This window comes from Rathayibacter sp. Leaf185 (genome assembly GCF_001423885.1).
In the GTDB taxonomy this organism is placed as follows: domain Bacteria; phylum Actinomycetota; class Actinomycetes; order Actinomycetales; family Microbacteriaceae; genus Rathayibacter.
Map to the genome: position 1 here is coordinate 1 of NZ_LMPP01000002.1, position 222,603 is coordinate 222,603.

Consider the following 222,603-nt stretch of genomic DNA (forward strand, 5'->3'; position numbering starts at 1 on the left):
CAGCTCCAGCTTCTTCGCCTCCAGCAGCTCCCGGAACCTGAACACGATCTGCTGACGCTTCGCCAGCGACGTGTCCCGCCACGCCGGGAACGCGGCCTTCGCGGACGCGACGGCCGCATCGATCTCGGCCTGGTTCGCGAGCGCGACCTCGCGAGTCACGATGCCCAGCGCCGGGTCGTAGACCGGCGACGTCCGGCCCGACGACGACGCCGACAGCGCCCCATCGATCCAGTGGCCGACGGTCGTGACGGTGGTGAGCGGCTCGATGCCGGTGGTCTCGGACATGATTCCTTCTTCTCTGGAGGCTTCTGTGGAGGGTCGGAGGGTGAGCCCGGGGCTCAGGTGGGAGTGCCGTGCACGAGGGCCGCGGCGGTGTCGACGGCGGAGGCGACGTCTCCGTCGGCCGGGTAGATGAGGGTGCGGCCGACCACGAGACCGCGGACGCCGGGCAGCGCGAGCGCGTCGCGCCACTTCGCGTAGACGGCCTCGGGGCTGCCCTGCGGGTCGCCGCCGAGCAGGAGCGTGGGCATCGTCGTCGCCGCCATGACACGCTCCATCCCGTCGACGACGGGCAGCTTCATCCACGTGTACGCCGAGGTCGAGCCGAGGCCCGAGGCGATGGCGATCGAGGTGATGACGGCGTCGGCGCTGAGGTCGTTGACGACTCGACCGTCGACCCACTCGCTCAGGAAAGGCTCGAGCATGATCGGGATCCGCGCCGCCGCGGCGGCGGTGACGGCACGCGCGTTGGCCTCGATGGTCGCGACCGACCCCGCGTCGGAGAGGTTGACGCGCAGCAGGGTCTTGGCGAAGTCGAGACCGTCGCGGACGATCCCGTCGATGTCGTAGCCCGTGAAGCGGTCGTCCATCTCGAAGGAGGCGCCGCGGAGTCCGCCGCGGTTCATCGAGCCCACGACGATCTTGTCGTCGAGCAGCCCGAGGAGGGCGAGGTCGTCGATGATGTCGGGGGTGCCGAGCACGCCATCGACCCCGGGGCGGGACAGAGCGGTGGCGAGGCGGTCGAGCAGGTCGTACCGGTCGGCCATCGCCATGTCGTCACTGCGGACGCCGAGTGCCCCGCGTGCCGGGTGATCGGCCGCGACGATGAAGAGGCGGCCGTTCTCGCCGAGGAGCGGGCGGCGGCGGCGCGCCGCGAGCATCCGTGCCACGGCGGTCGGATCCTCGGCGCGGAGCCGCCGCAGCCGCTCGAAGGCGCCGCTGGGCAGGAGGCCCTCAGACGACGACATCGCTGCGCTCCTCGAGGAACCGCTCGACCTCGTCGGAGGTCGGCATGGCGGTCGAGCACTCGCGGCGGGAGGCGACGATCGCGCCGGCCACGTTGGCGAAGCGGAGGATCCGCTCGAGGTCCCACCCCTCGATGAGCCCGTGGGTGAGGGCGCCGCCGAAGCTGTCTCCGGCACCGAGCCCGTTGACGACCTCGACGGGGAACGGCGCGACCTCGACGGTCTCGGATCGCGTCTTGGCGAGGACTCCGCGGGGGCCCTGCTTCACGATCGCGAGCTCGACTCCGCGCTCGAGGAGGGCGTCCGCCGCTCGGTGCGGATCGGTCTCGCCGACTGCGATCTCGCACTCCTCGCGATTGCCGACGGCGACGCTCACCCACTCCAGCGCCTTCGCGACCTCCTGCGACGCCCGCGCCGGCGAGCTCCAGAACATCGGCCGGTAGTCGAGGTCGAGCACGGTGAGCGCTCGGCGCTCGCGGGCCTTCCAGGCGATGAAGTGCGCCGATCGGCTCGGCTCCTCGGTGAGGCCGGTGACGGTGGACCAGTAGACCGTGGCGCGGTGGATCGCGTCGAGGTCGAGGGACTGCGCCGTGATCGCGAGGTCGGGAGCCTTGGGCTTGCGGTAGAAGTACAGCGGGAAGTCGTCCGGGGGGAAGATCTCGCAGAACGTGATGGGCGTCGCGAGGTCGGGCTCGGTGCCGACGAACTCGTCCGACACCCCGAGTCGACGCAGCTCCCGCTTCACGTAGCGGCCGAACGGGTCGTCGCCCGTCCGCGAGATCAGGGCGGCGGAGCGGCCGTGCCGCGCGGCCGCAACGGCCACGTTCGCCGCGCTGCCGCCGAGGTACTTGCCGAAGGTCTCGACGTCCTCGAGGCCGAGGCCGTCCTGGAGCGGATAGATGTCGACGCCGACGCGGCCGATCGTCAGCACGTCGTAGGTCGTGGTCGAGGGTGTCATACGCCGGTGTACAACTTTCTGTCGAGGCGGCGACCGGGGGAGCGGCGCGGACCGGGCCGTGCGCTCCCCGCAGGTCGTGGCTCCACCCTAACTCATATGTCCTGACATGCGAACATGCTGATCAGAGTCGCACCACCGAGTAGACGACTCCGCTCTCCGGGCGCAGGAGCGGCGCCGTCAGTCCCGCGCTCACGAGGAGGCCACCCGAGAGCTCGATCCCCGAGTCGCCCCACCACGGCGCCGGAGTGACGCGGTCGCCGCCCGTCCCGAGGGTCACGGGAGTCACGCGGTAGACCGCCTGCGGATCGAGCCCGGGCAGGCGGACGCGTCCCGGCGAGACGACCCCCGACCGCGCGAGTGAGACATACGAGTAGAGGGCGGCGCTGCGGTCGGAGGCGACCACTCCGTTCACCGCGATCGTCTCGTCGGGGTGGTCGAGGCGCACCAGGTCGCCGCCGTGCAGCAGCGCGCGGTGCTCGCGGTAGAACGCGATCCATTGGCCGAGCTCGGCGCGCTCGGCGTCCGTCGCCGCTCGCAGGTCCCACTCGATGCCCAGGTGCCCGAACACCGCAGTGACGGCGCGGAACGACAGATCGTGCCACCGGCCGGTGGTGTGCGAGACGCCCGAGGCGATGTGCGAGCCCATCAGCTCCGGCGGGACGAGCTGCGTCGTCCACCGGTTCATCTGCTGGCGGTCCAGAGGATCGATGTTGTCGGACACCCAGACCCGGTCGGTGCGCTCGAGCACCCCGAGGTCGACGCGCGCGCCGCCGGAGGAGCACGACTCGATCTCGAGCGAGGGGTACCGCTCCTTGATCTCGTCGACCAGCCGGTAGAAGGCGAGGGTCTGGGCGTGCACTCCGGCGCGGCCGGCGGGGGCGGTGCCCGCGTCCACGAGATCGCGGTTGTGATCCCACTTGATGTAGGCGATGTCGTACTCGTCGAGGATCGCGAAGATCGCGCCCCGGATGTGCTCGAAGCACTCGGGGATCCCGAGGTTCAGCACCTGCTGGTTGCGGGAGGAGACCGGGAGACGTCCGCCGGTCGCCATGATCCACTCCGGGTGCGCGCGGGCGAGATCGGAGTCGAGGTTGACCATCTCGGGCTCGAACCAGAGCCCGAACTGCATGCCGAGCGAGCGGACGCGGTCGACGAGCGGGTGGAGCCCCTCGGGCCAGACCTCGGGCGAGACGACCCAGTCGCCGAGCCCCGAGGTGTCGTCGCGACGGCTGCCGAACCAGCCGTCGTCGAGCACGTAGCGCTCGACGCCGAGGGCGGCGGCCTGCTCGGCGAGCTCGACCAGCACGTCGAGGTCGTGGTCGAAGTAGACCGCCTCCCAGACGTTGAGGGTGACGGGCCGCGGAGTGGCGGGGTGCTGCGGTCGTGCCCGCAGCATCCGGTGGAACCGGCGGGCGACCGCGTCGAGGCCGACTCCGTGGGCGGCGTAGAGCCACGGGCTCCGGTAGCTCTCCCCCTGAGCGAGCCGGACCTCGCCCGGGAGCAGCAGCTCGCCTCCGCCGAGGACCTGCACCCCGGTCGAGACGCGCTCGACCTGGTGCACGTGGTTGCCCGACCAGCCGACGTGGAGACTCCAGATCTCGCCGCCGGCGAAGCCGAAGCCGGGCTCGCCCACTGAGAGCAGGGTCGCCGCATCGGCTCCGGTGCGACCGTGCCGACCCTCCCGGCGGTGGGTCCCGACGGTCACCGACGAGCGCTGCGGGACCCGCTCCTTGCCCCAGCGACCCGCGAAGTCGAGGATCTCGCTCGCCGCGGGGGTGACGGGCAGGGCGAGGAGGAGCTCGTCGAGCTGGTAGACCCCGGCACCGAGGTTCGTGACCTCGGCACGCAGCCGCGCGATGCCGGAGGCGTCCATCTCGACCGCGAGATCGAGAGCGAGGGCAGCGACCGGGTCCTCCGCGTGCACGGTCAGGACGCGGGCCTCCACGACACCTCCGGTGAGCGGTTCGCCGTCGGCCCGGGCGCCGACGACCCGGAACCGGGGGGAGAAATCGGCGCCGGCGCGGGAGCCGTTCAGGCCCGGCCTGCCGCTCCAGCCGGTCCACTCCTCGGGGAGGAGGGCCAGCCGGACGGGCTCGTCCACGTCGTTGGGGCCGGGCCGGGCCGTCGCCGAGAGGGCGAGCGCCTCGAAGGCGACGGAATCGAGGGGGCCGCAGTCGGTGCCCCAGTGCAGGACCGCGGGGAGCAGCGAGTCGCTGAGGTCGAGGACGAGGGCGACGCCGGCGGCGCGCAGCACGGCCCCGGTCGTGGCGGTGGTGCCGGTCATGCGAGTGGTCCTTCCGAGCGGTCGGCCCTGCGGCGGGCGCCGCATCCGCAGGATTCGCGGAGGACGAGCTCGCCGCGGAAGGCGGTGTGACCGGAGCTGGGTGATGAGGCGGAGATGACGGTGTCGATCGCCCGGCGCGCCATGACGGCGACGGGCTGCTGGAGGGTGGTGAGTCGGGGGATGCTGAACGCCGATTCGGAGGTGCCGTCGTACGAGATGATCGCGAGCTCCTCCGGGACGCGGATCCCGAGGTCGGCGGCGCCGCGCAGGAGGCCGATCCCGACCAGGTCGGATCCGGCGAAGACGGCGTCGGGCCGATCCGGACCGGAGAGCAGGCGCTCGGCGGCGAGGAGACCGCCCTCTCTGGTCCAGCTGGTGATCTCGACGCTGCCGCGCGGCAGGCCGGCGGCCGAGAGGGCCTCCTCCCAGCCGATCTGGCGGAGGTCCCTGGCGCCGGTCGGGTCGGAGCTGGCACCGATCACCAGGTCGATCGAGCGGCAGCCGTGCACCTCCACGAGGTGCCGGACGACGGTGTGCGCGCTCTCCACGGCGTCGAGACCCAGGGAGGGGACCCCGGCGACGGAGTGGAACGAGTCGATCAGGACGGTCGGGATCGTCGGATCGGCGGCGGGCTGCAGGCTCTCGTGGAACACGCTCGCGAGGATGACCCCGTCGACCCCCCGCGAGTGCATCTCGTTCAGGAGCGTGACCTCCCGGGCCGGATCGTCGTGGGTGTTGGCGATGAGGAGGGCGTAGCCGCGCTCGGTGGCCGCGGTCTCGATCTGCAGCGCGTACTCGGCGAAGTACGGGTTGCTGGTGTCGGGCATGAGCAGGGCGAGCACGTGGGTCCGACCCGATCGCAGGGCGCGTGCGCTGCTGTTGGGCCGGTAGCCGAGCGCCTCGATGGCGTCGCGCACCCGGCGCTCCTTCTCGGGAGTGACGTTCTTCGCCCCGGTGACGACGTAGCTGACGACGGCGGTGCTCACCCCGGCCCGCTCCGCGACGTCGTTGCGGGTGGGCGCCCGGCGTGATCGTGCTGTGTCCGCCATCGACGGCCTCCTCGAGAGGGGAGGGGGGCCCGGACGGTCCGGGCCCCCCGCTCTGCTGCTATTCAAACAGCGCGTTCACCTGGTCGTTGGCGTCGGTCAGCGACGAGGGGTCGGCCTGGCCCTCGAGAACGGCGTCGACCGCGGGGGTCATGATGCCGGCGATCTTCGCGGCGTTGTCCGTGATCGGGAACAGGAACGTGGTCTTGTCGTCGACCTGCTGGGTGAAGGCGCTCACATCGATGCCGCGGTCCGAGAACGCGGTCTGCGCCTTCTCCGTGCCGCTCGGGATGGCCGGGAAGACGACACCCTGCTCGCCGATGACGTCCTGGCAGGCGGGCGAGGCCATGTACTCCACCCACGCCGCCGACGCGTCCTTGTTGTCGGAGCCGGCCCAGATCGAGTCGGCGAGTCCGTTGAACATGGTCGAGCGCTTGCCGTCGGGGCCGGCCGGGGTAGGCGCGATCCCCACGTCGATCCCGCTGAGGCCGGTGAACGAGTTGATGTTCCACGATCCGTTCGTGAGCATCGCGTACTTGCCGGCGCCGAAGGTCTGCGTCGAGTCGCTGCCCGTGACGGCGGCCACCGAGGGCATGTAGCCCTTCTCGATCATCCGGGCCGTCCAGCCGATCGTGTCCTGGAAGCGCTCGTCGTCGTAGTTGTACTTCGTGCCCCACGGGTTCTTGTCGGTGTAGGTCCAGCCCGTGGTGCCGGCGTACATGCTCCACTGGGTCTGGCCGTTGCCGCCGCCCGATCCGCCGTCGAGGCCGAGGCCGTAGACGGCGACGCGGGTCTTGTCGAAGCCGGACTCGTCGCCGCGGACGCCGTTCACGTCGACGGTGAGATGCGCGATCGCCTGCTCGTAGCTGCCGCCGTCCTCCGGGTTCCACTGGAGGTCGGCGATCTGCTCGGGCGTGTAGCCGCCGTCGCTGATCAGCGCCTGGTTGTAGAAGACCGCGACCGTGTCCCAGTCCTTCGGGAGGCCGTAGCGGTTGCCGTCCTGACCGACCCAGAGGTCGGCGAGGCCGTCCTGGTACTGGCCGACGTCGATGCCGTCCTTGTCGACCACGCCGTCGAGCGCGACGAGCTGGTCGTTGTTCACGAAGTCCGCGAACTTCGACAGGTGGTCGGTGAACACGTCCGGGGCGGTGCCGGCGACGAATCCGTTGGTGAGCTTCGTCCAGTAGTCGTCCCACGAGTACTGCGAGATCGTGACGGTGACGTCCGGGTTCGCCTCGTGGAACGCGTCGGCGCAGCTCTGGTAGGCCGCCTTCTGGTTGTTGTCCCACAGCCAGTAGTCGATGGTGCCGGAGGCGGCGCTGGTGTCGATGTCGGCGCCGTCGGACGAGCCGGCGGCGGCGCCGGAGCCGCCGCCGACGCAGCCGGCGAGGGAGAGTCCGAGGGCGGTGACGCCGGCGAGGGCGAGGGCGGACCTCTTGAGGGTTCGGGACATGGTGCTGCGACCTTTCTGCTTCATTGCGAGGGAGGGGGTGCGAGGGAAGGGGGAGTGCGTCACTTGACGCCGGAGTAGCCGATGGAGTCGACGATCCGGCGGCCGAACGCGAGGAAGAGGATCAGGACGGGGACGGCGGCGACGAGAGTGGCGGCCATCAGGCCCGCCCAGTCGGGGCTGCCGTTGGGGGTCTGCGAGCGGAAGACGCCGAGCGCGACGGTGAGGACGCGCGACTCCTCCGTGTTGCCCGCGAGCAGCGGCCAGAAGTAGTCGTTCCAGGTGTTGATGTAGGTGAGGATCCCGAGCGTGGCCAGGGGGGCGACGCTCATCGGCACGATCAGCCGGAAGAAGATCCGGAGCTTGCCTGCGCCGTCGAGCTCGGCCGCCTCCTCGATCTCGCGGCTGATGCCGAGGAAGAACTGGCGGAGGAAGAACACGGCGAACGGGGTCATCAGGAGGGACGGCAGGGCGAGACCGGGGATCGTGTTGAGCAGCCCGAGGTCGCGCATCAGCACGAAGTTGGGCAGCGCCGTGAAGATCGGCGGCACCATCAGCGCCGTGAGGAACGCGGAGAACACGAGGTCGCGGCCCGGCCAGCGCAGGCGGGCGAAGGCGTACGCCGCGAGCGAGCAGAACAGCAGCTGACCGGCGGTGACGAGCGTGGCGTAGAGGACCGAGTTGCGCAGGTAGAGCCAGAACTCGACGGAGGCGCCCGACCCGCCCTCGGCGATCGCCTGCTCCTGGGTCGCGAAGCCGAGGACTCGGGCGAACGCGCCCCAGGTGAACTCGACCGGCAGCAGCGAGGTCGGATTGCTCGCGAGAGCGTTCTCGGTCGAGAAGGCCGTGCGGATCATCCAGAAGAAGGGGAACAGCGTCACGACGAGGGCGAGGATCATCGCGGCCCAGGCGAGGACGCGTCCGATGCTCGGACGGCGGAGCCCGGAGCGGCGGGGTGAGCCGGGGCCCGGGGCGGCGGGGCCGACAGCGGCGTCGGCGACGAGTGTGGAGGTCATCGGGGATCCCTAGGCGAGGTCGGACTGGTCGGCGCGCATCAAGCGGAGCTGGAAGAACGCGACGCAGGCGAGGATGAGGAGCAGGACGACCGAGATCGCACTGGCGTAGCCGAAGTCGTTCTCACCGAAGCCGACCTGGTAGATGTAGTACTGGATCACCCGGGTGGCGTTGACCGGCCCGCCTCTGGTCGTCACGGCGACGGTGTCGAACACCTGGAACGAGCCGGTGACGGTGATGACGAGCACCAGCGCGAGGATCGGCCGCAGCAGCGGCAGGGTGATCCTCCAGAACGAGCGCCACTCGGTCGAGCCGTCGATCGCGGCCGCCTCGTAGACGTACGGCGGGATCATCTGCAGCCCGGCGAACACGAGCAGCGCGGTGTATCCCATGTGCCGCCAGACGTTCACCAGCGCGATCGTCGGGATCGCCCAGCCGGAGTCGGCGAAGAACGGGATCCGGGTCAGGCCGAGCCACTCGATCACGCTGTTCACGAATCCGAGCTGGTAGTCGAGCAGCAGGAACCAGATCATCGCCGCGATCACGTTCGAGATCAGGAACGGCAGCAGGATCGTGCCGCGGATGACGACCGACTGGGTCAGCCGGTGCATCAGGACCGCGAGCCCGACGGCGACGATCGTCTGGACGACGATGTTGATGGCGACGTACTGCAGTGTCACGCCGACCGAGTTCCAGAACAGGGGGTCGGAGGCGAGGCGCACGTAGTTGTCGAGACCGATGAACGACGGAGCGCTCATCAGGTTGTAGTCGGTGAAGCTCAGGTAGATGCCGCGGACGGACGGGGCGACGTAGAACGCCCCGAAGCCGATGGCGGCGGGAAGCACGAACGCGAGGGCGACGAGGACCTCGCGGCGTCGGGCGGCTCGGCGGCCGGGGGAGACCGTGGGCCGTGAGGCGAGGCCGGAACGCGTCGCGCTCATCGGTCGTCCTGCTCGCCGCGGGGGGCGCGGGTCGGATGAGGTAGCACGGTGACTCCTTCGTCGAAAGCCGTGGGAACGCCCGGTCGGGCGGTCGGCTACTCGTGTAGCTAGAGGGGAAGCTACACGGGTAGATTGTGGGCGCGCAAGGTTTGCGTCAATGTCGTGACAATTACCCGTCATCTGTCGCGAATCGTCCCGCCTCGGCCCGAAGGAGCCCCCGTGACAGAGCTGACCGTCCCCGCCCCCGATTCGATCCGGGTGCAGATCGACCCGTCGGAACCGTTCAGGGACGCCGCCCGCTCGGGCGTCGAGGTCTCGCTGACCTCGGCCGGGAGGGGACTGCGCATCGACGTCGGAGCGCTCGCCGGCGTCTCGCGGGTCGCTCTGCGCTGGCGCGAGGCGACGCCCGGCTCCGCGCGGGTGCTCGGCGACGCGTGGGAGCGCTCGTACGGCGAGCTCGAGTGGCGCGCGGTGCGACCGGAGCGGGTGCTGCCGTGGACGGCCCTCATCGCCGATCCGCTCTCCGGCGCGACCCGCGGCCTCGGCGTCGAGGTCCGCGGCGGCGCCTTCGCGTTCTGGCAGGTCGATCGGGCCGGGGTCACGCTGACGCTCGATCTGCGCAGCGGCGGCGCGGCCGTCCGCCCGGGCGATCGGGCGATCCACGCCGCCACCCTCCGTCGGACGGCATCCGACGCGGGACCCTTCCGCGCACAGCAGGAGCTGATGCGCCTGCTCTGCACCGACCCGCTCGACACGTCGGGGCCGCTCGTCGGCGCGAACAACTGGTACTACGCCTACGGTCGCGACTTCGGGCTCGACGCCGTCGTCCGCGACGCGCGTCTGGTCGCCGACCTCGCCGGCGACCACGCGGTGCGCCCGTTCGGCGTCATCGACGACGGCTGGAGCCTCGACGGGACCGCCGACGGGCTCGCCGCCTCACCGGGCCCGTGGCGTCGCGGGCGACCGGAGGAGTTCCCGGACATGGCCGAGGCCGCCCAGGCGATCCGCGAGCAGGGCGTGCGACCGGGCGTCTGGTTCCGGCCGCTGCTGACGCGGGACGCCGCGATCGAGGGCGCCCGTGCGTCCCGGGACGGAGCGATCGCGCTCGATCCCACCTCTCCCGCGGTCCTCGATCTCGTGACCGAGGACTTCGCGCGGCTGAGCGGCTGGGGGTTCGAGCTCATCAAGCACGACTTCTCGACCTACGACCTGCTCGGCCAGTGGGGCCCCGACATGGGCGCGTCGCCGGGCGACGGGCCTGCCCTCCACGACCCGGCGACCACCACGGCGGAGGCGCTCGTCGGCTTCTACCGCGCGGCCCTCGCGGCCTCGGGTGACGCGCTGGTGCTCGGCTGCGACGTCGTCGGGCACCTCGCGGCGGGGCTCGTGCACGCGCAGCGCATCGGCGACGACACCTCCGGCCTCGACTGGGATCGGACGCGGCGCGTGGGAGTCAACACCCTCGCCTTCCGTCTGGCGCAGCACGGCGCCTTCTTCACCGCCGACCCGGACTGCGTGGCGAGCACGCCGGGTACCGACTGGACGCTGAACCGGCGCTTCCTCGACCTCGTGGCGCGCAGCGGCACCGCCCTGTTCGTCTCGGTCGATCCGGCGACCCGGACCGAGTCCGTCGACGGCGACCTGGCGGCGGCCCTGCGGATCGCGCTCGACGGCGGCGCTCCCGGCGGCATCGAGCCGGTCGACTGGCTCGAGTCCCCGACTCCGTCGACCTGGCGCATCGGAGGCGAGACCGTCGAGTACGACTGGCTGGAGCCTGACGGCGCGGATCCGTTCGAGCCGTTCGTCTCGGCGAGCCCGGAGGTCTGACGGCCGGGGAGTCGCGTTCGGCTCGTTGAACCGCGACGGGCTCGCGGAATGCGCTGGTATCGACGAGCCGAACCGAATCCTGCGAGCCGGAGGGCGTCGTCGGTCGTGTTCGGCTCGCGGAACAGCGTTCGGCTCGCAGAATCCGCTCGTTCCTGCGAGCCGAACGTGATTCTGCGAGCCGGAGACATGCCGGAGACAGCCGTCAGCGGGGCGTGTAGCGGACCGGCGGGAACGCCGCCCGGACCAGGGCGCGCAACGACTCCAGCGACCCCGTCGCCAGACCCTGCGCCCGCGCCTGCACGAGGATGTTGCCGATCGCCGTCGCCTCGACCGGACCGGCGAGCACGGTCAGTCCGGTGCGGTCGGCCGTCAGCTGGCAGAGCAGCTCGTTCTGCGAGCCTCCGCCGACCACGTGCACCGCGCCGATCCGCTTGCCCGAGAGCGCGGTCGCCTGCTCGAGCGTCGTGGCGTAGGCCTCGGCCAGCGACTCGAGGATCGAGCGGACGAACTCCGCCCGGGTCCGCGGCTGGGCGAGGCCGCGCTCGACGCACCACTCGACGATCCGCCCCGGGATGTTGCCCGGCGGGGTGAAGCGGTCGTCGGCCGCGTCGAAGGTCGTGATCGGCCCGCGGATCGCGGCGGCCTCGGCGAGCAGCGACGTCAGATCGATCCGCTCGCCCGTCTGCTTCTCCCACGTGCGGATCGACTCCGACAGGAGCCAGAGACCCGACACGTTCTTCAAGAACCGGACACGCCCGTCGACGCCGCCCTCGTTGGTGAAGTTGGCGGCCCGACCCTCCAGCGAGACCACCGGCTTCTCGAGTTCGACGCCGACGAGCGACCAGGTTCCGCTCGAGATGTACGCGATGTCGTCGTCGGTCGACGGCACCGCGACGACGGCCGAGGCCGTGTCGTGGGAACCGACGGCGACGACTCCGAGCCGCGGGGGCGCGCCGAGTTCGGCGGCGACCGCGGGCAGCAGCGGGCCGAGCGCGGAGCCCGGCTCGATCAGCGGCGCGAGGATCTCGTGCGGAAGGTCGAGGCGCGCGAGGAGCTCGTCGTCCCACGCGCGGGTGTCGGGGCGCAGCAGCCCCGTGGTGGAGGCGTTCGTGATCTCGGTCGCGGCGACGCCGGTCAGCCAGTAGCCGATCAGATCCGGGATCAGCAGCGCCCGATCGGCGAGCGCGAGCGTCTCGCGCTCGGCCGCGAACTGGAACAGCGTGTTGAACGCGAGGTGCTGGAGCCCGTTGCGCCGGTAGAGCTCATCGGCGCCGATGCGCGCGTGCACGTCGACGACTCCGCGCGCTGTGCGCTCGTCGCGGTAGTGGTACGGCGCGCCGAGCATCCGGCCCTGGCGCAGCAGCGCGTAGTCGACGGCCCAGGAGTCGACGCCGATCGAGACGACATCGGGCTCCTCGCGCAGGGCGTCGGCGAGACCGGCGCTCAGGGACCTATACAGCTCGAGGACGTTCCAGTGCAGGCCCGAGGCCGACGCCTCCGTCACGCGCACCGGCTGGTTCGGGAACCGGGCGACGTGGCGCATCCGCAGCTCGTCGCGACCGACGTAGCCGAGGATCACCCGGCCGCTGGTCGCGCCGAGGTCGACGGCGGCGACGGCCTTCATCGGAGGAAGGCCGCCGCGACACCCGCGTCGACCGGCACGTGCAGCCCGGTGGTGTGCGAGAAGTCGGACGTGCAGAGCGCGAACACCGCGTTGGCGACGTTCTCGGGGACGACCTCGCGCTTGAGGATGGTGCGCTGGGCGTAGAACCTGCCCAGGTCCTCCTCCTCGATGCCGTAGGTCTTGGCGCGGTTGGCGCCCCAGCCGGAGGCGAAGATGCCGGAGCCGCGGACCACGCCGTCGGGGTTGATGCCGTTGACCTTGATGCCGAACTCGCCGAGCTCGGCTGCGAGCAGACGGACCTGGTGGGCCTGATCGGCCTTCGTCGCCGAGTAGGCGATGTTGTTCGGGCCGGCGAACACCGAGTTCTTCGACGAGATGTAGATGATGTCGCCGCCGAGCTTCTGGTCGACGAGCACCCGCGCGGCCGCCTTCGAGACGAGGAAGGAGCCCTTGGCCATCACGTTGTGCTGCAGGTCCCAGTCGGCCTCGGTGGTGTCGAAGAGCGACTTCGAGAGCGAGAGGCCGGCGTTGTTGACGACCAGGTCGAGCCCGCCGAACGCGAGGACGGTCGCGTCGATGGCCGCCTGCACGGCGGTCTCGTCCGAGACGTTCGCGGCGATGCCCACGGCGACGTCCGTCGATCCGAGCTCGGCCGCGGCAGCCCGCGCCTTGGCGAGGTCGAGGTCGGCGATGACGACGCAGGCGCCCTCGGCGGCGAGGCGGGTGGCGATGGCCTTGCCGATGCCGGAGGCGGCCCCCGTCACGAGCGCGATGCGGGAGGCGAGGGGCTTGGGCTCGGGCATCCGCTGCAGCTTCGCCTCCTCGAGCGCCCAGTACTCGATGCGGAACTTCTCGGCCTCGTCGATCGGCGCGTAGGTCGAGATCGCCTCGGCGCCGCGCATCACGTTGATCGCGTTGACGTAGAACTCGCCGGCCACGCGCGCGGTCTGCTTGTTCGCGCCGTACGAGAACATGCCGACACCGGGCACCAGCACGACGAGCGGGTCGGCGCCGCGGATCGCGGGGCTCTCGGGAGTCGCGTGAGCGTCGTAGTAGGCCTGGTAGTCGGCGCGGTACGCCTCGTGCAGCGCGGGCAGGCGCTCGAGGATCTCGGCGACGGAGGCGGAGGCCGGCAGGTCGACCAGCAGCGGCTTCACCTTGGTGCGGAGGAAGTGGTCGGGGCACGAGGTGCCGAGCGCCGCGAGGCGCGGGTGCTCGGTGCTCGCGAGGAAGTCGAGGACCTCGGCGGAGTCGGTGAAGTGGCCGACCTGCGGCCGGTCGTGCGACGCGATCCCGCGCAGGTGAGGGGCGAGGGCGGCGGCCTTGGCGCGGCGCTCCTCCTCGGGGAGGGCGGCGTAGCCCTCGAGGGCCGGGCCGAACGGCTCGGGAGCGCCGTGCTCGGCGATGTACGCGGCGGCGGTGGCGATGATCTCGAGAGAGTTCGCCTCCGCCTCGGCGCTCGTGTCGCCCCAGGCGGTGATGCCGTGACCGCCGAGGATCGCCCCGATCACGCCGGGGTTCGCCTCCTTGATCGCCGCGATGTCGAGGCCGAGCTGGAAGCCGGGGCGGCGCCACGGGACCCACGCGACCCGGCCGCCGAACGCCTCGGCGGTGAGCCGCTCGCCGTCGGCGGCCGTCGCGAAGGCGATGCCGGAGTCGGGGTGCAGGTGGTCGACGTGCGCCGCGTCGACGAGGCCGTGCATGGCGGTGTCGATCGAGGGGGCCGCGCCACCCTTGCCGTGCAGCGTGTAGTCGAAGGCGGCGACCATCTCGTCCTCGCGGTCGAGGCCGGGGTAGACGTTCGCGAGCGCGCGGAGGCGGTCGAGCCGCAGGACCGCGAGACCGGACTCCTTCAGGGTGCCGAGGTCGCCTCCGGAGCCCTTGACCCACATCAGCTCGACGGGCTCGCCGGTGACGGGGTCGGTCTCGACGCCCTTCGCGGAGGTGTTGCCGCCCGCGTAGTTCGTGTTCTTCGGGTCGGCGCCGAGTCGGTTCGAGCGGGCGATGAGCTCTGCGGCGGTCGAGGCCATGACTTCTCCGTCTGTGTGATCGAACGTGTTAACTATCACAGAAGCTAACAGTCGAGGTGGCGGGGAGTCAACAGAGCGCGAGGTGAACACCGGGCGACCGTCTCGACCTCGGGCGGGCGCGCCTCACCGCAGCTCGACCAGTCCGCGGAACGGCTCGAGCCGCTCGTCGGACGGATCGAGCTCGGTGACCATCACGCTGATCGCCGCCCAGTCGAGCGCCCTGGCGAGTGCCGACCGCTCGAGCTTCGACGAGTCGACGAGCAGGACCGTCTCGCTCGAGGCGGCGACGAAGACCCGCTTGACCTGCGCCTCCTGCAGCGTCACCTCGCTGGTGCCCGTGATCGAGACGGCCGAGGCCGAGGTGAAGAAGCGGTCGTAGTGCAGCTCGGCGGCACTCGCGCAGGCGAGGGGGCCGACGAAGCTGTCGGTCTCCTCCTCGAGCTCACCGCCGATCAGCACGACCCGGGCGCGGGTCGCGCGGGCGCTGGCGTGGTTCTCGAGCGAGTTCGTCGCGATCAGGAGCGCCGGCGACTCGGGGGCGGCACCGAGGAAGGTCCCCGCCGTCGAGGAGGCGTCGACCGCGACGGCGCCGGAGGCGGGCAGCAGGGCGACGGCCTTGCGCGCGATCCCGCGCTTCGCGGCGGCTCCGGCGGCGAGGCGCTCGGCGAAGGGGCGGGGGCGGAGTGCGGCGACCGCACCACCGCGGACCCGGCTGAGCCGGCCCTCCGCCTCGAGATCGGCGAGGTCGCGCCGCACCGTCATGGTCGAGACGTCGAGCTCGGCGGCCGCGTCGTCGAGGCGGATCGCGCCGTCGCGCTCGAGGAGGCCGATCAGCCGAGCGCGCCGCTCAGCGGAGTCCACCGTGGCCATGCCGCTCCGTTCCCGCAGCCGCGTGGGCGCCCGCCCGGTCGAGCGTAGTGTCGCGGCCGCGGGTCAGCTCCGCTTCTCGCCGTCGCGGCGGACCTGGTGGGCGGGGTCGCGCCCCGTGACCGGGAAGGGGCCGGTCACACCCTCGCGGAGCGCGGCGATCCGGAGGATGCGGTCGCGCTGGAGGAACCAGCCGGCGATCAGGAGCGGGATGACGATCACGAGGGACGCGATGGTCAGGGTTCCGACCGGGAAGTCGATCGCCATCAGCACGAGCACCACCGCCAGGAACACCAGCGTGAGCCAGGAGGTGACCGGGGCGCCGGGGAGCCTGAAGGACGGCTCCTTCACGAGGCCCTTCTTCGCCCACTGCCGCAGCCGCATCTGGCAGAGGATGATCGTGCCCCACGCCGTGATGATGCCCAGGCTCGCGATGTTGAGGGCGATCTCGAACGCCTGGCTCGGCACGAAGTAGTTCAGCACCACTCCGGCGACCGTGAAGGACGCGGTGAGCAGGATGCCCGCGTAGGGGACACCACCGCGGGACATCTTCGTCGTCCACTTCGGCGCGGATCCGTTCATGCCCATGGAGTGCAGCGCGCGACCGGTCGAGTACAGGCCGGCGTTGAGCGAGGAGAGCGCGGCGGTGAGCACGACGAAGTTCATGATCGAGCCGGCGATCGTGCCCACCTCGGGGCCGCCGATCGACGAGAAGAAGGTGACGAAGGGGCTCTCGCCCTCCTTGTAGGCGGTGTAGGGCAGCAGCAGCGACAGCAGGACGATCGAGCCCACGTAGAAGACCGCGATGCGCACGATGACCGAGTTGATCGCGCGCGGGATGACCTTCTCGGTGTTCTGCGTCTCTCCAGACGCCGTGCCGACGAGCTCGATGGCCGCGTAGGCGAACACGACCCCCTGCATCACGAGGACCGCGGGGAGCAGGCCGTTGGGGAGGATCCCGCCGTTCTCGGACAGGATCGAGATCCCCGTCTGCACGCTCTCGCCGCCGGCCTGGACGGGGAAGGCGAAGATCAGCCAGACGAGAGCGACCACGAGGAACGCGACCAGCGCGGTGACCTTGATCAGGGCGAACCAGAACTCGAGCTCGCCGAACACCTTGACCGCGACCATGTTCGCGGCGAGGACGACGACGAGAGCGATCAGCGCGAGCAGCCACTGCGGCGCCGCGGTGAACGCCGACCAGTACTTGAGGTAGACGGCGACCGCTGTCGTGTCGACGATGGAGGTCATCGCCCAGTTGAGGAAGTACATCCAGCCGGCCGCGTAGGCGAACTTCTCGCCGTAGAACTCGCGGGCGTACGAGATGAACGAGCCCGACGACGGGCGGTGCAGCACGAGCTCGCCGAGGGCGCGGAGGATGAAGAAGGCGAAGATCCCCGCGACCAGGTAGGCGATCGCCAGCGCGGGCCCGGCCGAGTTGAGGCGGCCGCCCGCACCGAGGAAGAGCCCGGTGCCGATCGCCCCGCCGATGGCGATCATCTGCAGCTGCCGGGGCTTCAGGCCGTGCTGGTAGCCCTCCTGCTCGTGCGAGAAGTCCTGCGCGGGCGAGCGGTCCTCGCCGATGTCGTCCTGGGCTGTCATGGCGGCACGCTACTTGCCTCGTGCCCCCCTCCGCTCGCGGATCAACGGAACCTGTGGACGGAATGAAAAGACCCGAGGGTGGGGAGGACGAGGCTCCCCACCCCGCTCCTCACTCGCCCCAGGAGACCTCGAGGTCGATCACCCAGGTGACGCCGAAGCGGTCGCGGATCATGCCGTACAGCGGCGACCAGGAGGCCGGCCCGAACGGCACGACGACCGTGGCTCCCTCGGCGAGCGTCGTCCAGTAGCCCTGCAGCTCGTCGGCGTCGGTGCCCCGCACCGAGACGAAGACGGGGATCGTGCCGGGGTCGTAGGGCGTGTGCGACGGCACGTCGTACGCCATCACGTGGAAGCCGGTCTCGGAGGCGACCTGGCCCCACATCAGCTGGTCCGCCTCCTCGGGTGCTGTCACGTTCTGGGCATCGGAGTAGCTCAGTGCGTCGAGCCGGCCGCCGAAGACGGACTGGTAGAAGGTGAGCGCCTCGCGCGCCCGGCCGCGGAAGTTGAGGTGGGTCGTGGTGGTGATGCTCATGGTCTGCTCCTCTGATCGCCGGGATCTCTTCCCGGAGGCACCGACTCTCGCCCCAGAAGAGGACGAATACCGTCCTCTTCTCGAATGAGCATCGGCCGCATGACCTCGGCCTCCTCTCGTGTGCTCCGCCTGCTCTCGCTCCTGCAGGTACGTCGGGTCTGGCCGGGCGAGCTGCTGTCGGAGCGGCTCGAGATCACGCCGCGGACGGTGCGGCGCGACATCGACCGGCTGCGCGGGATGGGCTACCGGATCCGCGCGATCAAAGGCCCCGACGGCGGATACCGGCTCGACGCGCTCCGCTTCACGACGATGACTCCGGAGGCACCCGTCGTGGCGCCCGAGGTGCTCGTCGCGGTGTCCGCGGCGGTGCGGGCGCGCGAGGTGCTGCGATTCGACTACTCCGGCGCCGAGGTGCCTCGACGTGTCGAGCCGCACCACCTCGTCTCGCGGGAGAGGCGCTGGTACCTCGTCGGCTGGGATCTCGACCGGGACGACTGGCGGGTGTCCCGCGCCGATCGGCTGGCGCCCCGGACGCCTCGCGGCGCGCGCTCCCTGGAGGCGGTGTCGCAGCGTTCCTCGACGCCCGGTTCATGGGCGGAGAAGCGGGTGGCGGCTGGCCGTGCCGGGGCTCCGTGAGGCTCGGGCTGCAGGTGAGCGAGGTGCAGCCGTACGCGGTGGACGGCGCGGTCGAGGACCTCGGCGCCGACGGGTGCCGGCTCTCGCTCGGCGCGTGGACGTGGGAGGCGCTCGCCGCGTCGTTCGGCCGGTTCGGCGGCGAGATGAGTGCGGTGGAACCCGCGGAGCTGGTTGCGGCGTTCGGGGTGCTCGCCCGGGGGTTCGAGGCTGCTGCTACGGGTCGATGAGCATCTGAGGCTCCTCCACAGGGCGGATTCCGCGACCGACTTTCCTGTTGCCATCCGAGCGTGGCCATACTCGGGTGGGTCCGGGCATACGGTTCCCTCGCTGCACTCGACGCAGCCCGCATCGCCCACTCGGGCGACGGCACTCCGAGATCAGAAACGGGTTCCACCATGTCCCTCCGCACCCCCGGCTCACGCCGCTCCTTCCTCACCGGCCTCGCCCTGGCGGGCACGATCCTGGCCGCTCCGGCGGCCGCCGCCGCGTACACGACCTCCTATCCCGAGGGAGGGACCTGGATCCACGGGGTCAGCAGCGGGAGGGTGCTGTCGTCGTACCAGCACGGGTCGCGGTGGCACCGGGCCTCGGTCGACAACGGGACGCTGTACCGATCGTCGTGCCGGGCCCCGTCCGGCACGGCTGCTGTCAGCGCGCCCGCCCGGCCGCTCCAGGTCGATTACGCCTACTACAGCTTCTGCTGAGCCGCCTTCCGCCGGTGGGTGGGGCTCAGGCCCCGCCACCCCTACAGCAGGGAGAGCTGTGAGAAGCAGGAGTGTGATCCTGGGGTACGTCCTGGCCGTCGTCCTCGCGGCGGTGCTCTCGGCCGTCTTCGTGCGTGCCTTCGACGCGCTCGGACCGGTCTGGAACGGCGGCTGGCAGTTGCGCGTCTCGGGTGAGGCCACTCCGGAGGTCAGCGCCGACGAGCTCTACCGGGAGCTCGCCTCCCTGGTCGAGCAGCGGGGGATCGACCTGGTCAGGCACGTCGCGGACTCGGACGATCCGGCGACGGTGCGTCACCTCTTCGTCGCAGGCCACGGCGCTGCTGCCGAGCTGCTCCGCGACGGGTACGGCGCCGTCGACACCTCGCGGACCACGACGGTGGCACCCCTGCTCGACCTCGGTTCACTCGACCCTCGCGGTGCCTATCTCGTCGGCGGTGAGCGCGACGACGCGGTGGCTGTGCTCGCCGTGATGCAGGCGGAGGGGTGGGCGGGCGAGGTCTCGCCCTACGCCTCCGGGATCGACGTCGACACGTACCGGGAGTACGGAGACCTGATGCGGGTGCTCGGCATCGCTCTCCTCGGGGTCGCCGTCCTGGTCGGCGCGGGGACACTGCTCCGGAGCCGCGCTCACGGCGTCCAGCGCCTGCACGGAGCGGGGTCGATGGGAATCCTGCTCACCGAGTGGAGACATCTCGCTCCGCCGGTGCTCGTTCTCTCGCTCGGCGGTCTGGCCGCGCTGGCAGGCGCAGGGAGTGCCCTCAACGGGCTGGCCCAGCTGCCGACGATCGCCGTGCTCTTCACCCGGCTGCTCGGGCTGCTCCTGCTCGCGGCCGTCGTCGCGCACGTGCTGTCGATCGCGCTCACCGACGGCCGTCGGGTGATCGACCAGGTCAAAGGTGAGATCGACGGCTGGTGGGTGCTCGTCGGTGTCTACGCCGTCCGCGTCCCCGCGGTCCTGGTCCTCCTCGCCGTCGTCGCGGCGCTCGGGCAGAGCGCCCGAGTGGCCGATGTCGAGAGCAGGAGCCGAGAGTTCTGGAGCACTGCGGGCGACGCGGTGACGATCGCCCTCGCCGGGTACGCGAGCGAGGACGAGTACCGCGCGGCAGTCCCGGAGCTCGCAGCGCTCGTCGAGTCGCAGGCCTCTTCGGGGCGGGTGGTTCTCGTCGAGCCGTCGGTCGGCGAGGAGCGGGACGTGCTCCTCGTCAACGAGGGGTACCTCGCCGCGGTGCAGGTCCTCGGCAGCGACGGAGAGCGGCTGCTCGACGTCCCCGACGGCGTGATCACCGTTCTGGAGCCCGAGGACACCGGCGAGGAGCGCCGACAGTCGTTGCTGGCCGATCTCCGCAGCTGGCAGGAGATCCAGGTCCACGTCCAGGCACCCGCGTCGGGAACCGCCGGTCTCCCGATCGCAGAGCGCATCATCCCCTCGGGCCAGACGCTCTACACGTTCCGCACGCTCGACTCCGACCTCTACTCCAGGGAGACCACCCTCGACGACCCGATCGTCATCGTCGTGCCTTCGGTCTCGGTCGTCGCTCCCTCGGAACTCTTCTCGGCGATCACCCGCGGTGCGGTCGTCTTCACGGCTCCCGAGTCGATCCCGGAAGCGGTCGAGGAACGAGGGCTCTCCCGCATCGTCGCCTCGATCACGCCGGTCGCCTATCAGGCGAACGAGCAGTACCAGCGAGCCCTCGGCACCCACTCGATCAACCTGATCGGTCTCGCCGGGGGTGCCCTGGTGGTCCTCCTCACCGGACTCATCGCGGCCGTGGTGCTCGTCGAGAAAGACCGGCAGCGCGCCTTCGTGCACCACTTCTCGGGGCTCGGACCGCTGTCCGCGCATCGGAAGGGGCTCCTCCTCGAGGGAGTGCTGCTGGCGGCGACGCTCGTGCTCGCGGTGGTGCCGATGTGGCTCCGGGACCCGCGAGACGTGCAGACCGTCCTCGACCTCGGAACGGTCGACACCGAGACCTTCGTCATCGAGCAGACCGCGCTGGCGGTGGGGTTGACCGTGCTCAGCGGTGCGCTCCTCGTCGCGTGCCTCGGGCTCGCTCACGTCCGCGCGGCCCGCTCGCGCTCCGTCGACTCCTGATCCCCCCGACCTCGAAAGGGACACCGTGATCCTCGCCACCGACCTGACCAAGGGCTACGGCCGGCGCTCGCTCTGGAGCGGACTCGACGTGACCGTCGCCTCCGGCAGCACACTCGCGCTGACCGGAGCGAGCGGCAGCGGCAAGTCGACGCTGCTCAACTGCCTCGGGCTGCTCGACGCCCCCGACTCCGGCTCGATCGAGGTCGACGGGGAGGAGATCACGCGTCTGCGGGCGAGCGGCCGACGGCGCTTCCGGAGGCACCGGCTCGGCTACCTGTTCCAGAGCTACGCCCTCGTCGACACCGCCACCGTCGAGCAGAACCTCGCGATCGCACTGGGGGAGCGCCGCGGTAGGGCGGGCCGGTTCGAGGGCGCACTCGACCGGGTCGGCCTCGGTGGGCGGGGGCGCGAGCGGGTGTCGCGGCTCAGCGGAGGGGAGCAGCAGCGGGTCGCCCTCGCGCGCCTCCTCGTCAAGAGCCCGACCGTCGTGCTCGCCGACGAGCCCACCGGAGCCCTCGACTCCGAGAACGCCGCGATGGTGCTCGACGTGCTCACCGAGCTCGCCGGCCACGGCGCGAGCGTCGTCGTCGCCACGCACGACGACTCCATCGCGAGCTGGTGCGACGCGAGACTCCACCTCTCTGCGCCGGTGCGAGCGTGAGACGCGGGTCCGGTCGGGCGCGGAGTCGAGGGGTTGCCACGGGGCGCGAGAAGGGATGGGCTGGCGGGACGACAGAGAGAAGAGAGGTGTCTCATGACGCAGACCTTCCCCGCATGGTTGCGGGATCAGGAGAAGAGGGACGACGAGGTCGGCGAGTTCGCCCAGACCTTCGCCGGCCGCGACGATCTGCCCGAGCACGGCGGCCGCGCGATCTACGACGGCTACTTCGCGAGCGAGCCCGCCTCGGCGCAGAGCGGGCTCGACCGGGCCTGGATGGAGTTCCAGGCGCACCCCGAGCCGTCCGCGACGTCCGACGAGCCGGAGGGACTCCGATGAGCGACCCGTCGTCACTGGAGAACCAGACGCCGAGCCCCGTGGAGGACCCGCTGGACCAGCCGGACAAGCCCTCGCAGGCCGAGGGCGAGGATGAGCTCGACACCCCGGTCGAGGTCCTGCCGGCCGACGGCAGGCCCTCGAAGGCCGAGGGCTGACCCAGGGCGAGCAGGGGGGACCCGGACCGTCGAGAGGTCGCGCTCCCGCGCGCGGCCTCGTCGGTCCGGGGTTCCCTCACCGCCGGACGTCAGCAGGAGCTGGACAGCACGCTCAGCGGCTCGCTGCCGCCATCAGCTCCTGGGCCTCCGGGCTCTCGGGGTAGAGCGCGAGGACGCGTTCGAGGTCGCGGCGGGCCGGAGCGCGGCGCCCGTCGGCCAGGTGAGTGCTCGCCCGCTCGAACAGGGCCTCGACGCGCAGCTCGATCGGACGGGCGGTGGTCACGTTCGGCCGCACCACCTTGTCGAAGGCGTCGAGCGAGCTCTCGATCAGTCCGAGCTCCCGCAGGGCGATCCCGCGCCGGATCAGCACGGCCGCTGACGCCGCATCGATGTTCATGACGGGCGCCGAGAACCGGGCCACGTCGCTCCACCTCCGCCGGGCCGAGTACAGCGAGGCGAGCGTCGACGCCGCGAGAGTCGACGGCTCCAGCGCCTCGACGGCGGCCGTCGCGCCCGAGGGGTCGTCGGTCGAGGCGAGCTCGGCGTAGAGCAGGCGCAGCGCCGTCGCGTCCAGCGGCACGTCGACGTCGAGGCCAGCACTCAGCGGCAGATGCGCCGAGAGACCGATCCCGTAGCGGCGGAGGAACGGGTCGGCCGCCGGGTCGTAGCGGGTGCGCACCAGCCAGCCGGCCAGGCGGATCGCGCGGTCGTCCTCGGGCCGAGCCAGCGCATCACGGACGAGCTCGATGACGGCGGCGAGACGGGAGCCCTCGGGCGAGGTGGCGGTCGCCTCGTGCAGCTCCGATGCGGGGGCACCCGTCCGGATCAGGCGGATGAGCGGCGCCTCCCACGGCTGCGCGAGAGCCGACGGGCGCACGAGCCCCGGGCCGCTCGGCATCGTCAGGGCGGCCGACAGTCGGGAGCGAGCGCGCCGGCCGGACAGCGCTGGGCCGACGACCGGGTGCAGGCGAGCACCTGCGAGGCTGCGGAGCTCGCCCTGCTGCCGGAATCCGACTCCCACTGCCCGTCCCCCTGCGCTCGACGGAGGAACCCGAAACGCCCCCCGAATGCCCGAGTTTACGGGTTTCCGCGGTGCACTTCCCCCCGAAAGGGGCCCGATATCGAGGCGTCGATCGACGGATGCACCGAGTGGCCGTCCCCGAGGGGGCGGCCACTCGTCACACCGAGGTGAACCGCGACGAGTCCGCGGCGCTGCGCTCGACCGCGTCGAGCACGCGCTGCACCTGCAGAGCGTCCCTGAACGACGGCGTCGGCTGGCGGCCCTCGGCGATCGCGGTGACCAGATCGACCACCTGGTGGCTGAACACGTGCTCGTAGCCGAGTCCGTGCCCGGTCGGCCACCAGTTGCCCGCGTACGGGTGAGAGGGCTCGGTGACCTGGATCCGCCGGAAGCCCTGCGCCTCCTCGGGATCGCGGCCGTCGTAGTACTCGAGCTCGTTCATGCGCTCGAAGTCGAAGGCCACCGAGCCGTGCTCGCCGTTGATCTCGATGCGGTTCGCGTTGCGGCGTCCGAGCGCCACCCGCGTCGACTCGAACACGCCGAGCGCGCCCCCGGAGAAGGTCGCCGTGAAGGCGGCGGCGTCGTCGACCGTGACGGGTCCGCGCTCGGCCCCCTCCTCGGCGCGCCCGCCGAGCCCTGCCTGCTCCGAGAGCACCGGGCGGTCGGTGACGAACGTGCGCAGCATCGCCGAGACTCCCGCGATGCTCTGGCCGGTGAGCCACTGGGCCGTGTCGATGCTGTGCGCACCGATGTCGCCGAGCGCTCCCGAGCCCGCCTTCTCCTTGTCGAGTCTCCAGGTCAGCGGGGCCTCGGAGGAGCTCAGCCAGTCCTGCAGGTACTGCCCGCGGACGTGCCGGATCTCGCCGAGCCTGCCCTCCTCGATGAAGCGCTTGGCGAGCGCCAGAGCCGGCGTCCGGCGGTAGCTGAAGCCGCACATCGCGACTCCCTCGGCGGCGTCGGCGGCCGCGGTCATCTCCTCCGCCTCCGGGACCGAGCGCGCCAGCGGCTTCTCGCAGAGCACGTGCTTGCCGGCCTGGAGGGCCGCGATCGCGATCTCGGCGTGCTGGTCGCCCGGCGTGACGATGTCGACGAGATCGATGTCGTCGCGCGCGATCACCTCGCGCCAGTCGATCGACGACTCCTCGGCGCCGAAGTTCTGCGCCGCAGCGGAGGCACGGCCGGCGTCACGCCCGACGACGACCGCGAGCTGCGGGTGCAGCGGGAGCTCGAAGAAGCGCGGCGCGGTCCGCCAGGCCTGGGCGTGGGCGCGGCCCATGAAGGCGTGGCCGATCATCGCCACTCGCAGTGTGGTGGTCATGGTTGTTCTCCGTTCGCGGGGTCTAGGCGCCGACGGGCGCGAGCTCGCCCGTGGTCGTCTGCAGCGGCACGACCTCGGGTCGCTCCACCGTGCTGACCAGCGTGACGACCGCCTTGTCGCGACTCGAGCTCAGGACGGCATCCATGATCTCGAGCACGTGCAGACCCAGCCTGCCGGAGGCGCGGTGCGGCCGCCCCTCCTCGATCGCCTCGGCGATGTCGGCGAGACCGACTCCGCGGCCCGTGTCGATGTAGCCGGCCGAGTCGGGGACGCTCTCCCACTCTCCGTCGCGCACCGCGATCTCGACCGCGTCCGAGAACATGTTCGGATCGGGGACGGCGAGGGTCCCCTCCGTGCCGTAGATCTCGAACTTCGGAGCGCGGCTCTTCCAGACCTCGAAGCTGACGGTCACGGTGGTCGTGACGCCGTTCGCGTGCTCGAGCAGCGCGCTGATGTGGGTGTCGATCGACACCTCGATCGGCGTGCCCGCGCGGGGTCCGGATTCGATCGTCCGCGGCCGGGACGAACGCGTCGCGACTCCGGTGACGCGCACGACCGGCCCGAAGAAGTGCACGAGCGCCGTGAGGTAGTAGGGGCCCATGTCGAGCAGCGGGCCGCCTCCCGGCTGGTAGTAGAACTCGGGCGCGGGGTGCCAGCGCTCGTGCCCGGGTGCGGTCCACTGCACCTGGGCGGCGATCGGCTCGCCGATGACGCCGGACTCGAGGGTGCGGCGAGCGGTCTGGATCCCCGTGCCGAGGACGGTGTCGGGGGCGCTGCCGAAGCGCAGGCCCAGCTGCTCGGCGAGGTCGAGCATCGGAGCCGCCTCCGCCGGGTTCAGGCCCAGCGGCTTCTCGGCGAAGACGTGCTTGCCGGCCTGGAGCGCCCGCGTGCCGATCTCGACGTGGGCCGCGGGGATCGTGAGGTTGAGCACCGCGTCGACCTCGGGGTCGGTGAGCAGCTCGTCGACCGAGAGGGCGCGCACGCCCTGCTCGGCGGCGACCTCGCGGGCGCGCTCGGTGTTCAGATCGGCGACCGCGACCAGGCGCAGGCCGGGGAAGGTCGGGAAGTTCGCGAGGTACTGCTCGCTGATCTTGCCGACTCCGACGATTCCGACTCTCAGCGGGAGGCCCACAGAAGTCCCCTCTCGATGATGGTGCGGACGTTGGCGTCCTGGAGGATCTCGACGCGGTGGCCCGGGGTCGAGACGAAGATGCGGCCCTCGCCCCAGAGGCGGGTCCAGATCGCGGGGGAGGTGATCGGGCGGTGCCACGGGTCCCACGGTCGGACCGCCTGGGTGGTGGTCGCGAGCACGTCGTTGTAGTCGTCGTGCAGCACCCAGTACTGCTCGGTGGTCAGCTCGAAGTCGCCGATGCCCTGCGTGATCGGGTGGTCGGCGGCGGCCGGCGTCATCTCGATCGTGTGCGGCACGTAGTTGTCGGACTGCTCGCCGGTGCGCTCGTCGGGGTGCTTGCCCGGGTGCGAGGCGAACTGGCCGCCGATGAGCTGGAGGTAGTCGGAGTTGTTGCGGTACGAGTCCGCGATGCCGCCGTGCCAGCCGGCGAGGCCGGTGCCGTTCTCGATCGCCGCGCGGAGCCCGACGAACTCGGGCCACTCGATCGAGGTCATCGTGTTCGACTGCACGATCAGGTCGACGGTGCGGAGGTACTCCTCGTCGGCGTAGACGGCGGTCGACTCCTCGACGCGCACCTCGAACCCGTTCTCGGCGAGGAAGGGGAGGAAGAGCTCGGTCGCCTCGACGGGCTGGTGCCCGTCCCAGCCGCCGCGGACGACGAGCGCCCTCCTGCCGGGGGTGGTCGGGGAGTGGTCGGTCATCGTCGTCCTCGCTGTGCCGGGCGGATCGCTCCGCGTTCTTCGTCGAACTTGCGCAAAACAATGCCCCACGGAGGGGCGCTCGACCATTCTGTCCCTCGTCGCCCGGCCAGGCAAGCGGGACTACGAGCCTGAGAAGGCAGAAAGAATTGTCTGAGTTGCGCAATCGGGGTGGGCTACGGTGGCAGCATGGACGGCACCGGCGCGACTCCCAAGCCCACGATGGCGCGCATCGCCGCGCTCGCCGCGACCAGCGTGCCGACGGTGTCGAAGGTCCTCAACGGCGGGACCGACGTGTCGGAGGCGACCAGGCTCCGCGTGATGGAGGCGGCCCACCAGCTCGGCTACCGGCGCCGTCCGAAACTGCGGCCCGCGGCCGAGGACCCCCGAGTCGCGAGCATCGTCGACGTCGTCGTCGGCCACCTCGACGGGAGCTGGATCGGCCCCGTCCTCGGCGGGATCGAGGAGGAGGCGTCGGCCGCGGGGGTCGACCTCGTGCTCACCCGGGCGCGGCGCGACGGCGACTGGGTCAGCCGCCTCCTCCGCCGTCCCTCGCTCGGGGCGATCGTGGTGCTGGTCGCGGTGTCACCCGCGCAGCTGCACCTGCTGACCACCGCCGACATCCCGGTCGTCGTCGTCGACCCGAGCACCCGGCCCCCGGCCGACGTGGCGAGCATCGGCGCGACCAACTGGGACGGCGGGCGCATGGCGGCCGAGTACCTGCTCGGTCGCGGCCACACCCGCATCGGCGTCCTCGGCGGCGCACGGTCGCAGCTCTACAGCAACGCGAGGATCGACGGCTTCACCACGGCACTGCGCGCGGCGGGCGTCGAGGCGGTCGGCATCGCGTACTGCGAGTGGGACCGCGAGCAGGCCCGGTCGGCCGCGGGCGCGATGCTACGCGCCTCCGTGCCGCCGACCGCGGTCTTCGCCTGCTCGGACAGCATGGCGCTGGGCGTCTACGAGGCGGCCGACGACCTGAGGCTGCGGATCCCCGACGACCTGAGCGTGATCGGCTTCGACGACGTGAAGGAGTCGGCCTGGGCGACGCCGCCGCTGACCACTGTTCAGCAGCCGATCGCCGAGATGGGCGCGGCGGCGTTCCGGATGCTGCACCAGGCGCACCGGTCGTCGCGGCCCGTTGCGTCGAGTGCGAAGCGGATGGAGCTGGAGACGCGCCTGATCGAGCGCGCGTCGGTGGCGGCTCCGCGGAACTGAGGGTCCGCGGTCAGGGCTGCCGCAGGTGCGGCCGCAGCACCGCCTCGACGAGTCCGAGCTGGCGCGCGGGCTCGGTGACGGATCCGCGGGTCACCCACTCGACCTGCTGACCGGACATGACCGACAGCAGCAGGTCGACGACCGATTCGAGGGGCGTGCCGGCCGCGAGCTCGCCCGCGGCGACCGCCTCGCGCAGCCGATCGGCGATCGCGGCGCGCCACTCTCCGTCGACGCTCGACACGGTGGAGGCGAGCGAGTCGATCACCGCGACCCGGCCCCAGAACGAGACGACGAGTCGCGCCTCCGCTCGGGTCACCGCGTCGAGCGGCAGGATCTCGGTCACCATCGCGCGCAGCGCCGCGAGGCCGGAGAGTCCGGCAGCGCGCTCGGCGATCCGCTCGTTGGTGCGGCGGAACACGACGTCGAACGCTCCGGACAGCACGGCGTCGAAGTTCGGGAAGTAGTGCCAGAGCGAGCCGGTGGCCACGCCCAGCTCGGCGGCGATCGCGCGCGAGGTGGCGGCCTCGAGTCCGTCGCGGTCGGCGATCCGCAGCAGCGCGTCGACGATCGCACGGCGTCGGGCGTCGTGGTCGACGATCTTCGGCATGACTCCATTCTCGGGGAGCAGCGGTGCCGGCCCCGTCGGTCGCGGACGTTAACGCGACCGTAATCAGACCGAAACGGTTATTGAGCGCTGGCTCAATAACGTTGCGCACGACGCTTCCCGATGCTCCTCCCGGGATGCGCCCGATGCCCCTCCCGGCCCCTGTCCGCGCCGGTTCCGCTGCTCCTCCCTCAGCCCTGGAGGCTCCCATGGTCATGCCCGTCGACACCCTCGTCGTCGCCGAACCCGCTCGCCTGCGCGGCTCGCTCGGACCCACCGCGATCGTCTTCATGGTGATCGCCGCCGCCGCCCCGCTCACCGTCGTCGCGGCGAGCCCGATCGGGATGGCGCTCACGAACGGCGGGGGAGTCCCCGCGAACTACCTGATCGCGGGAGTCGTCCTGCTGCTGTTCGCCGTCGGCTTCACGACGATGGCGCACCACATCAAGGACGCCGGCGCCTTCTACTCGTTCATCGGAGCGGGCCTCGGCCGGCTCGTGGGGAGCGGTGCCGCGTTCCTCGCGCTCTTCACCTACCTCGCGATCCAGACCGCGATCTACGCCTTCTTCGGTTTCTCGACCTCGGCGCTCCTCGACTCGCTCGGCGTCGCCGGGACGCCGTGGACGCTCTGGTCGGCGCTGGCCATCGCGGCGGTCGGGCTGCTCGGGTACCGCGACATCGACCTCTCGGCGAAGGTGCTCGGTGTACTGCTCGTGCTCGAGGTGCTCGTGATCGTGGTGCTGGCCGTCGCCGTCCTGGCGCGCGGCGGCAGCGAGACGGAGGGGGTCACCGTCGCGTCCTTCTCGCCCGCGGTCGTGCTCTCCGGCCCGGTCGGGCTCGGCGTGATGATGGCCTTCGGCGGCTACACCGGCTTCGAGTCCACGGCGATCTTCCGCGACGAGGCCCGCGACCCGAAGCGGACGATCCCACGGGCGACCTACGCCGCGGTGATCGCGATCGGCGTCTTCTACACCCTCGCCACCTGGGCGCTCGTGGTCGCCTGGGGTACCGGCGGTCTCCAGGGTCTCGCGCTCGAGCACACCGGCGATCTGCTGCAGCTCACCGCGACCACCTACGTCGGCTCGTGGCTCGCCCAGGCCATCGCCGTGCTCCTGTGCACGAGCCTGCTGGCCTGCGTCATCTCGTTCCACAACGTGGTCAGCCGCTACCTGCACTCGCTGGGGCGCACCGGCCTGCTGCCCGCCGGTCTCGCGGGCACGCACTCGGCGCACGGCTCACCGCACCGCGCCTCCGTGGTCGTGACCGTCGTCTCCGTGCTCCTCCTCATCGTCTGGACCGCGAGCGGTTGGGATCCGCTGCTGCAGGTGTTCACCTGGATCTCCTCCGTCGGCGCGATCGGCATCATCCTGCTCTTCGTGCTCGCCTCGGTCGCGGTGATCGCGTTCTTCGCCCGCACCCGTCTCGACCGCCGCGCGTGGAACACGGTCGTCGCTCCCGTCCTCTCCCTGGTCGGCCTGGTCACCGTTCTCGTGCTCGCCGTCACCAACTTCCCGACCCTCACGGGCTCGACCGATCCGGTGCTCAACACGGCGCTCGCGGGCAGCGCCGTCGGCGCCTTCGCAATCGGCCTCGCCGTCGCCCTGTGGGTGCGCCGCGCCCGCCCGTCGCGGTGGGCGCTGGTCCGCTTCGACTCCCGTGACGACTCCGCCCCCTCTCTCTGACACCGCCCGCCGGCCCTCCCTCTCGCTCTGGAGCAGATCATGACCTCGACCACCGACACCGCCCTCGCCGCCTGCATCCCCCTCGCGACGCATCCGCTCGACTCTCTGCACCCCGGTGAGATCGACCGGTTCCGCGCCGCCCTCGACGCGGCGGGACTCGTCAGCGAGTCGACCCGCTTCGCCTCCGTGCTGCTCCGCGAGCCGCACAAGAGCGCCGTGCTCGCCTTCACCCCCGGTGATGCGGTGCCGCGCGAGGTCACCGGCCTGATCACCGACCTCGCCGCGAACACCCTGACCCAGGTCGTCGTCGACCTGATCACGGGATCCGTCGCTGCCGACCGCCTCGACCCCGCCGTGACCGGCTGGGGGCCCTCGCTGAACGAGGACTTCCCCGCCGCCGATGCGCTGGTCAAGTCCGACGAGCAGTGGGTCGACGCCCTGGCCCGCCGCGGCGTCACCGAGCTCGACCGCGTGCGGACCGTCCCGCTCTCGGCCGGCGTCTACGGCTACGACGACGAGGTCGGCGTGCGCGTCTACCGGGTCCTCGCCTTCTGGCAGGAGTACCCGACCGACTCCGTCTGGGCCCACCCGATCGACGGAGTCGTCGCCCACGTCGATCTGACGAACGGACGGGTGCTCCGGGTGGTCGAGACGGACGTGATGCACGTGCCGCGGGAGTCGGGCGACTACCTCGACCCGGCTGTCCGCGGCCCTGAACGGACGACGCTGAAGCCGATCAGCATCACCCAGCCCGAGGGGGTCTCGTTCGAGCTCGACGGATCGGTGCTGCGCTGGCAGAACTGGGAGGTCCGGATCGGGTTCAACGGACGCGAGGGGCTCACGCTGCACCAGCTCTCCTTCGAGGACCAGGGTCGCAAGCGCCCGATCATGTACCGCGGCTCGATCTCGGAGATGGTGGTGCCCTACGGCGACCCCACTCCCACGCACGCCTGGCAGAACTACTTCGACGTCGGCGAGTACCAGTTCGGCCGCCTCGCCAACTCGCTCGAACTCGGCTGCGACTGCGTGGGCGAGATCAGCTACCTCGACGCGGTCGTCGTCGACGACCTGGGAGCCCCGACCACGATCCGCAACGCGATCTGCATCCACGAGGAGGACGCCGGGATCCTCTGGAAGCACACCGACGACTTCTCGGGCACGAGCGAGACCCGCCGACAGCGCCGCCTCGTCATCTCGTTCTTCGTCACCGTCGGCAACTACGACTACGGCTTCTACTGGTACCTCTCGCTCGACGGCACGATCGAGCTCGAGAGCAAGGCGACCGGCATCGTCTTCGCCTCCGGGCATCCCGGCGGCGACTACCCGTACGCCTCCGAGCTCGCCCCCGGCCTCGGCGCGCCGTTCCACCAGCACCTCTTCTCGGCCCGCCTCGACATGACGGTCGACGGAGTCGCGAACGCGGTCGACGAGATCGAGATCCAGCGGGTGCCGACCGGCCCCGGCAACCCGTGGGGCAACGCTCTGGGCCGCAGCGTCACTCCGCTGATCAGCGAGGCCGAGGCGCAGCGCCTCGCCGACAACGCGGTCGGCCGCGTCTGGAGCGTGCGCTCGACCGAGACGACCAACCGCATGGGGCACGCCCCCGCCTACGTCCTGCACCCCGAGGGCAGGCCCGTCCTCGCGGCGGCCGACGACTCGTCCGCCCGCTCGCGCGCCGGCTTCTCGGCGAAGCACCTGTGGGTGACGCAGTACGACCGCGACGAGATGTGGGCCGCGGGCACGATCGTGAACCAGAACCCGGGCGGCGCGGGCCTGCCCGCCTACGTGCAGGGCGACCGGCCGCTGATCGGCGAGGACCTCGTGCTCTGGCACACCTTCGGCCTGACGCACTTCCCGCGGCTCGAGGACTGGCCGATCATGCCCGTGGACACCGCGGGCTTCGTGCTCAAGCCCGACGGGTTCTTCGACCGCAACCCGACCCTCGACGTCCCGGCCGTGGTGGGAGCGGCGCACTGCGCTCCGGAGCACCACGCGGGACACGTAGGCCACGGACACGAGGGCCACGGACACGGCGGCCACGGCCACGGCGGAGACGCCGGCGCCCACGCAGCGGGCTGACGCGGTGCCTCCGCTCCTGACCGCCGCGATGCTCGGGTCGGCGGTGCTCGCCACCTGCTGCACCGTCGCCGATCCGCACCGGCCCGGACGCGCGCGGATGCGGCTCGCGTCGCTGGTCATGCTCGCCGCGATGCTGGACGTCGCCCTGGTCGGTGCGGTGCTCCCGCTCGTCTGGGCGGTCGCGGTGGCCGTCGCGGGAGTCTGGGCGGTGGCGGCCGAGCGGGGCGGCTCCCCGGCGCAGGCGGGTCTGCGGGCGCACCGCGGCGTCGCGGCGATCACGATGGGCGCTCTGATGGTCGGCCACTCCGGCGGCGGCTCCGGTCACGGGCACGCGATGCTCGACGCGGGGCTCGTCGTCGTCGCCATGGGCGCAGTCGTGGTCGTCGGAGGCGTGCTGCTCACGGTCTCGCTGCTCGCGGGGTCGCGGCTCGCCGGGTCGCGGCTCGCCGGGTCGACGCGGCCGCGCGAGCGCCTCGCCGCACTCGAGCCCGCGCTGATGGCGCTCGCCGTGGGGGCGATGCTCGCGGCCTGAGGAGTCGCGGGCGTCGCTCCGATGACGGTCCGCTCGCGGCGTCAGCGTCAGGCGACCGTCAGCTCCACCACCGCGTCGTCGATCCCCTCGGCTGAGGCTCGCACGGTCACGCGGCCCGCGCCCGTCGGCCGGACGACCGCCAGAGCGCGCCCGTCGAACGTCGTGCGGGTCACCGCGTCGAAGCGCTCGGTCGTCGCCGGAGCGCCGGTGCCGTAGCCCGCGAGCACCCCCGCGCCCTCGACCGAGACCGTCACGGGGCGGTCGTCGCCCGTCACCAGCACGCCGTTCTCGCCCCGGAGCTCGAGCGCGATGAACGCGAGATCCTCGTCGCCGGCGTCGAGGGTCGAGCGGTCGGCCGAGGCCACGAGCCGCACCGCACCGGTCGCCGTCCGCAGCGTCGCGCGACCGGTCTCGACGCCTCCGGTCAGCGCGATCGCCGTCAGCGTTCCCGCCCGGTACGTCGTCTCGAGGGTCGCCAGCATCGGCCGAACGCCACCGATCGCCGCTCGTCCCACCTCGACGTCGTCCAGGAGCAGCACGACCTCCTCCGCATCCGCCGCGACCTCGACGGTCACCGGCGCGCCCTCGGAGTACGGCCAGGTCCAGGAGGAGACGGAGTCGCTCCACGCCCACGGCGACTGCATCGTGATCGTGTTCCCGTGGTGCTCGGGGCGCAGGACCGCGATCGCCGGCTCGGCGCGCAGGCCCCAGACGATCTCGCGGTAGTACGAGATCGGGCGCCTGCTGCCCGTGATGTCGAAGTCGCCGCACCAGGCGGTGAGGTATGGGAACTCGCGCTCGAGCCCGCCGTTCGCGGCCGGATCCTCGGCGTACGAGGTGGCGCCGATGCCGACCTCGCCGAGGTAGTCCCAGCCGGTCCAGGTGAAGTCGCCGATCACGTTCGGGTTCGCGAGCACCATCGGCCACAGCTCGCCGATGCGCGACGGGAAGGTCTCGGAGCCGACGATCACCCGGTGCGGGAAGGTCACCGCATCCGCCGCGTAGCGCCCGTCGGCGTAGTTCAGCCCCAGCACGTCGAGCACCGAGCTCGACTCGGCGGTGCGCCGGGTGACGGCCTCGGAGGAGCCGATCGCGCTCATCATCCCGGCGCCCGACTCGCCCATCAGCTCGTTGAGCCCCTGCTCGGCCTGGAGGATGTCGTCGAGCTCGTCGAGGACGGCCAGCGCGGCGTTCACTCCGTTGGTCACCGGCCGGGTCGGGTCGAGGGCGCGGACGTGCTCGGCGAGATCACGGGCCTGCGCGGCCCCGTGGGGAGTGCCTGCCTCGACGATCTCGTTGCCGATCGAGTACATGATCACGCTCGGGTGGTTGTAGTCCTTGGCGACCATCGACTCGAGGTCGGCCCGCCACCACTGGGCGAAGTCGAGCGCGTAGTCGTAGTCGGTCTTGCCGCGCGCCCACATGTCGAACGCCTCGTCCATGACGAGCATCCCGAGCCGGTCGCACGCGTCGAGCATCGACGGCGAGGCCGGGTTGTGCGCGGTGCGGATCGCGTTGAAGCCCGCCTCCTTGAGCAGCTCGATGCGGCGGAACTCGGCGCGTGCGATCGATGCCGCCCCGAGCGGCCCGTTGTCGCTGTGGAGGCAGGCGCCGCGCAGCAGCACGGGCTCGCCGTTGATCCGCAGGCCCTTGCGCGGGTCGACGGTCACCGTGCGGATGCCGTGCACCGTCACCACCGCGTCCTCGCCGATCGACGTGGTGGCGGTGTAGAGGTGCGGCGACTCGACGCTCCAGAGCTCGGGCTGCTGCACGTACAGGCGCTGGCGCACCACGGCGGTGCGGCCCGGCGCGACGGTGACGGGCGTCCGCTCGCTCTCGACGGTGAGTGCTCCGGAGGCGAGACTCGTCTCGACGGTGCGGTGAGCGGTGACGAGACCGCGGTTCACGACGCTCGTGGCGACCTCGACGACCGCCTGGTCGTCCTCGACGCGCACCGTCGTGATCCGCACGCCGTCGGGCTCGATGTGCACGGCCTCGTCCACGTGCAGCAGCACCGGCCGGTGGAGCCCCGCGCCGGCGTACCAGCGGGTGTCCTGGCCCGAGCGCACCTCGATCCGCAGGGTGTTCTCCGCGCCGAAGCGGAGGAACGGGGTCAGCTCGACGAAGAAGCGCGCGAAGCCGTCGGCCCGGTTCCCGACGAACTCGTCATTGAGGAACACCATCGCGTGCCGGAACGCGCCCTGGATCTCGAGCCGGACGACCCGTCCCTCCCAGTCGGCGGGCGCCTCGAACGTCTTGACGTAGCTGAAGGCTCCGGCGGGGTAGTAGGCGGAGCTGCCTCCGCCGGGCACGTCGGCCGAGCGATCGGCGTCGCGCAGCGCGTCGTGCGGGAGGGTGACAGCCACGGAATCGTCAGCGCCCTTCTGAGCGGCGGCGAACGGGCCGCGGGGAGCCCTGACCGTCCAGTCGGAGGTGAACGGGGTGACGGTCATGGCGGGTCCGATCGAGAAGGCAGAGGCGTGGCTGCGAAACGTTTCCGACTGTTTCTCCGCGCTCCACGGAGCCTACGTGCCGTGGTGAGCGTCGGTCAACGGCGCCGGGAAGAAACAGTTTCCTGTGAACCGGCGGTCGCCTCGCCGCTATCCGGAAGGTGCGGTGGTCGCGCCCGACTACCGCGTCGTGTGAGTTCTGACGGGGTCCCGCGTCGCTCCGCGAGGGGAGGACATGCTCGCGAAGCGCCCGAGCCGAGGGGGCCGCAGGCCGTTGCTGCGCGGATCCGTCGAGGCCGGTCGAACAGCGAGCGCGCCTGGCGCGAGATCGTCGCCGTCCCGCGGAGGCGTCAGCGCGGGCCGCCCCGTCGTGCGCCGCTCTGACGGGTGCCGAGCGGCAGCACGACATGCTCCTGGAGGTGCTGGTAGACCACCGAGGTGCGGACGTCGGCGACCTCGCGGCGCTGGGTCAGCTCGTCGATGACGAAGGCGTAGAGGTCGTCGTTGTCGCGGACCGCGACGTGGATGATGAAGTCCTCGTTGCCGGCGGTGACGAAGACGCCGACCGTCTCGTCGAGGCCGGCCACCCAGTCGCGGAACGCCTCGATGACGTCGCGCGAGGGAGGCCGGATGCGGACGGCGATCAGCGCCTGCACTCCTCGGCCGATGGTCGCGAGATCGACCGCGAGGGTCGCCCGCACGATCACGCCGCGGCTGCGCAGGCTCCTCGTCCGGTCGAGCGCGGTCGTCGGGCTGACGCCGACCGCCGCGGCGAGGTCTCGGTTCGTCATCCGTGCATCCGACTGCAGAACGCGCAGGATCCGGATGTCGAGCTCGTCAAGAGAGGTTCCACGGGCGTTCCACTGGTCATTCATACGGACATCCTGCGCCGGAGTACCGGCTTCGCCTACCTTTCGGTGACCGTGCCGCACGACCCGAGGAGCACCATGAGCGACCACATCGACCCCGCCGTCGGCTTCGCACCCGACGAGATCGACACCTCCGTGCCGACCCGTGCCGCCCGCCTCAAGTGGGTCGTCGTCGTCGACGAGGCGCTGCCGCCCGGCCGGGCCGTCAATGCCGCGATCTGCGTGAGCGCGGCGACCGCGGCCGGAGTCACTGGGCTTCTCGGTCCCTCGACTCACGACGCGACCGGCTCGGCGCATCCCGGTCTCCCGTGGGCGGGGTGCACGGTGCTGGCCGCCGACGCGGCGACCCTCCGCGTGATCCGCGCGAAAGCGGAGGCGCACGAGGGCACCTTCGTCGCCGACATGCCGGCCGCGGCGCAGGCGACCCGCGTCTACGACGACTACGCCGCCTCCGTGGCGAGCGCGGGGGAGCTCGACTACCTCGCGGTCAGCCTCGTCGGGCCGAAGAATCGCATCGACAAGATCGGGGGGCGCCTGCCGCTGCTGCCGTAGGGGCTCTCCGGAGTCCGGGGTGGGTCGTCCTCCACAGGAGCTCTCCGGGCGTGAGTTTCCGGGCTTCGCACGGCACGGCCGGCCGGGTGCCGGTGATTCCTGGTTCGCTCCTGGCATGGATGAATCAGGTGAGCCCGTCACGGTGGAAGCGCAGCTCGGCGCGGTCGAGTCGCTCACCGACCTCGCTGCGCGCGCAGGGTTCTCGTCGGCGCAGTTCCTCTTCACGCGGGCTACGGCGCTGCACCTGGCACGTCGTGCGGCGCTCGAGATCCCGGACGTGTTCGCGCGCAGTGGCCGGTCCTCCCGCAGTGAGTCGCAGGAGCTTGTGGAGCGGTCGATCCGCGCGGAGCTGGCGGTGTCGCAGCGGATGACCGAGCGGATGGTGCGCCGGAACCTGGAACTGGCGCGGCTGCTGTTCGAGGATCTGCCGCTCACTCGTGCGGCGCTGGCTGAGGGCCGCCTGCTGTGGGAGGCGTGCGAGGCGATCTGCGACGCGGCGGCCACCCTGCCGGCCACGGTCCGGGGCGAGCTGGATGAGAGTGCGATCGATCTGGCGCTCACGATGAATCCGACTCAGCTGCGCAGAGCGGTCGCGCGGATGCGGGACGAGCTGCACGAAGACCCTCTGGCCGTGCGGCACGTCCGTGCCAGGCAGGACCGCAGTGTCTGGGTGAGACCGGAGATCGACGGGATGGCGACGCTGTGTGCACTGCTGCCGGCGACCCTCGCGGTGGGCGTGTACGACCGTCTCGACCGCATCGCCCGCACCCTGCGCGAGGGCGACGGCTCTGGCGACGGGCGGACCCTGTCGCAGCTGCGCGCCGACGCCCTGACCGATCTGCTCTGCGACGGCGACATCACCGGCACCACCCCGATCGCCGACGAGGACGACGCGCCCTCGACGTTCGTGCCGGGGGTGCGCGCCGAGGTGCGGCTGACGCTCGCCGCGAGCACCGCCACCGACGCCGACGACACCCCCGCCGACCTCGACGGATACGGCCTCATCCCCGCCGACATAGCCCGCGAGCTCGTCGGAGTCGGCGCGTCGTTCACGCGGATCCTGACCGACCCGGACACCGGCACCGTCGCCTCCGTCGGACGCACCCACCGCGTCCCGCCACAGCAGATGCGACTCCACCTGCAACTGCGCGATCAGACCTGCCGCTTCCCCGGCTGCACCCGCCCCGCCTCCACCAGCGAGGCCGACCACACCATCGAGTGGCGCAACGGAGGCGAGACCGCGCTCCACAACCTGGCCTCGCTCTGCACGAGTCACCACCACGTCCGCCACGGTGACCGTTGGACCTACCGCCTGCACCCCGACGGCAGCGCCGAGTGGACCACTCCGACGGGCCGTCGCGTCACCACCCGTCCGGCGGTCCCCCTCGGAGGTCCACCGAAGTCACCCCCGCGACCACGGTGCGACGATGCACCGCCACCGCTCTGACGTGCTCCGGATCCTCTGCGGAGACGCACGCCGCTCGTGCGCCGTGGCGGGGTCGCTGTGTGGGAGATCCTCGACGCGGACCGCTCGGCGTCAGTTGATGATCTCGGCCCGCTCGTCGGCGCGCAGAACGGCCAGGCGATCACGCCAGGCGCGCAGTGCCTCCGGGGTCGGCCGCGTCCAGTCGGTGACTTCGTCGACGATCCGGAGGGGGTCGGTGCTGCGGTACGACCGGGTCGGGTTGCCCGGGAACTTCTTGTCGGTGACGTTCGGGTCGTCCTCGAACGGCCCCATGGGCTGGACGGCGTAGACCCGCGGCTCGGCGTCTCCGGGAGCGAGCTCGGCCGCGAGGCCGGCACCGTCGGCGTTCGCCGTGAAGTAGACGTGGTTCATCACGATCTCGGGCCGGTAGTTCGATCGGAAACCCGCCGTGAGGAGGTCGCCGATCCGCAGATCGGCCTTCGTGCCGTGGAAGAACGGCCCGTCGTCATGCGCAGCGCTCATGGCGACAGGGTAGACGGGGTAGCGCGAGGTCGGCGGAGAGGACGATGTCGCCCGCTCCGCGGCTTCTCGCAGGCCTACCGTGCCTGCGGGGTCGCCCCGCGGCAGCGCACGGGGTAGTCCGGTCAGCTTCGGAAGACCGACCACTCCTTGGCGTCGTATCGCACCGCGGTGCCGCCGACGTCGAGCAGCCAGCCGTCGACGTCGCGCGCCTCGACCTGGCCGATCGCGACCTCGGTCACCCAGCCGCTGCGCGTGTTGCGCCACCGGATCAGCTTCACGTGACGCCCGCGCTCGTCCATCCGACTGTTCCTGTCCGCCATCCGCCCACTATGACCCGGAGGAGTGTCGGGAATCCGCTGTTGACAGAGGGCCCCGGTCCGCTCGCATGCCGTCTCCTACACTCGGACGATGCGCCACGGAATCGTCATCCTCCCGCAGGAGCCCTGGACCACCGCCCGCCGCAAGTGGCAGTCGGCCGAGGGGCTCGGCTTCGATCACGCGTGGACATACGATCACCTGTCGTGGCGCTCACTCGCCGATCAGGTCTGGCACGCGACCGTCCCCACGCTCACCGCGGCGGCCGTCGTCACCGAGACCATCCGGCTCGGCACCTTCGTGGCTTCGCCGAACTTCCGGCATCCGGTGCCGTTCGCGAAGGAGCTCGCGACCCTCGACGACATCTCGGGCGGGCGCTTCGTGCTCGGCGTCGGCTCGGGCGGCACCGGCTTCGACGCCACCGTGCTCGGCCAGCCGCTGCACTCGCCCCGCGAGCGGCATGAGCGCTACGTCGAGTTCGTCTCGGCGCTCGACGAGCTGCTGCGCCACGAGACTCCTGGCTCGGGCGGCATCGACATCGACGGCCGCTGGTTCACGGCCCGCGGCGCCCGGATGGTCGGCGAGCCGGTGCAGCGTCCGCGCCTGCCCTTCGTCCTCGCCGCGAACGGACCGAAGGGGCTCGCGCTGGTCGCTGAGCGCGCGCAGGGCTGGGTCACCACCGGACCCGAGGCGGCGACGAGCGAGGAGTGGTGGGCCGCGGTCGCCGTCCTCGGCCGCCGCCTCGACGACGCGCTGGAGGCGGCGGGCCGCGACCCCCGCTCCCTCGAGCGCCACCTCTCGCTCGACTCCGGACCGCACTTCTCGCTCGAGAGCGTCGCCCGCTTCGACGAGATGGCCGGGCGCGCCGAGGAACTCGGCTTCACCGACGTGATCTCGCACTGGCCGCGCGCTGACGGTCTCTACGCGGGCGACGACGACGTGCTCTACGACGTCGCCTCGCGGTTCTAGCGGAATGCCCGCGGTCCTGCGCGGCGCTGCCCGACCCGGCGCCCTGATCGGCCTGGTCAGCGCCGCCGTGATCGCGTTCCTGTACCTCGTCTCCGTCGTCGGCTGGGGGATGGACGGGCGCGCGCCGGCGTCGGGCTGGGTCGCGATCGTCGCTGCCGCGCTCGTGGGAGCGCTTGCGGGTGGAGTCGCGATCGGCACCCAGCGCGCGCTCGGGGCGCCGCGCGTCCTGGCTCCGCTCGTGGCGCCGGTACTGGTGGCCCTGGTGGCGGTCGCGGCAGCGATCGTCGTGCTCCCGTTCGATCCCGACGGCTCCCTCGCGCTGACGGTCGCCGTGATGGTCCCGTTCGCCGTGATCGCAGTCACCCTCGCGACCGCGCTCGCCGCCTTCACCGACGCGTCGCGGTGGCGGCCGATCGGAGGCGTCGCCGCGGTCGTCATCGCCCTCGCGCTGATCACGGGCCTCGTTGCCGAGTAGCCCGCGTCAGCGCGTCCCGAATGCGCGAAGCTTCGCGATGAGGTCCTCGATCAGCCAGCGCGTGTCGAACGCCTCGCAGACGCGGATCGCGTGCGGGCCGACCTCCGGCAGCAGGTCGCCCGACGTCGAGAACCGCGGCGCCGGCCGCGAGCGCCAGCGGCCGCCCGCCGGGTTCATCACCGCGCCGATCGCCGGGCTGTCGCCGAGCGAGCGGAAGTCGAGCGGCCCGTAGTCGAGGGTGGCGTTGAAGGCGATGAGCTGGTCGACGAGGTAGTCGGCGAGCGGGCTCGTGCCGCTGAGGCGGGCGCGCAGCTCAGCATGGCCGATGCCGACCATCGTGTAGACGGGCATCGGGATCTGCCAGACCGCGACTCCGGAGGCCATCACAGCGTTCGCCGCGGCGACGTCGTTGATGAGGTTGAACTCGGGGTGGTACGCGGGGATCTCGTCGTAGGGAGGCCCGCCGACCCAGACCACGACGACGTCGCGGGAGGCGATCGCGGGCTCCTCGAGGAGCGCCGAGGCGACGTCGGTCAGAGGGCCGAGCACCGCGATCCAGAGGCGGCCGGCGTCGCGCAGGGCCTCGTCCACGATTAGGCGCGAGCCCTCGGAGGGCGCGGCCGTGCGCTCGTCGGCCAGCGGGTCCGCGGAGCCGTCCATGACCGGCACGGAGGCGCCGGCCAGGCCGACCGCGCGATCGATCTCCCGCCGCGAGGCGTCGCGGCTGCCGGCGCGCCCGAAATGCGCCGAGACGAGCCCGCGGATGTCGAGGGTCGAGGTCAGCAGGGCCTGCACGATGGCGAACTGGTCGTCGGCCTCGTTGGCGGCATCGGTGCTGATGATCAGCCGGTGCGGCGGCGGCGGGGTCATGCCGACTCGCGCTGGACGAGGGTGGTCGCGAGGATCGGCTGCCGGTCGACCTCGCGCCCCTGAACGACGGCGAGCACGGTCTCGGCGGCGACGCGTCCCATGTCCTCCAGCGGCTGGCGGACGGTGGTGAGCGTCGGATCCGAGGTGGTCGCGACCACGACGTCGTCGAAGCCGACGACCGCGACGTCGGCCGGCACCCGCCGCCCCGAGGCCTGCAGCACCCGGATGGCGCCGTTGGCCATCAGGTCGGAGGAGGCGAAGACTCCGTCGAGGTCGGGGTGGCGCTGCAGCAGGCGCGCCATGGCGGCCGAGCCGCTCTCGAGGGTGAACTCGCCGTGCACGATCGGGCTGTGGTCGATGCCGAGCTCGGTGAGCTCGTCGCGCCAGCCCCGGATGCGATCGCGCGCCGGCTCCATGTCGTGCGGCCCCGCGATGATGCCCAGGCGGCGGCGCCCGGCGTCGGCCAGAGCCCGCGCGGCGAGCCTGCCGCCTCCGTAGTTGTCGGAGTCGACGACGATCGCGTCGGGAGCGAGGGCGACGCGCGGCCGCCCGACCCAGGCGATCGGCACGGGGGAGTCGACGAGCGCCTGGGCGAGGTGCGTGATCTCGTGCTGCAGGATGATGATCGCTCCGTCGACCGCGCGGGAGCGCAGGAACTTGGGGATGCGGTCGCCGTCGTCGTGGTCGGCCGGCAGCAGCACGGGCTGCACCTCGCCGGCATAGAGGCCCTTGGCGGCGCCCTTGAGCACCGAGGTGAAGAACGTGCCGGTCAAGCTGTCGAGCTCGTTGAAGGCGACGATGAGGGCGATCGCGCCGGCCCGGCCGCCGCGCAGCATCCGCGCGGCGCTGTTCGCCTCGTAGCCCAGCTGCTTGGCGGCGTGCTCGACCGCGGCCGACATCCGGACGTCGACGTTCGTGCCGCCCGCGAGGACTCTCGCGGCCGTGGCGCGCGAGACGCCCGCCGCCTGGGCGACGTCCACCAGCGTGGGTCGAGTCATGCTGCTTCCTTCTGAGCGAGGAGTCGGCCGGGGGCACCCCTGGTTTCGATCTCCAGATTCCCACGGGGAGGACACCCCGTGGGCTGATCACGTCCGGTTTGCGAAAGTTCCCTTGAATACTAGGGGAGATCGATATCTCACGGCGCGGTAACGAGTGTCGGATGTCGCTTGCATACCGCTCGCGGGGCGGCTACGGTGGCGCCCAAGAGATCGTTCTCTAGGAGCTCCGGTTCCGAGACATTCCAGCAGATCCCCGATGAAGAGGACTTGTCGTGACACGAAGCCCGACGGCCGCAGCGGCTCCCCGGAGCGCACCGCCGCTCCTGCACGCGGCGCCCGACCTCTGACCCACCGCGGAGTCGGCGCGAACCCGCACCGCCTCTGCGACCTCCCCGGTCGGGACCACCGCTCCCGGCTCCGAGGCCCTCCTCGTCGATCCGTCGATCGACCCGCACCTCGTCCTTCCCTCACCGCTTCCCCCTCACCGCTGAGCGGGGCCGCACCTTCCGATACATCAAGGAGACATTGCAGTGACGCAAACGAACATCTTCCAGCGCTCGGCCTTCTCGCGCCGCGGCTTCATCTCGGTCGCCGGCGGCACGCTCGCCGTCGCGACCCTCGCCGCCTGCTCGAGCGGCGGCGGCTCGACGAGCGACGACCCGAACGCCGAGGTCGCGTTCTGGTCGTTCACCGGCATCAACGCGAAGGACAGCGTCGGCGAGTACCTCGCGAAGATGCCCGACGCGAAGGTCAAGCTGACCGAGGTCGGCAGCACGGTCGAGACGGCGACCGCCCTCACCGCCGCGCTGGCCGGAGGCAAGGTCCCCGACCTGGTCATGATCCAGAACGACGACCTGCCCCAGTTCGTCGCCAACCCGGGCAACTTCCTCGACCTCCGCACCCTGGGCGGCGACGACGTCGCCTCCGCCTACCTGCCGTGGGCCGCCTCCGCCGCGACCGGGGAGGACGGCTCGGTCGTCGGCATCCCGACCGACGTCGGCGGGCTCGGCTTCGCCTACCGCGCCGACCTGTTCGAGCAGGCCGGACTGCCGACCGATCCGACCGAGGTCGCGGCGATGTGGAGCGACTGGGACGCGTTCATCGCCATGGGCGAGAAGTACACGGCCGCGACCGGGAAGCCCTTCATCGACAACATCGAGACCAGCGTCTTCTTCTCGACGGTGAACCAGGTCTCCGAGAAGTACTACTCGCCCGACGGCGAGGTCGTCTACGACTCCAACCCGCAGGTCGAGGAGGCCTTCAAGGTCGCCGTCGACACCTACGACGCGGGCATCAGCGCCGGCATCGCCGCCTGGTCCTCCGGCTGGGCCCCCGGCCGCGCCAACGGCGCCTTCGCCGTGACCATCGCCCCGTCGTGGATCCTCTCGGGCATCAAGACCGACGCCCCGGACACCGCCGGGAACTGGCGCATCGCGAGTGTCCCCGGAGTCGGTGGCAACTGGGGCGGCAGCGTCATCGCCATCCCGGCTCGCGCCGCGAACCCCGAGGCCGCCTGGCAGTACATCAAGACGATGATGTCGGCCGAGGGCCAGACCGACCACTTCGAGCAGTCGGGCACCTTCCCGGCGGCCGTCGACGCGGTGTCGAGCCCCGAGGTCGCCGCGTACACCGACCCGTTCTTCGGCGACTCGAAGATCGGCGAGGTCATGGCCACCTCGGTCGAGCAGTTCCCCTCCTTCTACAACGGCCCCGACACGACCGCCATCAACGGCGCGCTGCTCAACACGCTCGTTGAGCTGGAGTCGGGCAACGTCACCTCCGACAAGGCGTGGACGACCGCCCTCGACACGGCCAAGCAGGCCATCGGCGGCTGACAGCCCCACCCACCCGAGTGGCCCGGCGCGATGAGCGCCGGGCCACCTCTTCGACGGAGGTTCCCCCATGTCAACGGCGACAGCCACAGTTCCCCCCGGGCAGCGCAAGCAGCCCGCAGCCCCGGTCCAGAAGGCGATGCGGATCCGCAACTCGCTCTCGGAGCAGATCGCGCCCTACGCGTACATCGCGCCCTTCTTCCTCATCTTCATCGTCTTCGGGCTCTTCCCCCTCCTCTTCACGTTCTACGTGTCGCTGTTCGACTGGAACCCGATCGGCGAGCAGGTGTTCGTCGGCTTCAAGAACTTCGAGATGCTCTTCCAGGACGGCCGCTTCTGGAACGCCCTGCTGAACACCTTCGGCATCTTCCTGATCTCGACGATCCCGCAGCTGCTCTTCGCACTGTTCCTCGCGCACCTGCTCAACCACGCGCGCCTGCGCTGGGCGAACTTCTTCCGCATGGCGCTGCTGGTGCCGTACATCACCTCCGTCGCCGCGACCGCGATCGTCTTCGCGCAGATCTTCGACAAGAACTTCGGACTCATCAACTGGGTCCTCGGCCTGGTCGGGCTGCCATCGGTGAACTTCCTCGCGACGAACTACGGCTCGTGGATCCTGATCTCGACGATGGTGTTCTGGCGCTGGTTCGGCTACAACACGCTGCTCTACCTGGCCGGTCTGCAGTCGCTGCCGCGCGAGATGTTCGAGGCCGCCTCGGTCGACGGAGCATCGAGCTGGCAGCAGTTCCGCCACCTCACGATCCCGGCGCTGCGTCCGATCATCGTCTTCACCGTGATCATGTCGACCATCGGCGGTCTGCAGATCTTCACGGAGCCGTTGCTCGCCGCTCCCGAATCGGGCCTCACCTGCGGCGCCGGGCGGCAGTGCCAGACCCTCGCGCTGTTCCTCTACGAGCAGGGCTTCAGCCAGTTCAAGTTCGGCTACGGATCGGCGATCGGCGTCGTGCTGTTCGTGATCGTGGTCGTCGTCTCGCTGCTCAACTTCTACCTCTCCACGCGCACCCGGAAGGCGGCTGTCTGATGTCCGATGTGATCGATCAGGCCGTTCCCCAGGCCCTCGCGCCGACGGCGAAGACGGCGGCGCTGCCCAAGCGCCGCGGCAAGGGAGGCGGAGTCGGCTGGCCGACGTACGTGTTCCTCGTCGTCGCCGTGATCGTCTCGGTGTTCCCGCTCTACTACATGTTCGTGGTCGCGTCCGTGGGAGCCACGGCCGTCACGTCGATCCCGCCGCGCCTCTACCCCGGCTTCAACTTCATGGCCGTCGCCGAGAAGGTCTTCGACACGGTTCCGTTCGTCGCCTCCCTGATCAACAGCGCGTTCGTCTCGCTGACGGTCGCGGTGCTCTCGGCGATCCTCTGCGCGATGGCGGGCTTCGCGTTCGCCAAGCTGCAGTTCCCGGGGCGCAACGTCCTGTTCCTCATCGTCCTTCTGACGATGACCGTGCCCGCCCAGCTCAGCGTGATCCCGCAGTACCTGATCGTGTCGTGGCTCGGCTGGGTCGACACGCTGCAGGCCATCATCGTGCCCGGGCTCGCGAGCGCCTTCGGCATCTTCTGGATGCGCCAGCACATGTCGACGACGGTCAGCGACGAGCTGATCCAGGCGGCCCGCATCGACGGTGCGAACTCGTGGCAGCTGTTCTGGCGGATCGCGTTCCCGGTCGTCCGGCCGGCCGCGTTCGTGCTCGGGCTGATCACCTTCACGGCCGTGTGGAACGACTTCATGTGGCCCTTCATCGTGCTGAAGTCGCCGGAGCTCTTCACGGTGCAGATCGCGCTGAAGCAGCTCCAGGCCAACCGCTCGATCGACGTCGCCCTGGCGATGGGCGGATCGTTCATGGCCACGCTGCCGCTGCTGATCGCCTTCTTCTTCGTCGGCCGCCGCATGGTGTCGGGGATCATGGACGGGGCGTTCAAGGGCTGATGCTCCACGACGCCACCACCACGCCGCCCGCGAGCAGTCCACCGGGGCTGGGGTGGCGGGACAGCACTCTGCCTCCGGTCGAGCGCGCCCGCCTCCTGACCCTCGAGCTGACGCTCGAGGAGAAGGCCGCCCAGCTCGGGTCGATCTGGCTCACCGATGCGGCCGACGACTTCGCCCCCACGCTCGAGGGCGGGCCGGAGACGGCCGCCGATCCGTTCGACGGCGGCCTGGGCCAGCTCACCCGGGTCTTCGGCACTGAGCCGGTCACGGTCGCCGAGGGGGTCCGCCGCCTGCGTGAGCTGCAGGAGCGGGTCGTCCGCTCGAACCGGCTCGGGATCCCCGCTATCGCCCACGAGGAGTGCCTCACCGGCCTCGCGGCGTACGGGGCCACCGCGTTCCCGACTCCGCTGGCCTGGGCCGCGACGTTCGACGAGGACCTCGTCGGCGAGATGGCGGGGGCGATCGGATCGGACATGCGCGCCCTCGGTATCCACCAGGGGCTCGCGCCCGTCGTCGACGTGGTGAAGGACTACCGCTGGGGCCGCGTCGAGGAGACGCTCGGCGAGGATCCGTATCTGGTGTCGCAGCTCGGCGCGGCCTACGTGGCCGGGCTCGAGGGTGCCGGAGTGATCTCGACGCTGAAGCACTTCGCCGGCTACGCCGCCTCGCGCGGCGCCCGCAACCACGCCCCTGTGAGCATGGGCGCGCGGGAGCTCGCCGACACGGTGCTGCCTCCGTTCGAGGCGGCGCTGCGGCACGGAGGCGCGCGGAGCGTCATGACGTCGTACACGGATGTCGACGGCGTGCCGAGCAGCTCGAACCGGCACCTGCTGACCGGGATCCTGCGCGAGCAGTGGGGCTTCGAGGGCACCGTGGTGGCCGACTACTGGGCCGTGCCGTTCCTGCACGCGATGCACCACGTCGCCGTCGATACCGCGGACGCCGGACGCCTGGCACTGCGGGCGGGCCTCGACGTCGAGCTGCCGACGACGGCCGCCTACGCTCAGCTGCCCCGCCTCATCCGCGAGGGAGTCGTCGACGAGCGCGACCTCGATCGCTCGGTCGAGCGCCACCTCCGCCACAAGTTCGAGGCAGGGCTCTTCGACGACGCGCCGCTCGTGCCCCCGGGCGCCGAGAGCGTCGACCTCGACAGCGCGCGCAACCGGGCGATCTCAGCGCGGCTGGCCGAGGAGTCGGTGGTGCTGCTGCGCGACGACGATGCTCTGGCGCTGCTCGCCTCCGGGACCGTCGCGGTGGTCGGGCCCGCAGCGGACCAGTTCAGGAGCCTGATCGGCTGCTACGCGTTCCCCAACCACGTGCTCGCCAAGCACCCCGGGCACGACCTCGGGATCGAGATCCCGACCCTGCTCACGGCACTGCGCGACGAGCTCGGCGAGGAGCGGGTGCGCTTCGCGGTCGGCGGCGCGATCACCTCCGACGACGCCTCCGCTCTGCCCGAGGCCGTGTCCGCGGTGCAGGGCAGTGACGTCGCCGTGGTCGTGGTCGGCGACATCGCCGGACTGTTCGGCGACGGCACTTCGGGCGAGGGCTGCGACGCGACCGACCTGCGGCTGCCCGGCTCGCAGGAGGCGCTGGTCGCGGCCGTGCTCGAGACCGGGGTGCCGACGATCCTGGTCGTGCTGTCGGGACGGCCCTATGCGCTGGGAGCGTTCGACGCGGCGCGCGGAGTCGTGCAGGCGTTCTTCCCGGGGGCCGACGGAGCCGCGGCGGTCGCCGGCGTGCTGTCGGGCCGGGTCGCGCCGACCGGGAGGCTGCCGGTGCAGATCCCGCGGCACCCGTCCTCGTCGACCACTTACCTGCAGCCGGCGCTCGGGCGCACGAATCCGGGGATCTCGGCGCTCGACTCCACTCCGCTCCACCCGTTCGGGTTCGGGATCACCCGCGGCGAGGTCGTCTACGAGTCGCTCGACGCGGCGACGACGCTCAGCACCGAGGGGACCCTCGACGCGGCCGTGTCGCTCCGCAACGACGGAGAGGCGACGGTCGAGGTCGTGCAGCTGTACATGTCGTTCCCGTCGGCGCCGATCGTGCGCCCGGTCGTCCAGCTGTTGGGCTATGCGCGGGTGCCGCTCGGCGCGGGCGAGCGGCTGACGGTGCACTTCCATGTCGACGCCGCACGACTGGCGGCGACGGGGGAGGACGGCGCGCTCGCCGTCGAGCCGGGCCCGCTGCGCCTCGTGGCGGGAGCGTCGGCCGCCGACGCCGCCGTCACGGCCGATGTGCGGATCGTCGGCGAACGCCGCGTGCTCGCGGAACGCGCGCTGCGCACTCCGTGGTCGGTCGTCTCCGCGGGGACCGGAGCGGACTGACACGGCGCCCTCGGGGGAGGGGCTCTGGAAGTGCGGTGCCCTGTGCGGGTGCCGCGCCTCCCGTAGCGCGACCCGGCCGTATCGCAAGGCCCCTGTGCGGCCGGGCGCGCTGACCTAGCGTGAGAATCACCTCGCTCCGGCGGGGACCATCCTGAGGAGAGACATGCCCGCACTGACCGACACCTTCACCCTGTCCAACGGAGTCACGATCCCGAAGATCGGATTCGGCACCTGGCAGATCGAGGACGGGCCCGACGCCTATGACGCGGTGACCACGGCTCTCGCGGCCGGCTACCGCCACCTCGACACGGCCCGCGGCTACGGCAACGAGGCCAGCGTCGCCCGCGCCCTGCGCGACAGCGGCGTGCCCCGCGACGAGGTCTTCATCACGACGAAGCTGCCCGCCGAGGTCAAGGACTACGAGGGCGCGAAGGCCAGCTTCGAGACGACGATGGCCGCGCTCGAACTCGACTACGTCGACCTGTACCTCATCCACGCTCCGTGGCCCTGGTCGGACATGGGCTCGGACCACCGCGACGGCAACATCGCGGCCTGGACGGCGATGCAGGAGATCTACGCGGCGGAGCGCTCGCGCGCGATCGGCGTCTCGAACTTCGCCGTCGCCGACCTCGAGTCGCTGATCGCGGCGACCGACGTCGTGCCGCACGCGAACCAGATCCGCTGGTTCGTCGGCAACACGCAGGACGAGACGACGGCGTACTGCCGCGAGGCCGGGATCCTCGTCGAGGGCTACTCGCCGCTCGCGACCGGCGGCCTGCTCGAGAACTCCGACATCGCGGCGATCGCCGACGGCTACGGGAAGTCGGTCGCGCAGCTGTGCATCCGCTACCTGCTCGAGAAGGACGTGCTGCCGCTGCCGAAGTCGACGACGCCCTCGCGCATCCGCGAGAACGCCGACGTCGACTTCACGATCTCGCCCGAGGACCTCGCGGCCCTCGACGCCCTCGTCGACACGGAGTCCTGAGCGCGGCTCCACTCCGCAGTAGTTGTCGTACTCGGTAGTCGAGTACGACAACTACTGCGTTCTCAGCGCCTGCCGCCCCTGGTCAGGAGTCGAAGCGCAGGAGGCGCACGCCGTGGGGGTCGACGCGCAGGGGCACGGCGCCGTCGACCGGCTCGAGGGGTGCGCCGCTCCAGACGTCGACCGGCGTACCGGCCACGCCGAGATCGGCGAGATGCACCCTCAGCGAGGTTCCGGCCTCGCCCAGCCAGAACACCGCGCGCCACTGCGTCGCGCCGCGCGAGGCGGCCCAGACGACGAGCTCGCCGTCGCGCACGATCTCGCGGCTGGAGTCGCTGCCGAGCAGGGCGAGCACGTCGTCGTTCGTGAGCAGCGCGAGGGTCTCGTCCGGAGTGTCGGGCAGGTGCCCGCCGAACATCAGCGGTGAGCGCATCAGGCACCAGAGCGTCATCAGCGTGCGCTGCTCGGCCGCGGTGAAGCGCGAGAGCCGGTCCTCGCCCACGTGCGCGCGGATCCCGATGCGGCCCAGCGGCAGCATGTCGGCGTCCGCCCACGCCCCGAGCCGCTGGTGCGGAGCCCACCGCGCGGCCCTCTGGAACTGCTCGTGGAGCGCCGACCAGTCGTCCCAGAAGTCGTCCGAGATCCGCCAGAGCTGGGCGTTCGCGCGCAGCACCTCGAGGTTCTCGAGCGAGAGCTGCTTGCCGGGCGAGAGGCTCAGCGTCATCGGCCGGCCGGAGGCGTCGATCGCGCGGGAGATCGCGGCGATCTCGTCGGCCTGGATCGGCGGGTAGAGCACGTCGTCGAGCTTGACGAAGTCGACACCCCAGGTGGCCAGCTGCGCGAGCACCGAGTCGTAGTACTCCTGCGCTCCGGGCGCGCTCATGTCGACGCCGTAGTTGTCGGGGTTCCAGGGGCAGACGTTCGATCGGTCGGCGATGTCGGCGCAGGTCGCCTCCGAGCCGAGGATCGGGAGCCGCTCCTGGGCAGCACGCCGCGGCACGCCCCGCATCAGGTGCACCCCGAAGCGCAGGCCGAGCGCGTGCACGCGGGCGGCGAGCGCGGTGAAGCCGCCCTCGGCCGCCGACGGGAAGCGGCCGACCGCGGGCTGCGGCCGCCCCCACGCGTCGAGCACCGGCTCCGACACCTCCTGGTAGTCGCTCGTGCCCGGGTTCGGCTCGTACCACTGGATGTCGACGACGACGGTGTCCCAGCCGTGCGGCAGCAGGTGCTCGGCCAGGTACTCGGCGTTGGCCAGCACCTCCGCCTCGGTGACGGAGGCGCCGAAGCAGTCCCAGCTGTTCCAGCCCATCGGCGGGCGGAGCGCGGTGCGCAGGCGATCGGGTGTCATGCGGAAGCTCTTTCGTCGAAGGTCGTTTCTCCGGTGGCCGCCCGGATCCTGAGCGACGTGATCGACCAGGCAGGCACCTCGGCCAGCACCTCGTCGACCCCGTGCAGAGTCGTCTCGACCCGGCGCAGCGGCGAGGGCTCGAAGGCCGCGCCCGCGAGGGGGTCGCCGCCCTCGAGCAGAACGGAGTCGGCGACGACGGCCCCGTCGACGGCGACGCGTGCGGACACCGCGGCGTCGCCTCCGTTCACGATCGTCACGACGGTCTCGGCACCGCGGGAGGTCGCCCCCACCGCCACCTCGCGGTACGGCCGGCGGTCGTCGACGTGGTCGTGCACGAGCACGCCGTCGTGCCGCACGGTGATCCGCGAGCCGTCGCGCTCGATCTCGACGCGCCGCGGCACGCCGGTCTGCACGCCCCCGAAGATGTACGGGCCGTCGACCTCGTCGCCGAAGCCCTCATCGCGGCGCGACAGGATCAGCGATCGGTTGCGCCAGCTGCCCACGATCACCTCGTGCGTGGTGCCGGAGTCGGGGTCGCCGAGGACCACGTCGAAGCCCTCGACGCCGTCGAGCCGTGTGGCCGTGAACGCGAGGGAGCGGGTGCCGGCCGGGATCGCGAGGGGCGCCTCCGGGTGCTCGTCGTCGACGACGACGTCGGGCAGGGCCGCGCCGTCGGCGACGATGCCGGTGAACGAGGTGCGCGCGCCGGGCGACCGCAGCAGTGCGGGGCCCAGGCGCGGCTCGGGCTGCTCGCGCCGCACGTCCCCCGAGACGGTGACCGGCAGTACGCGGTCGCCGCGGTGCGCCGCGAAGAGGGCGTGCACGTCGTAGGCCGCCGAGCCGATCACCTCGTCGTCGGTGAAGTAGATCAGGTCGGGCGTCCACTGGGTCTCGACGACGCGGGCGAGCAGCGGCGCGTACGACGCCATCCGCACCACGTCGGAGTTGCGCTCGAGGCCGATCATGTACGCCGCCTCGGCGACCGCCGAGCGCACCGTCGAGCCGCGCGCCGCCCACTCGCCGAGGTACACGGCCGGGCCGGTGCGGTCGGCGGAGTCGTAGCGCTCGTGGTTCTGCCAGTGCCAGCGCGGCGAGCGGTAGCCGTGCTCGTCGACGAGGTCGATGTCGAGGCGCCGCGCGAGCTCCCAGCCCGCCTCGAAGTCGCGGCCGAACGGCCACGGACCGGCCGTGCCGATCAGCGCGACCTCGGGATGCGCCTCCTGGAGTGCCTGCGCGATCAGCTCGAAGCGCTCGGTGAACTGCGCGTCGACGGTGTCCTCGTTGCCGACGCCGAGCATCCGCAGGCCGAAGGGAGCCGGGTGCCCCGCCGCCGCGCGCACGGCGCCCCAGCGCGAGTCGACGTCGCCGTTCGCGTACTCGACGAGGTCGAGCACGTCCTGCACGTACTGCGGCATGCGCCCGATCGGGATCGCCTGCGCGCCGCCCGGTGTGTTCTGGCAGCTGACCCCGGCGGCGACGATCGGCAGCGGAGTCGCGCCGAGCGCCTCGCAGAGCAGGAAGTACTCGTGATAGCCGATCGCCATCGACTGGTGGTAGCCCCACGTGTTGGGCAGCGGGCGGCGCTGCTCGCGGGGGCCGACCGTGGTCTTCCAGTGGTACATGTTGTCGAGCCCGAAGCCGTGGACGAGGCAGCCGCCGGGAAAGCGGACGAACGCGGGCTCCAGCGCGCGCAGCGCCTCGACGAGGTCGGGGCGGAAGAGGATCGGCTCGCCGGCCGCGTCGAGCGGTCGCAGCTCGACGAGGTCGACGTCGACTCCGGTGCCCTCGAGCACGAGGCGCGTGCGGTGGGCGTCGGGGGCCGGCAGGTCGGTCTCGATCACGCGCCACTCGGCGGTGAGGGGCAGATCGACCGTCCCCGCGCCGTCGAGCCTCGCGGACAGCCGGCCCTCCGCCTCCGCCGCCCGGGCCCACAGACGCAGGCGCAGTGTGGGCGACGGCACGGGCATTCCGTCGTCGTTGTAGCCGCGGTTCACGAGCACGGCGTCGACGAGCCGCAGGTGCGTGGCGTTGGCCGAGCTCACGCCGTCGGCGCTGCGGACGCGCGCCTCGCCCGACTCCACCGACCACCCTGTCAGCGGACTCCAGCCCGGCCGGTCGGCGGGCCCGGCCTCGACGTCGCCGTTCTGCACGAGGTCGGCGTTGAGCCCGCCGTCGAGCGCGAAGTTGATGTCCTCGAGGAACAGCCCCCAGAGGTCGGGGCTGACCTCGCGGCCGGTCGGAGCGCCGACGGTGATCCGCAGGTCGCTCACACCAGCCTCAGCGAGATCGTCGCGAACGAGTGCGGCGGCAGCGTCACCCGCAGCCCCGTCGCGGTCGCCTCGACGGCGTCGAACGGAACCGGGCTCACGTCATCGGCTGCACCCGGGCGGTTGTGCGCCTCGGGCCGGTCGGCGCTCAGGAGGCGCCCGGTCGCGTCGGCGACCGAGCCGCCACGGAAGTCGAGCGCGATCTCGAGCGGCGCGTCGAGGTCGACGTTGGTGAGCGAGACGAGCACCCGTCCGTCCTTCGTGCTCGCGGAGGCGGACGCGACGGGGATCTCACGGCCGTCGACCTCGTGGGTCGGCCCGGCGAGCGTCGTCGGCAGCACCGTCGCCTCGTGGTGCCCCTTGTTCATCTCGAAGACGTGATAGGTGGGCGTGCGCACCATCTCGCCTCCGTCGGGGTCGGTCAGCAGCATCGCCTGCAGCACGTTCACGGTCTGCGCGATGTTGGCCATCGAGAGCCGGTCGGCGAAGGAGTGGAAGACGTCGAAGTGCCAGGCCGCCACCATCGCGTCGCGGATCGTGTTCTGCTGGAAGAGGAAGCCAGGGTGCGTACCCGGCTCGACGTCCCACCAGGTGCCCCACTCGTCGAGCACCATGCCGTACTGCTTCTCGGGGTCGTACACGTCCATCACCGCGGCGTGCGAACGGAGGAGCTCCTCGATGCCCTGCGCGGCGACGATCGTGCTCCAGTAGGTGTCGGCGTCGAACTCGGTCGCGCTGCCCTTCGCCGACCAGCTGCCGCCGATCGTGTAGTAGTGCACCGAGATCGACTCCCACGGCACGGACGAGAAGGGGTGCCCGCCGATCTCGGGGATCACCTGCATCAGCGTCTCGGTCCACGACGTGTCGGCTCCGTCGGCCCCCGCGGCGATGCGGTGCAGCGGAGTGTCGTTGCCGCTCTGGCAGAAGGTGCCGAACTGCCGCGCGAGGTCGGCGTAGGCGCCGGCGCGCATGTTGCCGCCGCAGCCCCAGGTCTCGTTGCCCAGACCCCAGTAGCGCACGGTCCAGGGCTCCTCGCGACCGTTCGCGCGGCGGAGGTCGGCCATCGGGGACTTCCCCGCGCCGGTGAGGTACTCGACCCAGTCGGCCATCTCCTGCACCGTGCCCGAGCCGATGTTGCCCGAGACGTAGGCGTCGGCGCCGAGCAGCTCGCAGAGCGCCATGAACTCGTGGGTGCCGAACGAGTTGTCCTCGGCGACTCCGCCCCACAGCGTGTTGATGAGGCCGGGGCGCTGGTCTCGCGGGCCGATGCCGTTGGTCCAGTGGTAGCGGTCGGCGAAGCAGCCGCCCGGCCAGCGGAGGTTGGGGATGTCGAGGGCCTTCAGCGCCTCGACGACGTCGAGACGGATGCCGCCGACGTTCGGCACCGTCGAGTCCTCACCGACCCAGAAGCCGTCGTAGATGCAGCGGCCGAGGTGCTCGGCGAAGTGGCCGTACAGGTGCTTGCTGATCGTGGCGCCGGGGCGGTCGAGGTCGACGGTGACGGTGGTGTTCACGAAGGACTCCAGTGTGATCGTGGGGGAGGGCCGGCCGCGGCGCGGTGCGCGGCCGAGGTGCAGGTCAGGCGTCGACGCGGACGGCGCGCAGCACCAGGGCCCGGTCGCCGTGGAAGGTGGGCAGCTCGAGGCCCGCCTCGCGGAGGAGGCTCCCCGAGTACGAGGGCGCGTCGGCATCGCTGTCGAGGGGGACGGTGCCCTCGAGCCAGCGCGGGCTCAGCCACCCCGGCCCGAGCGATCCGGGCCGGGCGGCCTCGAGGCGGTAGCGCACCCCGGGCAGCAGGCCCGGGAGGCGGAGGCGGCGCCGGGAGTCCGCGGACAGGGACGGGGTCACGACCGTGTAGAGCGCCTCCGAGCCGTCCTGCGCGACGACACCGCGCAGCGACGGGGCGTCGTCGTCGAAGTCGCCGCTGCCGACGACGCGACCGGTCGAGATCAGGCCGCGGTGCTCCTTGAACGACGCGATCCAGGAGGCGAGCACCGCCTCCTCCTCGCCGGTCAGCTCGCGGATGTCCCACTCGATGCCGAAGTGCGCGAGGAACGCGACCGCGCAGCGGGTGTGCAGATCGCTCGTGCGCCCGGTGATGGAGTTGACCGGCGACGCGACATGCGAGCCGAGCATCTCGGGAGGCACGAGGAGGCCGGTCCAGCGCAGCATCCGCGAGCGGTCGAGCGGGTCCTGGTTGTCGGAGGTGTGCACGCGGTCGGTGCGCTCGAGGATCCCGAGGTCGACGCGGCCGCCTCCGGAGGCGCAGCTCTCGATCTCGAGCTCGGGGTGCCGCTCGCGCAGCGCGTCGAGCAGGCGGTAGACGGCGAGCGTCTGCTCGTGCACGGCGGCGGCTCCCGTGGCGGGGTGGCCGGCGTCGATCAGATCGCGGTTGTGGTCCCACTTGAGGTAGGCCACATCGAGGTCGACGATCAGTCCGTCGAGGACGCCCAGGAGGTGCGCGAACGCCTCCGGGTTGGTCAGGTCGAGGACCTGCTGGTGGCGGAAGCGCGGCGGGAGCTCGGGGCGGGCGCGCAGGATCCAGTCGGGGTGGGCGCGGGCGAGGTCCGAGTCCTCGTTGATCATCTCGGGCTCGACCCAGAGGCCGAACTCCATCCCGAGTCCGCGGACGTGCTCGGCGAGCGGGCCGAGACCGTCGGGCCAGGAGAGGGGGTCGGGCGTCCAGTCGCCGAGTCCTCTGGTGTCGTCGTGGCGGCCGAGGAACCAGCCGTCGTCGAGTACGCAGCGCTCGACTCCGAGGGCCGCGGCGCGGGTGGCGAGGTCGGAGAGGGTGGCGAGGTCCTGCTCGAAGTAGACCGCCTCCCACACGTTGAGGGTCACGGGGCGCGGGCGCCGGGAGGAGCGCGAGCGCTCGCGGAGGAAGCCGTGGAAGCGGGCGGCCGCGGTGTCGAGGCCGACGCCGAACGAGCCGTAGACCCAGGGCGACTCGTAGCTCTCGCCGCTCGCGAGCCGGACTTCGCCGGGCAGCAGCAGCTCGCCGCCGCGGAACGCCAGGTGCCCGTCGCTCCGCTCGACCGCGTGCTCGTGGTCGCCGCCGATGCCGACGTGGCAGAGCCAGACCCGCCCGGAGTCGGCGTCGAAGCCGGGCGTGCCGATCGCGACGACGGTGGTCGCGTCGAGCCCGGTGCGCCCGCGTCGCGACGAGCGTGAGTGGGTGCCGACGACGACGGGGTGGCGCTGCGGGATCTTCTCGGTGCTCCAGCGGCCGGAGAAGTCGAGGATCTCGCGCGCGTCGGTGGTGATGCGGAGGGCGGGATCGACTCCGATGACCTCGAGGGGCTCTGCGGAGTCGCTCTCGTTGGTCACCGTCACCCGGGTCCGGAGGAGTCCCTGCGGCGAGAGATCGATCTCTAGCAGGACGCCGACTCCGGCCCACTCGTCCCTCGCCTCGATGCGCGCGAGGCCCGACTCGCGCTGTACGACACCGCCCTCGGCAAGGGTCTCGCCTGCCACCGAGACGGAGGCGACCCGCAGTCGCGGAGACCAGGCCGCCCCCGCCCGGTGGGTGCGCAGACCGGGCAGGCCACTCCAGCCGTAGGTGTGCTCGGGCAGCACCGTGGGCTCGTAGGGCATGTCGGAATCCCCGTCGATCCCCGGCCGCAGGGGAGTTCCGGTGTAGTCGAGGAGCTCGTCGTCGCTCGCGCGGATCGGCGCACCCCAGTGCGCGAGGACGGGCAGATCCTCTCCCGACTGGGTGAGGAGGACGGAGACGTCATCAGTGACGAAATGGATCACCCGGGGGGATTGCATACGGACATTCATACCGTCGATCCTGACCTGAGTACAGTGAGAGATCGATCTCGATCAACGAAGAGGAGCTCCCATGCCGCTGTCGCAGCTGGCCCCCGCCGACACCCGTCTCGCGGGCGGGACGTTCGACCAGCGCCGCCGCCTGAACCGGGCCTACCTGCTCTCGCTCGAGGACGACGCGCTGCTGCAGAACTTCCTGATCGAGGCCGGCATCGGTGATCAGGGCTGGCACCTGCACCCCTCGCAGGACAGCCGGGAGGCTCGCGGTCTCGACCGCCACTGGGGCTGGGAGACGCCCGGCTCGCAGCTGCGCGGCCACTTCCTCGGGCACTGGCTCTCGGCCGTGGCCCGCGAGGTCGCGGTGACGGGCGACGCCCTGCTCCGCGCGCGGCTCGACTCCGTGCTCGACGGGCTCGAGCGCTGCCAGGAGGCGAACGGCGGAGGCTGGATCTGGGCGATCCCGCGCACGTTCCTCGACCGCCTCGCCGCCGGCCGCCCGATCTGGGCGCCGCAGTACGACATGCACAAGACGCTGATGGGTCTCGTCGACGTGCACCGAGACCTCGGCGACGAGCGGGCGCTGCGGATGGCCGTCGCCGCGACCGCTCCGCTGCTCGAGTGGGTGCGCGGTTTCGACGACGACGCGTTCCAGGTGATCCTCGATGTCGAGACCGGCGGGATGCTCGAGGTCTGGGCCGACCTCCTCGAGGCGACCGGCGACCCCGTCTACGCGGAGCTGCTCGAGCGCTACTACCGCCGCGACTTCTTCGACGGGCTGCTCGCCGGCCGCGACATGCTGACGAACAAGCACGCGAACACGACGATCCCCGAGGTGCTCGGCGCCGCACGCGCCTACGAGGTCACGGGTGACGAGCGCTGGCGGAGGATCGTCGAGGCCTACTGGGAGCAGGCGGTCACCCTGCGCGGCACGTTCTGCACCGGCGGCCAGACCTCGGGTGAGATCTGGACGCCCCCGTTCGAGTTCGCCGCCCGCCGCGGCGAGAAGACGCAGGAGCACTGCAGCGTCTACAACATGATCCGGCTCGCCGACGTGCTGCTGCGCTGGACGGGCGACCTCGCCTACGCCGACTACATCGAGCTCAACCTGGTCAACGGGATCCTCGCCCAGCAGAATCCGCGGACGGGGATGGTCGCGTACTTCCTCCCGCTCGAGGGCGGAGCGCGGAAGGACTGGGGCACCCCCACCGAGGACTTCTGGTGCTGCCACGGCACGCTGGTGCAGGCGCACACGCGCCACTCCGGCCTCGTGTTCTACCTCGCCGAGGACGGCGAGCTGGTGATCGCCCAACACCTCGGCGCGCGGGCCCGCGTCGAGACCCCGCTCGGCGAGGTGAGCGTGCGGGTCGAGGTGCTCGACAACGCGGGCTACGTCGGCCCCGACGCGAACGCGGGCGACGCGGGCGACGCGCACCGCCCCTCCGTGTCGCGGCTGCGGGTCGAGATCGAGTCGGCGGAGGGGGTCGCGCAACGCGTGCGGGTGCGCGTGCCCTCGTGGACGGTCGGCGAGCCGACGGTCGCGGGAGACGCGGCGCTCGCCGACGGGGCGCTAGTGATCGAGCACACCGGCGGGCGCACGAGCGTCGACCTCGGCTTCGGCCTCGAGGTGCGCGCGGTGCCGATCCCCGACGAGCCGGGCACGGTCGCGTTCGTCGAGGGCCCGGTGGTGCTCGCCGGTCTCGTCGACCGCGAGGTGACCTTGGTCGGCGAGCCGTCGACGGCCGCGTCGCTGCTCGCCCCCGACAACGAGCGGCAGTGGACGCAGTGGCTCCGCGGCCACCGGACCACCGGCCAGCCGTCCTCGATCCGCTTCCGGCCGCTGCACGAGGTCGTCGACGAACCCTTCTCGCTCTACTTCCCGGTCTCGACCGGGAGCTGACAATCAGGACCCCCATGACCTCCGACGCGCCCGCGACCGGCGCTCCCGCCCTCGCGATCCCCCGCTCGCGGTTCCTGCTCCCGATCTTCGCGATGCTCGTCGGCTTCGGGCCGCTGACGATCGACCTCGTCCTGCCCTTCCTCCCGACGCTGCAGACCGATCTCGGCGTCTCGGTCGCGACCGCGCAGCTGGTCGTGACCGGCGCGACGTTCGGCTTCGCCGCGGGCCAGCTCGTGTCGGGCCCGCTGAGCGATGCGGTCGGTCGAAAGTGGCCGCTCGGAGTCTCGGCCGCGCTGCACATCGTGGCGAGCCTTGTCGCCGCGACGACCTCCGACACCGCGGTGCTGCTCTCGGCGCGCTTCGTGCAGGGGGCGGCGTGCACGGCGGCCGGAGTCGTCGTCACGGCGATCGTCCGCGACCTCTACAGCGGCAAGCGGCTCGTGACGATGCTCGCGAACCTCGCGGTGATCGTGTCGGTCTTCCCGATCCTCGTCCCGTCGGTCGGGGCGCAGCTGACCAAGATCATCGACTGGCGCGGCTCGTTCCTCGCCGTCGCCGTCTGGGGAGCGGTCGCGACCGTGATCGCGCTGGTCGTGCTGCCCGAGACCCTGCCTCCCGAACGACGGCACCAGGGCGGACTCGCGCCGTCGCTGCGCAACTCCTTCGGGATGCTCCGACGGCCGCGCGTGATCGCGCTCGCCGCCGCCTCGGCCGCCGGATGGTCGATCGGCTTCGCCTACCTCGCGACCGCACCGTTCCTCTACACGAACGTCTACGAGGTCGGCCCCGACCTCTACGGGCTGCTGTTCCTCGCCACCTCGCTCGTGACGATCGCGGTCGGGCAGACGACGGGCCGCGTGATCGTGCCGCGGTTCGGCCCGCGGTTCGCGATGATCGCCTCCGCGATCGTGACCGCCCTCGGTGCCGTCATCGTCGCGGCGCTCGCCCTCGCCGGCACTCCACCGCTCTACGTCGTGGTCGGCGGGCTCACCTTCGCCCTCGCCGGCCGCTCGCTCGGATTCGCGCCGGTGCAGTACCTGTCGCTGCAGGGCCCGTCGAGCGAGGCGGGGAGCGTCACGGCGATCCTCGGCACGGTCAGCTTCACCGCCGCCGGGCTGGTGATGCCGGTGATGGGTGCGTACGCCGAGGTGTCGCTCCTGCCGTTCGCGATCCTCCTGGTCGTCGCGGCTCTGGTGGAGGGCACCGTGGCACTGCTGTTCCGCCCCGGATCGCGGCACTTCGACTCCGGTGGCACACGACTCGACGATGAGAGAGGCTGACATGGACTCCCTGGCACTGCACTGCGGCGGCTACACCCTGCACGTCCGAGCGGGCGGGATCGAGGTCGAGGCGGACGGCCGGATCCTCTACGCCAACCCCCGGCCGATGTTCGTGACGGTCAAGACGGCCTTCGCGGTCAGCGAGTTCTCGGACGGCGCGTACTCCGAGGTGGTCGAGACCGGAGGAGCGATCGAGGCCCGCGGCACGATGACCGTGCCGTCGGGATCGGTCTTCGCCTTCACCGACGTCTACGAGGCGATCGGCGAGGGCGTGCGGGTGAGCCGCGAGGTCGAGGTGCTCGAGGAGGGGGACGACCTCGGCTTCTCGACCAAGGTCTCCCTGTCGATGCTCGAGTCCGACGCCGTCCGCGACTACGACTGCTTCGCGCCGGGGGTCCGCTACCGGCAGAACGAGTACGCGCCGGGCGAGGATCTCGACGCCGAGTACTTCTGGCGGCGCGAGACGCGCTCCGCTCTCCCGCTCTTCGCGATGCAGAACAGGGCGTCGGGAGAGACGGCGACGCTCGCGCGCTGGGCGGCCGACGTGACGCTGCCGACCCCCGACGTCGTGTGGTCCGAGAACTTCACCGACCCGCTCTGCACCGTCGGGGCGATCGGCATGAGCCGGCCGCAGAGCCGGACCCTGAACTACCTCTACTACGGCTTCGGCGTGCGCAGGCCGCTCGACGTCGCTCCGGCGGGGCTCTCGATCGACTACGTCTACCCGGCCGCCGACGGGGAGCTGCCGCTCGACAACCCGTACGCGGGCCTCGACTACGACGAGGCGCCGAAGCGGTTCCAGCGGATGAATCACCCCGTGACCGCCGGCTTCGTGCAGAGGTACTCGGTCGCGCTCACCTTCGGCCGCTACGACGGCTTCGCCTCGATGATGCGCGAGGTCTGGCGCGAGGCGTACGCGCGCCTGCGCGACACCCTGTTCGAGGTCGACAACGAGCGCCACTACCGCCACGGGATGGAGATCCTGAACCGGTACACCCGGCAGTACGGAGACTCGTGGGGGCTGCCCTTCGCCTGCCAGCTGCCCGACATGGACGTCTCGAGCGTCTCTTTCCAGTTCGGCTTCGTGGGTCAGCAGCCGGGGATCGGCTATCAGCTGATCCGCTACGGAGACCGCGAGGGCGTGCCGGAGGCGTTCGAGAAGGGCGTCGGCGTGATCGACTTCTGGGCGCGCGAGGCCCTGACCGCCTCGGGCCTGCCGCAGATGTGCTGGAACCCGACGCTCGGCGGCTTCGAGCCCTACCCGCACTACCTCAGGATGCTCGCGGACGGCGTGGAGGCGGTGCTCGACGCCTACCTCCACCTCCGCGCGAAGGGCGACGAGCGCGCAGGCTGGCTCGAGTTCTGCCGGCGTGCGGCCGACTGGCTGGTGCGCGTGCAGAACGACGACGGCAGCTTCCACCGGGCGTACCACTCCGACAGCTCGGTCCGGATGGACTCGCGCTCGAACACCCCGAGCGTGATCCGGTTCCTGGTGCAGTTCCACCTCGTCTCCGGCGACCCGACGTATCGGGAGGCGGCGATCCGCGCCGGCGAATGGACGTACGAGAACAGCCACCGCACCCTCGAGTACCGCGGCGGCACGTGCGACAACGCCGATGTCCAGGACAAGGAGGCGGGCATCTACGCCCTCTTCGGCTTCCTCGCCCTCTACGACCTGACCGGCGAGGACCGCTGGCTCGAGGGCGCGACGCGCGCCGCCGACTACACCGAGACGTGGACGTACGCCTGGTCGTTCCCGGTGCGCAGTCCGTGGCCGAAGCACCCCTTCAACCGCTACTCGATCAGCGGCCAGAGCATCATCACGATCGGTGGAGGCGCCGACGTGTACATGGCCGCGTGCTCCTACTCGTACTACCGGCTGCACCTGATCACCGGCGACGAGCACTACCTCGACGTCGCCGAGTTCCTCCACAACAACACGCGGCAGTCGACCGACGTCGACGGCAGCATCGGCTACGCGATGCCCGGCCTCGGCCACGAGAGCGGCGACTTCGCGAGCCAGACCCTGCAGAGCCACTACCACTGGCTGCCGTGGTGCACCTTCGTCGAGGTCGACCCGTCGTCGCGCCTGTTCGACACCTTCGGCGTCTACGAGATCGCGGAGGCGCAGCGCCTGCCCGCGGAGGAGCGCGCGGCGCGGAACCGCATCTACGACACCTACGGGAAGGTCGGCTGAGCCCCCCGCACTGCGGCTGTCGGCGTGCACGCCCGATCGCCGGATCGGGCGTGCACCGCGACATCGAGCGTGCGCGCCGGCCGGCTGAGTCGGCGTCGTGTGCCGACAGCCTGCCGCCGAGCACGCCGATGACGGACCGGAACGAGCTCGCGTCGAGGGGCGCGGGTGCTCAGCCGAGCAGCGACAGCGCCGAGAGCCCGATGAACGGCACCATCACGAGGAAGCAGATCGTGCCGTAGTGCCGGAAACCCGAGAAGGATCCAGGCCCTCCCACGAGTCGGCTGAGCGCTCCCGTGACGATCGGCGGGAGGAGGAACAGCAGGAGCCACGGTGCCAGGGTCACGGCACTCGGCGCGGTCCAGTCCGGGTAGTCGTCGCGGTCCAGTGGTGGGAGCCGCACGAGGAAGAACGCGACGGTGAGCAGTGCGGCCGGGACGACGGACAGGCTGGTGAGTGCGATCGCCGTGAAGCGCGCGCCCCGCTCGCGGGAGGGCCGTCCTCGTCCGGCCACGACCGGCGCTTCTTCGTCGGAGTGCTCGTCCGGACCCGCGCTGTCGAACCGGATGCGTCCCATCGTCCTATCATGCCGAGCCCCCCCCGGCATCGAAGGCTCCGTGCTGCGCATCCAGCGCCGGCCAGGCAGGCCCGCCGCGCGCGATCTGCGCGACCGTCAGCGGCTCTCCGAGTCGGCACCACACTCCGTCCGCCCGACCGTCACCGAGAACCTGCTCCGGATCCACGGCGAAGATCTCTGCGCAGAGACACGTGATCCCGTCACGAGTCCGAGCGCAGGCCGATCCGGATCGCTGTCGATTCGCGCGGGATGAGCCGCGCTCGGGGAACATGCCCGGTCGGAGGGGCCTCACCGAGCGCGGCGCTGAGCGCCAGTTGTGCGACGTGTCTTCCGAGGCCCTCGTCGTCGATGAAGACGCTCGAGAGCGAGGGGACGAAGAGTCGTGCGAGCGGGGCGTCGTCGTGACCCACGACTGCGAGCTGCTCCGGTACGGAGATCCCCAGGCGCAGGGCTGCCCCGACGACGATCGCAGCGATCTCATCGTTGTACGCGACGATGCCGTCCACGCCGTTCACTCGCCAATCGGACACCGCGTCACGCGCGGTCTCCGCATCGATGCGCACGCTGGCGAGCGCGCCCCTTCCGAGAGCGTCGCAGGCTGCCGACGCGATGCGGTGGCGGGCTGTGGAGATCTCGGAGAGCCGGACATCCGTCGGGGCTGCGAACGCCAGTCGCCGCCGCCCCTGCTCAGCCAGGTGGTTCACCTGGAGGCGTGGGCCGTCTCCCCAGGAGAAGCCTTCGGCGCTCAGCGGCTGATCCGGACCCGGGATCACCGCTGTCACTCCTGCAGCGCGGATCATGTCGGCCTGCTCGCGGGTGAAGGGGACCATGCCGAGGACGACGTCCGGTTGCAACGTCTCCCAGAGTGGACGTGCTCTGCCGCCCACGTGAGGCGTCATCGTGACGAGGGAGTAACCGGCTTCGTCCAGCGCTGTCGATGCTTGATCGATGTGCCGACTCATGGAGTACTCCATCGGCCAATCGGGCAGTACCAGGAGGACGATCTTGCTCCGTCCGCTGGCGAGAGCCTTCGCTGCCAGATGGGGCCGGTAACCGAGGCGCTGCGCGGCGGCGATGACTCTGCTCTTCGTCATCTCGGAGATCGTCTGTCCGGGGGTCGAGTTCAGCACGAACCCGACAGTGGCCCGCGAGACACCGACCTCGCGCGCGATGTCGGCAGCGGTGACTCGTCGATCGGCCGTCGTATGCGTCATCGAACCCTCCCATCGGAGCCTATCGCTTGACCGCGCTAGCTGAGCCTGCAGGCCTCCTCGCCAGACCACTTGCACGCGCTAGCTCAAAGGCGCTAGTCTCGCGCCACTAGCTCGCTCTAGTTTTCGATCGGTATCTGACAATGGAGTCCTACATGGCCACGCCCGCGCGCGACGTCCCACCCTCTGGAGCTCCTGCTCCGTTCCCGATCCCTTCGGCACCTGCTGCCCAGGAGGAGACGATCGCGACCGAGCAGACTCCGCCTGCGGAGCAGAAGGTCAGCGCTCTCTACATCTGGTTGCAGGTTCTGGGCCAGTTCGGTGTCTTCATCGCGTTCATCACGCCGATCGCGATCTCGCTCTCCATCCGCCTCGCCGAGCTCGCCCCGGGCCGGGAGGAGTACCTCGGCTACATCACCGGTTCGGGCGCTCTCGTCGTGATGCTGACGGGGCCGCTGCTCGGAACGCTCAGCGACCGGACCCGGACGCGTCTCGGTCGGCGTCGCCCGTTCCTGATCGTGGGCACCCTGCTGGGAATCGTGTCCCTGATCGTCATGGCACTCGCGCCGAACCCTCTCGTGCTCGGCGCCGGATGGATCCTCGCTCAGCTGGGCTGGGGTCAGGTCCTGGCGAATCTGCAGATCTCGATGGCCGACAGGCTCCCGGAGAGCCAGCGCGGGAAGGTCGCAGGACTCACCGGCTTCGCCACTCAGGTCGCGCCGGTGTTCGGTGTCGTCATCGCCGGAGGGTTCGCGAGCGACTCGCTGCTGCTCTTCCTGCTTCCCGGAGCGGTCGGAGTGCTCTTCGTCGCGCTGTTCGTCCTGTTCATCAAGGAGCAGGACAGCCGCGGCAACGTGTTCGAGGAGCGCCTCTCGCCCAAGACGATCTTCAGCAAGTACATCTTCAACCCGCGCCAGTACCCGGACTTCTCCTGGGTCTGGCTCGGCCGCTTCCTCTTCTACTTCGGTCTCACCCTCAACACGACCTTCACCGCGTTCTTCTTCGCCTCTCGCCTGGGCGTGGAAGTGGTCGATGTCGCACCGCTCATCGCGACCCTGGGTCTGTTCGGCATCATCGCGACGACGGTGGGTGCGATCGGCGGTGGGTTCCTCTCGGACCGCCTCCGCCGCCGCCGCACCTTCGTCCTCCTCGGCTCGGTGCTCTTCGCGGGAGGCGCGGCAGTCGCCGCCTTCGCGACCGCCGTGCCCCAGCTCTACATCGGCTCGCTGCTCACCTCGGTCGGCATCGGCGTGTTCGCGGCCGTCGATCAGGCGCTGATGCTCGATGTGCTCCCCGAGAAGGAGACCAGCGCCGGCCGCTACCTGGGCATCATCGGCTTCGCCGTCTCGATCCCGCAGGCCGCCGCACCCTTCATCGCCCCGGTGTTCCTCGCCGTCGGCGCCTCCGTTGCCGGGGACAAGAACTACACGCTGCTGTACCTCATCGCCGGCGCTTTCACGATCATCGGCGGTCTGGTCGTCATGCGGGTCAAGTCCGTCCGCTAGCGATCCGACCGCTTCTCGGTTCCCTCGTTCTCCTCGACTTCTGGAGCTCTTCGCCATGCCCGCAGCCTGGACCGCCCCGTTCATCACCCCTGTCGCCTCGCACGGCGCCACGGACGAGCCCGCCTCCTACCTTCGACGCGAGTTCGCGATCGAGCAGGCGCCGGTCCGCGCGACACTGCGGGTCTCGGCGATCGGCCTGATCGAACCCCACCTCAACGGTGAGGTCATCGGAGACGAGGTGCTCGCGCCGGGGTGGACGTCCTACCGTCACCGACTCGTCGTGAGCAGCCACGACGTGACCGACCGCCTCACCATCGGAGCGAACACGATCGGGCTCGCCCTCGGAGAGGGCTGGGCGCTCGGACGCCTGGGCTGGGAGGACAAGCGCAACCACTACTCGGACCGCCCCGCCGCATGGGTGCAGCTCGAGCTCGAGAACACCGACGGCTCCGTCCACGTGATCGATGGCAGCGACGGCTTCCGGGCCGGCCGCGGTGGCGTGCTCGCGAACAGCATCTACGACGGCGAGGTCTTCGACGCTCGACTCGAACCCACCGGATGGGACCGTCCCGGCTTCGACGACTCCGGCTGGGGAGAGGTCGAGACGTTCGACTGGCCACGGGATGCGCTGGTCGAACCGATCGCTCCGCCCATCCGGCGCACCGAGGAAGTCGCTCCGGTCGAGATCCTGACCACCCCCGCCGGCAAGACGGTCGTGGACTTCGGCCAGAACCTCTCCGGCTGGGTGCGGCTGACCGTCTCCGGGCAGCCAGGGGCGACCATCACCCTCCGGCACGCGGAGGTGATGACCGGGGGAGAGATCGACCTCGAAACCCTCCGGACCGCAGCGGGAACCGACCGGTACACCCTCCGCGGAGCAGGCACGGAGACGTGGGAGCCGCGCTTCACGTTTCATGGCTTCCGCTACGTCGAGATCGACGGGTGGCCAGGGCAGCTGACCCCGGACGCGGTCCGGGCGATCGTCGTCCACTCGGACATGCCGCGCACCGGCTGGCTCGAGACCTCGGAGCCACTGCTGAACCAGCTGCACTCCAACGCGGTCTGGTCGATGCGCGACAACTTCGTCGGAGTGCCCACCGACTGCCCCCAGCGCGACGAGCGCCTGGGCTGGACCGGCGACATCAACGCCTTCGCCCCCACCGCCGCGTTCCTCTTCGACGTCCGCGGCGTGCTCGGCTCCTGGCTGCGCGACCTCGCCGCCGAGCAGAAGGAGAAGGGCTTCGTACCGTGGGTCGTGCCGGACGTGCTCTCCACTCCGTCCTCGCCGACCGCGCTCTGGAGCGACGTGGCCGTCAGCCTCCCCTGGGCGCTCTACCGCGAATACGGAGACACCGGCATCCTCGCCAACGCCTACGACTCGATGACGGCGTTCATCCGCCAGGTCGCCGAGCTCCTCGACGAGCGCGGGCTCTGGAGCACCGGCTTCCAGTACGGAGACTGGCTCGACCCCGACGCTCCCGACGACAACCCCGCCGGCGGCAAGACCGATCGGCACCTCGTCGCGGCCGCCTACCTCTGCCGCACCACCCGCGAGATGGCCGACACCGCTCGCCTCCTGGACCGTTTCGACGACCTCGCCGAATTCGACGCCCTCGCGCGCCGCGTGAGAGCCGCGTTCCTCGACGAGTACGTCACGCCCCGTGGACGCGTGGTCAACGAGACAGCGACCGCCTACGCCCTCGCGATCACCTTCGACATCCTCGATGAGGCGCAGAAGCAGCACGCCGGTGACCGGCTCGCCACCATCGTCGCGAAGGCCGGCTTCCACATCTCCACCGGATTCGCCGGCACACCGCTCGTGAGCGACGCCCTCTCCTCCACCGGGCACCTCGACGAGGCGTATCTGATGCTCCTCGAGACCGGCTGCCCGTCCTTCCTCTATCCCGTCACGATGGGAGCCACGACGATCTGGGAACGGTGGGACTCCGTCCGACCCGACGGGAGCATCAACCCCTCCGGAATGACCTCGCTCAACCACTACGCGCTCGGCGCGGTCGTCGACTGGATGCACCGCACGATCGGCGGACTCTCCGCCCTCGACGCCGGCTACCGTTCCATGCGCATCGCCCCCCAGCCCGGGAAGAAGCTCACCAGCGCCTCCCTGCGGCACACGACCGTCCACGGAGACGTGCACGTGCGCTGGAGCATCACCGGATCCCAGGTCGACGTCTCCGTGAGCATCCCGGAGGGAACGACCGCCGAAGTCGTCCTGCCGAAGCACCCCGACGCGCTGACGATCACCGTCGACGCCGGCGAGCACGACTGGAGCTACGAGATCGAAGTGTCCGCGAGCGCCGCGGTCTACGATCTCGGCTCCACTCTCGGAACCCTGGCCGCCGATCCGAACGCCTGGCGCCTGTTCACCGACGTGTTCGGCAGCTACTACCCCGGAGTGCCGCTGGACGGCGCCGCCCCCGAGGCTGCCGCGATGTCCGTCGCCACGATGCTCGAGTACATCCCCGGAGTGTCCAACGAGTTCCGCACCGACCTCGTCACCGCCCTCACCGCCGCATCCACCGGAGCCCCCGCATGAACATCGACATCAGCACCCTGACCCTCGAGCAGAAGGCCTCGCTCCTCTCCGGCCACGACTTCTGGTCGACGACCGCGATCGAGGACGCCGGCATCCCCTCGCTCGTCCTCACCGACGGCCCGCACGGCATCCGCCGTCAAGCAGGCGACGCCGACCACCTCGGTATCAACGACGCTCTGCCATCGACGTGCTTCCCGCCGGCCGTCGCCGTCGGCTCCAGCTGGGACCCGGAGATCGCGGCGCAGGTGGGCGCCGCCGTCGGCCGTGAGGCGCTCGCTCTGGGTGTCGCCGTCGTGCTCGGCCCCGGGGTGAACATCAAGCGCTCACCGCTGTGCGGGCGCAACTTCGAGTACTACTCCGAGGACCCCCTGCTCTCCGGCGTCCTCGGCGCGGCCCACGTGAAGGCCATGCAGGACGTCGGGCCCGGCGCCTCCGTGAAGCACTTCGCCGCGAACAACCAGGAGCACGAGCGGATGCGCATCAGCGCCGACGTCGACGAGCGCACCCTCCGCGAGATCTACCTCCCCGCGTTCGAACGAGTCGTCACCGAAGCCGCGCCCGCCACCGTCATGTGCTCCTACAACAAGATCAACGGGGTCTACGCCTCCCACAACCGATGGCTCCTCACCGAGGTGCTCCGCGACGAGTGGGGGTTCCAGGGCGCTGTCGTCTCCGACTGGGGAGCGGTCAGCGACCGCGTCGCCGGCGTCGAGGCCGGAATGGACCTCGAGATGCCCGGCAGCGCAGGAGTCACCGAGCAGCAGATCATCGATGCCGTCCGCAGCGGCGAGCTCGACGAGAGCCTCGTCGACGCGTCCGTCGCCCGAGTACTCGCTCTCACCGACCTCCCGCAGACCGCCACCGGCGATATCGACGTCGACGCGCACCACGCCCTCGCACGCACCCTCGCCGCGGACTCGGTCGTCCTCCTCAAGAACGACGGCGACCTGCTCCCGCTGGCAGGCCCGTCCCGGCTCGCGGTCATCGGCTCCTTCGCCACCACGCCCCGCTTCCAGGGCGGCGGCAGCTCCCACATCACTCCCACCCGCACCGATGCCCCGCTCGACAGCATCCGTCATCTCGCTCTCGAGCGCGGAATCACCGTCGAGCACGCCGAGGGCTTCCTCGTGACGGAGGACCCCGATGCCGCAGCCCGGCGCTCGCTCGCCGTCGACGTCGCCGGCCGCTGCGACGCCGCGATCGTCTTCGTCGGGCTCGGCGACCGTGAGGAGTCCGAGGGCTTCGATCGGGACACGCTCTCCCTCCCCGAACCGCAACTCGCGGTGATCAGGGAGGTCGCGGAGGTCGCGCCCCGAACGGTCGTCGTCCTCTCCAACGGCGGAGTCGTCTCGCTCGAGGGCTGGCACGACGAGGTCGAGGCGATCCTCGAGGGCTGGCTGCTCGGGCAAGCCGGAGGATCCGCTCTGGCGGACATCCTCTTCGGGATCGTCAACCCGTCCGGCCACCTCGCCGAGACCATCCCGCTGCGGCTGCAGGACAACCCGAGCTGGAACAACTTCCCGGGCGAGCAGGGACACGTCCGCTACGGCGAAGGCGTCATGGTCGGCTACCGCCACTACGAGACCGCCCACACCCCCGTCCGCTACCCCTTCGGCCACGGACTCAGCTACACCAGCTTCGCCGCGTCCGACCTGCAGGTCGCTGCGACCGGCGCCGACACCGCCTCGGTGCGCCTGACCGTGACGAACACGGGAGAGGTCTTCGGGAAGCACGTCGTCCAGCTCTACGTCGCCACCGCCGCCGGTCCCGTCCGCCGACCCTCGCGCGAGCTGCGCGCCTTCACGAAGATCGCACTCGAGCCGGGAGAGTCGCAGACCGTCCAGTTCACGCTCGAGCGTCGCGCCTTCGCCTACTGGGACATCGAGCTCTCCCAGTGGGTCGTCCCGGCCGGCGACTACACCGTGCAGATCGGCGACTCCGTCGCGAGCATCAGCACCGAGGCGACCATCGCTCTCACCGGCGACGTCCTCCTCCGCCCGCTCACGATGGACTCGACCGTCGGCGACTGGTTCGGTCACCCGACCGTCGGACCGGCGCTGATGGAGGGCCTCTCGGCCGGCATGAGCGAGGATCAGCGTCAGCACGCGCAGGAGAACCCGAACGATCTGAAGATGGTCGAATCGATGCCCATGCAGCAGTTCCTCGCCTTCACCGGCGGCGCTTTCCCCCAGGACGCCCTCGAGCAGCTCATGGCGCTGAGCGCCATCGAGCCCGCAACGGCAGAGGGGTGGGCGAGTCCTCCTCCTCGCTGACCGGTCCTGTGACGGACACCGTCCAGGACCGGCCGGCTGTCTCCGCCGTCCGCTCGAACCGACGGCCCCTCACCCTCGAACGAAGGGACCATCGGCTGAAGGCCAGCTGCACGGTCTGCACATCCACGATCCGGCGTCGGGGACTCGAAACCGCTCCCGGACTTCTGCAGAGGCCCCCGGCGTCACTCCTCCGGATCGACCACGAGCCCGACGCCGCCGCCGCGCCGAACGGGCTCGGCGACAGCGGTCATGAGCCCGGACGGGTCGACCTCGATCGCGGCCACCGCCCCGATCTCGGCGGCCGAGGTGAAGGTGTCGCCGGAGGGCGTCAGCTCCTGCCCGAAGGGGGCGAGGTCGTCGGCGTAGGCGTCGATGAACCCGGGCTCGGCCGAGGTCGACGCGGTGTTGCGCTGGGAGGCGCGGGGCGCGGCCACCGCCTCCGGCAGCGTCATGCCGAGGTCGATGCGGTTGACCAGGGTCTGCAGCACCGTCGTGATGATCGTCGCGCCTCCCGGCGAACCGACGACGAACTTCACCTCGCCGTCCTCGAGCACGATCGTCGGCGACATCGACGACCGCGGGCGCTTGCCGGGCTCGATCCGGTTCGGGTCGGTGTCGACGTACTCGGCCGAGAAGTCGGTGAGCTCGTTGTTGAGCAGGAATCCGCGCCCGGGGACGGTCATCGCCGAGCCTCCTGTCTGCTCGATCGTCAGCGTGTAGGAGGCGGCGTTGCCCCACTTGTCGACGACGGAGAGGTGGGTGGTCGAGATGTTCTCGGTGTCGGGCTGCTCCTCCCGGACGGCGGTCGAGCATCCGGATCCGTCGAGCGCCCCGGCGGCGACCGGTCGCACGGACGCCGTCGTCGGGTCGATCGTGCAGTCCCGCGAGTCCGCGAACTCCTGGCTGAGGAGCGTCTCGGTGGGCACGTCGACGAAGGCCGGGTCGCCGACGTAGGCGCCCCGATCGGCGAAGGCGCGGGCGGACGCCTCGAGGTAGAGGTGCAGGGCGCTGCCGGTCCCCTCCGCAGCGAGGTCGTGGTTCTCGAGGATGTTCAGCGCCTCGCCGACCGCGATCCCGCCCGAGGAGGAGGGCGCCATGCCGTAGACGTCGAGTCCGCGGTACGAGACGTGGGTGGGCGCCTGCTCGAGCACCGAGTAGGCGGCGAGGTCGGCCTCGGTGAGCGAGCCGGCCGGAGCGGGGAGGTCCGAGTCGGCGACGATCCGCGGGTTCTGCACCGTGTCGGCGATCTCGGCGGCCAGAGGGCCGTCGTAGAACGCGCTCGGTCCGTGGAGCGCGATGCCGGCCAGCGTCTTCGCGAGATCGGGGTTGCGGAACGTGCTGCCGACCCGGGGGGCGTCACCGCCGGGGAGGAACAGCTCGGCCGTGTCGGGGAACGCCTGGAACCGCTCGAGATTGTCGAGCGTCTGGTTGCGGAAGGTCTCGTCGACCGGGAAGCCCGCCGCGGCGAGTGCGATGGACGGTGCCAGCACGACTCCGAGCGGCAGGGTGCCGAAGCGGTCGACCGCCGCATCCCAGGTCGCGACCGTGCCGGGGACCCCGACCGCGACACCCGACGACACGAGATCGGGGGTGAACGGATACGGCGCACCCGTCGCCGGGTCGATGAACGCGTCGGAGGTGATGCCGGCGGGGGCTGTCTCGCGCCCGTCGATGGTGCTCACCTCGCCGGTGGCGGCGTCGAAGTAGACGAAGTACCCGCCGCCGCCGATGCCGGCGCTGTAGGGCTCGGTCACGCCGAGAGCGGAGGCGGTCGCGATCGCGGCGTCCGCGGCGTTGCCTCCGCGCTTCAGCACCTCGAGGCCCACTCGGCTCGCATAGGCGTCGACCGACGAGACTGCGCCGCCGTATCCGACAGAAGTCGAGGGTGAGACGACCGGGCCGCCGAGCGCACTGCGGATGTCCGCGGGCGAGAGGTTCGGGAACCCGGGGATCGGCCTGTCGAGAGCGGCGGCGGGCGCAGCCCCCGCCGCTGTCAGAGAGACGACCGCGACCAGCGCGAGCGCGATCCGTCGGAGTCCGGATGTCGGGGCCATGGCGTTCCTCCGTCGGAACTCGGTGCAGCGGGCGGTGCGGTTCCCCCAACCTAGGGGGGCATCGGTGCCGCGTGCCAGCGGGAAGGGCGTCGGGTGCGTCGGCTGCGTGCTCCGGGCGACACCGGCCGTGCCGTCATCGCAGTCGGTCGGACAGGGTCGAGAGGTCGTCTACCGCGAGATCGAAGCTGTCGTGTGGGGAAGGATGCTCGGCCCCCGGGCGGGCGACGTAGGCGGTGCGGAATCCGTGCTCGGCGGCGGCTCGCAGGTCCCAGGGATGCGCCGCGACGAACAGTGTGCGACCGGGATCCAGGTCGAGGGCGTCGATCGCGTGCCGGTACGCGGCCGGCGCCGGTTTGAAGGTCTGCACGGCGGCCGTCGAGAGCGCGACGTCCCAGCTGATGGCGTTGCGCTGCGAGAGCCGCGCGAGGGAGTCGAGATCGCCGTTGCTCACTCCTGCGACGAGGCGATCCGAGCGCAGGGCCGCCGTCGCCTCGGCGACGTCGGGCCAGGCCGGGTAGGTCCGCTCCAGGAGCGACACCTCGGCCAGCACCTCGGGCGTCGGGATCCCGCCCGACCCCGTGACCGCGTCGCGCGCCGCCTCGACCACGAGTCGCCGGTGCGGCTGCCACGGTGCACGGCCGTCGACGACGGCGCCCATGCGCTCCTCGAGCAGGCCCGCCCACGTCCGGTGCAGCGCCGCGGAGTCGCGGATGCCCGCCGACGCCGAGAGGCGGGCTGCCGCGCTCGCCCAGGCGGAGTCCTCGTCCACGAGAGTCCCGATGACATCGAAGACGATGGCGTCGATGCGGGAGGGCTGGAACGTGGTCGTCGTCATGGGATCAGTCGAGCAGACGCGCCCGGCGACGACAAGCCGTCCCGACGGGCTCCGAACCGGCAAGATGGCAGCGTCAGAGGGGGACCGATGAATGCTTCTGTTCTGCGCGGTTCAGCCGTGCTGGCGGTGATGATCATGCTGTCCGGATGCGCGCCCACCTTCGCCGCCGAGAACAGCGAGGTCGCGTGTGCGGACTGGGTCCCGTACGACTCGGTCGACGAGGCGGCCGACGGAGCCGAGCTCGTCGTGCGCGCCGAGCTCGAGCCGACCGACACGACGGTGACGATGCACGGCGAGCCGGCCTCGCTCCATCGTGCGACCGTCACCGAAGTCTTCCGAGGCGACGCGGCGGTCGGCGACGTGCTCGATGTGGTGTCGACTCCCGCGAGCTGCACGACAGGCGCGCCCTACCCGGACGGCGATCCGATGCTGCGGGACGAGGCGACCCTCGTGCTCCGTCCCGGAACTCCCGCGTGGGGGAGCGCCGACTTCCTCCAGACGATCACTCCATACTCCGGAGTCTGGGACGAGCGACCGACCGCGGAGTGACGGGAGGGCTGCCATCGCGGTCGGCGGAGGCGTGTCCGCCGGCTCACCCGGTCCCGGCTCGATGGGATCATGGCGCACATGCATCTCTCCGAGTCCGGCGACCGAGACGGTGCTCCGGTGCTGCTCCTGCACGGTGGGGGAGTGGCCGGCTGGATGTGGACGGAGCTGCGGAAGGTCCTCGAGGCGGACCACCTGGTCCTCGTCCCGGATCTGCCCGGACACGGCGGGAGTGCCGATGAGGACTACCGTTCGCACTCGTCCACGGTGGACGTCCTCGCCACCGTGCTGCGCCGCAGCGCCCGAGGTCCGGCCGCCGTGATCGGCTTCTCGCTGGGTGCTCAGCTGGCGATGCGGCTCGCGTCGGAACACCCGGATCTCGTCGGACGCGTCATGATCGTCAGCGCCCAGGCGCGCCCCCTCCCCTTCGCACGAGCGACCCTGCTCCTGCTCGGGCTCGCGGCGCCGCTGTCACGCCGCCGCTGGTTCGCCCGGCTCCAGGCTCGCGAGCTCTTCATCCCCGACGAGTCGATGGAGGACTACATCCGGACGAGCGCCCGTATCTCAAGGCGCACGCTGCTCGAGGCCGTGGGGGAGAACCTCCGCTTCGAGATCCCGGCCGGATGGTCGGACGTCACCGGCGACGCGCTCGTCATGGCCGGTAGCAGGGAGCGCTCCGTGATGAGGAGATCGGCCGCCGCGATCCACGAGGCGCTGCCGGGCAGCATCCTCGAGATCATCGATGGCGGCGGCCACGGCATCCCTCTGCAGCGCCCGGAGTGGTTCGCCGCCCGCGTCGCGAGGTGGCTCTCAGCCGACGGATCCCCCGGCTGAGCGCCTCGCCGCCGGCCCCGACCGGTCAGAAGGGGTCGGATCCGCCCTCGTCGTTCCACCGGTCGATGTCCTTCTCGGCCCGCGCAGCCGCGGCCGGGCTCCGCCAGGCGGTGGTGGCGGCGTCGGCCCACGCCGTCGTCGAGGTGGGGTCGGTGTCGTAGGACTGCCAGAACCGGGTCTCGCGAGCGGTCTCCTCGTGGAGGAGTGTGAGCTGGCCGGATGTCGCGGAGATCGGGAACGGCGTCGTCGCGCCGCTGCGGGCTCTCCCCCTGGCTGGAGCAGGGGTCGTGCTGATGAGTGCACCCATGTCCGGACTGTACGCCTCCGTGGGCGCTCGAGACCGGATCGGCCGGGATCGGGTGCTGTGCGCTCGATCGGCAGGACTGCGGAGGTGGCCTCTCCACAAGAGGGCGTAGTCTCGCCACCACTCGACCACGGCACTCATGGCCCGGACGCGCTCTCCCGCTCCCCGCCCTGCGCCCCCGCAGCAGACGATCACCTACCGGTACCGCCGACAGCATCGAGGCCGCGAGCCGGTCCGGGCGTCGGCGACGTCAGAGCCGCCGCGCCTGCGACGGCGGGAACGAGGACACCGTGAAGACCATGACCTGCCGCGATCTCGGGGGCCCCTGCGGCCTCGAGCTCCAGGGCGCGAGCGCCGACGACGTCATCAAGGCCCAGGACCGGCATCTGCGAGCGCCGACGACGTCATCAAGGCCCAGGACCGGCATCTGCGAGAGGCGGTCAAGGCCGGCGATGAGGCGCACATCCCCGCGCGCGAGGACATGAAGGGGCGCTGGAGGCACCCAAGAAGTCCCTCGACTGGTACAACGGCGTCAAGCGCGCCTACGCCGAGCTGCCCGCGACCTGATCGGCGAGCGGGGTCGCGCCTCAGCGCGTCGGCACCGCGGACGCGGAGGCCTGCGCTCGCACGCGCCGGAGCGCGTCGTCGCGTTCTGCCGGCTCGAGTCGGGCCGGGCCGTACGTGATGACGGGCGGCAGGACGTCGTACCCGACGAACTCGAGCATCCCGCGGTGGATGTGGAAGAGGAACGTCTGCATGTCGCCGTAGCCCTCGGCTGCGCCGGGGGAGAAAGCGGGCTCGCCTCCTCCGGTGGTGAGGAGCAGCATCGCCTGCTTGCCGCGCAGGCCGCCGTCGGCGAAGACGCCGTGCTCGCCGCCGAAGGCCGCGCCCATCACGAAGACGCGGTCGATCCAGCCCTTCAGGATCGCCGGCATCGAGAACCACCAGAGCGGGAACGAGAGCACCAGCAGGTCTGCTCGCAGCAGCAGGTCGAGGTGCGCCTGGACGGGGTTACCGAGCGTCCTGCCGATCACGGCGTCCCGCTGCTCGGCCTGCGGCTTGAAGTAGCCGGAGGTGCCGAACTGGTCGCGGTGCAGTACCGGATCCCAGCCGTCGGCGTAGAGGTCGATCCGCTGGACCTCGAGCCCGTCGCGATGCAGCTGCTCTTCGACGGCGTTCGCCTGGGCCGAGGAGAAGGAGGCCGGTTCGGGGTGGGCGTGGACGATCAGAGCACGGCGCGGGGCAGCGCGGAGGCAGGTGTCGGTCATCCGCCAATCATATCGAGATTTTGCGATATGTAGCTAGATCGTCGACTGGAGGCGCTTCAGCAGTGCGTCGACGTCGGAGTCGTTGCGCCGGTAGTGCGTGTACTTCCCCACTCGCGTGGAGCACACGAGGCCTGCACGCTCCAGCGATCCCATGTAGGCCGAGATGGTCGACTGCGCGAGCCCCGTCTTCGCGGCGAGGTGGGTGACGCAGACCCCGAACTCGGAGCGGTCCGCGATGGGCTCGTACTCGCTGAAGGAGGCCTCGGGGGAGCGCAGCCACTCCATGATCTGCAGTCGGGTGGGATTGCCGAGCGCCTTCAGTACCTCGACGAGCTGCATGTCCACCGTTCCATTCTCCTCTCGGCTCGGCTCGGCTCGGCTCGGTTCGGCATCGTGCCGCTGCCGAGGATCAGGACGCGGTGTAGTACCCGGCTTCGAGGTCCTCGAGCAGGGTGGGGCCGGTCGGGGTCCAGTCGAGGAGGCGACGGGTGGCGGTGCTCGAGGCGGGCTGGTCGCCGCCGAGCAGTGCGCCGAACACGCCGAGTCGCTCCGGGTCGACGGAGGCGGCGGGCAGCCCGGTCTTCCGCGCGATGACCTCGGCGACCGCGCGCAGCGCGACGCCCTCCTCGCCGACGGCGTGCAGCACCGATCCCGCAGGAGCCTTCTCGAGGGCGAGGCGGACGAGGCGGGCGGCGTCGCTGAGGTGCACGGCGGGCCAGCGGTTCTGCCCGTCGCCGACGTACGCCGCGGTGCCGAGCCGACGGTCCAGGTCGACGAGCATCGTGATGAGGCCGTTCCTGTCGTGCTGCCCGTGGACCGTGCGAGGCATCCGCACGAGACCGGAGCGGATGCCTCTGGTCGAGAGCGCCAGCACGGCCGCGGCCGTTCGGGAGCGCACCCCGGCGGGTCCCTCCGGGTCGAGCTCGTCCTGCTCGGTCGCCGTCCCGCCGAGGTCGGTGGGGGTTCCGGAGGCGGCGAAGAACGCTGTGCCGGTCCCCTCCAGCGCCGCGCCGATCGCCTCGATCAGGCGCACCTCGTTCTCGACCGTCTCGTCGAACGCCGCGAAGTCGAGGGTGAACGCGAGGTGAGCGGTCGCGTCGGCGCGCAGGGCCTCCGAGACCAGCAGGGTGTGGTCGGACATGTCGCCCCTGACGGGAGTGACCCCGATCGCGCGGACCTTCTGGGCCGACGTGTCGGAGCGGACGAGGCCTCGCACCTCGTGACCGGCCGCGAGGAGCTCCCGGGAGAGGGCCGTTCCGATCCAGCCGGATGCTCCGGTGATGAAGACGCGCATGGTGTGGTCCCTTCGACAGGTGATGTGACTGAGTAACATCACCATACCTCTGATGGGACACGGTCACATCACTTAGGCTGACGACATGGGTCGATGGGAACCGGATGCGCGCGGCCGGCTCCTGCGCGCCGCCATCGAGCTCTTCGCCGAACGCGGCTACGACGCCACGACCGCTGCGCAGATCGCCGAGCGCGCCGGCCTCACCAAGACGACGCTCTTCCGGTACTTCGCCGACAAGCGCGAGATCGTCTTCCAGGGCGAGGAGAAGCTGGCCGCCCTGGCGACGGAGGGTGTCGCGCACGCTCCGGTCGACGCGGCCGCGTTCGACATCCTCCGGGCGGGGCTCCAAGCGCTCTGCGACCCCGAGACCGGTCCGCAGCAGGAGATCGGCCGCGCGCTCGAGCCGATCCTCGGCACCAGCGCCGAGCTGCGCGAGCGGGCCGGCACCAAGCGCTCGACCCTCACGCGGGCGCTGCAGGAGGCGCTCGCCGTCCGCCTCGGCGACCCCCGCCTGGCCGGCCTGCTCGCCGACACCGGCATGCGCGCCTACTACGAGGGCTTCGGCACGTGGCTCGCCTCGGCCGACGACGTGCTCCTGGTCGACGTCGTCGATGCGGAGCTCTCCGCCTACTGGAGCGCGCTCCTCCGAGCGGCGGCGGAGGTCGATCCCGCCGGATGACACGGGAGGCGGTGAGCTGTTCCGTCTCAGCGGTGGGCGAGGAGGGCCCGTGCCGCGTGGGTGACCAGCTCGCGGTCGGTGGTGAGGGCGAAGTCGTACGCGCCTTCTGCATGCCTGTCGGCGTCGACCTCGCGGGCGGTGAGGGCCGCGGCATGGTCGGCGGTGAACACGATCACGTCCCACTCGGCTGCGAGCCGGTCGTCGCGGTCGATCCTCCGATGGAGCGCTCGGGCAGGCAGGCCCGGAGTGCCGCCGACCGTGAACACGGTGAGCAGGCAGCCGCTGTCGGCGAGGCGCTCGTAGCGCCGCCGCGTCGCCGGCGTCACGTTCGAGTCGTGCTGGAACGTCGCGAGGAGCACGGCGCTGTCGCCGCCCGAGTGGGCGCGCTCCTCGAGGAAGGTGCTCACCTGCAGCAGGAGTGCGCGATCCCCTCGCCGGGCCGGGAGGGCTGCGCTGACGATCTCGAACGGGGTCGCCGCGCGAGCGGAGGACGCCGCCGCCGAGCGCGCGATCCGGGCCCGCCACTCGAGTCGTTCAGCGGGGCTGGTGTCGACCCGCGAGGCCGCCTCCGCCGACCCGGGACGGCCGTAGTGCCAGCCCTGCCCGAGGGTGGCGCCGAGGGCGCGCGCGGTCAGCTCGTGCCGCTCGGTCTCGATGCCCTCGGCGAGCACGACGGTCTCGTTGCGGCCGGCGTAGTCGGCGACCGCCGTCATGATGCGGGCGGCGTGCACGTCCGGCCGCTGGCGGATGAGGCCCATGTCGAGCTTGATCACATCGGGAGCGATCAGCGGCAGCAGCGCGAGCGTCGCGGGCTCCGCGCCGAGGTCGTCGACGGCGATGGCGTGTCCGTGCTCGCGCAGCCGCTCGACGGCGGAGAGCAGCCGGCCGGTGTCCTGCGCGAGCGCCCGCTCGGTGATCTCGATCGTGAGCGGCAGCCCGCTCGTGAGACCGGAGGGCAACCGCTCGCGCCAGAGCGTCGGCGGCTCCACGTTGACGAACAGCTCGTGCGCGTCCCGGCCGCCGAGGCCGTCCGCGGCCCTGACCGCGCGGGTGATGCACTGGTCGTCCACGGTCTCGACGGCCCCACGACGGTAGGCGTCCTCGAATGCGGAGTCGGGGGAGACCGGGCCGGCAGCATTCGCGAAGCGCGAGAGCGCCTCGTGCGCCACGACCCGGCCCGACGCGAGATCCACGATGGGCTGGAAATGCGTGTCCACGACATCGACCCACCCGACAACCATTGGACAAGTATCGGTCAAGGCTCCGAGCCGGTGAGAGCGTTTCCACTGACCGCACCAAGGCCGACGACGAAGAAGGCGGCTCACCGATCTCCTGAGCGCCGTCTGCAGGGCGCCCCGTAGCCTCGTGGGGTGCAGCGGAGCCGCCGCGCACGAAGTCACGAGGAGTCACCATGCACGTCGTCGTCATCGGCGGAAGCGGCCACATCGGCTCCTTCCTGATCCCCCGCCTCGTCCGCGCCGGACACGAGGTCACGACCATCACCCGAGGCACCAGCACCGCTTACACCGCCGGTCCGGAGTGGGATCAGGTGCGCCGGGTCATCGCCGACCGGGAGCAGGAGGACGAGGACGGGATCTTCGCGGCCCGCGTCCGCGACCTCCGACCGGACACCGTCATCGACCTGGTGTGCTTCACCCTCGACTCGGCTCGAGCACTCGTCGAGGGCCTCCGCGGGCACGTCGGCCACCTGATCAGCTGCGGATCGGTCTGGCGGTACGGACCGACACTGAAGCTCCCGATCCGGGAGGGCGAGGGGACGCCCGCGATCGACGACTACGGCACGCAGAAGGAGGCGATCGCCCTCTACCTCAAGGCTGAGACGGCCGCGGGAGGGCTCAGCACCACGACGCTGCACCCCGGTCACATCAGCGGACCCGGCTGGGCACCGATCGGACCGCTCGGCAATCTCGACCCCGCCGTCTGGAGCGCCCTGTCCGTCGGGGAGACGCTGCGCATCCCCGGATCCGGCGCCGAGTCGATGCATCACGTGCACGCCGACGACGTCGCGCAGGCGTTCGAGCTCGCGACGGCTCGGCGGGACGCCGCGGCGGGGGAGGACTTCCACGTCGTCGCCCCCTCCGCTCTCACGGTCCGGGGGTTCGCGCAGATCGCCGCGGGCTGGTTCGGGCAGGAGGCCGTGCTCGAGAGCGTCGGGTGGGAGGAGTTCCGCCGAGGCACGAGCGATGATCACGCCGCCGCGAGCTGGGGCCATCTCCACCGCAGCCAGTACTTCTCCATCGAGAAGGCCGTGACGCTCCTGGGATACGCGCCGCGCTACGAACCCGAGGCGGCCGTCCTCGAGGCCGTCCTGGTCATGCTCGAGCGCGGAGAGCTGACGGTCCCGGGTGAGCTCGCGGCGCGACTCCGCTAGACAGTCGCGCACCGCCCTGTGTCGATCGGGCACCGGTTCTCGCTCCGCGACGCTCGTGCGCGAGTGTCCCGTCTGCTCGGCCGTTAGGTGCGCGGCGATCGGAGCATCTCCGTGCAGCTGCGCGACCGGCTCCTCCAGCTGCGTCGCTGACGGTCGCGGCGACCTCCGAGGAGCGCTCGGCGAACTCGGCAGAGACGACGCGGACGTAGCATCGCTGCTGTGCACGACGAGCCCTGCCTGATCGAGACCACCGCCGGAGACGCGCGGGCCACGACGCTGTTCGCCCTCCAGGAGGCGGAACTCCTGCGGCGCTACGGGGGAGAGGACACCGGGCACAGGCCGCCCCCGGACGCGCCGACCCTCCTGCTCCGCGTCGGCGGCGAGCCGGTCGGCTGCGTCGCCCTGTCGATCGATGGCCGGGTCGCCGAGATCAAGCGGATGTTCGTCGCCGAGCCGGCTCGGGGACGCGGTCTCAGCCGCGTCCTCCTCACCGGGGTCGAGAACCTGGCTCGGCGAGACGGAGTGGAGGTGCTGCGCCTGGTCACCGGCACAGAGCAGCCCGAGGCGATGGCGCTCTACAGCAGCTCCGGCTACGCCCCGATCCCGGGCTTCGGCTACTGGAGCGACGAGCCCGACGCCCGGTTCTTCGAGAAGCGGCTGCGGCCGGCAGCCGAGAGCGCCCCTCCCGATGAACTGACATGACGTCGGTTATCGGGGAATGCCAGAAGCGGAATGCACAGAGCGAGCTTGGCGGCCTCGACCCATAGGACGCGATGAAGTGTTTCCGCCAGCAGCCCGCCACAGGCCGCCCTCAGCAGCTGGGCGGCAGTCTCCGCTGCGGCGTCCACCACGACAGGACCGTTCCGCTGGTGGCGACGGGTCTCTCTGGTTCAGTACTCGATCGGGAGGCGGTCGTGGTCGCGGAAGAACTCCGAGGCCGGGTGATCGGAGTCGCAAGATTCGGCGGTCATCGCCTGCCGCAGGGAGACGACCCTGCTCGCATGACTCCGCGACGCGCCTGCTCTGGGATGTCCTCTGGGCCCCGGCTAAATCCGATCATCGGTACCTCTTTCTTCACCGTCCTCTTGGCTCGGCCAGCCGGGACGGACGAAGGCGACGGACCGCGCGAATGATTCCAGCCGACGGGCCTGCTCGCTGGCCGGTGGTGGCGAGGCGGATTCCTGCCACGACGTGGCGAGGGCGATCATGCCGCCCATCGTGAAGACGACACCGTCATCCGTAGAGGAGAAGGGGATGCTGCTGGTCTCCGTGAAGGCTCCGTGGCGCATCCACGAGGAGAAGGCTGCTGCGAGGACGAGGGCGAATCGATCGGTACGTGGGAGTGAGCGCAGCTTCCGGAAGAACAGGCGGTCCTCGTGCATCCGCGCCAGGAACGGTTCGATCCCGCGCTCGGCGACTACGGCGATGAGCTCCTGCTCTCCGTTGTCCATCACCGGTGAGCCGGCGGGTCGGACGCCCTCCAGGAGTCGGTGGTAGATGACGTCGATCATGAGCGCACCGACGTCCCGGTAGTGATTGTGCAGCACCTGCCGACTGAGACCTGCGCGGGCGGCGACGGCGCTCATCGTGATGACCTCGCCCTCCTCCGCCTCCCAGACCAGCTGGGTCATCGCGTCGATCAGAGCGGCGCGGGTGCGGAGGACCCGGGGATCGGTGCGAGCGGATCGCCGCGGCTCAGGAGTCGTCGGCGCGTCCTTCGTCGGAGTCATGACCCCATCCTCGCAGACTCTGCTCTATTGTGTACAGTCGTCAACAACACACCATATGTAAAGGAGTTGAGATGACTGAATTCGACGGTGCCGGCCCGCAGTCCGCATCCCGTCCCGACCACGCGCGCCTCGCCGAGACGGTAGCGGGTGGGCCGCTGACGTCGGAGGGGCCAGGGTCCGTCCACCGGTACCGCAGCCTCGTCCTCGGTGCGGTCGGAGTGCTGCTGCTCGCGATGGCCATGCTGATGGGCTACTCCGGTGCCTTCTCCCAGCCGCAGTTGAACAATGTCGAGTTGGCCGTGGCCGGGGACGCCTCGTCGATCGTGGCGCTCGAGCAGCAAGCGGCATTCGAGCTCACCATCGTGGCGTCCGATGCAGATGCGCAGCAGCTGGTGCGGGATCGGGAAGTGGACGGCGCAGTCGTCCTGCCCGCCGCGGGTCAGGGCGGCACCGTCACGACGTACATCGCCAGTGGCAGCGGGCGGAGTCAGGCGCTGGCGATCGCCGCCGCAGGCACGACCATCGCGCAGAACCTCGGTGCCACGGACACGACGACCGATCTCGCCCCGCTTCCCGAGAAGGATCCGGGGGGAACCCTCGAGTTCTACGCCGTCCTCTTCGTCACCCTCGGGGCGTCACTGGGCTCGACCCTCTTCGGCCGCATCCTGGGAACGGTCGACACGGCGACCCGCTTCGTCGAGCGCAGCATCGTGCTCGTCGCCTACAGCGCCGCCCTCGCGGGCCTCGTGACCCTCTGGATCGCGAAGGGCCTGGAAGGCGTCACCGTCGACCCGTGGGCGGTCATGGCGACCTTGACCCTCACCGCGCTCGCGGTGGGCGGAGCGGTCACCGGAGTCGCCGCCGTCGGCGGGACCATCGCGGCGCTGGCCGTCACCGTCCTGCTCGTCGTCCTCGGGAATCCGTCCACGGGCGGACCGCTCGGGATCCACCTCCTCAACGACTTCTACCAGTCCCTGTACTACGTCTTCCCCCAGGGTGACGGTCTCGAGATCATCCGCTCGATCCAGTACTTCGACGGCGCAGCGGTGGCCGGGCCCGTCGCCCGCCTCGCGGTGTGGGCGACGTGCGGCATCCTCCTGACCCTGGCCGCCATGCTCCTGCGGAGCCGCCGCGAGGCGAAAGCCTCGAGGAGCCACCGCTCGACTCCCGCAGCCCAGCACTTCGCGCAGATCGACCCGCAGGTCGCGAGGGCGACTCCGCAGGCTGCACTCGCAGGACCCGCTGCACGTCACGGCGGGGCGGGCGACGTTCTGACGGAGCCGGTCGCGGGCTGACGTGCGGGCTAGGGCCCGCGAGGACGTGAATGATCCTCGCTCGCCCGAGTCCGGGAACCGCGGATCAGGCGTTGTAGGCGACGTAGTGCAGCTCGGCCCGGTCGCGCTCGCTGTAGAGATCGAGGTAGGACTTCGCGATGACATCGGCCGCGGCGTCGGGGTGGCCGCCGTTGATGAGGGCGGAGATCGCGACGTGGGCGACGTGGACGCCCTGGGACTCGAGTGCGTCGTGGAGGTTGAGTGTCCAGTTCCGCAGGCCCGCGGCGGCGATGCCGATGTTCGCGTAGGCCGCATTGGGGGTGATGGAGCCGCCGCCGGTGGTGACGAGGATCGTGCCGCTGCCGGCGGCGATCATATCCGGGAGGACCTCGCCGATGGCGCGGAGAGCCCCGCCGAGGTAGAAGTCGATCTGCGGCTGCAGGTTCTCGGACGTGACCTCGAGGACGGCGGCCGGGGCGAGCGAGACGTCGGCGGGGGAGAACTCGAGCACGTCGATCGGGCCGAGCTCGGCCTTCACCGCCTGGAGTGCCGCGGTCACCGTCTCGGGCCGGGCGATGTCGGCGGCGTATCCCTTCGCGCGGATCCCCTCGTCGGCGAGGAGAGCCGCCAGGCCGTCGAGCTTCTCCTGGTTGCGGGAGAGGAGGGCGACCGTGAAGCCGGTGCGGCCGAAGACGCGGGCGATCTCGAGGCCCAGGCCGGGGCCGGCGCCGATGATGGTGAGGAGTGGCATGAGTGATCCTGACGTCGGGTGCGCTGGTGCGCAGGCGGTGGCCGCTAAGTTGAGTGCGGCCTCACAATCACCGTAGACCTAAGTTGAGGCATGGCTCAAGAAACACGGGAGAACCGCATGGTCGAGCAGAAGGCCCTTCGACGGGATGCGCGCGAGAACATCGAGAAGCTGCACACCGCCGCCCTCGAGATCTTCAGCGCCCGCGGCCTCGACGCGCCGCTCGAGGACATCGCCCGCCGCGCGGGCGTGAGCATCGGCACCCTCTACAACCGCATCGGCTCCCGCGAGGCCCTCATCGACTCCGTGATCCCTGCGGTCGCCGGCGCCAAGCTGAAGGATCTCACCCAGCGCGCCCTCGCGGAGCACTCCTCGCGCGAGCGTCTGGAGCGATTCGTGTCGGGGATGATCGACCTCCAGCTGGAGGACCCGGCACTGAACGACGCGATGCTGCGCCGCTTCCCCGACGCGACCGCACTCATCAACGCCTGCACCGGCTCCATCGAACTCGGCCGCGACCTCGTCAAGGCCGCACACCGCGACGGCTCACTCTCGACGGACTTCACCCATGACGACCTCATGGCCATCCTCTGGATGGCCGGTACGACCAGCCGCGAGCCCCATGCGCCGCCGGGCTGGCGCCGTGTCCTCGACCGCAGCCTCGCCGGAGCCTGGACCACGTCGCGTCCGTGAGTGGTGGGGCGGCCGTTCAATGGTGCCCAGGATCAGCGGAGGCGCCGCGGCTCCCCGCGGCGCCTCTTCCCGGTGCGTTCCGTCCTATTCCACCAAGCGGGGGAAGAGCTCTTCCGCGGCGGAGCGGTCTATCTCTCCCAGCCGGTCCGCGTCAGGGCCGTCGTAGGTCGCCAGCCAGTGGTCGAAACGAGCTCGCCACTCCGGGTGCGCATACGGGAAATCGCTGCCGTAGAAGACGTGGCCCGGCTCCGCGAACGCCAGGAGCGACGGCAACGAGGTGGGGGACGAGGACAGGGCGGTGTCGAAGTAGAACCTGCGCAAGCCCGCCTGAATGCTCTCGGGCGTGGTGCCGGGGTTGAACATCGCTGCTGCGCCGAACCGGCTCGCAGCGTAGGGCAGGAAACCGCCGGCATGGGAGAGGATCACCCGCAGGTCCGGGTGCCTGTCGAACACCCCGTGTGCGACGAGGTCGACGGCCGTGCGCGTGGTGTCGAACGGGAAGTCCAGCAGCGCAGTGGGTAGTCCGGGGAGTTGCGCGATCGGCGGTGCGGTCGGATGCACGAACACGACGGCAGAGCGCGCGGCGAGCTCCGTCCACAACGGTTCGTATGCGGGATCGCCGAGGTAGTGTCCGTGCGCGTTCGAGAACAGGAGCACGCCGTCGGCGTGGAGCTCGTCGAGCGCTCGCACCGCTTCCGCGACGGCCCCGTCGAAATCAGGCAGGGGAAGTACCGCGAAGTGACCAAAGCGGTCCGGCCGCTCCCTGACGAGCTCGGCCTGGTAGTCGTTCAATTCTCGCGCGAGCTCACGGGCCGCAGCATCGTCGCCGAAGTGGACGCCCGGCGCGCTCACCGACAGCATTCCCGTCTCGATACCGGCCTCGTCCATCATCGCGATCGCCGCTCCAGGATCCCACTCCGGCATCAGCCAGCCGCCGACGGTTCGCGGACCCTGCCGCGCCGCCGTCCCGCCGCTCAGATCCCACGGATTCCACTGCGCCGTCCCACCGGCGACGGCCTGTGATTGCCCCGACATCAGACTTCCCGCAGCCGCCAACGCCTCGAAGTACCGAGGCGGAAGCAGGTGCTGGTGAACATCGATCTTGCCCGGCATCTCGTTGACCTCCGACTGTTCGCATCACCTGCCATAGCCGTACCGAGAAGCAGAACGGTTCATTAACAGGTGTCCAGTACATGACGAAAGTACATCAGTGGTCGCGTTGCGGCGAAGATTTTCCGCGTAGCTGAGACCGAGCATTGAGCCGCCTGCCAAGACTTCAACGAAACGCATGTCACCCCGAGATGGGGCCCCGATTCTGCAATGGCCACGGGTGGTTCCTCTGCCACAAGAAAGATTGCTCTCGCGGGGCTGCAGTGGGCCCGCGGACCGACGCGGTTCGAGCTGAGCGCCGGCGCTCGGACCGCGGCTAGCTCGCTGCCGGGTCCGGCACCGCTCCGATCTGCGTGAGGATCGCCAGCAGGTCGGGCATGCCCCGTTCGCCGACGACCAGGCCGTCGTGGAAGCGGTAGAGGTTCACGGCCGTGGCGACGACGGCGGTGCCGGTCGCCGGCACGCCGAAGAACGGTCCGTCGTGGGTGCCGCGCAGCGTGAAGCGTGCGGCGACGGCGTCGCCCTCGACGATCGTCTCCTCGAGGGTCCACTGGATGTCGGAGAAGCCGCCGCGCATCATTCCGAGGACCTGCTCGTACCCGGCGAGCCCCTGCAGGGCGCTGTCGCTGAAGGGGACGTGGAACAGCGCTTCCGGCGAGATGATCGACGCGCCGATCGCGGGATCGTCGCTGTTGATGTACTCGACGAACGTCTGCATGCGGGACTGGATGGTGTCGGTCATGCCACTGAGTATTACATGGCAATAAATTCTATGGCATATTCATCCTATGGGATCGATCGCTGCGGACTTCAGGGCTCTCGTGCAGTTCGAGACGGACGTATGGAACCAGGTGGAGCGGCGATTGCGGGCTGTGGACGGGGCCGTGTCGCTCGGTCGTCACCGCATCCTCGAGCTCGCCGCCACCGACAGGGCGACGACGCGCGTGCAGGACGTCTCCGACGACCTCCTCATCACCGTCGGCGCCGCCAGCAGGCTGATCGACCGGCTCGAAGCTGACGGCCTCGTCGAGCGCACCCCGCATCCGAGTGATCGGCGCGGATCGATCCTCCTGCCCACCGAAGCCGGCCGGCGTGCGCTCGCGATCACGACACCCGCGATCGACGACGCCCTCGAGGGCATCCTCGGCGCCGACGGCGCAGCGGCTCTCGCGACTGTCGCCGCTCTGCTCCCGGCGGCGTCCGACGAGAAGGAGGCTTCACGATGACCACCACGATGCGCGCCATCGTTCTCGAGCAGTTCGGCGGACCCGAAGTCCTGCAGGTGCGAGACGTGTCGATCCCGGTCCCGGTCATCGGCCAGGTGCTGGTCCGGGTCGAGGCGTTCGGCCTGAACCGCTCCGAGCTGTACTTCCGGCGCGGGATGGGCTCGTTCGGCTCCCTACCGCGCATCCCGGGGATCGAGGCGACCGGCACGGTGGTCCAGGCTCCCGGCGGCGAGTTCGAGCCGGGGCAGCAGGTTGCAGCGCTCATGGGCGGGATGGGTCGCACCATCGACGGCGGCTACGCCCAATACACCCTCGTCCCGGCGACCAGCGTCGTCCCCTTCACCAGCACCCTCGACTGGGCGACCCTCGGCGCGATCCCCGAGATGCTGCAGACCGCCCACGGATCCCTCACCACCGGCATCGACGCCCGGCCCGGCGACACGATCCTCATCCGCGGCGGCACCTCCTCCGTCGGACTGGCCCTCGCGGTCCTCGCGAAGCAGCGCGGCATGACCGTCTTCTCGACGACCCGCTCGGCCGCGAAAGCCGCCGCGCTCGAGCAGGTCGGCGTCGACCGCGTCTTCCTCGATGCGGGCGCCGTCGCCGACGACGTGCGGGCCGCGGCACCCGGGGGAGTCGACGGCGCCGTGGAGCTCGTCGGCACGGACACCCTCCGCGACACCCTGCGCGCGACCCGCGTGCACGGCACGGTCTGCTTCACCGGCATGCTCTCCGACGTCTGGACCGTCCCCGACTTCTACCCGATCGACTTCCTTCTCAACGGCGTGCGCCTCACCGCCTACTCCGGCGAGGCGAGCGATCTGCCCGCCGCCGTGCTGCAGGAGTTCATCGACGCCGTGCAGGCCGGTACCGCGACCGTCCCGATCGGCGCGATCTACGCCCTCGAGGACATCGCGGACGCCCACCGCGCCATGGAGACCGGCACCGTCACAGGGAAGCTCGTCGTCACCACCCGCTGACCGCCCCCACCGACCACTCACCCGACCCGCCGATCACGGAGGCTTCGCCATGCCCGTCCCCACCCGCCACGCCGCGCGCCTCGCCGCTGCGGCCGCCGCTCTGCTCGTCCTCGCCGGCTGCACCTCCACCGCCGACCCCCTCGCGGACCCCGCGGACACCGACGCCGGCGGCGACACCATCGTCATCGGATCGCAGGACTACTACTCCAACGAGATCATCGCCGAGATCTACGCCCAGGCCCTCGAGGCCGCCGACTACACCGTCGACCGGCAGTTCCGGATCGGTCAGCGCGAGGTGTACGTCGCCGAGATCGAGGACGGAACGATCGACCTCCTCCCCGAGTACACCGGCCCACTCCTCACCTACTGGGACCCTCGGACCACGGCCCGGCTCGAAGACGACGTCTATCCAGCCCTCCAGGCCGCGACACCCGAGGGACTCCGCGTGCTCGACGCCTCACCGGCCACCGACCAGGACACCTACGTCGTGACGAAGACGTACTCCGACGAGTACGGCATCACCTCCGTCGGCGACCTCGCGAAGGCACCCACCCCCGTCACCCTCGGCGGACCCGCCGAAGGCCAGATCCGCCCCAACGGACCCACCGGACTCCGCGACACCTACGGCATCGACGTCGACTACACCGTCATCGAGGACGGCGGCGGTCCCGTCACCGTCGACGCCCTGCAGAACGGAACGATCGACCTCGCCGTCCTCTACACCGCCTCACCCACCGTCGCCGACGACACCCTCGTGCAACTCGACGACCCCGCCGGCCTCCTGCTCTCCTCCCACGTCGTCCCCGTGGCGAGCGAGAAGGTCGACGCGGACGCCGCCGCGATCATCGACTCGATCAGTGCCACACTCACCCCCGAAGGGCTCCTCCAGCTCAACACCCGCAGCGTCACCGAGCAGGTGCCGGCCGCGACCATCGCCCACGACTGGCTCGCCGAGACCTCGCTCGACTAGGAGAGACCTCGAGCCCCCAGCACCCGGAGCCGTCAGCGTCCGACTTCAGCCAGGGCCCGCTCGGCGGCGTCCACGGAAGGCGACGGTCCGGCCGCCCAGAAGGCGCAGCCGCGGCACGATCCGGTAGACGACGAACGGCACCACGACGTCAGCGGATACCCGCCCGGCGCAGGTCGTCGGCCAGGCCCCAGGCGTGCTGTCGCACGATAGCCGCGACGCGGTCGAGCTCGGTGGCGCTGGCCTCTGCCAGAGGGATCGAGCAGCTGATCGCGTCCGTCGCGGGGATGCGGTAGGGGACCACGGCGCTGATGCACGACACTCCGAGGGTGTTCTCCTCGCGCTCGATCGAGTATCCGCGAGCCCGGGTCTCCTCCAGCTGCTCCGCCAGGTGGACGGCATCGGTCACCGTATTGGCTGTCAGGGCGGGCAGTCGGCCGGGGGGCAGCACACCTGAGACCTCGTCCGGGCTGAGCTCGGCGAGCAGCGCCTTCCCAAGCGCGGTGGCATGGGCGGGTAGCTGGCGGCCGACGCGCGAGGTCAGGCGGTGCGATTCGCTCGCCTCGCGGGTGGCGAGGTAGATGACATTGGGACCCTGCAACCGCGCGTAGTGCGCGGTGTACCCCGATGCGTCCCGGATGAGCTCGAGGGTTCTCGACGCCCGCTGAACCGCTCCGTCGCGGTCGAGGTAGGAGGTGCCGACGACCAGCGCCCGGTATCCGATCTCGACACCCGAGCCGTCATCGGTGAACTGGATCCAGCCCGCGTCGGCCATGGTGTGCAGCAGCTGGTGCAGGCTCGACCGGGGGTAGCCCGTCTGACGGTGCAGGTCGGTGACGGAGATCGGCGCGCGGGCCTTCCCGAGGGTCTCGAGAATCGTCAGGGTGCGCTCGGCCGATTTCACCGTGCGCACCGGACCCGCACCGAGGTCGGCAGTGTCGGGGGCGACCTTCAGTTCGCGTGGCCCCGCATCGACCTCGATCATTCTCTTCACCACGCCTCCCCGAGCGCATTGTCGATGACCCCACCGCCGACCCGGACGGTCGACGGGAGCGGGTCGGGGCTCCCCAGGGAGGCCGCCCACTGTTCAGCATCGTCCTGTGGACGATATCCGATCCGCTGTCCGGCTTCGCGGTTCAGCCACCCTCGGGTGTTGGCCGACGTGCCCCAGACGACGTGGCCACCCTGATGCGCGGTGGTTGCCGTCGCCTCGATCAGTCGGCAGAGGTCACCCGGCGACAGCCAGACCGAGAGCGAACGGGGGTTGGAGGGCAGCGCTTCTGTGGTGCCGAAGCGCGCAGACACGACGGTCATGCCGAAGCGGTCGGCGTACAAGCGCCCGAGAGCCTCCATCGCCGCTTTACTGACGCCGTAGTAGGAGTCGGGGCACGGGGCGAGCTCGGCGGCCGACAGCGTCTCGGCCGCCGTGGCGTAACCGACGGCATGAATCGAACTCGCCAGCAGGAGCTTCATGACGCCGGCCGATCGTGCCGCTTCGAGGACCGTCCGAGTTCCGTCGATGTTCGTCGAGAGGATGTCGGGCCACGGTCGCTCCTGAGCGAAGCCGCCCAGATGGACGACGACGTCGATGCCCTGGCAGGCCGTAGTCACGACGTGCTGATCGGTGATCGAGCCGTTGACGAACGTCTCGGAAGTGCGCAGCGCTTCGCGCGGCTCGACGAGGTCGAGGAGTGTGACCGACCATCCCGCATCGGCCAGGATCGGCCGGATGAGCGAAGCGACCACCCCCGAACCGCCGGTCATCAGCAGACGTCGCACCATTGCACACACTCCCTTGTTGACGGCACCGGATCTGGTATGTAGCTTAGCGCACACGTTCACAAAGATGGAACGTATTTACATATGTGAATGGAGAAACATCAATGAAGAAGTTCTCTCTGGCCGGCAGGACTCTCGCCGTGGTCTCAGCGCTCGCGCTGGTGGGCTCGGTGAGCGCCTGCTCGACGGGCGGCGCCAGCTCGTCCAGCAGCGACGACGGTGAGCCTCTCGAGGTCTGGACCCGTTCCAGTGCCGATGCGGCCAAGACCTACGAGAAGGTGTTCGCCGACTTCACCGAGAAGACCGGCATCGAGATCAACTACCAGGCCGTGGAGGAGTTCGACACCCAGCTCGCCGCGCGCGCCTCGGAGAAGGACCTTCCCGACGTCATGATCAATGACGCAGCATCCCTCGGCAACTACGCCTCGCAGGGGTTCCTCCTGCCGGTCGACCAGTCGAGCATCGAGGGCGAGGCCGACATCAGCCAGACAACCTGGGACCAGAACAAGGGACTCGACGGCACGATCTACGGCGTCCCGTTCTCCCGGCAGACGAACGTGCTGATGGTGCGCAAAGACTGGCGCGAGAAGCTCGGCCTCGCCCAGCCGAAGACCTGGGACGATCTCACGGCGATGGCCACGGCCTTCGCCACCCAGGATCCCGACGGCGACGGTCAGGCGGACACCTACGGAATGGTCGTTCCCGGAACCGCGAAGAGCGCCTACATCGCCCGCTGGGGCGTGCCGTACATCTGGCAGGCGGGCGGCGACATCATCGAGAGCGACGGTGAGGGCACCTACAAGTCGGTCATCGATTCCCCCGAGACCGCCGAGGCGATGACGTTCATCCGCACGCAGTTCTGCACGCCGGGCAACGTCGTCCCGGGGTCGTTGAACCTCACCACCGGCGACTCACCCTTCTTCGCGGAGGGCACCGCGGGCATCTACCTGACCGGGCCCTACAACATCCCGAACTTCGACCGCGCCGTCGGGAAGGAGAACGTCGAGGTTGTGCCGATGCCCGCAGGGCCTGCCAGCACGACGACCTTCGCCGAGGGCGAGAACATCTACTTCGGCGCGAGCTCGACGAAGGCGGAGCAGCAGAAGGCTCTGGCCGAGTACCTGATCTCTCCCGAGGCCCAAGAGCTCGCCATGGATGTCCAGCCCGCCGATTCGACGACGGTGAGCCAGCCGGTCGTGCGTCTCTCGGTGAACAAGAACGTCGACGTCGCCGACGTGCTCGGAGACGAGCGCTGGCAGGTCGTCGCGGACTCCTACGACGACGACGCCAAGACGTTCACCTGGTCGATCAACTACAACCCCATCCGCCAGGCCCTCGCCGACGGCATGAACGCCATGATGGCGGACTGCAACAGCGACATCCCGGCCGGCCTGGCATCGATCGACAGCACCATCACCACTGAACTGAAGAACCAGGATCTGCTGAAGTGACCTCGAAGCCCACGGAACGACCGATCACCTCGGGGGGTGTCGGCCTCGCCCCTTCACGGCCGATTCCCCCCACGGTCCGCAGCGCTGGCGCCGGCCGCACCAGGAGGCCCCGCTTCACCCTGCGTTCGCTGATCCCGTGGATGTTCCTGCTGCCCGGCCTGGTCTTCGCGCTGGTGTTCAAGTTCATCCCGATGATCGAGGGCTTCCGCTTGAGCGCCTTCAAGGTGCAGCCCTTCCTCGGCGACGTCTTCGTGGGCTTCGAGAACTACAGCGCAGTGCTCACCGACCAGCGCTTCCTGGATTCGCTCGGGCACACGGTCGTGCTGGGAGTGGGACAGACCATCGGAGCCCTCCTCCTGGGCTTCCTCCTCGCGCTCCTGCTCGAGGGCCAGTCGCGGAGCCTGTTCCTGGTGCGCACGGCGGTCTTCCTCCCCGTCGTCACCGCCCTCGCGGTGGTCGGCGAGATCTGGCGCATCCTGTACTTCCCCACCGAGACCGGGTTCATCAACTCGATCCTCGGCGTCTTCGGCCTGCCCGCCCAGGAGTTCCTGAGCGACCCGAATTCGGCTCTCTTCTACGTCATGGTCGTCGGGATCTGGACGGGCGCGCCCTACAACATGGTGATCATCCTCGCGGGGCTCGCCGGCATCGACCGCACGCTCTACGAAGCCGCGGCCGTCGACGGAGTCTCCGTGTGGCAGCGCATGCGCTACATCGTCCTGCCGGGACTGCGCTCAGCGGTCTCGGTCGTGCTGACCCTCGCGGCGATCCGGAGTCTCCGGACCTTCACCGAGGTGTACGTGCTGACCGGTGGTGGTCCCGCCGGCTCGACCGAGGTGTGGATGACCCGGGTCTACTCGCTCGGCTTCCAGAACAACAACCTCGGGGTGGCCTCGGCCGCGTCCGTGCTGCTGCTGGTCGCCACCCTGGTGCTCACCCTCGGGGTCCGCATCCTCTCCTCCAGAAAGGCCGCCGCATGATCCCCACTTCTCCGGCCGCACCCGACACGGCGGTCGCCGCTCTGCGGCCGGCGAAGGACAAGGCCACCCGCGCGAACACGCAGTTCGACACGGCGCTGGGCTGGCGGCCCGGGTTCGGTGTCGCCACCCTCGTGCGCATCCTGATCTGCGCCGTGGTGCTCTTCGTCTTCGCCGCTCCCTTCATCACCATCATCTCGGGCGCCTTCGACGCCAGCACCGACTCGACGAGGGTCAGCCTCTTCCCCAACAATCCCTCGCTCCTGCCCGCCCAGGTCGCCGCCGACAAGGGCATCTGGGGGTACTTCGCCAACTCGCTGATCATCGTCGGCGGCGGGCTCCTGCTGCAGATCGCGATCTCGATCCTGACCGCCTATGCGCTGGCCAGGCACCGCTTCCGCGGACAGTCGATCGTCCTGCTGCTCTTCCTGCTGACGATGATGCTGCCCGAAGAGGTCATCGCGATCCCGCTCTCGCAGGTCATCGGCAACATCCCCGTGCTCGGCATCAGTCTCCGCGGCACCGTGTTCGGCGTGATCCTGCCTGTCGCGGTCTGGGGGTTCTCGATCCTCATCATGACCGAGTTCATGAAGGACATCCCTCACGAGATCGAGGAGGCGGCCCGCCTCGACGGCGTCGGCGAGCTCCGGATGCTGTGGTCGATCATCCTGCCGCTGTGCAAGCCGGTGCTCGGCGTCGTGACGATCTTCGGATTCATGATGATCTGGGACCAGTACCTGCTGCCTCTGATCGCCGCGAACGATCCGAGCGACTACACCCTCACGGTGGCCCTGAGCGTGCTGCGCACCGACGCCCAGACAGGCCCGGGCGTGCTGCTCTTCGGCGCTCTGCTCGCTCTCATCCCCAGCCTCATCGTGTACCTGCTCATGCAGAAGTCGCTCATCCGCGGCATCACGTCCGGCGCAACGAAAGGCTGACGACCATGACGATCCTCACTCCCACCCCCTCGACCCCCGACGGGCAGCCGGTCGAGCTCGATTCCACCGGCAAGCCGGAGCACCGCATCACGGACCTCGTCATCACGCCGATCGCCTTCCGCGACCCCGCGCTGCTGAACTCCATCGGCGTCCACGAACCACTCGCTCTCCGCACGATCGTCCAGCTGGTCGTCGCCGACGGCAGCGTCATCGGCCTCGGCGAGGGCTCGGGCGAGCGCGAGGTCCTCGACCGGCTCGAGGTCGTCAGGCCCGCCGTCCTCGGGCTCAGCGTCTTCGACCTCAACGGGATCGAAGCGGCGATCAACACGGCACTCGGCGGCGACGACGGCGGACTGACACGCATCCAGCGCCGCGTCGTCTACTCGATCATCGATGTCGCCTGCCACGACGCCCAGGGCAGGATCATCGGAGTTCCCGTCAGCGAACTGCTCGGCGGCGCCGTCCGCACGGAGGTTCCGTACAGCGCGTACCTCTTCTACAAGTGGGCCGGGCATCCGGCGGCCGACGGCAGCACGGCCGACGACGAATGGGGTGCGGCCCTCGACCCCGCAGGCATCGTGAAGCAGGCCCGGCAGCTGATCGACGAGTACGGATTCGGGTCGATCAAGCTCAAGGCCGGCGTCTTCCCGCCCGAGCAGGAGATCGCGGCCATCCGCGCACTCGCGCAGGCGTTCCCCGATCTGCCGCTGCGCATCGACCCGAACGGCGCCTGGACCGTCGAGACCTCGCTCATGGTCGCTGACGAGCTCCGGGACGTGCTGCAGTACCTCGAGGACCCGACGCTCACCCTCGACGGCATGTCGGCCGTCGCGGAGTCGGCCGGAATCCCGCTCGCCACCAACATGTGCGTGGTCGCCTTCGAGCAGATCAAGGAGGCGCTCGAGAAGAACGCCGTGCAGATCATCCTGAGCGACCACCACTACTGGGGCGGTCTCCGGCACACCCGGGAGCTCGGCGCCATCTGCGACACGCTCGGCATCGGTCTGTCGATGCACTCGAACTCGCACCTCGGCATCTCGCTCGCCGCGATGACGCACGTCGCTGCGGCATCACCGACACTCACCTACGCGTGCGACACGCACTACCCGTGGAACCACACCGACGAGATCGTGAAGCCCGGCGTCCTGGCGATACGGGACGGCTCGGTCGCCGTGCCCACCGGCCCGGGCCTCGGAGTGGAACTCGACCTCGAGGCCCTCGAACGCCAGCACCGCGTCTACGTGGAGTCGGGCCGCACCACCCGGGAGGACACGGTCTACATGCGCTCCATCGACCCCGACTACGACCCGACGCTGCCCCGATTCTGATGGGCTCGTTCCAGACCGGGTCCTCCTTCGATTCAACGGCCTACTTCTACCCGTGGGACGTCGTGGGCGACCCCGCTGCCGCTCGGCGCATCGCGCGGTCGGGTGTCTCGAGCGTCACCCTGGCCGCCGCGTACCACTCCGTTCGGGCGGCGACGCCACGTCATCCCGGGCATCGCGTCGTCGAGGCCCGCACCGCCGCGCTGTACGTCCCCGTGCGGGAGCGCGCGTGGGCGGGTCAGCGCCTCACACCCGGCGACGGTGCGGCATGGGCCGGACACGACTCGTTCGCCAGGGCTCGCGATGCACTCGCCCAGGCGGGTCTCGCCAGCCAGGCCTGGCTCGCGCTGACGCACGCCGACGGAATCGCAGCGGGTGGTACGTCGTCACCGGTCGCGCCCGACCTGTGCACGACGAACGCGTTCGGCGACGTCTACATCTACTCTCTCTGCCCCTCGAGCGAAGAGGTCCGGCAGTACGCCGCCACGCTGACCTCCGAGTGCGTCGCACTGGCGGGCGTCGACAGCGTGATCCTCGAGGCCGTGGGCCCGATGGGCTTCGGCCATCTGAGCGCGCACGAGAAGACCGCGGGGGCCGACTACGGCCCTCTCGAAGAGGCACTCCTGTCGGTGTGCTTCTGCGCGGCATGCTGCTCGGCCTACGACGAACGGGGCGGGGCGGATGCTCTGCGGCAGTCGGTCCGCGAGGCGCTCTCCCGCGCACCCGACACCTCAGCGACGCTCGACGACGGCCTGCGGGGCGCTCTCGGCGACACGACCGCCGACGTGCTGCTCGAGACCCGGCGGTCGGCCTCACTCGAGCTCCGGACAGCCGTGCTCGACGCGGCTCGATCAGCCGGCGCGTCGAGGGTGACCCTGCACTGCTCGAGCGAGGTCTGGGCGACGGGGCCGTTCGGCGCTCTTCTCGACGACGCGCGCGACCTGGACGGTGTCGTCGCCGCCGCCTGGGCGCAGGGGTCGGAGAGCGTCGCCGAGGTCTCACGACTCGCCGGAGCAGCGCATCCCTCGCTCGCCATCGGGGCGTACTGCACGGTCCTGCCCCCCACCCCGATCGATGTCCAGCAGACCGTCCGGCACTGGTCCGCCCTCCTCGAGGCCGGCGCCACCGAGCTGCACCTGTACCACGCCGGTCTGGCCTCGGATGCTCGGCTCGGCCTGCTCGAAGCGGCGCTCGACCAGGTCGAGGCTACCGACTCCACCCGGACCCCCACTGCGCCGTCACCCCTCTCGAAGGAGCCCTCCCATGACTGAGCTGACCCGTCGACTCGGCGACCGACCGATCGTGGCCGTGCTGCGCGCCTCCGAGTCGACCGCCTTCATCCCCGTCTGCGATGTGCTGTTCGACGAGGGCTTCCCGGCTGTCGAGATCACGATGACGACGCCCGGAGCCCTGCAGGTCATCGCGGACATCCGCAGACGGATGCCCGCCGACGCGGTGGTCGGCGCCGGCACGGTTCGCACGCTCGCTCAGGTCGACGGCGCGATCGACGCCGGGGCGCAGTTCCTTGTCAGTCAGATCACCTCGCCCGAGCTCGTCGCCGCTGCGGCGGCGCGCGGAGTGCCCTTCATCCCCGGTGCCCTCACCCCGACGGAGATCGTCCATGCGTGGGAGCTCGGGGTCGAAGCGGTCAAGGTGTCGCCCATCGGGCCGGTCGGCGGCCTCGACTATCTCGCAGAGCTCATCGGGCCCCTCCCCGAGATCGCCCTGTTCCCCACCGGCGGCGTCCTGATCAGCCAGGCGGCGGACTACCTCGACACCGGTGCTTCGATCATCGGCCTGAGCAGGGATCTCGTTCGCGACGCCTTCAACGACGGCAGCCTCGATGAGCTGCGCGAGCGCGCTCGCTTCGTGGTCGGCTCCGTCGCGGCGCGCCGGACCGCACAGCCGGCCTGACTCCTTCTCCCATCCCGTCTCACCCACACACAGATCCAGGAACCTCATGCAGAAGATCGCCTTCATCGGACTCGGGATCATGGGACTGCCCATGGCGAAGAACCTCGTCGACGCCCGCTTCCACGTCACCGGCTTCAACCGCTCCAGCGCCAACCTCGACGCTCTCGTCGAGCACGGCGGGCGGCGAGCCGGCAGCGTCGCCGAGGCCGTGGACGGTGCCGACGTCGTCATCACCATGCTGCCCGATTCCCCCGACGTCGAGGAGGTGGTACTCGGAGAGGGCGGAGTGCTGGACTCGGCGAAGAGCGGCGCCCTGCTCATCGACGCGAGCTCGATCGCCCCCGCGACGGCCCGCCGAGTAGCGGACGCGGCCGCAGCCGTCGGAGTGCGGGCGCTGGACGCCCCGGTCAGCGGAGGCGAGCAGGGCGCCATCGACGGCGCGCTCTCGATCATGGTCGGCGGTGCGGCCGAGGACTTCGAGGCCGCGCGCGACGTCTTCGCCGCGATGGGGAGCACGATCGTGCACGTCGGCCCCAGCGGGTCGGGCCAGACAGTCAAAGCCGCGAACCAGCTCATCGTCGCCGGCACGATCCAGCTGGTCGCCGAGGCCCTCACCTTCCTCGACGCCCACGACGCCGACCTCGAGGCCGCCGTGAGCGTGCTCGCCGGAGGCCTCGCCGGAAACCGCATCCTCGATCGCAAGGCGGCCGGGATGATCGCGCACTCCTTCGCGCCGGGGTTCCGCATCGAACTGCACCACAAGGACCTCGGCATCGTGCTCGCCGCCGCCCGGGAAGCAGGAGTGGTCGTCCCCGTCGGAGCGCTGCTCGGTCAGCTCATGGCGTCGATGGTCGCGAACGGCGACGGCGGGCTCGACCACTCCGCCCTGCTCCTCGGAGTGGAGCGCCTCTCGGGCCGGGGGAGCGTGGGGGGCGCATGATGCGTGCAGCGGAGCCACAAAGGAGCGCGAAAACCGTCCGAGCCACTCAGGAGCCGTCCTCCGTGGCGGATGTCGTCACACCCACCGAGGAGATCTTCGTCTGGCGAGCCGGGGCCCTGACGGTGTCCTTCGGCTCGGGGGAGCACCCGGTCCGGATCGTGGGCGTGAACGCCGGACCGGAGCAGGTGGTCACCGAAGCGACGCAGCCACTCGTCGAGGCCATCGTCACCGGCGACGGCCGCGCTCGGAACACGACTCGGTTCACGCATACCGGCGTAGGAGCGCGCCTTCGTCTCGTCGACGTCCGAGAATCGACGATCGACGGCGTCGCGCACCTCGAGATCGATCAGCGCGATGCTCGGACGGGTCTCGTCGTGACGGTGGCCTTCACGGCGTCTCCCGACATCGCGGGTGCCCGTGTCAGGACCTCGGTCCGCAACGAGGGTCCGACGCCGGTCGTACTGGAGGCGCTGTCCACGGTTGCGATCGGTGCGCTGGTCAGTCACGGAGACGATCCGCACGACGCGCTGCTGCACTCGGGATCGGGTGAGCAGCTCGCTGAGAACCGGTGGGTGGTGACGAAAGCCTGGTCGCAGGCAGGGCTCGGCGATTTCCACTCCGGGACCAACCATCAGCCCGGACGCGGATACACCGCAGCGACAGGGACCTCGACCTGGACGACGGCTCGCGCGCTGCCCACGGGGGTACTCGAGCACCCCCGATCCGGTCGCGCGATCGCCTGGCAGATCGAGCACAACGGCGGCTGGCGCTGGGAGATCGACAACCAGCGCGAAGGCGAGGACGCGCTGGCTCTCGTCCTGCTCGGTCCGACGGACCTCCATCATCACTGGGCCGAGGAACTCGTCCCCGGAGCGAGCTTCGAGTCCGTCCCCGCATCGTTCACAGTCGGCAGCGCCGGCGCAGCGAGCGCAGTCGCCGAGCTGACACGGCACCGTCGCTGGCTCCGACGAGCGCAGCGAGCGGACAGTTCCTCGCTCCTCGTCTTCAACGACTTCATGAACACGATCCTCGGCGATCCGACGACCGAGCGGCTGCTCCCCCTCATCGCGGCTGCCGCCGCGGTCGGGGCGGAGTGCTTCTGCATCGACGCCGGCTGGTACGACGACAGCGAGGAGGGGGACTGGTGGCCGAGCGTCGGCGAATGGCTCCCGTCGACACGACGGTTCCCCGGTGGCGGACTGGCTCGAGTCACTGACGAGATCCGTTCCCACGGAATGAAGGTGGGCATCTGGGTCGAGCCCGAGGTCATCGGCGTCCGCAGCCCCCTCGCCGACGCACTCCCGGCCGAGGCTTTCCTCCAGCGACACGGGATCCGGGTCCGCGAACACGACCGCTACTTCCTCGATCTGCGCAACGAGGCCGCCCGAGAGCACCTCGATCGGACCTTCGATCGACTCATCGCCGACTTCGGCGTGCGCTTCTTCAAACTCGACTACAACGTCACTCCCGGCGCGGGGACGGACCTCGACGCCTTCTCGGCCGGGGCGGGGCTCCTCGCGCACAACCGCGCGCACCTGAGCTGGTTCGCCGCGCTCCGAGCTCGGCATCCGGACGTGGTGTTCGAGAACTGCAGCTCGGGCGCCATGCGCTCCGACTTCGGGATGATGGAGGTCTTCGACCTGCAGTCGACGTCGGACCAGCAGGACTTCCGGCTGTACCCGCCCATTGCCGCCGCCGCACCGATGCAAATGCTCCCGGAGCAGGCGGCCAGCTGGGCGTACCCGCAGCCGTGGATGAGCCAGGACGAGATCGCGTTCACCATGGTGACGGGCTTGTCCGGCCGTCTCTACCTGTCCGGTTTCCTGAACCGGATGAACGAGGAGCAGTTCGCCCTCGTCGAAGAGGCGGTCCGAGTGTTCACCGCAGTGCGTTCCGACATCGCGGACGCCGTTCCCGAGTGGCCGAGCGGCTACCCGGACTGGGAGGCACCCGCACTCTCGCTGCGGCTCCGATGCTCCGGCCGGTCGCTGCTCTACGTGTGGCATCGGAGCGAATCGACCACCGAGACCCTCGAGCTCGACCTCGGCGCGAACAAGACGCCGACCTCGCTCCGGCAGATCTATCCGGTGTCCGCGACGGCCTGGACGATCTCCGGAAACGGGAACGGCCGGATCGCTCTCACCCCGCCTACCCCCGGTGTTTCCGCACGGATCTATGAACTCACCATCGACTGATCCGGCTGCTCCTTCGTCATCTCGTGCCGCCTGATGGGCAGCTCGGTTGCGATCGATGCCGGCCAGAGTGGCATCCGAGTCCGGGTCTTTGGCGGCAATGGCGGGGTATATGAGCTGGATACGTCGAGCCATCACGGGATCCGCACCGACGTACACCTCGGTAACGAACTAGAAGCGGTAGCGACCTCGATCATTGGTCAGATCGGTCAGGTGGAGGAGATAGCCGTAGGGTCTACTGGTTTCACTGGGAACGAGAACCTGCTCGGACTCGAAGCGCTAAGGGACCTCGGCGTGCAAAAGGTTCTGATAGCCCACGACTCGATCACTTCTTACCTCGGAGCTCTCGGCGAGCAACAGGGCGCTGTCGTCGCCGCAGGGACCGGAGTCGTCACGCTCGCCGTCGGAGCGGACGCAGTGGTGAGGGTCGATGGCTGGGGCCACATCATGGGAGACGCGGGTAGCGGCTACTGGTTCGGGCGCGCAGCCCTCGACGCGGCCATGCGCGCCTACGACGGGCGCGGTCCTGACACGGTTCTACTCGATCGACTTCGAGACGAATTCGCTGACGTCGAGGAAGCCTATATCGCACTGCAAGCCGACCAAGCCCGCGTTCGACGAGTCGCATCCTTCTCCAGATGGGTGACAGAAGCAGAGAGTGACGGCGATCCAGTAGCTGCCGACATCTGTAAGAGAGGAGCGGTGGAACTCGCCCTCTCCGCTGCAACCGCGCTGGACAGAGTCAACATCAGTCTCGATGCAGAATCCCTCGTCTGCACTCTCGGTGGGATATTCAGGGCCCCTACTGTACGAATGAACTTCGAGACGGAAATGAGAAGACGACGACCACATTCGCGTCTTGTTCTTGATGTTGGTGACGGCCTAGATGGAGCGTCTATGCTTCTTGACATCGCATCTAGCAGCCCGCTCATTTCTCACGTCAAAGTAATTTTCTTCGGCTGAAGAATGGGTCTCGAGGAGGCCGAGTCCTTGACAAGCTCAGGTCGCCTGCGAACCGTGGGAAAAGATCAGAACATCCTGCGACATGCCAACCACTCGGTACTGAGGGGCCGGGCGCCGGCAGGAGGCACGGGTGCACATCGAGCAACTTCGTCAGATCAACCGACATAATATCAACTATCGGCGGTATGTTGCTCAATGCGTCGATGGCTGTACCCCCGCTCCCCGTTCTCGAGGGACCGCCGAGTCGAGCCGGATACTCAAGGGATGACATCACCACTCGTCTCGGCCGTCGCTCACTCCGGCCTCACCGTGACCGATCTCGACGACTCGGTGGAACTGTGGTGCTCCGGTCTCGGCTTCACACTCGAACGCACCTTCACGCTCGATGCGGACATCACGGTCGCGACCACGGGCGTCGACGGAACGACGATCCGGGGAGCGGTGGTGACGCTCGGAGACCACCGAGTCGAGCTGCTGCAGTACGACCCCCCTCGGTCGGCTCGAGCAGCCGGCTCACCCGCGGACATCGGCACGGTGCACATCGCGCTGACGGTCTCGGACCTCGACCGGGTGCTGGGCCTGTGTGCGGGGCACGGTTGGCGGCCGGTCGGTCCGCCCCACCGGATGACCAGCGGCGCCCGAGCGGGTACGCGCATCGTCTACCTCGAGGGTGCGCTCGGCGGCTTCCTCGAACTGATCGCGCCACCGCGACTTCCCTAGCGCGGGCCTGCTCGGCCGCTCACGGAATCTGCGCTCAGCAACCTCGGGAAGCCTGCAACCGCCCCAGATCCACCGAGATGACAGTGAGGAAGCCGGTAGACGACGCGAAGCAGAGGGGGGACTCCTGTCGCCCCGCTCGGGCGGACTCCATGACCCCGAGGGAGGCACTCGGTCCAGGAGCGCCCGCTGGCCGGCAGGCGTCCGCTGCAGGGACGTGCAGGCTCCGCTCGCTCCCGAATCAGCTCTTCGAGCCGGCGAGGGCGAGTGTGCCGCCGAGGCCGATCATCACGACGCCGCCGGTGCCGGTGAGGGTGGACATCCGCCGGGGGGAGGAGGCGAACCAGGCGCGCGCTGTGCCCGCCGCGAGGGCCCACACGCTGTCGCAGAGCAGTGCGAGAGCCTGGAAGGTGAGGCCGAGGAGGAGCAGCTGCGCCCAGACGGGGCCCGCGGCCGGGTCCACGAACTGCGGCAGGACGGCGACGAAGAAGGCGATCGTCTTCGGATTCGTCAGCCCGACGACGACCCCCTGGCGCAGGAGCGTCCACGAGGATGCGGGAGCGACAGGTGATGCGGCCGTGTGCGCGTGGCGGTGGCGGATCGCCTGGATCCCGAGCCAGACGAGGTAGGCGGCCCCCGCGAGCTTGAGGACCGTGAAGGTGAGGATCGACGACGCCACGACGGCACCCACGCCGAACGCGACCGCCAGGACCGCCGGTGTGACTCCGAGCGCGTTCCCGATCACGCTCAGCACGCCGGCGCGGCGACCGAAGGCGATCGACCGGCTGATGGTGAAGAGGACGCTCGGCCCCGGAACCACGATCAGAGCGACCGACGCCAGGACGAACGTCAGGAAGTGCTCGGGGAGGATCATGCCCGAACGATAGCGCTGCACCGTTCCCCTCGGGGATCGCCGTCACCAGGCCACACGTGATCGCGGCCGAGGTGATCGAGCGCGCCTCGACGCGAAGTCGACCAGCCCGAGGGACATGTCCCCGCTAGTCACGGACGAGGACGAGCACCCCGCCGCCGCCGAAGGCGAGGGTGCTCACGATGAGGCCGACCGTCGCGGAGAGGTTGTCGTGGCGGATCGTCTGTGCGCCGACGTCGTCGCCGTCGACGTCGTACGTGCAGGACACCCCGACGGGCAGGAGAGTGGGTTCTCCCGTCACGCGAGTCGGCTCGAAGAAGGGACCGCCGGCGTCGGGGAACGGTCCTCGCGCGCACTGGACATCCAGCGGATCCAGTCCGTTGAACGCCCAGCCGACTGCGATCGAGGCGAGACCGAGCGGTACAGACACGAGCAGGAGCGCCCAGCCGGGCAGTCGTCTCCTCAGCGGCCGCATGCGCACAGGCTACGTGCGCCGTCGCGGACGACATTCCGCCGCGTTCCCGAGTCCTCGACGGTCGTGGTCCTAGGCGCGGACGACTCCCGGCTGTTCACCGAGCGCTTCTACCGTCGTCCTCATGGGACTCACCGGGCGGAAGGCGTCGATCGTCCTCACTGTGCTCTCGGTGATGATCGGGCTCCTGCTGCTGGGGCATGCGGCGGCGCAGGGGATCGGGGCGGCGACGTTCTGGTGGCCCTGCTGGTCGGAGGGGTACGAGAGCGCTGCGTGCTCCTCCCTGCAGTACGAGGCGCCGCCGCCCGCGTGGCTCGCTCCTCTATGGGTCTGGTTCGCGGAGGTGCTGCTCGCCATGGTGGTCATCGGCGCTTCCGTCGCCGCGGGAGACGTCTCGGTACCGCCGGCTTGGCGCTTGTCGCGGTGCTGGCATCGAGCATCCTGATCGACCTCGTCTTCACTCCGGCGATCAACGGGGGCTACACCTCGGCCGACAACCCGCCGGGGCTCGGTCTGATCGGCGCGGTGTTCCTGGCAATCGGAGGAGCACTGATGCTCCGCGTCGCGATGCCGTATCGCGGACCCGCGGCCGGGGCTGCAGGCTCTCGCGGAGACCAACGCTCGGCAGCATCGACGCGATGAACGGTCGAGCCCGGCTGAGTCCGAGCGAGCCGCCCCTGAAGCGCTCTCGGACGAGGGTTCGAGGGTGGAGGCCGGCGCGCAGATCCGAGTGGGCGCTGGAGCAGCGTTCGCGCCAGGCGGGGGCGCCGAGCTCGGCGATCAGATCCCGCTCAGCGCCTCCTCCTCGGCCGCGACGTTCTTCTGCACCGCGAACTGGGTCCGGTGCAGCTCCTCGTACCGCCCGGCCGCGGCCAGCAGCTCCTCGTGCGTCCCGCGCTCCACGATCGAGCCGTCCTCGACCACGAGGATCAGGTCGGCGCTGCGGATGGTCGAGAGGCGGTGGGCGATCACCATCGCCGTCCGTCCCTCGAGCGCCTCGCTGAGCGCCGCCTGCACGGCGGCCTCCGACGTCGAGTCCAGCGCCGCCGTCGCCTCGTCGAGGATGACGACGCGCGGCTGGGCGAGCAGGAGCCTCGCGATGGTCATCCGCTGGCGCTCACCCCCTGACAGCCGGTAGCCGCGCTCGCCGACCATGGTGTCCAGCTGATCGGGCAGGGAGCGGATGAGCGGCTCGAGCCGCGCGCGGCGGACGGCGTCCCACACCTCGTCGTCGGTCGCCTCCGGCCTCGCGAGGCGCAGGTTGGAGAGGATCGTCTCGTGGAACAGGTGGCCGTCCTGCGTCACCATGCCCAGGGTGTGCCGCATCGAGGCGAACGTCACATCGCGGACATCCGTCCCCGCGAGGCGCACGGCGCCGCTGTCGACGTCGTACAGGCGCGAGAGGAGTTGCGCGATCGTGGACTTGCCGGCACCCGACGTGCCGACGAGCGCGACGGTCTGCCCCGGCTCGATCCTGAAGGACACGCCGTGCAGCACCTCCTCGCCGCCGCGGGTGTCGAGCGTCGAGACCTCCTCGAGGGAGGCGAGGGACACCTTGTCGGCGGACGGGTACGCGAAGCGCACGTCATCGAACTCGACGGACACCGGGCCGTCGGGAACGACGACGGCGTCGGGCTTCTCCTGGATCAGCGGTTCGAGATCGAGCACCTCGAAGACGCGCTCGAAGCTGACCACCGCACTCATGATCTCGACGCGGGCGTTCGCGAGGCTGGTCAGCGGTGCGTAGAGCCGGGTGAGCAGGAGCGCCAGGGTGACCACCTCACCGGTGTCCAGCTGGCGGCCGAGCGCGAGGGCGCCGCCGAGCCCGTACACGAGCGCGAGGGCGAGAGCGGAGACGAGCATCAGCGCGGTGAAGAAGACGAACTGCAGCATCGTGCTCCGGACCCCGATGTCGCGGACGCGGGCGGCGCGGGTGCGGAACTCCTCCGCCTCCTCATCGGGCCTGCCGAACAGCTTGACGAGGGTGGCGCCGGGCGCCGAGAAGCGCTCGGTCATCTGCGTGCTCATGGCGGAGTTGTGGTCGGCGGCCTCGCGGCGCAGTGCGGCGAGGCGGCCGCCCATCCGGCGTGCGGGGATCAGGAAGATCGGGAGCATGATCACGGCGAGGACCGTGACGAGCCAGGACGTGCTGAGCATCACGATCAGGGTGAGGATGAGCGCCACGAGGTTCGTGACCACTCCGGACAGCGTGCCGCTGAAGGCCTGCTGGGCACCGATCACGTCGTTGTTGAGACGGCTCACGAGGGCGCCGGTCCGGGTGCGGGTGAAGAACGCGATCGGCATCTTCTGCACGTGGTTGAAGACGGCGGTGCGGAGGTCGAGGATCACGCCCTCGCCGATCCGCGCCGAGTACCAGCGGGTGATGAGCGACACGGCGGCGTCGGCCACGGCCACGAGGGCGATGACGACGGCGAGCCAGACGATCGTGCTGACCGCGCCCCGGGCGACGATGACGTCGATCACCTGGCCCGCGAGCACCGGCGTCGCGACCGCGAGGAACGCTCCCGCGATGGAGAGGGTGATGAAGATCAGCAGCATGGAGCGGTAGGGGACCGCGAACGTCAGGATCCGGCGCACGGATGCGCGGGAGATGCTGTGCTTGCCGTCCTGGGCGGTCGAGATCTTGTAGAGCGAGCTCCAGGCGACGCCTTCCATGCTCATTGCGGTTCCTTCCGTGGAGACCCGTCCCAACTTAGGGGGGCGTCACTCCGCGATGAGCCGCTACCGGAATCCTGAGGTCTGTGCAGGGCCTCGGCGCGGGACCCCCACGAGAAAGCCGACCGGCACTCCCGTGGGAGCGCCGGTCGGCGGTGGTGCGTCGTGGTGAAGCGACGGGTCAGCGCTGGACGAGCGGAATCGCGATATCGGTGACGTCGGCGCCGATGGCACCGAGCGAGGTCGCGGTGCCGGTGAGCAGGCCGACCTCGTAGAGAGACCCGTTGACGGCGGCGAGGCCGATCGAGCCGATGGGGCTGCCGTTGCGGAGGACGGAGTAGATGTCGAAGCCGGTGGCACCCGCGGCATCGACGCCGAGCTTCCCGGTCGGCGCCAGCGACCCCGCGTTGGCGGGGGACTGGATGGCGACCTGGTCGAGAGCCGTGTCGAGGACGAACAGGGTGGTCGCCGTGTTCGGGTCGAGATCGTTGTTGGTGTACGCCGCCCCGTTCACGCCGGTCGCCACCGCCGGCGCCGCGTAGCTCAGCGCGCCGTCGGCCACCGTCGCCGCGCCCGGGGTGGCGAACGGCTGACGGAGGTTCTGCCCGGTGTCGCTGACCACGCGGAGGGCGTTGGCGGCGGGGTTGAAGTCGACGCCGAAGGTGGTCCCGCTCAGTGCCACGCTGAGTCGCGTGACCTGGGTGGCCACTCCGGTGCTCGCGTTGACGGAGTAGACGCCGGCGCTCGCCGGGTTGTCACCGACGCCGTAGAGGTTCCCGTCCTGGACCCGGTAGTCGATACCGACGAGCGCGGTGTCGCCTCCGGTGAGGCCGGTCACGGCGACGCTGCCCGTGATCTTCCCGGGCTTGAGGGGGTTGAACTGGACGAGCTTGTCCCCACCGTCGGCCAGGCCTACGACGCGCAGCGTGCCCGCCACCGAGCGGGCGGCGCTGATCAGATTCTTGGCGGCCGCGGTGACCGACGCGCTGCTGGAGTCGCTGGTCGCCGCGGCGGGAGCAACGCTGCTCGCGCCGGCCATCACCGGTGCCACCGCCATCACACCGGCCACGGCGACCGCGGCGATGCCTGTCTTGAAGGTCCTGTTCATCGTGTACTCCTCGACACTGCCGGTCGCCGGGGTTCGGCGACTCGCAGAGGTGTACCGCCAGTCAGGCGCGGGCGTTCATCCGGCTGCGGAATTCTTTTCGGGCGCAGCGGCGCGGGAGAGGGTCTCAGAACAGGCGGACCGCATCGGAGTGCTCCTCCAGGTCGCGCACCAGCGCCGGGATCCGCTTCCGGAACGGGAAGAACCCGCGCGATGCCGAGGGCCACGCCGTGCTGTCCCACCGGCGGCGGATCGTCACGAGCGCGACTCCTTCGTCAGCGAGGACGGAGCGGAGTGCCTCGAGTCGCTCGTGGACGGGGCCGACCGGCGCGTAGGGAACGACCACGGTGTCGAGCCGCTCGGACCTCGCCCAGTCGACGACGGTCTCGGGTCGCGCGTCGGCCAGCACTCGCGCCGACCGACCGCTCGTGTCCTGCGCGCGTTCCGCGGCGTCGGCGAGGGCCGCCGCCGTGAAGGCGTGCACCGCATCGGACACCGCCAAGGGCGAGCGCTCGGCCGCGTCGCCGAACACGGCGCTCGAGACGAGCCGGTCCGCCAGGCCGGGCTGCTCGGCGAGGAGGCTGCTCGCGTCGAGATCCTCCTCGTGCAGAAGGAGGCCGGCGCGGGCCCCGATGGTCCCGACGACGTCGTCCGGCTCGATCGGCTCCCGGGGCGGGAAGGGCTGCTCGGTGAGAGCGGGCGCCGTGGTGGCGAGGCCGTCGGGAGAGAAGCGCCCCTCGGTGTACCGCGCGATGTTGGACGCGGAGGCCAGGTAGGTCTTCCCCGGGGTCTGCAGGCCGGCGACCCACCGCCACGACAGGGTGTTGGAGGCGGCGTCGCCGTCGAGTAGGTGCCGGTAGAAGAAGTCGGCGCCGAGCTGCCAGGGCAGGCCGAGGGTGAAGATCCAGATGCTCGCGAACCACATGCGCGTGTGATTGTGCAGGTAGCCGGTCTCGACGAGCTCGCGCACCCACGCGTCCATCGCCTCGATGCCGCTCCGCCCGCCGATCGCCTCGAGGAACTCCGTCGGGAGATCACCCGCGGCGACGTCGCTCACGTCACGGCGGTAGCGGCGCCACACCTCCGGGTTCTGCTCGAGCCAGCCCTTCCAGTAGGTGCGCCAGAACACCTCCTGGACGAACTTCTCGGCTGCGGAGATCCGGTGACGCGCGAGGACCGCGGCGACGACCTCCCGCTCGGTCACGAGTCGATGGCGGAGGTACGGGGAGAGGCCGGACACGTTGTCCCGGGAGGGCCCGAGGTCGTGGTTGCGGTCGCGAGCATAGGCGGAGCCGGCGCGGGCGACGAAATCGTCGAGCGCCTCGAGACCGGCGGCTCTGGTCGGGATGAACATCGCCCCATCATCCGTCTCGCCGCGGCGCGGAGGCTGACAGCGCTCGACCCGGCCCGCCGCAGCGTGCGACGAGCGGGCCGACTCCTCCGCCTCCCGCTCAGGCGGCTCGCCGCAGACCGGCGAGCGCGCGCCCGTGCTGGGTCGCGCGGCTCTCGGCGAGTCGCTTCAGCTCGTCGGCGATCTCGGTGAACTGATCGAGCGCGGGGTTCACCCCGACGAGCGTGAACTCGCGCGTCACGATCTCGAGGTCGAGCTGCCAGACGTCCTCGAGGATGCGCCGCATCCACGCGGTCGCGTGGTCCCAGCCCTCCCTCGGGGTGCCGGCGGCGTAGTTGCCCCCCTGCACCGTCACCAGCACGGCGGGCTTTCCGGCGGTCACCGGTGCCGCACCGGGCGCCATCCGCGGATCCGTCACCACGAGGTCGACGTAGGACTTGAAGTGCTGCGAGACACCGAAGTTGTACAGCGGCACGGCGAACAGCAGGGCGTCGGCGGCGGCCAGCTCATCGGTCAGTTCGGCCGCCAGCGCGACGGCAGCGGTCTGGCCGGGCGTGCGCTCGAGCTCGGGTGTCGTCGACGCGGTCACGGCGTCGGACCAGGTGGTGGCGGCGATCGGCTCGACCCCGATGTGTCGTCTGGTGATCGCGGAGTCGGGGTGGGCGGCGCTCCACTCGGCCTCCACGAGGTCGCCCAGGGCGCGACTCGTGGAACCTTCGGTGCGGATGCTGCCATCCAGGCGGAACAGGGACATGGCGCTCCTTCGGTGGGGCTCGACCAGGTCGGTCGAGCTATGGTTACGATCGGTAACTCAACACGGCGGGTCTCCGTTACCGCAAACGAGGTCCCGTTACCCGGCGGTAACCGAAGGAGTCGGATGTCCCCGCACGAGATCGACCTCGACCTGCACGAACGGCTCAGCCAGTCGATGCCGACGATGGCCGAGCTCTGCACGAGCGATGATCCGGACCTGTTCCGGTCGCTGCTCTCCCGCATCGGCGACAAGTGGACCCTGCTGGTGATCGGGGTCCTCGGTGAGGATCGGCGGAGGTTCACCGAGCTCTCGCAGATCATCCCCGGCATCTCGCGTCGCATGCTCACCGTCACCCTGCGTGCGCTCGAGCGGGACGGCCTCGTGGCCCGGACCGTCTACGCCGAGGTGCCGCCGCGGGTGGAGTACGAGCTCACCGCCCTCGGCGGATCGCTGAAGCAGGTGGCGCTCAGCCTCGGGGACTGGGTGAGCGAGCACCAGCGCACCATCCTCGGCAACCGGCACGCCTTCGACGCCTCCGCATCGGGGGAGCGGGCACCGACCTCGACCAGGCGCCGCTCGGGGTCGTGACGACCGTCTCCTGACCTGTCGTTCTCCACGCCGACCAGGACGGTGCTGAGGAGGGGGACTCCGACGGTGCAGATCCTGCAGCAACTCGTCCGCGGCTGATCCCCTCGGATCAGTCCTGCGAGTCCGAGCGGGGCCTCTCGTTCCGTGATTCATCGCCCGCTCGGTGGACGACTACTGGAGGGTGGTCGCACCTCGGGGACGCGGCGGGCGCTCCTGACCGGTGCCGAGCAGTCGGTCGAGCAGGCCGTTGAGCTGGGTTCGCTGGGCCGGGTCGAGTGCGGCGAGGAAGCCCTCCTCGGCTGCGAGATGCGAGGGCAGGGCGCGATCCGCGATCGCCTTGCCCTCGGGGGTCAGGGTGACGATCCGGCCTCGGCCGTCGCCCGGGTTCGGCTCGCGGCGCACCAGCCCCGCGGTGTCGAGGCGGTTGAGTCGCTGAGCGACGGCCGCGGTGCTCACCATGCTCGAGGCGGCCAGCTCCGTCGGCGACAGCGCGTACGGCGCACCCGACCGGACCAGGGTGAAGAGGACGTCGAACGAGCCGGCATCCAGGCCCCACCGGGCGTAGTCGTCGGCGAGGACGGAGTCCAGTTGCGCTGCGACCCGCGAGAGTCGGCCCACGGTCCCCATCGGCGAAGCATCCAGGTCCGGCCGCTCCCGAGCCCATGCCGAGAGGATGTCATCGATCGCGATCATGAACCCATCGTAGACGGTCGCTAAGCACTTAGGTAAAGTACCTAAGTGCTTAGTAATTGGATGATTCCGCGGACCGCGATCGCTCCGGCGCTGTGGGGAACGACCTACCTCGTCACGTCCGTGCTCCTCCCCGCCGATACCCCACTGCTCGCGGGTGCCCTCCGGGCGCTGCCGGCGGGTCTGCTGCTCCTCCTCATCACCCGGACGCTCCCGCACGGCTCGTGGTGGTGGCGGTCGCTGATCCTGGGCGCCCTGAACATCGGGGTCTTCTTCCCTCTTCTGTTCCTGGCGGCCTACCGCCTCCCCGGCGGTGTGGCGGCGACCCTCGGTGCCGTGCAGCCGCTGATCGTGCAGACCATCGCGGTCCGCCTCGTCGGTGAGCGCCTGCGCCCCGGAGCCGTGGTCGCGGGCGTGGTCGGGCTCGTCGGGGTCGCCCTGCTCGTCCTCCAGGCGGGGGCGCAGCTCGATCCGGTCGGAATCGCGGCGGCGCTCGGCGGCACCTGCTCGATGGCCTTCGGGATCGTCCTCGGCAAGCGCTGGTCGACGACGGTCTCTCCGCTCACCTCGACCGCCTGGCAGCTCGTCTGGGGCGGGCTGCTCATCGTCCCCGTCCTCCTCGTCGTGGAAGGCCTGCCGACGGAGTTGACGGGGCGGAACATCGTCGGCTTCGCCTACCTCGGCATCATCGGCGGCGCCGTCGCCTACGCCCTCTGGTTCGCCGGACTCCGACGGCTCCCCACCGTCACGAGCTCCTTCCTCGGCCTGCTCAGCCCCCTCGTCGCGACGCTCCTCGGCTGGCTGGTCCTCGCGCAGGGCTTCACCCCGGGCCAGGCGCTCGGCGCCGCCCTCGTGCTCGGCGCGCTCGCCTACGCCACCGTCAGCACCCGACGTGGGATCACGTAGCGGGCAGTGATGGCGATCCCCCCCAGGCTTCACCGCCGTTGACCGGTGGATCGCGGCCGCCGGTCTCCGGAGGGCAGGGCGATCAGGGGAGGGGCCGCTGGGAGACCGTCAGGGTGCCTCGGGCTCGAGACAGGACTGCGGCTCTCGGTGACAGGTCCACCGGCGGGCCGGTCTGGTGCGGTCGGCGCTCCTGCTCGGTGCGTCGGATCGCCACGCACCGATCCCGGGGTGCCGGTGACGGGCTCAGGGGGCGGAGACGAGCGCGCGCCGCATGCTGCGGGCCGCGACTGCCGTGCACAGAGCACACGCGGCCGCCGTCACTCCGAGGAGGATCCACATCGGCGCGAACGAGGCCAGAGCCGCGAGGATCGCAGGCAGGAGGAACCCCACGTACGTCAGCGAGTAGTACACCGCTGTGATCCCCGCGAGATCCTGAGGTGTCGCCAGGCTCTGGGCCGTGGTGAGCCCGGAGACCATCGCGAGCCCGTAGCCGGCTCCGAAGACGGGCGCGGCGACGAGCACGATCCACACCTGGTGCGTGGCGGCGGCGGGGATCAGCAGAAGCGCCCCCGCGGCGATGAGCGATCCGCCCACCAGCCCCATGCGTCCGCGCAGGTACGTCGCCAGGTGGCCCGAGAAGAACTGTGTCACCCAGCCGACTCCGAGAGTGATGACCGTAACGAGGGTGGCGAAGCCGACGGTGAACCCGGGGAGGCGATCGCTCACCAGGCTCGGACCCACGGCGAACGAGAGGGCGGGCGCCGCGAACACCCAGGGCGCGAGCGGGAGGATGACCCGGAGGAAGGTCGGTCCGGCTCGGGGCGGAACGCGGAGATCGCCGAGCAGCCTCGCCGCGCCGGGGTCGGATCGCCGGGTCTCGGATGCCCGCAGCAGGACGATCAGGGCGATCACGCAGGCGGCGATCTGCACGAGGTACGGCAGCACAGCCGGCCACGGAGCCCACTGGGCCAGGGCCCCGCCCACGCCGGCGCCGCCTCCGAAGCCGATCGTGAGCATGCCCGCCGCGCGCCGGGCGCCGGCCGTGGAGCGTCCCTCCGCGATCGAGAGCTCCTTGATCCAGGAGGTGCCGACCACCATCCCGGCCGCGACACTGAGGCCGCAGATGAACCGCCCGATGCAGAGCCCGGCGAAGCTCGAGCTGGAGCTCGCGAGCACGACACTCCCGATCACGCCGAGGACGAGACCCGCCATCAGCACCGGTCGCCGCCCGAACCGGTCCGACCACGCACCCGACAGGGCGAACCCGGGGACGATCCCGAAGACGTACGCGCCGAGCAGGATGTTCACCTGCACCTGCGAGAAGCCCTCGACCTGCCGGTAGTACTGCATCAGCGGCAGGAAGTGGTTGCCACCCCAGCCGAGGACGATGAGCGAGGGCGCGACGAGCAGCCAGGAGCGGGTGCGCGGAGCCTCGTTCACGAGGCGGTGCCGACGATCGACGAGTGCTCACTCATCCTGTGCAGCCTGGTACACCTTCCGGAACGCGTCCTTGCGGGCGATCCGTCCGCCGCGGAACTCGTAGATGTCGCAGCCTCGCGTGACCAGCGGTGCTCCGTCGGGCCCGGTTCCGGTGAAGGACCAGGTGGCCGCGCCGCGGGACCCGGCGATGAGGGGCTGCCCCTCTTCGTGCCGCTCCTGGCCGGTGTCGAAGGCGAGCATCAGTGCGAAGCCCTCTCGCACCTGCTCCTTCCCGGACCAGGTCCGGCCGGGCTCGGGGCCGACGGACGCACTGTAGACGCAGTCGTCGGTGACGTGGCTCATCAGCGCCTCGAGGTCGTGGCGACTCCAGGCGTCGCTGAACGCCGCCAGCACCTCGGGCGTCATCTCGCTCGTGCCGTGGTCGGTCGATGGGGAATCGTTCATGAGCGGACTCCGGTCCTTCGAGTCGGTGGACCGTCGTCGGTCGCTCTGCGACAGTGACAGGTGTCCGGTCGCGGTGGCAATGCCCTGTAGCGGCCACGTCCGGAAACGGGCGATCGGGTGGCTCCGTCGCTCTTCTCGAGGAAGCGGCGCTGTTCCCGATGAGGGGCCCGGCGCCGGTGGTCGCTCCGTCGTCGAGGCGGTCTCGCTGCAGAGGACGTCAGACGGTGCGGAGGACGCTCGGTGCTCGAACGAGAGCGATGACCGACAGCGTCAGGGCGAGCACCTGAGCGACCGCGAGCGGCCCGGTGACGAGGAGGACGACTCCTGCGCTCGGCACGCTTCCTCCTCCGAGGGTGACCACGAGGGCGGCGGCGAGATAGCAGGTCTGGAGGATCGTGCAGACGAGGGAGACGCGCCACCACCTCGTCCAGCGGGCGAGGAGGGGTGGCAGCGCGATGAGCATCCACAGCGCCATCCTCGGCAGGCCGAGGGTGGAGCCGGTGGTGAGGAGGTCGATCAGCGCGACCAGCGCGAACGGGCTCGTGACGACGGCGGCGCCGATCTGCAGGAGCTTCGAGGGCAGGAGCGGGCTGAGGCGCAGCGGGCGGCGTGAACCGACGTCGTGCTGCTCGAGTGCGGCCCGGGCGATCGCGACGGGATCGCCGAAGGAGCTGGTGGACTCCGGCTCGTCGGCGGCGTGCTCGGCGGCGTGCTCGAGCAGGTCCCGGCGCGATCGGCGCGGGAGCACTGCCAGCTCGCGCCGCAGCCGAGCCGTGTAGCTCTGGCGTGTCGCGTCGGGGGTGTGTGTCGTCGTCATCAGTGCGTCTCCAGGAGGTCGTCGACGGTGGATCGGAACGGCGCCCAGGCCGACCGGAACTCCTCGAGCCGAGTGCGGCCCGCTGGAGCGAGGGAGTAGTAGCGCCGCTGGCGTCCCACGCTCGGGTCGGTGAGCTCCGTCGAGACGAGTCCGGTGTCGCGGAGGCGCGAGAGGAGAGGGTAGAGAGTGCCTTCGCCCGCGAGCAGACCCTTCTCGCTGAGCGTGATCGCGAGGTCGCGGCCGTACTTCGGCTCGCCCGAGATCGCCGCGAGGACGCAGAACTCCAGAACGCCCTTCCGGAGGTTCGTGAGGATCTTCTCGGTGTCCGTCGCCATGCGGAACACTATGCCTTGCATCGCAAGGCCTGGCAACACCTAGTGCACTCGGCCGCTCAACAGCGATGGTCCGGTCAGCGGCGCTCTGCCGTTCCGAGCGCTCCCTCCGGCGCCAGTGGTGAGAGCAGCTCGCCGAGGTCGCGTTTGGCCCTCGCGTACCGGCTCCTCGCTGTCGACGGTGGGACGCCGACGATCACGGCCGCTTCAGCGAGGGAGAAGCCGTCCCAGTGCACGAGTCGCACGAGCTCGGCGAGTTCGGGAGCGAGCCTGTCCAGCGCTGCGCGGACGTCGAGGACGAGGTCGGAGGGCTGCTCGATCACGGAGGCGGGGTCGATGGTGCCGCGGAGCCTCTCCGCGAGGAGGTCCCGGCGCCGCCGGGTCCTGCTGGTGGTGAGGACCACGTTCCGCGCTACTCCGAACAGCCACAGGCGCGCCTCGTCGTCGTGGCGGGGCATGGCCGAGGAGCGGCGCCAGGCGATCGTCATCGTCTCGGAGAGCGCGTCGGGAGCGTCGTCGGCGCCGACCCGGCGCTCGAGGTAGCGCAGCAGGTCGCGGGCTGTCGCGTCGAGGATCACGACCACCCGGTCGGCTCGTGCGTCGCGGCGGCTCACCGGGGGAGGTCTGCGCAGTCGGACTGGGCCCCGAGAGAGAGGTCCGAGCCGGTGACGGAGTCGACGACTCCGCGCGCCTCGAGCTCGTCCCAGGCGTCGTTGATGATCGCTTCGGTGACGGCCTGGCGGTACAGCTCGTCCTCGGAGTGCAGCTCGGTCGGGGAGGCGACGGTGTCGGCGTTCTCACCGCGGACGGTCACCTCGCGGGCGCTCACCCGAGCCAGCTCGCGGTCGATGTCCGCGGCCGCGAGCGTGTCGATGTCCCGGAGCACGTCCTGCGCCGCCTCGACGTCGGCGGGATCCCCCTGCCGGACGACGGTCCGGAACTCGCACTCGATGCCGCTGGGCAGAGTGACGTGCACGACCGAGTCCGGGTTCTCGACCCAGGGCTCCCACCCCGACAGCGTCGCCGCCGCGGCCGCGCCGGCCCCGCCGAGGGTGAGCGCGACGACTGTGCCGATCACGATCGCTCGAGGCGTCGTCCGCCGTCGGACGCGGCGCGCCTCCCACTCCGCGCCGCGGACCATCTCGCGGAGGACGGCGTCGGGGACCGCGTCCGCCAGCGGGCTCCGCGGAGCCGATCCGTCGAGGAGGGCGTTCATCGCCCGGTCGGTGGGCACGTCGTGCGGTTCGATGGTCATGATCTGCTCCCGGGCTGTCGAGTGGCCTTCACTCCGTACATGTCCGGCAGGCCCCCCGACTGACGACGCGACGAGAGAATCAGGGCTCCGGTCCGCCGGCCGCTCAGAGTGCCGCAGCCTCCGCCGCGCCGAGTCGCGCCGCCAGCTCCATGCTGCGCAGGCGCGCCGGGGAGAAGTCGTAGGGCATGCTCCGGATGATCTCCGCGGCACTCCTGGCGCGGGAGCCCCCTGCAGGATCGGGCGCGGCGGCGTCCTCGGGCGGGTGCAGTTCGTCCCAGGCGTCGAAGAGAGCGTCGTCCTCCTCCGGCTGACCGGACTCCTCGATGACGCGCATCAGCGCGGTCTCGAAGGCGTGCCGCGCGGCCGCCACCTGCGCCACCCGGGGGTCGTCGACCGCGACCGTGTCGTCGAGCGCCTCCTCGGCGGCCTCGACGAGGTCGGACTGGGCTCGCAGCGCCGGATCCGCGGCCAGGGCGAGGAAGCGGCCCGCCTGGACGGCGGCGCCGAGCGGACCGAAGATCCGCTCGGTCACCAGCAGGACGTCCAGGTCGTCCTGCCGCAGCGAGCCCGCGGGAGCGCCCTCGAGGCGGCCGGAGACGAGATCATCGAGCAGTCCCACTCGGCTGCCGAGGGCGCGCATCCGCTGCACCGAGGCGCGCTTGCGCTGCAGCTCGGCCTCCTGAGCGGCGAGGGTGTCCTCGAGCCGGGCGAGGACGTCGGCGATGTCGTCCTCGTCGTCGGCCGGTTCGGCGCCGACGACAGCGTCGCGGATGTCGTCCAGAGCGATACCGGCGTCGGCCATGCGGCGGATCCAGAGCAGCCGGATGATCTCCGCGTGGCCGTAGCGGCGGCGGCCGTCGCTGCCGCGGTCGCGCTCGGGCAGCAGGCCGACCTGGTGGTAGTGGCGGATGGTGCGCGGAGTGATGCCGACGAACGCCGCGGCGTCGCCGATCAGGACCTGGCGGGGCGGGGTCGGGAACGGGTGCATGGCGGACCTCTCGGAGCGGAACGGGACGTGCTTCGAGCAGACCACATGACGCTGCGGCAGGTGCAAGCGCTGGTCGCCCGGACGCCGGCGAGGGGCCCGCTCCTCGGTGGGACGCACCCGGGCGGTGGTCGCGATGGGCGGCCGCGAGCGATGACTCAGCTGTGGGTGGTGTTCGCGCGGATCTCCTCGACGCTCAGCTCCGGTGCGCCGCCGGCCGCCGCGGCCGGGTCCATCCAGACGAAGTCCCAGTGGTGGCCGTCCAGGTCGTCGAAGCTCTTCGAGTACATGAAGCCGTGGTCCTGCACGCCGGCCGGCGTCGCACCTGCTGCCAGGGCCTTCTCGTGGACGGCGTCGACCTCCTCCCTGCTCTCGGCGCTGAGGGCGAGCTGCACCTCGGTCGAGGTGGTGGCGTCGATGATCGACTTGCTGGTGAACTCGGCGAAGAACTCCCGCGTGAGCAGCATCGCGGTGATCGTGTCGCTGATCACCACGCTGACGGCGTTCTCGTCGCTGAACCCCTCGTTGATGGAGTATCCGAGCGATTCGAAGAATGCCCGAGAGCGTGCCGGATCGGCGACGGCCAGGTTGACGAAGATCGTGGTGGGCATGGGGGCGCCCTTTCATCCGGGGTGCCGGCGACCCGCCGCCGCCGGGCGTGACTCGATCTTGATGAGCGGCCGGCGAGGGTGTCAAGCGCGGGGCCGTGAGCGGCCGGGCCGTAAGCGGCCGAGGGTACAGAGACGTCCCTGCTTCAGGCGGCTGTCACCTGCTGCTTGCGTCGTAGCGGAGCCGCACGAGTTCGGATCCGGGGAGCACGACAGCGTCGACGAGCCTGAGGCCGGGGTGGGGTGGTCCGGAGTAGAGAGGGGATCCGGCGCCGGCAAGCCCGGCTCCGACGAGAACGATCAGCTCGTCGACGAGGCCCTCCTCGAGCAGCGGGTTCCAGGTCGTTCCGCTGCCGAACATCAGGAGGTCGCCGTCGCCGGCCGCCTTGAGTGCGCGGATCTCGGCGACGGCGTCCTCGCGCGGGACGATCCGGGTGGTGGCGGCCCAGGGGGCGTCGGGATCGAGGGTGAGGGAGTCGCTGATGACGACGGCGTCGAGGGTCGTGACGAGGCGGGCGGTCTCGCGGTCGCGGTCGTTCGCGGAGTCGTCGGCAACGACGCCGCTCCAGGTGTCCCAGTTGTCCCGGAACCAGCGGCTCCCGTAGACCAGGGTGCCCGCACGTCTCAGCAGTTCGAGGTTGTGGTCGTTGAAGGCGTCCTCGAACGGGAGGGTCGAGAGGTCGTGATCGGGACCCTCGTAGTAACCGTCGAGGGAGGTGAGGACGGAGACGACGAGTCTGCTCATGACCCGACGCTAGCGAGTACGCCCCGCCCGGTTCCAGTGTCCGGATCAGCCTCCGTGCTCGCGCGTGGAGCGCACCTGGATGCGCGGTTCGCCGAGCCTGGTGAAGGCGACCGTCATCCACTCGCCCCAACTGCCGTCCTCCCTGAGGGACTCCCACCGCGCCGTCATCGCGTCGGGAGCGCCGAAGGTCAGGGTCGCTCGAGCGCTCTCGTTCCCGCTGCGGTACGTCCCGTCCTCCTCGAACCGGCCGAGCGCGTGCTCGATGCTCCCGTCCGCATCGAACGAGGTCTGGTCGAAGGTACGCGGCGCTCCGGGGCGAGGAGTGAAGATCTCGAGCGCCTCCCTGCGGGCGCCGAGGATCTCGACGTCGACGCGGTGCACCAGGTGGTGCTCGCCCGGGAACCACTCGTAGACGTCCCAGCCGTGCCAGCGCTCGCCGTCGTGCTCGCCCCCGTCCACGATCCGGCCCTCGGATCGCCACGTGCCGGTGAACCGGTCGAGAAGGTCGTGGAGTTCACTCATGACTTCAGGATGCCCAGCGCTCTCGTCGTGATCAACGTCGGCGTCGCTCGGACAGGTGGCGCTCGATTCGGGATACGTCCTAGCGTCGGTCCATGGGTGTCGACGACGGGGTAGTGGTGAGGAAGGCGGTCGCGAGCGATGCGCCGCGGCTGGGTGGGGTCTTCGATGCGGCGGTGCTCGAGGGGTGGACACATCTCGAGCGCATCGAGGAGATCGTGCCGATCTTCCCTCCGGAGTTCTGGGTCGAGGCGGTGACCGGGACCGGACCGTCGGACGTGCTGCTCGTGGCCGAGCTCGACGGCCGTGTCGTCGGATACAGCGGCACCCACGGTGAGGCGGGCGAGCTGTACGTCCTCTTCGTCGATCCCGCTGTCGGCGGCCGGGGGATCGGGCGGCGGCTGCTCGAGGCAGCGGAGGCGGACCTGCGCGCTCGCGGCCGGGACGAGGTGTTCCTGTGGACCCACGACGCCGACACCCGCGCTCAGCACGTGTACGCCTCCGCCGGGTACACACCGACGGGGGAGCGGCACAGCGGCGAGATCCACGGCCGTCACTACGTCGAGGTGAAGCTGCGCAAGACGCTGGCGGCATCCGGGGCGGAGTCCTGATACCGACCCCTGGATCGCGGACGTCACGAGTGCCTACGATGCGGGCATGAGCATCGCGAAGCCTCCTGTCGTCTCCGCGTCCGAGTGGGAGTCCTCCCTCGCCGCCCTCAGAGAGCAGGAGGAGCGTCTGGCCGCCGTGCTCGAGGAGACCGCAGCGGCGCGCAAGCGGATGCCGATGGTCCTCGTCGAGGACGAGTACCTGTTCGAGGGCCCGGAAGGCGTCGTCCGGCTGATTGATCTGTTCGAGGGGCGCAGCCAGCTGATCCTCTACCGCTTCTTCTTCGAGGAGGGAGTCGCGGGCTGGCCCGACGCGGGGTGCGCGGGCTGCTCGTCCTGGGCAGACGGCGTCGGCGACCTCGGGCTCGTCCACGCGCACGACGTCACCTTCGCCATGGCATCCCCCGCCGAGCAGCCGCAGCTCGTGGCCTACAAGACGCGAATGGGCTGGGACGACCTGCCCTGGTACACGATCAGGACACCCTCCTTCACGAGCGACTTCGGGGCGACGGAGTGGTTCGCGCTCAACGTGTTCCTCCGCGACGGCGACAAGGTCTACCGCACGTACTTCCTCCAGAACGGAACGGTCGTCGGCGGCATCGGCAGCGTCAACAGCCTCCTCTCGCTCACGCCCTACGGGAGTCAGATGGAGGGAGAGGACGTTCCCGAAGGGTGGCCGCAGGCGCCGCACGCGTTCTGGATGCGTCGGCACGACGAGTACACGGAACCCGCCCCCTCCGCTGTCACCGGTTCCTCCGAGAGCTGAACCGGGCGGGCTATTCAGGCGCGGATCGACGGGATCTCGCGGAGACGACTCGGCCGGTCAGGGTTCGAGAGAGGCGAGGCCCTGCCCGGTGCTCGGATCCCAGGGGATGGACTCGTGGTCGTGGACGATCCGCCACCGACCGTCGATCCTCTTCCAGACCAACGTGGCGCGCACCCACATCGAGACCTCGTCGCCCGAGTGCAGGGTTCCGGTGACGTGGTAGAGGAACGCCGTCGAACCGACGCTCCCGTCAACGTCGATCCGGAGGTCGTGCACGTCGTAGCCGGGCCCGTCGGCGTATCCGTCGAACCAGGCCCGAGTCTGCTCCGCCACCTGATCTGATCCGCGAAGTCGCAGGGGAGGCAGGACGTTGAAGGCGAGGACCTCGGGGTCCTGCGCGTCGGCGAGGTACTGCGCATCACGCGACGCGATCGCCCGCACCCGCTCGCCGATGAGAGCCCGGAGTTCCGCTGCCGACGTGTCCTCAGTCATCCGGTCAGGATCGCACCGGACGAGACGCGCGGCAAGGGGTGGTGTTCCTCCGCCGCTATCGATGACGGCTGCCGTCGCGAGCGGGATCATCGGCGCCGAGGCTCCGCGCAGACGCAGGACCTTCCGGTCCGGCTCGACAGAGACCTGACTCATCGTCAGGTGCGATTCGAATGAGGGGGGCGCTGTGCCGGACCGGTCGTGCACGTCGAGATCACCGGACGAATGCCCGATCGCCTGCGCGAGTTCTACTCGGCGCTCTTCGGCTGGTCTGCGGATCCGGTCGCCCCCGCGGCTGTCTCGGACTCGGACGTCTCTTCGTTCACTCCGCCAGGTCCAGCCGCCGGTGCTGTTCCGGTCGGCATCGGCGGAGGAGAGAGCCGTCCGTCCGCTCGGGCGGAGCGGTTGTGATCGCGCAGTTCGCGGATCCCGAGGGCACCGTCATCGGTCTCGCGGGAGCCGCCTGACGCCACTTCCCACGATCATCCCGGCGATGCGCAGGACCTCCTCGAGCTGCGGGACCCTCCGCCACGTCCCCCGGCTGGCGATCCCCGACATCGGCGCAGGTGCCGGTCATGACGCTTCGACCACCGACGGCGACGTCGAGGCGGGCGAGCACTGGGCCGAACAGGCGCGGAGCCGCGGGCGCGTCGCCTACCCGCCGAGCTCGAGCGCGGCCACCACCTCCGCGACCCGCGTGCGCGCGTGCGCGCTCAGGCCGCGCACGGGGCGAGGGAGGCAGTTCGGTGCGGCGAGGCCGAGATGCTCCGCGATCGCGGCGACGACACGGTAGCTGCCACCGTGCTCCGCGAACAGGTCCCAGAGCGGCTGCAGGCGATCGGACTCCGTGGTCGCGGCCGCGCGGTCGCCGGTCTGCGCTGCACGGGTGATCGTCAGCGCGGGGCCGGGGAGGGTGCCGCCGATGGCGGAGTACCAGGCGTCGCAGCCGCCGATGAGTCCCAGGGCCCCGAAGGCGTCCCCGGAGACCCCGATCGTGACGTCTTCGCGCAGGTGCTCGCGGATGGTCCGCACGCGCTCTGTCGCTGCGTCGGGGTCGGCGGGGACGCCGGGGATCTTGATGGAGGCGACGTTCGGGAGGCGGGCGATCGAGGCGTAGAGGTCGTCGGTGAAGGTGACGTGGGTGGTGCCGGGGTTGTCGTAGACCACGAGCGGCACGGAGAGATTCGCGGTCACGTCCTCGAACAGGCCGAACACGTCGTCGTCGGTCAGCGGCTGGTAGGTGACGGGAGCCAGGAGGACGGCGCTCGCGCCCGCGTTCTGCGCGTCCTCCGCGAGGGCGAGCACCTGCGAGGTGCGCAACGCGCCGATCCCCACGATCACCGGGACCGTGCCGGCGTGCTGCACGGCGGACGCGGCCACGCGGCGGCGCTCGTCACGGCCGAGGTACAGGTAGGAGCCGGTCGATCCCAGAGCAGTGATCGAGTCGACCTCGGCGGCGGCCAGACGTTCCACCAGGCCCGCGAATGCGGGCTCGTCCACCGCGTCGTCGCGAAGGGGAGTGAGGGGGAAGACGCTGAGTCCCGTGAGCATGATCGTCCGTTCGGATCGAGGAGGGCCGGCTCCCCAGTGTCATCGCCGTCCACCGCCACGCACGAGGCCAGAAGTCTCGAACGACGCCGGACCACTCCGACGGGTTGCCGCCGCCGCTCGCGAGCCGGCGCTCCGAAGACCAGCCGTACCAGAAGAAGAAACGGTCCCAGCACGATCCGCTGCCAGCAGGAGAGAGCGCGGCATCCCTCGTGCCTGCCGACTCGTCGAGGCGAAGCGATCCGGTCCCCATGGGGCCAGCGTGGTCGGGCGGTGCACGACGTCCACCACCGCCTCCCGCCAGGAGATCGATCAGCGGACGGTCGAAGCGGCGGTCGGGTCGACGTCCGCCAACCGGAACGGACCCTCGTGCAGGGGGCCGCGGCTCCACATGGCGACGGTGGCCCAGCCGAGGTCGGCATGCGCGACGAATCCCTCGGGGAGGCTGCGAGTGAACAGCGCGTAGTCGATGCCGTCGAGGGGGAGGGCGATCGGGGGCGGACGGCGACGGGGAGATCGAGGTGCGGGCCCGCCATCGTCGCTGTGCGGTTCTCCCAGTAGAGGCGAGCCGATGACGCCGCGCTGTTCGTGAACCAGGAGATCGCGATCGTGTCGAGCATGCGGTCGATGTCGACAGCGTCCTCGGCGCGTCCGGCGTTGTCGGTCTTGGACTCGTACTTGTCCCAGATCCAGGTCGCCTGCCCCGCCGGCGAGTCCGTAGCCGATGTGCTCGCTCAGGTCGCCTGGTCGGCTGTCTTCACGATCGCCGACCACGGTCCGTCCCCCGGTGGGCTCGACGCGCACGCCGCGACGACGTCGAGTCTGCTACTGCTCGGCGTCCCGGCCGACCGCGCAGCAGCCTTCCTCCCTGATGCGCCGTGACAGATGCCGCTCCTGGTCCTGACGCGACGCCTCCTGTCACACCCGCCGATCGGTCACCGGGCGCCCTCCGATTCCTTCGCGTCGCCCCGGGCGGGGCTCCTTCGGCTCGGGCGACGCTGATCGGGCGTCCTCCGCCCGTGAGGAACCGACGGACGATCAGAACCGGCGGGAGACCTGGTACAGCTGGAAGTCGTCGGGGCGGTCCACGTGGACGCGCTGGCCGCCGGTCGGGTTGGTGACCTGCAGGTACCGGTCGGGCGAGTCGAGCGGACCGACCGACTCCGAGTAGTACTGAGCGAAGGCGATGGAGGGCACGGTCTCCTCGAACCGGACGATGTAGGTGGCGATGCGTTCGTCGCCGAGATTGTAGAAGTCCAGCCTCCACCGCAGCACCGAGAACTCGAAGGCGCAGCTCCCCGTGCCATTGACGTAGAGAGGGAGACTCCCGTTGATGATGTGGGAATCCTCCCGTGTCGGCACGAAAGTTCGGATGTCCGAGAGTGGGGTGCTCTCGTAGACGCAGTTGTTCTCGGAGTCCCAGATCCGTTGGGCGCGCACCTCCATGGTGGAGGGCGTGTCGATGACGCGGAAGTTCACCTGGATGAGCGAGTCGTTCTGCGCCGGATCGCGCTGCCACGTCGTCGTCGACGCTGCCGGTGCGCCTGCAGCGCCGTAGCTGAACGCGAGGGTCTCGCTGCGGTCACGGAGTTCGCCGGCCGTGGAGCACGAGACGTGCGAGACAGGCGTCGTCGCCGAGTCGTACGGACCGTAGCAGGCGACGGTCTGGCCTCCGAACGGTCCTCTCTTGTACGTCGAGTTGACGAGCCACGTATCGACCTTGACGTCATCGACGTAGAAGTCGAGGGCCCAGTGCAGGCGGCTCGATTCGTCGGAGCAGTCCGTGCTCTCCCAGTACAGGCTGCCGTCGATCACCGAGCTCTGGAACGCGGGCAACCAGGTCCGCTGGTCGTCCAGAGGGTAGGACTCTCGCACGCAGTTGTTGTAGTCGTCCCAGACACGTCGTGTCTCGACTCGACCGTTCGAGGGGACGTCCCGCACGACGAACTTCATGTAGAGGGGGATCCGTCCACCAGGGGGCGGCGTCGGCGTCTCGGTCGGCACTCCGGTCGGACCGGCTGTAGGGGTGGCCGTCGGCTCGGATGTGGGCCACGACGTCGGCGCCGTGGTCGGAGCGGTGGTCGGCGCGGACGTGGGTGCCGGAGTCGGGGTCGGATCGGTGGTCGGCGCGGACGTGGGAGCCTGAGTCGGAGCGGTGCTCGGCGCGACGACGGTCGGCGAAGCGCTCGGAGCAGGCACGATCGTCGGTGTCGCGGAGCTCGTCATCGGCGCGTGCGAGGGAGAGCAGCTCGCCGCGTTGGCGGGGCTGGAGGACCCCGGGCCCGCACCGATCGCGAGCCCCCCGACGAGCACGACGGCCAGCAGGGCTGCTGTCGATCCGGCCCTGCCTCGTCGCCGCCGCGTCGCGACCAGGGCTGCGGCGCCAAGAACGAGGAGGACTGCTCCGACGACGAGGAGCGGCAGAGTTCCGCTACCGGTGGCAGCGAGGCAATCGTCGGGCATCTGTGCTCCAAAGGTTGCGCCGCGGACGGCGGCGACTTCCCCCGGGACGGGCGGATCCGATCAGTGAGGTCGAGAAGACGCACCACACAGCGTGTCGGTCGTCCCGCATCCGCGCGTCCCCCCGTTAATGCCTCCCGGCGCCGACTCGCGGGAGGTCGCTGCCGCGCTCCGCACGCGGAGCGTCCTGGTGAGCCGCCCCTCTCGTGAGCGTGCACGACTGCGGCACCGTGGATCACGGCACCGGCCCGGCCGAGATGCTCGCCCCAGTGGGTGCCTCACCCTGAGGGCTCGCTTCGCCGGCGATCTCTGCGAGGGCCGCCACGTGCCCGTCGAACGCGCGCCGTCCGGTCGGGGTGAGCGTGAGCCAGGTCAGCTGACGGCGGTCGGTCCGTCCTGCCGACGAGGCCTTGCGGGAGGACACGTAGCCGGTGTCGGCGAGTGCCCTGAGGTGCTTGGAGAGGCTCGCGTCCGCGATGCCGAGGGTGTCGCGGAGCACGGTGAAATCGATCTGATCGACGCGGCGCAGGATCCCGCAGATGCGCAGGCGGGCGGGAGCGTGGATCAGCTCGTCGAAGGCGGCCTCAGCCACGGCGTGCGATCTCGCGGACCGCCGCGCGGAACGCGAGCGTCGACAGCCGTGTGACGAGGAGGAACGCGGCGACCGCGGTGATCGCCACGGCCCAGCCGAGTCCCTGCGCGACGAGCCCGAGCGAGACCGAGAACAGGACGAGGCACGAGGCGAGGGCTGCGCCGACGAGCAGGACCGCCTCCAGCCCGATCCGCCGGAACCGGATGCCCGTGGCGCGCCGCAGGAGCACCAGGAGCGCGACCGCCGCGGCGATCACCAGCCACGAGGTGGTGGGCGGCTCGTAGTCGGCGCCCGGCGAGAGCGCGGCTGCCTGCGCCACCCAGAGGAGGGCGAGCGCGCCGAACCCGGCGAGGTGCCGGCGCGGTTCGGAGATGCGGGCGACGAGGGCCTCACGGTCGGACTGGAGGCCGTCGAGGGCGGAGGATGCGTCGAGAGCTCGATCGTTTTCCATGAGGGAAAACTACATGTCGTTTTCCTGTTCGGCAAGTGATTGGTCCAGAGGTTCTCGCGAACGCCCTCGTCGGTCCCCGACGGCTCAGAGCGCGCACCGCAGCGCCAGACCCGGTTGCTTTCCGGGCGGAGGTCGGGAGTCGTCGGAGTCCGGCGGGCGCCCGCCTGCGTGGCTACAGGCCGGAGATGTCGATGGGGAGGCTGTACTACGACGGGACCGTCGAGATCGACTTCGAGGACCGCGTACTCGCTCACCTGCAGATCGTGATCACTGTCAAGCTGCGGCGCGACGAGTCGTTCCTGCTCAGCTGGCGCGATGACCACAGCATGGGCGACGGCCGCAGCGCGATCTGGCTCCACCCCTCCCATGCGCTGCGCTACAAGTATTTCGGCGGACGCATGCCCCGCATCAACCCCACCTGGATCGCCGAGCTGACCGTTCTCGCGAACTCCGCGAGCGGGCTCTCCATCACCCCGGAGCCGGCCGAGTCCGTCCGGCACGCTGACGGGGAGGCCCACCTGTGAAGCGCGTCGACATCGTCTACAACGGCACCGCCTTCACGGTGAGCAACCGCACCGTGGAGGAATTCCAGGCCGAGGTGGACGCGGCGCTCGCGGCGCCCGTGCCGCAGTGGCTCACGGTCAATCACGGCGAGGGTCGCGCGAACGCAGCGCGCATCCTGATCACTCCCTTCACCGCGCTGACCATCATCACCAACGACTTCGACGACCAGAACCGGGACCGCCCCGACGGCGAGTAGACCCGACTGTCCCGCGCATCGTTCGCGGCGATGCTGATCTCCTGCCGGCGGGTGCGAAGCCGATTGATCCGTCTCGTCCGGTCCTCGGTCCCGGTGCCCGGCCCGTGTCAGTCGGAGGGATCCTGCTGAGCTGCCTCGAGGTCCGCGGTGTCCGTGTAGTCCAGGAAGTCGAGGGGAGGGATGTCGGTCATCTCGTCGTTCCAGGACGGCCGCGCAGGCTGCATGCGGCGCGTCTCCTGCTCGATGTGAGCGATCGCCTCCGCGTCGTCCGGCTCCTCGACCTCACTGCTGTCGATCGGCACCGACCACAGCTGACTCGCCGGACCGATCAGCAGATGGGCGTACGCCCGGCCGCCGCCCTCGGTGAGGACCGGGACGGAGATGACGTCCGATTTCCCCACGTCTGCGAGGGCTCTGGAGTAGCGGAGGACCGCCTTGCAGGTGAGATCTCCGACGAGCAGATGTCCGCTTGAGTAGTGCAGCTTTCGCATGCCATCAGGTTTCCTCGCGCGTCAGGAAACCCTCAAGAGGGTTGCGAACCGCGCCCGTCTCGGGCAGACGATCACTCTCCCGCGACTCTCTTCTGGCCGGCTCTCGTCGAGGGCCTCGCCTCGGACGAGTAGCGCGGCGTCGGCGATCACGGCACGCGCATCGTGGATGCAAGGCTCTTCGCTTCCCGATCGCGTGAGGCGAGAATCGACGTCATGAAGCGCTGGCTCCGCGATCACGGTCTCTTCTCGGCCAACCTGCTGCTGTTCGTCGTGTTCTTCGTGGGCATGGTCGTGAACGGCTTCCAGGTCTACAACGACGAGAACGCCGAGCACGGCTCGCCGCCCGCGGCCCTCTCGGAGTACCTGGCGTCGGGAGACTTCGTGGAGGCGACGTTCGAGAACTGGGAGAGCGAGTTCCTCCAGATGGGCTCCTACGTCGTCCTGACCGTGTTCTTGTTCCAGCGGGGTTCGTCCGAGTCGAAGTCACCCGACGGGCCGTCTCCTGAGGACGAGGATCCGCGCACTGTCGCGCCGACTGCGGAGCGTCCCTGGCCTGTTCGACGCGGCGGATGGGTGCTGACCCTGTACGAGAACTCTCTGGCTCTGTTCTTCCTCATGCTGTTCGCGGGCTCGTTCGTGCTGCACGGGCTGGGCGGCGCGTCGGCGTACAACTCCGAGCAGATCGAGCACGGAGGAGCGACCGTGTCGGCGTTGCAGTACTTCGGCACCGCTCAGTTCTGGTTCGAGTCGTTCCAGAACTGGCAGAGCGAGTTCCTCGCTGTGGCCTGCATCGTCGGAGCCTCCGTGTACCTCCGGCAGCGAGGCTCGGCGGAGTCGAAGCCCGTCGCCGAACCGCACCGGGCGACACCCGACTGAGTGCGGCGATGCCGGTCCGCGAGCTGTGAGGGGATCGTCGAGCGACTCTCTACCCGTTCTCCTTCGCGAGTCGCTCGAGGAAGCGCTCGGAGGCGGCGGACATCTCGGACGGGACGTCGAGCGAGTCGAGGTACTCGACCACCGCCGCCATCTCGTGTCCGCGCCGGACGGCGTGCTTGCGACTGCCGGTCTCGTAGCGCTCGATCGTGGCCTCGACGTCACCCGAGAGCTGAGCGGCGATCTGCTCGCGGATCCACGGCTCGCAGCCGGCCGCGCGCCCAGCGGTGACCGCTTCGACGACCACGGCGGCGAGGCTCTTCATCAGGACGCTGCGGAGGAGCTTGCGGGAGGTGGCGACGCCGGCCGGGCCGTCGATCCGCTCGACCTCTGCGCCGAGCGAGGTGAGGTACGCCTCGACGTCGGCCGCCGCGGCTCCGCTGACGATGGTCTCGGTCCGTGCACCCTTGGTCGGGACCGGCCCGAGGATGGCGACATCGGCGAAGCGCCCGCCGGCATCCGAGACGATGCGCTCGACGGCCTCCATCGTGGCGGGGGAGGCCGTGGTGAAGTCGGCGTAGACGGCGCCTTCGCGCAGATGCGGCGCGGTGTCGACCGCGATCCGCTCGCTGAGGGAGGCGGCGGTCAGCACGATCACCAGGTCGGCCGTGGCGACGGCGGTCGCGGCGTCGGGCGTCCGCTCCACCCCGTCGGGCGTGGTGGGTGCTGCGGGGTCGAAGCCCGAGACGGTGTCGCCGTGGGCGGCGGCGGCCGCCGCGTAGAGGGCTCCGGCTTCGCCGAGCCCGATGAATCCGATGCGCATCGCGCGTCCTTCCTTCGCCGGACGCTCGTGCGCTCCGGCTGATCAGCGCAGGAGGGCGTTCGCCGCTCGGCGCAGTTCTGGTACCTGCGCCTCGAGGTGGGCGCGGGGGGTGGTCTCGAGGGGGCCCGAGGCCGAGATCGCGGCGATCACGTCACCGGAGGCGCCCGGCAGGGGCACGCTCACGGCGGCGACGCCGGTCTCGCGTTCGTTGATCGAGATGTGGAAGCCGTCCCGGCGGACCTTCTCGAGCTGCTCCAGGAGCTCCTGGGCCGTGATCCGCTCGCCGGCCGCGGTGTCGGTGTCGCCGAGCTCCTCGAGGATCCGGTCGCGCTCGACGGTCGGCAGGGCGGCGAGGATGTTCTTCCCCGCGCCGACGTGCAGCGGCAGTCGTCGGCCGAGCGGCAGCTGGTAGCGCAGCGGATCCTGCCCGTCGACGCGGACCGTCAGGATCCGGGAGTCGCCGATCCGCACGTAGAGCGAGGCGGTCAGGCCCGTGCTCCCGGCCAGCTGCTGCAGCACCGGCCTGGCCCGGGCGCCCAGCGGATCGGCGGCGAGATAGCTGTGCCCCATCCCGAGCGCGGCCGGCCCGAGGCGGTACAGACCGTTCTCGGAGGCGACGAGGCTCCGGTGCTGCAGCGAGCCGAGGATCCGCAGCACGGTGGCGTTCTGCAGGCCGGAGCCCCGGCTCAACTCCACGAGGCGCAGTGGCGAGTCGCTGCGCTCGAGGAGCTCGAGCAGGTCGAGCGCACGGTCGACGCTGCGCACGGTGGAGGCGGACGCGTCCGCGGAAGTCTGGGCCATGGCCTCTATTGTCCGGGGCGGCGGTCACGGCCCCGCCAGGATGCTCTTCCGGGTGGCGGTCTCGGTGGCGTGCTTGGCCTCCGCCCGCTCCAGCACGGCCTCCGCCTCGCCGCGCGGGACGATCGCGAGGCCGTCGGAATCGCCGAGGACGAGGTCACCGGGCGAGACGACGACCGAGCCGATCGCGACGGGAACGCCGAGGCGGAAGGGCCCGTTCTTGTAGGGACCGGCGGGGCTGACCGCGCGCGCGAACGCGGGGAAGCCCATCTCCTCCAGATCGTCGACGTCGCGGAGGGCCCCGTCGATCACGATCCCGACACAGCCGACCTTCCGCAGCCGCTCCCCGATCAGCTCGCCGACGAGTGCGCGGTCCTGGACGCCGTGGCCGTTGACGACGAGGACGTCGCCTGGGCTGAGCCGGCCGATCGCCTCGTGGATGCCGGCGTTGTCTCCGCCGGCGACCTCCACCGTGAAGGCGGGGCCGGCGAGGCGGGCGCCGCGCCAGACCGGCCGGACGGCGGCGTCGACGACGCCGAGGCGGTCCATGGAGTCGCCGACGTTGGCGACGGGGAGGGCGGCGAAGCGCTCGAGCAGGGTCTTCTCGTTCGGTGTCTTCTCGTTCTGGGTCATATCGGTCTCGTTCCGTGTCGAGCGACCGCCTAGTCGGCGGGCTTCCAGCCGTGGGCATAGGAGAGGAGGAGCGTCCAGATGCCGAGCACGCCCGCGACGCCGAACGTCCACGGGTTGAGCGCGGCGGCGACGGCGGAGATCAGGTCGCCGTTCACGACGATGAGGCCGAGGATCTGCAGCAGGACGAGGATCGTGCCGAGCACGAGCATCGTGACGAGGAGGACCACGAAGACCGCGGTCATCACGGAGATGAGGCGCTGTCGACCCGGGCCGTGGGGGCTGTCGCGGGGGGCGGTTTCTTCGGACATCAGAGGCTCCAGGTCGAGGGCGGGAGGGCGGTGGGGCGGAGGGCCATCAGTGCGGCACCGGCAGCCAGCCCGGCCCGATGAGGGCGGCGATGGCCAGGATCGGGAGGACGTAGAGCATGATCAGCGGGACGAACGTCTTCACCGGATTCACCTGCGCGATGCCGGTCGCGATGTAGATCGCGGACGCGCCGGGCGGGGAGGCGCCCTCGGTGGAGGCGGCGACGAGGACGACGCATGCGGCCAGCACGGGATCGACGCCCGAGGCGACGAGGACGCTGAATCCGATGCCGCCGATGGTCGCGATGGTCGCGGTCGAGCTGAGGGGCCCGGCGACCAGGACGACCATCACGGCGACGATCACCGACATCACGACGGGGGAGGCGTTCAGGCCGTTCAGCACGCTCGAGAGCTGCTCGGCGAGGCCGAGCTCGGTGAGCACCGCGCCACCGGCGAAGGCGAAGACCAGCGTCGCGCCGATGTCGCGGTAGCGGGGCGCCGTCTTCGCGACGAAGCCGTACCACTCCCTGCCCGACGTGGGCAGGCCGCGCCAGCCCAGGGCGGCGGCGAAGAGGCCGAGCAGCACCGGGATCCAGACGATGATGCTGATGGTGTCCATGACGTCGACGCCGAGGACCCCGGTCAGTGCTTCGCCCGTGGGGCCGAGCGTGACGGCGACGGGGATGATGATGCCGAGGAAGACCAGCAGCGAGGTCCAGCCGCGTCGGAACGACTTCGCGAAGGGGAGGATGTCCGCGGCGGCGACGCGGCCGATCTTGTACTTGCGGACGAAGTAGAAGACGACGACCAGGCGCCAGAGGATGCACCAGGCGGCGGCGGCGAACATCGCCAGCAGCAGCTGGTCGATCGAGATGTACGGCGCGACCGTGGCCGTGCCGATCAGGATGAAGAACGAGGCGCTCGGCGGGATCACGGTGCCGTTGCCCGCGTTCCCGGCGATCAGCGTCGCTGCGACGTGCGGGGGCCAGTTCGAGCGCTTCATCCACGGGATCGCGACCGAGCCCATGGTGGCCGCGTTGGCGGAGCCCGAGTGCGCGACCGCCCCGAACAGCGCCGAGCCGACGGTCGCGACGTAGCCTGCTCCGCCGCGCAGGCGGCCGAGCAGCGAGTTCAGCAGGTCGACCTGCCGATCGATGACGCCGGTCGAGGCGAGCAGGAAGCCGATGAACGTGAAGGCCAGCGCGGCGAAGACGATCTCCTGGTCGAAGGCGGCCTGCATGCCGACCAGGACCAGGCGGAGGAAGTCGCCGCCGCCGAAGGCGCAGACGACGAGGAAGCCGACCACCATGGCCTCGCCGATGCCGCGTTTGAGCGCGACGCTCCAGATCACGATGATCGCGATGTACGCGATGAGGGCCCAGACAGCCAACCCCATGGGGTGTTCCTTCCGCTCGTCGTTGAGGGAGTTGAAGTTCACTAGATGAACTGAAAGTTCGTTTTGACGAGTATGGCGGGTCGCCGGAACGAGGTCAAGGAGCGGTGAGGATCGCGGTGCGCGCTGCTCCGCGGTTCGTCGGCCGGAGGTCCAGCAGCGACTCGAGCGCTGCCCTTGCTCATGGCCGCAGGACGGGGGGACCCTCTCGTCGATGGGTCATCCCACCGCTGTGCCGTGAGGGGATGCCGCCCGGGCGCGTCGAGCGTGCGGCCGTGAGGACCCGCCTCCGTCGTCGCTGCCCGCCTGCAGCCAGGGCACGACATCGCTGTCGCGACACCTGCCGCCGCAGCGGAGTCGACCCGCTACTCCTCGAGTGCCCTCAGCGCGCGCAGGTGCACGGCGGCCCACGAGCGGAACGGCTTCCACGTCTCGGCGATCTCGTCGATCGAGCGATCGGCGCCGTAGCGCTTCATGACTTCATCGCTGAGCTTGCCTTCGTTGCGCGGCAGCACATCGGGGAAGTTCGCTCCGCGGATCACGACGAGTTCGGCCGAGAACGGCCCCATCCCGAGGATGCTCTGCACCTGGACGAAGGCCTCGGCCGGCTGGAGCGTGCGCAGGTGGGAGCCGGAGAGCTGTCCGTCGAGAGCGGCCTCGGCGATCGCGTGCNAGGATGCTCTGCACCTGGACGAAGGCCTCGGCCGGCTGGAGCGTGCGCAGGTGGGAGCCGGAGAGCTGTCCGTCGAGAGCGGCCTCGGCGATCGCGTGCAGGTACTCCGCCTTGCGGTCGGGCAGATCGAGTGACGCCGCACGCAGGGCAGCCGGTGACGGGAAGGCTCCGTCGTCGCCGAGTTGCTGCGTGAGTCGTGTCTTGATCGCCGCCGCCTGTCGGATCTGCAGGCGTCGTGACAGGACCGTCCAYACGGCCGCCTCGTAGGGGGAGAAGAAGCCGCACGGCCGGAATCCGGGGAGTCGGGCCTGTGCGTCCGCGATGACGCCGTCGCGGGCCGCGACGTCGGGCCAGCCGCGCCCGTCGATGTCGATCGACAGCAGCCGCCGGACCTGTTCAGTCGCAGCGTCCAAGTCGCCGGGTCCCTCGACCACGATGCGGACCGACGGTCCGTCCTGGGTGATGAGGGCGTCCACGCGCTGCCAGTCGGTGTCGCAGAGGATNCTGCACCTGATGCCGATCTTCGACGCTCCTCGATGTCGATCGACAGCAGCCGCCGGACCTGTTCAGTCGCAGCGTCCAAGTCGCCGGGTCCCTCGACCACGATGCGGACCGACGGTCCGTCCTGGGTGATGAGGGCGTCCACGCGCTGCCAGTCGGTGTCGCAGAGGATGGCGGCGTGGATGCCTGTGCCCTGCGGCGGGGAGACGAGCCTGTTAGGCGTGAAGCCCTCCCAGAACCGTTTGGTGGTGGCGAGCGACCAGGGCCCGACGATCTCGTGAACGGTCTCGAGTCGAGTCAAGCGTCAGGCCTCCCTATGCTCGGCGGGGCGCGCATCGCCGAGCGCCGCCGTCACGTCCTCGAGGGAGGTCACCGCTGTCAGGGCTGTTCCTGTGGGGGCTGGTCCGCTCGGCGGCCGGAAGCGCGCGTCTCGCGACGGAGCTGCCAGCCGCCGGCCGCGATCAAGGCGAGGGCGAGGGCGAGGGTGCCGACGCGCGCCGGCCAGGGCAGGTCCGGGAACATGATCATCGGCAGGGCGGCGACGAACGTCGCTCCGACGAAGTACCAGACCGCGACCGGCGCGGGGGGATTCTCGTGAGAGGCCATGGATCCACGGTAGGTGCAGCTCACGGCGTGCGCCTCCCCCTCGCGACCGAACCGGGCAGGGTGGCGTCAGCGGGAGGTGCGCCGAGCGGCACGCCGGTTCTCGAACCCGAGGATCACGGCGGCGAGGAGCGCGGCGAGGACGGGAGCGAGTTCCTCCAGACCGGCTCCTCCGTCGTCCTGACCGTCTTCTTGTACCAGCGGGGTTCGTCCGAGTCGAAGTCAGAAGTCTCTCGGTGACTCGGACGCCCTCTCCCCGAGTCAGCTGCCTCGGAGTGGCCGGGCCAGGGGCTCGATGCCGGGGAGGGTTCGCCGGGCGGTCGCTGTGACGCGGGGTCAGATGTAGTCCAAGCCGTACAGGTCGTCGAAATCGGGTTCTGCGGAGCTCTCCCGGAGCATGGTGGGGAGGGGTGCTTCGTCGTGCTGCTCGAGGACGATGGAACGCCGGGGTGGCGTTCATCGCGTCGAGGACCGCCTGTTTGGTCTGGTCGATCGTCGCGTCCGCGGCGAGGAGGTAGGTCTTCTCCTGGATCGTGATCTGCAGCATGTTCTCGCCCTCCGGTCTCGAGGTGTGATCGACTCCGGCAACGGTACGGACCGCTCGATGAGGGTGCGACCGTGTTGACCTCGGGGCATCGGCCGGGTACAAGATGTGGAAAACTACATCTGTGGGGCAGCTCATCTATGGACCGGGGACCGTCTAAGAGATCGACGATCGCACGCTCGCGCATGTGAAGGTGGCGCTCACCGCCAAACTGCGTCGGCAGGAGAGCTTCCTGCTGTCGTGGCCGGTCCCGGTGGACCAGGGGTCGGGTCGCACGTCTCTGTGGATCGCGCCGGTGGTCCCGTTGCAGTTCCGGTTCTCCGGCAGCAGACAGCCCGCGATCAACCGTGCGTGGGTGCTCGCGATGCTCGAGAGCTCGCACAGCGACCGGGGCATGGTCCTGGTGAGCGAAGCCGAAGCCGAGAAGGCCGTTCCCGGGTCCTGAACTCCGCGTGCAGGCGTGAGGGATCCGCGATCCGCCGCCCTGCCGCCCGCCCCGCGCGTCGGCCGGCCCGCCCTCGACGCGAGCGCGCACGTGTGCGGAAGACTGGTCGGATGACAGCGCACGCGGGAACCGACGGCCCTCGGACCACGGAAGTGAGGGTCGCCGCACCCACCCTGCCCCCCTCGCTCGCCGACGCGCTCGTGCAACGCCTCGCCGCCGCCCCGCCGATCGCGCCGTCGACGACGTTCGCGCTCTTCGACCGGACCGGGGTCCTCCTCCAGCACGGCATCGGCGAGCACAGCCTCGACGGGCGGGTGCCGACGTTCGGAACGGTCTACCGCATCGCGTCGATGTCGAAGAGCGTCGAAGCGGCGGCGGTGCTGGTGCTGCGCGACCGCGGGCTGCTCGACCTCGACGACCTCGTGTCGGCGCATGTGCCCGAGTTCGCCGGCCCGGTCGTCGACGGCTCCGCCCTTCCTGTCACGCTCCGGATGCTCCTGACCAACTGCTCCGGGCTGCCGGAGGACAACGGCTGGGCCGACCACGTCATGGGAATGAGCCGTGAGGAGTTCCTCGCCGTCATCGCGCGGGGCCTGGCCTTCACCGAGCGGCCGGGAGCCGTCTACCAGTACTCGAACATCGGCTGGTGGCTTCTCGGGGTCGTCGTCGAGAACCTCACGGGCGAGACCTTCGCCGAGTTCGCGACCCGCGCGCTGCTCGATCCGCTCGGGCTCGAGCACACGCGCTATGCGGTCACCGACTACGGCGACGACGCCGAGATCGCGCGCGGGTTCAGCAGCTACGACGAGGGCGCGACCTGGGCCGAGCGCCCCGTCGTCGGTTCGGGAGCGGGGGCGTGCGCGGCGAGCCTGTTCAGCACGGTCGGCGACATCGCCCGCTGGAGCGCCTGGCTCTCGAGCGCGTTCGATGCCGCCTCCGGCGACGCGGTGCTCAGCCGGGCGTCGCGGCGCGAGATGCAGCGCGGGGCGACGGTCATGCCGTCGATCCTCGATCGGGCCGCCGAGCCCGTGACCGAGGGGACCGCCTACGGGATGGGCCTCGTCGTCGAGCAGGACGTGCGGTTCGGTGCGATCGCGCAGCACTCCGGCGGGCTGCCGGGCTGGTCGTCGAACATGCGCTGGCACGTCGCGTCGGGGCTCGGAGTCGTCGTGTTCGCGAACGCCGACGGCGCGAAGCTCGCTCCCACGGCGGCCGCTCTGCTGCGCACGGCGCTGGAGGAGCTGCAGCCTCCCGCCCGCGAGATCACGCTGCTCCCGTCGACCGTCGAGGCCGCCCGGGCGATCGAGGCGGCGATCGTCTCCGGCGATCTCATGGAGGCGTCGGCTCTGTTCAGCCCGAACCTGCTCAGCGACGTCCCGGCCGAGGTCCGCGCCCGCCGACTCGAGGACGCGATCACCGGGGTGGGCGGTCTCGCGGAGGAGCCCGCCCCCCTCGCCGACCGCCTGCTCTGGTGCCTGTCGGCGGCGCACGTCGCCTTCACGGTGCCCGGTCGCGCCGGCGAGCTCGAGTGCCGGATCGAGACGACTCCGACCGTCCCGGCCCTCGTGCAGCGGTTGATCGTCGTGAAGCGCGAGCCGACGACGCCGCTGTCGGCCGTGACGAGGAACTACCGGCCGCGCCTGCCGGCTCCGCCACTCTGACGGAGGTGGTCGAGGAGGGCGAGCAGCTCCTCCATCGACTCGACCACCAGCGGAGTCGACTCGTCCCCGCTCGTCCTGCAGACGAGGGTCGGGGGAGTGGTCGCCACGACGTCGCCCTTGGCCTCGCCGTCGACCCAGACCGTCAACAGGCGGCCCGCGTCGTTCGGACCGGGGCTTCCGACGAGGAGCTCGCTCGCGCCGATGAAGCCGGTTCCCGGGTCCTTCCTCGCAGTGCTGATCCACGACGGGATGCGGTAGCGGTGGGCCGTATCGACCGGATCGGTCCCCCCTCTACCGGTGTCCTCCGCCGTTGCAGTCCACCTCACCGTGCGTCCTTCCCTCAATGCCTCCTGACCAGTGGACGACGTCCCCGCCCGGCCGTCACGAGGGTTGACTTTCGCGCCCGGGACGGCGAGGCCGGGCGTTCGGCGGAGCGCGTCGGGCGCTGCGTGTGCCAGCCGCGCGAGAAACCGGGAGCGTCGGCTCCCTCCGAGCAGACGGCCCTGATATGTTGCGAGTAACTTCAAATTTCCCCTCGCGGGCCTCGAGCGCGCGGGGAGCCGAGAGTGAGGAACCGCGATGACGCGACCGATCACCCTGTTCACGGGCCAGTGGGCCGACCTCCCGTTCGAGGAGGTGGCGCGGCTCGCGGGCGAGTGGGGCTACGACGGCCTCGAGATCGCCTGCTGGGGCGACCACATCGACGTCGCCCGCTGGGACGACGCGGAGTACGTGCAGAGCCGGAAGGACATCCTCGCCGCCAACGGCCTGAAGGTGTGGGCGATCTCGAACCACCTCACCGGCCAGGCCGTCTGCGATGACCCGATCGACTCGCGGCACCGTGACATCCTCAGCGACCGTGTCTGGGGCGACGGTGACCCCGAGGGCGTTCGGCAGCGTGCCGCGCAGGACCTGAAGGACACGGCGCGCTTCGCCGCGGCGCTCGGCGTGAAGCAGGTCAATGGCTTCTCGGGATCCTCGATCTGGCGGGGCGTGGCGATGTTCCCGCCCGCCTCCGACGAGTGGGTCGCCGCCGGGTATCAGGACTTCGCGGACCGCTTCCACCCGATCCTGGACGTGTTCGAGGAGGTGGGTGTGCGGTTCGCTCTCGAGGTGCACCCGAGCGAGATCGCGTACGACTACTGGACCGCGAAGCGCACTCTCGAGGCGATCGGGCATCGGGCGTCGTTCGGCTTCAACTTCGACCCGTCGCACTTCGTCTGGCAGCAGCTCGACAGCGTCGCGTTCGTCCTCGATTTCGCGGAGCACATCTTCCACGTTCACGTGAAGGAGTCGGTGACCAATCTCGATGGCCGCAACGGTGTGCTCGGCTCGCATCTGCCCTGGGCGAACCCGCGTCGCGGCTGGACGTTCGTCTCGACCGGGCACGGCAGCGTGCCGTGGGAGCCGGTGTTCCGCGCGCTGAACGCGATCGGCTACACCGGGCCGACGAGCGTGGAGTGGGAGGACGCGGGCATGGACCGCCTCGCCGGGGCGCCCGAGGCACTCGCCTTCGTGCGGAAGCTCAACGCGATCACGCCGCCGGCGGACGCGTTCGACGCGGCGTTCTCGACCTCGCGCTGACAGGACGTCGAGGGCTGAGAGCTCGGCTATCGCGTCAGCGCGGCTCCGAGTTCTCAGCCCCCGCGGCCCTGCCTGCGTATCGGTCTAAGTCCAGAGATCGTCTTCGGCCCAACCGGTGGGAAAACCCATCTCGGCGGCAGATCGACCGGTCTCTCCTTCGAGTCTCCTCGTCACGAGTCTCACGAGTTTCTCTCGCCACGAAGAGCCCGGCAAAGTCGCCTCCATGGTCTTCGCCAGAAGCGCCAATGATCCGTAAGTGCTCTCACTCTGCCCGACGGGTAGTGAGGAGAGCCTCGGGACCGCGCGCATCAAGGCTGTGCCCGCTGGGATGACGGTTCGATTCCACAGCCGACCGTGGTGAGCGCAGATGTTGCGCACGAGCGATAGCTGTTCCAGCCAGTTGACGATGGGATGGCGTCTCTTCGCCTTCGTGAGCTGGTTTCCACTGAGAAGCGTGAGGTCTGGGATCAGGCCCAGTTCGGAAGCAATCGACCACTGATCCGTCGCGGTCATCCCTTCGACCAGGAGGGAGACGTCAGCGAAGTCGAGTACCTCCACCAGTACCCAGAGGGGAATCGTCCCTCCGAGCTTGTCCTGGTGGTGTCTGATGGAGTCCGAGCGTCGCGCTGCTCGGGCTACGCGATCCTGTGACTTCGCGAGCCAGCCCGCATGGTCGAAGTCGGATCGGAAGAGCGCTGAATTCCGATGGCCGAGCGGATCGTGACGAGCTATGACATCGGTCACGGCGCGGCGAAGAGCGATCTCGAATCGTTCGACGCCGTCGTGAACGAGGGTGCGCAGCTGCCGGTCGAATTCGTAGAGCGCGGCGACCTCGGAGAATCGCGTACCCGCGTGGAAATCGTCCCCTCGTCGGAGCTGCCCGCCTACGGTCTCCAGCTTCCGGTAGACGAACCAGTAGCCGCTGAGCCTGTAGTAATTGACCGAACGGAGCCACTGCTCTGCATCGATGTCGAGGATCATGCCGCGACTTGTGAGGATGGCAGCCTGTTGCGGGATCGTCGTGAAGTTCTTCGGGTTTCCGGCCACGGTCTCGATCCCCTCGAGCCCCGAAAGAAATCCAGCCCGCACCGGAGCTATCCGGGCGGGCTGAACGATTATCTGGACGTTAGCACGTAGATGTGGTGGTCCGCGGGCGAGTACACAGAACGGCCGGCCCCTCCGGGGAGCCGGCCGTTCAGTGCTGCAGCGGCCTACAGGCCCTGAGCGAGGCGGTAGTACGCGGCGTTCGAGCGGATGTCGGCCTCGAAGCCGCGGAGGGTCGTCGACTCGTCGATGATCAGCAGCTCGACGCCGGCGATGCGGGCGAAGTCCTCCCACGCCTCCAGGCCGATCTGCGTCGTCATCACCGTGTGGTGCGCGGCGCCCGCGGTGATCCACGCGGCGGCGCTGGTGCCGAAGTCGGGGGCGGGCTGCCAGACGGCGCGGCCGACCGGGAGGTGGGGCAGCGTCTGCGGCGGCACGACGGTGGTCACCTTGTTCGCCACCAGGCGGAAGCGCTCGCGCACGTCGCTCAGTGCGACGACGACCGCATCGCCGGCGTCGGCGGTGAAGACCAGGCGCACCGGGTCCTCGCGGCCGCCGATGCCCAGCGGGTGGATCTCGAGCGTGGCGCGCTTCGACGACAGCGACGGCGACACCTCGAGCATGTGCGCGCCGAGGATGAGCTCCTCGCCGGGCGTCATGTCGTAGGTGTAGTCCTCCATCAGGCTGGTGCCGCCGGGGAGCCCGGCGCCCATGACGGCGGCGATGCGGATGAGGACGGCGGTCTTCCAGTCGCCCTCGCCGCCGAAGCCGTAGCCATCGGCCATCAGGCGCTGCACGGCGAGGCCGGGGAGCTGGCGGAGCCCGCCGAGGTCCTCGAAGGAGTCGGTGAACGCCTCGAAGCCGCCCTCCTCCAGGAACGAGCGCAGGCCGATCTCGATCGCGGCGCCGTAGCGGAGCGACTCGTGGCGCTCGCCGCCGGGGAGCAGCTCGGGAACCACGTCGTAGCTCTCGACGTACTCGGCGACGAGGGCGTCGATCTGCTCGGAGGTCGCCGCGTCGACGCGCTCGACGAGCTCGTTGACGCCCCAGGTGTTGACGCTGACGCCGAGACGGATCTCGGCCTCGGTCTTGTCGCCCTCGGTGACCGCGACGTTGCGCATGTTGTCGCCGAAGCGCGCGACCTTCATGCCCTGCGACGCCGACCAGCCGGCGGCCGCGCGCGACCAGACGCCGATCGACGAGGTCACCTTCGGGTCGCTGGCGTGGCCGACGACCGTCTTCCGCGGCACGCTCATCCGGCTGAGGATGTAGCCGTGCTCGCGGTCGCCGTGCGCGGCCTGGTTGAGGTTCATGAAGTCGAAGTCGATGTCCTGCCACGGCAGGGCCACGTTGGCCTGGGTGTGGAAGTGCAGCAGCGGCTTGGCGAGCGCGTCGAAGCCGTGGATCCACATCTTCGAGGGGCTGAAGGTGTGCATCCAGGTGATCACGCCCACGACGGAGTCGTCGGAGTTGGCCTCGATCATCGTGCGGCGGATCGCGTCGGAGCTCTTCAGCACCGGCTTCCACTTGATGGTGACGGGGATCGACGACGACTCGTTCAGCTGCGCGACGACGGCCTGCGACTGCTCGGCGACCTGGCGGAGGGTGTCCTCGCCGTAGAGGTCCTGGCTGCCGGTCAGGAACCAGACGGTGCGCTCGGCGAGGTTCGGGATGATGCTGCGGGTCATGCGAGTGCTCCGGTGGGGTTCTGTCCGTAGACGTTCTGGTAGCGGTCGAACAGGGCGTCGATCGACTCCTGCGGGATCGGCACGAGCTCGCCGCCCTGGCGCGCGAGGTGCACGGTGCGGGCGACGTCCTCGGCCATGACGGCCGCCTTCACGGCGTCCTTCGCGTCCTTGCCGATGGTGAAGACTCCGTGGTTCTGCATCAGGACCGCGCGCGAGCGGTGGCCGGTCAGCGTCGCGACGATGCCGACTCCGATGGAGTCGTCGCCGATGATCGCGAACGGGCCGATGGGGATCTCGCCGCCGAACTCGTCGGCCATCGCGGTGATCACGCAGGGGATCGCCTCGGCGCGGGCGGCCCAGGCGGTCGCGTAGGTGGAGTGCGTGTGCACGACTCCGCCGACCTCGGGCATCTCGCGGTACACGTAGGCGTGTGCCGCGGTGTCGCTCGAGGGGCCGCGCTCGCTGCCGAGGCTGCCGGGCACGACGACTCCGTCGAGGTCGCAGAGGATCATGTTCTCGGGCGCGAGGTCGTCGTAGGAGACTCCGCTCGGCTTGATCACGAACAGGTCGGCACCGGGCACGCGGCCCGAGATGTTGCCGCCCGTCCAGATGACGAGGCCGTAGCGGACCAGCTCGGCGTGGAGGCGGGCGACGTCCTCTCGGACGCGCGTGATCGCCTCCTCGATGTCGGGGCCGAAGCCCGTGCTCTCGGAACTCATGCGGTGTCTCCTTGCGTGGTGAGGGTGTCGACGGCCGTCTGCTCGACGGCGAGGCCGGCGCGGTAGCGCTCGAGGTAGGCGGTGAATCCGGCGACGTCGTCGGGGGAGGGCGCGACGGTCTCGAACTCCCCGTCGCCGAACACCGTCTCGGTCAGGTAGGCGTCGAGGGTCACGCCGTCGGTGAGGCGGTAGGCGGCGAGCACGGCCATGCCCCACGGTCCGCCCTCGGAGGCGGTCGCGGCGACCGACACCGGCGCGTCGAGCGCACCGGCGAGGAAGCGCTGCGCGACTCCGGCCGTGCGGAACATGCCACCGTGCGCGAACATCTCGTCGATGCGCACGCCCTCACCGGCGAGCACGCGCATGCCGAGGGCGAGGGTGCCGAACACGCCGTAGAGCTGGGCGCGCATGAAGTTCGCGAGGGTGAGGCGCGAGTCGGGGGTGCGCACGACGAGCGGGCGGCCCTCGACGAGGCCCGCGATCGGCTCGCCCGCGAGGTGGTTGTAGGCGAGCAGTCCGCCCGCGTCGGCCTCGCCCTCGAGCGCCTCGGCGAAGAGGGTGCCGTAGACGGCGTCGCTGTCGGAGGGGCCGCCCTGCGCCTCGGCGAACCGCGAGAAGAGGCTCACCCAGGTCGCGAGCTCGCTGGCGCCGTTGTTGCAGTGCACCATCGCGACGAGGTCGCCGGCCGGAGTCGCGACCAGGTCGAGCTCGTGGTGGACGCTCTCGAGGGGGCGCTCGAGCACGACCATCGCGAAGATGCTGGTGCCCGCGCTGACGTTGCCGGTGCGCGGGGCCACGGAGTTGGTGGCGACCATGCCGGTGCCGGCGTCGCCCTCGGGCGGGCAGAACGGCGCACCGGGCTGCAGGGCGCCGGTCGGATCGAGCAGCAGCGCGCCCTCGGTGGTCAGCTCGCCGGCGGCGGCGCCGGCGGGGAGGACGGCGGGCAGCAGGTCGCGCAGCGGAGGCAGGGCGCCGGCCACGCGGGCGTCGTAGCGCTCGAGGACGGTCTCGTCGTAGTCGCGGGTCGCAGGGTCGGTCGGGACCATGCCGGAGGCGTCGCCGACTCCGAGGACCTTCTCGCCGGTCAGCTGCCAGTGCACGTAGCCGGCGAGGGTCGTGAGGAAGTCGATCCGCTCGACGTGCGGCTCGGAGTCGAGGACCGCCTGATGCAGGTGCGCGAGCGACCAGCGCAGCGGGATGTTGGCGCCGAAGAGCTCGGTGAGCTCGGCCGAGGCGGGGCCGGTGCTGGTGTTGCGCCAGGTGCGGAACGGCACGAGCAGCTCGCCGGCCGCGTCGAACGCGAGGTAGCCGTGCATCATCGCCGAGACTCCGAGGGCGCCGACGGTCGTGAGGGTCGCGCCGTGGCGCTGCTGCGCGTCGGCGACGAGGTCGGCGTAGGCGGCCTGGAGCCCCGCGTGCACGGCGTCGAGCGAGTAGGTCCAGCGCCGGTCGACGAGCTGGTTCTCCCACTCGTGGCTGCCGACCGCGAGCACGATCGAGGGATCGGCGGCATCGACGAGGCACGCCTTGATCCGGGTGGAGCCGAGCTCGATGCCGAGGGCTGTCGCGCCACTCGAGATCGCCTCGGCGGGGGCGGGCCGTCGCTGGTCCATGGTGCTCCTCGCTCGGGCGATGTGACCGTTCACAAAGCCCCGGGTCAGCCTAGGCGAAACGCCTCGCGGTCGGCAATGCGCGGTGCGACGGAACTCTCGGCCACCGACTGGACGCGCACAGGGGTCCTGTCAACACCTGCCTCCTGAGGAACCGTTCAGATAACGTCATCGACGAGCGGTACGCAGCCCCCGCACCGCCGAAGGACCCCCATGACGCAGTCCCCTGCCCTCTCGCCGGCGCTCGCTCGCGAGGTCGTCGTCGAGGCCTGCCGCCTCGGTGACGCCACCCTCGATTCGTACATCGACGACCTCTGGGCCGCCAAGTCCGATCCCGATCTGATGCGCCGGCTGCTCGGCCGCCTGCGGCGGGAGGTCGAGGAGGCGCGCGCCCTGCTGGCGGCCGCAGCCGAGCCCGAATGGTGGTCGGATGCGAGTCCCGAGCGACTCGCGGCGGCCTGTACGGCCGCGCGGATCTGGCCGGAGGGCGATCCCGAGTGCGCCGAGCTCGAACGCCGCTTCGCCTCGCACCTCAGGGGCGTCCTCGGAGTCGACATCGCGGCGATCCCGCGCCGCTCCCGCACCCCGTAGGCGAGGCCTCGCTCGCGGGCTCTCAGCCGGCGTCGTGCCGCGTCGTCGACGCGCGCTCGACCAGCTCCGGAGGCACCGGCTCGTCGACGGCGGCCGTCTCTCCTCGCAGCTCGGCGAGCACGACGCCGATCGTGCGCCGTCCCACCTCGGCGAAGTCCTGGCGGATGGTCGTCAGCGGCGGCTGGTAGTGCGCGGCCTCCGGCACGTCGTCGAAGCCGACGACGCTGAGATCCCGGGGTACGCGGACCCGGCGGTCGGCGCACGCGTGCAGCAGCCCGAGGGCCATCTGATCGTTCCCGGCGACGACGGCCGTCACCTCCGGCACCTCGTCGAGGAGGCGGAGACCGGCGCGGTAGCCCGACTCGGCGCTCCAGTCACCCGCGATCACGGCGGCGGGAGCGAGACCCGCCTCGCTCATCCGCGCGGTGAAGCCGTCGAGGCGGGCGTGCGCCTCGACCCAGTGCTGCGGGCCGGCGATGTGCGCGATGCGGGTGTGGCCGTGCGCGAGCAGGTGCTCGGTGGCGAGCCGGGCGCCCGCCGCCTGGTCGACCAGGAGGCGCGGGTCGGCGCCGCGACCGGTCGCGCCGAGGGTCACGAACGGGACTCCGATCGCGAGGCTGTCGATCGCCTCGAGCGCCCGCTCCTGCGGGGCGAGCACCACGATCGCCTCGACCGACTCTCGCTGGAGGTGTGCGAGACCGTCGGCCAGCGACTCGGCATCGGGCGCGGCGTTGACCACCGGCACCCGGTAGCCGGCGTCGCGCGCCGCCTGCTCGATCGCGGCCATCGCGGTGGCGGTGCCGTAGAAGCTGTGGCTCTCGGCGGCGAGGATGCCGATGAGTCCGGAGCGGCTGGTCGCGAGCGCCCGAGCGGCGGCGCTGGGGCGGAACCCGAGCTCGTCGATCGCCGCGAGCACGCGCTCCCGGGTGCGCGGGCGCAGCTGCGGGCTGTCGTTGAGCACACGCGAGACGGTCTGGTACGAGACGCCCGCCTTGACCGCCACGTCGCGGATGGTCGGCTGTCTCGGCATCTGGTCACCGTAGCGGTGCGCGCCCGGCGTCTTGCGCGCGGTCGTCGTACGGTGGTCCTGAGAATCCACTCACGCAGACGGGAGTCGACCATGGAGAACCAGCAGATCGCGATCCTCGTGGCCATCGTCGTCGGTATCGCGATCATCGGATCCGTCGTCGCGATGATCCTCCGCGCCCGCGCCGGTGCGCCGACAGCAGACTCCCCGCGACGTCGCGGCGACTCCGGCACCGCGACCGGCGACGGCGGGTCGTCGTCGGGCGGCGGGCGGGACGACCGCGGCGGCGACGATCAGGGGTCCTCCGACAGCGGCTCGAGCGGCGACTCCTCCGGGGGCGACGGCGGCGGGGGCGACGGCGGAGGTGGCGACGGCGGAGGTGGCGATGGCGGCGGTGGCGATGGCGGCGGCGGAGGCGGCGGCGGGGACTGACCCGCGCCAGGCGCTAGGGGCCGCCGAGCCAGTGGTCGATGCGGTGGTGGTCGGGGGTGAAGCCGTGGTCGACTCCCCAGAGCACGGCCTGGGTGCGGCTCTCGGCGCCGATCTTGCCGTAGACGCTGCGGATGTAGGACTTCACCGTGTTCGGGCTCAGATAGGTGAGTGACGCCACCTCGGCGTTGCTCTTGCCCTGCGTGATCAGCGCGAGGATCTCGGACTCGCGGTCGGTGATGCCCTCGTGCCGGCCGGGCCAGTCGAGACCGGGCGCGGTGCCGGCGCGGCGGGGCGGGTCGCTGACGACGATCTCGCCACTGCCGACGCGCTCCAGCGCCGCCACGAGCTCCCGCGCGGGCAGCGTCTTGGAGAGGTAGCCGTGCACGCCCTGCTCGAGCGCGTCGGCGATCAGCGCGGGCTGGAAGTTCCAGGTGTAGACGACGACGTGCCGGGCGCGCTCGTTGCGCACCAGCTCCGCGAGCTCGTGGTGGTCCGACTCCGGCTGCGCGAACGAGTCGTAGAGCACGATGTCGATCGTGTCCGAGAGAGTGGCGTTCGCGTCGATCTCGGCGATCAGGATGCGGTCGCGGTAGTGGTCGAACATGTGCGCGAGCCCGGTGAGGACGACGTCGTAGTCGTCGACGAGCGCCACGGTGAGGGGCGCGGGTCGGGGCATGGTCGGACGCTACCCCAGTTCCCAGAGTCGGAGCTACACCCCCAGGGGTGTACCGGCGCTGCCCCCGGGGTGGTTCCGTGGTCATCGGCCCCGCACCCGCCGGGTCGAGAACTGCAGGCCAGCCCTGCGCTACAGGAAGGTGACCACCGTGATCGGTCTCATCATCAGTCTCATCGTCGTCGGCCTCATCGCCGGGGCACTCGCCCGTCTGATCGTCCCCGGACGCCAGAACATCAGCATCCTCATGACGATCGTGCTCGGCATCATCGGCTCGTTCGTCGGCGGCTTCCTCGGCTTCCTGCTGTTCCAGCGTGACGCCATGGACGGATTCCTCCAGCCGGCCGGCATCATCGGCTCGGTCATCGGCGCGATCATCGTGCTGCTGATCTACACCCGCTTCGCGGGCCGCTCGGCCGCGCGCCGCTGAGCCCATCGCCTGCCGGCCCGCTGGTCGAGGAGCCCCGCTGCGCGGGCTGCTCGATCCGCGGGTCGCTCGGCAGCCGCGGGGTGCGCGGCGGCTCGGCGCGGCGGCGGCCGGTCGCCTCGAAGGCGGCGGCGATCGCCAGGAGGCGCGAGTCGTCGTAGGCGGCCCCCGCGAACGTCAGCCCCACCGGCATCCCGATGTCGGCCGCGACGCCCATCGGCACCGTGACCGTCGGGATGCCGAGGTGCCGGATCGCCAGATTCCCGTTCGCCACCCACACGCCGTTCCGCCACCCCGACTCGGCCGACGCTTCGTCCACATCCATGTCGGCAGCGCCCACATCCGCCACCGCAGGGAATACGACGGCGTCCAGCCAGAGGCCGGCCATCCACTCCTCGAGGTCGACGCGACGCGTCTCCTCCAGCCCGCGAAGTCCGTCCGCCAGCTCCGGGATGTCGGTCACGCCCGCGACCGGATGCCGCCGCACCTGCTCCGGGTAGTCGGCGATGTCGTCCTCGAACCCCGTGTACCGGTCCGGCAGCGCCCCTACCGGCGCGGGGAAGATGCGCGCCCCGTCGACGTCGGCGAGGGTCCGCAGCTCCGGGTCGCCGTTGGCCTCGAGGAAGTCGTCCCAGGCCCATGCCGCCAGGTCGACGATCTCGCGGCGGAGGTACTCGGGCGACACCAGTCCGCGCGTCGCGATCGTCGGCGCCCCCGGCCGGTCGCCCTCGTAGTTCGACACCACCGGGAAGTCCGCCTCGACGACGGCCGCGCCGGCCGCCTCGAGATCGCGGCGGGCCGCCTCCCACAGCGCGAGCACCGACTCCCGGGGCGTGATCGCGCGACCGGTCGGGCCGCCGATGCCCGGCTCCGCCGCGGTCCCCGCCTCCGGATCGGTGCCGAGATACAGGCGCGGCACGCCGAGCCGCAGGCCCTGGAGCGAGGCGCCCTCGAGCGCGCGGTACGACGCCGGGCGCACCTGGGACGCCCGCGGCAGCGGGATCCACGGCTGCACCCGCCAGAAGTCGCCGCGGCTCTCGGGGTCGTCGGCCACGAGCACGTCGAGCACGGCCAGCAGGTCGGCCATCGTTCGGGTGTGCGGCACGACGACGTCCATCGTCGGCACCAGCGGCCAGTTGCCGCGCACCGAGATCACGCCGCGCGAGGGCGTGTAGGCGCAGAGTCCGCTGTTCGAGGCGGGGCCGCGGCCGCTCGACCAGGTCTCCTCGCCGAGGCCGAACGCGGCGAAGCTCGCCGCCGTCGCGGTACCCGACCCGTTAGACGAGCCGGAGGCGAACGGCGCGGCCAGGAAGCCCGCGTTGTACGGGCTCTCGGCGCGGCCGTAGAGCCCGCGCTGCATGCCGCCGTTGGCCATCGGAGGCATGTTCGTCAGCCCGAGGCAGATCGCGCCGGCCGCGCGCAGGCGCTCGATGCTGAACGCGTCGCGCTGGGCGACGAGGTCGGCGAAGGCGGGGCTGCCGGCAGCGGTGGTCAGGCCCTCGACGAGGTAGCTGTCCTTCGCGGTATAGGGGATCCCGTCGAGCGGGCCCCGTGCGGTGCCGGCGGCGCGGCGGGTGTCGGAGGCGGCCGCCTCCTCGAGCGCGCGCGGGTTGCGGACCACGACCGAGTTCAGCGCCGTCGCGGTACCGGGGGCGTCGTAGGCGGCGATGCGCGCGAGGTAGGCGGTGACCAGCTCGACGGCGGTCACGGCTCCGCTCGCGAGTGCCGAGGCGAGGTCGTCGATCGACGCCTCGACGACGTCGATCACGAGGCCGCCCCGACGCTCGGCTGCTGCTGGGTGATGCAGTGCACGCCTCCGCCGCGCGCGAAGATCGCCCGCGCATCGACCGCGACGACGCGGCGACCCGGGTACGCCTCGGCCAGGATCTCCTGCGCCACCGCGTCGGCGCGCGCCTCGCCGAACGAGCAGGCGATCACGCCGCCGTTGACGACCAGGTGGTTGAGGTAGCTCCAGTCGACGAAGCCCTCCGCGTCGCGGAGCGTCTCGGGCGCCGGGACGTCGACGATCTCGAACGGGCGCCCCGCGGCATCGGTCTGCGTCTCGAGCAGGGCGCGGATGCCGCGCATCACGGCGTGGTCGGGGTGGGCTCCGTCGTTCTGCCGGTGCAGGAGGAGGCGCCCGGGCGAGGGGATCGTCGCGACGATGTCGACGTGGCCGTTCGTGCCGAAGTCGTCGTAGTCGCGAGTGAGCCCGCGGGGGAGCCAGACCGCGTGGGTCGCTCCGATCGTGCGCTCGAGCTCGGCCTCGACACGGGCGCGGTCGAGGTAGGGGTTCCGGCGCGGATCGAGCTGCACCGTCTCGGTGACGAGGACGGTTCCCTCGCCGTCGACGTGGATGCCCCCGCCCTCGTTCACCATGGTCGAGCTGACCAGCTCGCTGCCGGCGACCGAACTCGCGAACCGGGCGATCTCGGCCGACTTGCGCCACTCGGACCAGCCGGGGTCGCCCCAGCCGTTGAAGGTCCAGTCGACGGCGCCGAGCACGCCGGGCCGCTCGTCGTCGACGACGAACGTCGGGCCGAAGTCGCGCATCCAGAACTCGTCGACCGGGGCCTCGAGGAGCTCCGCTCCCGCGCCGAGCATCCGCCGCGCGCGCCCGGTCTCGCTCGGGTCGACGACCATCGAGACCGGCTCGAACTCGGCCACGGCGAGGGCGACGGCGCTCCACGCGGCGTAGCACTCCTCGCGCTCGGCGGCGGTGTCGCCGAGGGAGGGCCCGGGGACCGGGAAGGTCATCCAGGTGCGGTCGTGCGGAGCGGTCTCCGCGGGCATGCGCCAGGCCATGGGGCACCGTCCTGCTCGGGTCGTGTCGGGGAGGTGCGCCGATTATCCCCTGCGGGCGGCGCCTGCCGCCCGCCGGCTGCCCGCTGATCGCCCTGCCGAGGGTGGTGGGTCTCGATTCGCCCCTGCGGGGCTGCTCGATCAGCGGGCGCGCTACTCCGCGGGCACCGCGCGGTACGGCGCCAGCACCGTGCGCGCCGACTCGAGGAGGACGCGCGCCAGCACGTCGCGGTCGGCCGAGCGGAGCGACGGGTCCATGCCGGCGATCATGAGGCCGCCGCCCGCGACCGCGAGGGCGATGCGCGCCTCCGCCGACGGATCGGAGCCGATCAGGTGACGGTTGATGCCCGTCGTCGCCTCGACGAAGGCGGGGTCGCGCCAGAGCAGCTGCACGACCGCCGGGTCGCGCTGGATCGCGGCGGCGAACTCGCGGTGCTCGACCGCGAGCCCGACCAGCCCTTCGAGCGTGACGTCGAACGCGCGCGCGGGAGGCGTCGCATCGGCCTCGCGCACCAGCTCGGCCATCCGCGCGAAGGCCGGCTGAACGACTGCGAGCACGATCTCGTCCTTCGACGCGAACTGGTGGTAGACGGCGGCCTTGGTCACTCCGAGCTCGTCGGCGATGTTCTGCAGCGACGTGCCGTTGACCCCGCGCTCGCCGAAGAGCCGGAGCGCCGTCTGCAGGAGGCGCGCCCGCGATTCGCCGCGCTTGCCGACCGGTCGGGCCATCGCTCCTCCTCGTTCGCTGACGATCCTAGGCGCGCGTTGTCGAAAGCTAGCCGATCGGCTAGCTTTGCGGCAGATCACGACGAACAGGAGACGAGCGGATGAAGCTCTCGATGGTCACGGCCCCCGGAACGACGACGACGGTCGAGGTCGACACCCCGACTCCGGGACCGGCCGACGTGCTGGTGCGGGTGCGCGCGTGCGGCATATGCGGCTCCGATGCGCTGTACATCGCCCTCGGCGGACTGCCCGGGATCGAGGGACGCACGCCGCTCGGCCACGAGCCGGCCGGCGAGGTCGTGGCGGTCGGCGCCGACGTCGAGGGCATCCCGATCGGCGCCCGCGTCGTCATCAACCCGATGGCAGCGCCCACCGGCATCATCGGCTCGGGCGGCACGAGCGGAGGCATGGCCGAGTTCCTCCTGATCGAGAACGCAGAACTCGGGCGGAGCCTGCAGATCGTGCCGGACCACATCCCCTTCGAGGTCGCGGCACTCAACGAGCCGATGGCCGTCGCGCGCCACGCCGTCAACCGCACGCAGCCGAAGCCGGGCGACGCCGTCGTGGTCTTCGGAGCCGGCCCCATCGGCCTCGGCGCGGTGCTCGCCTACCGCGCGCTCGGCGCCGGTCACGTCACCGTCGTCGATGTGATCCCCTCCCGTCTCGAGAAGGCGCTCGCGGTCGGCGCCGACGCGGTCGTCGACTCCGCGCGCGAGGGCGTCGTCGAGCGCCTGATCGAGCTGCAGGGCGAGGCGCCCGCGCGTCGCGGGCAGCGCAAGCCCGCGACCGACGTGTTCCTCGACGCGGCCGGTGCGCCGATCGTGGTGCAGACGATCCTCGGCGCGGCGAAGCACGGTGCGACCCTCGGAATCGTGGCCGTGCACAAGAAGCCGGTCGAGGTCGACTTCGGCGCGATCCTCGGCACCGAGCTGACCATCGTGCTCTCGATGGGATATCCGACCGAGATCTTCGAGGTGACGGAGGATCTGGTCGCGAACTGGGAGAAGTACGCGGTGATCGTCAGCGACGTCGTCGACTTCTCCGAGGTCGATCGGGCCTTCGTCACCGCCTCGACTCCTGGCGCCGCCGACAAGGTCGTCGTCACCTTCGGGAGCGACGCGCGATGACGATCAGCACCCTCGACTCCGTGACCGCGCTGGTCGTCGTCGACCTGCAGCCCGCGACGATCGCGAATCCGCTGGTCCACCCCATCGGCGACGTCATCGCTCGGGCCGCCGCGCTCGCCGAGAGGTTCCGCCGACGCGGGCTGCCGGTCGCGCTCATCACGGCCGACCTCGGCCACCCGAATCCCGGGCGCACGGAGGTGGGCCGCGGCCGATCGGCGCCGGCCCTGCCTCCCGAGGCGATCGCTCCGCTGCCCGCTCTCGGCCGCGGCGACATCGTCATGGTGAAGAGTGCGTGGAGCGCCTTCGGCGGGACCGGGCTACACGAGGCTCTGGCCGAGCGCGGCGTCACCCAGGTCGTGCTCGCCGGACTCACCACCGGCTTCGGCATCGAGTCCACCGCGCGCGCCGCCTACGACCTCGGCTACTCGGTGGTCGTCGCGACCGACGCCGTCACCGACCTCCAGCTCGCCTCGCACGAGAACAGCGTCGCCCGCGTGCTGCCCGTGCTCGGCGAGACGGGCACGACGAGCGACGTGCTCGCCCTGCTCCCGGCCCTCTGATCCCGCTGCTCACAAGGAGAAACCGCATGCTCACGTCCACGAACACCGTCCAGGAGTGGCTCGACGACTCCGTCGGCGGCCCGATCCTCCGCGGGATCCTCGCCCAGGGCGGCCAGTCGGCCGACGACCTCGCGCCGGCCGCCGGTCTCAGCCTGCAGACCCTCGTCGAGCTCGGCGGCGGCCGGTTCCCGCAGGAGCTCGTCGACACGCTCGTGAGGCAGGTGAACGGCGGCGTGATCCCGGAAGAGGAGGCCGAGCCGGCGACTCAGGCCCGCTTCGCGGATCGGACCGTCATCGTCACCGGCGCAGGCTCGGGCATCGGCCGGGCCACCGCGCGCCGGCTCGTGCGCGAGGGCGCCCGGGTGATCGCGGTCGACGTGGCGCCGAAGGGCATCGACGAGCTGGCCGCCGCCTCCGTCGACGGCTCGGTCGTGACCGTGACCGCCGACATCACCTCGGCCGACGGAGTCGCGGCCATCGTCGCCGCGGCGGGGGAGAGGATCGACGGGCTCGCCAACATCGCCGGGATCATGGACGGCATGATGCCTCTCCACGAGGTCGACGACTCCCTCTGGCGCCGCGTCTTCTCGGTCAACGTCGACGGCACGTTCGCGCTCAGCCGCGCGGTGCTGCCCGCCATGCTCGCGCAGGGCCGCGGCTCCGTCGTCAACATCGCCTCGGAGGCGTCGCTGCGCGGCAACGCGGCCGGCACCGCCTACACGGCCTCGAAGCACGCGGTCGTGGGCATCACGAAGTCGGCGGCGTTCCTCTACGGGCCCTCCGGCATCCGCACCAACGCGGTCGCCCCCGGCCCGACGGCCACGGCGATCGAGGGCACGATGGCGTCGGAGTTCGGGCGCGAGCGGCTCTCGCCGTTCATGGCGCTCATCCCGGCGGTCGTCTCGGCCGACACGATGGCCGCCTCGATCACCTGGCTGCTGAGCGACGACTCCGCGAACGTGAACGGGATCGTGCTCGCCTCCGACGGCGGCTGGTCGGTGCAGTAGCGCGCGGTGCCTTCGGCTCGCGGATTCGCGTTCGGCTCCTGAGAACCGGCGGATTCCGCGGGCCGGACCGGCTTCGACGAGCCCGAGGCGGCTCCGGCGGCGGCCCGCGTCAGGCCCGCGGGGCGCGCAGCTCGCGACTGATCGCCCGGAGCCCGGTCTCGAGGGCCTCGAGTTCGTCCTGGCTGAGCCGCGACAGCACGTCCTCGCCGAGCTCCGGGCGGGCCGCCATCAGCTCGCGGACGACCGCCCGACCGAGGGGCGTCGCGTGGATCCGCCGCACGCGGTGATCGAGCCGATCGCCGGAGCGGGTGACGAGCTCGGCGGCGGCGAGTCGGTCGACGAGCTTCGACATCGACGGCATCGAGACGCCGAAGCGCTCGGCGAGGCCGGCGCCGGTCGCCCCCTCCTCGGTCGTCACCACGACGCTCAGCGCCTTGAGCTGCTGGATCGTGAGGTCCGTCGTCATCAGCGGCTCGAGCACTCGAGGGATCGAGCGGACGGTGATCGCGATCGACAGCGCCTCGATGCCTGCCATCGCTCGGGCGCGGGCGTCGTCGGTGGGCATGCGCTCACCGTAGGTCCCAGGTGACGTCCAGCACAAATGGTTAGCTCGAGGCTAACCTTCTGAGCATCAGCAAGTGAACCGATCCGGAGTCGTGTCGGCGCGTCAGGTCGGGAGCGGTCCGCTCCTCGCAGACGGCCCGGTCTCCCGCGGTCGACGCGCCGCGCGGCGCGACGAAAGCGAGACGCAGATGACCGCCCCGACCGATCCCCTCGACCTCGACGCCGCGCGCGAGAAGTACCGCCGCGAGCGCGACCGCCGCCTCCGCCCGGACGGAGCGACGCAGTACCGCCGCGCCGCCGGCGAGTTCGGCTACTACGCGAAGGACCCGTACACCGAGCGCGTCGAGCGCGAGCCCGTGGCCGACCGTGTCGAGGTCCTCGTGATCGGAGCCGGCTTCGGCGGCCTGCTCACGGCCTCCCGACTGCGCGAGGCCGGAGTCGAGTCGATCCGCCTGATGGACGAGGCGGGCGATGTCGGCGGCACCTGGTACTGGAACCGCTACCCGGGGGTCCGCTGCGACATCGAGTCGTTCGTGTACATGCCGCTGCTGGAGGAGGTCGGCACGATGCCGAGCGAGCGCTACGCGCCCGGCGACGAGATCCGCCGGCACGCTGTCGCGATCGCCGAGCACTACGGGCTGTACCGCGACGCGCTGTTCCAGACCCGGGCGACCTCGCTCGACTGGGACGAGGAGTCGGACGAGTGGGTCGTCGGCACCGATCGCGGCGACCGCTTCCGCGCCCGCTTCGTCGTCACCTCCTCCGGCACGATGACCCAGGCCAAGCTCCCCGGCATCCCCGGGATCGAGACCTTCCGCGGCCACACCTTCCACACCAGCCGCTGGGACTACGGCTACACCGGAGGCTCGGCCGACGGCGGCCTGACGGGTCTCGCCGACAAGCGGGTCGCGGTGGTGGGCACCGGAGCGACCGGCCTCCAGGTCGTGCCCCACGTCGGCGCCGATGCGCAGGAGCTGGTCGTCTTCCAGCGCACGCCGTCGACGGTCGACGTCCGCGACAACAGGCCGACCGATCCGCGATGGGCGGCCTCGCTCCGGCCCGGCTGGCAGCGCGAGCGGATGGAGAACTTCCTCGCCGTGCTCGCCGGCGAGCCCGTCGACGAGAGCCTCGTGCAGGACGGCTGGACCGCGACGACCGCCCTGCAGCGGCAGATCCTCTCGGGAGCGGTCGACGAGACCCTCACCCCGGAGGAGCGCGAGCGACGCGACGAGCTCGACGATCTCGACACGATGAACCGCCTCCGCGCCCGGATCGACGAGGTCGTCGACGACCCGGCGACCGCCGAGGCCCTGAAGCCCTGGTACCGCTACATGTGCAAGCGCCCGGGCTTCAGCGACACCTACCTGCCGACCTTCAATCGCCCGAACGTGCGGCTCGTCGACACGGCCGACGCGGGCGGGATCACACGCGTCACCGAGACGTCGGTGGTCGTCGGCGACACCGAGTACGAGGTCGACTGCCTGATCTTCGCGACCGGTTTCGAGGTCGGGATCTCGGGCGTGATGTCGGGCACGCTGCCCGTGACCGGCCGCGACGGCCGCACGCTCCTGGAGGCGTGGGGTCGCGGCCCGCGCACCCTGCACGGCTTCTCGTCGCACGGCTTCCCGAACCTGTTCCACCTCAGCGGCATCCAGAACGCCAACTCGGTGAACTTCGCGCACATCCTGCTCGAGCAGGCCGAGCACATCGCCGCGGTCATCGCCCGGGGCCGCGCGGTCGGCGCCCGCTACCTGGAGCCGAGCGCCGAGGCGGAGGAGGCGTGGGTGCGCACCGTTCACGAGACCGCCGCCGACACCCGTGCGTTCCAGGCCGAGTGCACGCCCGGCTACTACAACGGCGAGGGCACCCGCTCGATCGGAGGCGCCTCCTACAGCCCCGGACCGATCGCGTTCCACCGTCTCCTGCGCGAGTGGCGCGAGGGCGGGATGGGCGATGTGCTCGTCGGCGCCGACGTGACGGCTGCTCGATGAGGTGAGCGTGCGGGAGGTGCGCGCCGCCACCGCTGTCTAGGGTGAGCGCATGAGTTCGGAACCGGCCATGTCCAGCGTGCGCGCGGCGGTGGGCGACCCGCGGATCCTCGTCTTCGGTCGTCTGCTCGGCGCGGCGAACGGCTGGGAGCACGTCCTCGCCAAGGCGCTCGAGGAGGAGACGGGGCTCGACCACACCCTGTTCGAGCTGCTGGTCGTCGTCGGGCGGGCGGGAGCGGGAGGGATCGCTGTGCGCGACATCGCGCAGGCACGGGTGCTCACCTCGGGTGGCGCGACGAGACTGGTGCAGCGCGGGGTGCAGCGCGGCCTCGTCGGGCGCCGGCCCTCCTCCGACGACGCCCGCGTGCAGCTGATCGAGCTCACCGCGGAGGGGGAGCGGATGCTGCTGCGCGCCACTGCGGTGCACGCCGCGAACATCGAGCGGACGATGCTCGCCGTGCTCCCCGAGGAGCAGCGGGAGGGCTTCGCGGTAGCGGTGGAGGCGCTCAGCAAGGGCGCCGCGCGGGCGCTGCCCGTCATGCCCTGACTCTCCAGGTCGGATCGGGAATAGCTGACTGCGCAGCTAAGTTGTCTCGGAGGCACGGCGATCCGCGCCGCGCGCTCGAGAAAGCGACCGCTCAGCATGACCCTCTCCTTCGACGTCTTCGATCTCGACTTCCCGGTCGGATCCCCGAACAAGTCCGCAGTCCTCGTGTCCGGCCCGACGGAGGCCGTGCTCGTCGACGCCGGCTTCACCCGCGCCGACGGCCACCGCCTCGTCGCGGCGGTCCTCGACTCCGGGAAGACTCTGACGACGGTGTTCGTCAGCCACGCCGACCCCGACTTCTACTTCGGCCTCGAGGTCGTCGCCGACGCGTTCCCGGAGGCGGCGATCGTCGCCACTCCGATCGTCATCGAGCACATCCACGCCTCGTTCGAGGGCAAGCTGACGGCCTGGGCCGCGCTCGGCGCGAACCTGCCCACGCGCCTCGTCGAGATCTCGCCGCTCACCTCCGACTCGATCGAGATCGACGGCGAGGTACTCGAGCTCCGCGGCGGCTCCGAGGCGCTGCCCGACCGCCACTACCTCTGGTACCCGGAGCAGCGCGCGATCCTCGGGGGCGTCCTCGTCTTCCAGCAGGAGCACGTCTGGACCGCTGACACCGCGACTCCCGAGCAGCGCTCGGCGTGGGTCGAGCTGCTCGACGAGATGCTCGCGCTCGACCCCGACCTCGTCGTCCCCGGCCACCGCCTGCCCGAGACCGCGACCGATGCGAGCGCGCTGCAGTACACCCGCGCGTATCTGGTGCAGTTCGAGAACGTGCTGGCCGAGGCCGCGGACGGCGCTGCCGCGACCGCGCTTCTGGCGCAGAAGTACCCCGACTCGGGGATGATGATCGCGGCCCAGATCGGGCCCAAGGTCGCCAAGGGGGAGATGACGTGGGGCTGAACGGGAGCACCGGAGGAACCGAGATCGTGAGCACCGCACCGCGCGACGTCGTCCGCCGTCAGTACCTCGCCTCCGCCGCCGGTGACCTCGACGCGCTGCGGGCCACCATGGCCCCCGACGTCGAGTGGACCGAGATGGCGGGCTTCCCGCTCGCCGGCACCTACCGCACGCCCGAGGGCGTCACCTCGAACGTGATGGAGATCCTCGGCCGCGACTGGGAGGGCTGGGCCGCGCACGACGACCACTACGTCGTCGAGGGCGAGAACGTCGTCGTGCTTGCGCGCTACACCGCGACGCACCGCAGCACGGGCAAGGCGCTCGACGCTCGGGTCGCCCACCATTTCGTGGTGCGCGGCGGGCTCATCGTGCGCTTCGAGCAGTTCGTCGACACGGCACTGGTCGCCGCGGCGGCGACGGCCGACTGAGGCGACGCGCACCCGGCCCGAGGGGGAGGGGGTCGCTGCGCGGCGGGCGAGGGGCGCCGGTCTCGGCCGCACCCTGAAGCGCCACCGGTCGGGTCGCCTCCCGGCCTCGTGCGAGTGCGTCCCCCTCGGCCCGCTCGCAGCCCTCAGCCCACGAGCCGCTCCAGCTCGGCCCGCAGCACCCCGACCGCCCACTCGCCCTCGCCCTCGCGCAGGAGCAGGTGCACGGCGAGCCCGTCGACCAGCGCGTGCAGTCGGCGCGCGGCGTCGAGCAGCTCGGCGTCGGGGGTCCGGCGGGCCACGGCGGCGCAGAGCAGCACGCACATCTCGGCGAGCCCCCGGTGCGCCTCGTCGCGGATCCCGCGCAGCTCGGGCAGGGCCGGGGTCTCGGCGATCAGCGCGATGTTCACCTCGAGCTCGGCGCGGCTGTCGGGCTCGAGCGGCAGCAGGTGGCGCAGCATGGCCACCGCGTCGGCGAGCGCGTCGCCCGTGCGCGGGGTGGCGAGGATCCGCTCGGTCGCCCGCGTCACCATCAGCTCGGCCGAGAAGGCCACGAGCTCGGTGCGGGTGGGGAACACGTGCCGGAGCGATCCGACGACGACGCCCGCCTCCTCCGCGACTGTGCGCACCGAGACAGCGCCGATACCGCGCTCGCGCACCACGCGCCAGACCGCCTCGGCCAGCTGGGCCTTGCGGGCGTCGCGATCGAGGGGCACTCCGCAAGATTAGCACGGGCGTGCTAGCGTTCGACATCGATTAGCACAGTCGTGCTGATCGATCGAGCGGAGCAGCGGGGGAACCATGATCCTGGCCATCGTCATCGCGTGCGAGATCGGATTCTGGGTGGTCATCGCCCTGGGTCTGCTCGCGCGCTACGCCCTCCGCTGGAAGCGCACCGGCGCCGTCCTGCTCGCCATGACCCCCGTGGTCGACGTGGTCCTGCTCGTCGCGACCGCGATCGATCTGCGGAACGGAGCGACGGCCTCCTTCGCCCATTCGCTCTCGGCCGTCTACCTCGGCTTCTCGATCGCCTACGGCCACGCGCTCGTCCGTGCCGCCGACCTGCGGTTCGCCCACCGCTTCGCCGGAGGCCCCGCCCCCCAGAAGCTCTACGGCGCCGCCTATGCGCGATGGTGCTGGAAGGACCTCGGCCGCACGACTCTCGCCGCCGCCATCGCGGCCGCCGCAGTCCTCCTGCTCGGCTGGATCGCCGGCGACCCCGCGCGGACCGCGGCGCTCGACGGCGTCTTCCCGATCCTGCTCCTCGTCGTCGCGATCGGGATCGTCACCGCCGTCGGCTACACGGTCTGGCCGCGACCGGCGCCGGCCGAGCCCCGCCCGGAGCGGGTCGTCGCGTGAGCGCGGCCGTCAGCGGGTCGGCGGCCCCGCTGCTCACCCGCCGGAGTCGAGGTACCGCGAGAGGACGCGCGCCGCGTCCCGCCCGGCCCGATTCGCTCCGACCGTCGACTGCGACGGGCCGAACCCGATCAGGTGCACCCGCGGGTCGGCGTCCACCCGGGTACCGGTCATCGTGATCCCGCCGCGGTCGTTGCGCAGCGCGAGCGGATCGAGGTGGGCCAGGTCGCCGCGGAAGCCGGTGGCCCAGAGGATGGTGTCGACCGGCGTGAGCGTCCCGTCGGCCTCGCGGACGGCGTCGGGCTCGATCGAGGTGAACATCGGCCGGCGCACCAGCGCGCCCCGGTCGCGGGCGGCGATCGCGTAGGGCGTCCAGGCGAGTCCGGTGTACGACACGACGCTGCCGGCAGGATTTCCCGCCTCGACGTCGGCGGTGACGCGGGCGATGACGTCGCGACCCTCGGTCTCGGGCGTGAAGGACGAGAGGAAGACCGGCTCGCGGCGGGTGTACCAGAACGTGGTCGCGCCGCGGGATATCTCCTCGAGCTGCTGAACGGCCGAGATGCCGCCGCCGACGACGGCCACGCGCCGGCCGGCGAAGTCCTCGGCGCGGACGTAGTCGCGGGTGTGCAGCCGGCGCCCGCGGAACGACTCCTGCCCGGGGTACCGGGGGAGGAGCGGGTTGTTCCAGGTGCCGGTGGCGTTGATCACGGCGCGGGTGATCCAGGCGCCCGCGTCTGTCGTGACGACGAGGTCCCCCTCCGGATCGTCGTCGACGGCCTCGACGCTGCGCACGGTCACGGGGCGGAGGATCGGCAGCCCGGTCGCCGCCTCGAACTGCGCGAAGTACCGCGGCACCGCGACCCTCGACGGCTCGTCCGGGTCGATCGGAGGCACCGGGAAGCCGGGCAGATCGAAGATCCCGTTGACCGTCGCCATCCGCAGCGACTCCCAGCGGTGCTGCCACGCGCCTCCGGGTGCCGGGTTCGCGTCGAGCATCACGACGGTGCGGGCGCCGGAGGGATCGGTGAGGGCACTCGAGAAACCGCGGCGCGCGAGGTGGTAGCCGGCCGAGAGTCCCGCCTGCCCCGCCCCGACCACGACGACGGTCGCAGCGCGCATGTCCTCGTCCACCGGACCAGCCTAGGGCGTCGATACAGCAGCGGCTGTACTATCGGAGGCGTGCCCGCCACCCTCCCCGTCACCGCGACGCTCACCCACACCGCCGCGCTCGCCCGCCTCGGCTCGGCGCTCTCGGACCCGACCCGCGCGAGCATCCTGCTGATGCTGCGGGAGGCGCCGGCGTTCCCCTCCGACCTCGCCGACGCGCTCGACGTCTCGCGCCAGGTGATGTCGAACCACCTCGCGTGCCTGCGCGGCTGCGGCCTGGTCGCGGCGATCCCGGAGGGGCGGCGCACCTGGTACCGCCTCGCCGACCCGCACCTCGCTCCCGCGCTCGACGACCTGCTGCGAGTGGTGCTGTACGTCGATCCCGACTGCTGCGAGGGCGAGGGGTGCACGTGCTCATGACCACGCTGACGGACGACCGCCGCACGCTGCTCCGCCGCAGGGTCCGTCTCCTCGTCGCCGCGACGATCGGCTACAACCTCGTCGAGACGATCGTCGCCCTGAGCGCCGGCGCCGCCGCGACGTCGACCGCGCTGATCGGCTTCGGGCTCGACTCCGGCATCGAGGTGCTCTCGGCCGCCGCGGTCGCCTGGCAGTTCACGCGGAAGGACCCCGAGCGCTACGAGAAAGGCACGCTGCGGGTGATCGCGGTCGCCTTCTTCGCGCTGGCCGCCTACGTCGCCGTCTCGTCGGTGCTGGCACTCGCGGGTGCTCGGGAGGCGGAGCACAGCCCGCTCGGTCTCGTCATCACCGCGCTGAGCGTGATCGTGATGCCGTTCCTCTCCTTCGCCGAGCGCCGCACCGGCCGAGAGCTCGGGTCGGCGAGCGTCGTGGCCGACTCGAAGCAGACCCTGGTCTGCACCTGGCTCTCGGCCGCGGTGCTGATCGGGCTGGTGCTCGACGGCCTGCTCGGCTGGTGGTGGGCGGATCCGGTCGCGGGCCTCGTGATCGTCGTCTTCGCGCTGCGCGAGGGAGTGGAGGCGTGGCGCGGCGACGCGTGCGCCACCTCCGTCGGCATGGTGCTCGAGGAGGACTGAGGCGCGTCACAGCGCGGTGCTCGATGCTCGGGGGATGACCCCCGCCGTGCCCGACGCCCTCGTTCCGCTCGCGCTGCGGCTGATCCGTGCGAACCGCACCTTCGTCACGGCCGACGGCGCCCGCCGCCGCATCCGCGAGAACGCGCTGCGCCCGGCGGCGTCCGGTCCGCCGTCGCGTCTGCGTCCCGGCGTCCGGGTCGACGTCGAGCAGGTCGGCGGCTGGCCGGTCTACACGATCCGTCCGCGGCGCCCCGTCGGAGGCGTGGTGTACGCGCACGGAGGCGGCTGGGTCACCGAGATCGCGCCGCAGCACTGGCGGCTGGCGGCGCGGATCGCGGACGAGGCATCGGTGGTGGTGACCCTCCCGATCTACCCGCTCGTGCCGTTCGGCACCGCGCTCGAGGCGCGCGACGGCGTGCTGGGTCTCGTGCGGAGGAGTATCGAGCGCCACGGGACCACCTCGTTGGCGGGCGACTCGGCCGGCGGGCAGATCGCGCTGTCGACCGCGCTCGCCCTGCGCGACGAGGGCGTCGTCCTGCCCGGGACCGTCCTGATCTCGCCCGCGCTCGACCTCACCTGGAGCAATCCGCGGATCCCGCTCGTGCAGCCGACGGACCCGTGGCTCGGCACCCCCGGCGGGCGGGTGCTCGCCGACCGCTGGCGCGGCGCACTCGAGCTGACCGACCCGGTCGTGAGCCCGCTCTTCGGCGACCTCGCCGGCCTCGGCCCGCTGACGGTGTTCACCGGCACCCGCGACGTGCTGAATCCCGACGCGCACGTGCTCGCGGCGAAGGCCGCGGAGGCGGGAGTGGCGCTGACGCTGCACGAGGCGGTCGGTCAGCTGCACGTGTACCCGCTGCTGCCCACGCGCGCCGGCCGCGCGGCCCAGCAGGACGTGGTGGCGGCGCTGCGCCCGCACAACGAAGGCTGAACGCCGCGAATCCCCGATCTCTCGACGCTTCAGGACGTTCAGCCTTCGTTGTGCGGGTGCTCCCTGCACGACGTGGATTCCGGTGCGCGCGGACGAGCGCGAATCAGCGGAGCCCGTTCCTGCGGGTGAAGTCGTCCAGCGCCGCGCGGTCCGAGAGGAGCACGGAGGGGACGGTGGCCTCGTCGTGCAGTCGCCGGTAGCGATCTCTGCTCCGGCGCGAGGGCCCGAGGAGGAACCGCAGCATCGCGAGGCTCACCCGGTCGCGAGTCCCCTCCAGGCCGCCGATGCGCTCCTGTCGGCTCCAGGTGCGACGGAGGTAGCGGAACACCGTCGCGGTCGTCGTCGACTCGAGCGCGATGAGGCCCGTGGCCCGGTCGAGGCGCTCGGGCAGCCAGCGAGAGTAGTTGCCCTCGATCACCCAGCGGTCGCCGGCGACGGCCGCGGCGTGCAGCAGGGCGAACTCGTCGGCTCCTCGCTCGACCCAGTGCGTCCCCGGCAGGTGCCAGTACTGGTCGAGGTGCACGATCGGAATCCCGCGGGCACGGCCGATCGCAACGGCGAGCGTCGACTTGCCGCTGTTCGAGGGGCCGATGATGCAGACCCGCTCGCCGAGGTCGTCCAGGTTCATCCGTCGATCCTGGCGTATCGCTGCGCGTCTCGTGGAGAGAGAGAGGAAGGCCCCGCTCCGCGGGCTACTCGATCAGCAGGCAGCACGGGCTGCGGGCTCGACCAGCAGGCAGATCTCCCCGCCTCAGGCGCCCCAGCTCGACTGAGTGCCGCCGGCGCGCTCGTCGGCGAGCACCTGCGCGTGTCCGGAGGCGGCGTAGGTGGCCATCGGGTCGGCCGGCAGCCCGCGGTCCGAGCGCCAGGCCGCGAGGGCCGGGCGGACGTCCGAGTAGAACGCGTCCATGAAGAGACCGTTCGCGCCGAGCACGTCGCCGGCGAGCTGCGCCTCCTCGAGGGCGGCACGGTCGACGAGCAGCGCGCGCGCCGTCATCTCCTGCACGTTGAGGACCGAGCGGATCTGGCCGGGGATCTTGTCCTCGACGTTGTGGCACTGGTCGAGCATGAAGGCGACCGGCGAGTCCGGGCCGTAGCCGCCTCCGCGGACCACCTCGAAGAGGATGCGGAACAGCTGGAACGGGTCGGCCGCGCCGACGATGAGGTCGTCGTCGGCGTAGAAGCGCGAGTTGAAGTCGAACGAGCCGAGCTTCCCGAGGCGCAGCAGCTGGGCGACGATGAACTCGATGTTGGTGCCGGGGGCGTGGTGGCCGGTGTCCAGGCAGACCAGTGCGCGGTCGCCGAGTGCGGCGACGTGGGCGTACGAGGTGCCCCAGTCCGGCACATCCGTGTGGTAGAAGGCGGGCTCGAAGAACTTGTACTCGAGCACGAGGCGCTGAGTCGTGCCGAGGCGCTCGTAGATCGCGGCGAGCGAGTCGGCGAGGCGGTCCTGCCGGCCGCGGATGTCCTGCTGGCCCGGGTAGTTCGAGCCGTCGGCGAGCCAGATCTTGAGGTCGCGCGAGCCGGTCGCGTCCATGATGTCGATGCACGCGAGGTGGTGGTCGATCGCCTTCTGGCGGATCACCGGGTCGGAGTGCGTGAGCGACCCGAACTTGTAGTCGTCGTCCTGGAACGTGTTGGAGTTGATCGTGCCGAGGCTCACTCCGAGCGAGGACGCGTACTCGCCCAGGGCGGCGTAGTCGTCGACCTTGTCCCACGGGATGTGCAGCGCGACGCTGGGGGCGAGGCCGGTGAGCTCGTTGACCTTCGCCGCGTCGGCGATCTTCTCCTCGATGGTGCGCGGCGTGCCGGGCGTCGAGAAGACCTTGAAGCGGGTCCCGGAGTTGCCGAAGGCCCAGGAGGGCAGCTCGATCGCCTGCTGCTCGAGCTGGCTGAGGATGTCGGGGCTGAGATCGGTCATCGTGCGGTTCCTTCGGTGTCTGCGGTGTCTGCGGTGTCGGTGAGGGCGGCGAGCTGGTCCTCGAGGTGGAACACCTCGGTGAGCGGGAGGAAGCCCTCGTCGGGCGCGCCGTCGAGATCGACGAAGAACTCGGCCATCTCGGCCTGCCAGCGGGCGTTCACCTCGGTCTCGGCCATGGCCGCCTGCGCGGCGGCGAGGGACGGCGTCTCGACGTAGCCGATCAGGAGGCCGTCGTCGCTGACGAAGAGCGAGTAGTTGTTCCAGCCGGAGGCTTTGAGCGCCCGGAGCATGTCGGGCCAGACCGCGGCGTGGCGTTCGCGGTACTCGGCGAGCCGCTCGGGCTTCACGCGGAGCTGGAAGCAGGCCCGCGTGAGGGGGGTGTCACTCGTCATCGAGCGGCTCCTTCAGTGCAGAGGTGGGATGAATCCCGCTATGAATCGTTTCACCCGGAGCGTAGCGCGCGCCGCAGAGGCCTGTCAAAGCCGGGAACGCAGGTGCTCCCGATCCCGATGTCATACTTCCGGGACGCCCAGATCCCCGAGGAGGAGCCGTGCCGTCCGTGAGCATCCGCGACGTCGCCGCCCGAGCCGGGGTGTCGGTGGGCACTGTGTCGAACGTGCTCAACCGTCCCGAGAAGGTCGGCGGCGAGTCGGTCCAGCGCGTGCAGGAGGCGATCGCCGAGCTCGGCTTCGTCCGCAACGACGCGGCGCGGCAGCTCAGGGCCGGCCGCAGCCGCAGCGTCGGGCTCGTCGTGCTCGACGCCGGCAACCCCTTCTTCTCCGAGGTCGCGCGCGGCGCCCAGGCCAGGGCGGCGGAGGCGGGACTCTCGGTGCTGCTCGCGAGCACCGACTCCGACGCCGCCCGCGAGGACTCCTACCTCGACCTCTTCGAGGAGCAGCGCGTCAGCGGCGTCCTCATCTCGCCGCAGGGGGAGGAGTCGGCGCGCCTCGCCCGCCTCCGCTCGCACGGCATCCCCTGCGTGCTCGTCGACCGCGAGTCGAGCGATCCCGCGTTCTCGTCCGTGGCGGTCGACGACATCGCCGGTGGTCGCCTGGCCGTCGAGCACCTGCTGCAGCTCGGGCGCCGCCGCATCGCGGTGGTCGGCGGTCCGGAGTCGGTGCGCCAGGTCGCCGACCGCGTCGCGGGCGCGCGGCAGGCGGTCGCGGCCCTCGAGGGTGCGACTCTCGAGGAGATCCCGACCGACGCGCTCTCGGTGCTCGCGGGGCGCGAGGCGGGGCGCGCGATCGCCGAGCGCGACGCCTCCGCTCGCCCCGATGCGATCTTCTGCGCCAACGACCTGCTCGCGGTGGGCGTGCTGCAGGCGCTGGTGCTGCTCGGCGAGATCAGGGTGCCGGAGGATGTGGCGCTGATCGGCTACGACGACATCGCCTTCGCGACGGCGACCGTCGTGCCCCTGTCGAGCATCCGGCAGCCGAGCGCGCTGATCGGAGCGACCGCGGTCGAGCTGCTGCTCGATCCGGAGCCGCGCCAGGTCGTCTTCCAGCCCGAGCTCGTGATCCGCGCCTCCACCTCCGGCTGACCCCGCCCCCCGGTCTGCTCCGCGAGTCGGGCGAACTGCGTCGTGGCGTGTCGCTCGCCCGAGCGGAGACTCGCGGACCTCCACCGGGGGCGCACGGCGGCTGGTAGCGTTTATGGGCCGGGTGCAGATATCCGGAGCCACCCCGTCGGAAGTCGTCATGTCACTGCGCTCTCTCCTCCCCGTCGCCGCCCTCGCGGCGTCCGCCCTCCTGCTGAGCGGCTGCACCGCCGCCTCCGACGATGCCGGAGGCTCCTCCACCCCGGTCGCCGACGGCACGCTCACCTACGCGTCCGGCGACGCCGAGCCCACCTGCCTCGACCCGCACGTCGGCGGCAACTACCCGCAGGCGCTGCTCGCCACGCAGGTGCTCGAGTCGCTGGTCTCGCGCGACGACACCGGAGCGATCACCCCCTGGCTCGCCGAGTCGTGGACCGTCTCGGACGACGCGCTCAGCTACGACTTCACGCTGCGCGAGGGGCTCACCTTCACCGACGGCACGCCGCTCGATGCGGAGGCGGTCGCCGCGAACATCGCGCACCTCCAGGACCCGGCGACCAAGTCGTCCACCGGCTACCTCGCCGTCGCGAAGGTCGCCACCGTCACCGCCGTCTCGCCGACCGTCGCGCGCTTCACGCTCAGCGCGCCCGACAGTGCGCTGCTCGAGTCGCTCGCGCAGCCGTGGACCGCGATCGAGTCGCCCACCGGCATCGCCCGCGGCGAGGAGGCGAACTGCGAGGCGCCCGTCGGCACCGGCCCGTTCACCGTGACGGAGTGGGTCAAGCAGGACCACGTGACCCTGACCCGCAACGACGCCTACGACGCCCAGGCCGGCCCGACCGGCGACGGTCACGACGGCCCCGCCTACCTCTCGAGCATCACCTGGCGCTTCATCCCCGACTCCGCCACTCGCTACGCCGCGCTGCAGGCCGGCGAGGTCGACGTGATCGACAACGCCCAGCCCGACACGCTCGCGGCGGCGACCGACGCCTCCGACCTGGTCGAGATCGACGCCCCGCGCCCCGGCTCGGTCAACCGCCTCGAGCTCAACTCAGGCCAGTCGCCGTTCGACGACCCGAGCGTCCGAGAGGCGTTCATCCGCGCGGTGGGTGTCAACGACGCGATCGACTCCCTCTTCTTCGGCACCGCCGCGCGCTCGTACTCGCCGCTGTCGAGCAGCGAGGCGACGGCCTACTCCGAGCCGTCTCTGTTCGAGGACGCCGGCTCCGACGACGAGGTCGCGGCGGCCGAGGACCTCCTCGAGGCGGCCGGCTGGGTCGACTCCGACGGCGACGGCATCCGCGAGAAGGACGGGACGCCGCTCACGCTCCGCCTGCCCGTGAGCACCAACCAGTCCATCCCGGCCGAGCAGTCGCTGTTCGAGCAGATCCAGGCCTCGGCCAAGACAGCCGGCTTCGACGTGCAGATCAGCCTGCTCGACCTCTCGAGCTGGTATGCGGCGCTCGCGGCGAACGAGTACGAGCTGGTCAGCGCGCCATACACGAAGGTCGGCCCGGACGTCCTGCGCATCCTGTACTCGTCCTCGGGCATCACGCCGGCGCCGAGCGGCTACTTCGCGAACCACGCCCAGGTGTCCGATCCGGCGCTCGACGCCCTGCTCGAGCAGGCGAGCGCGACGACCGACGAGGCCGAGCGTGCCGACCTGTACCAGCAGGCGCAGAAGATCGTGCTCGACGGCTACTGGATCCTGCCGCTCTACGACCAGCAGAACCACTACCTGCACCGTTCGGCCGTGCAGGGCGTCGCCGCCCTGGCGACCGTCTCGACCCCGTGGTTCGCGGACGCCTGGGTCTCGTAGCGCGCTGAAGCACGGGGATCTCGAGACGCCCGCTGCGCGGGCTGCGGGCTCGACCAGCGAGCTGATGCTTCACTGAGCGCACCGTGCCAGCACGCTGGTCGAGTAGCCGCTGCACGCGGCGTATCGAGACCCACCGGCGTCAGCTCTGTGGACGGATCGCCGCCTTCCCCACCATGTGGAGGAGCCGCGCCGCTTCGAGTCCGCCAAAGTTGTCGTACTCGGCGGTCGAGTACGACAACTCCTGGAGGTTCGAAGGGGCGGTCAGCAGGCACGCTCGACCGGGGGCAGGTGGACCCCGATCAGCACGGGACGGAGAGGAGGCACCGCATGATCCGACGCGTGCTCGCACGCCTCGGCGGCGCGCTCGTCGTGCTGTGGGCCGTCGCGACGGCGGTGTTCTTCCTCATCCGGCTGATCCCCGGCGACCCGGCGCAGGCGATCCTCGGCGGGCCCGGCTCGCAGGCGTCTCCGGAGGCGCTCTCCGCCGTCCGCGCGGAGTACGGCCTCGACCAGCCCCTCCTCGCGCAGTACCTGACGCAGCTCGGCCGCCTCGCGAGCGGTGACCTCGGCACCTCCTACTCCCTGCGCACTCCGGTCGTCGACCTGCTCGGGCAGCAGCTGCCCGGCACACTCCTCCTCGCCGCTCTCGCCCTGACGCTCGCGTGGATCCTCGCGCTCGCGACCGCCCTCTGGTCGACCCGCGGCGGCCGCGTCGCCGCCGCCATCGGCGCCGGCCTCGAGCTGACGGCCGCCGCGCTGCCGCACTTCTGGCTGGCGACCGTGCTGATCGCGGTCTTCGCGACCGCGCTCCGCTGGCTCCCTCCCGTGAGCACGAACTCTCCGAACGGGCTCGTGCTGCCCGCCCTCACCCTCGCGATCCCGCTCGCCGGCTTCCTCGGGCAGGTGATGCGCCGCTCCCTGCTCGACGCTCTCGAGTCGCCGTTCGTGCTGGCCGCCCGCGCGCGCGGCGAGGGCGAGCTCGGGATCCGCCTCCGTCACGCCCTGCGCCACGCGGTGCTGCCGGGTGTCTCGCTCTCGGGCTGGGCGTTCGGCTACCTGATCGGCGGCGCGGTCGTCGTCGAGACGATCTTCGCGAGGCCGGGTCTCGGCCGCACGCTGCTCTCGGCGGTGACCGTCCGCGACGTGCCCGTCGTCACGGGAGTCGTGCTCGTCACCGCCCTCGCCTACATCGTCGTGACCCTCGCGACCGACGTCGTGACGCGCCTCATCGATCCGCGGCTGGTGCGCGCATGAGCGAGCTCGAGCTGCGCGTCCCCCGCACCCGCGCCGGCCGCCTCCGCCCCGGCGACCTGCTCGCCCTCGTCTTCGTCGCCCTGCTGCTGCTCGCGGCCCTCGCCCCCGGCCTGCTCGCGCCCGCCGACCCCCTCGCGGTCGCGCCGACGGAGGCGTTCAGCCCACCGTCGCTCGCGCACCTGCTCGGCACCGACGAGTCGGGACGCGACGTCCTCAGCCGCCTGATCGCCGGCGCCGGCGCCTCCCTCCTGATCGGAGCGAGCGCGACGGCCATCGGGCTCGCACTCGGCGCGGTGCTCGGGGTGGTCGCGGCGTTCGGCGGCCGCTTCGTCGACGGCGTGATCGGGCGGATCCTCGAGGTGCTGTTCGCGTTCCCCGCTCTGCTGCTCGCGCTGCTGGTGATCGTGGTCACGGGCCCCGGAGTCGTGCCCGCGACGATCGCGGTCGGCCTCTCGACCGCGCCCGGCTACGCCCGCATCCTGCGCACGCAGCTGCTGGGCATCCGCGACTCCGGCTACGTCGAGGCCGCGCGCGTGCTCGGCCACCCGCCGTTGAGCATCCTGGTCGGCACCGTGCTGCCGAACACCTTCGGTCCCCTCGCCGTGCTCGCGACGCTCGGGGTCGGCCAGGCGATCGTCTGGGCGTCGGCGCTCAGCTACCTCGGTCTCGGCGCCGAGCCGCCGGCTCCGGAGTGGGGCGCGATGCTGTCGGCCGGGCGCACGTACCTCGCGAGCGCATGGTGGCTGACGGTGTTCCCGGGGCTCGTGATCGTGCTGACGACGATCGCGACGACGGTGCTCGGCGGGCGACTGCGGGGTGCGCGGTGAGCGCGGCGGTCGGCGGCGCCTCCGCGGTCGTCGTCGAGGGCCTGCGGGTCGCGTTCGACGGCGTCGAGGTCGTGCACGGCGTCTCGTTCCGCGTCGAGCCCGGCGAGTGCGTCGCGATCGTCGGCGAGTCCGGCTCGGGCAAGAGCGTCACCGCCCGGGCGCTGCTCGGGCTCGGCGGAGGCGCGGTGTCGGGCAGTATCCGGGTCGGCGATCAGGAGGTGGTCGGCGCGAGCGAGCGGGTGCTGCGGCGCCGCCGCGGGGCCGCCGTCGGCTTCGTGCCGCAGGACGCGCTGCAGTCGCTCGACCCGCTGCGCCCGATCGGCCGCGAGATCGGCGACGTGCTGCGCCTGCACGGGCGGCTCCCGGCGGCGGAGGCGTCGCGCCGGGTCGCGGAGGCGCTCGCGAGCGTCGGCATGCCCGATCCCGTCGAGCGGATGCGGGACCGGTCGGGTGAGCTGTCCGGTGGTCTGCGTCAGCGGGCGCTGCTCGCCTCCGCGATCGTGCTCGACCCGCCGCTGCTCGTCGCCGACGAGCCGACGACCGCGCTCGACGTCACCGTGCAGGCGCGCGTGCTCGAGCTGTTCGCCGAGCAGAAGGCGCGCGGCCGCGCACTGCTGCTCGTGTCGCACGACCTCGCCGTCGTGGCGGGGCTCGCCGATCGCATCCTGGTGCTCGCCGACGGCCGCGTCGTCGAGGAGGGGACCGCCGAGCAGGTGCTGCGCGCGCCGGTCAGCGCCGAGGCTCGGGCCCTCGTCGCCGCCGTACCGGCCGGGCGCCCGCGCGGGTCGCGGCTGACCGACCCCGACGCGCCCGCGGTCGCGCCCGCGCCGCCCGGAGACGTCGTGCTGCGCGCCTCCGGGCTCGTCGCCCGCTTCGGCTCCCGGACCGCGGTCGACGGCGTGGACCTCGAGCTGCGGCGGGGCGAGACGCTCGGGCTGGTCGGCGAGTCGGGCTCGGGCAAGAGCACGGTCGCGCGTCTGCTGCTGGCGCTGCGGCGTCCCGATGCGGGGTCGGTCGAGTTCGCGGGCGAGGCGTGGTCCCAGGCGCGCGAGCGCGATCGCCGCCCGCTCCGTCCCCGCATCGGCGCGATCTACCAGGACAGCCTGTCGTCGTTCGACCCGCGCTGGAGCGTGGGCCGCCTCCTGCGCGACGCCGGCGGACGCGGCGACGGGCCGCACGCCTCCGTGCCCGAGCTGCTGACGAGCGTCGGCCTCTCACCGGCGCTGGAGCGGCGCTCGCCGCGGACCCTCTCGGGCGGGCAGCGGCAGCGGGTGTCGATCGCCCGCGCGCTCGCCTCGCGCCCCGACGTGCTGATCTGCGACGAGCCGGTGTCGGCGCTCGACGTCTCGGTGCAGGCGCAGATCCTCGACCTGCTCGACGATCTGCAGCAACGCTTCGGACTGGCGCTGCTGCTGATCTCGCACGACCTCGGCGTGATCGCGCACATGAGCGACCGCATCGCCGTGATGCGCGACGGCCGCCTCGTCGAGACGGGCCCGGCCGCGTCCCTCCTCGCCGCCCCGCGCGAGGACTACACGCGCCGCCTGCTGGCCGACGCCCCGCGCCTCTGACCCCGGATCCCACTCCCGCCTCGGCGGAGGGCCGTCAGCCCGGCGGCCGCCCGACGCCGATCGACCAGGCGAGCGGCGGCGGCGTGCCGTTCAGCGCCCAGTCGCCCACGATCCGCTGCTTGTAGATCACCGGGTTGTGCGCGCCGACGGTGCGCGCGTTGCGCCAGTGCCGGTCGAGCGCGGCGCCCGCGGCGACTCCGGAGGATCCGAGCGCGTCGAAGAGGAGGGTCGCGGCCCGCGGCACCGACTCGGTGAGCAGCACCTGCGCCCGGTACACCTCGGCGCCGGCCGCGGGCACGAGTGCGGGATCCGCCGCCGCATCGCCCACCGCCTCCGCCGCGATCAGCACCGCGGCCCGCGCCCCGAAGGCGATCGCCGAGACCTCGCCGACGACCTCCTGGATCTGCGCGTCGTCGCGACCGTGGTCGGCCAGGCCGTGGCTGTACACGCGCGAGCGGGTGCGCACCGCGGCGACCGCATCCCGCTCGACCGCGGCGGCGATGCCCGCCAGCACGGCGAGCAGCTCGAGCTGGAAGAACGGAGTCTGGTGCGGTGCCCGCAGGATCGAGTCGAAGACGTGCTCCGGCTCGACGCGCGCGTCGGTGAAGACGGTCGTGCCGCTGCCCGAGAGCCGCTGGCCGAAGCCCGACCAGTCGTCCGTCGCGACGACCCCGGGCTGGTCGACCCGGATCACGACAGCGGTGTCGGTGCCGTCTTCGCGGCGCACCGTGACGTCGGTCCAGTCGGCGAAGATCGTGCCGGTGGAGTAGTACTTCGTGCCGTTGACGAGCAGCTCGCCGCCCCTCCTGGTGAGCGCGGTCTGCGTGACGCCGACCGCAGCCGTGCCGATCTCGCTCCAGGCGTTGCCGACGAGCTCGCCCGCGGCCAGCCGGCGCAGCCAGCCGTCGCGCACGGTCGACGGAGGGAAGGACAGCTGGTCCTCGACGAAGGCGAAGTGACCGCGCAGCGCCTGAGCGACGTTCGAGTCCGCTGTCGCCAGCTCGATCAGGAGCGACGCGGTCTCGCGCAGGGTGAGCCCCCAGCCGCCGAACTGCGCAGGCACCCGGAGGCCGCCGAAGCGCGCCTCCCGCAGTCGGGCGATCGGCTCGAACGGCAGCTCCCGGTCGAGCTCGCGCCGGACGGCACCCGCGGCGATCTCGTCGAAGACCGGCCGGAACGCGGCCCGCGCCTCCCTGGCGCTCACGTGTACAGCGACAGCGGCTGCACGTCGCCGGTCAGGTAGTTCGCGCCGACCTCGAGCTTCTTGTAGTCCACGGGGTCGTGCAGCGAGTGGGTGCGCACGTTGCGCCAGTACAGGTCCAGGCCCACCGAGCTCTTCGCGGAGGAGGAGCCGGTCGCCTCGTAGATGCGCGTCGTCACGTCGAGAGCGAGCGCATCCGTCACGATCTTCACCTTCGCGATCTCGATCGCCTGGGCGGCGCGCGACTCGGCCGTGACGTCCCAGCCGCGGGCGATCTCGGCGTCGTGCAGCGCGCCCGCGCGGTCGGCCAGCGCCTCCGCGGCCGCGGTCTGAGCGACCAGCTCGCCGTAGAGCCGGCGCACGAAAGGATCCTGCGCGTACGTCTCGACGCCCGAGAGGAACCACGAGTTCTTGCGCGCCAGCGTCAGCCCGCGCCCCTTGGCGAGAGCGCCCTGCGCGATGCCGAGGTAGAGGTTGCCGAAGCCGAGCTGGATCGACGGCGTGACGAGTGTCGCGAACGGCTCGTCGACCAGCGCGCCGAGCACCTCCGACGCGTCGACGCGCACTCCCGTGAAGCGCACCGATCCGGAGGCGCTCTGCCGCTGCCCCAGGTAGTCCCAGTCGCCGAGCGGCTCGATCCCCTCGCGGTCGCGCGGGATCACGAAGGTCAGCGTCTCGCCGGCGCGGTCTCCGGAGGCGATCACCGCGTTCACCAGCACCGCGTCGCCCGAGGAGACACCGGTCGAGAAGCGCTTGAGGCCGTTCAGCTCGAAGCCGTCGCCCCGCGGAGTCAGCTCCAGATCCGGATCGACCGGGTTCACCGAGTCGCCCCAGAGCCACTGGCCCTCGATCGTCGCGCGGAAGAAGCGCTCGCGCTCGGAGGGCTGGGCCGAGAATGCGATGTTCGACGAGTTGACGTAGTGGTACAGCAGGATCTGCGCGAGCGACGCGTCCGCGGAGGCGAGGATGCGGATCACCCGGAACGCCGTGCTCCAGACCGCGCCGCCGCCGCCGAACTCGGCCGGGTCGAGCAGATTCACCAGGCCGGAGGAGCGCAGCGGCTCGAGCTCGGCGGTCGGGTCGAGGTTGCCGCGGTCGCGGGCGAGGACGTCCTCGGCCAGGGTCTCGGCGACCCGGTACGCGATCGCGTCCCAGTGCTCGTGCTCGGCGGGGGTGGCGGTGTGGTTCCAGTGGGAACGCGGCTCGGTCATCGTGCGGGCTCCGGTTCGAGATCGGGGAGGAGGCGGAGGACGCTGTCGGGCAGGCCGTCGGCCGCGCTGGGGCCGCCGGCGTAGGCGCCGCGGTAGGCGGCGGCGGGGTGCGACTCCGGCACGCGGACCTGGCCGGGGCCGCTGAGGTACTCGCGCAGGGTCGAGCCCTCGTACTCGTCCCAGACCCGGCCGCGACGGCGCAGCTCCGGCACAGCGAGGTCGACGAAGTCCTCGAAGGTGCCGGGGGTGACCACGTAGGCGAGGTTGAAGCCGTCGATGCCGGCGACGTCGACCCAGCGCTCGAGCTCGTCGGCGACGGTGCTCGGCGAGCCGACGATCACCGGGCCGATCCCGCCGATGCCGAGGTACTCCGCGATGTCGTTCGGGGTCCAGGCGCGGTCGGGGTCGGCCTTGGTGAAGATCGAGAGGGCGCTGCGCACCGCATCCGTGTCGACGTAGCTGAGCGGCTCGTCAGCGGGGAACTGCGAGAGGTCCAGGCCCGACCAGCCGCCGTAGAACGCCATGGCTCCCTCGCGGGACGAGTAGGTCTTGTAGTCGGCGTACTTGGCCTGCGCCTCGGCGTCGGTCTCGGCCACGATCACCGTCGCGAGGATGAGGATCTTCGGATCCGTGCGCTTCCGTCCGTGCGCCTCGGCGCGGTCGCGGATCGCATCGGTGGTGCGCCGGGTCAGCTCGGGCTGGAGGGCGTTGATGAAGACGGCCTCGCCGTGCTTCGCCGAGAAGTCGATGCCGCGCGGCGAGGCGCCGGCCTGGAAGATCACGGGCGTGCGCTGCGGCGACGGCTCCGAGAGGTGGATGCCCGGCACGCGGTAGTGCGTGCCGACGTGCCCGATCGGGTGCACCTTGCGCGGGTCGGTGAACACACCGCGCTCGCGATCGCGCAGCACGGCGCCCTCCTCCCACGAGCCCTCCCAGAGCTTGTAGGCGACGTCGAGGAACTCCTCCGCGATCTCGTAGCGCTCGTCGTGCGGGATCTGCCGCTCGAGTCCGAGGTTCTGCGCGGCGGACTCGAGGTAGGAGGTGACCACGTTCCAGCCGATGCGGCCCTTGGTGAGGTGGTCGAGGGTCGAGAGCCGGCGCGCGAGGGAGTAGGGCTGCTCGTAGGTGGGCGAGATCGTGACGCCGAAGCCGAGGTTCTTCGTGGCCGCGGCCATCGCCGGGATCTGCAGCAGCGGGTCGTTGACCGGCACCTGCGCCGAGTCGATCAGCGCGGGGCCGACGGAGCCGCGGTACACGTCGTACACGCCGAGCACGTCGGCGAGGAACAGGGCGTCGAAGGTGCCGCGCTCGAGCGTCTTCGCCAGGTCGACCCAGTACTCGAGGTCGTTGTAGCGGTCGGCCTGCGAGTCGGGGTGCCGCCAGAGGCCGGGTGCCTGATGTCCGACACAGGTCATGTCGAAGGCGTTGAGGACGATGCGGGACGCCATGTGTGTATCCGTTCGGTTCGCGAGTGCTCCGGATCGGACGTTAGGCGAGCGGGCGGACGGCCGTCGGATCGCGGTGCAACCCGGCGTAACGAAGCGTCCCGCCCTAGCAGAACCGCCGCGCCCCGCCGCCGTGTTGCGTCGCGTGACGCTCCGTTGCGCTCGATGACCGGGTGGGTAGGACTCGGTCGAGGTCCACAGCCACGATGTGACGCGGCGACAGAGTCCTCCGGATCGACGGCGCCGTCACAGCATCCCCGACTCCCCGAAGCAGGCACTCATGCGATTCCGCACCCTCACCTCCGCGGTGGCGCTCCTCGCCGCCGCGACGCTGGTCCTCACCGGCTGCTCCCTGAAGGAGGAGTCCTCAAGCAGCTCCTCCGAGTCCTCGGCGAACGCCGCGGCGTCGACGACCTCCCTCGCCGACATCCCGAGCCTCGAGGGCAAGACGGTCGGCATCGCGGCGAAGGACATCGTCCACGACTTCTCCCGCATCGTGTACCAGTCGGTGCAGGACCGCGTGAAGGAGCTCGGCGGCACCGTCGTCGCCACGCAGGCCGAGGCGAAGGACGACAAGCACGTCTCGGACATCGAGAACCTCGTCTCGCAGAAGCCCGACGCGATCATCGTGATCCTCGGCGACGCGACGACTCTCGCGCCGGCGCTGAAGGAGGTGCACGACGCGGGCATCCCGCTGTTCACCATCGACAACGTGTCCGAGTACTCCGAGAACAACGTCACCAGCGACAACTGGCAGATCGGCTCGACCCTCGCCCGCACCATCGCCGAGGACATCGGCGGCTCCGGCCAGATCCTGGTCTTCAACGGCTTCCCCGGCGTCGCTCCGTGCCGCATCCGCTACAACGAGCTCAAGCTCGTGCTCGAGGACTACCCGGACATCCAGATCATCCAGCCCGAGCTGCAGGACAAGTACGAGGGCACGATCGAGGACGCGAAGCAGCAGATCGGCGACGCCCTCTCGCGCTACCCGAAGGGCGAGATCGCGGCGATCTGGTCGTGCTGGGACACCCCGCAGATCGGCGCGGCCCAGGCCGTCGACGCGGCGGGCCGTGACGAGATCAAGATCTACGGAGTCGACGCCGACCAGGGTGCGCTCGATCTGATCGCCGACCCCGCCTCCTCCTACACCGCGACCGTCGCGCAGCAGAACGTCGCCATCGGCGCCGGCTCGGCCGACAACGTCGCCAAGTTCCTCGGTGGGGAGGCCGACTCGGTCACCCCGACGACCTACTTCGCTCCGGTGCTGATCGACAAGGCGAACATCGCCGAGAAGACCGCGGAGCTCGGTCTCAGTGAGTAGCGCGGCGCCGGCCCTCGTGATGGAGGGCGTCACCAAGTCCTTCGCCGGAGTGCCGGTGCTGCGCGGCGTCGGGCTCACCCTCGGCCGCGGCGAGGTCGTCGCGCTCGTGGGTGAGAACGGCGCCGGCAAGTCGACGCTGATCAAGATCCTCACGGGTCTGTACTCGGCCGACGCCGGATCGATCGCGATCGACGGAGCGCCGGTCGCGATCACGGCGCCGCGCGACGCCGAGCGGGCCGGGATCCGGGTCGTGCACCAGGATCGCCACCTCGCCGGCCGGCTCACCGTCGCCGAGCAGCTCTACCTCGGTCACGAGGGGCTGCGCCGCAGAGGCACGTCGGCGGAGGCGGTGCTCGGCGAGCTCGTCGGGCTCTCGGTCCGCGGCGACACCCTGGTCGACGACCTCACCGTCGCCGAGCAGCAGCAGCTGCAGATCGCGCGGGCGCTGCTCGTCGAGCCGCGCATCCTCGTGCTCGACGAGCCGACCGCGCCGCTGGCCGCCGCGGAGGTGGAGGCGCTGTTCGCGTCGATCCGCAGGCTCCAGGCGCGCGGCGTCTCGGTGATCTACATCTCGCACTACCTGCAGGAGGTGCAGCGCATCGCGAGTCGTGTGGTCGTGCTGCGCAACGGAGCCACTGTGGGCAGCATCGACCTGATCGACGGCGACGCCGAGCAGGGCGCCCGGATCGTCGAGCTGATGCTCGGCCGCGATGTCGAGGAGTTCGCGATCCGCTCCGACCGGGTGGTCGCCTCCGATGTCGCCCCCCTGCTCGAGCTCGAGGCGCTCACCGTGCCCGGTGCGCTCGCCGCGCTCGACCTGGTCGTGCGGCCCGGCGAGATCGTCGGCGTGACCGGCCTGGTCGGCTCCGGTGTCGACGTGCTGGCGGATGCCGTGGTCGGCCTGACCCGCCGCGGGGGCCGCGTGCGCGTGGCCGGCTCCGCGACCGCGACTGCTCGCGCCTTCGTCGCCGCGGGTGGCGGCTACGTGCCCAGCGACCGGCGCCGCGACGGCGTGCTGGTGGCGCACACGATCAGGGAGAACCTCTCGATCGCCTCCCTCTCGCGGATCAGCCGGTGGGGCGTCCTGCCCAGCCGTCGACGCGACCGGGCTCTGGCCGTCGAGCAGATCGCCGCGCTGGACGTGCGGCCCGCGAACCCGGAGGCCGTTGTCGGCACGCTCTCGGGCGGCAACCAGCAGAAGGTCGCCATCGGCAAGTGGCTCGCCGCCGAGTCGCGGGTGTTCGTGCTCGATCAGCCCACCGCCGGTGTCGACGTCGGTAGCCGCGCCGCGATCTACGCCCTGGTCAACCGCCTCGTCGACGAGGGCGCCGGCATCCTGCTCGTCTCGCTCGACCTCGAGGAGCTCGTGGGCCTCGCCGACCGCGTCGTGGTGCTGCACCGCGGCGAGGTGCGCGCCGAGCTGCCGCGCGCCGAGCTCAGCATCGACCGGGTGCTCGCGATCGCCTCCGGCGCTCTTCTGCCGGGATCACTGGAGGCCGCATCATGACCCTCACCGCCACGCCCCCGCAGACGGAGGCTGATGCCGCGCCGCGCGCACGTCGCCGCGGCATCGGAGCGCTCGCCCTGATCGGCTACCTCGTCGTCCTCGTCGAGATCGTGCTGTTCAGCGTGGCCTCGCCGGTCTTCGCGACGGGCGGCAACGTCTCGACGATCCTGATCCAGGCGGTCGTGCCCGCGATCGCGGGCTTCGGCCTGGCGATCGTGGTGATCACGGGCGGCGACGACGTGGTCCGCGGAGGCATCGACCTCGCCTCCGGCCCGATCGTCGGCCTCTCGGGGGTCGTCGCGGCCGTCGCGCTGACCGCCGGTCTCGGAGCGATCCCGGCCGTGCTGCTCGCCCTGCTGGTCTCGGTGGGCTTCGGAGCGATCAGCGGCACCGCCGTCACCCTCGGGCTCCGCCCGCTGCTGGCCACGCTCGCCGTGTCCGGCATCGTCGGCTCCGTGGTCTTCCTCGCCACCGACAATGTGAAGGTGCCGGTCGCCGATCCGCTGTTCGACTGGCTGCGGGGCGGTGCGGTGCTCGGCGTTCCCGCGCCGGTCGTGGTGCTCGCGGTGGTCACCGTGGTGACCGCGCTCGCCGTCGGGCGGACGCCGTGGGGGACCCGCAGCTACGCGGTCGGGCAGAACCCGACGGCGGCGAGCGTCGCGGGCGTGCCCGTCTGGCGCTACGTCTTCACCAGCTATCTGCTGTCGGGGCTGCTGGCGGGGATCGCGGGCCTGCTGCTCGCCGCCCGCCTCGCCGCCGCGGTACCCGGGATCGGCAACCAGATCCTGCTCGACATCATCGTCACCGCCTACCTCTCGGTCGTGTTCTCGCGCCGCTTCGTGGTGACCATCGGAGGCACGCTGCTCGCCGCGGTCTTCGTCGCCGCGCTCGGCAACGGCTTCACCCTGATCGGAGTCGACAGCCAGTGGGTCGGCGCGATCAAGGGGCTTCTCATCCTGCTCGTCCTCGGCCTCGCGGCACTGCGAGAGAGAGGGGTCCGCTCGTGACCGCGCTCGCCGTCCTGCCCGTCGGAGAGTCGCGCCGCGCCCTCGCCGTCCGCCTGCTCGCCCCCGCGACCGTCGTGGTCCTCCTCGCCGTCTTCGGCGCCGGCGTCCCCGGCTACTTCGCGCCGACCAACCTGCTCAACGTGGCGAGCGCCGGCGCCCTCCTGCTGATGGCGGCCTGCGCGATGACCCTCGTGGTCCGCGCGGGCGGCATCGACCTCTCGATCGGCATCGCGATCGACCTGGCCGCGCTGGCCGCGACGGCGCTGATCGCCGACGGCTACGTCACCTGGTTCGCGGTCCTGCTCGGGCTCGGCTTCGGGATGCTCGCGGGCGTCGTGAACGCGGTGCTGGTGATCGTCTTCCGCATCCGCGCGTTCCTCGCCACTCTCTCGGTCTGGTTCATCGGCACCAGCGCGCAGCAGCTGCTCACCGGCGGCGGCGCGCCGATCTACCTGCGCCGCCAGGAGACGCCCGACGCGTTCGCCGCCTGGGGCAACGCGACCGTTCTGGGCATCGGAACGCCGGTGCTGCTGGCCGTCGCCGTCGCCGTCGTGGTCTGGCTGCTGCTCGACCACACCCGCTGGGGCCGCGTGCTGACCGCCGCGGGGGAGCAGCCGGGAGCGACGCGGATCGCCGGGCGGCGCGTGGGGATCTCGCTCGCCTCCGCCTTCATCGTCGCGGCGCTGATCGGTGCGCTGGCCGGGATCGTGCTCGCCTCGCGCAGCTACGGCTTCTCGCCGGCGAGCGGCCAGCTCTACGTGCTCGACGCGATCGGGGCGGTGTTCATCGGAGCGACCCTCTCCGCGCACGGGCGGCCGAACGTGCTGGGCACCGCGATCGGCGTGCTGATCTTCGGCCTGATCAACAACGGACTCGTGCTGCTCGGCGTCTCGTTCTACTGGCAGGGTCTGGTCCGCGGCTCCGTGCTGCTGCTGCTCCTGCTGGCCACGTCGCTGCTGCGCCGCGAGTCGATCGCGCCGCCGCTGCGGACGCTGCTGTCGTCGCGGAGCTGAGGACGGCGCGCGGCTGACCGGCCCTGCTAGGCGGCGTCTCGGCGAGATCCGGGCTCCTTGCCCACCGGCAGCACGACGGCCGGGCACGGAGGCGCGGTCAGGAGCTCGTGCGCGACGGCAGCACGGCCGTGCCGGCCACCGCCGATCACCAGGAGACTCGCGTGCCGGGCCGCCCGATCCAGAACCGCGGCCGGGAAGCCCTCGGTGACCACGCTCCGCACGGTGAGCGCGGGATGCGCCAGCCGGGCCGCCGCTGTCGCGCTCTCGACGAGGCTGCGGCCCGCGGAGGCGACGCGCTCGGCGTGCGTCTCGGCCGACATCAGCGCCGGATCCCACATGTTGACCGGCGACACCGCGTGGACGATCACGAGTTCCTCGCCGAGCGCGTCCGCCTCCGACGCGGCGAACAGCACGGCCTCGCGATCGGCGTCGCCGACACCGACGACGACTCCGGAGCGCGTGCCGGGCACGACCAGGGGGACGATCGCGACCGGACAGTGCGCGCGGGGCGCGACCGCGAAGGCGGGAGAGTGGCGGAACTCGTGCGACGCGTCCTCACGGGAATGCGCTCCCACCACGATCATCCGCGCGGTCCGGGACTCCTCGACGAGCCGGTGGACGGTGTCGGCGGGCTTCGTGGCGGTGCTCTCGACGATCTGCAGCGCGGAGGCGTCGAGACCCAGGCGACCCGCTCGGCTCCGCGCCCACTCCACGGCCTGACGTCCTTCCCGTGTGGTCGCCGCTCCGATCACGATCCTGTCGTCCATCAGTACTCCTCGACTCTGCCGGCGGCCACCTCGGCACGTCGCGTGATCCGAGCATGCTCCTCTCCGACAGGCGCCACGGGAGGGGTTGCTGCCAGTCCTTTCAGCCCGTCGGGCGGGGCGACAGCCGGCTCTCGGCCGGCACGGCGGCCTCGAACGGATCGATCGGCTCCGTCAGCCCCGCAGGCCGTCCACGAACTCGCGGATGTCGGCCACCAGGAGCTCCGGCTCCTCGAGCGCCGCGAAATGGCCGCCGCGCTCGGGCACGTCGGTCCACCGCACGATCGTGTGCGCATCCTCGACGAAGCGGCGGATGCCGATGTCGTGCGCGAAGCAGATCACCGCCGTCGGCACGCCCGAATCCTCGGGAACCGCGCCCCACTCCGCCTCCTGTGCGTAGCCGACGTAGGCGGCCGAGCCCGCGGTCGCGGTGAACCAGTACAGCGACGCGTTCGCGAGCAGGAACTCCAGCCCGACGACGTCCTCCGCGGCGGCCTCGAGCGGATGAGTCCACGCTCGGAACTTGTCGATCTGCCACGCGAGCTGCGCGGCGGGGGAATCGCTGAGCAGCTCGCCGACGAGCCCCGGCCGGGTCGACTGGATCGCGATGTAGCCGAACTCGTTCCGCATGAACTCGCCGATCCTCCGCAGCCGGTCCTGCTCGAGCGGAGTGAGCGAGGCGGCGGTCTCGTCGTCGACCTCGGGCGTGAAGCCGAGGGTCCCGTTCACGTGCACGCCGATCACGCGGTCGGGTGCGACCCGCGCGACCTCGGGCGCGACTCCGGCCCCGAGGTCACCGCCCTGCACGGCGAACCGGTCGTAGCCGAGCCTGGTCATCAGCTCCGCCCAGGTCTCGGCGATCCGCCGCGTCGTCCAGCCTCCGGAAGTGAGCGGCGACGAGAATCCGAAGCCGGGGAGGGAGGGGATCACCACATCGAATCCGGCCCCGGTCAGCGGCTCGATCAGCCCGAGCAGCTCGAGGTAGGAGCCGGGCCAGCCGTGCGTGAGCAGCAGCGGGACGGCGCCGGGCGCCTCCGACCGCACGTGCACGAAATGGATCGTCTGCCCGTCGATGACGGTGGTGAACTGCGGCGCCTCGTTCAGCTGCTCCTGGTAGCCGGGCCAGTCGAAGTCGGCCCAGGCGTCCACGAGCCCGCGGAGGTAGCCGGTCGGCACTCCGGTGGCCCAGTCGTCACCGGGCAGGGGCTCGGGGAGGCGCGTGCTGCGCAGTCGCGCGCGCAGGTCGTCGACGGCGCTCGCCGCGATGTCGACGCGGAAGGGGTGGATGCTCGCTGCTTCGCTCATGTCTCCACCCTGTGCGCCATTGCGGTCACAATACGGCCGCGATGTCATGATGGATCATGTCGCGCACCACCGGACGCACCCTGGAGCTGCTCGGCCTGCTGCAGACGCGCCGCGACTGGAGCGGTGCCGAGCTGTGCGGACGGCTCGGTGTGAGCGCACGCACCCTCCGCCGCGACGTCGACGATCTGCGCGGCCTCGGCTACGGCATCGACTCGGTGCCGGGTGTCGGCGGCGGGTACCGCCTCGGGATCGGCGCGTCCGTCCCTCCGCTGGTGCTGTCGACGGAGGAGGCGGTCGCGATCGCGGTCGGGCTGCGGGCCGCGGCGAGCACCACGGTCACCGGCATCGAGGACGCCGCCGCGCGCGCCCTGGTCAAGCTCGAGCAGTCGCTGTCGGCCGGGACCCGCGAGCGGATCACCGCGGTGGAGCGCGCCGTGCTGACCCTGGGCGGCTCGGTCGAGCCGGTCGACCTCGACACCGTGGTGACGATCGCCCGCGCGATCCGTGATGCGCGCAGCCTCCGGATCGACTACACCCGGCATGACGGCGAGGAGGTGCGCCGCACGATCCAGCCGCACCGCATCGTGCACACGGGCTCGCGCTGGTACGTGGTCGCGCGCGACGCCGACCGCGACGCCTGGCGCACGCTGCGTCTCGACCGGCTCGTGCCGCGCCTCCCGCTCGCCGAGCCGTTCACCCCGCAGGCCGTCCCCGACGAGGCCGTCCGCGACTTCGCGTCGCGCAGCATCTCGGTCGCGCCCTATCCGCACCGCTACCGGGTCCGGATGCACGCGCCGGCCGCCCGGGTCTCGGCGCTGTTCGGGCCCGCGGTGGCGCGGGTGACGGCGGTCGACGAGGGCTCGTGCGAGCTGGAGGCGGGGGCCGCGTCCCCGGAGCAGTTCGCGCTCTACATCGGCACGGCGGGCATCGACTTCGACGTGCTCGAGGGCGAGGACCTGCGCGCCGCCCTCGCGACGATCGGCGAGCGCCTGATCCGGGCGGGGCTCAGCCCGCGAGAGCCCGCGTCCGCTGCACCGCCCAGACCGTGAGCGCGAAGCCCAGCACGCTCGCGGCCACGACGAGCAGCGCCGTCCAGCCGCCCGACTGCCAGAGCACGCCCGCGAGCGCCGACCCGAGCGCGCCGCCGGCGAAGTTGCCCACGATGTAGACCGTGTTGAGGCGGCTGCGCGCCGCAGGATCGATCGACAGCATCCGCGTCTGCGCGAGCACCTGCACGGCCTGCAGCCCGATCGAGAAGACGCCGACCGCCACCAGCACGACCACGATCGACGCGGCACCGATGCCGGCGATCACGAGTCCGAGCAGTGCCACCGCCAGGCCGATTCCGAGCGCCGGCAGCGAGAGCCCCCGGTCGAACAGGCGCCCGACCCGCTGCGCCGAGATCGCACCGGCGATGCCGACCAGGCTCACCAGCCCGATCGCCGTCGCCGAGTAGGAGTAGGGGGCGCTGCTGAGGAGGAAGGTCAGACCCGTCCAGAACAGGGTGAACGCGCACATCGCCGAGCCGCCGAGCAGCACCGTCACCCGCACCGCGCGGCTTCCGGCGACGGTCCGCAGCACCGAGCCGAGCAGCGTCGAGTAGCGCACGCGCTCCCGCGGGGGCAGGCTCGGCAGGCGCCGCGCCATGACGAGAGCAAGCACGAGCATCAGCACCGCGGCTCCCGCGAAGACGGCGCGCCAGCCGAGCAGGTCGGCGACGATCCCGCTGATCGCCCGCGAGATCAGAAGCCCCAGCATGAGGCCGGAGGCGACCGTGCCGAGCACGCGGCCGCGCTGCTCGTCACTCGCGAGGTCGCCGGCGAGCGGAGTGAGCAGCTGCCCGGCGACGGTCGTCACGCCGATCATCGCGAGGGTCGTGAGCAGCACGGGGAACGCCGGCGCGAGGGCCGTCGCGGCGAGGAACACCGCCGCCAGGACCATCAGCGCGGGGATCATCCGCCGGCGGTTCAGCGTGTCGCCGAGCGGAACGAGGAAGAAGACGCCGAGGGCGTAGCCGACCTGTGTGACGGTGACCAGCAGTCCCGCCGCGCTCGTCGTCACGCCGAAGGAGCCGGCGATGACGCCGAGCAGGGGCTGGGCCCAGTAGAGGTTGCCGACGGCTGCGCCGCCGGCGATCGCGAAGAGGAGCGTGAGGCCGGGCGGCATGTCGGGCGAGGTGCGGGCCGAGGTGCGGGTCGTCACGCGGCGGTGTCCTCCGCGAACACGCGCTGCGCCACGTCGATGGCCGACAGGGCCTTCGGCCGGCCGGCGCGGAAGGCGAGGCGGGTGACGATCTCCACGGTCTCCTCCTCGATCAGTCCGTTCACACGTCCCATCCTGACGTGCGATTCGAGCTGCACGACACTCCCACCGGTGACGAGGGAGGCGATCGTGACGAGGCTGCGGTCGCGCGGGGCGGGCTCCGGGCGCTCCCGGACGTCGAGGACCTTCTCGGTCAGGTCGACGACCTGCGGCGCGGCCTCGCCGATCGTGGCGCGGGGAGGGCCGGGGGTGAGGTCGGGCATGGGGATCCTCTCGTGAGCGGACGGTGCCGCACGACCAGGGAAGCCGTCCCCGGGGGTGCGGGGGAGTCACTGTCCAGACGTGTCCTGGCAAGGAACCCTTCGCGCCGCGGGGGCGTCGTAGCGTGAGACCCATGAGCGTCAACGACCCCGAGGCCCGCGATTTCCTGGTCTCCCGCCGCGCCCGGCTCACCCCCGAGCAGGTCGATCTGCCCCTCGGAGGCGGCGCTCGCCGCGTTCCCGGCCTCCGCCGCAGCGAGGTGGCCCAGCTCGCCGGGGTGAGCATCGAGTACTACTCGCGGCTCGAGCGCGGAGACCTGCGCGGCGCCTCCGAGGGGGTTCTCGACGCCCTCGCGCGGGCACTGCGGCTCGACGAGGCCGAGCGCGCGCATCTGCTCGATCTCGCCAGGGCCGCGGGAGGCTCCCCGGTGCGCCGCCGAGCCCGCCGGCCGGTCGACGTGCGCCCGGGGCTGCAGCTCGCGCTCGACTCGATCACGGCGGGGCCGGCCTTCATGCGCAACGGGCGCCTCGACGTCCTGGCCGAGAACGCCCTGTTCCGCGCGCTCTACGGCGATCTCTACGAGCGCCCGGAGCGCCCGGTCAATCTCGCCCGCTTCACGTTCCTGCAGCGCGAGCTCTCCGAGCGCTTCCATTCCGACTGGGAGGCGGCGGCCGACATCAGCGTCGGGATCCTCCGCACCGAGGCGGGTCGGGATCCCGGCGATGTCGCCCTGCAGACGCTGATCGGCGAGCTCTCGACCCGGAGCGACGAGTTCCGGCGCCGCTGGGGCGCTCACGACGTGCGGCACCACGCGAGCGGGAGCAAGTTCTTCCATCACCCCGTCGTCGGCGATCTCCACCTGGTCTACGAGGCGCTCGAGCCGATGAACGACCCGGGGCTGAACTTCCTGATCTACAGCGCCGAGCCCGGCTCGCCGAGCGCCGACGCGCTGTCGCTGCTCGCGAGCTGGTGGGCGACCCGGGAGGCCGCCTCCGTCGCCTCCGCCTCTGTCGCCGAGGGAACCGGTTCTGCGCGGGACACCGCGTAGAACGCGGCACCTCGGCGAGAACCGGTTCCCCCGCGTCACTCGTACCGGAGCGACGTGACCGGGTCGGCGCGCGCCGCGCGGGCCGCCGGCAGCGTCCCGGCGAGGAACGCGATCAGCATCACCACGAGCACCACCAGCAGGATCGACACCGGGTCGAACGCGATCAGGTTCAGCCCCGGAAGATCCGCCAGCAGCGAGCCCGAGAGCACCCCGCTGATCGCCGTGCCCGCCGCGACGGCGAGCAGGGCGCCGATCGCGCTGCCGAGGAAGCCGATGAAGGCCGCCTCGATGCTGAACAGGGTGAACACCCGTCCGCTGCCCATGCCCATCGCCTTCATCAGGCCGATCTCGCGGGTGCGCTCCTGCACGCTCATCAGCAGCGTGTTGACGATGCCGAAGCTCGCCGCGAGCAGGGCGATGATCGCGAAGGCGTTGAGCACGAGCACGATGCCGTCGACGACCGTCTTGATCGTGCCGAGCTGGTCGGCGACCGTGCTGCCGGTGTAGCCGGCGTCGGAGAGGCGGTCCTTCAGCGCGGTGACCTGCTCGTCGGTCGCATCGGAGGCGAACCGCACGCTGGCCTGCGCGTAGCGGTCGACCTGATCGGCCGGCACTCCGATGTTCTGCGTGGTGAAGAGCTCGTCGGTGAGGGCGTCGTTCGGGACGATGCTCGCCCCGGCGGGCGAGGCGACGCTCGCCTCTGCGACGCCGACGACCGTCGCCTCGATCACGTGCTGCGTCCGCTGGGCGTCCGTGATGCCGATCGAGAGCGTCTGCCCGACCGCGGCCGCATCGTCGGCGAAGCCGAGCGGCTCGACGAACGACGTCGGCAGCACGACCTGCAGCTCGGAGGAGCTGTCGTCGGGGTCCTCGCCCGCCGTCAGCTGGATGGTCTGCCCCTCGACGAGGCTGCCGACGCTCGCGACGTACTTCGTGCCGTCGCCCTGCGCGACGTAGTCGGCCGAGATCGACTTCACGGCGTTCACGTCGAGCACGCCGTCGATGCCGGCGAGCGTGTCGAGGTCGCCCGGGGTGAGGGCCACGACGGTCTGTCCCGGCGCGCCGACTCCGCCGCTCGCGATCGAGTCGGGGTCGTACTCGGTGGGGCCGGAGTCGAGCCCGGCCGCCTCGTCGGAGGTCTTCGTGACGGTCATCACGTCGGAGGCGCCGACGCCGCTGACCGTGTCGTCGATGTAGGCGTTGATGCCCGTGCCGAGGCCGTTGGTGAGGGTGAGGGTGAAGGCGCCGACGAAGATCGCGAGGATCGTCAGCAGCGTGCGGGTCTTCGAGCGGAAGGTGTTCGAGATCGCGGTCCCGATCAGGTCGACGGTCCTCATGCGGCCACCGCCGCCGAGTCCTCGACGAGCACGCCGTCGCGGATGAGGATGCGCCGGTCGCAGCGGGCCGCCAGCTCCTCGTCGTGGGTCACCACGATCAGCGTGATGCCGTTCTCGCGGTTCAGCGCGAACAGGATGTCCTCCACCACGCCTCCGGTCGCCGTGTCGAGGTTGCCCGTGGGCTCATCGGCGAAGATGATCCGCGGGTTGTTGACCAGCGCCCGCGCGATCACGGTCCGCTGCTTCTGCCCGCCCGAGAGGTCCACCGCCTTGCTCCTCGCCTTGCCGTCGAGCTCGAGCTGCTCGAGCGCGGCGAGGCCGCGGCGCTTGCGCTCGGCCCGGCCGACTCCGGCGATCTTCATCGGCAGCACGACGTTGTCGAGCACCGAGGCGTTCGCCGTCAGGAAGAACTGCTGGAACACGAAGCCGAAGGTGCGGTTGCGCGTGGTGTTGAGTCGGCGCCCCTTGAGAGTGCTCGTGTCGACGCCCTCGAGCTCGACCACTCCCGACGTCGGCGCGTCGAGCAGCGCCAGCACGTGCATCAGCGTCGACTTGCCCGACCCGCTCTTGCCGACGATCGCGACGCTCTCGCCCTCGCGGATGTCGAAGCTCACGCCCTTGAGCGCGTCGAAGCGGTTCTGGCCCTTCCCGTAGGACCGGTGGACATCTCTCACAGAGATGATGGGCGTGCTCATGGGTCTCCCTCGCGGCGCGGTCCGGGCCGTCCGGTGCGCCTCCACCAGGCTCGATCACCCGCTGCCCGGGCGCGTCCCCCACCCGCGTCGTCCGTGTACCGCGGTCGTGGTAGTCGCCGCGCCGCGTCCGGGGGACTCGCGCCGCTGATGGCGCCCGCGACAATGAGGCATGGCCACGATCGAGCCCGGGCACGTCCCCGGGCACCGCAGACCCCCGGGCTGGGTCGGCGACCTGATCGCGGCGGTCGTGATCGCTGTGCTGGCCCTGGCGCCGTTCCCGGGCCGCGAGTACCGGGCGACGAGCGGTCTCGCGCTCGGGCTGACGCTCACGCCGATCCTGCTCCTCCCGCTGCGGAGGCGCTGGCCGGTCGCCGTGCTCGGCGGCACGGTCGCGCTCTACGGAGCGGCGGCCCTCACCGGAACCCTCTCGCCCGGCATCGTCATCGCGGCGGCCGTCGCGATGTTCGCGGTCGCGAACCGGCGCCCGCGGCGGCTGAGCGTGATCGTGATGGTCGCGACGGCCGCCTCGATCCTCCTGCTCAGCCTCCTGGCGGCGACGGTCGGCGCCCTCGACGCCCGCGTCATCCAGTTCGCAGTGATCATCGCCTTCGCGGGTGCCGCGGGCGACGCGACCCGTTCGCGCCGCGAGTACATCGTGGCCGTCACCGAGCGGGCCGAGCGGGCCGAGCAGACCCGCGAGTCCGAGGCGCGCCGGCGAGTGACGGAGGAGCGCCTCCGTATCGCCCGCGACCTGCACGACGCCGTCGCCCACCAGATCTCGGTGATCAGCCTCAACGCCGGAGTCGCCTCCTCGGCTCTCGAGACCCGGCCCGACAGGGCGAGGGAGGCGCTCGGCACGATCCGCACCGCCGCGCGCTCGGTGCTCGGCGAGATCGGCGACCTGCTGGAGGTGCTGCGCAGCGACGAGCGGCTCGCCGAGTCGGCCGGCCCGCAGCCCGGCCTGGAGCGCCTCGACGAGCTGGTCGGCCGCTTCGAGGCCGACGGCCTGCAGATCACCCTCCGCACCGACGGCGACACCGGAGCGGTCACCGGCGCGGTCGATCTCGTCGCCTACCGCGTGGTGCAGGAGGCGCTCACCAACGCTCACAAGCACGGCGCCGAGCGCCGAGCGCACGTCCTCCTCGACGTCTCCGACGAGCGGGTCGAGATCGTCGTGACGAACCCGGTCCCGGCGGAGGCGCCACCCGCGCCCCGGGGAGCCGGTCACGGTCTGCTGGGACTGCGCGAGCGGGTCGCCTCCGTCAGAGGCTCGGTCACGACCGGCCCGGCGCCCGGCGGATACCGCCTCGCGGCGGCGCTGCCGCTCCCGCAGCCACTCGCGGATCGCGTTCCCGACCCACCCGTGCATCCTCATCCCTCGTCTCCCTCCTCCCGCACGAACGAACCCCGCACGAACGACGCCGGAACGGACCACGCATGACCACCGTTCTCGTCGTCGACGACCAGGCGCTCATCCGCCAGGCCGTGTCGGACATCCTCGGAGGCACCTCCGACATCGAGGTGGTCGGCGAGGCCAGGAACGGGCGTGTCGCCGTGGAGCTGGCGCGAAGCCTCCGTCCCGATGTCGTGCTGATGGACATCCGCATGCCCGAGCTCGACGGCATCGGCGCCACGGCCGAGATCTGCGCCGACCCCGCGCTCGTCGGCACGCGGGTCCTGATCCTGACGACCTTCGAGGAGGACGAGTACCTCGTGTCGGCCCTCCGCTCCGGCGCCAGCGGCTTCCTCGGCAAAGGCGCCGAGCCCGAGGAGATCGCCGCGGCCGTCCGCGCCGTCCACGCGGGCGACAGCCTGCTCTCGCCCGCGGCGACCCGCAGCCTGATCACCCGCTACGTCCTCGCGCCGGCGACGACGATGATCGTGCCGCCCGAGTTCGAGCACCTGACCGAGCGCGAGCGCGAAGTGCTGCTGCTCGTGGCGCGCGGCCGCTCGAACCAGGAGATCGCGCAGGAGCTGTTCATCTCACCGCACACCGCGAAGACGCACGTGAACCGCACGATGACCAAGCTCGGAGCGCACGATCGCGCGCAGCTGGTGATCCTGGCGTACGAGAGCGGCCTGCTGGCGCCCGGCGCCTCCTGAGGCCCTCCAGGCCGATGAGGCCCTAGAGCCCGATGTCGACCGGCGTGCCCTCGCCCATCTCGCCGGCGGAGTCGTTCATCGTCGCGTAGACCCCGGTCGGGACGTTCGGCAGCAGCGCGACGGAGCGCGCGACCGCCGCGAGCTCCGACTCGGTGCCGCCCGTGACGAAGAAGAGGTACTCGGGCTCGCCGTCGGCGTTCGCCCACTCCTCGCCGCTGTCGTACTCCTCGACGGGCCCCTCGAGGTCGGAGAGCAGAGTCTCGATCTCGTCGATCCACGGGAACAGGTACTCGTCGTCGTCGGCCTGCTCCGGCGCTCCGGGGTCGCGGGTCAGGGGCACGTGGATCTCGAGGAACGTCTCGCTCATCCTGAGACCGTAGCGCCGAGGGAACCTGTTCTCGCCCAGACACCGCGCCGAACGCGGCACCTCGGCGAGAACTGGTTCCCCCGGCGAGGTCGAGCTCTCGGCCCCCAGCGAAGGAGCCGCGCTACGCTCCGGCCGCCCGCGTCCGGGTCCGCAGGCGGTACAGGCTCGTGGTCGCGGCGATGAACAGGTCGGTCCCGTCCGGACCGCCGAAGCAGACATTGGCCACGACCTCGGGCACGGGCGCGAACAGGATCTCGGCTCCGGCGGGGGAGAAGACGTGCACGCCGTCCCCGGCCGACGACCAGAGGCGCCCGGCCTCGTCGACCGTGATGCCATCGGGGACGCCGTGCTCGATCTCGGCGAAGAGCCGGCCGCCGCGCGCGGTGGCTCCGCGCTCCACGACCTCGTAGGCGCGGATCCAGTGGCCGGGGCCGTCGTCCATGGCGCGCGCGGTGTCGGTCACGTAGACGGTCCCGCCGTCGGGCGAGAAGGCGATGCCGTTCGGCTGCTCGATGTCGGTGATGACGGGCGAGAGGCCGTCCTCGGCGGACCAGCGGAAGACCCAGCGGGCCCCGTACTCGAGCTCGCCCGGATGCCCTTCGCGCGGCTGGCTGATGCCGTAGTCCGGATCCGTGAACCAGTAGGAGCCGTCGGGCGCGAGTGCGACGTCGTTGGGCGAGTTCAGCCGTCCGCCGTCCCAGCTCGACACGAGCTCCTCGAGAGTGCCGTCCGTCCGCTCGCGCTCCAGCCTGCGGCGCCCGTGCGAGCACTGGACGACGCTCCCGTCGGCGTCGAGGAGGCGTCCGTTGGTGAACTCGACGCCCTCGCGGTGCACCGACGTCTCCCCGGTGGCGTCGTCCCACTGCAGGATCCGGTCGTTCGGGATGTCGCTCCAGCGCAGGCGCCCCTCGGCGGGGATCCAGAGCGGGCCCTCGCTCCAGACGGCACCCGTGGCCAGCCTCTCGAGCGCCCCGTCGCCGTGCAGCAGTGTCTCGTCGGTCATCGTGTCCGCCCTCGTCCTCGAGTCCGCGCGGCGCTGCCCGCACCGCGCCTCCCAGTCTGCCGCCCTCGCGTCTGCCTCTCCGCACCGACCACCCGGAGCACGCGCGTCCCCCCGACGTGGTTCCCTCAGGGGAGACAGTCCCGCCCGACCCCCAGGAGGCCCCCGTGACCGATGCCGACGCCATCCACGAGCTCGAGCAGCAGGAGCGCGAGCTCGTGCTCGACTCCTTCGACCACGACACCGCCTGGGAGCTCGGCTCCCGCATCACCGAGCTCGCCCGCGGGTCCGCCGTGGCCGTCGACATCCGCCGGCCCGGGCTCGTCCTGTTCCGCGCAGCACTGCCCGGCAGCACTCCCGATCAGGAGTCGTGGCTCGCCCGCAAGTCGGCCGTGGTGCTGCGCCTGGAGTCGAGCAGCGCCCTCGCCGCCGCGCGCTTCGCCGCGCACGGCGGAGACCCGTCGACGGGCGGCTGGCTCGGTCCCGACTACGCCCTCACCGGCGGCTCCTTCCCTCTCAGGGTGCGGGGCGTCGGAGTCGTGGCCGCCGCCACCGTCTCGGGCCTCGCCTCGATGGACGACCACGACCTCGTGGTCCGCGGCCTCCGCGAGCTGCTCGAGAGCGCGACGCACTCGGGCTGAGGACCGCGCCCCGGCTCCGCCTCCGGTCCGGATTCACGTCGGTCGCGCAAGGTCGACGGGCTGTCGCCCGCCTGATCCGAGGTATCGCGCGAACGCGCTGACGGCAGTCGCGAGGCACCTGTCGAACGGTCCGGCGTTGTTCTTCCCCGCCGAGGGACCCAGTTCTCGCCGAGACTCCGCGTTCTCGGCGGTGTCTCGGCGCAGAACCGGTCCTCTCGCGAGCGGAGGCGTCACTGCACTCCCGGCGGCTCCACCGCCAGCACGCGGTCGTCCTCACCGCCCGGCTCGCCCCGGCCGTCGGTGTTGCTCGTCACGATCCAGAGGGTGCCGTCCGGAGCCGCGACCGCATCGCGCAGGCGCCCGTACTCGCCGATCGCGTAGTCGCTCTGACTCGACGGGTCCGCGGCCGGCACCGCACGCAGCACCTGACCGCGGAGGTTCGCGAGGTAGAGGACATCGTCGATCGCGACCATCCCGCTCGGGCTGGCCGCATCCGGATTCCACTGCTGCACCGGGTCGACGAACCCGTCACGCGAGGCGATCCCCTCGACGACGGGCCAGCCGTAGTCCGCTCCCGGAGTGATGACGTTCAGCTCGTCCCAGGTGTCCTGCCCGAACTCGCTCGCGAACAGGGTGCCGTCCGAGGTCCAGGCGAGACCCTGCGGGTTGCGGTGCCCCGAGCTGTAGACGAGCGATCCGGGGTACGGGTTGTCGTCCGGCGCTTGTCCGTCGAGGGTCATCCGGAGGATCTTGCCCGAGAGGGAGTCGAGGTCCTGTGCGGCGTCGCGCTGCCCGGCGTCGCCGACGGTGGCGTAGAGCATCCCGTCGGGCCCGATCGCGAGGCGGCCGCCGTCGTGGTTCCGCGCGGCGGGGATGCCGTCGAGGATCGTGTCGGCGTCGCCGAGCTCGAGTGACCCGGGATCTCCCGAGACATCGAAGCGCTGGATGCGGTTGCCGTCCGGCCCGGTCGAGTAGGCGAAGAGGGTGCGGTCGTCGACGGCGAGGCCGAGGAGTCCGCTCTCGCCCTCGGCGACCACTCCCTCCACGGTGCCGATCTCCCGCGTCGCGCCGTCGCCGGCGACCTCGAGGATGCGCCCGCTGTCGCGCTCGCTGATCACGGCCGTGCCGTCGATGAAGGCGACCGACCACGGCGCCTCGAGGTCCTGCGCGACGGTGCGGACCTCGCCGTCGCCCTCTGCGAGCAGACTGCTCGGCGGTGGTGGTGCTGCGGTGCAGGAGGCGAGCAGGCCGCCGAGTGCGAGCGCCGCGGCCACGAGTCCGCCGCGGGTGATGGTGCGGTTCATCGGATGTCCCTCCGATCGGAGATGGCCTCCGAGCCTTCCACCCGAATCTTCGAGCCCTCTCAGGCAGACGGCGCAATGAGATCGAGCCACCCCGTGCTCGGTCCTGCCGGGAGAAGTCGCGCCCCTTCTCCCGGCGAGGCGGCCCGCGTCGTCTACCGCGGACGGCGCTCGGCGGCAGCGGGGAGGCGCGGCGCGGTGGACGTCCCGGTCTGGTACCAGTAGGCGACAGTGGCGATGTCGTCGCTGCGCTCGAAGAGCCCGTGGTCCCAGGCGCCGATCTGCTGCAGCGTGACGCGCACCCGCTCGGTGAAGAGGACGGGGTCGGGCAGGTGCCACCGGTACATCCCGTGGGTGGGCGGCATCCACGTCGAGAACGGGGAGGCGCGGGTGGTGTCCTGCGAGCCCGCGTGCGGGTAGCCGAAGTAGGGCGCGCTGAAGGGAAGGGGCACTCCGGGCGGGTCGTTCGACAGCTGGTCCTGGAACGCCCACGCGCCGCCGGCGTAGTCCTCGAGGCCGGTGCTGCACTGGGTGGGGTGCTCGACATCGGAGTCGAGGTAGAACTTCACCTCGCCCTCGCCCCACCAGTAGCGCTCGAGCGAGGTGAGGGCGATGTAGGTCCCCACGTAGGCCCCCGCCCCCTCCACCCCGTCGAGGATCACGTGGTCGGTGGCGCGCTCAGCGGTTCCGTCGGTGCGCCGCCACTGCGCGTGGAAGTAGCCGGTGTCGTCGCTGACGTCGTCGTCGATCGTGTAGTCGATCTGGAAGAACACGGCCCCGACGTCGGCAGGATGCTCGCTGTCGAGGACGATGCGGGCGCGCGAGCGGAACGGCATCGGGAAGTAGGAGTTCATGCCTCCGGTCGGTGCGACCACGATGGGCATCGAGGTGACGAGCGCGCGGGTGGCGAAGCCGTTGCAGAAGAAGTCGCCGAGCGGGCTCTCGACGGCGGGTGCCTCGTCGTCGTCCCAGTAGATCCTCAGGACGAGGTCGCGGAGCACGAACGGCCCGCCCTCGGTCGTGTCCGGGACGGTGATCCAGATGTGCCGGATCGTCCCCGGCCCCTCGATGTCGGCGAGTTCGAGCCGCTCACCGGCCGGAAGCGGCAGGAACGCTCGGCCCTTGCGGCCGGGGCCGAGGTCGGAGGCCGTGGTGGCGGCGCCTCCGGGCGAGCCGTCGGGGTTCTCGGCGTTGATGGAGCGGCTGCGCACGCGGCCGCGGTTGTGGAGGATGGCGTCCCAGTCGGGAGTCATGGTGGTGTCCTGTCTGATTACTTGACCGCGCCCGCGGTGATGCCGCGGGTCAGGGTGCGTTGGAAGAGGAGGAAGAAGATCAGCGTCGGCAGGAGTGAGAGCAGCGATCCCGCGTTGAGCTCGGTGATGTCGGTCGAGAGCTCGCCGCGGATCGTCGAGAGCGCGATCGGCACTGTCTGCACAGAGGCGTCCGTGAGCATCACCGTCGGGATGTAGAACTCGTTCCAGGTCCAGATGAAGAAGAAGATCACCAGGACCGACAGGGTGGGCCGGAGCACGGGGAAGACGATCCGCCAGAGGATCTGCCACCGGGAGGCGCCGTCGAGCCGGGCGGCCTCGAGGAGGGACGGTGGGAAGGTGCTGAGGACGCTGCCGAGCAGGTAGGTGCCGAAGGCGGCCTGCAGCACCGAGAAGATGAGGACGACCGACCAGATGGTGTCGCGCAGCCCGAGCGCCTGAGCCCCGTAGAAGAGCGGGTAGATGGTCGCCTCCTGCGGCAGCATCGTCGCGAAGAGCAGGACCGCGGTCACGACTCCGGCCCCTCGGATGCGCCCGATGCCGATGGCGTAGGACGCGAAGAGCGAGAGGGCGACACCGAGGATCGCGACGAGGAGCGAGATCACGAAGGAGTTCGCCAGCGCGAGCGGGTAGTCCACATCGCCGAGATAGCGCTCGAACGCCGACAGGGTGAGGGCGTCGGGGAGGCTGAACGGGCCGTTGGTCGCGTAGTCGGCCTGCGAGCGGAACGCGTTCAGCAGGAGCACCAGGAACGGCGCCGACATCAGCAGTGCGACCAGGGACACCGCGGCGAGCAGGAGCCAGCGGGTGAGGCCGCGCTTCTCCCGACCGCCGGCGGGACGCAGGGCAGCGGGCCCGGTGCGCTCCTGGGCGGCGGGGTCGAGCACAGGGGGAACGGTGGGAGCGGACATCGCTCAGCCCTCCAGTCGGGTGACGCTCCGCCGCTGCCACCAGAGCAGCACGGAGGCGAGGATGAAGATGATCACGGTCAGCACGGTCGCGAGGGCCGAGCCGTAGCCGACCCGTGAGAGCTGGAAGAAGTTGAGGTACGAGTAGTAGGACGGGACGTAGGTCGAGCTCTCGGGTCCGCCGTTGGTCAGGATCAGCACGGGTGCGAAGACCTTGAGGGCGCCGACGGTCGCCGTCAGGACGACGATGAACACCTCGGGCCGGATCTGCGGAACGCTGATGGCCCGGAAGCGGTGCCACCAGTTCGCTCCGTCGACCTCCGCCGCCTCGTGCAGCTCCGGATCGATGCGCTGCAGCGCCGACATGAAGATGACGACCGGGTACCCGATCTGCCCCCAGACCAGGACGAGCGAGAGCGAGTACATCGCCAGCTTCGGATCGCCGAGCCAGTCGGGACCCGGACTGACTCCGACGGCGCCCAGGAAGGTGTTGATCGCGCCCTCTCGAGCGTTCAGCACCCAGCTCCAGATGACGCCGGCGACGGCGATCGGAACGATCTGGGGGAGGTAGAAGGTCGCGCGGAGGAAGCTCGCCGACCGCGTGCCGAAGCGGCGGCCGATGTAGTCGAACAGGAACGCGGCGAGGACCAGGCCGATCGCGGTGGGGACGACGACCAGCGCCGCGATCACCACGACCGTGTTGCGGAACGACGACCAGAACAGCTCGTCACCCAGGAGGTCGACGTAGTTGCCGAGGCCGTACCACCGCATCGGCGCGAGCCCGCCCTTCCACTGGAAGAGGCTCGTGTAGACGTTGGCGATGAAGGGGATCAGCACGATCGCGGCGAATCCGATCCCGATCGGGAGCAGGTACCACCAGTAGCCGGCGGACTCGTGTCGACGGCGCGATCGTCGTGGTGAGCCGCGATCGGCGGGCGGGACGACGGGGAGCGGGAGCGGGCGTGGCCGCGTGGTGGTCATGGCGATCCTTCTGATCGAACGGTCGAGGGGAGAGCACGGGGATCGGGAGGGAGGGTCCGCGGAGATCGAGCGGACCCTCCCCTCCGGCGGTCAGCCGTCGACGCGCGCCCTGCCCTCGTCGTAGAAGGTCTGCATCCCGTCGACGAAGTCCTGGGCCGTCGTCGTCTCGTTGACCAGCGACTGCATGCCGCTCTGCTGGAAGTCGAGCAGCCCCGGGACCGGGTAGTCCGGGAAGAACGAGATGCCGTCCGTGGCGAGGACCTGCTGGAACTGCTCGTTCAGCGCCTTCGCCCGCGGTTCGGTGATCGTCGCCGGATCGCCGACGAGGGGGAGGCCGTTGTTCTCGCTGATGGCGTTCTGGACCTCGGGGCTGAGGGTCGTCTCGATCCAGTCGTAGGCGAGGTCCTTGTTCCCGGACTTCGCGGGGACCGCCCAGAGGTGGCCGGACGAGCCCGGGTTCAGGGCCGCCTCGGGGAGCAGGAACGTGCCCCAGTCGAACGAGGCCTGGGTGGTGATGTTCGCGAAGGCGGCGGAGTTCTCGACGATCATCGGGCTGGCTCCGGAGAGGAAGGCGGCGTTCATCTGGTCGCCGGTCACCGCGGCGATCTGCGAGCCGAGGTAGCCCTTGCCGATCCAGTCGGCGAATCTCGCGGTGCCCTCCGCGAAGGGCCCCTGGTCGAGGACGGGATCGCCCTGGAGGAACATGAAGTCGTCGATGAGCGTGCGGTCCGCCCCCGCCGAGACCAGGCCGTACCACGTCCAGAGCGCACCGAACCCGCTGGCGCCGCTGGCGACCGGGGTGACGCCCTCGTCGCTGAACGTCTGCATGATCGACTCGAGCTCGGCCATGGTCGTGGGCGGGGTGTCGATGCCCGCCTGGGCGAACATGTCCTTGTTGTAGTACCAGACGATGAACTCGCCGATGTTGGGGACGCCGTACCAGCTGCCCGAGCCGGCCTTCCCCTCCTCGTCGTAGCGGGCCAGCGCGGTCATGGCGCCGGTCACGTCCTGATCCCAGCCGTACTCGGCGGCCTGGTCGTCGAGCGGGTCGATGAGACCCTGCGCGGCCAGCTGACCCGCATCGGAGTTGCCTTTGTTGACCTCGACGACGTCGGGGACGTTGTTGCCGCTCAGCAGCAGCTTCCCGTTCTTCTGCATCGTGTCGAAGCTGGTCGAGGTGAAGTCGATCGTGACGTCGGGGTGCGCCTCCTGGAAGATGTCCACCGCCTTCTGCCAGGCGAGGTACTGGGCCGAGGTCTTGCCCTCGTACTGGAGGATCGTGAAGGTGTCGTCGTCCGATCCGCCTGAGGCGGAGCAGCCGATCAGAGCGGACGCCGAGACGAGGACGGCGACCGCTGCGGTGGCCAGACGGCGCAGCGGCACCGCGCGGGGGTGGGACATGGGTTCCTGCTTTCACTGCGTTGTGGAGTGCGCGCACGCCGACGACCGGGGGCGTCGAGGCGCGACGGGGACCGCTCGGACGGGCGTCGGAGCGGAAGAGGGGAGGAGTGCGGGTGCGGCGGGCGGTGTCAGACCGCGCGGAGGCGGCGGGCGGAGCGGCTGCTGCGCGGGGGAGCCACGGACTGCCGTTCCACGAGTCGGCACGGGATGAGCTCGGTCCCGTGCGGACCCCACTCCGCTCGAGGCGTGCGCAGCCGATCGATGACGGCCCCGGCGATCCGCTCGCCCATCGCGCGATGGGGGAGCTGGACGGTGGTGAGCCCGGGATCGAGCGCGTCGGCGACGTAGTGCTGGTTGTCGAAGCCGACGATCGAGAGGTCCTCGGGGATGCTCAGGCCCAGGTGCGCGGCCACCTGGTAGAACCCGAACGCGAGCTGGTCGCCGAAGCAGAAGACCGCCGTCGGCGGGTCGGCCGCATCGAGGAGCGACCACGCGACGGGACGGGCCGCTTCGGTGGTGCTGTCGGAGGCGACGCCGGTGAGGGCGTCGTCGATGTCGATACCGCCCGCTCGCAGGGCGTCCTCGTAGCCCGCGCGTCGTTCGCGGGTCGCGGGGATGTCATCGCTCACGGTGCAGAACGCGATGCGGCGGTGTCCCGCCCGCACGAGAGCGCTGACCGCGTCGCGCGCGCCGCCCCGCTCGTCCGGAACGACGGAGTCGGCGCGGACCGCGTCGTCGCTCGGACGTCCGTCGAGCACCGCGAGGGGTATCCGCGGCGGAACGACGGGCAGGTCGACCAGGCGGTGGTAGGCGGAGGCGTAGATGAGCCCGTCGACGTTGCGCTGCACCAGGCTGTCGACCGCGTCCCGCTCGAGCCGGCGATCGCCGTCGGTGTCGATCAGCAGCAGGAGGTAGCCCTCCTCCCCGGCGACGTGCTGAGCACCTCCCAGCATCTCGCCCGAGAAGGGCACGCTCGCGACCTGATCCGAGAGGAGGCCGATGGTGTGGGTGCGACGGGTGCGGAAGCCCCGAGCCTGCAGATCAGGGAGGTAGCCGAGGCGTTCGGCGAGATCGCGCACCCGGGCGCCGACCTCCGGCCGGACCCTCCCCTTGTCGCGCCCGTTGAGCACGAGGGAGACGGTCGAGACGGAGACTCCCGCCTGTTCCGCTACGTCTCGCAAGGTGAGCAACGCTGACTCCTCGGGCTGTCGGACGGCCTTCGTCAAACGCTTGACCGCGACGCTAGGTCGTCAAAATCGTTGACGCAACGCATCGTCTCCACTTCGTCGAACGAGCCTGCGGCGGGGTCCTCCGCCGCCCGCCTCGACGGTCACCGCCCGCCTGATGGATCGACGCTCCTGCGGGCCCGAGCGCCCCGCCCCGAGCGCTCCCGCCTCCGAGTTCCCCCGACCTCCACCGCGTGTCGGAGGTGCGGCGTAGCGTTGCGGAGGTGACGAGTCCAGCGATCAACACCCTCGGCCAGCTGCGCGCCTCCGGGCACGTGCAGAAGAGCCTCCGCACCGAGATCCGCGAGAACCTGCTCGACGCCCTGCGCGAGGGGCGCGACCCCTGGCCCGGCCTGCACGGCTTCGCCGAGACCGTGATCCCGCAGGTCGAGCGCGCGGTCATCGCCGGCCACGACATCGTCCTGCTGGGCGAGCGCGGCCAGGGCAAGACCCGCCTCCTGCGCACGCTCAACGGCCTGCTCGACGAGTGGACGCCCGTCATCGACGGCTCCGAGCTCGGCGAGCACCCCTACGAGCCCATCACCTCCATCAGCCGCCGTCGCGCGGAGGAGCTGGGCGACGAGCTGCCCGTGGCCTGGCGCAGCCGCGAGGAGCGTTACGTCGAGAAGCTGGCCACCCCCGACACGAGCGTCGCCGACCTCATCGGCGACGTCGACCCGATGAAGGTGGCCGAGGGCCGCAGCCTCGGCGACCCCGAGACGATCCACTTCGGCCTCATCCCGCGCAGCCACCGCGGCATCGTGGCGATCAACGAGCTGCCCGACCTCGCCGAGCGCATCCAGGTCGCGATGCTCAACGTGATGGAGGAGCGCGACATCCAGATCCGCGGCTACGTCCTCCGCCTCCCGCTCGACGTCCTCGTCGTCGCCAGCGCGAACCCCGAGGACTACACGAACCGCGGCCGGATCATCACCCCGCTCAAGGACCGCTTCGGCGCCGAGATCCGCACGCACTACCCGGCGGCGCTCGCCGACGAGATCGCGGTCATCCGCCAGGAGGCCGAGCTCGTGGCGATCGTGCCCGACGCGCTCATCGAGATCCTCGCCCGCTTCACGAGGGCGCTGCGCGAGTCGAGCTCGGTCGATCAGCGCAGCGGAGTGAGCGCCCGCTTCGCCATCGCCGGCGCCGAGACCATCGCCGCCGCCGCCCTGCACCGCGCCACCCGCCGCGGTGAGGACGAGGCGGTCGCCCGCCCGATCGACCTCGAGACCGCGGTCGACGTGCTCGGCGGCAAGATCGAGTTCGAGTCCGGCGAGGAGGGCCGGGAGGAGGAGATCCTCGACCACCTCCTCCGCCAGGCCACCGCCGAGACGGTGCGCGCGCACCTGCGCGGCATCGACCTCGGCCCGCTCGTCGAGGCCGTCGAGAACGGCACGATGATCACGACCGGCGAGCAGGTGACGGCGCGCGAGTTCCTCGCGGGTCTGCCGATGCTCGGCGAGGCGACCGTCTACGACGAGATCGCCGAGCGCCTCGACGCCACGGGAGACGGCCGCATCGCCGGAGCGATCGAGCTCGCGCTCGAGGGCCTCTACCTCTCGCGCCGCCTCAGCAAGGAGACGGGCGGGGGCGAGGCCGTCTATGGCTGACATCCGCGACTCCGAGTGGGGCCGTCGTGGCTAGGGGCAACCGGAGGCTGCACCGCGACGCGCGGTACGCCAAGTACGCGGGCGGTCCCGATCCGCTGGCGCCGCCCGTCGACCTCGCCGAGGCGCTCGACGCGATCGGCCAGGACGTCATGGCAGGCACCTCGCCCGAGCGGGCGATGCGCGAGTTCCTCCGCCGTGGCTCCCGCGACGGTCAGGGTCTCGACGACCTCGCCGCCCGCGTCGCGGAGCGCCGCCGAGAGCTCGCGCAGAAGCACAACCTCGACGGAACGCTCCGCGAGATCCGCGAGCTGCTCGACCGCGCCGTCCTGGCCGAGCGCAAGCAGCTCGCCCGCGACACGCAGATGGACGACGCCGATCGCACGCTCGCCGAGCTGCAGCTCGACAGCCTCCCGCCCAGTCCGGCGGCCGCCGTCTCGGAGCTGTCCGAGTACCGCTGGCAGAGCCCCGAGGCGCGCGCCGACTTCGAGAAGATCCGCGAGCTGCTCGGCCGCGAGCTGCTCGACCAGCGCTTCGAGGGCATGAAGCAGGCCCTCGAGAACGCGAGCGACGCCGACCGTGCCGCCATCGATGCGATGCTGCACGATCTCAACGAGCTGCTCGAGGCGCACGCCCGCGGCGACGACACCCCCGAGCAGTTTGACGCCTTCATGGCGCAGCACGGCGAGTACTTCCCCGAGGCTCCGGAGTCGGTCGACGAGCTCATCGACGCCCTCGCGGCCCGCGCCGCGGCGGCGCAGCGGATGCGCAATTCCCTGACGCAGGAGCAGCGCGACGAGCTCGACGCCCTCGCGCAGCAGGCCTTCGGCACCCCCGAGCTGATGCAGTCACTCGGCCGCCTCGACGAGACGCTCCGGGGTCTGCGTCCCGGCGAGGACTGGGGCGGCTCCGAGCGGATGGACGGCGAGCAGGGCCTCGGCCTGGGCGACGGCACCGGGGTGTTCCAGGAGCTGGCCGACCTCGACGCTCTCGCCGACCAGCTCGCGCAGCCGTACGAGCGCTCGAGCCTCGACGACCTCGATCTCGATCTGCTGGCCCGCCGCCTCGGTGACGACGCCGCGGTCGACGCGCAGACGCTGAAGCGGCTCGAGAAGGCGCTGCGTGACTCCGGCACCCTGCGCCGCGGCTCCGACGGTCGGCTCACCCTGACCCCCAAGGCGATGCGTCAGCTCGGCAGGGCACTGCTGCGCGACATCGCCGACACGATGTCGGGCCGCCAGGGTGCCCGCGACCTGCGCCGAGCAGGCGCTGCGGGCGATCGCTCCGGCGCCACCCGCGCGTGGGAGTTCGGCGACACCGAGGCGTGGGACGTCACCAGGACGGTCACGAACGCGCTCACCCGCACCGCCGGCGACGGTCGCCCGACCGGCTCCGGCGTCCGCATCGAGATCGGCGACGTCGAGGTGCAGGAGACGGAGGCGCGCACGCAGGCCAGCGTCGCGCTGCTCGTCGACACCTCGTTCTCGATGGCGATGGACGGCCGCTGGGTGCCGATGAAGCGGACGGCTCTCGCCCTGCACACCCTGATCTCGAGCCGGTTCCGCGGCGACGACCTGCAGCTCATCGCCTTCGGGCGCCAGGCCGAGGTGATGGACGTCGAGCGGCTCGTCGGCCTCGACGCCGAGTGGGAGAAGGGCACCAACCTGCACCACGCCCTGCTGCTCGCGAACCGGCACTTCCGCAAGCACCCGAACGCGCAGCCGATCCTGCTGATCGTCACCGACGGCGAGCCGACCGCGCACCTCGAACCAGACGGCGGCATCTTCTTCGACTACCCGCCCGACCCGGTGACGATCGCCGTCTCGGTCCGCGAGCTCGACGCGTCCGTCCGCCTCGGCGCCCACACCACGTTCTTCCGCCTCGGCGACGATCCGGGTCTCGCGCGCTTCATCGACTCCCTGGCCCGCCGCATCGGCGGCTCGGTGGTGAATCCCGAGTCGGACGACCTCGGCGCGGCCGTCGTCTCGTCCTACCTCGGCGCGCGCGGGGCCACCCCGGGCAGCGGCCCACTCGGCGACGAGCTCTTCGGCCGCGGCTGGAGCTTCTGACCCCTCAGCGAGGGAACCGGTTCTCGCCGAGGCGGCCTCTCAACGCGATGTCTCGCCGAGAACCGGTTCCGTGGGCGGCGCGAGCCGCCTCAGAACAGCGGCCAGGGTACCGCGGGCATGCTGCCGCGGGGCGCCGGGAACCGGGCCGAGGAGCGGAGGCGGTCGCACCGCTTCGCGAACGCGGCGATCTCCTCCTCCGTCAGCAGCTCGCAGAGGGAGGCACCCAGCGGGCCGTCGATCTCGGCGCGGAGGCGGCTCAGCGCAGCGAGCTCGTCGGCCGTCAGCGGCTCGCCGATCCAGCCCCACAGCACCGTCCGCAGCTTGTGCTCCGCGTGGAACGTCAGCCCGTGATCGACTCCGAAGCGGTGACCGCCCGGCATCTCGAGCACGTGCCCGCCCTTGCGGTCGGCGTTGTTCACGACCACGTCGAAGACGGCCATCCGCCGCAGCGCCGCGGAGTCCTCGTGCACGAGCGAGATGTCGCGGTCGTTCTCGTCGCTGCCGTCGAGCACGTGCCGCCAGCCCTCGGGCACCGCGGCGGCGGGCACCAGGTCGATCGCATCCTGATCCGGGTCGATGTCCTGCCACAGCTGCACCATGCCCCTGCCGAGCGGTCCCTCGCGCAGCCAGGTGCGGGGCACCACGTTCCAGCCCAGGGCCTCGGAGGCGAGGTACGCGGCCCGCTCCCGCCCGGCCAGCTCGCCGTCCGGGAAGTCCCAGAGCGGCTTCTCGCCGGCGACCGGCTTGTAGACGACGGAGGTGTCGCCGATCTGCGCGAGGAAGGTCGCGTTCGAGGCGGTCGTGATCCGCCCGGTGAGCTCCAGCTCGCCGTCGAGCAGCTCGGAGTCGTCGCTCATGGTCGCGCGGTCGTGCCGGAGAGCGCGGTCGTGCTCGGGAGAGCGGACGTGCGAGCGCTCGGCTTCATGCGAGCGGGCAGTCGTGTCCGTCGGGGTCCATCGGGTCGCCGCAGCGCGGGCAGAGCGGGCGGCCGGCGCCGACGACCTCGAGGGTCCGCTTCGCGAAGGCGCGAGCCGTGCCGACGGGGATCCGCACCTGCAGCACCTCGGTCGGCTCCGTCTCCTCGTCATCGTCCGCGGCGTCGTCGATCGGGTACGCCTCGATGAGGATCTGCGCGGTCGCCGGGTCCCAGCCGAGGCTGATGCCGCCGACGCGGAACTCGGGCTCGACGGGCTGATCGAGCGGGTCGTTGTCGACGAGCTCCGGAGGCGTCCCCGCGGGCACGCTGACCGGGTTGCCCTCGGCGGCCATCAGCTGGTCGAGGATCTCGTCGATCTTCTCGGCGAGCAGGGCCGACTGCTGCTTCTCGAGCCCGACGCTGACGACGCGGGGCCCGGTCTTGGCCTGGAGGTAGAAGGAGCGCGAGCCGGGGGAGCCGACGGTTCCGACGACGACGCGGTCGGGCCAGTCGAACCCGTGGACGATCGGAGGCATGCCTCCAGTCTACGAGGCGTCGGCTGGCACCCGCCCGGGTGCCCGTCGGGATCCGCCCACGTCAGCGCGCGGGCCGATGGATCGAGACGTCGCGCTACTCGTGCCCCGCGCCTCCGCCGACGGGCGCGTCGACCGTGGGTGCCGCCGCGCGCAGCCACGACAGGTCGCCCGCCTCCGTGTTCGTCGCCACGACCTCGGGTCGCCCGTCGCCGTAGCGGATGATCGACACCGACGCCGGCCCCACCGTGATCCTCTGGAAGAGGTCGAGGTGCATGCCCAGGGCGTCGGCGAGGATCGCCTTGATCGTGTCGCCGTGGCTGACCGCCGCCCAGACCGCTCCCGGTCCGTGCTCGGCCGCGACCGCTGCGTCGTGGCGCCGGATCGCGCCGACCGCGCGGGCCTGCATCGCGGCCAGCCCCTCGCCTCCGGGGAACACGACGGCCGACGGCTGGTTCTGCACGACCGACCAGAGCGGCTCCTTCGACAGGTCGCGCAGCGCCCTGCCCTGCCACTCGCCGTAGTCGCACTCGGTGATGCCCTTCTCCATCGACGTCGCCGGCGACCCGGTCTGCCGGTCGAGGACGAAGCGCGTCGTCTGCCGGCAGCGCTCGAGCGGGCTGGACACGACCGAGGCCAGCGGGACGGCCGCGAGCCGCTCGCCCGTCCGCGCCGCCTGCTGCCGACCGACGTCGTCGAGCCGGACTCCGGCGGTGCGTCCCGCGAGGATCCCGGCGGTGTTGGCCGTGGTGCGCCCGTGCCGGACGAGGAGGAGGGTGGGCATCGCCCCAGCCTAGACAGCGCACCTCCTCCCGAGGGTGGATGCCCTCGCGGGCCCCGCCGCCTACCGTGGAGAGGGCGGCTGCCCACCGCGGCCCCATCACGTGCACGACCGTCTGCACACGGAGGGACACCCATGGATGCGACGCTTCCCGGCCCGGAGACGCCGAACGGCGCCGAGACCCCGAACGGCGCCGAGACGCCGAGCGGCCCGGAGACGCACACCGGCTCGGCCGCGCCCGCCGGCACCCCGCACGGCTCTCCCGCCGCCACCTCGCTCGAGTGGGCCGCTCCGGAGGCGACGGGTCGCCAGAACGAGATCGCCCTCCGCATCCGCGGCCTGCGCAAGCGCTTCGGCGACAAGGAGGCCGTCGGAGGCATCGACCTCGACGTGCCCGCCGGCTCCTTCTTCGGCCTGGTCGGACCCAACGGCGCCGGCAAGACCACGACCCTCTCGATGGCCACCGCGCTCCTCCGGCCCGACGAGGGCACCGTCACCATCCACGACGTCGACGTCTGGAAGGACACCCTCGAGGCCAAGCGGCTGATCGGCGTGCTGGCCGACGGCGTGAAGCTCTTCGACCGTCTCACCGGGCTCCAGCTGATCACCTACTACGGCCTGCTCTGCGGGATCGCGCGGCCGACCGTGCTCGAGCGCGCGCACGATCTGCTGGCGCTGCTCGGCCTCGAGCCGACCGACCGCACCCTGGTCGTCGACTACTCCGCGGGCATGACGAAGAAGATCGCGCTGGCCTGCGCTCTGGTGCGCGCCCCGCGCCTCCTGGTGCTCGACGAGCCGTTCGAGTCGGTCGACCCGGTCTCGGCGGCGAACATCCGCGACATCCTCACCGGCTACGTCGCGTCGGGCGGCACCGTCATCGTCTCGAGCCACTCGATGGATCTCGTCGAGCGGATGTGCGACCGCGTCGCCGTCATCGCGGACGGGCGGGTCGTCGCCTCCGGGACTCTCGAGGAGGTCCGCGCCGGATCGAGCCTCGAGGAGCGCTTCGTCGAGCTCGTCGGCGGCCGCACCCACCAGGAGGGCCCGGCATGGTTGCGCATCTCCTGACCCTCCGACTCCTGCTGCTGCGCAACGTCCTCACCCGCAACGTCTGGCAGCTGGTCGGCGTCGTCTTCGGTGCGCTGTACGCGGTCGTGGCGCTCGGGCTCGTGGTGGTGGCGCTCGTCTCGCTCGGCGCCTCCGACCCCGCGTTCGCGAGCGTCGCGCTGACCCTCGGCGGCTCGGTGCTGCTGCTGGGCTGGGTGCTCGGGCCGATCTTCGTGTCCGGGTCCGACCAGAGCCTCGACCTCGCGACGCTCGCCACCTTCCCGATCCCGCTGCGCACCCTGATGCTGGGCCTGGCCGCGGCAGGGGTCGCCGGGATCCCCGGGATCGTCACCTCGCTCGGCGCACTCGCCTCGGCAGCGGCCTGGTGGAGCAACCCGATCGGCATCGTCCCGGGGCTGGTCTGCGCCGTGATCGGCGTCACGACCTGCGTGGTCGCCTCCCGGCTGATCGGCGCGCTGACCACGGGCCTCGGCTCGAGCCGCCGCTACCGCGAGGTGATCGGCGGCGTCGTGCTCGTCGTGCTGATCCTGCTCGGGCCCCTGATGATCGGGATCACCGGAGTGGTGAGCGAGGGCCTCGACGTGCTCCCCGTGATCGCCTCGGCCCTCGGCTGGTCGCCGCTCGGAGCGATCTGGGCGGTGCCCGGCTCGATCGTCGCGGGCGACTGGCTCGCCGCGCTCGCGCGCTTCGCGATCGGAGTCGCCACGCTCGCCGTGGTCACCTGGGCCTGGTCGCGGGCGCTGCGCCACGCCCTGTCGGAGCCGGCCGCGACGACCTCGCGCGCCGCCTCCGGATCGGTGGGCATCGGCCTGTTCGGGCGCTTCCCCGGCACACCCACCGGCGCGGTCGCCGCCCGAGCGCTGGGCTACTGGTGGCGCGATCCCCGCTACAGCCGCGGGCTGCTGATCATCCCCGCGATCGTCGTGCTGGCCGTCTTCTACAGCGCGATCGGCGGAGGCGGCGACACCCTCGTCGTCCTCTCCTCCCTCTTCATCGGCCTGATCTTCGGCGTGACACTCTGCGCCGACGTGTCGTACGACGGCACCGCGTGGGCGGCTCATGTGAGCTCCGGAGTCACGGGGGCGGCCGACCGCGCCGGCCGCGTCATCGCCGCCGCGATCGTCGGGGTGCCCGCAGTGCTGATCGTCGGCATCGGCACCTGCCTCTACGTGCGCGAGCCCGAGCTGATCCCTGCGGTGCTCGGGATGTCGCTCGCCCTCGTGCTGAGCGGGTTCGGGGTCTCGAGCGTCGCCTCCGCCCTCATCGTCTACCCGGTGCCCGCGCCGGGGGACAGCCCGCTCAAGACACCGCCGGGCTCGGGGATGATCTCGAGCGTGGTGATGCTCGCCTGCATGGCTGCGACCGTGGCGCTGTCTCTGCCGTCGCTCGTGCTCGGACTGGTCTCGCTCGTCGTCGGGAGCACGGAGTTCGGAGTGTGGTCGCTGGTCGCGGCGGTCGTGCTCGGCTCGGTCTTCTCGCTGATCGGCATCCGGGTCGGCGGCCGCATCGTCGACCGCCGCGCGCCCGAGCTCTTCGCCGCCCTCGTCAAGGTCGGCTGACGCCGGGCCCGTTCTCCCTCTTCCTCCGCCGAGAACGCAGGAGTCGTCGCACTGGACGTCGAGTGCGACAACTCTCGCGTTCTCGCTCGCCTGCGTTCTCGCGGAGGATGGGGGCATGCGCAGCGTCGAACTCCTCCTGGATGCGGAGTCGGAGGCGCGGATCCGGGCGCAGTGGGAGGCCCTCGAGGCGGCCGGCCTCCCGAGCCTCTCGCTGCACACGTCAGCCAGCAACCGGCCGCACGTCACCCTCGTCGCCGGGCCCGAGCTGGTCGCCCCCGAGGCCGGCGCACTGGGCCCGCTGCCCGCGAGCGTCGACCTCGCCGCCGTCCTCCTCTTCCCGCACGCCGGCCGCTACGTGCTGGCCTGGGGCGTCACCCGGTCGCCCGCGCTCGACGCCCTGCACGCCCGCGCCACCCGCCTCGTTCCCGGCGGTGTTCCCACCTCGCTCCCGGAGGCGTGGGCCCCGCACGTGAGCGTCTCGCGCCGCCTCCGCCCCGAGCTGCTCGCCGAGGCCGTGCCGCTGCTCGGCGAGCCGTTCGCCATCGGCTTCTCGAGCGTGCGCTTCTGGGACGGCGACTCGAAGACCATCACCGAGCTCTGAGCACCGCTTCCTCCCCAGCCCGGCGCCCTGAGCGTCCGTCCACAGAACGGGCGGCTCCCGAAGCCGCGTCGGAGGCGGCCGGTAGAGTTCCCCAGGTGACCGAGCCGACCGCGACAACCCTTCCGACCATCGACGCGACCCTCCCGACCGGGGCAGCCGAGGCCGGAGCCGGCGGAGTGTCGAGCGAGGCCGGATCGTCCGAGGCGCAGGCGATCCTCGAGAAGGTCTTCGGCTACGGCTCGTTCCGCGGCGAGCAGCAGGCCATCGTCGAGCAGGTCATCGGCGGAGGCGACGCGGTCGTCCTCATGCCCACCGGCGGTGGCAAGTCGCTCTGCTACCAGATCCCCTCGATCGTGCGGCCCGGCACCGGCATCGTCGTCTCTCCGCTGATCGCCCTCATGCAGGACCAGGTCGACGCCCTCCGCGCGAACGGCGTCGCCGCCGAGTTCCTCAACTCCACGCAGGACTCGGGCGAGCGTGCCCGCGTCGAGCGCGCCTATCTCGACGGCGAGCTCGACCTGCTCTACGTCGCTCCCGAGCGCCTCGGCAACGAGGGCATGAAGCAGTTCCTCGCCCGCGGCCGCATTGCGCTCTTCGCCATCGACGAGGCGCACTGCGTGAGCCAGTGGGGCCACGACTTCCGCCCCGACTACCTCGCCCTCGGCGAGCTGGCCGAGCGCTGGCCGGATGTGCCGCGCATCGCCCTCACCGCGACGGCCACCGAGGCCACCCACCGCGAGATCACGACGCGCCTGCACATGGGGGCGGCCCGGCACTTCGTCTCGAGCTTCGACCGGCCGAACATCCAGTACCGCATCGTCAACAAGGTCGAGCCGCGCAAGCAGCTCATCGACTTCCTCCGCCGCGAGCACGCGCACGACGCGGGCATCGTCTACGCGCTCTCGCGCAAGAGCGTGGAGGCGACGGCCGAGGCCCTCCGCACCGCCGGCTTCGATGCGGTGGCGTACCACGCCGGCCTCGACTCCCGGGTGCGGGCCGCCGCGCAGTCGCGCTTCCTCCGCGAGGAGGGCGTCATCGTCTGCGCCACGATCGCCTTCGGCATGGGCATCGACAAGCCCGACGTCCGCTTCGTGGCGCACATCGACCTCCCCAAGTCGGTCGAGGGCTACTACCAGGAGACGGGGCGCGCCGGCCGCGACGGCCTGCCCTCCACCGCCTGGCTCGCCTACGGACTGCAGGACGTCGTGCAGCAGCGCCGCATGATCGACGAGTCGCCGGGCGATCTCGCGCACCGCCGGCGGATGTCGGCCCACCTCGATGCGATGCTGGCGCTCTCCGAGACCGTCCAGTGCCGCCGGGTGAACCTGCTCGCCTACTTCGGCCAGGAGAGCACCGCCTGCGGCAACTGCGACACCTGCCTCGAGCCGCCCGCCAGCTGGGACGGCACGGTCGCCGCGCAGAAGTTCCTCTCGACGGTCGTGCGCCTGAAGCGCGAGCGCAATCAGCAGTTCGGTGCGGGCCACATCATCGACATCCTGCGGGGCAAGACCACGCCGCGCACCACCCAGCACAAGCACGACGGCCTCTCGACCTGGGGCATCGGCGTCGACCTCAGCGACACCCAGTGGCGCGGAGTCGCGCGTCAGCTGCTCGCGCAGGGCCTGCTCGGCGTCAACGACGACGGATTCGGCACCCTCGTGATCACTCCCGCATCGGCGTCGGTGCTGAGCGGCGAGCGCACGGTCGAGCTGCGGCAGGAGCCGGAGAAGCCGGCTCGTTCGAGCGGCGGGTCGAGATCCGGCCGCTCGACGGTGTCGGAGCTCTCCACCGAAGCGCAGCCGCTGTTCGAGCGCCTGCGCGAGTGGCGGGCCGCCCAGGCCCGCGCCCAGTCGGTGCCGGCCTACATCGTCTTCAACGACGCGACCCTCCGCGAGATCGCGACCGCCGAGCCCGCCACGATGGACGCGCTGAGCATCATCGGCGGTGTCGGTCAGAAGAAGCTGATCACCTACGGTGACGCGGTGCTCGCCGTCGTCGCGGGCGAGACGCCCGAGATCGCCGAGCCCGACGCGAACCAGGAGGCGCCCGCACCGCGCCGCGCGGCACCGTCACGGTCGAGCGCGAACCGGCCCGCCGCCTCCGCTCGTCCCTCGTTCGGCGCCGACAAGGCCGGCCCGCCCGTCACGTCGGGCGCCCCCGACGACGACTGGGTGCCGCCGGACGAGCCCGACTGGGAGCCGGGCTGGGACAGCTACTGAGCCGACGGCCGCTGAGCCGACGGGGTCGCTGAGACGGGTGAGCCGTCCCGGCCTCAGGTCCCCGAGCCGGTGGTGGCGAGCCACATCCCGAGCACGGTGAAGCCGAACGACAGCACGATCCCCGCGATCGGCACCCAGAACGCGATCCGCCGCACGACCAGCAGCACGATCGAGACCACCACCGCCGCGAGGTACGGGATCCAGACCCCGCCGGCCGCCACGATCACGCCCCAGCCGATCAGATCGGCGTTGCAGTCGTTGCCTCCCATGCAGGCGTCGCTCGCCATGGCGAGGAACAGCCCGAAGTACGACAGCAGCAGCGTGCAGCCGCCCGTCCCGAGCAGCAGAACGATCGTCAGCACGAGGTCCCAGACCCGCACAGGGCGCCGAGCCCGAGCCGCCGTCCAGGGTGTGCCGGGGCCGGACGGCTGCCGGCCTGCCGCCACCGCGCTCTGCACGACGGGCGCGGGGGAGCCGTAGGCCGCAGGAGAGCCGGAGGGCGGCGCGTATCGCGGTGCCCCGCCCTCCGGAGGCTCGGAGCGCGGGGGAGGGGGCGGAGGCAGCGGCGGCTCGCTCATGTCCCGAGCCTAATCACGCGCCCGCCTCCCCGCCTGGCCGTATCCGACAACCGGCCGACGACTCCGCCCGGCCGTCTTTGTCGCCCCGCGACGGATCGTTTCCGCGTTCCGGGAAGCCGATCTACCGTGCAGAGCACCGCCTCCCGACGATCGTCGGCCAGGGATCGACCCGCTCGATCCGACGCCGCCGGCGACTCGCGAGCGGGCCGAACCGACGACGGTCGAAGGGATCCTCCGCTCATGGTCACCACCGCTCCCCGCCCCCGCTCCGCCACCGACGCCGCCGACAAGGCGGCGACCGGTCGCACCCGCGCGCGACGCTCGAAGACCGGCGCGATCGCCCCGACCCCTCCGGTCGACTCCCTCGGCACCGAGGTCGACGCCCGCCTCGACGAGGACGGCGCGCCCTCGGTCGACGTCGCCGCACTCGGCGAGGTGCTCCTCGGAGCGTGGCGCGAGCAGCGCCTCGCCTCGCGCGCCCTCACCGCCCGCGAGGAGCTGCACCGCGTCGACGGGCTGACGATGGCGGAGCACCGCGCGAGCGTCACCCGCCAGATGCACGTCCTCGCGAAGGAGCGCGGCGTGCTCCGCGCGTTCCCGAAGGACCTCGGCGGCGAGGCCGACCACGGCGGCAACATCGCCGGCTTCGAGGAGCTGGTCACCGCCGATCCGTCGCTGCAGATCAAGTCGGGGGTGCAGTGGGGCCTCTTCGGCGCCGCTGTGCTGCACCTCGGAACCCGGCCGCACCACGAGAAGTTCCTGCCCGGCATCATGAGCCTCGAGATCCCGGGTGCGTTCGCGATGACCGAGACAGGTCACGGCTCCGATGTCGCCTCGATCGCGACCACCGCGACCTTCGACGAGGCCGCGGGCGACTTCGTCCTGCACACCCCGTTCCGCGCGGCGTGGAAGGACTACCTCGGCAACGCCGCCGTCGACGGCCGCGCCGCCGTGGTCTTCGCCCAGCTCGTCACGCGCGGCGTCAACCACGGCGTGCACGCCTTCTTCGTGCCGCTCCGCGACGCCGACGGTGCGTTCCTCCCGGGTGTCGGAGGCGAGGACGACGGTCTCAAGGGCGGTCTCAACGGCATCGACAACGGCCGCCTGCACTTCGACCGGCTCCGCGTGCCGCGCGAGAACCTGCTCAACCGCTACGGCGACGTCGCCGCCGACGGCACCTACTCCTCGCCGATCGCGAGCCCCGGCCGCCGCTTCTTCACCATGCTGGGGACGCTGGTGCAGGGGCGCGTGTCGCTCGACGGCGCCTCCGTCGCGGCGGCCCGCATCGCGCTGACCATCGCCGTGACCTACGGCGACCAGCGCCGCCAGTTCACCGGGGGCGGGGAGCGCGAGGAGGTGCTCCTCGACTATCAGCGCCACCAGCGCCGCCTGCTGCCGCGCCTCGCGACCACCTACGCCGCGGGCTTCGCGCACGACAAGCTGCTGAGCGCCTTCGACGACGTCTTCTCGGGCAAGAACGACACCGACGAGTCGCGGCAGGATCTCGAGACCCTCGCCGCGGGCCTCAAGGCGCTCTCCACCTGGCACGCGCTCGACACGCTCCAGGAGGCGCGTGAGGCCTGCGGTGGCGCCGGCTTCCTCGCCGAGAACCGCCTCACCCAGCTCCGCGCCGACCTCGACGTCTACGCCACCTTCGAGGGCGACAACACCGTGCTCCTCCAGCTCGTCGCGAAGCGCCTGCTCACCGATGTCGGCCGGCGCTTCAAGAACGCCCAGCCCGGGGTGCTCGCCCGCTACGCCGTCGAGCAGGTGGCGGAGGCGACCGTCAACAACTCGGGGCTGCGCCGGCTCGCGCAGGTGGTCTCGGATCGCGGATCGACCGCGCGCTCGGTGGGCCAGCTCCGCGAGGAGCAGCGCGAGCTGCTGACCGACCGCGTCGAGAGCATGGTGTCGGGGATCGCCTCGCGCCTGCGCTCGGCCTCGAAGCTGCCGGCCGACGAGGCCGCGCGGCTCTTCAACGCGCACCAGAGCGAGCTGATCGAGGCCGCGCGGGCACACGCCGAGCTGCTGCAGTGGGAGGCGTTCACGGAGGGTCTCGCCGCGATCGAGGACGAGGGGACCCGTACGGTGCTCACCTGGCTCCGCGATCTCTTCGGCCTCGGCCTGATCGAGAAGCACCTCGACTGGTATCTCATCCACGGGCGCCTGTCGTCGCAGCGCGCGCTGGCCGTCACGTCCTACATCGACCGGCTGCTGGCACGGATCCGGCCGCACGCCGGCGACCTGGTCGCCGCGTTCGGCTACCGTCCCGAGCACATCCGTGCGGCGATCGCGACCGGTGCCGAGGCGACCCGGCAGGAGGAGGCGCACGCGTACTTCGAGGCGGCTCGCGCGGCCGGCACCCTCCCGACCCCGGAGAAGGCCCCGCGCCACTGATCCGACTCGCGGCATGCCTCTTCGGTACGCGACACGCCGGTGAGCGCGTACCGAAGAGGCATCTCGCGACGGGGGGTCAGCGCCCCAGGTACTCCCGGGCGGCGTCGCGCTCGGCGCGCAGCTCGAGCACCGACTCGTCGATCTTCGCGCGCGAGTGGGCGTCGATCTCGAGCCCCTCGATGATGCGCCACTCGCCGTCGACCGAGCGGACGGGGAACGACGAGATCAGCCCCTCCTCGACTCCGTAGGAGCCGTCCGACTCCACGGCGGCCGAGGTCCACCCGGTGCCCGTGACCCAGTCGTGCACATGGTCGATCGCGGCCGAGGCGGCGGACGCGGCCGAGGACGCGCCGCGCACCTCGATGATCTCGGCGCCGCGCTTCGCGACGCGGGGCTCGAACTCGCGGTGCAGCCACTCGGCGTCGACGAGCTCGGTCGCGGGCGTCCCGTCGACGGTCGCGTGCGTGACGTCCGGGTACTGCGAGGCCGAGTGGTTGCCCCAGATGCTCACTCCGGCGATCGAGTCGACGGAGGCGTCGAGCTTCGCCGCGAGCTGCGCGACGGCGCGGTTGTGGTCGAGCCGGGTCATCGCGGTGAAGCGGCCGGACGGGATGTCGGGGGCGCTCTCGCGCGCGATCCAGGCGTTGGTGTTGGCCGGGTTGCCCACCACGAGCACGCGGACGTCGTCGGCGGCGTGCGCGTTCAGCGCCGCCCCCTGGGGGCCGAAGATGCCGGCGTTCGCGGCGAGGAGGTCGGCACGCTCCATCCCGGCGCTGCGCGGGCGGGCGCCGACCAGCAGCGCGACACTCGTTCCGTCGAAGGCGGCGGCCGGGTCGTCGGTCACCTCGGTCCCGCGGAGCAGGCGGAACGCGCCGTCCTGCAGTTCCAGCGCGGTGCCCTCGGCCGAGCGGAGGCCCGCGGGGATCTCGAGGAGGTTGAGCCGCACCGGCACCTCCGGCCCGAGCAGCTGACCCGAGGCGATCCGGAACAGCAGCGCGTAGCCGATCGCGCCTCCTGCTCCCGTGACGGTGACGGTGACCGGTGGGCGCTGCTGACTGCTCATGGCGCCGACCCTAATCCGCAGGCCTGCACGCCCGATCGGAGTCGGGTGGCGCGGTCGATGCGCGCAGCACCAGCCGGTTCCGCAGGAGCTGGTGCTCGGCGCCGAGCGTCCCGCCGTCGATCAGCGTCATCACGGCACGCGCGGCCGAGCGGCCGACACGGTGCAGCGGCTGCCGCACCGTCGTCAGCGGCGGCACGATCCGCGAGGCGTCGGGTACGTCGTCGAAGCCGATGACCGACAGCCGCTCGGGCACGGCCACGCCGAGCTCGCGCGCCACCTCCACGACGGCGATGGCGGAGGCGTCGTTGGCCGCGAACACCGCGGTCGGCGGCTCGGGCAGCGCGAGGAACCGGCGGACGGGCTCGAGCGACGCGTCGTGGCGGTAGTGGCCGACGGCGACGAGGTCCGGGTCGAACGGGATCCCGGCGTCGGCGAGCGCGCGGCGGTAGCCGGCCTCGCGCAGGTGCGCCGACTGCAGGTCGGGCCGCCCGCCGAGCAGGGCGATCCTGCGATGACCGAGCTCGACGAGGTGCGTGACCGCGAGCACCGCGCCTCCGAACTCGTCGGCGCCGACCGACGGCAGCTCGGTCTGGGCGATGAGCGGCCCGATGACGACGAGAGGCAGATCGGGCGAGGAGATCACGGAGGACGGTGTCACCGCGATCACGCCCTCGACGCGGGCGTCGCGGAAGCGCTGCAGGGAGTCGTGCTCCCAGCCGATCGTGTCCTGATGGCGTGCCCCGGTGCTCGCGATCAGGTCGAAGCGGGTGCCGCGGAGGGCTGCAGCGACTCCTTTGAGCACCTCGGCGCTGAACGGCTCGAACTCGCAGATCAGGACGCCGATGAGGCCGGGCCGCTCGAGTGTCGCCGTGTCGGCGGCCGCGTCGTCGCGGACCTTCGCTCGTGGAGCCATGCGGAGTCCGACCACCCTTCTCCCGCGAGCCGGGACGCTCCCGCTCGGTGATCCGGCAGGGCGTGGGAAGCGCTCGGAAGGGCCGCTCCGCCCTGCGTCCGGGAATCGAGACGCGACCTTGCAATCAGGAATGTTCCCGGTAACATTGCGGCAAGACTAACTGAGTTTCTCCTCAGCAGTCGAGCGCGGTACGTGACGGAACAGCCTCCCTCTCCTCAATGCTGACGGGGATCGAGAGCTGTGGTGAGCGACAGCACGCTGTGGAAGCGGTTGCGCGGACGCCTCTCGTCGTCACCCGCGCGCCTTTCGAGTCAACTCGCGGCAGGCCCCTTCCGGCACGCCTCCGCGCACCCATCCCGCAGTGTCGAGAACGCGCCCTCCCGGGTGCCGTTCGGCACTCGATCTGATCGGCGACGGCGCCGATCGAGGAGGTCTCTCTCTGATGAACACGCACTCAGCGACCACACGCACTCCTGCCCCCTGGCTCGTCCGCACGGGAGCCGCCCTCGCGGGCTGCCTCGTGCTCAGCGGAGTCGCGGCCGCCGCCGCGGCGGCCGACACCGAGTACGGCGACGAGGGCGTCGACGTGACCGTCGACATCGCGCAGATCGACGAGCCCGGCGTGCTCGCGATGACCGTCGGGGGCACCTCCGCGGCGCTCACCGAGAACGGCTCGACCGACACGGTCCGGCAGTTCACCGGCGAACTCCCCGCGGTCACCGTGACCGACACGCGCACGGCCGAGGAGATCCCCGACGGAGCCGGCTGGTACGTCCTCGGCTCCGCGACCGACTTCACCGGTGACGCAGGTCAGGACCCGATCGGCGCCGACCACCTCGGCTGGACGCCCGAGCTCGTCGACGGCGGAGACTCCGGCCTCGTGGCCGAGGGCGACCAGGTCGACACCGTCCTCGACGAGGGGCCCGACGCCGTCGGTCTCGTCGACCAGGAGCTGCTGGCGCTCGCACTCGACTCCGAGGCGATCGCCGAGGAGGGCTCGTGGACCGTCAAGGCCGACCTGACCCTGAAGACCGAGGCCGACGTCGCTCCCGGCGCCTACTCCTCCGTGCTGACGCTCTCGCTCTTCGAATGACGACGACGACCCGTGGCGCCGGAGTGAGGGCGCTCGCCGTGACCGCCGTCGGCGCACTGCTCTCGGCCGGGCTGATCGCCCAGGCGGCGCCTGCCGTCGCGGCCGAGCCGTGGTCGCCCCGCCCCTCGTACACCTCGACCGACCGGGGCGACGGCACCTACTCCGTGCCGCTGCTCAACGCCGACGTCCCCGACGTCAGCGTCGAGCGGGTGCCGGCCGCCGAGAACGACGAGGGCCGCGACCTCTACTACATGATCTCGACGACGATGCACCTCAGCCCCGGCGCACCGATCATGAAGTCGTACGACCTCGTCAACTGGGAGATCGTCAACTACGTCTTCGACCGGCTCGAGATCGGCGACCGCTTCTCGCTCCGCAACGGCCAGAGCTCCTACGGCAACGGCCAGTGGGCGTCGTCGCTGCGGTACCACGACGGCCGCTACTACGCGGTCTTCAACACCAACAACCTCGGCGGGTCGTACCTCTACTCGACCGACGACATCGACGACGGAGCATGGACCAGGACCGCCCTCGGGCGCGCGTTCCACGATCCGTCGCTCTTCTTCGACGACGCCGACGGAGGCACGCCCTACATCTTCTACGGGTCCGGCTCGACCAGCGCGGTGAAGCTGAGCGAGGACCTCACCAGCGTCGTCGCCGAGTACCCGAACATCCTCCGCACCGCCGACTACCCGGGCGCCTCCTACCTCGGCGGCCTCTTCGAGGGTGCGCAGGTGCAGTACATCGACGGGCAGTACTACATCGTGATCATCACCTGGCCCTCGGGGCAGGGGAGGCAGGTCGCCCTGTTCCGCTCCTCGGATCTGCTCGGCCGCTACGCGACCGCCGACGGCAGCAACCCCTACGAGGGCCGCGGAGTGCTGAACTCCAACGGCTTCGCGCAGGGGAGCCTCGTGCCGATCGCCCGAGAGGACGGTACGACCGACTGGCACGGCATGTTCTTCCGCGACAGCTTCCCGACCGGCCGCATCCCCGGGCTCATCCCGGCGACGTGGAAGGACGGCTGGCCGACCTTCGGCACGAACGGCTCGGTCCCGGTGGGCGGCGGCTTCCCGAAGCCGATCCGGCTGAGCCCCGAGGAGGAGCTCTTCGAGCGGCAGAAGAGCCTCGTCGTCTCGGACGACTTCGACAACGACGCCGCCGCCAAGGCGTACCAGGACGAGGAGTGGACGATCCCGCCCGCTCCGAGCATCGACCCGTCGCTGATCGGGGTCGAGCTGCTGCAGAACCCCGGGGCGGAGGCGGGGACCGCACCCTGGTCGGGCCAGTTCGGTGCCGTCGTCACGGCCGACACGAGCGATGCCGCGTCCGGAAGCGCCGCGCTGCGGGTCTCGAGCCGGACGCTCAACGGCTCCGGTCCGCAGCAGGTGCTCGCGAACAGGCTGCAGCCGGGGGTGACGTACACGGTCTCGGCGAAGGTGAAGTACACCTCCGGCCCCGCCTCCGTGCGCTTCAACCTCTGCGCCGACTTCGGTGCAGGCCCGCAGACCATGGCCTTCGCCACCGTCCCGCAGGGCCAGTGGACCACGATCACGGGCACCTACACCGTGCCGCAGAACGCGAACGTCTCGAGCGTCAAGATCGCGGTCGAGACACCGTGGGGCAACCCGCAGCCCGCGTCCTCGAGCGTCGAGTACCTGCTCGACGACGTCTCGATGATCGGCTCCCCGCCGACCACCGAGCTGCCGAGCGCCGCCGAGATCGAGCCCAACGGCTCCCGCCTCGACCCCGCCTGGCAGTGGAACCACGCGCCCGACAACCGCTACTGGTCGCTGACCGACCGCGAGGGCTGGCTGCGGCTGACCAACGGCAAGGTCGTCACGGGTGGGTACCAGCACACGAAGCTCTCGAACTCGCCCGAGTTGGCCTGGCTCGAGGAGGCGCGCAACACGCTCTCGCAGCGCATCGTCGCCCCGAAGCAGTCGGCTGAGGCGACGCTCGACGTCTCGGGGATGAAGGACGGCGATGTCGCGGGCCTCGCGGCCTACAACCGCGGCTTCTCGTACGTCGCGGTGAAGCGCGTCGACGGAGTGAACACGATCGGAGTCGTGAACCGCAGCCAGCCGTTCGCGCAGACCTTCGACCAGGCGGCCGTCGAGGCGTTCCTCCCGGGAACCACGGCGGCGCTCGGAGCGGCGACCGAGGTGCACGTGAAGGCCGATCTCGAGCTCAACGCCCCGAACGGACAGCTCTGGAGCACGTTCTCGTACAGCCTCGACGGGCTGACCTGGACGAAGCTGGGCTCCCGCGTCGGCCCGCAGACCCTCGACGGGACGCTCACGCACTTCATGGGCCACCGCATCGGGCTGTTCAGCTACGCGACCGCCTCGACCGGCGGCCACGTCGATGTCGACGAGTTCCTGCTCAGCGACACGCTCTCCTCCGAGGGGAAGGCGCTCGACCGCTCGCAGCTGGACGCGGCGATCGCGCACGCCGCGACCCTCCGCGAGGCCGACTACCCCGCCGAGGCGTGGGCCGGCATGCGCGCCGTCCTCGTGAAGGCGCAGGCCGTCACGACCGCCGGGACGCAGAACCAGCTCGACGCCCCCGAGCGCGCCCTCAGCTACCAGCTGGCGCGCCTGGGGACCCTGAAGGCCGCGGCACCCTCGCTCGAGATCGTCGCCTCCGCGAGCACCCGGTGCATCGCCGGGAAGGTCGTCGTGACCGTCACGGCGCGTAACGGCAGCGACGTCCCGGTGGCGCTCGAGCTCGCGGGCAGCCACGGCACGAAGTCCTTCGCCTCCGTCGCCGCCGGGAAGAGCGCGACCCACGCGTTCACCACGCGGGCGACCAGCGTGCCCGCCGGTGAGGTGGCCGTCACCGCGACGGCCACGGTCGACGGCGCCACCGCCGCGAGCACCGTCCGCGCCGCCCACCCGGCGGCCACCTGCGGATGACGCCGAGCGGGCGGCCGGAGATCGGCCGCCCGCCCCTGAACCCGTCGCGGGCGCCCGTCGCCCCCGACGCACCACAGCAAGACGCGATCAAGGAGGATTCGTGAGAACGCAACAAGACGCCGCACCGAGAGGTCGGCTGCGCCTCAGGCTGCTGGCCACAGCAGCACTGACAGCACTACTGGTGGCCCCGTTCGCCGCCCAGTCCTCGTCCGCCGCCGAGCAGGAGCTCATCGTCAACGGCGGCTTCGAGAACGGAGTCGCGAACTGGTTCGTCAACAACGGCAACGCCGCAGACGCCGGCGCGCTCGCCACGACGACCGACGCGAAGACCGGCGCGAGCGCCGCGATCGTCACCGGCCGCACGACGACCGGCGCGGGAGCGATGCAGGATCTGAGCGGCAAGATCGTCGCCGGGCAGACGTACCAGGTGAAGGCCCAGATCAAGTACGAGAACGGGGCAGGGCCCGCGACCAAGCAGTTCTTCGCGACGATGCACTACGGAGGCGGCAGCTACACGAACCTGGCGAGCGTCACGGCGACGAAGGGCCAGTGGGCCTCGATCAGCGGCTCCTTCACCGTCCCCGCGGGCCAGAGCGTCGCGACCACCCGCCTCTTCTTCGAGACGCCGTGGACCGCGACTCCGTCGACGGCGCCCGACACCCACCTCATGGACTACAAGCTCGACGACGTGTCTCTCGTCGGCGCTGCCCCGCCGGCGGCACCGTCGAAGACCATCGAGGTCGTCGGCAAGCTGCCGGGAGACCACAACCCGCTCATCGGCTGGAAGTTCGGGGCCGACGGCTTCGGCTTCGTCGAGGACGGCCGCGTGTACATGTACATGACGAACGACACCCAGGGCTACGCGCCCGACTCGGTGACGGGCGTCTCGCCCGGGATCGACTACGGCAAGATCAACCAGATCACGGTGATCTCCTCCGACGACCTGGTCAACTGGACCGACCACGGCGAGATCCAGGTCGCGGGCTCCGCGGGCGTCGCCCCCTTCACGGGTAACTCCTGGGCTCCCGGCATGGCCAAGAAGACCGTGAACGGAGTGGACAAGTACTTCCTCTACTACGCGAACGGCGGCGGATCGAGCAATGTGATCACCGGTGACTCGCCGGTCGGCCCGTGGACGAGCCAGCGCACCAGCACGCTCATCAACGACTCGACCCCCGGCGCGAACGTCTCGTGGAAGTTCGACCCGGCACCGCTGATCGACGACGACGGCCAGGGCTACCTGTTCTTCGGAGGCGGTCCCGCCTCGACCGCGCTGCCTGCGGCCGAGCGCTTCAACAACCCGAAGAACATCCGCGTGATCGAGCTCGGCGACGACATGATCTCGACCGAGGGCACGGCCGCTGTGGTCGACGCTCCGGTGGCCTTCGAGGCGGCCCAGGTGTTCGAGCGCGAGGGCAAGTACTACCTCTCGTACTCGTCGCACTTCGGCGGCAACGACTTCGGCGGCAACCAGACCCGCGTTCCCGGCTACCCGGGCGGCGGCGAGATCGGCTACATGATCTCGGACGACCCGATGTCGTGGCCCAAGGAGGCCTACGCCGGCGTGATGTTCCCCAACCAGAGCCGCTTCTTCGGGAACGGCACCGGCGGGAACAACCACCAGTCGGTCTTCGAGCTCGGCGGGAAGTACTACTTCACCTATCACGCGCCGACCCTCAACAAGAGGATCAACGGCGACACCACGCAGGGCTACCGCAGCCCGCACATCCAGGAGCTGCAGTTCAACGCTGACGGCACCGTGCAGCAGGTCGTCGGCGACTACGCCGGAGTGGACCAGGTGAAGGACTTCGAGCCGTTCCGCACCTTCCCGGCCGAGACCATCGGCTGGAGCAAGGGCATCGCGACGGCGCCTCTGGGCACCCCGGCGGCGGGCGCGACGCAGAACCTGGTTCTGCGCGACCTCGACAACGGCGACTGGACGGCCCTGTCGTCGGTCGACTTCGGCGACACGGGAGCGGCGACGTTCTCGGCGCGTGCGAAGGCGCTGCAGGCCGGCGGCACCATCACGGTCCGCCTCGACTCCGAGACCGGCCCCGTCGCGGGCACGGTCGCGGTGAACGGCGCCACCGGCGAATGGGCCGACGTCAGCGCCGCGCTGACCGGAGCGACGGGAGTGCACGACGTGTACTTCAGCTACTCCGGACCCACCGGTGACCTGTTCGAGCTCGACACGTTCGCCTTCACCGAGGGCGAGGCCGCTCCGGCACTCGACATCACCGCGACCGCCACCACCCGCTGCATCGCGGGCAAGGCGATCATCACGGCGCAGGCGACCAACGACTCCGGGGCGACCGCCTCGGTGACGATGACCACCGCCTACGGCACCAAGACGTTCGCCTCGGTCGCCGCCGGCAAGACCGTGTCGCACGCCTTCACGACGCGCCAGGTGGATCTGCCCGCCGGCTCGGTCGCGGTCGGCGCCACCGCGACGATCGACGGCTCGCCCGTCTCGACGGAGGTGAGCGCACCCTACGCGGCACGCCCCTGCAGCTGACCCGCTGAACCGCAGGAGCGCCCTCGACCCTCCGGGGTCGGGGGCGCTCCCGCGTGCGATCTCGAAGCCGGGCTACGACGACGTCGCGCTCCTCGCCGCACCGGAGGACTCCCGCACGACGAGGGAGCCGCGCAGGAGGGCGGGTCCGGTGACGCCGCCGACGAGCCGGTCGAGCGCCGCGTCGGCCATGGCCTCGATCGGCTGGCGGAGCGAGGTCAGCGGGGGAGCGCTGTACTCGCCCTCCCAGGTTCCGTCGAAGCCGACGACGGCGATGTCCTCCGGGACGCGGACCGCCTCGTCCCGGAGCGCCCGGAGCAGACCGATGCCGATGAGGTCGGAGGCGGCGAAGACGGCGTCGGGTCTCGGCGACACTTCGAGCAGCGCCTGCCCCGCGGCGAGCCCGCCCTCGCGGGAGTACGGGGACTCGATCTGCGCGCCCGGTCGCAGTCCCGCCGTGAGGCACGTCTCCTCCCAGCCCCGCCGGCGGGCCTCGAGACGACCGTGGGCGTCGGGAGCCGTCTCGCCGACGAAGGCGATGCGGCGGCGTCCGAGCTCGACGAGGTGGGTCGTCGCCGTCACAGCGCCGGCGAACAGGTCGACTCCCACCCCGGTCGGATCCGTCTCGTCGCTGTCGTTCAGCGACAGCCAGGGGACGCCGGCGGAGTCGAGCGGCTCCCTGTCGATCCGACCGCCGGCGAGCACGAGCACACCGGCGACCTGCCGGGCGGCCAGATCCCGGAGGCGGGCCCGCAGGGCGTCGACGTCCGGTACCGACGTGACGACCAGGAGATCGAGCTCCCGCGCGCGGGCCGCGTCCTCGACGGCGCTCGCCAGCTCCGTGAAGAACGGATTGCTGAAGACGCGACGTCCGCCGATCGGCGCGAGGAGGGCGATCGTCCGCGACGTGCCCGATCGCAGCGCTGCCGCCGCGGCGTTGGGCTGGTAGCCCAGCTCGGCGATCGCCGCTCGCACCCGTGCCGCAGTGGCCTCGGCGACAGGCGCTCGGCCGTTCAGCGTGTACGACACCACCGCATCGCTCACTCCGGCGAGCCGAGCGACGTCGCGTCTGGTCACACGGCGGGGTGGCGTCATCCGGCGAATCTACCGAGATCGACGCCGGATCCCCGCCGAGGCGGGGTCATCGGCCGCTTCGCGGCAGGGGCTCACCGACCGCGACCGGCGCGTCGCCGTGGTCCGGGATGGGCAGTCGCGCGCCGTCCCGGCGTGCGGACTCCATGGCGACGAGCCCCGGCAGCGTGTAGCGGGCGGCGACCCAGGCGTTGACCGTCGGCAGCGTCCCGGTCGTCACGGCGCGCACGAAGTCGTCGACCAGGAGGTGGTGCGAGCCCTCGTGCCCGTTCGGGGCGCCCTCGAGCTGGGCCGGAAGGCGCGAGGCCTCCTCCTCGTGGACCGGGGCGTGCCCGCTGACGAAGGCCGCGCGGAGGGCGGGGGAGACGTTCTCGAGGCGCGGGTCGTCGTCGGCCATCGTCGCCGTCGTGGCGAGCTGCTCGGTGACGTCCTCGACACCGTCGCCGGTCTGCCACACGCTGGTCTGCACCAGCTGCTCGAAGACTCCGGCCGTTCCGAAGAAGCGGAAGCGGCTCTCGCGCAGGAACGAGGGGTACCCCACTCGGCGGAACTCGTTGATCCGCATCGAACCGCCGCCGTCGAGCTCGAAGAGCGCGGTCATGTTCGAGAAGTCGTTGTCGAACATGCTGACGGAGGTGTCGAAGACGCCGTCGTCCAGCTGGTCGCGGACGCCCGTGCAGCTCACGCTCGTCGCGTGCATCGGGACGGCACCCAGCACGCCCCCGATGGAGTGCGTCGGGTACCACATCGGCGGGTAGCTCGCGGTGGCCTTCCAGTCCTCGCCGCCGCTGTAGCGGTAGGCGTCGTAGAAGCCGTGGTCCATGTCGTGGAGGTAGTCGCCCTCCAGGTAGAAGACGCGACCGAAAGCGCCCTCGGCGAACTTGCGCCGCGCGAAGACCGTCGCCGGGTTGTACTGGCTCGTCTCGCCCATCATGTAGGTCAGACCGGTCGCGGAGACCAGGTCGATGATCTCGGCGATCTCGTCGGCGTCGCTCGCCATCGGCACGGCGGAGTAGACGTGCTTGCCCGCGCGGAGGGCTCGGGCGACCAGGGGGCCGTGCGTCCACCGCTGGGTGAACAGGGCGACCGCATCGACCGACGGATCGGCGAGCATCGCCTCGAAGCTGTCGTGCGTCCCGGCCAGCCCCTCCGCGTCGACGAGCGTCTCTGCACGACCCTCGATGACGTCGGTCACCGTGATCGAGCCGACTCCGGGGTGGCGGTGGAAGAGGTCGGCGAAGTGGCGGCTGAACTGGCCGGCGCCGACGATTCCGAGAGTGAAGGTCATCTGGTTCTCCTCGAGTCCGCGACGGTCTACGCCCTCGCTCAGACAGGAAACCACGCCGGTTTACTCGTGTCAATATCGGAGCGCTGTGCAGAGCGGGGGGGTCACTCCTCCGGCGAGGCCGTCTCAGGAGGAGCGACCAGGGCTGCGCCTCCGGCGCCCGGCGACTCGTAGCCA

The 222,603-nt window shown here is 71.2% G+C and carries 212 protein-coding genes (1 of these 212 only partly in view); 98 read left to right on the plus strand and 114 right to left on the minus strand.

Features of this window, described 5'->3' with window-relative positions; all coding sequences use genetic code 11:
* The 8 genes from ASG06_RS07270 to ASG06_RS07305 all read right to left on the minus strand — a co-directional run.
* Window positions 1-285 (minus strand): aldehyde dehydrogenase family protein (locus ASG06_RS07270; protein ID WP_156465918.1); only part of this gene is annotated, 285 nt, incomplete at its 3' end.
* A gap of 53 nt (window positions 286-338) precedes the next feature.
* Window positions 339-1,247, minus strand: coding sequence for a Cgl0159 family (beta/alpha)8-fold protein (locus ASG06_RS07275; RefSeq protein ID WP_056040597.1), 909 nt, complete (start codon window positions 1,245-1,247; stop codon window positions 339-341).
* Window positions 1,234-2,202, minus strand: coding sequence for a 5-dehydro-2-deoxygluconokinase (gene iolC, locus ASG06_RS07280; RefSeq protein ID WP_056040600.1), 969 nt, complete (start codon window positions 2,200-2,202; stop codon window positions 1,234-1,236). The genes ASG06_RS07275 and iolC overlap by 14 nt, the downstream gene beginning before the upstream one ends.
* A gap of 121 nt (window positions 2,203-2,323) precedes the next feature.
* Window positions 2,324-4,486 (minus strand): alpha-galactosidase, encoded by a 2,163-nt coding sequence (locus ASG06_RS07285; protein WP_056040602.1) that lies wholly within the window; start codon window positions 4,484-4,486, stop codon window positions 2,324-2,326.
* Complete coding sequence (locus ASG06_RS07290) at window positions 4,483-5,535, minus strand: LacI family DNA-binding transcriptional regulator (protein ID WP_056040604.1); 1,053 nt, start codon at window positions 5,533-5,535, stop codon at window positions 4,483-4,485. Before ASG06_RS07290 ends, ASG06_RS07285 begins: the two co-directional genes overlap by 4 nt.
* Before the next feature lie 58 nt (window positions 5,536-5,593).
* Window positions 5,594-6,985: an ABC transporter substrate-binding protein gene (locus ASG06_RS07295; protein WP_056040605.1), complete on the minus strand. Its 1,392-nt coding sequence runs from the start codon at window positions 6,983-6,985 to the stop codon at window positions 5,594-5,596.
* Window positions 6,986-7,044: 59 nt separating this feature from the next.
* Entirely contained in the window at window positions 7,045-7,998 is a 954-nt protein-coding gene (locus ASG06_RS07300; protein ID WP_082499048.1) for a carbohydrate ABC transporter permease, read from the minus strand.
* A 9-nt stretch (window positions 7,999-8,007) separates the two neighbouring features.
* Window positions 8,008-8,937, minus strand: coding sequence for a carbohydrate ABC transporter permease (locus tag ASG06_RS07305; RefSeq protein WP_056040607.1), 930 nt, complete (start codon window positions 8,935-8,937; stop codon window positions 8,008-8,010).
* A 219-nt stretch (window positions 8,938-9,156) separates the two neighbouring features.
* Between ASG06_RS07305 and ASG06_RS07310 the strand changes: the two genes are divergently transcribed.
* The gene (locus ASG06_RS07310; protein WP_197409389.1) at window positions 9,157-10,764 is read left to right on the plus strand and encodes a hypothetical protein; all 1,608 of its coding nucleotides are present in this window, start codon (window positions 9,157-9,159) and stop codon (window positions 10,762-10,764) included.
* Between the two features lie 202 nt (window positions 10,765-10,966).
* On the opposite strand, the gene ASG06_RS07315 is transcribed toward ASG06_RS07310, so the two are convergent.
* The 5 genes from ASG06_RS07315 to ASG06_RS07335 form a co-directional block, all read right to left on the minus strand.
* Entirely contained in the window at window positions 10,967-12,388 is a 1,422-nt protein-coding gene (locus tag ASG06_RS07315; RefSeq protein WP_056040609.1) for a rhamnulokinase, read from the minus strand.
* Entirely contained in the window at window positions 12,385-14,418 is a 2,034-nt protein-coding gene (locus tag ASG06_RS07320; protein ID WP_056040611.1) for a bifunctional rhamnulose-1-phosphate aldolase/short-chain dehydrogenase, read from the minus strand. Before ASG06_RS07320 ends, ASG06_RS07315 begins: the two co-directional genes overlap by 4 nt.
* 123 nt (window positions 14,419-14,541) lie before the next feature.
* Entirely contained in the window at window positions 14,542-15,288 is a 747-nt protein-coding gene (locus ASG06_RS07325) for a DeoR/GlpR family DNA-binding transcription regulator (protein ID WP_056040613.1), read from the minus strand.
* 63 nt (window positions 15,289-15,351) lie between these two features.
* The gene (locus tag ASG06_RS07330) at window positions 15,352-16,887 is read right to left on the minus strand and encodes an amino acid permease (protein WP_056040615.1); all 1,536 of its coding nucleotides are present in this window, start codon (window positions 16,885-16,887) and stop codon (window positions 15,352-15,354) included.
* Between the two features lie 109 nt (window positions 16,888-16,996).
* Complete coding sequence (locus tag ASG06_RS07335; protein ID WP_056040617.1) at window positions 16,997-17,419, minus strand: VOC family protein; 423 nt, start codon at window positions 17,417-17,419, stop codon at window positions 16,997-16,999.
* Between the two features lie 99 nt (window positions 17,420-17,518).
* Here ASG06_RS07335 and ASG06_RS07340 point away from each other — a divergent pair, with 99 nt between their 5' ends.
* The 7 genes from ASG06_RS07340 (at window position 17,519) to ASG06_RS19920 (ending at window position 22,024) form a co-directional block, all read left to right on the plus strand.
* Window positions 17,519-18,055 carry a helix-turn-helix transcriptional regulator gene (locus ASG06_RS07340; protein WP_327205486.1) on the plus strand — a complete coding sequence of 179 codons (537 nt, stop codon included), beginning with the start codon at window positions 17,519-17,521 and terminating at the stop codon, window positions 18,053-18,055.
* 14 nt (window positions 18,056-18,069) lie between these two features.
* A complete protein-coding gene (locus ASG06_RS20640; protein ID WP_327205487.1) occupies window positions 18,070-18,282 on the plus strand; it encodes a hypothetical protein in 213 nt (70 codons plus the stop codon).
* 168 nt (window positions 18,283-18,450) lie between these two features.
* The gene (locus ASG06_RS07345) at window positions 18,451-18,759 is read left to right on the plus strand and encodes a lactococcin 972 family bacteriocin (protein ID WP_056040619.1); all 309 of its coding nucleotides are present in this window, start codon (window positions 18,451-18,453) and stop codon (window positions 18,757-18,759) included.
* A 73-nt stretch (window positions 18,760-18,832) separates the two neighbouring features.
* Window positions 18,833-20,872: a hypothetical protein gene (locus ASG06_RS07350; RefSeq protein ID WP_056040621.1), complete on the plus strand. Its 2,040-nt coding sequence runs from the start codon at window positions 18,833-18,835 to the stop codon at window positions 20,870-20,872.
* A gap of 25 nt (window positions 20,873-20,897) precedes the next feature.
* Entirely contained in the window at window positions 20,898-21,533 is a 636-nt protein-coding gene (locus ASG06_RS07355; protein WP_056042404.1) for an ABC transporter ATP-binding protein, read from the plus strand.
* Between the two features lie 93 nt (window positions 21,534-21,626).
* The gene (locus ASG06_RS07360; RefSeq protein ID WP_056040623.1) at window positions 21,627-21,869 is read left to right on the plus strand and encodes a hypothetical protein; all 243 of its coding nucleotides are present in this window, start codon (window positions 21,627-21,629) and stop codon (window positions 21,867-21,869) included.
* On the plus strand, window positions 21,866-22,024 hold the full coding sequence (locus ASG06_RS19920) for a hypothetical protein (protein WP_156465919.1): 159 nt from the start codon (window positions 21,866-21,868) through the stop codon (window positions 22,022-22,024). Before ASG06_RS07360 ends, ASG06_RS19920 begins: the two co-directional genes overlap by 4 nt.
* Window positions 22,025-22,136: 112 nt before the next feature.
* On the opposite strand, the gene ASG06_RS07365 is transcribed toward ASG06_RS19920, so the two are convergent.
* The 4 genes from ASG06_RS07365 to ASG06_RS07380 all read right to left on the minus strand — a co-directional run bounded on the left by ASG06_RS07365 (window position 22,137) and on the right by ASG06_RS07380 (window position 26,196).
* Window positions 22,137-23,045: a tetratricopeptide repeat protein gene (locus tag ASG06_RS07365; RefSeq protein ID WP_056040625.1), complete on the minus strand. Its 909-nt coding sequence runs from the start codon at window positions 23,043-23,045 to the stop codon at window positions 22,137-22,139.
* A gap of 157 nt (window positions 23,046-23,202) precedes the next feature.
* A complete protein-coding gene (locus ASG06_RS07370; protein ID WP_056040627.1) occupies window positions 23,203-24,363 on the minus strand; it encodes a Gfo/Idh/MocA family protein in 1,161 nt (386 codons plus the stop codon).
* 22 nt (window positions 24,364-24,385) lie between these two features.
* Window positions 24,386-25,495 carry a Gfo/Idh/MocA family protein gene (locus ASG06_RS07375; RefSeq protein ID WP_056040628.1) on the minus strand — a complete coding sequence of 370 codons (1,110 nt, stop codon included), beginning with the start codon at window positions 25,493-25,495 and terminating at the stop codon, window positions 24,386-24,388.
* Entirely contained in the window at window positions 25,480-26,196 is a 717-nt protein-coding gene (locus ASG06_RS07380) for a ThuA domain-containing protein (RefSeq protein ID WP_056040629.1), read from the minus strand. The genes ASG06_RS07375 and ASG06_RS07380 overlap by 16 nt, the downstream gene beginning before the upstream one ends.
* Before the next feature lie 186 nt (window positions 26,197-26,382).
* Here ASG06_RS07380 and ASG06_RS07385 point away from each other — a divergent pair, with 186 nt between their 5' ends.
* Window positions 26,383-27,411, plus strand: coding sequence for a LacI family DNA-binding transcriptional regulator (locus tag ASG06_RS07385; RefSeq protein ID WP_156465920.1), 1,029 nt, complete (start codon window positions 26,383-26,385; stop codon window positions 27,409-27,411).
* 10 nt (window positions 27,412-27,421) lie between these two features.
* Here ASG06_RS07385 and ASG06_RS07390 read toward each other — a convergent pair whose 3' ends face one another.
* Entirely contained in the window at window positions 27,422-28,018 is a 597-nt protein-coding gene (locus ASG06_RS07390; RefSeq protein ID WP_056040633.1) for a TetR/AcrR family transcriptional regulator, read from the minus strand.
* Between the two features lie 212 nt (window positions 28,019-28,230).
* Between ASG06_RS07390 and ASG06_RS07395 the strand changes: the two genes are divergently transcribed.
* Genes ASG06_RS07395 through ASG06_RS07405 form a run of 3 tightly spaced genes read left to right on the plus strand, consistent with a single transcriptional unit; the run spans window position 28,231 to window position 32,308 of the window.
* Window positions 28,231-29,697 carry an APC family permease gene (locus ASG06_RS07395; protein WP_162239014.1) on the plus strand — a complete coding sequence of 489 codons (1,467 nt, stop codon included), beginning with the start codon at window positions 28,231-28,233 and terminating at the stop codon, window positions 29,695-29,697.
* A 39-nt stretch (window positions 29,698-29,736) separates the two neighbouring features.
* Complete coding sequence (locus tag ASG06_RS07400) at window positions 29,737-31,776, plus strand: primary-amine oxidase (RefSeq protein ID WP_082499049.1); 2,040 nt, start codon at window positions 29,737-29,739, stop codon at window positions 31,774-31,776.
* Between the two features lie 4 nt (window positions 31,777-31,780).
* Complete coding sequence (locus tag ASG06_RS07405) at window positions 31,781-32,308, plus strand: hypothetical protein (protein ID WP_056040637.1); 528 nt, start codon at window positions 31,781-31,783, stop codon at window positions 32,306-32,308.
* Between the two features lie 47 nt (window positions 32,309-32,355).
* Here the strand turns inward: ASG06_RS07405 and ASG06_RS07410 are convergent, their stop codons facing one another.
* Complete coding sequence (locus ASG06_RS07410) at window positions 32,356-34,761, minus strand: glycoside hydrolase family 2 TIM barrel-domain containing protein (protein WP_056040639.1); 2,406 nt, start codon at window positions 34,759-34,761, stop codon at window positions 32,356-32,358.
* A gap of 347 nt (window positions 34,762-35,108) precedes the next feature.
* A complete protein-coding gene (locus ASG06_RS07415) occupies window positions 35,109-35,633 on the minus strand; it encodes an Lrp/AsnC family transcriptional regulator (RefSeq protein WP_056040641.1) in 525 nt (174 codons plus the stop codon).
* A gap of 72 nt (window positions 35,634-35,705) precedes the next feature.
* Here ASG06_RS07415 and ASG06_RS07420 point away from each other — a divergent pair, with 72 nt between their 5' ends.
* Both ASG06_RS07420 and ASG06_RS07425 read left to right on the plus strand, forming a co-directional pair.
* A complete protein-coding gene (locus ASG06_RS07420; protein ID WP_056040643.1) occupies window positions 35,706-36,179 on the plus strand; it encodes a DUF2000 domain-containing protein in 474 nt (157 codons plus the stop codon).
* Between the two features lie 115 nt (window positions 36,180-36,294).
* The gene (locus ASG06_RS07425; protein WP_082499050.1) at window positions 36,295-37,626 is read left to right on the plus strand and encodes an HNH endonuclease signature motif containing protein; all 1,332 of its coding nucleotides are present in this window, start codon (window positions 36,295-36,297) and stop codon (window positions 37,624-37,626) included.
* Window positions 37,627-37,716: 90 nt separating this feature from the next.
* Here the strand turns inward: ASG06_RS07425 and arr are convergent, their stop codons facing one another.
* Both arr and ASG06_RS19925 read right to left on the minus strand, forming a co-directional pair.
* On the minus strand, window positions 37,717-38,127 hold the full coding sequence (gene arr, locus ASG06_RS07430; RefSeq protein WP_056040648.1) for an NAD(+)--rifampin ADP-ribosyltransferase: 411 nt from the start codon (window positions 38,125-38,127) through the stop codon (window positions 37,717-37,719).
* Window positions 38,128-38,249: 122 nt separating this feature from the next.
* Window positions 38,250-38,447, minus strand: coding sequence for a hypothetical protein (locus tag ASG06_RS19925; protein ID WP_156465922.1), 198 nt, complete (start codon window positions 38,445-38,447; stop codon window positions 38,250-38,252).
* A gap of 88 nt (window positions 38,448-38,535) precedes the next feature.
* Here ASG06_RS19925 and ASG06_RS07435 point away from each other — a divergent pair, with 88 nt between their 5' ends.
* Together ASG06_RS07435 and ASG06_RS07440 are read left to right on the plus strand one after the other, a co-directional pair.
* Window positions 38,536-39,411 (plus strand): LLM class flavin-dependent oxidoreductase, encoded by an 876-nt coding sequence (locus tag ASG06_RS07435; RefSeq protein ID WP_056040650.1) that lies wholly within the window; start codon window positions 38,536-38,538, stop codon window positions 39,409-39,411.
* A 4-nt stretch (window positions 39,412-39,415) separates the two neighbouring features.
* Window positions 39,416-39,886 carry a hypothetical protein gene (locus tag ASG06_RS07440; protein WP_056040652.1) on the plus strand — a complete coding sequence of 157 codons (471 nt, stop codon included), beginning with the start codon at window positions 39,416-39,418 and terminating at the stop codon, window positions 39,884-39,886.
* A 6-nt stretch (window positions 39,887-39,892) separates the two neighbouring features.
* Here the strand turns inward: ASG06_RS07440 and ASG06_RS07445 are convergent, their stop codons facing one another.
* Both ASG06_RS07445 and ASG06_RS07450 read right to left on the minus strand, forming a co-directional pair.
* Window positions 39,893-40,756 carry a nucleoside hydrolase gene (locus ASG06_RS07445; RefSeq protein ID WP_056040655.1) on the minus strand — a complete coding sequence of 288 codons (864 nt, stop codon included), beginning with the start codon at window positions 40,754-40,756 and terminating at the stop codon, window positions 39,893-39,895.
* The gene (locus ASG06_RS07450) at window positions 40,753-41,754 is read right to left on the minus strand and encodes a LacI family DNA-binding transcriptional regulator (protein WP_056040657.1); all 1,002 of its coding nucleotides are present in this window, start codon (window positions 41,752-41,754) and stop codon (window positions 40,753-40,755) included. The genes ASG06_RS07445 and ASG06_RS07450 overlap by 4 nt, the downstream gene beginning before the upstream one ends.
* 530 nt (window positions 41,755-42,284) lie before the next feature.
* Here ASG06_RS07450 and ASG06_RS07455 point away from each other — a divergent pair.
* The 5 genes from ASG06_RS07455 (at window position 42,285) to ASG06_RS07475 (ending at window position 48,845) form a co-directional block, all read left to right on the plus strand.
* Window positions 42,285-43,589 (plus strand): ABC transporter substrate-binding protein, encoded by a 1,305-nt coding sequence (locus ASG06_RS07455; RefSeq protein WP_082499051.1) that lies wholly within the window; start codon window positions 42,285-42,287, stop codon window positions 43,587-43,589.
* A gap of 67 nt (window positions 43,590-43,656) precedes the next feature.
* Window positions 43,657-44,628, plus strand: a complete 972-nt coding sequence (locus ASG06_RS07460; protein ID WP_056040659.1) for a carbohydrate ABC transporter permease — start codon at window positions 43,657-43,659, stop codon at window positions 44,626-44,628.
* Window positions 44,628-45,530: a carbohydrate ABC transporter permease gene (locus tag ASG06_RS07465; RefSeq protein ID WP_056040660.1), complete on the plus strand. Its 903-nt coding sequence runs from the start codon at window positions 44,628-44,630 to the stop codon at window positions 45,528-45,530. The genes ASG06_RS07460 and ASG06_RS07465 overlap by 1 nt, the downstream gene beginning before the upstream one ends.
* The gene (locus ASG06_RS07470) at window positions 45,530-47,860 is read left to right on the plus strand and encodes a beta-glucosidase (RefSeq protein ID WP_056040662.1); all 2,331 of its coding nucleotides are present in this window, start codon (window positions 45,530-45,532) and stop codon (window positions 47,858-47,860) included. The genes ASG06_RS07465 and ASG06_RS07470 overlap by 1 nt, the downstream gene beginning before the upstream one ends.
* Window positions 47,861-48,023: 163 nt before the next feature.
* Window positions 48,024-48,845, plus strand: coding sequence for an aldo/keto reductase (locus ASG06_RS07475; RefSeq protein ID WP_056040664.1), 822 nt, complete (start codon window positions 48,024-48,026; stop codon window positions 48,843-48,845).
* Window positions 48,846-48,927: 82 nt separating this feature from the next.
* On the opposite strand, the gene ASG06_RS07480 is transcribed toward ASG06_RS07475, so the two are convergent.
* The 4 genes from ASG06_RS07480 to ASG06_RS07495 all read right to left on the minus strand — a co-directional run bounded on the left by ASG06_RS07480 (window position 48,928) and on the right by ASG06_RS07495 (window position 56,228).
* Window positions 48,928-50,190, minus strand: coding sequence for a glycoside hydrolase family 27 protein (locus tag ASG06_RS07480; RefSeq protein WP_231727658.1), 1,263 nt, complete (start codon window positions 50,188-50,190; stop codon window positions 48,928-48,930).
* A complete protein-coding gene (locus ASG06_RS07485; protein ID WP_056040666.1) occupies window positions 50,187-52,460 on the minus strand; it encodes an alpha-L-arabinofuranosidase C-terminal domain-containing protein in 2,274 nt (757 codons plus the stop codon). Before ASG06_RS07485 ends, ASG06_RS07480 begins: the two co-directional genes overlap by 4 nt.
* Entirely contained in the window at window positions 52,457-53,971 is a 1,515-nt protein-coding gene (locus ASG06_RS07490; protein WP_056040668.1) for an alpha-N-arabinofuranosidase, read from the minus strand. Before ASG06_RS07490 ends, ASG06_RS07485 begins: the two co-directional genes overlap by 4 nt.
* A 64-nt stretch (window positions 53,972-54,035) precedes the next feature.
* On the minus strand, window positions 54,036-56,228 hold the full coding sequence (locus ASG06_RS07495) for an alpha-galactosidase (protein ID WP_082499052.1): 2,193 nt from the start codon (window positions 56,226-56,228) through the stop codon (window positions 54,036-54,038).
* 73 nt (window positions 56,229-56,301) lie between these two features.
* On the opposite strand from ASG06_RS07495, the gene ASG06_RS07500 reads away from it, so the two are divergent.
* Genes ASG06_RS07500 through ASG06_RS07510 form a run of 3 tightly spaced genes read left to right on the plus strand, consistent with a single transcriptional unit; the run spans window position 56,302 to window position 61,602 of the window.
* Window positions 56,302-58,125, plus strand: a complete 1,824-nt coding sequence (locus tag ASG06_RS07500; protein ID WP_056040672.1) for a beta-L-arabinofuranosidase domain-containing protein — start codon at window positions 56,302-56,304, stop codon at window positions 58,123-58,125.
* Window positions 58,126-58,139: 14 nt separating this feature from the next.
* The gene (locus tag ASG06_RS07505; protein WP_056040675.1) at window positions 58,140-59,405 is read left to right on the plus strand and encodes an MFS transporter; all 1,266 of its coding nucleotides are present in this window, start codon (window positions 58,140-58,142) and stop codon (window positions 59,403-59,405) included.
* Between the two features lies 1 nt (window position 59,406).
* Window positions 59,407-61,602: a hypothetical protein gene (locus ASG06_RS07510; protein ID WP_197409390.1), complete on the plus strand. Its 2,196-nt coding sequence runs from the start codon at window positions 59,407-59,409 to the stop codon at window positions 61,600-61,602.
* A gap of 169 nt (window positions 61,603-61,771) precedes the next feature.
* Here ASG06_RS07510 and ASG06_RS07515 read toward each other — a convergent pair whose 3' ends face one another.
* Together ASG06_RS07515 and ASG06_RS07520 are read right to left on the minus strand one after the other, a co-directional pair.
* On the minus strand, window positions 61,772-62,176 hold the full coding sequence (locus tag ASG06_RS07515) for a hypothetical protein (protein WP_056040677.1): 405 nt from the start codon (window positions 62,174-62,176) through the stop codon (window positions 61,772-61,774).
* 200 nt (window positions 62,177-62,376) lie between these two features.
* A complete protein-coding gene (locus ASG06_RS07520) occupies window positions 62,377-63,390 on the minus strand; it encodes a LacI family DNA-binding transcriptional regulator (RefSeq protein ID WP_056040679.1) in 1,014 nt (337 codons plus the stop codon).
* Window positions 63,391-63,542: 152 nt separating this feature from the next.
* Between ASG06_RS07520 and ASG06_RS07525 the strand changes: the two genes are divergently transcribed.
* Genes ASG06_RS07525 through ASG06_RS07535 form a run of 3 tightly spaced genes read left to right on the plus strand, consistent with a single transcriptional unit; the run spans window position 63,543 to window position 69,719 of the window.
* Window positions 63,543-64,892 (plus strand): MFS transporter, encoded by a 1,350-nt coding sequence (locus tag ASG06_RS07525; RefSeq protein WP_056042410.1) that lies wholly within the window; start codon window positions 63,543-63,545, stop codon window positions 64,890-64,892.
* 55 nt (window positions 64,893-64,947) lie between these two features.
* Window positions 64,948-67,446: an alpha-L-rhamnosidase gene (locus tag ASG06_RS07530; RefSeq protein WP_056040681.1), complete on the plus strand. Its 2,499-nt coding sequence runs from the start codon at window positions 64,948-64,950 to the stop codon at window positions 67,444-67,446.
* Window positions 67,443-69,719, plus strand: coding sequence for a glycoside hydrolase family 3 C-terminal domain-containing protein (locus ASG06_RS07535; protein ID WP_056040683.1), 2,277 nt, complete (start codon window positions 67,443-67,445; stop codon window positions 69,717-69,719). Before ASG06_RS07530 ends, ASG06_RS07535 begins: the two co-directional genes overlap by 4 nt.
* 182 nt (window positions 69,720-69,901) lie before the next feature.
* Here ASG06_RS07535 and ggt read toward each other — a convergent pair whose 3' ends face one another.
* Together ggt and ASG06_RS07545 are read right to left on the minus strand one after the other, a co-directional pair.
* Window positions 69,902-71,773: a gamma-glutamyltransferase gene (ggt, locus tag ASG06_RS07540; protein WP_056040685.1), complete on the minus strand. Its 1,872-nt coding sequence runs from the start codon at window positions 71,771-71,773 to the stop codon at window positions 69,902-69,904.
* 133 nt (window positions 71,774-71,906) lie between these two features.
* Complete coding sequence (locus ASG06_RS07545; RefSeq protein WP_056040687.1) at window positions 71,907-72,608, minus strand: haloacid dehalogenase type II; 702 nt, start codon at window positions 72,606-72,608, stop codon at window positions 71,907-71,909.
* Between the two features lie 87 nt (window positions 72,609-72,695).
* Between ASG06_RS07545 and ASG06_RS07550 the strand changes: the two genes are divergently transcribed.
* Window positions 72,696-73,157 (plus strand): hypothetical protein, encoded by a 462-nt coding sequence (locus tag ASG06_RS07550; RefSeq protein ID WP_156465923.1) that lies wholly within the window; start codon window positions 72,696-72,698, stop codon window positions 73,155-73,157.
* Between the two features lie 78 nt (window positions 73,158-73,235).
* Window positions 73,236-73,988 carry an alpha/beta fold hydrolase gene (locus tag ASG06_RS07555; protein ID WP_056042412.1) on the plus strand — a complete coding sequence of 251 codons (753 nt, stop codon included), beginning with the start codon at window positions 73,236-73,238 and terminating at the stop codon, window positions 73,986-73,988.
* A 25-nt stretch (window positions 73,989-74,013) separates the two neighbouring features.
* On the opposite strand, the gene ASG06_RS07560 is transcribed toward ASG06_RS07555, so the two are convergent.
* The 4 genes from ASG06_RS07560 to ASG06_RS07580 all read right to left on the minus strand — a co-directional run bounded on the left by ASG06_RS07560 (window position 74,014) and on the right by ASG06_RS07580 (window position 76,854).
* Window positions 74,014-74,295, minus strand: coding sequence for a hypothetical protein (locus tag ASG06_RS07560; RefSeq protein WP_056040691.1), 282 nt, complete (start codon window positions 74,293-74,295; stop codon window positions 74,014-74,016).
* Between the two features lie 584 nt (window positions 74,296-74,879).
* Entirely contained in the window at window positions 74,880-75,560 is a 681-nt protein-coding gene (locus ASG06_RS07570) for an NAD(P)H-dependent oxidoreductase (protein WP_056040695.1), read from the minus strand.
* A gap of 33 nt (window positions 75,561-75,593) precedes the next feature.
* Complete coding sequence (locus tag ASG06_RS07575; RefSeq protein ID WP_197409391.1) at window positions 75,594-75,905, minus strand: ArsR/SmtB family transcription factor; 312 nt, start codon at window positions 75,903-75,905, stop codon at window positions 75,594-75,596.
* A gap of 64 nt (window positions 75,906-75,969) precedes the next feature.
* Window positions 75,970-76,854, minus strand: coding sequence for an SDR family oxidoreductase (locus ASG06_RS07580; protein ID WP_056040697.1), 885 nt, complete (start codon window positions 76,852-76,854; stop codon window positions 75,970-75,972).
* 85 nt (window positions 76,855-76,939) lie between these two features.
* Here ASG06_RS07580 and ASG06_RS20215 point away from each other — a divergent pair, with 85 nt between their 5' ends.
* Window positions 76,940-77,533, plus strand: a complete 594-nt coding sequence (locus tag ASG06_RS20215) for a TetR/AcrR family transcriptional regulator (protein WP_056040699.1) — start codon at window positions 76,940-76,942, stop codon at window positions 77,531-77,533.
* A gap of 26 nt (window positions 77,534-77,559) precedes the next feature.
* Here ASG06_RS20215 and ASG06_RS07590 read toward each other — a convergent pair whose 3' ends face one another.
* A complete protein-coding gene (locus ASG06_RS07590) occupies window positions 77,560-78,750 on the minus strand; it encodes a sensor domain-containing phosphodiesterase (RefSeq protein ID WP_162239015.1) in 1,191 nt (396 codons plus the stop codon).
* 194 nt (window positions 78,751-78,944) lie between these two features.
* Between ASG06_RS07590 and ASG06_RS07595 the strand changes: the two genes are divergently transcribed.
* Both ASG06_RS07595 and ASG06_RS07600 read left to right on the plus strand, forming a co-directional pair.
* Entirely contained in the window at window positions 78,945-79,925 is a 981-nt protein-coding gene (locus tag ASG06_RS07595; RefSeq protein WP_056040703.1) for an NAD-dependent epimerase/dehydratase family protein, read from the plus strand.
* A 219-nt stretch (window positions 79,926-80,144) separates the two neighbouring features.
* Window positions 80,145-80,627: a GNAT family N-acetyltransferase gene (locus ASG06_RS07600; protein WP_197409392.1), complete on the plus strand. Its 483-nt coding sequence runs from the start codon at window positions 80,145-80,147 to the stop codon at window positions 80,625-80,627.
* Between the two features lie 344 nt (window positions 80,628-80,971).
* On the opposite strand, the gene ASG06_RS07605 is transcribed toward ASG06_RS07600, so the two are convergent.
* Entirely contained in the window at window positions 80,972-81,655 is a 684-nt protein-coding gene (locus tag ASG06_RS07605) for a TetR/AcrR family transcriptional regulator (protein ID WP_056040705.1), read from the minus strand.
* Between the two features lie 71 nt (window positions 81,656-81,726).
* Between ASG06_RS07605 and ASG06_RS07610 the strand changes: the two genes are divergently transcribed.
* Window positions 81,727-82,950: a hypothetical protein gene (locus tag ASG06_RS07610; protein WP_056040706.1), complete on the plus strand. Its 1,224-nt coding sequence runs from the start codon at window positions 81,727-81,729 to the stop codon at window positions 82,948-82,950.
* 64 nt (window positions 82,951-83,014) lie between these two features.
* Here the strand turns inward: ASG06_RS07610 and ASG06_RS07615 are convergent, their stop codons facing one another.
* Window positions 83,015-83,680, minus strand: a complete 666-nt coding sequence (locus tag ASG06_RS07615) for an SDR family NAD(P)-dependent oxidoreductase (RefSeq protein ID WP_056040708.1) — start codon at window positions 83,678-83,680, stop codon at window positions 83,015-83,017.
* A gap of 117 nt (window positions 83,681-83,797) precedes the next feature.
* On the opposite strand from ASG06_RS07615, the gene ASG06_RS07620 reads away from it, so the two are divergent.
* Window positions 83,798-84,370 carry a TetR/AcrR family transcriptional regulator gene (locus tag ASG06_RS07620; RefSeq protein WP_056040710.1) on the plus strand — a complete coding sequence of 191 codons (573 nt, stop codon included), beginning with the start codon at window positions 83,798-83,800 and terminating at the stop codon, window positions 84,368-84,370.
* 84 nt (window positions 84,371-84,454) lie between these two features.
* Here ASG06_RS07620 and ASG06_RS07625 read toward each other — a convergent pair whose 3' ends face one another.
* Complete coding sequence (locus ASG06_RS07625) at window positions 84,455-85,483, minus strand: amidohydrolase family protein (RefSeq protein WP_056040712.1); 1,029 nt, start codon at window positions 85,481-85,483, stop codon at window positions 84,455-84,457.
* A gap of 313 nt (window positions 85,484-85,796) precedes the next feature.
* Window positions 85,797-86,222 (minus strand): ester cyclase, encoded by a 426-nt coding sequence (locus tag ASG06_RS07630; RefSeq protein ID WP_056040714.1) that lies wholly within the window; start codon window positions 86,220-86,222, stop codon window positions 85,797-85,799.
* A gap of 46 nt (window positions 86,223-86,268) precedes the next feature.
* On the opposite strand from ASG06_RS07630, the gene ASG06_RS07635 reads away from it, so the two are divergent.
* The 3 genes from ASG06_RS07635 to ASG06_RS07645 are packed head-to-tail and all read left to right on the plus strand — an operon-like array spanning window position 86,269 to window position 88,656.
* On the plus strand, window positions 86,269-86,706 hold the full coding sequence (locus tag ASG06_RS07635; protein ID WP_082499053.1) for a MarR family winged helix-turn-helix transcriptional regulator: 438 nt from the start codon (window positions 86,269-86,271) through the stop codon (window positions 86,704-86,706).
* A complete protein-coding gene (locus tag ASG06_RS07640; protein WP_056040718.1) occupies window positions 86,703-87,686 on the plus strand; it encodes a zinc-binding dehydrogenase in 984 nt (327 codons plus the stop codon). Before ASG06_RS07635 ends, ASG06_RS07640 begins: the two co-directional genes overlap by 4 nt.
* A gap of 49 nt (window positions 87,687-87,735) precedes the next feature.
* On the plus strand, window positions 87,736-88,656 hold the full coding sequence (locus ASG06_RS07645) for an ABC transporter substrate-binding protein (protein ID WP_056040720.1): 921 nt from the start codon (window positions 87,736-87,738) through the stop codon (window positions 88,654-88,656).
* A 148-nt stretch (window positions 88,657-88,804) separates the two neighbouring features.
* Here ASG06_RS07645 and ASG06_RS07650 read toward each other — a convergent pair whose 3' ends face one another.
* Window positions 88,805-89,638: an IclR family transcriptional regulator gene (locus ASG06_RS07650; RefSeq protein ID WP_056040722.1), complete on the minus strand. Its 834-nt coding sequence runs from the start codon at window positions 89,636-89,638 to the stop codon at window positions 88,805-88,807.
* A gap of 5 nt (window positions 89,639-89,643) precedes the next feature.
* A complete protein-coding gene (locus ASG06_RS07655) occupies window positions 89,644-90,495 on the minus strand; it encodes an NAD-dependent epimerase/dehydratase family protein (RefSeq protein ID WP_156465924.1) in 852 nt (283 codons plus the stop codon).
* A 41-nt stretch (window positions 90,496-90,536) separates the two neighbouring features.
* On the opposite strand from ASG06_RS07655, the gene ASG06_RS07660 reads away from it, so the two are divergent.
* The 10 genes from ASG06_RS07660 (at window position 90,537) to ASG06_RS07700 (ending at window position 101,852) form a co-directional block, all read left to right on the plus strand.
* Window positions 90,537-91,883 (plus strand): ABC transporter substrate-binding protein, encoded by a 1,347-nt coding sequence (locus tag ASG06_RS07660; RefSeq protein WP_056040725.1) that lies wholly within the window; start codon window positions 90,537-90,539, stop codon window positions 91,881-91,883.
* Between the two features lie 140 nt (window positions 91,884-92,023).
* Window positions 92,024-92,863, plus strand: a complete 840-nt coding sequence (locus ASG06_RS07665) for a carbohydrate ABC transporter permease (protein ID WP_082499054.1) — start codon at window positions 92,024-92,026, stop codon at window positions 92,861-92,863.
* On the plus strand, window positions 92,860-93,798 hold the full coding sequence (locus ASG06_RS07670; protein ID WP_082499055.1) for a carbohydrate ABC transporter permease: 939 nt from the start codon (window positions 92,860-92,862) through the stop codon (window positions 93,796-93,798). The genes ASG06_RS07665 and ASG06_RS07670 overlap by 4 nt, the downstream gene beginning before the upstream one ends.
* Before the next feature lie 5 nt (window positions 93,799-93,803).
* Complete coding sequence (locus ASG06_RS07675; RefSeq protein WP_056040727.1) at window positions 93,804-95,126, plus strand: glucarate dehydratase family protein; 1,323 nt, start codon at window positions 93,804-93,806, stop codon at window positions 95,124-95,126.
* Complete coding sequence (locus ASG06_RS07680; protein ID WP_056040729.1) at window positions 95,126-96,394, plus strand: hypothetical protein; 1,269 nt, start codon at window positions 95,126-95,128, stop codon at window positions 96,392-96,394. The genes ASG06_RS07675 and ASG06_RS07680 overlap by 1 nt, the downstream gene beginning before the upstream one ends.
* Window positions 96,387-97,037 (plus strand): bifunctional 4-hydroxy-2-oxoglutarate aldolase/2-dehydro-3-deoxy-phosphogluconate aldolase, encoded by a 651-nt coding sequence (locus tag ASG06_RS07685; protein WP_056040731.1) that lies wholly within the window; start codon window positions 96,387-96,389, stop codon window positions 97,035-97,037. The genes ASG06_RS07680 and ASG06_RS07685 overlap by 8 nt, the downstream gene beginning before the upstream one ends.
* A 46-nt stretch (window positions 97,038-97,083) precedes the next feature.
* Window positions 97,084-97,977, plus strand: coding sequence for a 2-hydroxy-3-oxopropionate reductase (locus ASG06_RS07690; protein ID WP_056040733.1), 894 nt, complete (start codon window positions 97,084-97,086; stop codon window positions 97,975-97,977).
* Window positions 97,978-98,039: 62 nt separating this feature from the next.
* A complete protein-coding gene (locus ASG06_RS07695) occupies window positions 98,040-100,172 on the plus strand; it encodes a glycoside hydrolase family 36 protein (protein WP_056040735.1) in 2,133 nt (710 codons plus the stop codon).
* 33 nt (window positions 100,173-100,205) lie between these two features.
* Entirely contained in the window at window positions 100,206-101,132 is a 927-nt protein-coding gene (locus ASG06_RS19500; protein WP_082499056.1) for an N-acetylglucosamine kinase, read from the plus strand.
* Between the two features lie 264 nt (window positions 101,133-101,396).
* Window positions 101,397-101,852, plus strand: a complete 456-nt coding sequence (locus ASG06_RS07700; protein ID WP_056040737.1) for a VOC family protein — start codon at window positions 101,397-101,399, stop codon at window positions 101,850-101,852.
* A gap of 238 nt (window positions 101,853-102,090) precedes the next feature.
* Here the strand turns inward: ASG06_RS07700 and ASG06_RS07705 are convergent, their stop codons facing one another.
* Both ASG06_RS07705 and ASG06_RS07710 read right to left on the minus strand, forming a co-directional pair.
* The gene (locus ASG06_RS07705; RefSeq protein WP_056040739.1) at window positions 102,091-102,723 is read right to left on the minus strand and encodes a LysE family translocator; all 633 of its coding nucleotides are present in this window, start codon (window positions 102,721-102,723) and stop codon (window positions 102,091-102,093) included.
* 124 nt (window positions 102,724-102,847) lie between these two features.
* Window positions 102,848-103,195, minus strand: coding sequence for a hypothetical protein (locus ASG06_RS07710; RefSeq protein ID WP_156465925.1), 348 nt, complete (start codon window positions 103,193-103,195; stop codon window positions 102,848-102,850).
* Window positions 103,196-103,316: 121 nt separating this feature from the next.
* On the opposite strand from ASG06_RS07710, the gene ASG06_RS07715 reads away from it, so the two are divergent.
* Window positions 103,317-103,637, plus strand: coding sequence for a hypothetical protein (locus ASG06_RS07715; protein ID WP_056040742.1), 321 nt, complete (start codon window positions 103,317-103,319; stop codon window positions 103,635-103,637).
* Window positions 103,638-103,972: 335 nt separating this feature from the next.
* Here the strand turns inward: ASG06_RS07715 and ASG06_RS07725 are convergent, their stop codons facing one another.
* The 4 genes from ASG06_RS07725 to ASG06_RS07740 form a co-directional block, all read right to left on the minus strand.
* Entirely contained in the window at window positions 103,973-105,874 is a 1,902-nt protein-coding gene (locus ASG06_RS07725; protein WP_056040747.1) for an ABC transporter ATP-binding protein, read from the minus strand.
* 175 nt (window positions 105,875-106,049) lie between these two features.
* Window positions 106,050-106,976: a DUF4394 domain-containing protein gene (locus ASG06_RS07730; protein ID WP_197409393.1), complete on the minus strand. Its 927-nt coding sequence runs from the start codon at window positions 106,974-106,976 to the stop codon at window positions 106,050-106,052.
* 124 nt (window positions 106,977-107,100) lie between these two features.
* Window positions 107,101-108,327, minus strand: a complete 1,227-nt coding sequence (locus tag ASG06_RS07735) for an FAD-binding domain-containing protein (RefSeq protein WP_056040749.1) — start codon at window positions 108,325-108,327, stop codon at window positions 107,101-107,103.
* A 97-nt stretch (window positions 108,328-108,424) separates the two neighbouring features.
* Window positions 108,425-109,078 carry an FMN-dependent NADH-azoreductase gene (locus tag ASG06_RS07740; protein ID WP_056040751.1) on the minus strand — a complete coding sequence of 218 codons (654 nt, stop codon included), beginning with the start codon at window positions 109,076-109,078 and terminating at the stop codon, window positions 108,425-108,427.
* Between the two features lie 123 nt (window positions 109,079-109,201).
* On the opposite strand from ASG06_RS07740, the gene ASG06_RS07745 reads away from it, so the two are divergent.
* Window positions 109,202-109,666, plus strand: coding sequence for a winged helix-turn-helix transcriptional regulator (locus ASG06_RS07745; protein ID WP_327205488.1), 465 nt, complete (start codon window positions 109,202-109,204; stop codon window positions 109,664-109,666).
* Between the two features lie 171 nt (window positions 109,667-109,837).
* Here the strand turns inward: ASG06_RS07745 and ASG06_RS07750 are convergent, their stop codons facing one another.
* Entirely contained in the window at window positions 109,838-110,359 is a 522-nt protein-coding gene (locus ASG06_RS07750) for a MarR family winged helix-turn-helix transcriptional regulator (protein WP_056040753.1), read from the minus strand.
* Window positions 110,360-110,419: 60 nt separating this feature from the next.
* On the opposite strand from ASG06_RS07750, the gene ASG06_RS07755 reads away from it, so the two are divergent.
* Window positions 110,420-111,262 carry an EamA family transporter gene (locus ASG06_RS07755; RefSeq protein WP_082499058.1) on the plus strand — a complete coding sequence of 281 codons (843 nt, stop codon included), beginning with the start codon at window positions 110,420-110,422 and terminating at the stop codon, window positions 111,260-111,262.
* A 243-nt stretch (window positions 111,263-111,505) separates the two neighbouring features.
* Here ASG06_RS07755 and ASG06_RS07760 read toward each other — a convergent pair whose 3' ends face one another.
* The 10 genes from ASG06_RS07760 to ASG06_RS07805 all read right to left on the minus strand — a co-directional run bounded on the left by ASG06_RS07760 (window position 111,506) and on the right by ASG06_RS07805 (window position 118,410).
* Window positions 111,506-112,702 carry an MFS transporter gene (locus ASG06_RS07760; protein WP_056040758.1) on the minus strand — a complete coding sequence of 399 codons (1,197 nt, stop codon included), beginning with the start codon at window positions 112,700-112,702 and terminating at the stop codon, window positions 111,506-111,508.
* Window positions 112,703-112,729: 27 nt separating this feature from the next.
* Complete coding sequence (locus tag ASG06_RS07765; protein WP_056040760.1) at window positions 112,730-113,146, minus strand: nuclear transport factor 2 family protein; 417 nt, start codon at window positions 113,144-113,146, stop codon at window positions 112,730-112,732.
* A gap of 217 nt (window positions 113,147-113,363) precedes the next feature.
* Complete coding sequence (locus ASG06_RS07770) at window positions 113,364-113,963, minus strand: hypothetical protein (protein WP_056040761.1); 600 nt, start codon at window positions 113,961-113,963, stop codon at window positions 113,364-113,366.
* Complete coding sequence (locus ASG06_RS07775) at window positions 113,963-114,298, minus strand: PadR family transcriptional regulator (protein ID WP_056042429.1); 336 nt, start codon at window positions 114,296-114,298, stop codon at window positions 113,963-113,965. The genes ASG06_RS07770 and ASG06_RS07775 overlap by 1 nt, the downstream gene beginning before the upstream one ends.
* Window positions 114,299-114,372: 74 nt before the next feature.
* Window positions 114,373-114,909 (minus strand): RNA polymerase sigma factor, encoded by a 537-nt coding sequence (locus ASG06_RS07780; protein WP_056040763.1) that lies wholly within the window; start codon window positions 114,907-114,909, stop codon window positions 114,373-114,375.
* Window positions 114,906-115,550, minus strand: a complete 645-nt coding sequence (locus ASG06_RS07785; protein WP_056040765.1) for a hypothetical protein — start codon at window positions 115,548-115,550, stop codon at window positions 114,906-114,908. The genes ASG06_RS07780 and ASG06_RS07785 overlap by 4 nt, the downstream gene beginning before the upstream one ends.
* 103 nt (window positions 115,551-115,653) lie before the next feature.
* Complete coding sequence (locus ASG06_RS07790; protein WP_056040768.1) at window positions 115,654-116,538, minus strand: MerR family transcriptional regulator; 885 nt, start codon at window positions 116,536-116,538, stop codon at window positions 115,654-115,656.
* 155 nt (window positions 116,539-116,693) lie between these two features.
* On the minus strand, window positions 116,694-117,146 hold the full coding sequence (locus ASG06_RS07795; RefSeq protein WP_056040769.1) for a VOC family protein: 453 nt from the start codon (window positions 117,144-117,146) through the stop codon (window positions 116,694-116,696).
* Between the two features lie 154 nt (window positions 117,147-117,300).
* Entirely contained in the window at window positions 117,301-117,888 is a 588-nt protein-coding gene (locus ASG06_RS07800; protein WP_056040771.1) for a dihydrofolate reductase family protein, read from the minus strand.
* Window positions 117,889-117,933: 45 nt separating this feature from the next.
* The gene (locus ASG06_RS07805) at window positions 117,934-118,410 is read right to left on the minus strand and encodes a hypothetical protein (RefSeq protein ID WP_056040773.1); all 477 of its coding nucleotides are present in this window, start codon (window positions 118,408-118,410) and stop codon (window positions 117,934-117,936) included.
* Between the two features lie 92 nt (window positions 118,411-118,502).
* Between ASG06_RS07805 and ASG06_RS07810 the strand changes: the two genes are divergently transcribed.
* Both ASG06_RS07810 and ASG06_RS07815 read left to right on the plus strand, forming a co-directional pair.
* The gene (locus ASG06_RS07810) at window positions 118,503-119,018 is read left to right on the plus strand and encodes a GNAT family N-acetyltransferase (RefSeq protein WP_082499059.1); all 516 of its coding nucleotides are present in this window, start codon (window positions 118,503-118,505) and stop codon (window positions 119,016-119,018) included.
* A gap of 46 nt (window positions 119,019-119,064) precedes the next feature.
* Window positions 119,065-119,781, plus strand: coding sequence for a DUF899 family protein (locus tag ASG06_RS07815; protein WP_056040777.1), 717 nt, complete (start codon window positions 119,065-119,067; stop codon window positions 119,779-119,781).
* Window positions 119,782-119,838: 57 nt separating this feature from the next.
* On the opposite strand, the gene ASG06_RS07820 is transcribed toward ASG06_RS07815, so the two are convergent.
* Window positions 119,839-120,273, minus strand: coding sequence for a YybH family protein (locus tag ASG06_RS07820; RefSeq protein ID WP_162239016.1), 435 nt, complete (start codon window positions 120,271-120,273; stop codon window positions 119,839-119,841).
* A gap of 651 nt (window positions 120,274-120,924) precedes the next feature.
* On the minus strand, window positions 120,925-121,821 hold the full coding sequence (locus ASG06_RS07825) for a dihydrodipicolinate synthase family protein (RefSeq protein WP_056040781.1): 897 nt from the start codon (window positions 121,819-121,821) through the stop codon (window positions 120,925-120,927).
* Between the two features lie 675 nt (window positions 121,822-122,496).
* Between ASG06_RS07825 and ASG06_RS19935 the strand changes: the two genes are divergently transcribed.
* Window positions 122,497-122,700, plus strand: a complete 204-nt coding sequence (locus ASG06_RS19935) for a hypothetical protein (protein ID WP_156465926.1) — start codon at window positions 122,497-122,499, stop codon at window positions 122,698-122,700.
* Window positions 122,701-122,856: 156 nt separating this feature from the next.
* Here the strand turns inward: ASG06_RS19935 and ASG06_RS20220 are convergent, their stop codons facing one another.
* The 3 genes from ASG06_RS20220 to ASG06_RS07845 all read right to left on the minus strand — a co-directional run bounded on the left by ASG06_RS20220 (window position 122,857) and on the right by ASG06_RS07845 (window position 125,321).
* Window positions 122,857-123,771 carry a hypothetical protein gene (locus ASG06_RS20220; RefSeq protein WP_056040785.1) on the minus strand — a complete coding sequence of 305 codons (915 nt, stop codon included), beginning with the start codon at window positions 123,769-123,771 and terminating at the stop codon, window positions 122,857-122,859.
* 742 nt (window positions 123,772-124,513) lie between these two features.
* A complete protein-coding gene (locus ASG06_RS07840; RefSeq protein ID WP_056040787.1) occupies window positions 124,514-124,870 on the minus strand; it encodes a transcriptional regulator in 357 nt (118 codons plus the stop codon).
* Window positions 124,863-125,321, minus strand: a complete 459-nt coding sequence (locus tag ASG06_RS07845; protein ID WP_056040789.1) for a hypothetical protein — start codon at window positions 125,319-125,321, stop codon at window positions 124,863-124,865. The genes ASG06_RS07840 and ASG06_RS07845 overlap by 8 nt, the downstream gene beginning before the upstream one ends.
* Before the next feature lie 191 nt (window positions 125,322-125,512).
* Here ASG06_RS07845 and ASG06_RS07850 point away from each other — a divergent pair, with 191 nt between their 5' ends.
* Complete coding sequence (locus ASG06_RS07850) at window positions 125,513-125,845, plus strand: DUF7882 family protein (RefSeq protein WP_056040791.1); 333 nt, start codon at window positions 125,513-125,515, stop codon at window positions 125,843-125,845.
* Complete coding sequence (locus ASG06_RS07855) at window positions 125,842-126,081, plus strand: hypothetical protein (protein WP_056040793.1); 240 nt, start codon at window positions 125,842-125,844, stop codon at window positions 126,079-126,081. The genes ASG06_RS07850 and ASG06_RS07855 overlap by 4 nt, the downstream gene beginning before the upstream one ends.
* Before the next feature lie 107 nt (window positions 126,082-126,188).
* Here ASG06_RS07855 and ASG06_RS07860 read toward each other — a convergent pair whose 3' ends face one another.
* Complete coding sequence (locus tag ASG06_RS07860; RefSeq protein WP_056040795.1) at window positions 126,189-126,572, minus strand: hypothetical protein; 384 nt, start codon at window positions 126,570-126,572, stop codon at window positions 126,189-126,191.
* 213 nt (window positions 126,573-126,785) lie between these two features.
* On the opposite strand from ASG06_RS07860, the gene ASG06_RS07865 reads away from it, so the two are divergent.
* Entirely contained in the window at window positions 126,786-127,448 is a 663-nt protein-coding gene (locus tag ASG06_RS07865) for a DUF6766 family protein (RefSeq protein WP_056040797.1), read from the plus strand.
* Window positions 127,449-127,497: 49 nt separating this feature from the next.
* Here the strand turns inward: ASG06_RS07865 and ASG06_RS07870 are convergent, their stop codons facing one another.
* The 6 genes from ASG06_RS07870 to ASG06_RS07905 form a co-directional block, all read right to left on the minus strand.
* The gene (locus ASG06_RS07870; protein ID WP_056040799.1) at window positions 127,498-128,268 is read right to left on the minus strand and encodes an NAD(P)-dependent oxidoreductase; all 771 of its coding nucleotides are present in this window, start codon (window positions 128,266-128,268) and stop codon (window positions 127,498-127,500) included.
* Window positions 128,269-128,310: 42 nt separating this feature from the next.
* Window positions 128,311-129,069, minus strand: coding sequence for an IclR family transcriptional regulator (locus ASG06_RS07875; protein ID WP_056040801.1), 759 nt, complete (start codon window positions 129,067-129,069; stop codon window positions 128,311-128,313).
* A gap of 24 nt (window positions 129,070-129,093) precedes the next feature.
* Window positions 129,094-129,699 carry a methyltransferase gene (locus tag ASG06_RS07880; protein ID WP_056040803.1) on the minus strand — a complete coding sequence of 202 codons (606 nt, stop codon included), beginning with the start codon at window positions 129,697-129,699 and terminating at the stop codon, window positions 129,094-129,096.
* Window positions 129,700-129,728: 29 nt separating this feature from the next.
* Window positions 129,729-130,007, minus strand: coding sequence for a hypothetical protein (locus ASG06_RS07885; protein WP_156465928.1), 279 nt, complete (start codon window positions 130,005-130,007; stop codon window positions 129,729-129,731).
* 46 nt (window positions 130,008-130,053) lie between these two features.
* Complete coding sequence (locus tag ASG06_RS07890) at window positions 130,054-131,400, minus strand: TRAP transporter large permease subunit (protein WP_056042432.1); 1,347 nt, start codon at window positions 131,398-131,400, stop codon at window positions 130,054-130,056.
* A gap of 1,549 nt (window positions 131,401-132,949) precedes the next feature.
* Window positions 132,950-133,177 (minus strand): hypothetical protein, encoded by a 228-nt coding sequence (locus ASG06_RS07905; RefSeq protein ID WP_056040812.1) that lies wholly within the window; start codon window positions 133,175-133,177, stop codon window positions 132,950-132,952.
* A gap of 60 nt (window positions 133,178-133,237) precedes the next feature.
* Here ASG06_RS07905 and ASG06_RS20690 point away from each other — a divergent pair, with 60 nt between their 5' ends.
* The 3 genes from ASG06_RS20690 to ASG06_RS07920 all read left to right on the plus strand — a co-directional run bounded on the left by ASG06_RS20690 (window position 133,238) and on the right by ASG06_RS07920 (window position 135,824).
* Window positions 133,238-133,414 (plus strand): DUF6766 family protein, encoded by a 177-nt coding sequence (locus ASG06_RS20690; protein WP_442965606.1) that lies wholly within the window; start codon window positions 133,238-133,240, stop codon window positions 133,412-133,414.
* 467 nt (window positions 133,415-133,881) lie between these two features.
* Entirely contained in the window at window positions 133,882-134,163 is a 282-nt protein-coding gene (locus ASG06_RS07915) for a DUF7882 family protein (RefSeq protein ID WP_231727701.1), read from the plus strand.
* Window positions 134,164-134,273: 110 nt separating this feature from the next.
* Window positions 134,274-135,824 (plus strand): serine hydrolase domain-containing protein, encoded by a 1,551-nt coding sequence (locus ASG06_RS07920; RefSeq protein ID WP_082499061.1) that lies wholly within the window; start codon window positions 134,274-134,276, stop codon window positions 135,822-135,824.
* Here the strand turns inward: ASG06_RS07920 and ASG06_RS07925 are convergent.
* Window positions 135,791-136,150, minus strand: coding sequence for a hypothetical protein (locus tag ASG06_RS07925; protein WP_056040818.1), 360 nt, complete (start codon window positions 136,148-136,150; stop codon window positions 135,791-135,793). The genes ASG06_RS07920 and ASG06_RS07925 overlap by 34 nt on opposite strands.
* 253 nt (window positions 136,151-136,403) lie before the next feature.
* Here ASG06_RS07925 and ASG06_RS07930 point away from each other — a divergent pair, with 253 nt between their 5' ends.
* Window positions 136,404-137,408, plus strand: a complete 1,005-nt coding sequence (locus ASG06_RS07930) for a sugar phosphate isomerase/epimerase family protein (RefSeq protein WP_056040820.1) — start codon at window positions 136,404-136,406, stop codon at window positions 137,406-137,408.
* Between the two features lie 84 nt (window positions 137,409-137,492).
* On the opposite strand, the gene ASG06_RS07935 is transcribed toward ASG06_RS07930, so the two are convergent.
* From ASG06_RS07935 to ASG06_RS07950, 4 genes are all read right to left on the minus strand, one after another.
* Window positions 137,493-138,455 carry an Abi family protein gene (locus tag ASG06_RS07935; RefSeq protein WP_156465929.1) on the minus strand — a complete coding sequence of 321 codons (963 nt, stop codon included), beginning with the start codon at window positions 138,453-138,455 and terminating at the stop codon, window positions 137,493-137,495.
* Between the two features lie 164 nt (window positions 138,456-138,619).
* The gene (gene araA, locus ASG06_RS07940; protein WP_056040824.1) at window positions 138,620-140,140 is read right to left on the minus strand and encodes an L-arabinose isomerase; all 1,521 of its coding nucleotides are present in this window, start codon (window positions 140,138-140,140) and stop codon (window positions 138,620-138,622) included.
* Window positions 140,137-140,859 (minus strand): L-ribulose-5-phosphate 4-epimerase, encoded by a 723-nt coding sequence (locus tag ASG06_RS07945; protein WP_056040826.1) that lies wholly within the window; start codon window positions 140,857-140,859, stop codon window positions 140,137-140,139. The genes araA and ASG06_RS07945 overlap by 4 nt, the downstream gene beginning before the upstream one ends.
* Window positions 140,856-142,472, minus strand: coding sequence for a xylulokinase (locus ASG06_RS07950; protein ID WP_056040828.1), 1,617 nt, complete (start codon window positions 142,470-142,472; stop codon window positions 140,856-140,858). Before ASG06_RS07950 ends, ASG06_RS07945 begins: the two co-directional genes overlap by 4 nt.
* A gap of 210 nt (window positions 142,473-142,682) precedes the next feature.
* On the opposite strand from ASG06_RS07950, the gene ASG06_RS07955 reads away from it, so the two are divergent.
* Complete coding sequence (locus ASG06_RS07955) at window positions 142,683-143,060, plus strand: hypothetical protein (RefSeq protein ID WP_056040830.1); 378 nt, start codon at window positions 142,683-142,685, stop codon at window positions 143,058-143,060.
* A gap of 22 nt (window positions 143,061-143,082) precedes the next feature.
* Here the strand turns inward: ASG06_RS07955 and ASG06_RS07960 are convergent, their stop codons facing one another.
* On the minus strand, window positions 143,083-144,090 hold the full coding sequence (locus ASG06_RS07960) for a LacI family DNA-binding transcriptional regulator (protein ID WP_056042434.1): 1,008 nt from the start codon (window positions 144,088-144,090) through the stop codon (window positions 143,083-143,085).
* A 90-nt stretch (window positions 144,091-144,180) separates the two neighbouring features.
* Here ASG06_RS07960 and ASG06_RS20225 point away from each other — a divergent pair, with 90 nt between their 5' ends.
* The gene (locus ASG06_RS20225) at window positions 144,181-144,519 is read left to right on the plus strand and encodes a hypothetical protein (protein WP_056040832.1); all 339 of its coding nucleotides are present in this window, start codon (window positions 144,181-144,183) and stop codon (window positions 144,517-144,519) included.
* A 13-nt stretch (window positions 144,520-144,532) separates the two neighbouring features.
* Here the strand turns inward: ASG06_RS20225 and ASG06_RS07970 are convergent, their stop codons facing one another.
* On the minus strand, window positions 144,533-145,195 hold the full coding sequence (locus ASG06_RS07970) for a response regulator transcription factor (RefSeq protein ID WP_056040834.1): 663 nt from the start codon (window positions 145,193-145,195) through the stop codon (window positions 144,533-144,535).
* Window positions 145,196-145,343: 148 nt separating this feature from the next.
* Here ASG06_RS07970 and ASG06_RS07975 point away from each other — a divergent pair, with 148 nt between their 5' ends.
* Complete coding sequence (locus ASG06_RS07975; protein WP_056042437.1) at window positions 145,344-145,622, plus strand: GlsB/YeaQ/YmgE family stress response membrane protein; 279 nt, start codon at window positions 145,344-145,346, stop codon at window positions 145,620-145,622.
* On the opposite strand, the gene ASG06_RS07980 is transcribed toward ASG06_RS07975, so the two are convergent.
* From ASG06_RS07980 to ASG06_RS07990, 3 genes are all read right to left on the minus strand, one after another.
* Window positions 145,567-147,387 carry an amidase gene (locus tag ASG06_RS07980; protein WP_082499062.1) on the minus strand — a complete coding sequence of 607 codons (1,821 nt, stop codon included), beginning with the start codon at window positions 147,385-147,387 and terminating at the stop codon, window positions 145,567-145,569. The two genes, ASG06_RS07975 and ASG06_RS07980, sit on opposite strands and share 56 nt — an antisense overlap.
* Window positions 147,384-148,424, minus strand: coding sequence for an agmatine deiminase family protein (locus tag ASG06_RS07985; protein ID WP_056040836.1), 1,041 nt, complete (start codon window positions 148,422-148,424; stop codon window positions 147,384-147,386). Before ASG06_RS07985 ends, ASG06_RS07980 begins: the two co-directional genes overlap by 4 nt.
* Window positions 148,425-148,574: 150 nt before the next feature.
* Entirely contained in the window at window positions 148,575-149,150 is a 576-nt protein-coding gene (locus ASG06_RS07990; RefSeq protein WP_056040838.1) for a TetR/AcrR family transcriptional regulator, read from the minus strand.
* A gap of 98 nt (window positions 149,151-149,248) precedes the next feature.
* Here ASG06_RS07990 and ASG06_RS07995 point away from each other — a divergent pair, with 98 nt between their 5' ends.
* The 3 genes from ASG06_RS07995 to ASG06_RS08005 are packed head-to-tail and all read left to right on the plus strand — an operon-like array spanning window position 149,249 to window position 151,841.
* On the plus strand, window positions 149,249-150,274 hold the full coding sequence (locus tag ASG06_RS07995; RefSeq protein WP_056040842.1) for a zinc-dependent alcohol dehydrogenase: 1,026 nt from the start codon (window positions 149,249-149,251) through the stop codon (window positions 150,272-150,274).
* Window positions 150,271-150,834 (plus strand): cysteine hydrolase family protein, encoded by a 564-nt coding sequence (locus ASG06_RS08000; protein ID WP_056040844.1) that lies wholly within the window; start codon window positions 150,271-150,273, stop codon window positions 150,832-150,834. The genes ASG06_RS07995 and ASG06_RS08000 overlap by 4 nt, the downstream gene beginning before the upstream one ends.
* Window positions 150,835-150,860: 26 nt before the next feature.
* Complete coding sequence (locus ASG06_RS08005; RefSeq protein WP_056040846.1) at window positions 150,861-151,841, plus strand: SDR family NAD(P)-dependent oxidoreductase; 981 nt, start codon at window positions 150,861-150,863, stop codon at window positions 151,839-151,841.
* Window positions 151,842-151,950: 109 nt separating this feature from the next.
* On the opposite strand, the gene ASG06_RS08010 is transcribed toward ASG06_RS08005, so the two are convergent.
* The gene (locus ASG06_RS08010; RefSeq protein WP_056040848.1) at window positions 151,951-152,406 is read right to left on the minus strand and encodes a MarR family winged helix-turn-helix transcriptional regulator; all 456 of its coding nucleotides are present in this window, start codon (window positions 152,404-152,406) and stop codon (window positions 151,951-151,953) included.
* 187 nt (window positions 152,407-152,593) lie between these two features.
* Between ASG06_RS08010 and ASG06_RS08015 the strand changes: the two genes are divergently transcribed.
* From ASG06_RS08015 to ASG06_RS08030, 4 genes are all read left to right on the plus strand, one after another.
* Window positions 152,594-154,396, plus strand: coding sequence for a flavin-containing monooxygenase (locus tag ASG06_RS08015; protein ID WP_056042438.1), 1,803 nt, complete (start codon window positions 152,594-152,596; stop codon window positions 154,394-154,396).
* A gap of 49 nt (window positions 154,397-154,445) precedes the next feature.
* Entirely contained in the window at window positions 154,446-154,940 is a 495-nt protein-coding gene (locus tag ASG06_RS08020) for a MarR family winged helix-turn-helix transcriptional regulator (protein WP_197409394.1), read from the plus strand.
* 96 nt (window positions 154,941-155,036) lie between these two features.
* On the plus strand, window positions 155,037-155,843 hold the full coding sequence (locus ASG06_RS08025; RefSeq protein ID WP_056040852.1) for an MBL fold metallo-hydrolase: 807 nt from the start codon (window positions 155,037-155,039) through the stop codon (window positions 155,841-155,843).
* A 26-nt stretch (window positions 155,844-155,869) separates the two neighbouring features.
* Window positions 155,870-156,268, plus strand: a complete 399-nt coding sequence (locus ASG06_RS08030; RefSeq protein WP_231727659.1) for a nuclear transport factor 2 family protein — start codon at window positions 155,870-155,872, stop codon at window positions 156,266-156,268.
* A 143-nt stretch (window positions 156,269-156,411) separates the two neighbouring features.
* On the opposite strand, the gene ASG06_RS08035 is transcribed toward ASG06_RS08030, so the two are convergent.
* Window positions 156,412-156,981 (minus strand): TetR/AcrR family transcriptional regulator, encoded by a 570-nt coding sequence (locus ASG06_RS08035; RefSeq protein ID WP_056040854.1) that lies wholly within the window; start codon window positions 156,979-156,981, stop codon window positions 156,412-156,414.
* Window positions 156,982-157,066: 85 nt separating this feature from the next.
* Between ASG06_RS08035 and ASG06_RS08040 the strand changes: the two genes are divergently transcribed.
* Entirely contained in the window at window positions 157,067-157,624 is a 558-nt protein-coding gene (locus ASG06_RS08040; protein ID WP_056040857.1) for a hypothetical protein, read from the plus strand.
* A gap of 33 nt (window positions 157,625-157,657) precedes the next feature.
* Here ASG06_RS08040 and ASG06_RS08045 read toward each other — a convergent pair whose 3' ends face one another.
* Window positions 157,658-158,755 carry a flavin-containing monooxygenase gene (locus tag ASG06_RS08045; protein WP_231727660.1) on the minus strand — a complete coding sequence of 366 codons (1,098 nt, stop codon included), beginning with the start codon at window positions 158,753-158,755 and terminating at the stop codon, window positions 157,658-157,660.
* Window positions 158,756-158,803: 48 nt separating this feature from the next.
* Between ASG06_RS08045 and ASG06_RS08050 the strand changes: the two genes are divergently transcribed.
* From ASG06_RS08050 to ASG06_RS08060, 3 genes are read left to right on the plus strand one after another with little or no spacing between them, the layout of a single operon-like run.
* Window positions 158,804-159,151, plus strand: a complete 348-nt coding sequence (locus ASG06_RS08050; RefSeq protein WP_056040859.1) for an ArsR/SmtB family transcription factor — start codon at window positions 158,804-158,806, stop codon at window positions 159,149-159,151.
* Entirely contained in the window at window positions 159,148-159,786 is a 639-nt protein-coding gene (locus ASG06_RS08055; protein ID WP_056042444.1) for a cation diffusion facilitator family transporter, read from the plus strand. Before ASG06_RS08050 ends, ASG06_RS08055 begins: the two co-directional genes overlap by 4 nt.
* Window positions 159,787-159,820: 34 nt before the next feature.
* Window positions 159,821-160,717 (plus strand): alpha/beta hydrolase fold domain-containing protein, encoded by an 897-nt coding sequence (locus ASG06_RS08060; protein ID WP_056040861.1) that lies wholly within the window; start codon window positions 159,821-159,823, stop codon window positions 160,715-160,717.
* 103 nt (window positions 160,718-160,820) lie between these two features.
* Here ASG06_RS08060 and ASG06_RS08065 read toward each other — a convergent pair whose 3' ends face one another.
* The 3 genes from ASG06_RS08065 to ASG06_RS08075 form a co-directional block, all read right to left on the minus strand.
* Complete coding sequence (locus ASG06_RS08065; RefSeq protein WP_056040862.1) at window positions 160,821-161,345, minus strand: AAA family ATPase; 525 nt, start codon at window positions 161,343-161,345, stop codon at window positions 160,821-160,823.
* Window positions 161,346-161,468: 123 nt separating this feature from the next.
* Window positions 161,469-162,638, minus strand: a complete 1,170-nt coding sequence (gene rhaI / locus ASG06_RS08070; RefSeq protein WP_056040863.1) for an L-rhamnose isomerase — start codon at window positions 162,636-162,638, stop codon at window positions 161,469-161,471.
* The gene (locus tag ASG06_RS08075; protein WP_056040864.1) at window positions 162,635-163,030 is read right to left on the minus strand and encodes an L-rhamnose mutarotase; all 396 of its coding nucleotides are present in this window, start codon (window positions 163,028-163,030) and stop codon (window positions 162,635-162,637) included. The genes rhaI and ASG06_RS08075 overlap by 4 nt, the downstream gene beginning before the upstream one ends.
* Window positions 163,031-163,188: 158 nt before the next feature.
* Between ASG06_RS08075 and ASG06_RS08080 the strand changes: the two genes are divergently transcribed.
* The 5 genes from ASG06_RS08080 (at window position 163,189) to ASG06_RS08100 (ending at window position 169,646) form a co-directional block, all read left to right on the plus strand.
* Window positions 163,189-164,178, plus strand: coding sequence for a LacI family DNA-binding transcriptional regulator (locus ASG06_RS08080; RefSeq protein ID WP_056040866.1), 990 nt, complete (start codon window positions 163,189-163,191; stop codon window positions 164,176-164,178).
* Window positions 164,179-164,335: 157 nt separating this feature from the next.
* Window positions 164,336-165,994, plus strand: coding sequence for an ABC transporter substrate-binding protein (locus ASG06_RS08085; RefSeq protein WP_056040876.1), 1,659 nt, complete (start codon window positions 164,336-164,338; stop codon window positions 165,992-165,994).
* Window positions 165,995-166,321: 327 nt separating this feature from the next.
* Window positions 166,322-167,248, plus strand: coding sequence for an ABC transporter permease (locus ASG06_RS08090; protein ID WP_056040879.1), 927 nt, complete (start codon window positions 166,322-166,324; stop codon window positions 167,246-167,248).
* Window positions 167,245-168,075 (plus strand): ABC transporter permease, encoded by an 831-nt coding sequence (locus ASG06_RS08095; RefSeq protein ID WP_056040881.1) that lies wholly within the window; start codon window positions 167,245-167,247, stop codon window positions 168,073-168,075. Before ASG06_RS08090 ends, ASG06_RS08095 begins: the two co-directional genes overlap by 4 nt.
* Window positions 168,072-169,646: an ATP-binding cassette domain-containing protein gene (locus ASG06_RS08100; RefSeq protein WP_056040884.1), complete on the plus strand. Its 1,575-nt coding sequence runs from the start codon at window positions 168,072-168,074 to the stop codon at window positions 169,644-169,646. The genes ASG06_RS08095 and ASG06_RS08100 overlap by 4 nt, the downstream gene beginning before the upstream one ends.
* Before the next feature lie 34 nt (window positions 169,647-169,680).
* Here ASG06_RS08100 and ASG06_RS08105 read toward each other — a convergent pair whose 3' ends face one another.
* Genes ASG06_RS08105 through ASG06_RS08115 form a run of 3 tightly spaced genes read right to left on the minus strand, consistent with a single transcriptional unit; the run spans window position 169,681 to window position 173,506 of the window.
* Entirely contained in the window at window positions 169,681-170,850 is a 1,170-nt protein-coding gene (locus tag ASG06_RS08105) for an acyl-CoA dehydrogenase family protein (RefSeq protein ID WP_056040886.1), read from the minus strand.
* Window positions 170,847-172,058, minus strand: coding sequence for an acyl-CoA dehydrogenase (locus ASG06_RS08110; protein ID WP_056040888.1), 1,212 nt, complete (start codon window positions 172,056-172,058; stop codon window positions 170,847-170,849). The genes ASG06_RS08105 and ASG06_RS08110 overlap by 4 nt, the downstream gene beginning before the upstream one ends.
* Window positions 172,055-173,506, minus strand: coding sequence for an LLM class flavin-dependent oxidoreductase (locus tag ASG06_RS08115; protein WP_056040903.1), 1,452 nt, complete (start codon window positions 173,504-173,506; stop codon window positions 172,055-172,057). Before ASG06_RS08115 ends, ASG06_RS08110 begins: the two co-directional genes overlap by 4 nt.
* Window positions 173,507-173,783: 277 nt before the next feature.
* Between ASG06_RS08115 and ASG06_RS08120 the strand changes: the two genes are divergently transcribed.
* The 4 genes from ASG06_RS08120 to ASG06_RS08135 are packed head-to-tail and all read left to right on the plus strand — an operon-like array spanning window position 173,784 to window position 178,351.
* Window positions 173,784-174,824: a sugar ABC transporter substrate-binding protein gene (locus tag ASG06_RS08120; RefSeq protein ID WP_056040905.1), complete on the plus strand. Its 1,041-nt coding sequence runs from the start codon at window positions 173,784-173,786 to the stop codon at window positions 174,822-174,824.
* A complete protein-coding gene (locus ASG06_RS08125) occupies window positions 174,817-176,331 on the plus strand; it encodes a sugar ABC transporter ATP-binding protein (RefSeq protein ID WP_156465930.1) in 1,515 nt (504 codons plus the stop codon). The genes ASG06_RS08120 and ASG06_RS08125 overlap by 8 nt, the downstream gene beginning before the upstream one ends.
* Window positions 176,328-177,338, plus strand: a complete 1,011-nt coding sequence (locus ASG06_RS08130) for an ABC transporter permease (protein WP_056040908.1) — start codon at window positions 176,328-176,330, stop codon at window positions 177,336-177,338. Before ASG06_RS08125 ends, ASG06_RS08130 begins: the two co-directional genes overlap by 4 nt.
* Window positions 177,335-178,351 (plus strand): ABC transporter permease, encoded by a 1,017-nt coding sequence (locus ASG06_RS08135; protein ID WP_056040910.1) that lies wholly within the window; start codon window positions 177,335-177,337, stop codon window positions 178,349-178,351. Before ASG06_RS08130 ends, ASG06_RS08135 begins: the two co-directional genes overlap by 4 nt.
* Before the next feature lie 26 nt (window positions 178,352-178,377).
* Here ASG06_RS08135 and ASG06_RS08140 read toward each other — a convergent pair whose 3' ends face one another.
* The gene (locus ASG06_RS08140) at window positions 178,378-179,118 is read right to left on the minus strand and encodes a universal stress protein (RefSeq protein ID WP_056040912.1); all 741 of its coding nucleotides are present in this window, start codon (window positions 179,116-179,118) and stop codon (window positions 178,378-178,380) included.
* A gap of 171 nt (window positions 179,119-179,289) precedes the next feature.
* Entirely contained in the window at window positions 179,290-180,420 is a 1,131-nt protein-coding gene (locus tag ASG06_RS08145; protein ID WP_056040913.1) for an epoxide hydrolase family protein, read from the minus strand.
* Window positions 180,421-180,476: 56 nt separating this feature from the next.
* On the opposite strand from ASG06_RS08145, the gene ASG06_RS08150 reads away from it, so the two are divergent.
* On the plus strand, window positions 180,477-181,469 hold the full coding sequence (locus ASG06_RS08150; RefSeq protein WP_056040914.1) for a helix-turn-helix transcriptional regulator: 993 nt from the start codon (window positions 180,477-180,479) through the stop codon (window positions 181,467-181,469).
* Here the strand turns inward: ASG06_RS08150 and ASG06_RS08155 are convergent.
* The gene (locus ASG06_RS08155) at window positions 181,426-182,622 is read right to left on the minus strand and encodes an MFS transporter (protein ID WP_231727661.1); all 1,197 of its coding nucleotides are present in this window, start codon (window positions 182,620-182,622) and stop codon (window positions 181,426-181,428) included. The two genes, ASG06_RS08150 and ASG06_RS08155, sit on opposite strands and share 44 nt — an antisense overlap.
* Window positions 182,619-182,945: a carboxymuconolactone decarboxylase family protein gene (locus ASG06_RS08160; protein WP_056040916.1), complete on the minus strand. Its 327-nt coding sequence runs from the start codon at window positions 182,943-182,945 to the stop codon at window positions 182,619-182,621. The genes ASG06_RS08155 and ASG06_RS08160 overlap by 4 nt, the downstream gene beginning before the upstream one ends.
* 131 nt (window positions 182,946-183,076) lie before the next feature.
* Here ASG06_RS08160 and ASG06_RS08165 point away from each other — a divergent pair, with 131 nt between their 5' ends.
* Entirely contained in the window at window positions 183,077-183,991 is a 915-nt protein-coding gene (locus tag ASG06_RS08165) for a helix-turn-helix transcriptional regulator (protein WP_056040917.1), read from the plus strand.
* A 35-nt stretch (window positions 183,992-184,026) separates the two neighbouring features.
* On the opposite strand, the gene ASG06_RS08170 is transcribed toward ASG06_RS08165, so the two are convergent.
* A complete protein-coding gene (locus tag ASG06_RS08170; RefSeq protein ID WP_056040919.1) occupies window positions 184,027-185,328 on the minus strand; it encodes an ABC transporter permease in 1,302 nt (433 codons plus the stop codon).
* Complete coding sequence (locus ASG06_RS08175) at window positions 185,325-186,023, minus strand: ABC transporter ATP-binding protein (protein WP_056040922.1); 699 nt, start codon at window positions 186,021-186,023, stop codon at window positions 185,325-185,327. Before ASG06_RS08175 ends, ASG06_RS08170 begins: the two co-directional genes overlap by 4 nt.
* A 169-nt stretch (window positions 186,024-186,192) precedes the next feature.
* Here ASG06_RS08175 and ASG06_RS08180 point away from each other — a divergent pair, with 169 nt between their 5' ends.
* Both ASG06_RS08180 and ASG06_RS08185 read left to right on the plus strand, forming a co-directional pair.
* On the plus strand, window positions 186,193-187,464 hold the full coding sequence (locus ASG06_RS08180) for a sensor histidine kinase (RefSeq protein WP_082499065.1): 1,272 nt from the start codon (window positions 186,193-186,195) through the stop codon (window positions 187,462-187,464).
* Window positions 187,461-188,126 (plus strand): response regulator transcription factor, encoded by a 666-nt coding sequence (locus tag ASG06_RS08185; RefSeq protein WP_056040925.1) that lies wholly within the window; start codon window positions 187,461-187,463, stop codon window positions 188,124-188,126. The genes ASG06_RS08180 and ASG06_RS08185 overlap by 4 nt, the downstream gene beginning before the upstream one ends.
* Before the next feature lie 22 nt (window positions 188,127-188,148).
* On the opposite strand, the gene ASG06_RS08190 is transcribed toward ASG06_RS08185, so the two are convergent.
* Window positions 188,149-188,493, minus strand: coding sequence for a hypothetical protein (locus ASG06_RS08190; protein ID WP_056040927.1), 345 nt, complete (start codon window positions 188,491-188,493; stop codon window positions 188,149-188,151).
* Window positions 188,494-188,614: 121 nt separating this feature from the next.
* Window positions 188,615-189,496 carry an SMP-30/gluconolactonase/LRE family protein gene (locus tag ASG06_RS08195; RefSeq protein ID WP_056040929.1) on the minus strand — a complete coding sequence of 294 codons (882 nt, stop codon included), beginning with the start codon at window positions 189,494-189,496 and terminating at the stop codon, window positions 188,615-188,617.
* A 164-nt stretch (window positions 189,497-189,660) separates the two neighbouring features.
* Here ASG06_RS08195 and ASG06_RS08200 point away from each other — a divergent pair, with 164 nt between their 5' ends.
* Window positions 189,661-190,134 (plus strand): heme-degrading domain-containing protein, encoded by a 474-nt coding sequence (locus tag ASG06_RS08200; RefSeq protein WP_056040931.1) that lies wholly within the window; start codon window positions 189,661-189,663, stop codon window positions 190,132-190,134.
* Window positions 190,135-190,364: 230 nt separating this feature from the next.
* On the opposite strand, the gene ASG06_RS08205 is transcribed toward ASG06_RS08200, so the two are convergent.
* From ASG06_RS08205 to ASG06_RS08230, 6 genes are all read right to left on the minus strand, one after another.
* Window positions 190,365-191,438, minus strand: coding sequence for a PQQ-dependent sugar dehydrogenase (locus ASG06_RS08205; RefSeq protein WP_056040932.1), 1,074 nt, complete (start codon window positions 191,436-191,438; stop codon window positions 190,365-190,367).
* A 152-nt stretch (window positions 191,439-191,590) separates the two neighbouring features.
* A complete protein-coding gene (locus ASG06_RS08210) occupies window positions 191,591-192,688 on the minus strand; it encodes a glycoside hydrolase family 172 protein (RefSeq protein ID WP_056040935.1) in 1,098 nt (365 codons plus the stop codon).
* 17 nt (window positions 192,689-192,705) lie between these two features.
* Window positions 192,706-193,617 (minus strand): carbohydrate ABC transporter permease, encoded by a 912-nt coding sequence (locus tag ASG06_RS08215; RefSeq protein ID WP_082499066.1) that lies wholly within the window; start codon window positions 193,615-193,617, stop codon window positions 192,706-192,708.
* Between the two features lie 3 nt (window positions 193,618-193,620).
* On the minus strand, window positions 193,621-194,595 hold the full coding sequence (locus tag ASG06_RS08220) for a carbohydrate ABC transporter permease (protein WP_197409395.1): 975 nt from the start codon (window positions 194,593-194,595) through the stop codon (window positions 193,621-193,623).
* A gap of 90 nt (window positions 194,596-194,685) precedes the next feature.
* Window positions 194,686-195,996, minus strand: a complete 1,311-nt coding sequence (locus ASG06_RS08225) for an ABC transporter substrate-binding protein (protein ID WP_056040938.1) — start codon at window positions 195,994-195,996, stop codon at window positions 194,686-194,688.
* A 128-nt stretch (window positions 195,997-196,124) separates the two neighbouring features.
* A complete protein-coding gene (locus ASG06_RS08230) occupies window positions 196,125-197,186 on the minus strand; it encodes a LacI family DNA-binding transcriptional regulator (protein ID WP_082499067.1) in 1,062 nt (353 codons plus the stop codon).
* 260 nt (window positions 197,187-197,446) lie between these two features.
* Here ASG06_RS08230 and ASG06_RS08235 point away from each other — a divergent pair, with 260 nt between their 5' ends.
* Entirely contained in the window at window positions 197,447-198,832 is a 1,386-nt protein-coding gene (locus tag ASG06_RS08235) for a hypothetical protein (protein WP_056040942.1), read from the plus strand.
* A 26-nt stretch (window positions 198,833-198,858) separates the two neighbouring features.
* Window positions 198,859-200,898, plus strand: a complete 2,040-nt coding sequence (locus ASG06_RS08240; protein WP_056040944.1) for a vWA domain-containing protein — start codon at window positions 198,859-198,861, stop codon at window positions 200,896-200,898.
* Window positions 200,899-200,987: 89 nt separating this feature from the next.
* On the opposite strand, the gene ASG06_RS08245 is transcribed toward ASG06_RS08240, so the two are convergent.
* The 3 genes from ASG06_RS08245 to ASG06_RS08255 form a co-directional block, all read right to left on the minus strand.
* Entirely contained in the window at window positions 200,988-201,755 is a 768-nt protein-coding gene (locus ASG06_RS08245; RefSeq protein WP_056040946.1) for an SCO1664 family protein, read from the minus strand.
* Between the two features lie 64 nt (window positions 201,756-201,819).
* Window positions 201,820-202,350 carry a DUF3090 domain-containing protein gene (locus ASG06_RS08250; protein WP_056040948.1) on the minus strand — a complete coding sequence of 177 codons (531 nt, stop codon included), beginning with the start codon at window positions 202,348-202,350 and terminating at the stop codon, window positions 201,820-201,822.
* 94 nt (window positions 202,351-202,444) lie between these two features.
* Window positions 202,445-203,131, minus strand: a complete 687-nt coding sequence (locus tag ASG06_RS08255) for a histidine phosphatase family protein (protein WP_056040949.1) — start codon at window positions 203,129-203,131, stop codon at window positions 202,445-202,447.
* A 132-nt stretch (window positions 203,132-203,263) separates the two neighbouring features.
* Here ASG06_RS08255 and ASG06_RS08260 point away from each other — a divergent pair, with 132 nt between their 5' ends.
* The 4 genes from ASG06_RS08260 (at window position 203,264) to recQ (ending at window position 208,575) form a co-directional block, all read left to right on the plus strand.
* Window positions 203,264-204,196, plus strand: coding sequence for an ABC transporter ATP-binding protein (locus tag ASG06_RS08260; RefSeq protein ID WP_082499068.1), 933 nt, complete (start codon window positions 203,264-203,266; stop codon window positions 204,194-204,196).
* Window positions 204,178-205,755, plus strand: coding sequence for a hypothetical protein (locus ASG06_RS08265; RefSeq protein WP_056040951.1), 1,578 nt, complete (start codon window positions 204,178-204,180; stop codon window positions 205,753-205,755). Before ASG06_RS08260 ends, ASG06_RS08265 begins: the two co-directional genes overlap by 19 nt.
* Window positions 205,756-205,870: 115 nt before the next feature.
* Entirely contained in the window at window positions 205,871-206,356 is a 486-nt protein-coding gene (locus tag ASG06_RS19950) for a 2'-5' RNA ligase family protein (protein ID WP_056040953.1), read from the plus strand.
* Window positions 206,357-206,532: 176 nt separating this feature from the next.
* On the plus strand, window positions 206,533-208,575 hold the full coding sequence (gene recQ, locus ASG06_RS08275; RefSeq protein WP_056042453.1) for a DNA helicase RecQ: 2,043 nt from the start codon (window positions 206,533-206,535) through the stop codon (window positions 208,573-208,575).
* A gap of 53 nt (window positions 208,576-208,628) precedes the next feature.
* Here recQ and ASG06_RS19955 read toward each other — a convergent pair whose 3' ends face one another.
* Window positions 208,629-209,153, minus strand: coding sequence for a DUF6264 family protein (locus ASG06_RS19955; protein ID WP_156465931.1), 525 nt, complete (start codon window positions 209,151-209,153; stop codon window positions 208,629-208,631).
* Window positions 209,154-209,393: 240 nt separating this feature from the next.
* Here ASG06_RS19955 and ASG06_RS08285 point away from each other — a divergent pair, with 240 nt between their 5' ends.
* Window positions 209,394-211,550, plus strand: coding sequence for an acyl-CoA dehydrogenase family protein (locus ASG06_RS08285; RefSeq protein ID WP_082499070.1), 2,157 nt, complete (start codon window positions 209,394-209,396; stop codon window positions 211,548-211,550).
* A gap of 76 nt (window positions 211,551-211,626) precedes the next feature.
* Here ASG06_RS08285 and ASG06_RS08290 read toward each other — a convergent pair whose 3' ends face one another.
* A complete protein-coding gene (locus ASG06_RS08290; RefSeq protein WP_056040958.1) occupies window positions 211,627-212,613 on the minus strand; it encodes a malate dehydrogenase in 987 nt (328 codons plus the stop codon).
* 10 nt (window positions 212,614-212,623) lie between these two features.
* Complete coding sequence (locus tag ASG06_RS08295) at window positions 212,624-213,526, minus strand: substrate-binding domain-containing protein (protein WP_156465932.1); 903 nt, start codon at window positions 213,524-213,526, stop codon at window positions 212,624-212,626.
* A gap of 442 nt (window positions 213,527-213,968) precedes the next feature.
* On the opposite strand from ASG06_RS08295, the gene ASG06_RS08300 reads away from it, so the two are divergent.
* The 3 genes from ASG06_RS08300 (at window position 213,969) to ASG06_RS08310 (ending at window position 220,052) form a co-directional block, all read left to right on the plus strand.
* Entirely contained in the window at window positions 213,969-214,619 is a 651-nt protein-coding gene (locus ASG06_RS08300) for a hypothetical protein (RefSeq protein ID WP_056040962.1), read from the plus strand.
* Window positions 214,616-217,537 (plus strand): family 43 glycosylhydrolase, encoded by a 2,922-nt coding sequence (locus tag ASG06_RS08305; RefSeq protein WP_056040964.1) that lies wholly within the window; start codon window positions 214,616-214,618, stop codon window positions 217,535-217,537. The genes ASG06_RS08300 and ASG06_RS08305 overlap by 4 nt, the downstream gene beginning before the upstream one ends.
* Window positions 217,538-217,637: 100 nt before the next feature.
* On the plus strand, window positions 217,638-220,052 hold the full coding sequence (locus ASG06_RS08310) for a family 43 glycosylhydrolase (RefSeq protein ID WP_056040967.1): 2,415 nt from the start codon (window positions 217,638-217,640) through the stop codon (window positions 220,050-220,052).
* 72 nt (window positions 220,053-220,124) lie between these two features.
* Here the strand turns inward: ASG06_RS08310 and ASG06_RS08315 are convergent, their stop codons facing one another.
* The 3 genes from ASG06_RS08315 to ASG06_RS08325 all read right to left on the minus strand — a co-directional run.
* Window positions 220,125-221,144, minus strand: coding sequence for a LacI family DNA-binding transcriptional regulator (locus tag ASG06_RS08315; protein ID WP_082499071.1), 1,020 nt, complete (start codon window positions 221,142-221,144; stop codon window positions 220,125-220,127).
* Between the two features lie 46 nt (window positions 221,145-221,190).
* The gene (locus tag ASG06_RS08320) at window positions 221,191-222,429 is read right to left on the minus strand and encodes a Gfo/Idh/MocA family protein (RefSeq protein WP_056040973.1); all 1,239 of its coding nucleotides are present in this window, start codon (window positions 222,427-222,429) and stop codon (window positions 221,191-221,193) included.
* A gap of 123 nt (window positions 222,430-222,552) precedes the next feature.
* Window positions 222,553-222,603 carry the 3' portion of an MBG domain-containing protein gene (locus tag ASG06_RS08325; RefSeq protein WP_056040975.1) on the minus strand. The gene runs 3,108 nt beyond the window's last position, so only the last 51 of its 3,159 coding nucleotides appear in the window; its start codon lies beyond the right edge, outside the window; it ends in the stop codon at window positions 222,553-222,555.

Coding starts and splice junctions, on each gene's coding strand:
- ASG06_RS07530 (WP_056040681.1), top strand. CDS start 64,948: ATGCCCGCAGCCTGGACCGCCCCGTTCATCACCCCTGTCGCCTCGCAC.
- ASG06_RS07745 (WP_327205488.1), top strand. CDS start 109,202: ATGTCCCCGCACGAGATCGACCTCGACCTGCACGAACGGCTCAGCCAG.
- ASG06_RS07290 (WP_056040604.1), bottom strand. CDS start 5,535: ATGGCGGACACAGCACGATCACGCCGGGCGCCCACCCGCAACGACGTC.
- ASG06_RS19955 (WP_156465931.1), bottom strand. CDS start 209,153: ATGAGCGAGCCGCCGCTGCCTCCGCCCCCTCCCCCGCGCTCCGAGCCT.
- ASG06_RS08290 (WP_056040958.1), bottom strand. CDS start 212,613: ATGAGCAGTCAGCAGCGCCCACCGGTCACCGTCACCGTCACGGGAGCA.
- ASG06_RS07345 (WP_056040619.1), top strand. CDS start 18,451: ATGTCCCTCCGCACCCCCGGCTCACGCCGCTCCTTCCTCACCGGCCTC.
- ASG06_RS08140 (WP_056040912.1), bottom strand. CDS start 179,118: ATGGACGACAGGATCGTGATCGGAGCGGCGACCACACGGGAAGGACGT.
- ASG06_RS08250 (WP_056040948.1), bottom strand. CDS start 202,350: ATGCCTCCGATCGTCCACGGGTTCGACTGGCCCGACCGCGTCGTCGTC.
- ASG06_RS07340 (WP_327205486.1), top strand. CDS start 17,519: ATGACCTCGGCCTCCTCTCGTGTGCTCCGCCTGCTCTCGCTCCTGCAG.
- ASG06_RS07800 (WP_056040771.1), bottom strand. CDS start 117,888: ATGAGCAGACTCGTCGTCTCCGTCCTCACCTCCCTCGACGGTTACTAC.
- ASG06_RS08245 (WP_056040946.1), bottom strand. CDS start 201,755: ATGAGCGACGACTCCGAGCTGCTCGACGGCGAGCTGGAGCTCACCGGG.
- ASG06_RS07985 (WP_056040836.1), bottom strand. CDS start 148,424: ATGGCCTGGCGCATGCCCGCGGAGACCGCTCCGCACGACCGCACCTGG.
- ASG06_RS08225 (WP_056040938.1), bottom strand. CDS start 195,996: ATGTCCCACCCCCGCGCGGTGCCGCTGCGCCGTCTGGCCACCGCAGCG.
- ASG06_RS07315 (WP_056040609.1), bottom strand. CDS start 12,388: ATGAAGGCCGTCGCCGCCGTCGACCTCGGCGCGACCAGCGGCCGGGTG.
- ASG06_RS20225 (WP_056040832.1), top strand. CDS start 144,181: ATGGAGAACCAGCAGATCGCGATCCTCGTGGCCATCGTCGTCGGTATC.
- ASG06_RS08005 (WP_056040846.1), top strand. CDS start 150,861: ATGCTCACGTCCACGAACACCGTCCAGGAGTGGCTCGACGACTCCGTC.
- ASG06_RS07810 (WP_082499059.1), top strand. CDS start 118,503: ATGGGTGTCGACGACGGGGTAGTGGTGAGGAAGGCGGTCGCGAGCGAT.
- ASG06_RS07295 (WP_056040605.1), bottom strand. CDS start 6,985: ATGTCCCGAACCCTCAAGAGGTCCGCCCTCGCCCTCGCCGGCGTCACC.
- ASG06_RS07690 (WP_056040733.1), top strand. CDS start 97,084: ATGCAGAAGATCGCCTTCATCGGACTCGGGATCATGGGACTGCCCATG.
- ASG06_RS07795 (WP_056040769.1), bottom strand. CDS start 117,146: ATGCCCACCACGATCTTCGTCAACCTGGCCGTCGCCGATCCGGCACGC.
- ASG06_RS07650 (WP_056040722.1), bottom strand. CDS start 89,638: ATGATCGAGGTCGATGCGGGGCCACGCGAACTGAAGGTCGCCCCCGAC.
- ASG06_RS07480 (WP_231727658.1), bottom strand. CDS start 50,190: ATGACACCCGATCGCCTGCGCACCGCGCTCCGCCCGCCGATGGGCTGG.
- ASG06_RS07550 (WP_156465923.1), top strand. CDS start 72,696: ATGAATGCTTCTGTTCTGCGCGGTTCAGCCGTGCTGGCGGTGATGATC.
- ASG06_RS08015 (WP_056042438.1), top strand. CDS start 152,594: ATGACCGCCCCGACCGATCCCCTCGACCTCGACGCCGCGCGCGAGAAG.
- ASG06_RS07335 (WP_056040617.1), bottom strand. CDS start 17,419: ATGAGCATCACCACCACGACCCACCTCAACTTCCGCGGCCGGGCGCGC.
- ASG06_RS07730 (WP_197409393.1), bottom strand. CDS start 106,976: ATGAACAGGACCTTCAAGACAGGCATCGCCGCGGTCGCCGTGGCCGGT.
- ASG06_RS07740 (WP_056040751.1), bottom strand. CDS start 109,078: ATGTCCCTGTTCCGCCTGGATGGCAGCATCCGCACCGAAGGTTCCACG.
- ASG06_RS07905 (WP_056040812.1), bottom strand. CDS start 133,177: ATGGCCTCTCACGAGAATCCCCCCGCGCCGGTCGCGGTCTGGTACTTC.
- ASG06_RS07460 (WP_056040659.1), top strand. CDS start 43,657: ATGTCAACGGCGACAGCCACAGTTCCCCCCGGGCAGCGCAAGCAGCCC.
- ASG06_RS07825 (WP_056040781.1), bottom strand. CDS start 121,821: ATGCTCACGGGACTCAGCGTCTTCCCCCTCACTCCCCTTCGCGACGAC.
- ASG06_RS07710 (WP_156465925.1), bottom strand. CDS start 103,195: ATGCGGCCGCTGAGGAGACGACTGCCCGGCTGGGCGCTCCTGCTCGTG.
- ASG06_RS08095 (WP_056040881.1), top strand. CDS start 167,245: ATGAGCGAGCTCGAGCTGCGCGTCCCCCGCACCCGCGCCGGCCGCCTC.
- ASG06_RS07620 (WP_056040710.1), top strand. CDS start 83,798: ATGGTCGAGCAGAAGGCCCTTCGACGGGATGCGCGCGAGAACATCGAG.
- ASG06_RS07995 (WP_056040842.1), top strand. CDS start 149,249: ATGAAGCTCTCGATGGTCACGGCCCCCGGAACGACGACGACGGTCGAG.
- ASG06_RS08060 (WP_056040861.1), top strand. CDS start 159,821: ATGACCCCCGCCGTGCCCGACGCCCTCGTTCCGCTCGCGCTGCGGCTG.
- ASG06_RS19950 (WP_056040953.1), top strand. CDS start 205,871: ATGCGCAGCGTCGAACTCCTCCTGGATGCGGAGTCGGAGGCGCGGATC.
- ASG06_RS07770 (WP_056040761.1), bottom strand. CDS start 113,963: ATGACGACGACACACACCCCCGACGCGACACGCCAGAGCTACACGGCT.
- ASG06_RS07570 (WP_056040695.1), bottom strand. CDS start 75,560: ATGACCGACACCTGCCTCCGCGCTGCCCCGCGCCGTGCTCTGATCGTC.
- ASG06_RS08255 (WP_056040949.1), bottom strand. CDS start 203,131: ATGCCCACCCTCCTCCTCGTCCGGCACGGGCGCACCACGGCCAACACC.
- ASG06_RS07955 (WP_056040830.1), top strand. CDS start 142,683: ATGACGCAGTCCCCTGCCCTCTCGCCGGCGCTCGCTCGCGAGGTCGTC.
- ASG06_RS08185 (WP_056040925.1), top strand. CDS start 187,461: ATGACCACCGTTCTCGTCGTCGACGACCAGGCGCTCATCCGCCAGGCC.
- ASG06_RS07560 (WP_056040691.1), bottom strand. CDS start 74,295: ATGGGTGCACTCATCAGCACGACCCCTGCTCCAGCCAGGGGGAGAGCC.
- ASG06_RS07880 (WP_056040803.1), bottom strand. CDS start 129,699: ATGACCCAGAACGAGAAGACACCGAACGAGAAGACCCTGCTCGAGCGC.
- ASG06_RS08265 (WP_056040951.1), top strand. CDS start 204,178: ATGGTTGCGCATCTCCTGACCCTCCGACTCCTGCTGCTGCGCAACGTC.
- ASG06_RS07325 (WP_056040613.1), bottom strand. CDS start 15,288: ATGGCCACGGTGGACTCCGCTGAGCGGCGCGCTCGGCTGATCGGCCTC.
- ASG06_RS19920 (WP_156465919.1), top strand. CDS start 21,866: ATGAGCGACCCGTCGTCACTGGAGAACCAGACGCCGAGCCCCGTGGAG.
- ASG06_RS07805 (WP_056040773.1), bottom strand. CDS start 118,410: ATGAGTGAACTCCACGACCTTCTCGACCGGTTCACCGGCACGTGGCGA.
- ASG06_RS07520 (WP_056040679.1), bottom strand. CDS start 63,390: ATGACGCATACGACGGCCGATCGACGAGTCACCGCTGCCGACATCGCG.
- ASG06_RS07320 (WP_056040611.1), bottom strand. CDS start 14,418: ATGGCCTCGACCGCCGCAGAGCTCATCGCCCGCTCGAACCGACTCGGC.
- ASG06_RS07685 (WP_056040731.1), top strand. CDS start 96,387: ATGACTGAGCTGACCCGTCGACTCGGCGACCGACCGATCGTGGCCGTG.
- ASG06_RS07440 (WP_056040652.1), top strand. CDS start 39,416: ATGCCCGCGGTCCTGCGCGGCGCTGCCCGACCCGGCGCCCTGATCGGC.
- ASG06_RS07505 (WP_056040675.1), top strand. CDS start 58,140: ATGACCTCCGACGCGCCCGCGACCGGCGCTCCCGCCCTCGCGATCCCC.
- ASG06_RS07420 (WP_056040643.1), top strand. CDS start 35,706: ATGAGCGACCACATCGACCCCGCCGTCGGCTTCGCACCCGACGAGATC.
- ASG06_RS07735 (WP_056040749.1), bottom strand. CDS start 108,327: ATGTTCATCCCGACCAGAGCCGCCGGTCTCGAGGCGCTCGACGATTTC.
- ASG06_RS07670 (WP_082499055.1), top strand. CDS start 92,860: ATGATCCCCACTTCTCCGGCCGCACCCGACACGGCGGTCGCCGCTCTG.
- ASG06_RS08315 (WP_082499071.1), bottom strand. CDS start 221,144: ATGACGCCACCCCGCCGTGTGACCAGACGCGACGTCGCTCGGCTCGCC.
- ASG06_RS08065 (WP_056040862.1), bottom strand. CDS start 161,345: ATGAACCTGGACGACCTCGGCGAGCGGGTCTGCATCATCGGCCCCTCG.
- ASG06_RS07630 (WP_056040714.1), bottom strand. CDS start 86,222: ATGACCGACACCATCCAGTCCCGCATGCAGACGTTCGTCGAGTACATC.
- ASG06_RS08075 (WP_056040864.1), bottom strand. CDS start 163,030: ATGACGAGTGACACCCCCCTCACGCGGGCCTGCTTCCAGCTCCGCGTG.
- ASG06_RS07285 (WP_056040602.1), bottom strand. CDS start 4,486: ATGACCGGCACCACCGCCACGACCGGGGCCGTGCTGCGCGCCGCCGGC.
- ASG06_RS07785 (WP_056040765.1), bottom strand. CDS start 115,550: ATGACCATCGAACCGCACGACGTGCCCACCGACCGGGCGATGAACGCC.
- ASG06_RS07640 (WP_056040718.1), top strand. CDS start 86,703: ATGACCACCACGATGCGCGCCATCGTTCTCGAGCAGTTCGGCGGACCC.
- ASG06_RS08010 (WP_056040848.1), bottom strand. CDS start 152,406: ATGCCCACCGACGACGCCCGCGCCCGAGCGATGGCAGGCATCGAGGCG.
- ASG06_RS07580 (WP_056040697.1), bottom strand. CDS start 76,854: ATGCGCGTCTTCATCACCGGAGCATCCGGCTGGATCGGAACGGCCCTC.
- ASG06_RS07605 (WP_056040705.1), bottom strand. CDS start 81,655: ATGACTCCGACGAAGGACGCGCCGACGACTCCTGAGCCGCGGCGATCC.
- ASG06_RS07865 (WP_056040797.1), top strand. CDS start 126,786: ATGAAGCGCTGGCTCCGCGATCACGGTCTCTTCTCGGCCAACCTGCTG.
- ASG06_RS08130 (WP_056040908.1), top strand. CDS start 176,328: ATGACCCTCACCGCCACGCCCCCGCAGACGGAGGCTGATGCCGCGCCG.
- ASG06_RS07725 (WP_056040747.1), bottom strand. CDS start 105,874: ATGAGCATGGAAGGCGTCGCCTGGAGCTCGCTCTACAAGATCTCGACC.
- ASG06_RS07535 (WP_056040683.1), top strand. CDS start 67,443: ATGAACATCGACATCAGCACCCTGACCCTCGAGCAGAAGGCCTCGCTC.
- rhaI (WP_056040863.1), bottom strand. CDS start 162,638: ATGACCGATCTCAGCCCCGACATCCTCAGCCAGCTCGAGCAGCAGGCG.
- ASG06_RS08165 (WP_056040917.1), top strand. CDS start 183,077: ATGAGCGTCAACGACCCCGAGGCCCGCGATTTCCTGGTCTCCCGCCGC.
- ASG06_RS07890 (WP_056042432.1), bottom strand. CDS start 131,400: ATGGGGTTGGCTGTCTGGGCCCTCATCGCGTACATCGCGATCATCGTG.
- ASG06_RS08295 (WP_156465932.1), bottom strand. CDS start 213,526: ATGGCTCCACGAGCGAAGGTCCGCGACGACGCGGCCGCCGACACGGCG.
- ASG06_RS07515 (WP_056040677.1), bottom strand. CDS start 62,176: ATGGGACGCATCCGGTTCGACAGCGCGGGTCCGGACGAGCACTCCGAC.
- ASG06_RS07445 (WP_056040655.1), bottom strand. CDS start 40,756: ATGACCCCGCCGCCGCCGCACCGGCTGATCATCAGCACCGATGCCGCC.
- ASG06_RS07920 (WP_082499061.1), top strand. CDS start 134,274: ATGACAGCGCACGCGGGAACCGACGGCCCTCGGACCACGGAAGTGAGG.
- ASG06_RS08055 (WP_056042444.1), top strand. CDS start 159,148: ATGACCACGCTGACGGACGACCGCCGCACGCTGCTCCGCCGCAGGGTC.
- ASG06_RS07500 (WP_056040672.1), top strand. CDS start 56,302: ATGCCGCTGTCGCAGCTGGCCCCCGCCGACACCCGTCTCGCGGGCGGG.
- ASG06_RS07360 (WP_056040623.1), top strand. CDS start 21,627: ATGACGCAGACCTTCCCCGCATGGTTGCGGGATCAGGAGAAGAGGGAC.
- ASG06_RS07475 (WP_056040664.1), top strand. CDS start 48,024: ATGCCCGCACTGACCGACACCTTCACCCTGTCCAACGGAGTCACGATC.
- ASG06_RS07465 (WP_056040660.1), top strand. CDS start 44,628: ATGTCCGATGTGATCGATCAGGCCGTTCCCCAGGCCCTCGCGCCGACG.
- ASG06_RS07390 (WP_056040633.1), bottom strand. CDS start 28,018: ATGCCGAAGATCGTCGACCACGACGCCCGACGCCGTGCGATCGTCGAC.
- ASG06_RS07970 (WP_056040834.1), bottom strand. CDS start 145,195: ATGCCCCGACCCGCGCCCCTCACCGTGGCGCTCGTCGACGACTACGAC.
- ASG06_RS08040 (WP_056040857.1), top strand. CDS start 157,067: ATGATCCTGGCCATCGTCATCGCGTGCGAGATCGGATTCTGGGTGGTC.
- ASG06_RS08085 (WP_056040876.1), top strand. CDS start 164,336: ATGTCACTGCGCTCTCTCCTCCCCGTCGCCGCCCTCGCGGCGTCCGCC.
- ASG06_RS08215 (WP_082499066.1), bottom strand. CDS start 193,617: ATGTCCGCTCCCACCGTTCCCCCTGTGCTCGACCCCGCCGCCCAGGAG.
- ASG06_RS08190 (WP_056040927.1), bottom strand. CDS start 188,493: ATGAGCGAGACGTTCCTCGAGATCCACGTGCCCCTGACCCGCGACCCC.
- ASG06_RS07380 (WP_056040629.1), bottom strand. CDS start 26,196: ATGACCGACCACTCCCCGACCACCCCCGGCAGGAGGGCGCTCGTCGTC.
- ASG06_RS07400 (WP_082499049.1), top strand. CDS start 29,737: ATGACCTCGACCACCGACACCGCCCTCGCCGCCTGCATCCCCCTCGCG.
- ASG06_RS07645 (WP_056040720.1), top strand. CDS start 87,736: ATGCCCGTCCCCACCCGCCACGCCGCGCGCCTCGCCGCTGCGGCCGCC.
- ASG06_RS20215 (WP_056040699.1), top strand. CDS start 76,940: ATGGGTCGATGGGAACCGGATGCGCGCGGCCGGCTCCTGCGCGCCGCC.
- ASG06_RS07625 (WP_056040712.1), bottom strand. CDS start 85,483: ATGCCGGGCAAGATCGATGTTCACCAGCACCTGCTTCCGCCTCGGTAC.
- ASG06_RS07930 (WP_056040820.1), top strand. CDS start 136,404: ATGACGCGACCGATCACCCTGTTCACGGGCCAGTGGGCCGACCTCCCG.
- ASG06_RS07495 (WP_082499052.1), bottom strand. CDS start 56,228: ATGCAATCCCCCCGGGTGATCCATTTCGTCACTGATGACGTCTCCGTC.
- ASG06_RS07885 (WP_156465928.1), bottom strand. CDS start 130,007: ATGTCCGAAGAAACCGCCCCCCGCGACAGCCCCCACGGCCCGGGTCGA.
- ASG06_RS08115 (WP_056040903.1), bottom strand. CDS start 173,506: ATGGCGTCCCGCATCGTCCTCAACGCCTTCGACATGACCTGTGTCGGA.
- ASG06_RS07715 (WP_056040742.1), top strand. CDS start 103,317: ATGGGACTCACCGGGCGGAAGGCGTCGATCGTCCTCACTGTGCTCTCG.
- ASG06_RS08210 (WP_056040935.1), bottom strand. CDS start 192,688: ATGACTCCCGACTGGGACGCCATCCTCCACAACCGCGGCCGCGTGCGC.
- ASG06_RS07705 (WP_056040739.1), bottom strand. CDS start 102,723: ATGATCCTCCCCGAGCACTTCCTGACGTTCGTCCTGGCGTCGGTCGCT.
- ASG06_RS08205 (WP_056040932.1), bottom strand. CDS start 191,438: ATGAACCGCACCATCACCCGCGGCGGACTCGTGGCCGCGGCGCTCGCA.
- ASG06_RS07755 (WP_082499058.1), top strand. CDS start 110,420: ATGATTCCGCGGACCGCGATCGCTCCGGCGCTGTGGGGAACGACCTAC.
- ASG06_RS08285 (WP_082499070.1), top strand. CDS start 209,394: ATGGTCACCACCGCTCCCCGCCCCCGCTCCGCCACCGACGCCGCCGAC.
- ASG06_RS08195 (WP_056040929.1), bottom strand. CDS start 189,496: ATGACCGACGAGACACTGCTGCACGGCGACGGGGCGCTCGAGAGGCTG.
- ASG06_RS08305 (WP_056040964.1), top strand. CDS start 214,616: ATGACGACGACGACCCGTGGCGCCGGAGTGAGGGCGCTCGCCGTGACC.
- ASG06_RS07450 (WP_056040657.1), bottom strand. CDS start 41,754: ATGACTCGACCCACGCTGGTGGACGTCGCCCAGGCGGCGGGCGTCTCG.
- ggt (WP_056040685.1), bottom strand. CDS start 71,773: ATGGCCCCGACATCCGGACTCCGACGGATCGCGCTCGCGCTGGTCGCG.
- ASG06_RS07555 (WP_056042412.1), top strand. CDS start 73,236: ATGCATCTCTCCGAGTCCGGCGACCGAGACGGTGCTCCGGTGCTGCTC.
- ASG06_RS07330 (WP_056040615.1), bottom strand. CDS start 16,887: ATGACAGCCCAGGACGACATCGGCGAGGACCGCTCGCCCGCGCAGGAC.
- iolC (WP_056040600.1), bottom strand. CDS start 2,202: ATGACACCCTCGACCACGACCTACGACGTGCTGACGATCGGCCGCGTC.
- ASG06_RS08170 (WP_056040919.1), bottom strand. CDS start 185,328: ATGAGGACCGTCGACCTGATCGGGACCGCGATCTCGAACACCTTCCGC.
- ASG06_RS07660 (WP_056040725.1), top strand. CDS start 90,537: ATGAAGAAGTTCTCTCTGGCCGGCAGGACTCTCGCCGTGGTCTCAGCG.
- ASG06_RS08110 (WP_056040888.1), bottom strand. CDS start 172,058: ATGACCGAGCCGCGTTCCCACTGGAACCACACCGCCACCCCCGCCGAG.
- ASG06_RS07435 (WP_056040650.1), top strand. CDS start 38,536: ATGCGCCACGGAATCGTCATCCTCCCGCAGGAGCCCTGGACCACCGCC.
- ASG06_RS07960 (WP_056042434.1), bottom strand. CDS start 144,090: ATGCCGAGACAGCCGACCATCCGCGACGTGGCGGTCAAGGCGGGCGTC.
- ASG06_RS08145 (WP_056040913.1), bottom strand. CDS start 180,420: ATGAGCGAAGCAGCGAGCATCCACCCCTTCCGCGTCGACATCGCGGCG.
- ASG06_RS07990 (WP_056040838.1), bottom strand. CDS start 149,150: ATGGCCCGACCGGTCGGCAAGCGCGGCGAATCGCGGGCGCGCCTCCTG.
- ASG06_RS07635 (WP_082499053.1), top strand. CDS start 86,269: ATGGGATCGATCGCTGCGGACTTCAGGGCTCTCGTGCAGTTCGAGACG.
- ASG06_RS08020 (WP_197409394.1), top strand. CDS start 154,446: ATGAGTTCGGAACCGGCCATGTCCAGCGTGCGCGCGGCGGTGGGCGAC.
- ASG06_RS19500 (WP_082499056.1), top strand. CDS start 100,206: ATGGGCAGCTCGGTTGCGATCGATGCCGGCCAGAGTGGCATCCGAGTC.
- ASG06_RS08220 (WP_197409395.1), bottom strand. CDS start 194,595: ATGACCACCACGCGGCCACGCCCGCTCCCGCTCCCCGTCGTCCCGCCC.
- ASG06_RS07875 (WP_056040801.1), bottom strand. CDS start 129,069: ATGGCCCAGACTTCCGCGGACGCGTCCGCCTCCACCGTGCGCAGCGTC.
- ASG06_RS07385 (WP_156465920.1), top strand. CDS start 26,383: ATGGACGGCACCGGCGCGACTCCCAAGCCCACGATGGCGCGCATCGCC.
- ASG06_RS07425 (WP_082499050.1), top strand. CDS start 36,295: ATGGATGAATCAGGTGAGCCCGTCACGGTGGAAGCGCAGCTCGGCGCG.
- ASG06_RS07750 (WP_056040753.1), bottom strand. CDS start 110,359: ATGATCGCGATCGATGACATCCTCTCGGCATGGGCTCGGGAGCGGCCG.
- ASG06_RS19925 (WP_156465922.1), bottom strand. CDS start 38,447: ATGGCGGACAGGAACAGTCGGATGGACGAGCGCGGGCGTCACGTGAAG.
- ASG06_RS08260 (WP_082499068.1), top strand. CDS start 203,264: ATGGATGCGACGCTTCCCGGCCCGGAGACGCCGAACGGCGCCGAGACC.
- ASG06_RS07680 (WP_056040729.1), top strand. CDS start 95,126: ATGGGCTCGTTCCAGACCGGGTCCTCCTTCGATTCAACGGCCTACTTC.
- ASG06_RS08160 (WP_056040916.1), bottom strand. CDS start 182,945: ATGCCCGACCTCACCCCCGGCCCTCCCCGCGCCACGATCGGCGAGGCC.
- ASG06_RS07665 (WP_082499054.1), top strand. CDS start 92,024: ATGTTCCTGCTGCCCGGCCTGGTCTTCGCGCTGGTGTTCAAGTTCATC.
- ASG06_RS07765 (WP_056040760.1), bottom strand. CDS start 113,146: ATGAACGATTCCCCATCGACCGACCACGGCACGAGCGAGATGACGCCC.
- ASG06_RS07870 (WP_056040799.1), bottom strand. CDS start 128,268: ATGCGCATCGGATTCATCGGGCTCGGCGAAGCCGGAGCCCTCTACGCG.
- araA (WP_056040824.1), bottom strand. CDS start 140,140: ATGACCCGCAGCATCATCCCGAACCTCGCCGAGCGCACCGTCTGGTTC.
- ASG06_RS07845 (WP_056040789.1), bottom strand. CDS start 125,321: ATGGAAAACGATCGAGCTCTCGACGCATCCTCCGCCCTCGACGGCCTC.
- ASG06_RS08300 (WP_056040962.1), top strand. CDS start 213,969: ATGAACACGCACTCAGCGACCACACGCACTCCTGCCCCCTGGCTCGTC.
- ASG06_RS07395 (WP_162239014.1), top strand. CDS start 28,231: ATGCCCGTCGACACCCTCGTCGTCGCCGAACCCGCTCGCCTGCGCGGC.
- ASG06_RS08090 (WP_056040879.1), top strand. CDS start 166,322: ATGATCCGACGCGTGCTCGCACGCCTCGGCGGCGCGCTCGTCGTGCTG.
- ASG06_RS07305 (WP_056040607.1), bottom strand. CDS start 8,937: ATGAGCGCGACGCGTTCCGGCCTCGCCTCACGGCCCACGGTCTCCCCC.
- ASG06_RS07850 (WP_056040791.1), top strand. CDS start 125,513: ATGGGGAGGCTGTACTACGACGGGACCGTCGAGATCGACTTCGAGGAC.
- ASG06_RS08025 (WP_056040852.1), top strand. CDS start 155,037: ATGACCCTCTCCTTCGACGTCTTCGATCTCGACTTCCCGGTCGGATCC.
- ASG06_RS07275 (WP_056040597.1), bottom strand. CDS start 1,247: ATGTCGTCGTCTGAGGGCCTCCTGCCCAGCGGCGCCTTCGAGCGGCTG.
- ASG06_RS08150 (WP_056040914.1), top strand. CDS start 180,477: ATGTCGCGCACCACCGGACGCACCCTGGAGCTGCTCGGCCTGCTGCAG.
- ASG06_RS08000 (WP_056040844.1), top strand. CDS start 150,271: ATGACGATCAGCACCCTCGACTCCGTGACCGCGCTGGTCGTCGTCGAC.
- ASG06_RS08120 (WP_056040905.1), top strand. CDS start 173,784: ATGCGATTCCGCACCCTCACCTCCGCGGTGGCGCTCCTCGCCGCCGCG.
- ASG06_RS07775 (WP_056042429.1), bottom strand. CDS start 114,298: ATGGCGACGGACACCGAGAAGATCCTCACGAACCTCCGGAAGGGCGTT.
- ASG06_RS07820 (WP_162239016.1), bottom strand. CDS start 120,273: ATGACTGAGGACACGTCGGCAGCGGAACTCCGGGCTCTCATCGGCGAG.
- ASG06_RS07470 (WP_056040662.1), top strand. CDS start 45,530: ATGCTCCACGACGCCACCACCACGCCGCCCGCGAGCAGTCCACCGGGG.
- ASG06_RS07525 (WP_056042410.1), top strand. CDS start 63,543: ATGGCCACGCCCGCGCGCGACGTCCCACCCTCTGGAGCTCCTGCTCCG.
- ASG06_RS07415 (WP_056040641.1), bottom strand. CDS start 35,633: ATGAATGACCAGTGGAACGCCCGTGGAACCTCTCTTGACGAGCTCGAC.
- ASG06_RS07410 (WP_056040639.1), bottom strand. CDS start 34,761: ATGACCGTCACCCCGTTCACCTCCGACTGGACGGTCAGGGCTCCCCGC.
- ASG06_RS07950 (WP_056040828.1), bottom strand. CDS start 142,472: ATGGACCAGCGACGGCCCGCCCCCGCCGAGGCGATCTCGAGTGGCGCG.
- arr (WP_056040648.1), bottom strand. CDS start 38,127: ATGAGCGCTGCGCATGACGACGGGCCGTTCTTCCACGGCACGAAGGCC.
- ASG06_RS07510 (WP_197409390.1), top strand. CDS start 59,407: ATGGACTCCCTGGCACTGCACTGCGGCGGCTACACCCTGCACGTCCGA.
- ASG06_RS08175 (WP_056040922.1), bottom strand. CDS start 186,023: ATGAGCACGCCCATCATCTCTGTGAGAGATGTCCACCGGTCCTACGGG.
- ASG06_RS07945 (WP_056040826.1), bottom strand. CDS start 140,859: ATGAGTTCCGAGAGCACGGGCTTCGGCCCCGACATCGAGGAGGCGATC.
- ASG06_RS07615 (WP_056040708.1), bottom strand. CDS start 83,680: ATGCCACTCCTCACCATCATCGGCGCCGGCCCCGGCCTGGGCCTCGAG.
- ASG06_RS07545 (WP_056040687.1), bottom strand. CDS start 72,608: ATGACGACGACCACGTTCCAGCCCTCCCGCATCGACGCCATCGTCTTC.
- ASG06_RS07370 (WP_056040627.1), bottom strand. CDS start 24,363: ATGACCACCACACTGCGAGTGGCGATGATCGGCCACGCCTTCATGGGC.
- ASG06_RS07815 (WP_056040777.1), top strand. CDS start 119,065: ATGAGCATCGCGAAGCCTCCTGTCGTCTCCGCGTCCGAGTGGGAGTCC.
- ASG06_RS07700 (WP_056040737.1), top strand. CDS start 101,397: ATGACATCACCACTCGTCTCGGCCGTCGCTCACTCCGGCCTCACCGTG.
- ASG06_RS08180 (WP_082499065.1), top strand. CDS start 186,193: ATGGCCACGATCGAGCCCGGGCACGTCCCCGGGCACCGCAGACCCCCG.
- ASG06_RS07595 (WP_056040703.1), top strand. CDS start 78,945: ATGCACGTCGTCGTCATCGGCGGAAGCGGCCACATCGGCTCCTTCCTG.
- ASG06_RS07860 (WP_056040795.1), bottom strand. CDS start 126,572: ATGCGAAAGCTGCACTACTCAAGCGGACATCTGCTCGTCGGAGATCTC.
- ASG06_RS07610 (WP_056040706.1), top strand. CDS start 81,727: ATGACTGAATTCGACGGTGCCGGCCCGCAGTCCGCATCCCGTCCCGAC.
- ASG06_RS07675 (WP_056040727.1), top strand. CDS start 93,804: ATGACGATCCTCACTCCCACCCCCTCGACCCCCGACGGGCAGCCGGTC.
- ASG06_RS08320 (WP_056040973.1), bottom strand. CDS start 222,429: ATGACCTTCACTCTCGGAATCGTCGGCGCCGGCCAGTTCAGCCGCCAC.
- ASG06_RS20220 (WP_056040785.1), bottom strand. CDS start 123,771: ATGAAGTTCGTCGTGCGGGACGTCCCCTCGAACGGTCGAGTCGAGACA.
- ASG06_RS07300 (WP_082499048.1), bottom strand. CDS start 7,998: ATGACCTCCACACTCGTCGCCGACGCCGCTGTCGGCCCCGCCGCCCCG.
- ASG06_RS07790 (WP_056040768.1), bottom strand. CDS start 116,538: ATGCACCCGTTCCCGACCCCGCCCCGCCAGGTCCTGATCGGCGACGCC.